This window comes from Halanaerobium sehlinense, assembly GCF_055379485.1.
Genome location: NZ_AP042442.1, coordinates 865,071 through 1,095,756 on the forward strand (window position 1 = coordinate 865,071; position 230,686 = coordinate 1,095,756).

Here is a 230,686-nt window from a genome sequence, read left to right on the forward strand (position 1 = left end):
ATATGATTTTTCATCATATGGGAGCAGTTATGATGTCTCAGCAGTTAATTATGCATGATCTGGCTGAACATCGATCGGTATATTTGCTTGCAGAAAGTATCAGAGATAGTCAGCGTCAAGAAATTTTTATGATGCGTGATTGGCTGGATAGATGGTATTAAAATTTCCTATTATCTATTATTAGAATAATTCAACGGGGGGATTAAAATGATGGGATTTGGTCCTGGAATGATGGGCGGAGGTTTTTCAATTGTATTTTGGATTATTATAATTGGAGCTGTTTATTACTTTTTTAAAGAATATAACAGACATGGTAACCACAGAAATAATGGACATAGAAATAATGATCATAGAAATAGTGATTCTCGCCATAATAGTCACAGAAATTTTGACGAACATCGAGCCAGATTCAATAGTATAAGAGAAAATGTTGATAAAAGCAGTGAAGACAGTGCAGAAAAAATTGCCAGAGAGCGTTATGCTAAAGGTGAAATAAATAAAGAAGAATTAAAAGAGATATTAGATAATTTAAATAACTAATTATAAGTTATTATTTAAAACTTTAAGGAGGAATAGTAATGAGTAACTATGGAATTCAAAAAACAGTTGAGTATTCTTATGAAGATACCGTTAATAAAGTGAAGTCTGAGTTGAAAAATGAAGGTTTTGGAGTACTTGCAGAAATTGATATGAAAAAAACATTTAAAGAAAAATTAGATAAAGAAATGGATAATTATATTATTCTTGAAGCCTGTAATCCCGCTTTCGCCTTTGAAGGTATTGAAGAAGAACCAGAGCTGGGACTACTTCTTCCCTGTAATGTTATAGTTTTTGAAGATGATAATCAGGAGATTACAGCTGCAGCAATTGATCCCGAAAAAGCTCTTGGAATGTCTGAAAATGAAAAAGTTAATGAAATAGCTCAAGAAATTAAATCAAGACTCGAAAGAGTAATAAAAAGTATATAAGTTAATAATTTTTTTAGACTTAACCTGTTTGACTTCAGCTATAATATCAGCTGTTGTTAAGCAGGTTTTTGTTTTAAATATAGTTGTTTAAATACTCTGCAAATGTTAAAATTTAATTAAGAATTATTAAATTCTACATTGTTAAATTGCGGAGGTTTTTATATATATGGAACAAATACTAAATATCACTCAAAAAGAATTGGACTATTTAAAAGCTAAAGATAAGCGAATGTCAGATTTAATAGGGAAAATTGGAAAGATAAAAAGGATTTGTATTCCTGAACCGTTTACTGCGCTTTGTCGAAATATTGTTTATCAACAGCTTTCCTCTCAAGCTGCTGATTCTATCTGGGATAAGTTTAATGAGATCCTTTCAGATCTATCTCCAGCAGCTATAATTGCAGCAAAAAGGGATAAGCTTAGAGCAGCAGGACTGTCAGAAGGAAAAGTGGATTATCTTAAAAATTTAGCAGAAGCTGTTAATAATAATCAACTTAATCTTTCAAAACTTGATCAGATGACAGATCAAGAAATCATTGAACAATTAGTTAAAATAAAAGGGATTGGCCAATGGACTGCAGAGATGTTTTTAATTTTTTCATTAGCCAAAAAAAATGTAATTAGTTTTAATGATTTAGGAATTAGAAAGGGTCTTCAGTGGTTTTACGGTTTAAAAAATGAACCAACTGAAAAAGATTTCCAAAAGTTCAGAAAGATGTTTTCACCCTATAATACAGCCGCTTCTTTATATATTTGGGAAGTAACTTCTCAGAATCTTGATCAGATTTTTAAAAGTGCTGAAGAATTATCAACTACAAACAATGTAGGTTATTATAAATCTCCAATAGGCTTAATAGAGATTCAGGCAGAACAGGAGAAGTTGATAAGTCTTGACTTTCAGGAAGTTAAGCGCTATCAGGAAGATAATACTTCTGTTATTTCAGCAGCAAAAGAACAGCTTAATGAATACTTTTTAGGTATACGAAAAAAATTTAAGCTTCCTCTTAAATTAGAAGGAACAGATTTTCAAGAAACTGTCTGGCAACAGCTTACAGAAATCTCCTATGGGGATACTTTTTCTTATAAAGAGGTAGCAGAAGCAATAGAAAATGATAAAGCGTATCGAGCTGTGGGAAATGCAAATAATAAAAATAAAATACCAATAATTATTCCCTGCCATCGAGTAACAGCGAGTAATGGTAAAATTGGGGGTTATGGTCTTGGTATTTGGCGGAAAAAATGGCTTTTGAAACATGAAAAAGAAAATCTATAATCTTTTTGAACCTGATATTATTCATTTTAACTGAATAATATCAGGTTTTCATTATATTATAATTTTGGTAAATTTTATAAAGGATAATTATAAATTTTATTGAATATACTGTTAACAGCTCATTTTAGATAATCGTATTCTTAATGAAATAATGTTCGTAAAGATCTAAACGAATAGGTTTTAATGAAATTTGATTCGTAAATAAACAAGTTATCCGACATTACTAACATCTAGGAGGAATATTAATGGAAGTTAATAATATAACAAAACAATATGTCAAAACTATGAAGAAAAAAGTAAAGAGTTTAGATTTTCGTATTAATACATTAAATCCTGATATGGAGAACAGAAATAGAAATAAATTTTCACGTGATTATGCTAGAGTTTTATATTCTTCATCATTTCGAAGATTACAAGGTAAAATGCAACTATTAGGAATTAAAAATACAGATTTTTTTAGAAATAGACTTACTCATAGTTTAGAAGTATCTCAAATAGCTAGAGCAATAGCTGAAAGATTAAATTTAGACACACCTTTAGTTGTAGAAACTTGTTCCTTAGCACATGATTTAGGTAATTCTCCATTTGGACATGCGGGAGAACATATATTAAATGACCTTGCTTTAAACGATAATATTGAAGGATTTGAAGGCAATGCTCAAACTTTAAGAATATTAACTACCCTTGAAAAAAAGCATTATAATTATAGAGGATTAAATCTAACGTTTAGAACTTTATTGGGTACAACAAAATATTTTAATAAATTCGAATTAGATTCAGATAATAATTTAAAAAATAAAAAATTTATATATAGTGATGATTATAATATGATTTTAGAAAATTTACATAAGAATAATTTAACTAAAAATGATGCTAAAACTATTGATATGCAAATTATGGATTTAGCTGATGAAATAGCTTATGCAGCACATGATCTAGAAGATTGTTTAAGCATGGATGTTTTTTCAATAAATGAACTACTTTATGAATTCAAGATTGATAAAAGATTTAAATCTTCATATGATAAAATTTTATCAATAGTAGAAGACTGTAAAGATTTTGCTAATAAAAGTCATCAACTTGATAATTCTGAAGAATATGCTTCATTATTTAGAAAAGAATTAACATCAAAGATTGTAAATACTTTAATTTGTGATGTGGGATATTGTGAAAAAGATAAAAAATTGAATTTCCTTAATCATAATAAATTAGCAAATGGATTAAAAAAGTTAGTTTTTAAATTATTAATGAGAAAACCTTATGTCCAAAAATACGAAAAAAATGGTGAAACAGTATTAAAAGGATTACATAAGGTATATTCAGATGAAAAATTCAATAAAGATATGAAATTCTTACCTCCTGAGTTTAGAAAATATGAAAATGAAAAAGAGAGAAAGCGACATATTATTGATTTTATTGCTGGCATGATGGATAATTTCGCAATTGAAGAATATAAAAAATATTTTGGATCTAATTCTTTGGATAAATTATATGATGATAAAAATAGTAACGTCGGATAACATGGGATTGGCGCCATGCCTTCTGTCATAAAGCTTGCAGGCTGACCAATAAAGGATATGAAAAAGCAAGCTTTACGCCAGTTCCTACGGAATCAGGCACGAGCGCAAAATCCCAGGGACGTTATATGCAATAACAGCCTGGATTGCAAGTAAAGCGCATCTTAAGCAGAAAGGATAAAGACTTATGAAACCCAAATTACAATCCGCTTACATAGCTGTAGAAAATACTGATAGAGCAATAAATTTTTATGAATGGTTTTTAGAAAGATCAGCAGCTAAGAAAGGTGAGAGTTTATATCTCTTTGATGTAGATGGATTCCGCCTTTTCTTGTTTGATCATAATAACGAGAATGAAGAAGTAAAGTATGGAGATAACTGCTTATTAAGTTTTGAGGTTAATGATGCTGAGAAAACAAAAGAAGAGATAGAAGACCGTAATTTAAAGATCGTTTTTTCGTTAACTAAAATCCAGGATAATTTAGTATTTGAGTTCGAAGATACTGAAGGAAACCATATAGAAGTTTTTTCTAAGGTATCAGCATCAAAATAAAGTAATAATTAAAGAAAAGTTCATCGTGACTGTCGGCTGTTACAGCATATAACATGGGATTGCCGTTAGGCTAAAGAGCAAGCCTACCCTTCGGGACATGCCTTCTGTCACAAAGCTTGCAATAATAGCAGCAAGAAATCTAGAAGGCAAGCTTTCCGCCAGGCCTAAAGGCACAGGCACGTCGGAAATCCCAGTAACGTTATATGACATACTTTTTATTAATATAGTCATCAAAATCATAAACATACTCATATAAGCATCTTTTGAGTATGTTTATATACTTATGAACATATTTATGTTATAATAAACATGGTCACTTGTTGTTTAATGAATATGTTTAAGGAAGGATGAGTATATTATGATGTCATTTAAAAATGATAGATTAAAAAAGTTAGATATACCAATGAATATTGTTAAGCTAATTGGAAAAATAAATGAATATAAGGGAAAACAGGACTTATATATAGAACAGTCCCCACAAATATTAGAAAAGCTTCAGGAAGTTGCTGTTATAAAAAGTACAAAAGCTTCAAATAGTATTGAAGGAATTGTAATTACTGATAAAAGACTAAAAGAAATAATGAAAGATGATACTAATCTTAGAGAAAGATCAGAAGGTGAAATAGCAGGTTATAGAGATGTCCTCAATACTATTCATACTTCTTATGATGCAATTCCCGTAACTTCCAATATAATTTTACAGCTACATCGTGATATGTATAAATATATCTCTGAAAAAGGTGGAAGTTGGAAAAGTCAGGATAATATTATTGGTGAAATTCTGCCTAATGGAGAAAAATTTGTTAGGTTTAAACCTGTTCCTGCATCAAATACTGCAGCAGCTATGGATTCTCTGTGTAATTTTTTAAATAATGAAATTCAGGAACAAAATATAGAACCATTAATCTTAATTGGAAGTTTTATCTTAGATTTTCTTTGTATCCATCCTTTTAATGATGGAAATGGAAGAATATCAAGGTTATTAACATTACTATTATTATATAAATATGATCATAAAGTAGGAAGATATATAAGTTTAGAAAAAATTATAGAGGATAGTAAGTCGAGTTATTATGAAACACTAAATAAATCCTCAATAGGCTGGCACGAGGGAAAACACAACTTATTTTTTTGGTTAGAATACTTTTTGGGGACACTTTTAGCAGCCTATAAAGAATTTGAAGATCGTGTAGGTATGGTTAAAGCAAAGAAAGGTAATAAAAGCTATAGAGTTGAACAGGCAGTAAAAAATATTATTGGTACTTTTTCTAAAGATGATATTAGAAATGCATGTCCTGATGTATCAGATTCAACTATTGATAGAGTCTTAAGACAGTTAAAAAAAGACAATATAGTAGAAGTTCTAGGAAAAGGAAGAAATGCTAAATGGAAACGCTTAAAATAAAAAGTACGTCATATAACATGGGATTGGCGTCATGCCTTCAGTCATAAAGCTTGCAGGCTAACCAATCACGGATATGAAAAAGCAAGCTTTACGCCAGTTCCTGCGGAACCAGGCACGAGCGCAAATCCCAGTAACGTTATATGACATACTTTTTTATTAATATAGTCATCAAAAACATAAACATACTCATTTTAGTATTATTTGAGTATGTTTATGTACTTATGAACATATTTATGTTATAATAAACATAGTCATTTGTTGTTTAATGAATATGTTTAAGAAAGGATGAGTATATTATGATGTCATTTAAAGATGATAGATTAAAAAAGTTAGATATACCAATGAATATTGTTAAATTAATTGGTAAAATAAACGAATATAAGGGAAAACAGGATTTATATATAGAACAATCTCCACAAATATTAGAAAAGCTTCAAGAAGTCGCTGTTATAAAGAGTACAAAAGCTTCAAACAGTATTGAAGGAATTGTAATTACTGATAAAAGACTAAAAGAGATAATGAAAGATGATACCAATCTTAGAGAAAGATCAGAAGGAGAAATAGCAGGTTATAGAGATGTTTTAAATACTATTCATACTTCTTATGATGCAATACCTGTAACTTCAAATATAATTTTACAGTTACATCGTGATATGTATAAATATATATCTGAAAAAGGTGGAAGTTGGAAAAGTCAGGATAATATTATTGGTGAGATCCTACCTAATGGTGAAAAATTTGTTAGATTTAAACCGGTTGCTGCATCAAATACTGCCGCTGCCATGGATTCTCTCTGTAATTTTTTAAACAATGAAATACAGGAACAAAATATAGAACCATTAATTTTAATTGGAAGCTTTATCTTAGATTTTCTTTGTATCCACCCTTTTAATGATGGAAATGGAAGAATATCAAGATTATTAACATTACTATTATTATATAAATATGATCATAAAGTAGGAAGATATATAAGTTTAGAAAAGATCATAGAAGACAGTAAATCAAGTTATTATGAAACACTAAATAAGTCTTCTATAGGCTGGCATGATGGAAAACACAATTTATTTTTCTGGTTAGAATACTTTTTGGGAACACTTTTAGCAGCCTATAAAGAATTTGAAGATCGTGTAGGTATGGTGAAGTCAAAGAAGGGTAATAAAAGCTATAGGGTTGAACAGGTAGTAAAAAATATTATTGGTACTTTTTCTAAAGATGATATTAGAAATGCCTGTCCTGATGTATCCGATTCAACTATTGATAGAGTTTTGAGACAATTAAAAAAAGATAATATAGTAGAAGTTCTAGGAAAAGGAAGAAATGCTAAATGGAAACGCTTAAAATAAAAAGTACGTCATATAACATGGGATTGGCGTCATGCCTTCTGTCATAAAGCTTGCAATTTAACCAATAACAGATACGAAAAAGCAAGCTTTACGCCAGTTCCTGCGGAACCAGGCACGAGCGCAAATCCCAGGAACGTTATACGAAATCAAACTTTATAAATAAAAAAGAATAGGAGGATACTTAATTGAAAATAAAACTAAATAATATAAACATAGATAAAAAGGACCCTTTCAAAGAAGATATTTTAGAAAGAAAAGAAAGTGTTGAGATATTGACTCAATTAATAAGCGAAACTCAAGATTCATTAGTCTTAGCAATTGATTCACTTTGGGGTACTGGCAAAACTACTTTTGTTAAAATGTGGCAAATGCATTTAGAAAACAAAGGGTTTTCAACTCTATATTTTAATGCCTGGGAAAATGACTTTAATGACGATGCTCTTATTGCTCTGATTGGTGAAATTGAAATAGCAATAGATTCTTTTGAAACAGAAAATTCAAAACTTGATAAAATTCAATATAATTTTGAAAAAATTAAAAGAGCTGCTTCAGTTTTAATTAAAAATTCAATTCCTATCGCTCTTAAATATGCTAGTGCAGGAGTATTAGATTATGATGATCTGACTGAAAAAGCAATTGGAGAAATAACAGAAAAAATCGCAAAAAACGAAATTAATAAATACGAGGAATCAAAACATATTTTAACTGAATTTAAAGAACACTTAGAGAATTTTGCTAAAGAAATTACAGATTCTGAAAAACCAATAGTATTTTTTATAGACGAATTAGATCGTTGTAGACCCACATATGCATTACAAGTTCTTGAAAAAGCAAAACACTTCTTTAATGTAGAAAATATTGTTTTTGTATTAGCTATTGATAAAAACCAAATTGGTAATTCAATTAAGGGGATCTATGGTTTAGATATGGATGTTGATGGATATTTACGGAGATTTATTGATTTAAATTATCATTTACCTGAACCTCCAAAAGGAGCTTTTGTTGAAGCTTTATTTAAGAGATTTAATTTCAATAAATATTTTGAAGAAAGAACTAATCAATCATCCAATTTTAGACATGATAAAGAACATTTTGTTTCTATTTTTTCAGAATTATTTTCTATATTTAACTTTTCATTAAGAATACAAGAACAATGTTTTACACAAATTAGCTTAGTATTTAAAACAACACCTGTAAGTTTAAAATTATACCCAATTTTATTAGCAGTCCTAATATCTATAAAAAATTATAATCTTGATCTTTATAAACGATATATTAATGGAAATATTGATTCAAATAAACTTATGACTGAGTTATTTTCATCTAAAGAAGGTCAAGAATTTTTAGATAGTCATTATGGAAATGTAATTGAGGCATATTTAATTTATTATGACAGCACTGAAGTTAAAGAACAATTAATAGAACAATATAGAGATATTAAAGAAAATCAAAACACAAATAAGGATATTTATAGGAAAGCAGAAAAAATTATGCGTATAATTAATGATCTAGATTTCGCTGTATCACATAATGTTAAAGATTATATAGTAAAGAAAATTGAGATAATGGATAGATTTCAAAATTAAAACTTTAGTTTGACTTCGTATAACATGGGATTGGCGCCATGCCTTCTGTCATAAAGCTTGCAAGCTAACCAATAACGGATATGGAAAAGCAAGCTTTACGCCAGTTCCTAACGGAATCAGGCACGAGCGCAAATCCCGGGGACGTTATACGACATTAAACTAGGTAGGTGCGTTTCAGCGTAGAAAGAACGAGATGGATTTGTAAAACCCTCTCAGGTAATTCAAGAGCATTAATAATTTTAGATCTTATGGTTAAGAACAAAATAATTCATAATCAAATCGCTTTTGAAAAATCTGATGTGTAAAGTTTTAATGAATGAAAAGTGTAAAAAGTTATTGAGCATTAAAAAATAACCTGCTGTAAATCTTTATGAAATAAGTTTCGTGAAGATTGCAAATTCAAAGTATCAATGATGATTATTGCAGAAAAGAGTAATAATTTAATTAAAGAGAAAAGATTAATCCGCCTAACAGTCACGTTCGTGACATTAGGCTAACTCAGTATCTTTAGTCGTAGAAGTATCGCGATGGATTGACAAGATGCGCTTTAAAAAATCAAAAAAGAGAAATAATAATTAAACCTGTTACTATGCAGGTATTTTTTTCTTTTACATGAAGTATATTAATAATAAATCTATTTCTGCAAGTTAAGTTAAATTAATAGATTTTTATTCTGCAATAATAGGGAATTTTAGTTTGCAACTTTCGGGAATATTAATTACAATTCTTTAAAGATGGTAAAAATATTATGAACTTAACTTCGTGAAGATCTAATAATTTTGTAGTAAAAAAATAATTAATTCAATTAAACATACTCATTAGTGCTTTAAATGAGTATGTTTAAGAGTTAGTGAGTATATTTATTAAGTGAATCAAAATAATAAAAGATAAGAAATTAAAAGAGTTGTCGTTTAACAGTCGTATAACATGTGATTGGCGTCATGCCTTCTGTCATAAAGCTTGCAGATTAACCAATAACGGATATGAAAAAGCAAGCTTTACGCCAGTTCCTGCGGAACCAGGCACGAGCGCAAATCCCAGTAACGTTATGTGACATATCATAAAACCAAATAACCTCTTTCTTTATTTTTATAAATTAAAAATATGAAAATAATTGCAATATGAAACGAATTATATTATAATAAAATGTATAAAATGAAAATAAAAGAGAGGATGATTTAAATGAAACCTTTTAAACCATTTGAATTACCAATAGAAGAACAAATTAATCCTATGGAATTTTATAATGAACTAATTAATGCAAGTACAAATGTAGGTAAATATCAGGTTATGTTAAAAAAATCTAAAGTTAATGAGTATTTTCTTATTACTCCCTTTAGTTTACAGGAAGCTGTACAGTCCAGCAAGATTGAAGGTACACAAGTAACTTTTGATGAAGTTTTAGAATTTGATATTGATAAAAATGAAAAAAACAATGATGCTCAGGAAGTTTTGAATTATTATGATGCATTAAACTATGGTGAGAGTGCTTTAGAAAAATATCCTATATCAACACGTCTCTTCAAAAAATTACATGAAATTTTAATGAGTAATGGTGTTAGAGGTCAAAATAGAGCTCCTGGAGAATATCGTTCTATTCAAAATTTCATAGGCCCGGAAGGATGTACTTTAGAAACAGCTACTTTTGTGCCACCTCAGCCACAATTAGTCGATTCCTATATGTCTAACCTAGAAAATTATATTAATAATCCCAATGACAATCTACAATCTTTAGTCAGGATAGCAATAATACATGCTCAATTTGAAACCATTCATCCATTTTTAGATGGTAATGGTAGAATTGGTCGTATATTAATCCCGCTGTATTTATATGATGTAAATCTCATAAACTCTCCCAATTTATTTATCAGTGAAGTATTAGAAAAAGATAAGCATAAATACTATAGATTGCTAAATGGAACAAGAAAAGAGGGTAATGGCTGGAATGAATGGATTAAATTTTTCCTGCAGAGCGTAAACAAACAAGTACTTAAAAATATTGATCTAATTGAAGAAATTGATAATCTTTATGAAAGAGATTTAGAAAATGCAATGAATTTAATAAATAGCACTAATGTAGTAGACTTAATTAAAGCAATGTTTCAAAAACCAATATTTAATGTAAAAACAATAAGTTCTTTAACAGGTATACCTGATACAACTTGTAGAAGATATCTTAATACTCTTGAGGAAGAGAAAGTAATATTTTCAGATAATAAAATGAGAAATAGAAAATATTATTATTATAATTTACTTGATTTATTAAGATAAAAACCATGATACGTCACATAACATGTGATTGGCGTCATGCCTTCTGTCATAAAGCTTGCAGGTTAACCAATAACGGATATGGAAAAGCAAGCTTTACGCCAGTTCCTATGGAATCAGGCACGAGCGCAAATCCCAGTAACGTTATGTGACATGTGTCTGAAATTAAAATAAATATTACTTGGTGATAATTATGAAAAAAAGAAATAAAAAACTTAAAATAAGAAACGAAATTGTTAGTTTAGCTCTATTTGGTTATAGAAATGATGTTTGTAAACATATTAATATACGTATGGGAGGATGGATTGATGGAGAGAATATTTTAGCCAAAAAATTATTGACTCATTGTGTCAAACAAGCATTAAATATATATAGATTACCAGGATATGAAGAAGGATATGACTCTACTAATATATTTAATAATTCTCAAAAGATAAAAAAGTTGTTTTCCAAATTCACTAAAGAAGAATTAGAAAAAGCATATGAAGAAATAAAGCGTATTTATAATTATACGCAAATGTCATTAAAAGGTGATGACAAAAATAAGAATAAAACTATAAAATTAAGAAGATTTTTATCTATCTTTGAAATATCTCAAGTTATAGATCAAATTCTTAAAAAGAAACCTTTTATAAAATATAGAACAAATATCATCACATCTTATTCTACTGATGAAAACTCATATGGCTATAGCTCTCCAATATATTTAGAAAGAGAAGTTAAATTTGAAGATGTTTTATTACATAATAGATATGTTCAATACTCAGGATATTCTTGTGATTATATAGATCCTGAAAAAGAAGTCTGGGTTTTAAATAGAAATATTTTTGGAGAAGTAGAATATTCACTTAATAAGTTTAAATGGGATGAAAAAAAACTTGATAATATTGTAGAACATAATTATAGAAATAATAGATATTTTAGTGAAGAAGATAATTATACTAATTATAAAATTGAAAGACCATGTGACAATAAGCTTATTAAAATATTTATTAATTTAGAACAAAAATGGAAAAACATTAAGTGAATCGGACGTCATATAACATGGGATTGGCGTCATGCCTTCTGTCATAAAGCTTGCAGACTAACCAATCACGGATATGGAAAAGCAAGCTTTACGCCAGTTCCTGACGGAATCAGGCACGAGCGCAAATCCCAGGGACGTTATCCGACATTACTAACATCTAGGAGAAATATTAATGGAAGTTAATAATATAACAAAACAATATGTCAAAACTATGAAGAAAAAAGTAAAGAGTTTAGATTTTCGTATTAATACATTAAATCCTGATATGGAGAACAGAAATAGAAATAAATTTTCACGTGATTATGCTAGAGTTTTATATTCTTCATCATTTCGAAGATTACAAGGTAAAATGCAACTATTAGGAATTAAAAATACAGATTTTTTTAGAAATAGACTTACTCATAGTTTAGAAGTATCTCAAATAGCTAGAGCAATAGCTGAAAGATTAAATTTAGACACACCTTTAGTTGTAGAAACTTGTTCCTTAGCACATGATTTAGGTGATTCTCCATTTGGACATGCGGGAGAACATATATTAAATGACCTTGCTTTAAACGATAATATTGAAGGATTTGAAGGCAATGCTCAAACTTTAAGAATATTAACTACCCTTGAAAAAAAGCATTATAATTATAGAGGATTAAATCTAACGTTTAGAACTTTATTGGGTACAACAAAATATTTTAATAAATTCGAATTAGATTCAGATAATAATTTAAAAAATAAAAAATTTATATATAGTGATGATTATAATATGATTTTAGAAAATTTACATAAGAATAATTTAACTAAAAATGATGCTAAAACTATTGATATGCAAATTATGGATTTAGCTGATGAAATAGCTTATGCAGCACATGATCTAGAAGATTGTTTAAGCATGGATGTTTTTTCAATAAATGAACTACTTTATGAATTCAAGATTGATAAAAGATTTAAATCTTCATATGATAAAATTTTATCAATAGTAGAAGACTGTAAAGATTTTGCTAATAAAAGTCATCAACTTGATAATTCTGAAGAATATGCTTCATTATTTAGAAAAGAATTAACATCAAAGATTGTAAATACTTTAATTTGTGATGTGGGATATTGTGAAAAAGATAAAAAATTGAATTTCCTTAATCATAATAAATTAGCAAATGGATTAAAAAAGTTAGTTTTTAAATTATTAATGAGAAAACCTTATGTCCAAAAATACGAAAAAAATGGTGAAACAGTATTAAAAGGATTACATAAGGTATATTCAGATGAAAAATTCAATAAAGATATGAAATTCTTACCTCCTGAGTTTAGAAAATATGAAAATGAAAAAGAGAGAAAGCGACATATTATTGATTTTATTGCTGGCATGATGGATAATTTCGCAATTGAAGAATATAAAAAATATTTTGGATCTAATTCTTTGGATAAATTATATGATGATAAAAATAGTAACGTCGGATAACATGGGATTGGCGCCATGCCTTCTGTCATAAAGCTTGCAGGCTGACCAATAAAGGATATGAAAAAGCAAGCTTTACGCCAGTTCCTACGGAATCAGGCACGAGTGCAAAATCCCAGTAACGTTATATGAAACCGTAGCAAACGCTTTAATAACTAAAAATTTAAAGCATAAAAAAAGCAGTGCCGTCGAAACTTCAGCACTGTTAATTAAATCTAATTTCAAGTTTTTTACCAAGTGCATGCGCAACCTTATCAAGAAATTCAACACTTGGATTATAATCATCATTTTCTAGTCTGGAAATAGCAGACTGTTTGGTTCCTATTCTATCTGCTAATTCTTTCTGAGTTAAATTATTTTCTATTCTATACCTAATTATTTGTTTTTTTATTTCATACATAACATTCAGTTTTTCATATTCTTCCTTAACTTCTTCAGATTCAAAAAGTTCATTTTTAAGATCTTTATGATCTATAAGTTCCATTTTTTTCACCTCACTTGATAGAATTAAGTCTGTTAAGCGCAATATCTATTTCTCTCTGTGGAGTTTTATTAGATTTCTTCTTAAAAATATGCAAAAGAACGAAGATACCATCCTGATAATTTAAAAAGAAAACCCTAAATATATTAGAACTATGCTTTATTCGTAATTCCCAGAGATCATCATATCCTTTTAACTTTTTAAGATGGGGCATACCAAGGAATAGACCAAATTCTTCTAGAAGTTCTATTTCTCTTAGAATTTTAGCTTTTTCTTTAGCTGACTGTTCTTTAATAAATTCAATTACTGGAGATTTATTATTTTTTGCATAATACTTAATTTTATACATAATCTATTCACTCCAATTTCTAAATTTATTATATCACATATATGTTATAAAAGGAAGTAAAAATTTAATATTAAGTTATATAAAACATTTATAACTGTATAAATGCAGGAATTTTTTTCTTTTACATGAAGTAAGTTAATAATTGATAAATTAATAGATAAAGCTACGGCATCATATAACATGGGATTGGCGTCATGACTTCTGTCATAAAGCTTGCAGGTTAACCAATTACGGATATGAAAAAGCAAGCTTTACGCCAGTTCCTGCGGAACCAGGCACGAGCGCAAATCCCAGGAACGTTATCTGAAATTGATTAAGGAGGATTTATTATGAATAAAAAAGAAAATAACATTTTTAAACCAAGAGATTTTATTTATATTAATAATGAAAAGTTAGATTCTTTCTTTTCCCAGTTGTTTGGAGGCCTTATTCAAAACATAGATACTTCTACTCAAAAAGGAAAAGAAGTTGGACTAGAAGGAGAAATAAATGCTGAAGCACTTGCAAAATTTGGATTAGAAGGATCTTCAAATTTAGTTCAGATGTTATTAAGTCAAGTTGGTAATTTTGATGCTTCTTTAAAAGGGGATTTAATGGGAGGAATAGGAAGAACTACTACTGAAAGTTCTAATACTCACTTCACTAAGACATTAAAACATTTTCAATATTCATTATTTGAAAATAGTTTAAAAGAACTAAACTACTTAATTGATTTAGACAAAGTTGATAATTTAGGTTCATCTGGACAATTGAGACAAAAAATGAAACCAACTGATTTTATAAAATTTAAGCCAAATAAAATAAAAGTAAGTGATTATAGAAATGTAAAAAATTTCGTAAAAATTATAAAGAAAATAATTGATCTATCAACTGAAGCTAAATCTGGTGAGATTATGGATAAAATAAGTGACGAAGATATGTTATTTTCTCAGGATATTGGAGATCAACGTTTCAAAATGCAGGCTCAAGCTCTTATAGCAAGTATGATTTCAGAAAATAGTGGAGAAGGTTTTTACAAAAAGGGTAAGATGATGGAAGTTATTATAAGAGCAATTATTGAAATATTCAGTGGTGATTTAATCCCGCTTGAAGTTTTATTAACTTCATATTTTTCTGTAGGTAAAAATGGGAATGTAACATTTGAATCTCAATTAAAAGATGATTATTTACTTGAAAAAAGAACAGATTTAAGCTTTAAATATTCTCATTTTGAAGATGCAAATTGGACTATAATTGGTCAAATAACTTCACTTAAGGGGACGAAATCACCTAATATAAAAAAATCTATTGAAAAATTAACTACAGAAATCGAAAAAATTACTGATAGTCCAGAAAACTTAGATATTAATAAATTTGTTAAAACTTTTATAAAAAAACTTGATACTTTTACTAAAGAAATTGGTTTACAACCACAAGTAGGTGAATATAATGTAGCTCTTACTCCTATTGCTATTTATAGAGAACCAGAAGTTAATTCTAATTTTAATTAATCAACATCAGATAACATGGGATTAGCGTCATGCCTTCTGTCATAAAGCTTGCAATATTATGCAGCAAGAAATATTAAAGCAAGCTTTACGCCAGTTCCTAACGGAAACAGGCACGAGCGCAAATCCCAGGAACGTTAGAACGCCAGGAAGTTTAATACTTCTAGTAGAGTGAGATGAAATAATATCACAGCGTAAAAATCAGATGGTAATGATATAAATAAAAGCCTGACAGAAGGTCAACTATTGCTACCTCACTGTCATTAGGAAAAGCATAGTCGTAATGTAGATATTAATCTATCAAGTCTCTATCAGTTAAAGCCTAACCAGCAGACTGTATCGAGTGTTGCATCGAAATAGGCAACTATCAGATGAAGTGTACACAGAGAACTTTTTAGGCCAGAAGGAGTACCGTACTCCTGAAGCATATTCAGCCCCGTTAACTGGAAGTCTGTAGAACAGATTAAAGAGCAGATGACAACATGTTTAACGTCATGGAAGTCAGTACAAATGAGTTGTAATGGTGAAACTCATGAGGGTCTGTCGGGGTCAGAGCACCTGGCATGAAAAGAAAGAAGTATTAGGAACCTGGGAGGACTCCTGCAGTTCCAGTAATTATACAGGTAGGTGAATCCAACCAAACAAGAAGGATAACCAGAAACTAGTAGGACTTCGGATTAACTCATAGTACTCTGAAGTCAAAATGAGATTAAAACAGAGGAAGGGGTTAACAGTAATATGAAATCTTTAAAGGAAACACTAACTGGACGCGCAAGGCCAGAACAATTAGTGCAAACCTCACTGAAGAATATAGCAAGAAAGGCAAAGAGAGAAAAGAAATATCGGTTTAGAGATTTATACAGACAGATAAACTATGGAGCTTTAAAGCTGGCATGGTTAGAAATCAACAAAAAAGCAGCTGCAGGAGTGGATAAGATAACAGCAGCTGAATTTGAGAAGAATCTGGAAGAAAATCTTCAGAACATACTAGAATCCTTAAAGGAAAAACGATATCATGCTAAACTGGTCAGAAGAAAGTATATAGATAAAGGAAATGGCAAGAAAAGACCACTGGGAATACCAGCTCTGAAAGATAAAATAGTCCAAAGAGCAGTTACTGATATACTGGAAGCAATATTTGAACAGGATTTTATTGAAGACAGTTATGGGTACAGACCGAATAAAAGTGCTAAAAAAGCAGTGATAAATCTTTCCGAGGAACTTAATTTTGGTCAATATAACTACATAGTTGAAGCTGATATAAAAGGCTTTTTCGATAATATAGATCATGACTGGTTAATAAAGATGTTAGAGCAGAGAATAGATGATAAACAATTAATCAGATTGATTAAAAAGTGGTTAAAAGCTGGCATCTTGGAAGAGGATAATGAGATAGTATATCCAAAAGCTGGAACACCTCAGGGTGGTATAATAAGTCCAGTTCTGGCAAATATATACTTACATTTTGTACTGGATAACTGGTTTAAAAAAGTAATAAAAGAAATAACAGAAGGTGATACTTATTTTCTAAGGTATGCAGATGACTATATAACAGCATTCAGATATCGAAAAGATGCTGAATATTTTTATAGTAAGATGCAGAAAAGACTGAATAAATTTAGACTTAAACTTTCTCTGGAAAAGAGCAATATAATTCTCTTTTCAAGATTTAAAAAGCAGGGTAGCAAAAGGTTTGAATTTTTGGGATTTGAGTTTAGTCGGGGCACATCTCTTAGAGGAAAAGATATAATAAAAAGGAGAACCTCCAGAAATAAACTTAGAAAATCAATAAAGAATTTTAAAGAATGGTGTAAAATGATGAGGAACCAAAAACTAAAAACGCTGTTTAAGAAATTGAATGCTAAACTCAGGGGTTACTATAATTATTATGGGTTAATTGGTAATTATGACAGTCTGGAAGAATTCTTTAATATATCACTCAAAATATTATATAAATGGTTAAATAGAAGAAGCCAGCGAAGAAGTATGAACTGGGACAAATTTAAAGAAATTATAGGATGGTATAATGTCTGTAAGCCGAGAATAGTTGAGAAGATAAATAGACAGTTAAGACTTAACTTTGCCTGATAACGGAAGTGAATATTACTGAAGAGCTCAGTGCGGTAATTCTGCATGCTGAGATCTGTGCGGGGGTGAGCAGGTAACTGCTAATCCTACCGTGACTGTGACATTGAGCTAAATAAAAATGCTTATCTATAATAAAAATTTATATTTTCGTTTACCATGAATGATTCTTCTGATTTCAACAATTTTTTCTTTTTCAAAAACTACATAAAAAACAAGATAACTTCCTATAACAAGTATTTGGTATCCTTTAGAATTTAAATTTTCATCGTCTGGCTTTTTCCCTTTGTAAGGAAAATTTTTTAACTGTGATATATTTTCATCAAGCCTGTCCAAAAAGTTTAATGCTGCCTCAGGAGCTTCTATTTGTATATATGAAATAATTTCATTAAGATCCCTTTTGGCAGCTGGAAGATAAATAACTTCATATTTTTGTGAACTACTCATTTAATTTCTTCCTCATTTGTTTCATCAAATCATCATGGGAAGTAGTAGGAGCATTATTTTCACTTTCTTTTTCAGCTTCTCCTAATTTTTTATAAAGTTCTAAAAGTGCCTGTTGTTTTTCAAATTGAGCAATACTCATAACAACCATATCTCCACGACCATTTTTCGTTAAAAAAACAGGTTCACCATTTTCATGACATACTTCGGATATTTCTTTAAAGTTATTTCTTAAATCAGAAACCGGTCTAATAGTTGGCATAAAATCATCACCTTTCTTGTTTTGATATCAATATTATATCATAATTATGATAATAAATACATAATATAATGATAAATAAAAAAATAATAAATTGCAGGAACTATTTTCTTTAGCTTTAAATCTATTATAATGACTTTTTAAAGATAAGAAAAATAATTGCTCAACGATCACATAACATGGGATTGGCGCCATGACTTCTGTCATAAAGCTTGCAGATTAATCAATCACGGATATGGAAAAGCAAGCTTTACGCCAGTTCCTGTGAAAACAGTCACAAGAGCAAAATCCCAGTAAAGTTTTACAAAAGCCAGGCAAAAAATTATTTAAAAGGAACATGTTCAAATCATTAAGTATTGTTTGATTTAGCTGAAAGAATTTTTTTATTATTTAGAGAGGGAGTGATTAATAATGAGTTATTATGAACAAAATGGTTATAAAATATATTATAAGGAATGTGGTGAAGGTGACCCACTGTTAATTATTCACGGAAGTACTGCTTCTTCATTAATGTTAGAAGAAGAGGTAGAGTTTTATTCTAAATATTTTAAAGTTATAGTTGTTGATATAATAGGGCATGGCAAATCAGAAAGACTAGAAGAATTCCCAGTAGATTTTTGGAATGAAAATGCTAAAGTATTAAATGGATTATGCAAGGAGTTAAATATAGATAAAGTAAATATATTAGGCACAAGTGGAGGAGCAATAATTGGCTTAAATTTTGCAATAAATTATTCTCTAATTACAAATAGAGTAGTTGCTGATAGTTTTATAGGTGAAAAACTTTCTATTAAAGAGGCTAAAGTTCTTGAGGTAGAAAGAGAAAAAGCTAAAGATAACGGTGCAGATAAATTTTGGAGTTATATGCATGGAGAAGAGTGGGAAAAAGTAATTAATGCAGATACTAATATATTAATAGAATTTGCCCAAAAATAGGGGGATAACTTTCATAACAACTTTGATAAAATAGTTTGTCCAGTACTAATTTGTGGAAGCTTAAAGGATAATTCAATTGATAAAATTGAAAACAAATTATGTAATGCTGCTGAGAAAATAAAATTTTCAACAACAGTACTTTCTCCTAAAGGGGATCATCCATTGATGTTAAACAATAAGGAGTTTTTTAGAAAAGTAGCGTTAAATTTTTTAAGAGAGGATACTTTAATTTTAGAGAATAGTAAATAAATATAAAATCGCCTGGCCTTCGTATAACATTGGTCAGACATGAGCGCAAATCTCAAGGACGTTATACGAAATAAGCTGCAATTTCCTAATATTCTTGCTTGGATATGCGTCAAAAGATAGGTAAATCCTTATAAATTCTACCTTTTTGATTTATAATAAAACTTTTAATTTTTATCACAAAACAAAATACTAATTACTTAGGAAGTGCTTATTATGAAGAATACTTTAATTCAAGTAGCAAAAGAGTTAAATAAAGAGCAAGTTAGTTGGGCAATTGGAGCTTCTTTATTGTTAAGTTTTTACAAACTTGTTGATGATCCAAATGATATTGATATTATAGTAGAGACTTCTGATATAGATAAAGCAAATAAGGCATTAAAAAAGATTGGTTATAAAAAGTCATGTGAAGAATCCGATTTTTATTCTACAAAATATTTTTTCGAATATGAAATAAATAAAATTGATATTGATGTTATGGCAGGTTTTGTAATTAACTACGATAGTAATAAACAATATCTATATGAATTTAATAAAAAATCTATTACAAAGATTTTAAATATAAATAATGTAGAAATCCCATTAACTTCTTTAGAAGATTGGTATATTTTATATAGTTTGATGAGCAATCGAGAAAACAAAGTAAATTTAATTGAAAATTATTTTAGAGAAAAGGGTATCAGTAATCTTGATATATTTAAAAAACATATGTCAAAAGATATTCCTAAAAAAGTAAAAGAAAACATTTCGAAATTATTAAGGATAAATAATTGAATTAATTATTTTAATTTGTAACATTAAAAGTTAATAAAGACTTAAAAAAATAAAAATATGAGTAAAAAAGTGTAAACCACATGGGAAGCGTATTTTTTGTTAGGCTTTCCAAGTCTTTCATGCTTGTCAGCTTACTTCACATAACATGGGATTGTCGTCATGCCTTCTGTCATAAAGCTTGCAAGTTAACCAATTACGGATACTAAAAAGCAAGCTTTACGCCAGTTCCTGACGGAACCAGGCACGAGCGTTATACGACATTGCGCTAAGTAATCACTGCTACTGGAACATCAATACTTTTAGCTGCTCTAACTAATTTTTTATCTAAAGTTAATAAAGTAGCATTTTTACGCCTACTTGTAACTAAATACATAGCATCATAAGCAGGATGACTTATCTTGCATGAAAGTGGCAAAGCTTCTTCAAAAATATCTTTTGCATCAATAAACTGATCTACCATTTCATAAAGATATTCAACTTTTTTCATAATATCTTCTTTGCTATAATCTCGGTATTCATGATATTTCCATAACGCATTACTAGCTTCATAAATAAAAAGAGAAGGAGCAATTACCCAGTCTGCGTCATTTAATATATTTATAATTTCTTCTTGTCTTTTACCACCCATCACTATTTCAACAGCTGCACTTACATCGATTGTAATTCTCATCTTTCACGATCCTCTCTAACTAATTTTACAGGATCTAATATTTCTTCATCTTTCTGTTCTTGACTGGTTTCTTCTTGTATTTTTTTTAGAAGTTGTTGACGACGTTTTTTGTTTTCTTTTTCTATATTTAAAGCTTTTTCCAATAAGACTATTGTTTCCTGGGTAATACTTCTTCTGTCAGCTTCAGCTAATTGGACAATTTCTTGATAAAGATGTTCTGGTAAATCTCTAACTTGTAAAGATGGCATAATAATAACTCCTTTCATCTAATGATTAATCTTTATTCTATTTATATTATACCACTTAACACTAAAGCATGCAATATGCATGTATAATGTTTTTGATATTTATGCAGGTGTTTTTTTCTATTAAAAGAATTATATTATTAACGTTCTTAATTTATAAAAATATAAGAGCAGAGCCCAACAGTCGTATAACATGGGATTGGTGTCATGCCTTCTGTCATAAAGCTTGCAGATAAACCAATCACGGATATTAAAACGCAAGCTTTACGCCAGTTCTTGCGGAACTAGGTACGAGCGAAAGTCCCAGTAACATTATAGTCAATAAGCAAGCGCTTTAGATTTTGATAAAAAAAGAAAAAAACTGCTACCCGGCTGCACGGATTGGAGGCAAAATGAAACATTCAGGATCGTGTCTTTGCGGAAAAATTAAATATGAGATAATAGGAAATTTTGAAAACTTCTTTTTATGCCACTGTAAATCTTGTCGTAAAGATACAGGGTCTGTTCATGCTTCAAATCTTTTTTCAACAACAGCAACATTAAAATGGTTGAAAGGAGAAGAAAAGGTAAAAACGTATAACCACAACAATTCAGGACATATAAAGAGCTTTTGTCCAAACTGTAGCTCTGCGCTACCTAATATACAAATGGATGGTAATTTACTTGTTGTTCCTGCTGGGAGTCTGGACACAGATATAGAAATAGTTCCTACGGGTCATATCTATCTAAATGAAAAAGCTAATTGGGATTACAACCTCGAAAAGATTCCACATTATGAGGATTTACCAAAAGAATAGAAATGTGTAGAAAGCCTAAATTTTCCTGAAATCGAGCATCGTTTGCTGCCGTGGCTAATTATATTACTATATACCAGCACTTACTGCTTATAACAGCGAATATGCGGTTCCGCCTGCGGCTTCACCCAAATTGCCTACGGAAACTTCGCATATTTGCGAAACGTTATCTGACATGATATATAAAATATGAATAACTTACTTTAATGAAAAAAGAAAGGGGACAAATAATGAAATATCCTGAACCAACTGTTGGTGCAATTATTTTTAATCCAGATAATAAAATACTCCTCTGTAAATCTCACAAATGGAATAATCAATATATAATTCCTGGAGGTCATATTGAATTAGGTGAAAGAATGGAAGAAGCTTTAAAAAGAGAAATATTAGAAGAGACTGGATTAGAGATATATGATATTCAATTAATTAGCATAAAAGAAAGTGTAAACAATAAGTCTTTTCATGAAAAAAAGCATTTTATATTTATTGACTACATGTGTAAAACTGACTCATATAATGTAATACTAAATGAAGAAGCTCAGGAGTATAAGTGGGTAGATTTAAAAGATATCGGCAATTATAACTTAGGTGGTTTTGTCAAATCATTATTACTAGAATTGAAAAATAAAGAAGAATCAGAATATAAAACAGAAATTTTTTATAGTTATTAGAAATTAATAGTTTTAAATTTTATAAAAAGAAAGATTAGATTACGAACAAAAGTTTTGCGGAACCAAGCACGATTGCAAATCTCAGTAAAGCTGAGCTAAATTAACAAAAGGAGATAAAGTAGAATGAAAATTGATGTTGAATATTTAGAGTTTATGTGGCCAATGAGACATTTTTTGATAACATGTGGAGATATTGAAGGTAAATCAAATATTATTGCGGTTAGTTTTTGTATGCCAGTATCAAAAGAGCCGCCACTAATCGCTTGTGCAATAGGGAAGGAATTTTATTCTTCGAAATTAATTAAAGAAACTAAAGAATTTATAGTTAATGTTCCTCCACAGGAGCTTAAAAAACAGATATATTATTGTGGTTATCACTCAGGCTATCAGGTTGATAAATTTAAAGAAACAAGTTTGACTCCACAGCAGGCACGTAAAATAAGGGTTCCTATTATTGGTGAGTGTATAGCCCACATGGAGTGTAAGGTTAAAAAAGAAATGAAAACAGGGGATAAAAATCTTTTTATAGGTGAAGTAATTGAGGCGTATGCAGACAAAGATATTGTAAAAGGTGCTAGAAAATGTGAGTATGCAGAAGGTGATTTTCCACGAAAAGTATATGCTACAAGATTTAAAAGCACATAGTTAACTTTGCTTAAAAGAAGGTTCCTGTTACGCTATTATGATGGATATTGGTAATATGAAATTTTGCTGGACAAACCAGTTTAATTAAACAAACTAGGTTTATAAAAAGCCTCATGAATTTCTTAATTTTAATGTTTGTTGTCAAAAATGTGGGGTGAAAAAAATGAATATATCATTAGAAGATATTCGTGCTAAAAAAGCAAATAAAATTACCTGGGTTGGATTTTTTATAAATCTTATTTTAACATCAATTAAATTACTTGCAGGAATAATGGGTAATAGTAATGCAATGATTGCTGATGCTATTCATTCTTTATCAGATTTTACAACTGATATAGTTATTTTAATCAGTTTTAGGATAGTTAGAAAACCGGCTGACAAAGACCATAATTATGGCCATGGTAAATTTGAAACTCTAGCAACAACAATTATTGGAATTGTATTATTTATTGTTGGGTTAGGGATCTTATATTCTAGTGGGAAAAATATTTATTCAGCTATCCTATTAACAACTTATCTAGAATCTCCAGGGATCATAGCACTTATTACAGCACTGTTATCAATGATAACACTATTATAAATATTCATACTGAACCTGAAGAAGATGATGAAAAGCTATAAATATTAAATAATTAGAAACAAAACAATATGAATAAAGTGTTTGTAAATAAGAAAAATGTTTAATAGTTTCTACATCATGAAAAATTTTATTGATTATAAAGTAATGGTCTGTTATAATTACTTATAGAAAATATGAGGAGAAATGCGTTTATGAAAGTTAGTTTATTAGTCTAAAAGCAAATTAAATATTCCATACTTTTTTAATTTTAACTTAAATCAGAGGGATTATTGCGTCTATTTTTAAGTAATCATGAAGAAGTGAATTAGTATGGATTATAGATTAATAAACTCTAGTATAATTAAAATAATAATTTATAAAGCTGTATCTTTAATATATACAGCTGATTATTCTATGCTATGGGATTATTTCCATAGTTTTTGTTATTTTAGCCGTGGGTTTATTAACTAACCTACGGTTTTTTTGCATTTAGACTAAAAAATTAGAAAGAATTTGTTTAAAATTAATTTAAAAAATAAATTATAAAGGAGAATAAAAATTACAGAATTAGAATTGTTAATTGATTTTCATAAAGAAGCAAAAAGACAGGGGCCAGGCAGTACTGCTGACACTTTAAAGGCCTTAGATTTAATAGAAATTAGTAAGAATAAAAAGCTTAAGCTTGCAGATATTGGCTGTGGTTCTGGTGCTCAAACAATAACTCTTGCAGAAAATATTGATGGCCGGATAACGGCAGTTGATTTATTTCCAGAATTTTTGAGAAAGCTTGAAGTAAAAGCAGAAGTAAAAGGACTAAAAAATAAAATTAAAACACTGGAAAAATCGATGGATAACTTAGATTTTGAGCAAGAAGAACTAGATATTATTTGGTCTGAAGGAGCAATTTACATTATGGGTTTTGAAGCAGGAATAAAAAACTGGAAAAAGTTTTTAAAACCTGGCGGTTATTTGGCAGTAAGTGAAATTACGTGGTTGACTGATAAAAGACCAGAAAAAATTGAAAAATACTGGAATAGTGAATATCCAGAAATTGATACAGCTTCAAATAAGTTTAAAGTTTTAGAGAAGAATGGATTCACACCGGCAGGATACTTTTATCTGCCCCAATCCAGCTGGCTTGAAAATTACTATAAGCCAATTGAAGCTCGTTTTAGTGACTTCTTAAAAAGGCATGATCATTCGGAAGCTGCAAAGAAAATTGTAGAAAATGAAAAAAAAGAAATTCAGATATATAAAAAATACAAAGAATATTTAAGTTATGGATTTTATATAGCCAAAAAAACAGCTGAAAATTAACTCAGCTGAAAAGGGAGGAATTCAAATTGAATTTGATAGATTTAGGTTGGAATCAGTTTTTTGTAGATAAATTAGCTCAAATGGAGGCTGAAGAAAGATTTCAGGTTGCAAGAGCTGCCGTTGAATATAAAGGAATGTATAAGTTGTATTTAGAAAAAGGAGAAGTTTTAGCTGAGATTACAGGTAAGATGCGTTATAATAATCAGTTTCCGGCAGTTGGAGACTGGGTATTAGTTGACCTTCAGGATAATGAAAACAGAGCTATTATTCATAAAATACTGCCCAGAAAAAGCAAGTTTTCACGCAAAGCAGCCGGGGCTGAGACTAAAGAACAGATAGTAGCTGCCAACATTGACACAGTCTTTATAGTAACATCTTTGAATCAGGATTTTAATTTAAGAAGGTTGGAAAGATATCTCACAATTGCCTGGGATAGTGGTTCTAAACCTGTAATCGTTTTGAGTAAAGCTGATTTAGCTGATGATGCTGGAGCAAAAAAATCTGAAGTTGAAACAGTGGCATTTGGGGTTCCAATTCATATAGTTAGTGCTTTAACTGGTAAAGGATTGGATGAGCTTAAACAATATTTAAACAGAGGAGAAACTGCTGCTTTTCTGGGATCTTCTGGAGTTGGGAAATCTACAATAATTAATCAGCTGGTGGGACAGGAAAAGATGGAAGTCAATCAAATTAGGGAAAGTGATGGTAGAGGGAAGCATACTACCACTCACCGAGAATTAATAGTTTTAGACAATGGTGGTATTGTTATTGATACTCCTGGGATGAGAGAAATTCAACTCTGGGATGAAAGTAATGGAATTGATGCAAGTTTCGAAGATATTAAAAAAATAGCAAAAAACTGTAAATTTAATGACTGTCAGCATGATTCAGAACCTGGTTGTGCTGTAAAAAAAGCTATTAAAGAGGGGAATTTAGCTGAAGCAAGACTCGAAAATTATAGAAAATTGGAAAAAGAATTGCTTTATTTAGAAAGAAAAAGAAAATTTGGCGCTGAATATGCAAATAAGTTAAAATATAAAGAATTAATGGGGTTATAGAATTTGACAAAATATAATTTAGATGATATTCTCTATAATCAAATAATAATAAAAATTAAAATTTAATAATTCATCAAGAGTGGTGGAGGGACTGGCCCTTTGAAACCCGGCAACCTACCAGTATGGTAAGGTGCTAAATCCTGCATTTCAAAGAAATGACAGATGAGAGGAATTTATAAAACCCTCTCAGGAGGGTTTATTTTTTTACCACTCTTTCAGTTTTATTAGGAGTGGCTTTTTTATTTTAAGCAAATATTTATTGGGAGGTGTATTAGAGAAAATACGGTTGACAAAATTAGAAATAATAAATTTATTAATATTAAAAAAGTAGAGGAGAATCTAAATTATGAAAAAATCATTTAAATCAATCTTAATCAGTAGTGGAGTAGTTTTAGCAGCAGTTTTGTATTTATTAATTGCAGCAAATACAGTAATAGCAGCAGATCAAGTTTTAAAAGTTGGTGCAACAGCAGGCCCTTTTGCTCAGATACTAGAGGCTGTGCAGCCGATTTTGGCAGAAGAAGATGTAGAGCTTGAAATTGTTGAGTTTACAGACTATGTAACACCTAATTTAGCATTAGCAGATGGTAGTTTAGATGCTAATACTTTTCAGCATATACCATATTTTGAAAGATTTAAATCTGACCGCAATTTAGACTTAGTATCAATTGCAAAAACAATTGTAATTCCCATTGCTATTTATTCTGATAAATATGAATCATTAAATGAAATTCCTGAGAACTCAACTATAGCTATTCCAAATGATCCAACAAATGGCGGCAGGGCCTTACTATTATTTGAAAAAGCTGGTTTAATAGAGTTAGATGATTCAGCAGGTATCAATGCCACCATTTTAGACATCGAATCTAATCCACTTGATTTAAAGTTTCACGAGGTTGAGGCAGCCCAAACAGCTAGAGTTATACCAGATGTAGCCGCTGCAGCTGTTAATTCAAATTATGCTCTTGATCTTGGAATGAATCCGAAAGAGGATTCTATCTATATTGAAGATGGTGACTCCCCTTATGTTTGTATAGTGGCAGTAAGGCCGGAAGACGAAGATAATCCTATAATTAAGAAATTTGTAGAAGCCTATCAATCTGAAAAAATACGAACTTTCATTAATGAAGAATTTGACGGAGCAGTTATCCCAGCATTTTAACAGCCTCGAAAATATTAAATATGAAGGAGTTATATTATGCCAGAATTAAATAAAAAAATAAACAATTTTAGTGATTCAGTTATTAGAAGAATGACCAGAATTTCAAATAAGTATGATGCAGTTAATTTATCTCAGGGTTTTCCAGATTTTGACCCACCAGAAGAGTTGAAAGATGCTTTAAAAGAAACTGCAGCTGGTAGTATACACCAGTATGCAGTTACCTGGGGTGCTTCTAATTTCCGCAAAGCTCTAGCTGAAAAACAGTCAAAATTTATGGGTTTTGAAATTGATCCTGAAAAGGAAATTGTTGTAACCTGCGGCAGCACTGAAGCGATGATGGCCGCAATGATGACAGTCTGTACACCTGGAGATAAAGTAGCAGTCTTTTCTCCATTTTACGAAAATTACGCTGCTGATGCAATTTTATCAGGAGCAGAACCTATTTATGTCAATCTTAACCCGCCAGAGTTCAATTTTGATCCAGAGGAATTAGAAGAGGCGCTAAAGCAGGGAGTCAAAGCTTTAATTCTCTGCAATCCTTCTAATCCAACTGGTAAGGTGTTCACCCGTTCTGAACTGGAAACCATTGCAGAACTGGTAGAAAGATATGATGTTTTTGTAATTACTGATGAAGTTTATGAACATATTATTTATCCTCCAAATAAGCATCTATATTTTGCTTCACTGCCGGGAATGTTTGAAAGAACAATTTCCTGCAGTTCTCTTTCTAAAACCTATTCGATAACAGGCTGGAGGCTTGGATATTTAATTGCACCTGCTGAAATAACTACTGCTGCCAGACAAATACATGATTTTTTAACAGTTGGAGCTGCAGCACCACTTCAGGAAGCAGCAGTTACTGCACTTAATTTTGATGAAAAATATTATAAAGATTTACAAAAATCATATCAGGAGAAAAAAGAATTTTTCTTAAATGGTTTAGATAAGATTGGGCTTAAATATACTGAGCCACAGGGAGCATATTATGTAATGGTTGATATTAGTGAATTTGGCTTTGATGATGACCTTAAATTCTGTGAATGGTTGATTAAAGAAATTGGGGTAGCTGCAGTTCCTGGATCCAGTTTTTTTAAAGATGACATTAATCATTTGATCCGTTTCCATTTTGCTAAAACCAAAAAGACACTGGCTAAAGCTTTAAAAAGATTGGAAAAACTGCCGAGTAAAGTTAAAAAATAAATTTAATTTAAGGGAGTGTGTGAATAAATGCATATTGTAATGGGATCTCCAAATAGATATCTGCAGGATAAAAATGTTTTAGCTAGAGCTGGAGAACATATTGCTCCATTAGGGAAAAAAGCTCTACTTGTTGGTGATAAGACTACACTAGAAGTGGTCAGAGAAGACTTCCAGAATAGTTTAGAAGAATACAATATTGAATTTAAAGAGGAAGTTTTTGGGGGAGAAGTAACTAAAAAAGAATCTCAGCGCATAGCTGATTTAGCGGCAACTGAAGATTTTGATTTAATCATAGGGATTGGAGGAGGTAAAGCTATTGATACTGCCAAGGCAGCGGCGGCTTATGCTGATCGAAAATTAATAACAATTCCAACTATCGCCTCCAATTGTGCTGCCTGGACTCCCCTGTCAGTTTTTTACGATGAAAAGGGGAGTTTTGAAGAATATATTATTTTCCAGAACAGTCCGGCATTAGTTTTAGTAGATACAGCAGTTATTGCTGATTCTCCTATAAACTATTTTAAAGCAGGCATAGCAGATACAATTGTTAAATTTTATGAAGCACGTGCATCTGCTGCTGATAAAGAGAAAAATGTTCCCACTAGAGCAGCTTTAAAAATTTCAGAAGAGTTAAAAGATGTTCTTTTTGAATTCGCTGTTCCAGCAGCAGAAGATATGGAAAATAGACAGGCAACTAAAGCTGTAGAAAAAGTTGTAGACTCCATAATTTCTTTGGGAGGAATGGTAGGTGGTATAGGTGGTGATAACTGCCGGATTGCTGCTGCTCATGCTGTTCATAATGGTCTAACAGTTCTGCCTGAGACTCATGATCTGCTCCATGGTGAAAAAGTTGCTTTTGGTACTTTAGTTCAGCTTGAACTTGAGCAGCGAGAAGAAGAGTTTTATGAGCTTTTACCTCTTTTAATAAAATTAGAACAGCCTGTCACACTCAAAGATCTTAGTTTAGAAAATACAGCTGATGCACAATTAAAAAAAGCAGCTGATAAAAGCTGTGCTCCAGAAGAATCTATTCACAATTTACCATTTGAAGTCAAGGCAGAGGCTGTTTTTAAAGCAATTAAAAGTGTTAATCTCAAAGCAGAGGCATATTTAAATAATAGATCTTAAATTTATCCTGGCTCTTTTTTAAATCTCCTTGTTTTATTAGAGCTAAAATGTTAAAATTTGATAGACGACGAAGTTAAAATATCAAACTTTAACATACAGGAAGGTGTAGAAATGAAAGATAATTTTATTACAGATTTAAAAAACACGGGCAAAAAAGGAATAGAGGAATTAATCTTATATTTAGAAGAAATTGATTTTTATAAAAAACCTGCAAGCATCAGACATCATTTAAATATAACCGGAGGTCTTTTAGAACATACTGAAAATGTTAAAAGGGAATATCTAAAATTAAATGAGGAAACACAGGCTGGTATTCCTAGAGAAAACATTATTATTCAGGCTTCTATCCATGATTTAGAAAAATGTTTTGCTTATACATCAGAGATGCAGCATACTATTACCGAAGGTCAGAATAACTTTTTAAGAAGTTTGGTTAGAGATAATATGGACTTATACAATACTTATGGTTTAGATAAGTTTGTAGAAAATAAGGAGTTTATAATCTCTAAAGAATATGCAAGTGATTTGATTAAGTGGTTTAAGGATGGAAGAAATATTGCCCCTCCAGATGTAAGAAGTGACTGGAATTATAATGAAAATAATCTGCCTTTAAATCATTCTCTACGGGCTGTTTTAGAGGCCACAAAATTTATTGAACTTGAGGAAAGAGATATACTGGCAGTTACTTATCATATGGGACCTTATGGCCCCTTTGATGAAAGAAAAAGATCGAAGGCTGAGGAACTCTATCCTGATGTAAGACTGCTTCATCTGGCTGATACTATAGCGACTAAGAAAGAAGACATAGAAGAGTCATTAAATAACAATAAGAATTAAGAAGTTTATGATTCGAGAAAAAGACAATAGGAGATAGGATATGTATAAATTCACAGTTAGATTTAGCAGATTATTTTTCGGCTTATTTCTTTATGCCCTTGGGATAGTTGTAACAATGAGAGCAAATATTGGTTTTGCTCCCTGGGAAGTTTTCCACAAAGGGTTAGCAAATATTTCTGGCTTGACAATTGGTAGAATATCTATAATTGTCGGCTTTATAATTTGTATTATTGCAATTATGATGGGTGAAAAGATGGGATTGGGAACTTTTTTTAATATGCTGATGATCGGTATCTTTATTGATATGATTATGGTTTTAGATTTCGTTCCCCAAATAAATTCATTTTATTTAGGAATACCAACTTTATTTTTGGGTTTGCTAATTATTGCTACTGCAACTTTTTTCTATATGTCATCTGGATTTGGCGCAGGACCACGAGATAGTTTGATGGTTGCAATTGAAAAAAAGACTGGATTTAGTTCAGGAGTTTCTAAGGCAATGATTGAGGCAGCTGTAGTATTATCAGGCTGGCTTTTAGGTGGCCCTGTTGGTTTAGGCACTGTTATTGCTGCTTTCGGAATTGGATTTTGTATAGATCTTATTTTTAATTTGTTTAGTTTTAAAGCATCTGAGGTAGAACACGAAACATTTTCTAAAACTTTTAAGAAAATTTTGGGGACAGTTAAATAACAAGTTGATTATTAATTCCTTACCTCAGATAAAATATCTGGGGTTTTAATTTTAAATAAATCCTTATTTAGCTGTTTATTAACTAATTAATAGATAGAAAAGAAGGAATGGTAGATAGTTTACTGAAATAAATGAAATAGATAATTTTTTAAAAAGGAGCAGATATATATGAAAGATAAAAAATATAAGATTGCGATTATTGGTAGTGGACCAGGAGGATATGTAGCTGCAATCAGAGCTGGACAGCTGGGAGCCGATACTGTTTTAATTGAAAAAGAAGCCCTGGGAGGTACCTGTCTCAATTGGGGCTGTATACCAACTAAGGCTTTTGTCCGTTCAGCAGAACTTTTTGCAGATATTCAAAGAGCCGAAGATTTTGGAATAAAAGTTGAAAATGTTGAAGTTGATTTTCCGGCAGTTGTCAAAAGAAAAAATAAGATAGTAAAGCGTTTGGTTAAAGGTATTGACCACCTACTTAAAAAAAGTGGTGTAAAACGTTTAAGTGGTAAAGCTTCATTTATAGATAAAAATAAACTGCAGGTGGAGACTGAAGCTGGGATAAAAGAGATTGAAGCAGAAAATATAATTATTGCAACTGGTTCTAAACCGATCCAGCTGCCAATTCCTGGAGCTAAACTGGATGGGGTTTTAGACAGCAGAGCTGCCCTAGATTTAGAGAAACTGCCTGAATCAATGGTGATTGTTGGTGGAGGAATTATAGGAATGGAGTTTGCTTTTATTTATAGCAACTTTGGAGTTGATGTGACAGTTGTTGAATATTTAGATCAGCTCGTTACAGGTGTTGATCAAGAGATTGCAAAAGAATTAAACCGCTCTGCTCGCAGAAGAAAAATATCTATTAAAACCGGAGCTGAGGTAAAAGAAATTAGAAAAACTGAAGCTGGATATAGTGTAATTTACAAGAGAAGGGATAAAGAAAAATCAGTTGAAGCTGAGAAAGTTTTAATGGCTGTTGGCCGCCGTCCCTACCATCAGGGTCTTAAGGCTGAAAATATAGGAGTTGAAATCACAGAAAAACGAGGTGCAGTAAAAGTTAATAGTAAACTGGAAACGAATGTAAAAGGTGTTTATGCTATTGGTGATGTAACTGATAAGGTGCTGCTGGCCCATGTTGCTTCTCATCAGGCAGTTATTGCAGTTGAAAATATAATGGGCAAAAATAAGGAAATGGATTATTCGGCTGTACCTGGAGCTATTTTTACCTCACCTGAAGTTGGAACTGTTGGTTTAACTGAAGAAGAGGCTAAAGAAAAGGGAATAGATTATCAGATTGGAACATTCCCCTTTGCTGCCAGTGGTAAGGTAATGGCTATGGGAGAAAGAGAAGGAAAAATAAAGATTATTTCTGACAAGGAAAACAATAAGATAATAGGAGCAGCTTTAATTGGAATTGAGGCAAGTGATTTAATTGCAGAACTAACTTTAGCTGTAAGGTTGGGCTTAACTGCTGAAGATCTGGCAGAAACTATCCATGCTCATCCAACTACAGCAGAGGTTGTCCATGAAGCAGCTTTAGATATAATTAGTAATTCGATTCATGCTTAAGAAAATATATAGAAGGGATTTAATTATGAAAAAGAATTTAAATCTATTATTTTTTAGTGCTACAGGAAATACAAAAAGTTATCTGAGGACCATTGCTTCAAAATTAAGTGAAAACTACATAGAACATGACATCACAAAGGTTAAAGATCGAAATGAAAAAATAGAGTTTTCGAAAGAAGATCTTTTAATTGTTGGATCACCAGTATATGCTGGAAGAATTCCAGAGTTTTTAGTAAGTTTTTTCAAAAAAATCAAAGGAGATAATACACCTGCGGTTTTTGTTGTAACATATGGAAATCGTGATTACGATGATGCTCTTCTAGAATTGAAAGATACTTTTGAAAAAAATGGGTTTAGAGCTATTGCTGCTGGCGCATTTGTTGGAGAACATTCTAACAGTAAAAAAATTGCCGGTGAGAGGCCAGACCAAAAAGATTTATTTTTAGCTGAAAATTTTGGGATTCAAATCAAGAAAAAAGCATTAAAAGATAATGAAGTTGGGATTGATAATGTGCTGAATATTAAAGGTAGCTACCCATATAAAGAAAGACATGATAGTCCTGATTTTGCTCCAAAAACAACAGATGACTGTATAAATTGCTCTGTTTGTGCTGAATCTTGTCCAACTAATGCAATTTCTTATAATGATTTTAGTAAAATTAGTAAAGAGAAATGTATCACCTGCTGCAGCTGTATCCAAAAATGTCCTGTTAAGGCTAAGTATATGGATCATCCTCATTTCAAAGAAATTACTAATTATTTAATTGAAAATTTTGCTGATACGAAAAGTGAAAATGAAATTTTTGTTTAGTAATTACATTTAAGACATTTGTCCGGTCCTATTTTTTCTAATTCTTAGTATTTCAAATTAATCTATTATTTGTCATTATCAGAATCAAAATATTCAGGATGATATTTTTCTATTAGCTTCCTATACTGTTTGATAACAGAAGCTCCTCGACCTGTCATATGTTTGATCTGGGTTATGCTTATACCACGTCTGATAAGGAATTTAACGCGTTCATAATCCTTGATATATCTATCAACAGCATTTAATGAGTGATCTGTTTTTCTGGCTATATCAGGTGGCTGAACCTTTTGCTCATACAGCTCTATTATTGCTTTTTTATGAGTAGTTCCACGACCCATATCCAGTATATAACCTTTAAGAGGTAACACATCATCATGAGTATCATGATATTCGCCAATACGCTTTGAAATAGTTACTGTAGAACGGTTCATTATCGCTGCCAGTTCTTCGACAGTTAGCATAGTTCCCTGCTTTTTAGCAGCCTTAGTTAACCTGGCAATACGAATAATATCATGTTCTGTTTTAGATACATTCTGTCTTTTTAGTTCTATATCTTCCTCTGTAACATAGGGAAGTTCAATAACTTCCTGTTTGTATTCTTCACGCTTTTGACCCAGTTTTGGCTTGTTATTCTGCTCAGAAGTAGCAACCCAGCTTAGACTGCCAAACTGATTAGTCTTTTTGCGAGGATGATATTTATACTCTAATTCAACTATATCATTAGCTATTAACTCCAATATTTTATGGCTGCCAAGTAGTTTGTATTCACTTTCTAAAAGCTCAATAATAGCCTGTCTGAATGTCTTTTTATCGAGATTAGCAAAAGGGTCCTGTCTCATTTGATGACCCCCTTTTTTGCCTCAGTTTTTACTGAAGCTTTTTCTTCGGCTATGTTAACTATGTCAGCAATACGCTCTTTATACTCAGAGCTATTATATTTAAAATACAGTTCGGTATATTCTTTAACTAATCTTTCTGAGATACCGACTATATGAGCCGTTTCTTTGATTGAAAGTTTATTCTTTATTGCAAGCAATACACGACCAAAATCATTGATATATCGCTTAATTGCTCCAGGAGAATGCCTGGTTTTTCTCTGTATTTCAGAGTAGGTATTATATTCAAGATATAGTTTGATTATCTTAGTTTTATTAGATACTCCAGGTCCTATATCCTGATATGTGCCTCGGGTTTGAACATTAAAACCCTGAACTTTAAGTTTTTTGATATCACGCCTGATAGTTCTGGGAGATACCTCAAGTATATCAGCCAGATCTTCCTGGGTTAGAAGACCCCCCTGGTCGAGTGATTCTTCTGTCATTCTCAGTATTTTAACTCTCCTGAGAGCAGATTTATTCTCTATTCTAAAGAGTGTTTTATCCTCTTTGGTTATTGATTTAGTCAGGGTTACCTGAACCTTTGGTAAATCTTCTAGAACTGGACCGTGTTGTGCCTTTTTAGAGATTACAGTCTTAACTATTTTATCTTTATTTTCATGATATGATGGATCATAATGTTTAAGTTGGTAGACTTCATTAGCAGCTTCTACAATTGCTTTTGCTTCACGAGGTGAATATTCAAATAGTTCTTTAAGAATATATTCAAATTGACTATCTAAAGTTTTAACTTTTACACGATCAAGTTCAGTTTTAGGCATTGATTGTCCCCCTCTTAACTATATATTATATCAAATTCTTTTGTTAGTCGAACTTAATTAGGGGAGGACAAATGTCCTTATTTACTATTATTAAAAAATATTGTGTTTTATTATTAATCTTGAGGTTAGTTATAGAAGAAAATGCTATTTAAAAGAGATTAGGGTTTAGATTCTATCAAACTAATTAAAAGAGGTGTTAATAATGAAAACAATTGCAATTGATAATTATGGAGATAAAAATGAATTGAAGGAAAAAGAATTAGAAAAACCAGAACCAGCAGCAGATGAAGTTTTAATTGAAATTCATGCAGCAGCTGTTAATCCGATTGATTGGAAGTTGAGATATGGATATCTGAAAGAAAAGTTTCCTTTTGAATTCCCTATTGTTTTAGGATGGGATGCAGCTGGAATAGTAGAGAAAATAGGAGAAGATATAGATTCTTTCCAAAAAGGTGATCGAGTTTTTGTGAGACCAGAACTTACAAATCGTGGTACTTATGCTGAATATACAACAGCAAAAGAAAAGCTTCTTGCTAAAATACCAGATAATATTAGTTTTAAAGAAGCTGCTGCAGTTCCTCTTGCAGGATTAACTGCATATCAGTGTCTTGTAGATGTTGGTAATCTAGATTCAGGAAACAAGGTATTAGTTCACGCTGGTGCTGGTGGAGTTGGCAGCTTTGCCATTCAAATTGCGAAAAGTTTAGGTGCATATGTTGCAACAACAGCAAGCACCAAAAATGTAGACTTTTTAAAATCTCTGGGAGCTGATGAGGTAATTGATTATAAAAAAGATGATTTTTCTCAGATACTGGAGAATTACGATTTAGTTGTTGATACACTTGGAGGAGAAATCCAGGATAAAAGTTTTAATATCCTTAAAAAGGGTGGTAAGCTGGTTTCAATTGTTGAAGAACCAGATCAAAAAAAGGCTGATGAAATTGATGTTAATGCTGATTTCCACTGGTTAATACCAGATGGTAAAGAACTTACAGAACTAGCTGAAATGATGAAAAATAATAAATTAAAACCTGTTGTAGGAACAGTATTTCCATTTACAGAAGAGGGTTTAAAAGATGCACATGAATTAAGTGAGACCCATCATGCAAGAGGCAAAATTATTATTGAAGTTCGGTCATAAAATCATCATTGACTTTTGTAGAGTTGGTTAAAAGTAGAATATAAGATTTAATTAGGTATAAAATTGGATAAATTTAAAGATTTCAATTAACGATAATTTAACCTCAGAGAAGCTTCATTGTTTAGTAGATAATGGAGGCTTTCTGGGGTTTTGTTTATATTCAATAATTATAAAATTGAAAAATGTCAGAAATATGATTTCTAAAAAAGTTTAATTTAATGAAATTGAAGGTATACTTTTGTTTTAGATGAACTATATTAAATATAGAATAATTATATATCAATAGGAAAATAAATTAATTTATTGTGGGAGGTAATTATGATGGCTGAATTAATGTCAGGGAAAAAGGGTATAATTATGGGGGTAGCAAATAAAAAATCAATTGCCTGGGAGACTGCAGAGAGATTAAAGGCAGAAGGGGCAGAGCTTGCTTTTACCTATCAGAATGAAAAAATTGGAGAAAAAGTTATTCCTTTATTTAAAGAAATTGGAGCCAAAAGTTATCATACACTGGATATCACAGATGATCAGGAGTTTGAGGAAGTTTTTAAAAAGATTGGAAAAGAATTTGGAGGCCAAATAGATTTTATAGTCCATGCAATTGCAGGGGGGCCTAATAAAGAAGATTTAAAAGGGAAATATATGGATACAGCCCGCAGCAGTTTTCTACGCAGTATGGAAATTAGTGTTTACTCTTATGTTAAAGCCCTCCAGCTGGCTTATCCTTTTATGAAAGAAAAGGGAGGCTCAGCAGTTACGCTGACCTATTATGGAGGAGAAAAGGTGATTCCAAATTATAATGTTATGGGAGTTGCTAAAGCTGCCCTCGAATCTTCAGTTAAATATCTGGCTGCAGACCTGGGGCCTGATAATATTAGAGTTAATGCCCTTTCACCAGGACCAATTTTAACCAGAGCAGCCAGCGGTATTTCTGATTTTAGAGCTTTAATGAAAAATTTTAAAGACAGAGCTCCTATGGGAAGATTAGTGGAACAGAAAGAGGTCGCAGCAAGTGCTCTTTATCTGTTGAGTGACTTATCAAGCATGGTAACCGGAGAGATTCTTCATGTGGATGGGGGATATCATACACAGGGATAATATATAAATACATTAAATTTAGATCGCAAAAAAATAGAGATGAATTAATGTATATATAACTTTCGCATTAAAAGTTGTTAAAGCTCATGGTGGACAATTGAATAAAATTTGCATTTCAATTGTAGATAATTCACCCTCAGAGAAACTTCATTTTATTCACTTAATAATGAATCTTTTCTGGGGGTTTTGTTAATTAATTAGTACAGTCAATATTTGTTAAAAAGTTTTTCATAAATAAATAAATAATTGCAAATAATTCTGAAGTGTGATCTTTGGATTTAAAACTTGATGTTAAATGTTATTATTTACTTGAATGAGCAGTGTTTATATTTTATTGTATTTATAAACTATAAATATTTTCAAAAAACTAAAAGTGAATAAAATTATTAAAAATAAACCAGGAGGTTAAAATGGAATTTATTTCGATTGTTGACATTATAGGAACTATAGCTTTTGCAATGTCTGGTGCTCTGCGTGCTATAGAAAAGGAGATGGATTATTATGGGATTGCTGTTTTTGGAATAACTACAGCAGTTGCCGGAGGAACTATTAGAGATATTTTAATAAATAAAGATTTACCCGTTTCACTTGCTAACCCAATTTATCTTATAATCAGTATTTTATCAGCCCTGATAGTTATTTTATTTTATAAAAAGATTATTCGTTTTAATCAAATCTTAAACATTTTTGATGCTGTTGGTTTGGGAGCGTTTACCGCAATTGGCTCAGAGGTAGCGGTTAATAACGGTTATACACAACCATTTATTGTTATAGTTTTAGCAGTAATGACTGGGACAGGTGGGGGTACATTGCGGGATTTATTTGCAAATGAAATACCCTATGTGTTTCACAAAGAAGTTTATGCGGTAGCTGCTATAATTGGATCAGTTTTCTTTATTATAACTTATCGAACTATTGGTAATAATGCGGCTTTGTATACTGCTTTTGCAGTAACATTTTTAATCAGGTTATTTTGTATGAAAAAAGATATTCATTTAAAGAAAGTTTCAAAAGAGGCTTAATTATAATAGAAAGGATGTTTTTATGTCAGATATACTGGAAAAAGCTAAAGCAATTGAAAATTATATTATTAATTTTAGAAGAGATTTACATGAAAATCCTGAACTCAGCGGTGAAGAATATAAAACTCAGGCTAAAATAATTAATGAATTAGATAAAATGGGAATAAAGTACAGGAAAGTTGGTAATACATCATTAGTAGCTACTCTAAAGGGAGAAAAAAGTGGAAAAACTATAGCTTTAAGAGGGGATATAGATGCTCTGCCAATAAATGAGGAGGCAGATGTGGATTTTAAATCTCAAAAAGCTGGAATAATGCATGCCTGTGGACATGATGCTCATACGGCTATGCTGCTAGGTGCTGCAAAAATTTTGTCTGGAATGCAAAATGAAATAGCTGGTGAAATTAAATTTTTCTTTCAGGAAGGTGAAGAAACATTTTTAGGTGCTAAAAAAATAATAGAAGCAGGTGAAATGGAGGGAGTTGATGCCTGTTTTGCTATGCATGGAATGCCAGAATTAGAGACTGGGTATGTTAATATTGAACCAGGATATAGAATGGCAGGTAGTGACACTATTTATGTTAAGTTTGAAGGAGTGTCAGGACATGGATCAGTGCCACATCGAGCTAAAGACACCATTCATCCTGCCAGTACTTTTGTTACAGATCTGCAGGGAATAGTAACTAAAAATATTGATGCTCAAAAGCCATTAGTTCTTTCAGTTGGTAAATTTGTTGGAGGAACAAAGGCAAATATAGTTGCTAAATATACAGAACTTGATATTACTATGAGATATTTTGATTCTGAGGTCAGGAAAAAAGCTCATCAGGCAATAAAAAGGCACGCGAAAGCAATTGCAGATGCTTATGAACTTAAGGTGGATATAAAAATAGAGGATGGCACTCCCAGCCTTTATAATGATGAAAGCTTAACAGTTTTAGCAGCTCAATCTGCAAAAAAAGTTTTTGGAAAGAGTAAAAATAAAACTATACCTAAATATATGGGATCAGAAGATATGGCTTATTATTTTCAGCATGCTAAAGGAGTATATGCATTTATTGGGTATAGAAATGAGAAAAAAGAAGCTGTATATTTTCCCCATCATGAAAAGTTTAAGCTTGATGAAGATTATATGAAATATGGTACAGCATTACATGTACAGTTTGCTCTTGATTTTTTAAAGAACAGTGCAAGTTGATTTTCTAAAAGAGAGGAATGATACAATGAAAGAATTTCATAACCAAGAAAATAAATATGTCAAACAAATTGTACTGAAAGTTAGAGACTTAAATAAATCACTGAATTTTTATCAAGAAATATTGGGCTTTGAAGTTTTAGAAAAGGCAGCAAACAAAGTTTTATTAACAGCTGATGGATCAACCCCAATTATTACTTTAACTTCTTCCGATAAAATAATTAAAAAACTACCAAAAAGAACCGGCTTATATCACTTTGCAATTTTGCTGCCGGAGAGATTCCAGCTGGGATTATTTCTGAAAAATTTGAGAGAAAATAATTACGATATAACAGGTGGAGCAGATCATGGTGTAAGTGAAGCAATATATATTAAAGATCCAGATGATAATGGAATTGAAGTTTATTCTGATTTGGACAACAGTGAATGGAATCGAAAAAATGGTCAGATAGAAATGATAACTGATCCTTTAGATTATGAAGACATATTGGATGAAACAGGTGATAGAGTATGGGATGGTATTCCTAAAAAAACAAAAATAGGTCATATTCATCTTCATGTTGATAATTTAGAAAAAGCAGAAGAATTTTATGTGCAGGGATTGGGCTTTGATGTTATTCAGAAGATGGGTAAATCAGCTCTATTCTTATCAACAGGAGGATATCATCATCATATAGGCTTAAATACCTGGAATGGGGTTGGAGCAGATTCACAGCCAGAAAATGCAGCAGGAATGGGATATTTTGTAATTAAATTTCCTGATCAAAGAACCATAAGTGAGACTTTAGATAATCTAAAAAAGATGGGATATAAGGTTATTGAAAAGGAAAATGATATATTTATAGAAGATCCTGCAGGTAACTCTATTAAATTAGTTAATTAATTACTATGGCTGAACTTGGAAAGACAACTATTAAAGTTATTAATAATCCTGAAATAAAACAAAGAAAGGATTTGATCTAATGAATAAGTCAAAGATCGAAATCTATACTAAAACCTGGTGCCCTTACTGTAGAAGAGCGAAAGCGATGCTGAAAAGTCTGGGGCTTGATTATAAGGATTATGATATTACAGATAATGAAAATCTGCAGAAGGAGATGGAAAAGCGGAGCGGCAAAAAAACTATTCCTCAGATTTTTATTAATGGCGAGAAAATTGGAGGTTATGATAATCTAATTGAGCTTGTCAGCTCTGGCGGTCTTGATGATCTGATAGAATTTGAGAGACCAAACTGCAGCGAAAAAGACTGGGATCTTACAGTAATTGGAGCTGGACCGGCTGGAATGACTGCCTCAGTTTATGCAGCCCGAAAAGGCTTAAAAGTTCTGATGGTAGCCAGAGATATTGGGGGCCAGGTGCTGGAAACTGACACCATCGATAATTATCTACCTGAATATGGAACTTCAGGACCGGAACTAATGCAGAATTTTTTAAAACATCTTAGGAACTATAATATAGACACACTTTTTGGAGAAGAAATTACAGATATTAATCCAAAGTCAGAAGGACATATTCTGCTTACAAAAAGTGATAAAAAAATTAATACGAGAGCTGCTTTAATAGCCGCTGGAACTAAAAAGAGACAGCTTGGAATACCAGGAGAACATCAGTTAAAAGATAAGGGTGTAAGTTATTGTGCCACCTGTGATGGCTATATCTATGAAAATCAGCCAGTTGCTGTAGTTGGTGGAGGTAATTCTGGACTAGAAGCAGCGCTTGATATGGCAAAGATAGCAACTGAAGTTTATTTAATTATTAGAGGAGAACAGCTTTCAGGTGATAAAAGTCTGCAGGATAAGGTAAATAACTCGGATAAAATAGAAGTCTGCAAATCATATCAGACAACTGAGATTAAGGGTGAGCAGAAAGTTGAATCGATAAGGATTAAAAATCTTAATACCGGTAAAGAACGCGAACTTAATGTAAAGGCAATATTTATTGAAATTGGTTTAATCCCCAATACAGGTTTTATCTGTGAAGATCTTAAAATTAATCAGGGTAATGAGATTATTATTGATCAAAATAATCAGACAAGTATTGAAGGGATCTTTGCTGCTGGAGATGTAACAGATATTAAAGATAAACAGATTATAATTTCTGCAGCTGAAGGTGCTAAGGCTGCCCTAAGGGCCAATGAATATTTAAGTTAATATGGAGGATTTCAAAATGAAATGGAAAGATATTAGAGATGAATATCCTGATAGTTGGATCCTACTAGAAGCGATTGAAGCTCATTCAGACCATGGAAAACGAGTTGTTGATAAAATAGCTGTTCTTGATAAATTTAATAATAGCGATGAAGCGATGAAAGCTTATAGAGAACTTCACAAGAAGAACCCTGAAAGAGAACTCTATGTTGCTCATACTAAGAATGAAGGTCTCGAAATAGAAGAAAGAAAGTGGTTAGGTGTTAGGGTATGACTTGGAGCTGTTATTGATCTGGACAAAGGAACTATTGGTAAAGAAATTTAATAGAATTAGATGCCAGGCATAATGTCTGGTTATTTTTTTGCCTATGTAGTTTATTATCGAACTATAAATTTAGGTGGACAGGATGAAAAAGGTGTATGAGAAAATTGATAAACATAGAATTGCTAGAACTTTTAGGATAGATCAAATTCAATGACTGCTTTGATTTAATTAAGTTAGTTACTGTGGTATAATAAGCATAACTTAAAGCCAAAGTTGAGGTGAGTTAAGTGAAAGAGTTTAATACAACCGGTGTCTGTATTCCCGAAAAACATTATATGGCTGATGTAAGCAAAAAAATTAAAGAGATTAAAAAAATGGTTGAGTCAGGTAAATATTTTACAATTAATAAACCTCGTCAATCTGGTAAAACAACTATACTTTATCTTTTAGAGAAAAAATTATTACAAGATAATTTTATTCCAATTTTAATTAGTTTTGAAGGAATTGGAGATGAAGTATTTAATAGCGAAAAAGCATTTATTAAAGTATTTATAAATTTAATGAAAAAAGATTTAAGTTTTAAGAATGAGCATAATAAACTAAATTTTGATCAGAGGAAAATAGATAATCTGGATAATTTTGCAGATTTAAATAATTATCTTTTTGAGTTTGTTGATAAAGCAGAAAGGAAAATTGTTTTAATGATAGATGAAGTTGATAAGAGCAGTAATAATCAGCTTTTTTTAAGTTTTCTGGGGGTATTAAGAGATAAATTTATTAAAGCTCAGGCTGACAGAGATAAAACATTTTATAGTGTAATTTTATCAGGGGTACATGATGTAAAAAACCTTAAACTAAAATTAATAGATGATGAAGAACATAAGTACAATAGCCCCTGGAATATTGCCAGTGAGTTTAAGGTTGATTTTGAGCTGGAAGTCGATCAAATTGCTTCGATGTTAAAAGAGTACCAGGAAGACAGGACTATTGACCTGGATTTAGATTATTTTGCTGAGAAAATGCATTATTATACTTCAGGTCACCCTTTTTTAGTTAGTAAACTTGCAGAAATCATTGCAGAAGAAATACTAGCAGATAATGAGTCCAGCTGGAATCAAGAATATCTTGAGCAGGCAGTAAAAATTATTTTAGCAAAAGACCTTCCTAATTTTGATACATTAATTAAAAATATCGAAAATGATAATGATTTAGAAGATATTTGTATAGATTTAATTGTAGATGGTAGAAAAATCACTTATAATTTGGATAATCCAACAATTGAAAAGGGAGAGCTATACGGTATTTTCAAAAATGATGACGGTAGCTTAAAAATCCATAACAGAATCTATGAGCAGCGAATATACAACTATTTGATATCCAAAATAGAAAACTCAATGGAAAGTGATGCTTTTGATTTCAGAGACAGTTTTATAGATAATGGCCAGCTGAATCTAAAAGCAGTACTGGAGCATTTTCAGGTTTTCATTAAAGAACAATATAGTGATCGAGATAGAGATTTTTTAGAAAGAAATGGGCGCTTGATTTTTCTTGCTTTTTTAAAGCCAATCATCAATGGTAAAGGATTTGATTTCAAAGAAGTACAGATTTCTCAAGAAAAAAGACTTGATGTAGTAATAACTTATGTTGAACAGAAATATATAGTGGAATTAAAAATCTGGCGGGGAGAAGAGTATCACCAGCGAGGACTGGAGCAGCTTGTTGATTATTTGGAAAGCCAGAATATGGATCAGGGTTATCTTTTGAGTTTTAATTTTAATCAGAATAAGGAATATAAGAATCAAGAACTGGAAGTAAAGAATAAAAAAATCTTTGCTTACTGGGTATAAATAAAATGGTGCCCCCGGTAGGAGTCGAACCTACGCTCAAGGCTTCGGAGAGTTTTGTCGAAGTTCCTTATATTAGCATCTTTTCTTATAATCCCTGTCATAACAGCAATCTAGTGTTGGAAATATCCCATATAGTTGTAAATAACTGTATATTTTACTGCGGTATTTAACGGTGGCTGAGGCTCACTGCGGTGAAATCACGGTGGAAAATAGAATAAAATTAGCATCTCAATTGGAGATTATTTACCCTCAGAGAAACTTCATTTTGTTCAGTTATTGATGGAGTTTTCTGGGGGTTTTTGTTACTTCGGAAGAAATTATTTTTATCACTTATTTGACAAAATATTTATAATGTGTTTTAATATAGGAAAGAAAATAATTCTGTTGTCTAATCTCATCTGAGAGCGGGGGACCCAATTTTTGGGGCGAATCTATTTTTAGAAGAAGACCTTTACTTCTAGCCCGACAGCTAACTCCGTAGACTTTAAATAAGGGACAGACGTGATGCCACCATTATATTCTATATTATGGTGAAATTTATCTATGGCACTACAGTCTATCTGTAGTGTTTTTTTGATTTTATAGAGTTTTGATTTATTTAATAAATACATAGATTTGTTTTGAGAGGAGTAGGGAGAATGAAGATCAGCAAGAAAAATTTAACCCCGGCACAGTACTTAGTCTTTGGTTATTTTATTATTATCATGCTGGGTTCAATACTTTTAATGATGCCAATAGCGACAACAGATGGGCAGGGCTTAAATGCAGTAGATGCAGTATTTACAGCCACATCTGCCACCTGTGTGACAGGTTTAATTGTTGTTAATACTAAAGAAGCCTTTACTCATTTTGGTTCAACAGTTATTATGCTTTTGATCCAAATTGGTGGATTAGGTATCATGTCAATGTCTACCTTATTTGCCTTTATAATTGGGAAAAAGATTAGTTTAAAAGAAAGATTAATTATTCAGGAAGATTTAAATCAGTATCAGATTTCAGGTATGGTGAGACTGGTTCAGTATCTGCTTGGTTTTACCTTTGCAATTGAGGGAACTGCTGCAGTTATCTTATTTTTCCGTCTGGTTGAGGATTATCCTGCAGGGAGGGCAATTTATCTGGCTATTTTCCATGCAGTATCTGCTTTTAATAATGCTGGTTTTGATCTTTTTGGAAACAGCCTGGAGAACTTTACCGGTGATATAACAATTAACTTTGTTATTATGGCCTTAATTATTCTCGGTGGTATAGGTTTTGGAGTTATGGTCGAAGCTTATAATAGAGTCAGGTTTAAAAAATCAACTCTGCAGACAAAAATAGTACTTATAATTACTTTAGCCTTACTTATCTTTGGCTTTATTATCTTTTTTGTTTTAGAATATGATAATACTCTTGCTGGTTTACCACTTCTTGATAAAACACTGGGAGCAATGTTTTTATCTGTAACACCAAGAACAGCAGGTTTTAATACAGTTGCAACCGGAGCTCTAAAACAGTCTTCACTCTTTATTATCATTATCTTAATGTTTATTGGTGCTTCACCCGGCTCGACCGGTGGAGGTATCAAAACAACTACTTTTGGAGTGATGCTTGTTACCTTAAAAAACATGATAACAGGTAAAGAAGATATGGAAGTATATAACCGCCGCTTTGAAAAAAAGATCGTCTATGAGGCTTTTACTATTACAATGCTGGCTGCTGGGCTGGTTGTACTGGTAACTACGCTTTTATTAGTGATCGAAGACTTTCAATTTATTGATGTTTTATTTGAGACAGTTTCTGCCTTTGGTACAGTGGGACTTTCAACAGGAATTACCGGGCAGCTATCTGATATCAGCAGGGTTTTAATCACTATCACGATGTTTGCTGGCAGAGTTGGTCCACTGACACTGGCGCTTGCCTTTGGTGAAAGGGTAAGGAAAGGAAAATATCATTATCCGACAGAAAAAGTAATGGTTGGTTAATTTAGATAGGGGGAAAATAAATGAAGCAGTTTGTTGTTGTAGGTTTAGGAAGATTTGGAGCCAGTGTTGCTACTACTCTGGCTGAAAATGGACATGATGTATTAGCGATTGATCGTGATCCAGAAAAGGTGCAGGCAATCAGTGCTGATGTAACTCATGCTGTAGAGGCTGATGCTACTGATGAAGAGGCCTTAAAAACATTAGGTGTTAGAAACTTTGATGTAGCGGTTGTAAGTATTGGAGATAATGTTTCAGCAAATATATTGTGTACTTTAATCTTAAAAGAGCTTAACTTGCCTTATGTAATAGTTAAAGCACCTGATAAATTACATGGCAAAGTTTTAACAAAAGTTGGTGCAGATAGAATAGTTTATCCTGAGCGTGATATGGGAGCAAGAATTGCTCAGAATCTTATCTCTTCCAATGTTTTAGATTATATAGAGTTTGCTCCAGAATATGGAGTAATAGAGATTCTTGCCAGTGATAATATGGTCGGTAGAACTTTAAAGGAACTTGAATTGAGAGCCAGCTTTGATGTTAATGTAATGGCAATTAAAAGAGGGGAAGAACTATACATTTCGCCGGGAGCAGATGATAAAATTGAAGCTGGAGATAAATTAGTTTTAATGGGGAAAAATGAAAATCTGGATAAAATGAGAGATTTCGGCAATTAAATCTGTTTTTTTAAGGGAGTGTAAATTATGAATATAAAGACTTTAAAAGGGAAAATACTCCTTGGTTTTGCAGTCATGATCTTAATTTTGGCAGGGGTTGTTGGCTGGAGTATATATAACTTTGAAACACTTTCAAATGCAATTAATGATATTTTAGTTGAAAATTACCGCAGTATAAAAGCAAGTGACAGTATGGTTGAATCAATAGAACGCCAGGACAGTGCCTTATTGCTGCTTTTAAGATCTACTGAAGAACAGGGACAGGAAATCTTCAGACGCAATGAAAAAGAATTCTATACCTGGCTGGCTAGAGCAGAAGATAATATCACCATTGAAGGTGAGGGTGCAATTTTAGAAAAAATCAATGAAAAATATTTTGAATTTGTATCTAATTTTGATCAATTCTATAATGCAGAAGAAGATCAGCGCTGGCAGATATATAATCAGCAGTTGCTTCCAAGTTTTAATGAGATAAAAAATGATATTCGAGAACTAAGAGAAATAAACAGACAGGCGATGGTTGATGCGCAGGGCAGTGCCAACAGTAGAGCCAATCAGGCAATCATCTATACAATCGGACTGGCTTTACTAGTTACTGCATTTTCATTAATTTTTGCCTTTTATCTCACCAAACAGATATTGAGGCCAATTAAAGAATTAGAAAAAGGGATTAAAGAAGTGGCTGCCAGAAATTTTCAGCGTAAAGTTGAAGTGGCCTCTGAGGATGAAATCGGTGTGCTGGCAGATGAATTTAATGAGATGATTTCCAAACTAAAAGAATTTGAAAAATTAAATGTTAAAAAGCTGCTGATGGAGAAAGAAAAGTCAGAAGCTGTAGTAAATAATTTGAGCAGTCCCTTAATAGTGACAGATAAGGATCATAAGATTGTTTTAATCAACGAAACAGCTAAAGAACTATTTTCACTGAGGGAGGATGTACTTGGCACGCACTTTTTAGAGGTTATTAAGGCAGAAGAGATTTTTGAATACATTAAAAATCCTGAAGCTAAAGAAGAGAAAACCTTTCTACTAAAAAAGAACGATAAAAAAAGACATTACAGGATTTCAACCAAACAGGTAATTGATGAAGATGAAGAATATCAATTTACAGTTACTCTATTAGAGGATATTACCCGCTTAAAAGAAATTGATAATATGAAATCTGAGTTTGTTTCAACTGTATCACATGAGTTTAGGACCCCGCTGACTTCAATGAATATGGGGCTCAGCATGGTAATTAACGAGGATACAGGAGAATTAAATGAGGAACAGAAGGAACTGCTGGAAGCAGCCTATGAGGATGTTGAACGATTAACTGAGTTAGTAAATGATCTGCTTGATCTCTCTAAGATTGAATCAGGTAAAATTGAAATGGAATTTGATAAGGTAGATGTCAATGATATTATTGAAAAAACTCTTAACCCCTTCCATAAACAGGCGGAGGAAAAAGAAATTGAGCTCAAATTCAAACAGTCAGAAGATAATGTTTTTGCTTATGCCGATCCTTCAAAAATAAGCTGGGTGATTTCTAACCTGGTTGGAAATGCACTTCGCTATGCTGATGAAGGAAAAATAGAAGTAGATGCAGAAATAAAGGGTAGAAGGGTTCTAGTATCAGTAGCAGATAATGGACCAGGTATTCCAAAAGAATATCAGTCTAAAATATTCGAGAAATTTGTCAGAGCCGGCAGTGATAAAGAGGAAAAGAGTGGAACCGGTCTCGGCCTTGCTATTGCAAAAGAAATTATTACAGCCCACAATGGTCGGATCTGGGTTGAAAGTGAAGAAGGAGAGGGCTCTACTTTTTCATTCTACATCCCAAGATATGGCTATCAGGAGGAAAATAATGAGTAAAATTTTAGTAGTAGATGATGAAAAAAATATTAGATTAGTTGTTGGTAAAAGTCTGGAAAAGGCAGGTTATGCTGTGGATTATGCTGTAGATGGAGTAGAAGCGGTTGATAAAGCTAATAATATTAGTCCAGATCTTATTTTACTTGATTTAAGGCTGCCGAAGATGAATGGTTTTTTAGTACTTGAAGCTTTAAAAAGTGATGCAGCTACAGAGGAAATACCGGTTATTATATTGTCTGCTTTATCTGAAGAAGATGACGTGCAAAAGGCAATTTCTTCAGGTGCTGAAGACTTTTTAGTCAAACCAATCAGTCAGAGTGATTTACTGGCTGCTGTAGAAGAAAGTATTATGGAAGAAGGAACAGGACAGGAAGAAATAGAGGGGGAAGATAATAATGAAAAATAAAGTACTGGTTGTTGATGATGAAAAGAATATTCGTTTGACTTTAAAGAAAGCTCTTTCGAATGCAGACTACGAAGTTGAAACAGCTGTTAATGGAGAAGATGGGCTGGCAAAATTAAAAGAAGAAGAAATCCCGGTTGTACTGCTTGATATGAAAATGCCGGGAATGGATGGCATCCAGTTTTTAAAAGAAGTAACAAATAAAGAAATTGAGACAAAGGTAATAATGATTACAGGTTATGGGAGTGTAGAAACAGCGGTTGAAACTCTAAAATTAGGTGCTGTTGACTATCTGCGTAAACCATTTAAACCAGAAGAAATTATTAATATTGTTCAGGATGTTTTTGAACGCTATAAGGTTGAAAATAGTGAAAAAGAAGTAGAAAGTTTTGAAGAATATATTATGCTTGCTAAAAACGCAATTAATAAACGAGACTTCTCAAAGGCAAAAGAAATGCTGCAGCAGGCCACTTCTCTTGACTCTGAAAAGCCTGAGCCATTTAATCTGCTGGGAATAATTTATGAGATGCAGCATAAGCAGGGAGAAGCAATGAAGATGTACAGAGCTGCTCTGGCACTTGATCCTGGCTATAAACCGGCAAATGAAAACATTGAAAGGGCAGGAGAAAGTATGGGCTCCATTGACTTAGATGATGTTAACTTTGGAGATGACGAGGAGGAAGAATAGATGTTTATTGTTATTGTAGGCTGTGGCCGCACCGGTTCTCTGCTTGCTGGAAAACTTTCTCGTTCTGGTAACGAAGTTGTTGTTATAGAACAAAATCCAGATTCATTTGCTCTGCTGCCGGTTGACTTTTCAGGTTTTGAGATAGAGGGGGATGCAGCTGAAAGTGATGTTTTGATTGAAGGTAAAATAGAATCTGCTGACCTTTTAATAGTTAGTACCGGCAATGATCAGATTAACTATCTTGTATCACAGATGGCCAGGGTTAATTTTGATGTACCCAGAATTATGGTCAGGACTATAGACCCATCAGTGGAGAAGATGTATGAAAAAGAAGAACGTTTTGAGATATTTTCTCAGATATCTCTTTTGGCTGAAAACATGATAAATAAAATTGAGCGAGAAGGGATGAGGTAATTATGGAGATTATACTGGTTGGAGGAGGTAAGCTAATTTACCATCTTGCCAAAAAGCTAATTTCTAAAGGACATTTTGTAACAATTATCAATAAAGATCGTAAACTTGCTGATGATCTGGCAAGAGAAATAAAGGCTACAGTTGTCTTTGGTGATGCAGCAGATAAAAAAGTTCTGGAAGATGCTGGTGCCTATAAGGCTGATAACCTTGTATCTTTGACACAAAAGGACCACAGTAATCTCTTTATCTGCAAAATGGCAATGGACTACTTTGGAGTTGAGAGAACTACAGCTCTAGTAAATAATCCAGAAAATGAAGAACTGTTCAATATTTTGGGGATTACGGGGATCTTTAATGTTACAGATTTGATTAGTTCAATTATTGAGCAGAGTGTGATTTCAGAAGATGTAAGTAATTTAACCATGATTGAAGAGGGGAAACTAAGTATCTTCCAGGTTGAGGTAGCACCTGACTCTGCAGCTGCTGGCAAGGAAATTAAAGAAATTGACCTTCCTATTTCTATTGTTTTAGGTGGTATAGTTAGAAATGGAGATATTTCAATTCCTAGAGGTGGGTCTAAGATTCAGGCGGGAGATAAAATTGTCATAATTTCACTGCCCGAAGAACAGGCAGAAGCTATTAAAGTCTTTGGTGGTGAAGAATAAGATGAAATATAAAAATCTGCTTATTTCTCGTTACTTTCTGATTTCAAAATATACCGGGATTATTATTATCTTTGCCGGGGCTGCTATTCTATCACCACTTTTATTTTTACTAGCTTTTCCTGAAGAAAGCAGCCTGGCACCTCATTTTCTGCTGGCAGGAGGACTTTCTATTCTGGCAGGATTAGTATTATTTATTTATGGGAGCAGACATCAGGAAGAAGATGTGGAGTTATCCTTAAATGAAGGGAGTATAATTGTTATCTTCTCCTGGATCGGAGCAATTATATTTTCGGCAATACCTTTTATAACTATTTTAGATATGAGCTGGAGCCATTCTATTTTTGAAGTGGTAAGTGGCTGGACCACAACTGGTTTATCGCTTGTGGATGTGACTACTGCTCCTAAATTAATTCTGATCTGGCGTTCGATTATGCAGTTTTTCGGTGGAGCTGGCCTGGCAGTTATTGCTTTATCTTCACTGCTGCCGGTTCATGGAATGGGCTTATATATGGCTGAGGCAAGAAGTGATAAATTATTACCTCATGTAAAACGCTCTACCATGTTGATCATGAAAATCTATACTTTCTATACTGCAGCAGGGATTATTCTCTATTATTTTGCAGGGATGCCTCTCTTTGATTCTATAAATCACTCGATGGCTGCAATTTCTACTGGAGGTTTTTCTACTCAGCCTGACAGCATCGGCCATTACAACAGTTTATCTATTGAAGTGGTGACGATTGTCTTAATGCTGCTTGGTACAATAAACTTTGCAACCCATTACACACTGCTTAAAGGTAAGGTTAAAACATTCTTTAAAAATGCTGAGATACGTTTAATGATCACTCTATTTATATTTTTAACTCCTATATTAATGTTTTTTTCATTAAACTCTTTATACCCTATGCTGAGCGAGAATTTTAGAATTACCTTTTTCCAGATCATTACAGCTTTATCAACAACCGGTTTTTCGACTATTTCTTTTGCCAGCTGGCCGATATTTGCTAACTTTATCATTATTTTAATTATGCTTGTTGGTGGTGGAACAGGTTCAACTGCTGGTGGTATTAAGCAGTATAGAATCTATTTGATCTTTAAATCAATCTATTGGGAAATTAAAGAACAGTTTTTACCTCGTAGAAGTGTCAGCAGCAATTATCTCTGGCGGGGAGAGAATAAGTTTTATGTAAAAGATCAGCATGTAAAAGATGTAGCTAACTATATATTACTATACTTGTTTACTTTTTTTGCAGGAGTAGCAGTCCATACAGCCTATGGATATTCTCTTTTAGATAGTATGTTTGAATTTGGATCAGCTCTTGGTACAGTTGGAATTTCAATTGGCTTACTTTCATCCAAAGCTCCTCTGGGTATAATCTGGACCCAGACGATCGGAATGTTTTTAGGTAGGCTGGAATTCTTTATAATTCTTTATGCCGGGATAAAACTATTTAAAGATGGAGTTTATATTTCTAGGCATTAATGTAGTCTTATATAGGAATTTAGGGATTACAATATTTAGATTAAGTACGATTAAACGTAAGCAGTTGATAATAGAAAATCAAGTAAAATTAGCATCTTAATTACCCCAGAGAGATTTCATTTGTTCAGTAACAATGGAGCTTTTCTGGGGCTTTTATTTTGTATAATATTTTCTTCAGGGGGACTTAATAATTAGATATTATTTCGAGTTTTATGTAATATAATAAATTTAGGCTCAAGTAGTAAGTTGAAATATCAGGGAGGTGTTGAAAATGAAAGCTAAGAAAAAAGTAGCTAAGAAAAAACCTGAGAAAAAAGAAATTGAAAAAAAAGAAGAAAAGAAATAATTTCTTTAATCAGTCAAAGTTAAATTATTTATATTTTCCCCTGTAGACTATTGGTGACAGGGTGTTTTTTTGTTGAACTATTTGATTGGTGCAGTTGATAAGTGTAAAAAACCTCCGCACATATCTATAAGTGCGGATGACTCTAACGGGTTGAACAGTTTATATGTTTAGTTAAACTATCAATTATTATAATGTGAGGTGTAATCGAAATGAGTACACCTTGTTTAACATCGTAAAATTTAATATAGGTTTAGTCTGAACAACTATTAAGAGAATCACCTTATAGATTATTTTTTTGACTATAACCTAAAATTTTTAACTAATATGATATTTTTTATATCGATTTTGCTTAAAATGTTGCTTTTTACTACTAATAGTTGTATAATTTAATCAGTGGAGGTGATCAAATGAAGGAGAGAATGCTGCGTCTGCAGCAGGTACAACTGAATAACTTTAAGAATGTTAGGCAGGGTCAAATTGATTTTAATAGTTATAAAAGCGAAGACTTTTTTTCTGAAGCATCAGATGTGCTGGGAATATACGGTCAGAACGGTTCTGGTAAAACTGCTTTCATTGAAGCTTTGTGGATACTTAAACTGGTCCTGCTTGGAGAATCTCTGCCTGGAGATATTAAAGATTATATATACCAGGGTGAGAAAGAAGCTGCTATTAATGCTGTTTTTTCTATGTCTTTGGGAGAGAATAAATATCAACTCTTTTATGAAATGGTAATTGAAAGAAGAGAAAATGCTGTTCCAGTAATTATCAAAGAGGATCTATCATATAAAAAGCTTGAAGAAGATGACTGGACATATAAGAGAGGGATAATAACTCACAACCTTGATGAGAAGGAGCAGTTGTTAAGTCCCCAGAAGAATTACAATTTGCTCACTAAAAACAATAAAGATGCTAAAGTGGACCTTAAAGTAGCTAAGGAGCTTGCGAAGAAGGAACAAACATCTTTTATTTTTTCTAGTGAGATGGATCATATTTATAAAGGTAATAAAGCCTTTAACGAATTTGCTGATATTATAATGGAGATTAAACAGTATGCTCGAATGAACCTGTTTGTGATCAGAAATTCTCGTTCAGGTATGATCAATGCCAATCTAATTATACCTTTCTGTTTCCAGCTTAGTGATTCAGAGATGATAGAAGGTGGAGATCTGGCAATAGCTCTTTCTGAGCCGACAACAGTTCCTGAGCGGGTCCTCTCTACTGTCAAAAATGTTATTGAGAACTTAAACATCGTCTTAAAAGAGATAATTCCAGAGCTTACAATTAAAATTAAAGAGTATGGAGAAGAGTTAGATGAGAATGGTGATCCAGTTATTAAAATAGAGCTGCTGGCAGAAAGAGGAGATATTAAGATTCCTCTGAGATATGAGTCAGATGGAATTAAAAAGATTATATCTATCTTGAGTGCAATGATTGCGATGTATAATAAGCCCGGTATTTGTCTGGCAGTGGACGAACTTGATGCCGGTATATTTGAATATCTTTTAGGTGAAATCCTGGAGATCATTCAGGATAGAGCTAAGGGACAGCTGGTCTTTACTTCTCATAACTTAAGACCGCTGGAGAAACTTAATAAAGAGTCATTGATTTTTACAACTACTAATCCTAAAAATCGGTATATAAGATTTACCAATGTAAAGGAAACAAATAATCTAAGAAGCTTTTATTATCGTGGAATTAAGTTAGGTGGACAGGATGAAGAGGTTTATGAGAGAACAAATGAATTTAAAATAGCCAGGGCATTTAGAGCAGCGGGTAGAGTTGATGCTGATGACTAGAAAATTAATTTTATTCTTAGTAGAAGGGGAAACAGATAAAACGTCTTTTGGTCTTGTTTTTTCTGAGATATTTGAGGATGAACAGATTGAATTTCAAATTGTTCATGGAGATATAACTACCAGGAATAGAGTTAATTCTGGTAATGTAATCAGGAAGATAAATGAAGAAATAAAGTCATTTATGGATAGAGAACATTACAAGAAAAGTGATATCATAGAGATAATTCATTTAATGGATACTGACGGTGCATATATTAGTGAAGAATTGATAGAAAAGCATGATAGGGGTAAGAATTATTATTATAGTGATAAGTTATGCACCAGTCACCCTGAAAATACAAAGAAAAGAAATGATAAAAAAAGTCGGATTATGGATAGATTAAGTAGCCATTCAAAAATAAATGGGATTCCATATAACGCTTACTACTTATCCTGTAATTTAGAACATGTGCTTCACAATGATGCAAATATTGATGATAATCTAAAAGTAGAAAAAGCTGAAGAGTTTAGTGAGAGATATTATGAAAAGAAATTTGAGTTTTTGGATTTTATTAGAACTAATAGTTTTGCTGTTGAAGGTTCATATAAAGAAAGCTGGGAGTTTATTAAGCAGGGAAGTAACTCCTTAAATAGATATAGTAATTTACACCTTGTTTTTGAAGATTTTTAGCATTTTGAAAGGATTATTTTCCCTATTAGCAATCTCAAAAATTGCACACAATTTCTAGAGGGACCACGTCTTAATTATGAAATTCAGATCGACGTTCGACGCCCCACCCCCTAGAGCATAACTGAATACTTAAAGACACTGAGCTGTCTGGATAGTCTCTTAACTGAGGCTGTCCCGGCAGCTCTTTTTTTATGCCTAAATTTAAGGAGGTGAGTGTAGATAAGGGAGTGGGGTTAGTCCAAATAATGAAAAGGAGGTGAATCAGATGGCTTCTAAGACACTTGTTATCCTACTGCTTGGTGCTTTAGCCTGGCAGAGTTTGTTCAGTGGAGATATTCTGCTGGCTTTGTTCTTTATTCTCTTTGATCTTTATCTAATTTCTGAATAAACGCTGTTTAAGTTGAAAGTCAAAATAAAACTAAAATACGGAGGTAATAATTATGTTTAAAAATGAAAACAATGTGGAGACTGTTCTAAGACTGAGAGAAATGATGGTTAGAGCAATGATGGCGGAGAACGATGTTATGCAGGAGCTGGTTCTGAATAAACTGGAAGAGCTGGGTCTTAAGAGAAAAGATGAATTCAAATATGCTGAGAAGATTATTGATTCTAAGAGAGGTGACAATGCCTTTAAAAAGCTTGCTCAGACAGCTGAGAATGGCGTTAAAAAGGCAGCTGGACTGGCTTCTGCTGGTACCAGGAATGTTGCTAAAGTTACCGGTGCGGCAGCTTCAAAGGTCGATAGAGCAGCCCTTAAAGCTATTGAGAAGTCGGTTATCGCCGCCAATTCTACCCGGCTTAAATCGGAGAGTGTTTTCTCAGGATTAAAGGATGCATTTATGGAAGGCTGGAATAATGCTCAGAATTAAAATCAGGGGACTGTCAGTGAGAGCTGATGGTCTTTTTTTTTTGGAGGTGAAAAATATGCAGGTTAATGGTGTGCCGAGTGATGAGTGGAGGATAAAAAGAGCTTTAGGACCATATGCTGATCCAATGGATGAAGATGAGCTAGAGAGAGCAGCAAGACTGGTGAGGAAAAAGAAGAAAAAAGCTGCAGCTTTAATCAGTGATGACCAGGAATTCAAGATGCCCTTTTAAATGAATACTAAAAACATAAAGGAGATGAGAGTAATGGTAAATATTCAGAAGTTTAGTCTAAGAATTGTAAAGGAGTCAGGTGGAAGGTATGACATTGATAAGTATGTAAGGAACCCATTTCAGGCAAGGGATCTCTTTGTAGAAGTAGTTGAACTGGACAGGAGAGCAGAAGAAGTCTTTGCTATCGCTACCCTTGACGTTAAGAACAAGGTAACGGGGGTATTTGAGGTTTCTACAGGTACATTGACCTCAAGCTTAGTTACTCCCAGAGAGGTCTTTAAACGGGCAATACTGCAGAATGCAGCGGGTATAGTTTTAGCTCACAATCATCCTTCTGGTGTGGCTGATGCAAGTAGTGATGATATCTCAATTACTAAAAAGCTGCAGAAGGCTGGCAAGATAATGGGAATTAATGTAGTGGACCATATAATAATCGGCAGCAGAGATAACTTTATCAGTATGCAGGAAGAGAATCTGATGAAAGACTGAATCAATAAAAGTTAATAATAGTTAATTAACCTGGCCGGCGCCGGGCTTTTTTTATGTTAAAAAACACTGAAAGGAGGTGATTAAGATGTATGTAAAGCACTGTCCTGTGTGTAAAAAGAAGTCCTACAGTTCCTGTAAAAAGGGTGAATGGAATTGTCCGCACTGTGACCATGATCTAAGTGATGAAGAAGCTCAAAGTCCAGAAGAAGACTAAATTATAATTGGAGGCCTGGGTTAAACCTGGGTCTCCTTAAATTAAGGGGAGGAATAAAAAATGAGTGCAAAGCGTAAAGTTGTTGATATTAACAGAAAGAAAAAAGAACTGATTACTTTTACTGAAGAGGAGTTAGAAACCCTGAGACGAACTGTTGCCGGAGATGCAAGCAGTGATGAGTTTAAGATGTTTATTTATCTGGCTAAAAACTATGGACTTGATCCTTTCAATAAAGAGATATTCTTCTGGAAGAAAGATGGTAAGCCAACAATAATGACTTCCAGGGATGGTTATCTAAAGATAGCTGATAGGCATCCCCAGTATGATGGACTGGTTTCAGATGTAGTTAGAGAAAATGATAAGTTTAGGCGAAAAGAAACTGGTATTAATCATCAATATGGGACCAACCGCGGACAGATCGTCGGTAGTTACGCTTTAGTTTATAGAAAGGACAGAAGTTATCCCGTTTATGTCTTTGCTCCCTTTGAAGAATACAGATCAGATTCTAAGATCTGGGAGCAGTATCCTTCAGCTATGATCCTTAAAGTGGCTGAATCAATGGCTTTAAAGAGAGCTTTTAGTGTTTCTGGGCTTGTTTCCAGGGAAGAAATGGCTGTACAGCAACAGAGTGATTATAATTTTGATGATATTCCATTTAGCCAGGTACAGGGCAAGAAGAATAAAGGTAAGGCTCAGAAAGATGAAACTTTGAAGAACGATCAAGTAACCTCTCTAACTGAAAGAGAACTTGCTATTAAAGAGATAGTTGGTGATAATTCTAAGCTAAAAGAAGATCTCTATAATTACCTCAGACATGTAAAAAGAGAAAAAGGTATAGACAGCAGCAAAAAGATATCGATCAACAGCTTGAGTAAAGATCAGTTTGAGCAGTTGAAGTCCATTTTAAATACATTCAGCAGGTTAAGTGCTCAGGAAAGGAAGGAGATTTCATGAATAAACTAACCGCAGCTTCTGTATTGATGGCAGTAATGTTTTTGACAGCTGCAATTCTAGCCCAGACAGGACCAGATGATATTATTGATAGTTACAGCTGGAATGAGGTTTATGTGGTAAAGCGAGGTGATACCCTCTGGGAGATAGCAGAAGAAATTAACTCTGACCTTGACCCGCGGCTGATGATAGCAGCCATTAAAAAGGTCAATGAAATTGAGACAATGATCAGAGTTAATCAGAAGATTGTGATTCCAGAAAAGTAGACTAACAAAGGGTGAAGCTTTCAGAAATCTTTTCTGGTTTAAAAGTATGATTTAATAATATCATTGGAGGGACTAATCTTCAAAAACAATCCTGCAGTCTTCATTGTGAATAAAGTTAAATCTGATGGAGACTGCTTATATTTCAACCCAGTCTATATGGCTTTAAATGCTTGTTTTGAGGGCGTTTATCTGTTAACATACAAATAGTCAGATAAGGTAAAAATAAGTGTATATGGCTCTCTGAGATCCTTTAGAGGGGGACTATTCCAGTGTGCAGATGTATGTGGAGAATAAAGTGAATATAGTTGGTTATATCGCTCTTTTTCTACAAATTACGACAATAATAGCTCATGTTAAAATAAAGGATAATTGTAATCTTCATTGAATATATTTTTATAAGGAACAAATTTTTAGGAGGGGTTTTTATAATTAGTTGATTTGAATAGTCAGTTTTAATTGTTTTAGAAATCAAGTTTATTAATTTTTCATGAAAGTATGATAGATTGATCATAATTTGACTTTTATCGATGATAATGAAATATGAGATAAAAATTGTTTTATAAGTACTTAGTAATATTCATAGCAGACATAATTTTAACATTAAAATTTATAATATTAGGAGAGATTTAAAAATGGAAGTTGATCTAGATTCAATAATTAATAAAGTTGATAAAAATAACCCAGTATTTGATACTGATTATGGACGCATATATAATATGGACTCACATGAATTAATGATGGATTATATTGAACCAGAGAGCATAGATTTAATTGTTACTAGTCCCCCTTTTGGTTTGTTGAGATCTAAAGAATATGGTAATGAGTATGGAAATGAATATATAGAATGGTTTAAAAAGTTTGCCAAGGCTTTTAAGAGAATTTTAAAAGATTCAGGTAGTCTAGTAATTGATTTAGGAGGAGCTTGGACAAAAGGCCAGCCTACTCGTAGTTTATATCAATTCAAGTTGTTGATAATGCTTTGCGAAGAATTTGGTTTTCATTTAGCACAAGAATTTTATTGGTGGAATCCTTCAAAACTACCTACACCTGCTGAGTGGGTTACAATAAGACGAATAAGGGTTAAAGATGCAATAAATACTATTTGGTGGTTATCTAAGACCCCTTATCCAAAGTCAACAAATAAGAGGGTTTTAATTCCTTATTCTGATAGTCATAAGGACTTGTTAGAAAATGGATATACTCCCAAATTAAGACCAAGTGGACATGATATTTCAGATAAATTTCAGAATAAAAATGCTGGAGCTATTCCGCCGAATTTAATTTCATTACCAAACACTGAAAGCAATAGCGGTTATCTTTCATACTGTAAAGATAATGATATTAAACCTCATCCTGCTCGCTTCCCCCTTGAATTACCTGCAATGTTCATAAGAATGTTAACAGATAAAGGAGACGTTGTTCTAGATCCATTTGCCGGAAGTTGTGTTACAGGTGAAGCTTCGCAAATATTGGAAAGAAAATGGATTTGTAGTGAATTAGTTAATGATTATATTCATGGAGCTAAAGGTAGATTTGATGAAGATTACAAACGTGAATTAAAGGAAAGAGATAAAAAGAAACATCGTCTTTCTTATAATGCTCCTGCTCCTTGTCTTAATTTAATGAGTGAAGAAAATTCTCCTTTACCCAAAGATGGTGGTAGGACACGTCAAAACAAAAAAAATAAATAAGGAGGTATATAAGGTGAGTAAAGGCTTTAGAGCAAATGAACTTAATCAACTATTCTTAGATGTTTTAAGTGAATCAGTAGTTAATCATAGTGATGTTTCTAATAAACCGTTAGAAATTGACTTTAATAAAGGGTTTTATCCAAAAAAAGTTAGAGTTTATTTATATACCATAACTCACCCTCCTGGTGGTAGAGATGGTAATGATGTTGAACATAAAATTCAAATTATTCTTCCCAATCAATCCAGGGGCACTAGGGCAAATTTTGATTATAGTGATAATAGATTTGTCGTTCTTGGTGGTTATGAACCAGATCATAAAGTTTTTGTTTTATGGGACACGATATGTTATAAAGACATTGCTTATTCTCGTAATGTTCAAGTTAAGGGGTCTACAATTATTGAAGCTTTTTCTCGAGGTTACTCATATCAAAGACGTAGTTTATGGGGAGCTAAGGAGATAGCTTTAGCAGGGAAAAAGGATAACCTTTCAGAATTACTTAAGATGCGCTTGAAATTATCAGGTATTAGTCCTGAATCTGATAAAAAACTAAAAAAAATAATAGGAATTTAATTGGGGGTGTTTAAATGTCTTTGCTTTCAGACATAAGTTTTAAACCAACTTATTATAGAGGACAACATGATATTGCGAATGAATTTTACTTACCTTGTGTATCAAGTTCTATCAAGTATGATAGGGCAGTTGGCTTCTATAGTAGCGCTGTTTATTTAATTGCATGGGGAAGTTTAAAAGAATTTGTGGCTAATGGTGGGAAAATGAGATTTATAACATCTCCTAGATTAACTAATAAAGATAAGAATGCAGTTATAGAAGGTTATAAAGCAAGGAATGAGCAAGATCTTTTTCAACAATTGGATAATGAGTTCAAAAAATTGCTAAATAATGAACAATTATATAAACCAGCAAAAGCACTAGCTTATCTTATTGCTAATGAAATACTTGAATTTAAAATTGCAATCCCTGATAAAGCAAGTGTGAGAACTAAAAGAATGTTTCATGATAAAGAAGGATTGTTTAAAGACTATGATCATAATAGAGTTTTATTTAGGGGATCAATGAATGAAACTTTTTATGGGCTTTCTCAAGATGGCAATATTGATTCTGTGGATGTTTTTGTTTCATGGGATGAAAGAGAGAAACATAGAGTGGATGAAGGTGAAGATCATTTTAACAGATTATGGAATAACATACAGCCAGGTGTAGATGTTATTCATATGCCCAACAAATTTCTTGAGAAGATTAAAACTGTTTCTCGAGAAAATGCTGAAGAATTTTCAGATATAGTTGATGATATAAACTATGATATAGACAAAATAAATGAAGTAACACCTTCAGGATATACATTAAGGAGTCATCAATCTAAAGCACTTGATAACTGGAAAAAGAATAATAGATGTGGGATATTCAAACATGCTACAGGAAGTGGAAAAACATTTACAGCTTTATGTGCTATAAGGGAAGCTATTGAAGAAAATAATGAAGTCCCTTTAATATTGGTGCCAGGTAGTTTACTTTTAGAACAATGGAGATTAGAAATAAATAAGTTTCTAGGTGATATTGACCCAGTTATTTGTTTGTGTGGTGATGGTAATAATGGATGGAAAAGAGATAACTTATTAAGATTATTTTCTGAAAATAGAAATGACAACAAACCAAGGATAATTTTGTCGACTATAAGAACTGCTATAACAGATAGATTTATGAATTCTTTAAAATGGGGAGAACATATATTTTGTGTAGTAGATGAGGTACATAGAATTGGAAGCAATGAAAATTCAAAATTTATGGATCAAGCTATTTGTGGACCTAGATTAGGTTTATCTGCAACCCCTGAGAGGTATGGTGATGAAAAGGGAACTAAGGCTATACTCGATTTTTTTAAAGAGATAATTAAACCAGTTTACACTATTAAAGATGCAATTGACGATAAAATATTAACTCCTTATTTTTATTATCCACATATAGTTGAATTGAATGAGGATGAACAAGAAGAGTGGGATGATTATACTAAGTCTATAAGAAAATATTTTGCTCAAATTTATGGTGGTAGTAGTAAAGAGGATAGTCTACGAGAATTAGTTAAAATGAAACTGATAGAAAGATCTAGAATTTCTAAAAATGCTAACAATAAGATTAATATGGCATCCCAAGTGCTTGATAATCATTATAAGGATGGAGATGTATGGTTAGTTTATTGTGATAATACTGATCAAATGAATGAGTTAAGAAGAAATATCGAGGAATTAAACCTATTAAATGGTGTTCCTATTGTAGATTATTATTATAAAATGGAGGGTGATAAGAAAAAAACAATTGAGTTTTTTAAAAAGAACAGCGGAGTTATATTATCAATTAAATGTTTAGATGAAGGCTTTAATATACCTTCAGCTACACATGCTTTAATATTAGCTTCTTCAAAGAATCCACGAGAATTTATTCAAAGAAGAGGTAGAGTATTAAGAAGAAATAAAAATAAAGGAAAAGCAGAAATACATGATGTTTTAGTAGTTCCAAATTATTCAATGGTTGATCCTAATAATATTGATTCTATTTTAAAAGGTGAAGTTGCTAGGACATATGAGTTTTCAAGTTGGTCTGAAAATAGTAATGTTACCCGAGTTCAATTAAAAGATATTGCAATAAAATTAGGTCTTTCTATGGAAGATTTAATAAGTTATGTTGAGGAGGGATTTGAAGATGACTGATAAATTATCGGATTCTAATATTGATAATAATACCATGAAAGAAGAAATGTTAAAAATATGTTTAAACCAAGATGGTAATTTGTCTAAGAAGTTATTAATATCTATTCTTGATGTTGAAGAAAAATTTTATGGTAATGAAAAACAAAGATTAAATGTTCTATGGGATATTATAGAAAAAAATACTGAATCAGATTAGGAGGAGTAGTTATATGTCTTCAGGATTAACAATTAATAAGTTAGAATTAGAAAATTATATTCCTTATTTAGGGAAAAAGGAAATTGATTTTCCAGAAAAAGGAGTTACTTTAGTTTATAGTTCAAATGGTGGAGGTAAAACTTCTTTACTAAGTGCAATTTCATATGCTCTTTATGGTATTATACCTGAAAAACATAGAGATGTTCCTGCTAGCTTATTAGATATGCTTAACAAAGAAGCCTTATCAAATGGTATCTATGAATTTAAGGTGAAATTAGAATTGTCAGTGGATAATGATAATTATATTTTTGTAAGACATGTTTATAGTAAATCTGAATCTAAGAAACCTACCAGTGACAATGATTTTGAAACCGAATTCTTTGTTCTTAAAAATAATGTGACATTAGGACCAGGAGAAATTGAATCAGCTATAAATAAAATCTTACCTGAACAAGTGGCAAGGTTTTTTATATTCAATGGAGAGGTTTTACAAGAATACAAAGAACTTTTAGATAATCAAAATTATGCGGGAAGATTAATATCTGAATCTATAGAAAGAATATTAGGGGTTCCATTATTGGTTAATGCAAGAGATGATATGAGAAAATTAAGTGATGAGGCAGACAGTCAAGTTCAGCAAGCATTACGTGAGGACAAAACACAAGCTCAGTATGCAAATGCTTTACAAGAACTAATGGAAGCTAAAAAAGCTCAAGAAGATTATCTAGATAAGTTAAAAGATAAATTAGATAAAAAAATAAGGGAAAGAAATGACTTAAATGATGAACTTAGTAAAAATGAGTATATGAAAAAACTACTAGAAAAAGAAGATAAGTTAAAATTTCAAATAGACAATATGAGTAATGATATTGATGAGTTGGGATCTCAACTAAAAGAAATGATGTCGCAATCATGGGAAGAATTGTTAAATGAAAAGGTTGATAAGAAATTACCGGATATTTCAAAGAAATTAAGAGAAAAAGAAGAAAAATTTAATGAAGAAAAAATTTCGACTTTAATTAGTGAAAGTCTAAAAAAAGGAGAATGTGTTGTCTGTGATCAAAAATTGTCGGAAGAGAGAGTTAGCTATATGGAAGATAGTGTTAATTCAATTAAGGAGAACTCGAAAGATCTTATAAGTGAGATTTCTAAATTAAGAAAAATTGAGTCAAATTTAAGGAACTTCCGTTCTTCTAAAATAATTAATAATATTATTAAGGTCGATCAAAGAAGAAAAGGTAAAATGCTTGATATTCAAACCAAAAAAGAGGAATTAAAGTCTATAAAGAATCAAATAGAAGAAGAAGGAGGAGATCGTAAAACTACAAACGAATTAATAAGAAAATTATCTGAAGTAAGAAAAAATATAGATAATTATAATGAAGGATTAGATGAAACTTCTGAAAAGATAGACGAATTAAATGAAAGTATTAATGAAATAATAAAAAATTCAACTGGAAAAGAGAATACAAGTGATAATGTAAATGTTGAGAAAGAAAAAAGGAAATTATGTCTAAAGCTTAAAGAAGTTTTTTCTAATTCAGTTGATTCATATAAGAAAATCCTAAAGAAAAGAGTGCAAAAGGATGCGACAGATATATTTTTGGATATTATAGAGGAACCTAGTTTTACTAGTTTAAATATAAATGATAATTATGGTTTAGAAGTTATGCTGAAAAATGGAGAATCTGTCTCTCTTACTTCCGAAGGGCAATACCATCTAGTCTCCTTGGCTTTGATTGGAGCCTTACATTGTAATGCCCCATTAGAAGGTCCAATAATAATGGACTCTCCTGTAATGAGGTTAGATCCTGAACATAAAAGTAACATGTTAGAATTGATTCCAAATTTATCAGAACAAGTTATTTTATTTGTTACAACTTCAGAGACTCCAAAAGAGTATGCTAGAAAACATCTTCATTCTAATTTAGTAAAGGAATATGAAATAGTTAGAGAACCTGGTGATATTATGAGATCTTCGAATATTAAAGAAATTAGTTAAATAAGGGGGTAATTTAATTGATGGATAATAATGTTGATCAAACTAATAATGAGAGTGACCTTACTACCATTGTTTTAACATCTGATGGCAGAACAATTATTGAAAAATTGCATAAAGAAAAAGAATGGTTTGAAACAATGAGTGATGCTGCACATTTTTCATTGGCTCTTGCAATGAATAGAAAGGAGAATTTGGAATGTGGAGAACTTGAACAAGGAAAAACCACTTGGGCTGTAGATAGGTTTGATAAAGAAGGAAAACTACAAACAATTGTTATTGCATTATATCCTGAATGTTCCTCAACACCTATTCGTCAGATTAATTATTTGATAGATATTGGAACTCAGTTGATTAATGATTTTTTAGATAATGATCCTTCAGCTACTTTAACTGATTTGCTAGAATGGGCTAAAAAATAGAATTATAAATTTTCATCAATTCACCACAATAGTTAATAAGGTGAGTTGGCATTTGTGGTCTTTATCGCTGTTATAGCAACCTTAGCGGCGGTGAAGGCCCAATATTTTGCTTATGAACTCACTTCAATAGATGTCTATACTGTGTTAAATGAGCCTTTATGTATCTTAAACAAATTAGAGAGGGGATTAAACTATGAAAAAAGTTGAGCCGATCAGAGACAAGGAATTGATTGAGGAGATTAAACGCTTATTGCTGATGGATAATTACAGAAATTATCTGCTTTTTGTGCTCGGAATTAATACTGGCCTTAGAATTGGAGACATGCTGCAACTAAAAGTTTCTGATGTAAGGAATAAGACACACATCCAGATCAAAGAACAAAAGACTCAAAAGTCAAAGAAGTTCTTTATTAATGGTGCATTGCGAGATGCTTTAGATCAATACATTAAAAACATGGCTGATCATGAGTACCTCTTTCAGAGTAGGAATGGGGCCAACAAACCGATCACTAGAAGTCAGGCATATAGAGTGCTAAGTTCTGTAGGTAAAGAAGTTGGTCTGGAATCCATTGGCTGCCATTCCACTCGCAAAACCTTCGGTTACCACCATTATCAGCAGTACAAAGATGTAGCAATGCTGCAGAAGCTTTTTAACCATTCTGCTCCGAGCATTACTCTAGATTATATAGGGGTAAATCAAGATTTGATGGATGATTCAATGCGAGAATTTGAACTGTAAGTTAGAAAATAGATAGTGCTCTAAGTTCCTATGTAAAAAGGGCTGAGAAGGCTCGAGAATAGCTGTTTGAAGACCTGTATTTATGCTGGAGATTCTTATGTAGAACGGTTAAGAACAGCTTTAAATAGCCTTTGTGCGCTCCCTGTAGTATATTGGTTGTTAAGTCTTTTTTTCTACGGCAGATATGTGCTATAATAGAGTTAGTAATACGCATCTGAGTATAATAAGTCCAGTAGGAGGATAATGACATGCCTAGAAAAATGGAGATAGAATATCCTGACACTTTGCCTGATTTACTTCAAGAAAGTCCTGAAGAATTTGAACGAGAAGCTAAATTGGCAATGGCGGTCAAACTATTTGAACTTAAACGAATATCTTCGGGTATGGCTGCAGAAATGGTTGGGATGGATCGAGCCGCATTTCTGTTAGAGTTGCACAGATATGGTGTAGAAATGATAAACATGGACCCAGAAGAATTAGCTTCTGATGTTGAGAATGCCTAAAACTCATTAATTCCTTCATTACTGGCAAATCTCTTGAAGGAGGTGATCATAGTGGGGAAGAAGGAAAAGAAATCTGATTGTCATTTCATCTTAAAAAAGAAGAAAAAAGGTGGTGATAAGAAGCAGGTTAGTATTCAATTAACTCAAGAACGAATTGATAAAGTTAATGAACTAAGTGAGAGATCTGGCCACAATAAGTCATACATTCATGGAGAAGCACTTGATTACTATTTTGATAATGTTGAAGTAATAGACTAATTTTTTAAGATACATCATCTCATTTTTATAAATTCGAGCAGTATGTCGATTACGATATTATCTATTTTGATAAAGAAGATAAGATGAATCAGCATTATGACAAGAGTTATCAATTGTTTTAGAGACATAATATAAAATCAGGAGCTGATAAGCATGACAAAGCAATTTGAAGTTGGCGCAAGTTACCAGGCAAAGAATTATAGAGACAGTGGCTATAACTTTCCAAAAGGAGAGTATCACCTTAAAATTATCCAGGAAGGATTTCCTGAAAAGCCAGTTAATGATGAAGAAGAACTAGTCATTGCTGAAGAACAGTGGCTGGAAGGTTTAGAGGGTACTGATCAATACAAGACTGATCTGGAAGGTAATTGGTACTATTTTGAGTTTCCTTTAAATGATGAAGGAGTAGAATACATGTGGATACCTGAATCAGTGGTATTTGATGTATTTGAATAAACGTTAAGTATAGCAAGAAATGGACCTTTTCTTTCTCTGGCCGGCTGAACCACTATTATATAAGTTTTAGACATAGATCTCCTGTGGTTATAGCCCGGCAGTTAAAATCCTGCGGCGCGCATCCAGGTGTTATCTAATAGGGAGTAAGAGTAAAATATTTAGTTGTCAATGTTCAAGCAGGAGAGACACTATGCTGCAATAGTAGCTGGCATATATCCCTGATCTTTGTAGAAAAGTTCATGCTTTGCCTGATAGTATATATCTTTGGTTATGATGTCACTATTAAGTTTCTCTGCTATTTCTAGAATCTTATCCAGTAACTGGCCTGCTCTTTGTTCTATCATTGAGTAGAGATTAGAATCTTCCATAACTCTTCTTTTTATGTTGGAGCTTTTTGAATACTCTCCCTTACCTTCGATTAACCCACTTTCCCAGTCTACCCCAACAGAATTACTAAACACATATTGGTCCACCTGTCGTTGTAATTCAGGAGTAATTACCTCCAGTGGCTGTTTTAGTAAGTCATTACTTCTCAAAAGTATTTTTCTATTTTTAGTTCTAGAATCTTTTCTAGTTTCACTAATTTCTTCGCAGAGATAATTTGACAACTTAGTCGCTTTTGCCTTTAAATTATCTTTTTTACTGATGTGTAGGCCAGGTCTACTAATCGAATTAAGAGAGCTAATATGAGCTATTCCGTGACCCCACTTATCCTGAAGTTTAGATTGCTCCAGGTACTTTAGATTAGACAGCATGTGAAAGTGTGGTCTACCATTTTCCTGGAATTCTAACACTGCTATGTATTTGAAGTCACCTTCATAGGCTTCTGATAAATTCTTCAGATTCTCAATGAATTTACTGAAAGCAGAGTAGGCATTTTCAATATTATACGGAGACTTACCAGACAGAAGAGAGTTGATTCTTGAAGCAAGTTCTCTTTTAATAGCTTGATTACGAGCACTGACACTTTTGAATGTTTTTTCATCCTTTACAAAAGATTCTTCTATTTTGGAAATCATAGATGAAGCCTGCTTGATTAAGATGTTTATAATTTTTTTACGTAGAGTCTTTTCTTCCTCACTGTTATTTAAGTATCTTCTATCTTTCTCCTTTTTATATTTCAGGTTGGTCTTACCTTTAAGAAGCTGCAATTCACTTTCACTCAACTGATCAGCAAGGTAGAGTTCATTTTTATCTTTATCGCTTCTTTTTGAAGAAAATAGGCTGTAGAAGTCTACATCTCCCATAGTTACAGTTGTAAAAGTATTCATGTCTTCAATATTAGCAATGGTCAATTTCCAGGTCTTCTTTTTCAGTTGATTGATATTAGAAGCTATTCTTTCTTCTGGAGATGGAGTATAGGTGCTTTTACTTCTTGATGATGTGTTATCATTTATCCTGGGCTTCCATTTATTTTCCTTTTCTCCGCCCCTGTATATTTCATCTTTATAACTTATTTCATCGAGAATATTACCGTATAGATCTAGCTTTCTCGAGTACCATACTCCTTTAATATCCCTTTCGATAGAGTTTAATGTTGCTACATTTCTGCCTTCCGCCTTATCCTCATTCTTTTTCATGGTAGTTCTGAGATTTTGAGCTGTCACTGTCATTATTATTACCTCCGTTATTGTTGTCCTGTTTCTTTCTGCTCTGGAATATATCTTCTTTAAGCAAACTAAGTATTTGAATGTTACTGAGTTTAGATTTCTTTAACTTTAAGATTTCGTCTACTTTCACTGTTTTAGAAGCCTCCTTAATCCGATCACAGGATTTCGTAAGTACTTAAGTAGTTATTTAAAAGAACTTAACAGTAGGTCTTTTTTTATGGCTGCAGGCAGAGAACCTTGCTTGGGATCCTCCACCTGCTTCCCCCCATTTTAAAAAGTGCTTCTATATATATAATACCGATTAAAAGGCCGTTTTTGACAGTGGAATTCAAATTTTAATAATAAAATTACTCAAGCTCACTAAAAGAGCATATGTTCATTTAGAATGAAAGTTAAAATATTAGTAAATAAAAAAAGACCCAGGCCCGTTAAGACCTGGATCTGTTGGAGGATTTTCAGATTATTACTTCACTATTTTGAGTGTGATAATTTCGGGGGAGAGGAGACTTTTCTTTCTCCCCCTACTATTATAATTAAACGAACACCTGCTCTGACAAGTCTAAATCTTCTTCAGAACCAAAAAACCATGCAAGGAATTCTGGTCTTGAGACTGTCCATTTACCACCAATTTTTCTTGCAGGGATTTCTCCCGATTCCAGCATCATATAAATTTTAGAATCAGATAGGGGCAAAAGCTCTTTTAAATCGCTTACACCTAAAGAAAAAGGTATCTGCTCAAAGTCAAAGTTGATCTGTTCTTTTACTGCATTCTCAAAATAGTTGAGTAAATCTGTTTTTGTAGTCTTCATTTTAAAATCCTCCTGTAAAGTAGTTTGTTGATACATTGTTGTTTGAACAACGTTAATAGATGTTCATTAACTATATAATAGCATAATCAAAAGTATAAGTAAAGAGCAAATTACAAGAAATATAAAAATATTGTCTTGACAACAATACACAAATGGTTTATAATGAATGTGAGGTGAGAGAGATGTATGAATATGACAAGGATAAATTAATCAGTTTAATCACAAAAGCGAAGGGGGAAGATAAAACAGTATCAAAATTTGCAGAAGAAATGGGTGTAAGCAGACCATACCTTAATAACCTTTTAAATAAGAAGCAAAAGAATCCACCAAGTCCAGATATACTGCAGAAAGTAGCTGGGAATAATAACCAAGTCCGTTATGAGCAATTAATGGTAGCCGCAGGTTATCTGGATGAGAAGTATCTTTTAGTTATGGATAAGGATGACGAGGGGCAATATGAGGAAAAAAAAGACACTCAAGGAGCAAAAGGGTTACTTTCAACTTATCTTGAGCAGGTAGAAAAGAAGAACCCTAGAGAAATGGTTACAAGTTACAATTATAATAATGAAGCTTTTTGGGATGAGAAGCAAGAATGTGTTAAAGAAGACTATTTCACTTTTCCAGAAGGCTATGTTACAGATTCCTCTTATGCTTTAAAGATGACAAACAATAAATTTAAGGATTGGGGAATTATAAGAGATGATTACATTCTAATTAGACCCATAAATGATGAGCCTGAGAATGGCTCTACAATATTAGTGATTATCAGAAAAGGTGGTGATTGCAACAGAACAATTAAAAGATACTACATTATTAATAAAGATAAAGTGAGATTAGAACCAGATGTTGAGAACTATGGCGAAATTGATAAGACAGAAATTGAAGTTAAAGGATTAGTAGTTTTTGTAGGAAGACAATATATTAAATAATAGGAGGAATTAATATGCCAAGTTTTAAAAAGTTAAAGTCAGGAAACTGGCAAGCACAAGTTTATATTGGGAAGGACTCAGAGACAGGAAAGGCAATGAGAGAGTATAAGACATTTACCCGTAAGAGAGATGCAAAAAAATGGGCTAGAAAAATGGAATTGCAGGCTGATCAGGGAGTTGTAGTACAGACGGACATGACAGTAAAGGATTTGTTACTGAAGTGGTTTGAGGAGTACGCGGTTGTTCAGACAGAAAAGACTACTCATGATAGATATGAGATCATACTTAAAACTCATCTGATTCCCGCTCTGGGACATATCAAGTTAAAAGAACTCAGTCCAGCTCACATTCGAGTATATTTGCAGAAGAAGCGGAAGGATGGAAGAAAAGACGGTAAAGAAGGCGGGTTATCAGAAGCAACTCTATTAAAGCATTATAAGAAGTTGAAGCAGGCTTTGAGCTTTGCAGTTAGAAATAGATACATTGCAGCTAACCCGGCTGATTCTGTTGAAGCACCGAAAATTGATCGGAGAAGGAATAATACAATTGTTGCTTTAACAAAAGAAGAAATAAGTAAACTTTTAGAGGTTGCTAAAGAGGATGATCCGCTATTACATGACTTTATCTATCTTGCAGTCCATACAGGGATGAGAAAAAGTGAGCTTTTAGGCCTGGAATGGGATAATGTTGACTTTGAGAATAAGAAGATTCGGGTGAGACAGGCTCTGGTAGGTGAAAAGGGTAATGGCTCTGTTCTAAGAGAAAGTACTAAAACGGCTAATAGTAACAGGAATATCGATATTACTGACGAAATAGTAGAAGTGCTGAAGAAAAGAAAAGAGAAACAAAAGGAGTTCAAAGAATTCCTGGGAGATAATTATCACGATGAGTATAATCTGGTGTTCTGTAAAGAAGATGGTGAAAAATATTATCCAGACAGATATAATGTTAGATATGCTGAATTAAGAGATAAAGCTGGATTAGATAAAGAAAAAACACTCCATACACTTCGCCATACACATGCTTCGATTCTGCTGCAGCTAAATGAACATCCTAAGATTGTTCAGGAGAGATTGGGTCATGCTTCAATTACTCAAACAATGGATACGTACTCGCATTTAATTCCAACTTTACAGGCTGAAGCAGCTGAAAAAGCTTCTAAATTTCTGGATGCTTGATCGAGTTGGATAGAAAGTAATGCGGTGAAATCACGGTGGGAAGCTTAATAATAATAGTTCCCACAAAAAGAAAACTGCTATAATCGCTGTTATAGCAGGAATGATAAATGGTGCCCCCGGTAGGAGTCGAACCTACGCTCAAGGCTTCGGAGGCCTTTGCTCTATCCACTGAGCTACGGGGGCATTACCTAAATTATTTTAACAGACAGACCGGCTAATGTCAATAAGCTTCAGATTTTATCAGCAAAAGAAATTATTTAACAGTTTTAAACTCCTTTCAATGCTATAATTTTAAACATAATAAATAAAGGGGAATAAAATATGACTGGTATTTGTGATTATAATGAGTAATCATCATGAACACGATCATTCTGCAGTGGGAAATATTAAATTTGCTTTTTTCTTAAATTTATCATTTTCAATTATCGAAATTATCGGTGGTTTGTTAACTAACAGTATGGCCATCTTATCTGATGCCCTGCACGATCTTGGGGATTCCATTTCTCTGGCTGTTTCCTGGTATCTTGAAAACTACTCTCAAAAGGGAGCTGATAAAGATTTTAGCTATGGATATGCCCGTTTTTCTCTGCTGGGAGCTTTAATAAACAGCATTGTTTTAATTTTAGGTTCATTTTTTATTCTATCAGAAGTAATACCGAGAATATTTAACCCTCAGGCTGTGCATCCAGAAGGGATGTTATTGCTGTCTATTATCGGGATTACTGTTAATGGAATTTCAGTTTTAAAATTAAGAGGTGGCAGTTCTTTAAATAAGGAAGTTGTAAGCTGGCATCTAATGGAAGATCTGCTGGGATGGACTGCGGTTTTAATTGTTAGTATAGTTCTAATCTTTAAAAGCATACCGGTTTTAGACCCACTTTTATCTTTATTAATCAATATTTACATTTTATATAATGTCATTTCAAAGTTAAAAAGAGTTTTAACAATCTTTCTGCAGGGAGTTCCTGGAGGAATTGATATCTCAGCTCTGCAGCAGAAAATTGTTGAACAGAGTCAGGCACTTTCCGTTCACCATACGCATGTCTGGACACTTGAGGGAGAAAAGAACTTTTTAAGCACCCACTTAATTGTTAATGACCAGATAAATAGAGAAGAAATAATAGCTTTAAAATCTAAGGTAAAAAGTCTGCTTGCAGAAGAAGGAATTGATCATGTAACAGTGGAAATTGAGTATGAAAATGAAGAGTGTAAGTCCGAAGACTGCCGGGCCTAAGCTGTAAATTTGCTTGACACAAATCTTTTAATATGGTAAAGTTATTTAAAATAGAATAATGACTTATCAAGAGTGGTGGAGGGATCTGGCCCTGAGAAACCCAGCAACCAGCAGTAATACTGCCCGGTGCTAAATCCAGCAGGTTAATACCTGGAAGATAAGTAGTTGTATCCCACTTCTACTTAGGAAGTGGTTTTTTGTTTTTGAAATAGGTTTTTGAAATCGAAGCAGAAAATAGAAAGCAGTATTTTTTCAAAAGAGTAGTTGAGGAGTTTAAGGAGGATATAAATGAAGATCAAAAAGATTTTTGAGCAGAAAGAATTGGTGTTTTCACTTGAAGTTTTTCCACCAAAAGCAGAAACCCCAATAGAAAACATTTATCAAACTTTAGAGGAGTTGAAAGATATTAATCCTGATTATATTAGTGTAACTTATGGAGCAGGGGGTGGGGTTAGAAAAAATAGAACCTGTGAATTATCTTCAATTATTAAAGAAAAATATAAAGTAGAGGCTTTAGCTCATCTAACCTGTATAAATTCTGATAAAGAAACTTTAAATCAAATTTTAGCAGAACTGGAAGAGAAAAGAATTGATAATATTCTGGCTCTTCGCGGTGATAAACCTGCAGATGGGCAATTACTGGGAGAATATAATTATGCCTATCAGCTTGTGGATCATATAAAAAAGCATAATGACTTTGGTGTTGCAGCTGCCTGTTATCCTGAAGGTCACTTAGAAACTGAAAGTCTTGATCAGGATATTGAATATTTAAAACAGAAAGTTGACTGTGGGGTAGATTATCTAATAACTCAGATGTTTTTTGATAACTCACTTTTTTATAAATTTCGTGAAAAAGCAAGAAAAAAGGGAATAGATGTTCCAATTGAGACTGGAATAATGCCGGTAATAAATAAAAAACAGATTGGAAGGATTATAGAATTATCAGGTGCTTATTTCCCGGATAAATTCAAAAAAATATTTGAAAAATATGAAGATAATCCAGAAGCTTTAAGAGATGCAGGTATTGCTTATGCAGTAGAACAGATTGTTGATTTAATTTCCAGTGAGGTAGATGGAATTCATCTTTATACAATGAATAATCCCTATGTAGCAAGAAGAATCAAAGAGGCCGTAGGTTCTTTAATCACTCATATTAACTGTAAAAAGGCTGATTAAAATGAAATTTAAAATTGATAGAACAGAAGTTTTAAGATATTTACAGACTTCAAAAGATCTAAAAGATGAAAATATTAATCGTTTGATTAAGGAGTCAACTGCTGAAATAAAAGAATTGATTAATTTTAGATATTTATATAAAAAGTATCCGATTAAAACTGTGGCTGATGGAATTGAAATTTTAAATACGACTCTAATTTTAAAAGGAGATAGTATTAAAAAACATCTGAGTAATTCAGAAGAAGTTTATCTGCTGGCAGCTACTCTGGGGGCTCAGGTTGATAAGAAAATCTCTTTTTATGAGAAAATATCAGTAACTAAGTCTATGGTTTTTGATGCCTGTGCTACAACAGCTATAGAAGAAGGCTGTGATCAAGTAGAAGCTGAGATTAAAGAAAAAGCTTTGAAAGAAGGCAATAAAGATATAACTTTTCGTTACAGTCCAGGCTATGGTGATTTAGATATAGATATCCAAAAAGAGTTCCTAAATATTCTCGATGCACCAAAGAAAATTGGTTTAACTGCTTCTAAATATAATATGTTAATACCTACTAAATCAGTTACAGCTATAATTGGAGTAATTGCAGAAAAAACTGAAAAAAATAAGGAAGAGTCAAAAGTCAATAATAATGAGTCTAAAAATATTGAAGCAAGGGATATAGAATTTGAGCAGCGACAATGCAGACAGTGTTTATTAGACGATGATTGTGAGTTAAGAAGAAAGGGGATTTACTGTGGAGCTAAGAAATAAACTTGGAAAGAGAATAATATTATTTGATGGAGCAATGGGTACAGTCCTGCAGCAGCGAGGTCTGAAAGCAGGAGATATACCGGAAAAACTTAATCTTGAAAAAGCTGAAGAGATCATAGATATACATAAAAGCTATCTAGAAGCAGGGGCAGAGATTCTAACAACAAATACTTTTGGCGCAAATGCCTTAAAGCTGGAAGAAAGTAATTACTCCGTAGAAGAAGTTATTTCTGCAGCAGTAGAAAATGCCCGAAGAGCAGTTGTGAGATCTGGTATTGAGGCAGCAGTAGCTCTTGATATGGGGCCATTGGGAGAATTATTAGAACCAATGGGAAGTTTAACTTTTGATGAAGCCTATAACCTTTATCAGCAGCAGGTTTTAGAAGGTGTTAAAAGTGGGGCAGATTTAATTCATATAGAAACTATTGCTGATCTTTATGAGGCCAGAGCAGCAGTTTTGGCAGCTAAGGAAAATTCCAATCTTCCAGTTTTCTGTACTTTGACCTTTGAAGAAGATGGCAGAACTTTTACTGGAGGCAGCATTCGCTCTATGATAGCAGTTCTGGAAGGCCTTGGAGTTGATGGAATTGGGCTAAACTGTTCTCTGGGGCCAGAAAAGCTGGAACCGCTGGTAGAAGAGCTTCTTCTTTATTCTGAAACTCCAGTAATTTTACAGGCTAACGCTGGGCTTCCAGTAGTAGAAAATGGAGAAACAGTTTTTAAGATTTCACCTGAGGAATACTTTAAACCATTATTCAGGCTTTATGAAAAAGGACTTGCAGTTATTGGAGGCTGCTGTGGTACAAATGAAGAGTTTATCTCTTTAATTGCTGATAATTTAAAAAATAAGAAGGTGAAAAAAAGAAATCCTATAAAAGAAACTATTGTCTGCTCTCCTTCTCAACATAGAGATTTGGCAGGGGTTAATGTAGTTGGAGAAAGAATTAATCCAACCGGTAAAGAATTATTTAAAAGGGCTTTAAGAAATGGTGATCTGGATTTTATTTTGAAAGTTGCAGTAGAAGAAGTAGATGCAGGAGCAGATATTCTAGATGTTAATCTTGGACTCCCTGATATTGATGAAAAAGAGATGATGGTTAGATTAATCAAAGAACTACAGGGGATTTTAGATATTCCATTACAAATTGATTCCAGTGACCCTGAGGTTATAGAAGAAGCACTCAGATATTATAATGGGACGGCTATTGTGAATTCAGTTAACGGAGAAACTGAAATTTTAGAGAAAACTTTACCAGCAGTAAAAAAATATGGTGCAGCTGTAATTGGATTGACAATGGATGAAAATGGAATTCCAGAGACTGAAGAGGGGCGTTTTGAAATTGCCGAGAAAATTGTAAATAAAGCAGCTGAATATGGAATTAGCAGAGATAAAATTATAATAGATTGTTTAACTTTAACTGCCTCTGCTCAGCAAAAAGGTGTTCGAGAAACTCTAAAGGCCCTAAAAATGGTCAAGGAAGAACTAGGAGTTAAAACAACTCTTGGAGTTTCCAATGTATCTTTTGGTCTGCCAAATCGTCCAGTTTTAAACCGGACTTTTTTATCGGTGGCACTCTACCAGGGATTAAATCTACCAATTATTGATCCTAATGATGAAGAAATGATGGCAAATATTAAGGCAGCAGCAGTTTTGAACAATATTGACCAGGGAGCTAAAGAATATATAGACTATATGGCTGAGGAAAAAAATACTGGAAATGAAAAGGGAACAGACAAAAACCAGAGTGGAAAAGATATAGATTTAAAGACTGTGATAATTAAAGGTCTGAAAGCGGAAGCTGGTCGTTTGACAGATCAAATTCTCCAGAAAAAAGAAGCATTGGAAGTAGTAAATGAATATTTAATTCCGGCTCTGGATGCTGTTGGTGACCGTTATGAAAAAGGTGAGATATTTTTACCACAGCTCGTTCAGTCAGCTGAAACTGTTAAAGAAGCATTTAATGTTTTAAAAGCAGAGATGGCCCGGACAGGTGGCAGGGATATTTCCAAAGGGGAAATTGTGATGGCAACTGTAAAAGGTGATGTCCATGATATTGGTAAAAACATAGTGAAAACTGTGCTTGAAAACTATGGTTATCAGATAATAGATTTAGGAAGAAATGTTAATATAAAGGAAGTTGTTAAAGCCGTTAAAGAGAATGAAATAAAACTTCTTGGTTTAAGTGCTTTGATGACAACTACTGTTAAAAATATGGAAAAAACAATTAAAGCAGTTCGGGAAGAAGTAGCTGATTGTAAAATCATGGTAGGTGGAGCAGTTTTAACCGCAGATTATGCAGATATGATTGATGCAGATTTTTATGCCAGAGATGCTAAAGAAGCTGTAGAAATTGCCAAAAAAATTATTACTGAATAATTAGTTGATCAACTTAGACCACAAATAATAGATCTTTAACAAATAGCAGGCTGCAGGTTTTATAATTTATAACTCCAGCCTGCCTGAAATTAATCAATTCTTTCAATATTCTTTTGTTCTGCAGCAAGGTCAGCATAGTGGAGAGCATGCTGTTTTAGTTCAATTACCTTTTCCTTTGTAATACTGCGGATAACTTTTGCTGGCACTCCTAAAACAAGACTTCCAGCTGGAATCTCAGCATTTTCAGGAACTACAGCACCAGCTCCTACAATTGAACCTTCACCAATATGTGCACCACTTAATATAGTAGCATTCATTCCAATTAAAGATTTATTACCGATTTTACAGGCATGGATAACTGCATTATGACCAATAGTAACATAATCTCCAATTTCAACACCTAAATTTTGTTCAACATGGACAGTTGAATTTTCTTGAACATTAGAATATTTTCCAATCTTTATCTTTTTAATATCACCTCTAACTACAGTATTATACCAGATACTGCTGTGTTCAGCTATTTCGACATCTCCAATTATTTGACTACCTGGAGCAATAAAAGAGTTTTCTGCAATCTTAGGACTTTTTTTGTTAAATTTATAAAGCATTTTAAAACCTCCATATTTTAGGTTATCACTATATGAATTCTATCTAAAGTTTAAAACTCCTTTTTTAATAGCCATTTAACTTGCAAGCACTGATAAAATAATTTATAATTAAAGGTGTATGAAATCAGAGGTGGAAAATATGTCAAAAAAAAGAGTGGCTATTTTTGGAGGGACTTTTGATCCCCCTCATCAGGGACATTTTATTTTAGCTGAACAGATAAAAAATTATTTTGGATTATCTAAGATTATATTTATGCCTGCCGGCAGGCCGCCACATAAAAAAGATAGGACTATTTCACCAAATGAAGATAGATTAGCAATGCTGAAGTACGCTGTAGATGATAATCAATATTTTTCTATATCAGATTGGGAAATGAAAAATGAAGGTTATTCTTATACTGCAAAAACTTTAGCAGAGTTTGTACCACAAATTGATGCTGATCAGGTCTTTTTTATTATAGGTGCAGATTCATTAGCAGAAATTTTTGACTGGAAAGATCCGGAATATTTATTAAGCAAAGCTAATTTTATTGTATTTAGTCGACCTGGTTATAATTTAGAAAAGCTTATAAATGATCAAAAATATGAAGATTATTTAGAGAATATATTTACATATCAGAGTTTAAATATAGAAATTTCTTCTTCGTTTATCAGAGATGAAATTCGAAAAGGTAATTCTATTCGCTACTTAACATTAGATAAGATCAAAAAGTATATTGAAAAAAATAATCTTTATAGGTGATTAGATGTCATTAGTTAATAAAAATTTATTAACAAAACCTGATTTAAAGAAAATAGAAAACATTTTAGGAAAAGAAAGATATCAACATACGAGATTTGTTTTAGAATCAGCGGTTAAACTAGCTAAAAATTTAAATCTTAACCAGCAGAAAGTAAAAACTGCTGCTTTACTGCATGATATTGCCAAATCTAAAACTGATGAAGAATTAAAAATAATTTTAAAGGATTCTCAGTGGTCTGTTGATGATTTAGAAGCTTCTATAACTCCAATACTGCATGCTCCTGCTGGAGCTGTAATTGCCAAAAATGAATTTGGAGTTGAAGATCAGGAAATATTAGAAGCAATACGTTTTCATACCTTGGGCCACCCCGAAATGGGACAAATAGCTCAGGTTATTTATGCTGCCGATTTCATTTCAGAAGATAGGCAGTTTCCTGCTTTAGAGATTATTAGGAAAGAAATTGAAAGAGATTTTGAATTAGGATTATATTTAATAACCAATAATATCATTAAATATCAGCTTGAACAGGATAATTTTATCCATCCTTATTCAAATGATTTACGAAATAAACTATTAAAGAGAAGTGATTAATAAATGTTAGAAAAATTAACTGACTGGAAATATATTGCTTTAATTATATTTTTAGTCATCATTGGTGTTACAATGGCTTTTTTGTGGAATGATGATTTAACTAAAATTTCTTCCGAAGGACCTTTTGCAGAAAATAAAGTCAATATACTTGCAGTAGGATATGATTCAGATATTAATGGTGCCTCAAGAGCAGATACAATTATTTTAATCAGTCTAGATGTAGATAGTAAAGAAGCAGGACTAATTTTTCTGCCAAGAGACACCTATATAAATTCGAGCAAAAGAAAGTTTACAAAATTAAACTCTTCTCATGTCTATGGTGGGATCGAATTAACCCAAAAAACAATAGAAGAAATGCTCAATGTTGATATAGATTATTTTCTAGAAACTGACTTTAAAGGTTTTGAAAAAATAATTGATCGTTTAGGTGGTGTAAATGTTAATGTTTCTCGCCATTTGAATTATGTTGATAAAGCTGGTGGTTTGTACATTAATATTCCTGCAGGTCAGCAGAACCTAAATGGAAAAGAAGCACTTCAATATGTTAGATACCGTGATGAAAGAGGAGATATTGGTAGAATTGAGCGTCAGCAAAAATTTGTAGATGCTGTTTTTGCTAAAGTTCTTTCACCTGCAATTTTAACAAAAATACCAGGTATTATAAAAGAAGTTAACGATACTATAAATACCAATATTCCAATTCAAGATATTACTCCTTTTATTAATATGGCCAAAGAGATTGATTTGAATCAAATAGAAACAAAAATGCTGCCTGGTAGGCCAGAATATATTAATGGAATTAGTTATTGGGTTCCAGACTTAAAAGAAACCAAAATAATGGTAGACAATTTAGTCCGGAATAAATCATATATTACAAATAAAGATTATCAGCTAACCGTACTAAATGGTGTAGGAGATTCGGGAGCGGCTTCAAATACAGCTGAATTATTAGAAAAATATGGTTTTCAAATTGATGAAATTGGCAATGCAGATAATTATAATTATGAACATTCAATTATTGAATACTACAGTGAAGAGGATCAAAAAACAGCTTCTCAGATTGCTGAATTACTTGGCGGAGAGGCAGAGTTTGTTGAGAATAATGAAACTAAAATAAATAAAAATATTAAGGTTATAGTTGGTGCAGGCTATAAAAAGTCTGTATAAGGGGGAATATATTAATGTCAGATTTAAGTATTAAAGATATTGCATTACTGGCTGCTGATGCAGCTGATGACAAAAAAGCAGAGGATATAGAAATTTTAAATGTTCAGGGCTTAACAGTTATTGCAGATTATTTTGTACTCTGCAGTGGTAATTCTGATCAGCAGGTTAAGGCTATAGCAAGGGCTGTTGATGAAAAATTATCTGAAAAAGGAATTGAGCCTAAAAGAATGGCTGGGATGAATGATGCCAAATGGGTTTTAATTGATTATGCTGATGTAATTGTTCATGTTTTTCAGAAAAGAGAACGTGAATATTATGACCTGGAAAGATTATGGTCAGATGCTGAAAAAATTCTGCGAACAGATGAAAAAGATGAGTAGTATAAGCAGTACAGCAGAATTTAGAGATAAATAATATATAAATTTTAATTAAATGAGGAGAGTGAAGATCTTTGCAAGATTATTATCCGTTTCAAGAAGTAGAGAAAAAATGGCTTAAAAATTGGGAAGACTCAAATTTACATAAGACTGGTGATGATCCAGATAAAGAAAATTATTATGTATTAGAAATGTTCCCTTATCCTTCAGGAAATTTACATATGGGGCATGTAAGAGTTTATTCGATTGGTGATGTCATCGCTCGTTATAAGAGAATGCAGGGCTATAATGTTCTTCATCCAATGGGTTGGGATGCTTTTGGTCTGCCTGCAGAAAATGCAGCAATCAAACATGGTAATATCCATCCTAAAGAATGGACCTGGGATAATATTGCTCATATGAAAGAACAGATGAAAGCAATGGGTTTAAGTTATGATTGGGATCGTGAAGTAACTACCGCTGCAGAAGATTATTATAAATGGACCCAGTGGTTCTTTACCCAGATGTTTAATGATGATTTGGCCTACAGAAAAGAATCTACTGTTAACTGGTGTCCAAGCTGTGAGACAGTACTAGCCAATGAGCAGGTAGTAAACGAAGCATGTGAACGCTGTGGTACAGAAGTTGATAAAAGAGATTTAGAACAGTGGTTTTTAAAAATCACTGATTATGCGGAAAGATTGCTTGATGACCATGATCTTTTAGATGGCTGGCCGGAAAAAGTCAAGACTATGCAGAAAAATTGGATTGGCCGCAGTGAAGGTACAAGAGTTACTTTCGAGCTGCCAAAACTTGATAAAGAGTTAGAAGTCTTTACAACCAGGCCGGATACACTTTTTGGTGCAACTTATATGGTATTAGCTCCAGAACATCCTTATGTAAAAGAATTAACAGCTGGCACAGACAAAGAGTCAGAAGTTGAAGAATTTGTGAAAAAAGTGAAAAGACAAAAAGAGCAGGAAAGAACTTCAGCTGAAACAGAAAAATTAGGTATATTTACAGGTGCTTATGCAGAAAATCCTGTTAATGGCGAAGAAATTCCTGTTTATATAGCAAATTATGTATTGATGGGTTATGGAACCGGAGCGATTATGGCTGTTCCTGCTCATGATCAGCGTGACTTCGATTTTGCCCGCAAATATGATATTGAAATTAAAGCTGTAATTCAGCCAGATGAAGAGAGTAAAGAGCTGGTTGGATCAAAAATGGAAGCAGCTTATGCTGGAGATGGACATTTAATTAACTCCGGAAAATATAATGGATTAAGTGTAGATGAGGCTTTTGATAAAATGGCCGAAGATTTTTCAGAGGCTGGCTTTGTAAACATTGAAACAAACTATAGACTGCGTGACTGGTTAATTTCTCGTCAGCGCTACTGGGGAGCACCTATTCCAATTATTTACTGTGATCAATGTGGACCAGTTGCAGTTCCTGAGGAAGACTTACCGGTTGAACTTCCGCATGATGTCGAGTTTTCCCCAACTGGAGAGTCACCACTGAAAAAGGTAGATAGTTTTGTTAATACTACCTGTCCTGAGTGTGGTGGACCTGCTGAACGCGAAACAGATACTATGGATACCTTTGTTGATTCTTCCTGGTATTTTATGCGCTATGCAGACCCTAAAAATGATGAGCTGCCTTTTACAAAGGAGAATGTTGATCAGTGGTTCCCGGTTGATCAGTATATTGGTGGAATTGAGCATGCGATTCTTCACTTATTATATGCTCGCTTTTTTACTAAAGTTGTGCATGATATGGATCTTACTGATTATGTAGAACCGTTTACAAATTGGCTGGCCCAGGGAATGGTGCTCAAAGATGGAGCTAAAATGTCAAAATCTAAGGGGAATGTTGTTGATCCTAAGGATATCCTGGCTGAATATGGTGCAGATACAGCCCGCTTATTTATTCTTTTTGCTTCACCACCTGAAAAAGATTTAGAGTGGAGTGATAAAGGGGTTGAAGGTGCAGATAGATTCTTAAATCGTGTCTGGCGTTTTGTAACTGAAAATCTTGAGCTGATCAAAACTGCTGATTCTGAACTAGATCCAGAAAAATTTGCTGATGCTGAAAAATCACTTTATAGAACAATGCATGCAGCTATCAAAAAGGTAACAGAAGATGTTGGAGAAAGACTTAACTTTAACACAGCAATTAGTGCAATTATGGAATTAACAAATGAGGTTTATTCTTACCTTAATGACCGCAGTTCCGAAGCGACAAACGCTCCTTTAATTAAAGCGGTTGCCGAAAATATTGTGTTATTGCTAGCTCCATTTGCTCCTTTTATCACTGAAGAACTCTGGGAATATTTAGGTCACCAAGAAAATGTACATGCAGCTGAATGGCCTGAATATTTAGAAGAAGCACTTAAAAAAGATGAAGTTACAATTGTAATTCAGGTTAATGGAAAGGTAAGAGATAAAATTAATGTTGCAGCTGATGCCTCAGAAAAAGAAGTTAAAGAACAGGTTATGGCAGAAGAAAAGATTAAATCTTATCTTGAAGATGGAAACTTAGTTAAGACTATTTATATTCCTAAAAAATTAGTTAACCTGGTAATTCAATAAAAATAGATATGGAATTTAACAGCTAAAAATATAATTATTGATTACAGCTCCTGGCATTTTAAGACTAATTTGTCAGGAGCTTTTTGCTTATTAAGAATGGTTCCTTATAAACCTGAGAAAATTACTAATATTTAATGAAAATTGTTGACTTTGAAAATCGTTTTCAGTATAATAATTATATAAGGATAACATATCAAAATTCATTACTGCAGCAGGAGGTAAAATCAATGACTTTAGTAGATATGAAACATGGAAATAAATTTATTATAGATAAAATTGAGGATAAAAATACTCGTTTACAGGCTTTAAGATTTGGAATAAGCGAAGGATCAGAGATTGAATGTGCAGGTTCAATGCCAGGAGGACCAGTGATTTTGAAGAAAAATTTGCAGGAAATTGCTATTGGCCGTAGAACTGCAGAAAAAATAAGTGTTAAGAAAAAAGGAATGATATAATTGAACGACTGCAGTCAATTTGATTTAGATAAAGAACTGCAGGCTGATAAAAAAATTGTACTGGCTGGTAATCCAAATGTAGGTAAATCTATATTTTTCAATTATCTTACAGGTATTTATGTCAGTGTTTCTAATTATCCCGGGACTACCCTTGATATCAGCAGCGGCAAAATGGGTGATGCAGCTGTCTTTGATACACCAGGTGTTTATGGAGTTGGATCCATAAATGATGAGGAGAGAGTAGCCAGGGATTTTATTATGTCTGCAGATATTATAATAAATGTTGTCGATGCAAGCCACTTAGAACGTGATTTATTTTTAACACAGCAGCTAATTGATCTTAATAAGAAGATGATTGTTGCTCTGAACATGATGGATGAAGTTAAAAAAAATAATATTACTATTGATTTAGATGCACTAGAAAAAGAACTTGGAGTTCCGGTAATTCCTACAACTGCTGCTAAAAATAGAGGGCTTGATCAGGTTAAAAGTTCTATTGATAAAGCACTTTATGGTAATAATATTTTTGAGTCGAACCCTGAATTAAAGACTGAATTTGAAAAAATTAAATTAAAAAGCAAAAATGAAGCTGAAGCATTAATGCTTTTAGAAGAAGATGAAAATATTCGCTGTCGATATTCTAAACTTAAAGATATTCCTGATTTGCGGGAAGAAATCTATACAGCCCGCAGACAAAGAGTAGATGCAATCACAGCTAAAGTATTGACTTATGATCAAAACTCCAGTCAATTTGCCAGGAAAATTGGTTCTTACATGTTAAAACCTGTTACAGCTATTCCAATGTTACTGGTGCTATTATATTTTATTTATCAATTTATTGGAGTTTTTGTTGCTCAAACAGTAGTTGAATTTACAGAGGGGTTTTTATTTGCTGGCCTATATGAGCCATTTATGAGAAATTTAATTGCTAATTCTATCGGTTTAGAAAATTTCCTTGGGCAGCTTTTAGCAGGTGAGTATGGTATTTTAACTATGGCAGTAACTTATATTTTCGGACTACTTTTGCCTTTAGTTGCTGGTTTTTATCTTCTGCTTTCTATTCTGGAAGATTCAGGGTATTTACCAAGAATCGCTGTCTTAATGGATAGGCTGCTGCAAAAAATTGGTCTTAATGGTAGGGCTATTATTCCTATGCTTTTAGGTTTTGGCTGTGTAACTATGGCTACCATCACAACCAGGTTGTTGGGAACAAAAAGAGAAAGGATTATTGCTATTTTTCTTCTGGGTTTAGCAATTCCTTGTTCTGCTCAATTAGGTGTAATTGCAGGTTTAATCGCACAACTTGATGTTTTTTATATAATGGTTTATGTTCTGACTATTTTTGCTGTTTATGTTCTTGCAGGTACTTTTCTGAATAAAGTTTTACCAGGAGAATCAAGTGATTTGCTGATTGATTTACCTCCAATAAGGCTGCCTGATCTCAAAAACGTATTTAATAAAACTTACCAACAAACTGTAGCTTTTGTTAAAGAGGCAGGTCCAATATTTGTACTTGGTGCAGCATTAATTACTGTAATGCAAAAAACTGGCTTACTTGCTATAATTACCAAATCTGCAGAACCAATAACTGTTAACTGGCTAGGTCTGCCAGCGGAGACGGCAACAGCTTTTGTTATGGGGATTATAAGACGTGACTTTGGGGCAGCAGGACTTACTGCTATTGCTTTAAGTCCAGCCGAGGTAACAATTTCTTTAATTACCCTTACCTTATTTGTACCCTGTATTGCAGCAATGATGATTATGGTTAAGGAAAGGAATTTTAAAGAAGCTGTTTATATCTGGTTTGGAAGTTGGATAACAGCATTTGTTACTGGTGGAGTTGTAAACTTCTTGATATTTTAAATTAAAATTAATTTAAATTATAGTTATGGTTTAAGAAAGAAGGTGTTTAGGGTGGATAATTGTGATCTGAATGTTGAAAAAAAGGAAGAAAAGAAAATTGTCTGTCCTACCTGTGGTTATCAAATGAAAGAATTTAAATCAATAAAATGTCCCCGCTGTAATAGCTATTTATTCACAAAGTGTTCTAAATGTAATAAATGCTCTTTATTTTAGTTTAAGTATTTGTTAGAATAAAAAGTAATTGAATTTTATTAAATTTTTTGAAGGAAAGAGTGATTAGATAATGAAAGAAAAGGCCAGAGTAATCAAAAAAGAAAATGGTCAAAGTTTGGTACAAATAATTAGGACTTCCGCCTGCAGTCACTGTGATGAAAAATGTATGCTGGCTGAAGATTCTCATGAGATGGAAGAGATGGAAGTTCTGGTTAATGATCCAATTGGAGCTGAAGTTGGAAGTATGGTTGAATTAGAAATGGGAACAAAGCCAGTCTTATTTTCAGCTTTTGTTGTCTATTTGCTTCCTTTAGCTGCTATTATTGCTGGCTATTTTGCAGGCAGCAGCTGGTTATCAGCTTTTATAGAAAATGGGGAGATAGCTGGGATTATTGGTTCAGTTGTTTCATTCTTTTTATCATTTTTTCTTCTGAGATTTTTCGACAGAAAAGCAGGTGCAAAAAGTTATTTTCATCCTCAGATTACTAGGGTAGTAACTCATAATGGTTTTTATTATGACAGTTAATTTTTAATAGATAATGAAGGTGATCAGGTGGCAGCAGATAATAAAGCAATTATAAATGAAGATAGTTCTACTAAAAATGTAATATTTAAGCTTGCCTGGCCTGTAATTGCCGAACAATCATTGGCAACAATTACTCACATTGTTGATATGATGATGGTTGGGCGTTTAGGTGCTTCTGCTGTGGCTGCAATTGGTTTAACAATGCAGCCTGTATTTTTTTCGACTGCTTTGGCTTCTGCCCTGGGTGTAGGTACAACAGCTTTAGTTTCAAGATTTACCGGTTCTGATCAAAATAAAAAAGCTGCTTCTGTTTTACAGCAATCAGTATTGATGTCTATTATATTCTCAGTTGTTTTTGCCTCGATTTTTTATTTTTTTGCTCCTGATTTATTAAATTTTATGGGAGGAGAAGCTCAAGTAGTTAAGCTGGGAACTGGATATTTAAGAGTTATGACTCCCGGTTTTGTTTTTATGGTATTAGCTTTTATAGTAACAGCTGCTTTAAGAGGAGCTGGAGAAACTAAAACACCAATGAAGGTTAATATTTTAGTTAATATTTTAAACATCGCAGGCAATTATTTGCTGATATTTGGTAATTTTGGTTTTCCTAGGTTGGGAGTTAATGGAGCTGCCTTAGCTACTACCTTATCCCGATCAATTGGAGGAATAATTTTATTAGCCTTAACTTTTTCTGATTATAGTGTTTTAAAGATGAAATTTAAAGGGTTTTTTAAATTTGATCTTGAGCTCACAAAAAGAGTTTTAAGAGTAGGAATTCCAACTGCTCTAGAAGAATCTGTAAGAAGACTGGCTCAGCTTTTATTTGTGAGAGTAATTGCTTCTTTAGGAACTACAGCTTTTGCTGCTCATCAAATTTCTCTAAATGCAGAGTCGATCTCTTATATGCCTGGTTTTGGAATAGCAGTTGCAGCTACTACAATTGTAGGTCAAAATTTAGGAGCTAAAAACCCTAAAGGAGCGGAAAAAGGAACTTTTGAAGCCTGGAAAATCGGATCTTTAATAATGGGGTTTATGGCACTTATATTTTTAATAATTCCGGAACAGCTGATAAGCCTTTATACATCTGATTCAGAAATTGTTGCACGAGCTTCTTTAAATTTAAGAATTATTGCCCTGGCTCAAATACCAATGGGAACCCAATTTATTTTTGCCGGAGCACTGCGTGGTGCTGGCGATACTAAAGCGGTGTTTTATTCAACAGCTCTTTCGACCTGGATTTTTAGATTATTTTTAGGCTATATTTTAGTACATACTTTAGGATTTGGTTTAGTTGGAGCCTGGTCTGCAATGGTAATTGATTGGACAGTTCGCGGTACTTATGTTTTTTACAGATTTAAAAAGGGAAAATGGAAATTAATAGACGTTTAGGTTTTGTCAGAATATTTTTACTTTTTTAAAAAACTTGCAATATCTTCAAAGCGGCTATATAATAGTAAAAAATAACTTTTTAATTTAATAAATAATAACCGTTGATTGAGAGAGTAGAAATAAATTATCTTCCAGCAAGTCGGAGTAGCTGCGAGTCCGACAGGTAAAATATTTCGAAACGCACTCAGGAGGTTCTCTGCTGAATTTAGTAGGTAGAGACGTTAAACGCGTTAAGTTGTAGAGTGGTTAGTCTTATTGACTGACAACTAGAGTGGTAACACGGGTAATTCCTCGTCTCTTATTGGATAAGAGTGCGGGGGTTTTTTAGTTTATGAGTAATTTTAGCAGTCAGGAGAGTTTGGATTAATATTTTTCAGGCCGATGAGTATTCAAGGAGGAGATAATTATGGCTTATAATTTAAAGGGGAGAAATTTTCTTACTTTAAAAGATTTTTCAAAAGAAGAAATTGATTATTTGTTAACTCTTGCAGGAGATTTAAAATCTAAGAAAAGAGCAGGAATTAAAGGTAATAATTTAGAAGGGAAAAATATTGCTTTGATTTTTGAAAAACCGTCCACCAGAACAAGATGTGCTTTTGTAGTTGCAGCTAGAGATGAAGGAGGAATGCCTGAATATCTAGGTAAAAATGATATTCAGCTCGGGAAAAAAGAGTCAGTTGCAGATACAGCTAGAGTTTTAGGTAGGTTTTTCGATGGAATAGAATTTAGAGGTTATGAGCATCAGACCGTTGAAATTTTAGGGAAATACGCTGGAGTGCCTGTCTGGAATGGCCTTACTGATCTATATCATCCAACTCAAATTTTAGCCGATTTTTTAACTTTAAAAGAAAACTTTGGCAACTTGGAAGGACTTAATTTAGTTTATACTGGTGATGGCCGAAATAATATGGCTAATTCCTTAATGGTTGGTTCAGCTATTATGGGAGTTAACTATACAATTGTAGCACCTAAAGAATTATGGCCAGAACAGAAATTACTTAAGACATGTAGAGATCTAGCAGAAGATTCTGGAGCTGAAATTAATGTTACTGCTGAAATTAAGTCTGGGGTTAAAGGTGCTGATGCAATTTATACAGATGTCTGGGTTTCGATGGGAGAAGAAAAAGAATTTGAGAAGAGAATTGAATTATTAAAACCTTATCAGGTAAATATGGAAATGATTGAATATGCAGAAAATCCTGATCTAATATTTTTACACTGTTTACCAGCTTATCATAATATAGAAACTGAAAATGGAAAGAAAATATTTGAGGAATATAATTTAAAAGAGATGGAAGTTACAGAAGAAGTTTTTGAGAGCAGGTATTCAAAAGTTTTTGACCAGGCTGAAAATAGAATGCATACAATTAAAGCTGTTATGACAGCTACAGTATAGGGGTGGTTAAATGATGACAGCAGTAAGTAAAAATTTTAAATATGATTGTAGGCAGGCTAAATTTTCAGATGCAGCTGAAATACATAATTTAATGCAGCTGGCTTTTGCAGATTATGCAAAAAGAAAAAATGAAAATGAGAATAAAAAAGAAGTTATTAATTCAGCTCTAAGAGAGCAGTTATCAGAAGTTAAAAAAGATTTAGATGAAAATATTGTTTTAGTTTTAACTGATGGAGATAAAATTGTCGCGTCATTAAGGTTGGAAGAAATTAGTGATAAAAGGTATTTATTAAAAAGATTTGCGGTTTCCCCTTCTTATCAGAATCAGGGTTTGGGAACCATGCTTTTTCAAGAAGCTGTAGAAGAGTTAAGAAAAATAAATGCGCTTTATCTTCAGCTTTATTCTTCTTTAGAAAATGAAAAATTAATTTGTTTTTACCAGGGATTGGGCTTTAACTGCCTTGAAACTGATAATAAAAAGGGTTATGAGCGTGGCCTTTGGATAAAAACAATTAAATAAACTTGTCGAAATTCCCTCGACAATCTTCATTTTAAATAAAAGCCAATTATTTAAGAATGGAGAAGCTAAAACCCCACTCAAATTTGAGTGGGGTTTAATCATTTATAAAAGTTGTAAAATTTTAGATTTCAAATGAAAATGCGTGTCGTTTTAGCTTTAACTAATTTTTTTAAAATATAGAGTTCGTTATAACGAAGCCTAGATAAATCCCTACTATTCCCATTACACCAGCCAAGCTTGGTGGAGCAGGTATGGGTAGATTTAAGAAAGAAAATAAACCTCCAACAATTAAACCTGTAACTGCTGCTAATATTGGTTGATTCATAATTGATTCTCCTTTAACTGATTAATAATATTTTGTTAGACGTCAGACGACCAACATTACTATTTTATTATATTTATTTGATTTTGTCAAAAATAAATCTTCAAAACTTCAAAATTATTAAAAAAACGTTTTCCATATATAATTGAAAGCTTTTTAAATATATGTTAGAATTATTTTATAGTTTAATTGTAAGGTATTGGAAGGAGCTCATTATGGCTAATAAAGAAGTTACAATCAAGGATGTTGCTAAACTCGCAGAATGCTCACCAACAACTGTATCTAGAGTAATTAATAATAGTGATCACCCTGTTAGTAAAGATACTGCTGAGAAAGTTGAGGCAGCAATCAAAAAATTAAATTTTTCTCCAAATAGAATTGCTCAGGGGCTAAAAAGTGATAGATCTAATATAATTGGTGTAATTGTTCACGATATTTGTGATTCGTATTTTGCCCAGATGGTAAAGGGAATTGAAGAATTCATATCAGGGCATGAATATATAGTCAATATTTATAATACAAGCCGCACAGTAGAAAAAGAACTGCATGCTTTTAATCTACTTAAAGCAAATAGAGCTGATGCAATTATTTTAGCTGGGGGAGCTTTAATGGATAAAAAATATGAGCAAAAAATGCATTCAATGATTAACCAGCTCCAGAACCAAAACACATTAGTACTGGGAATAACACCTCATCCCTTTGATATTAAAAATATTATTTTAGGAAATGATCGTGCAATAGAAGTTATAACAGATAAAGTAATCGAATATGGGCACCGTAAAATTGCTTATATTGATGGCCCGGAAAAACTTTATACCAGTTTTTTAAGAAAAAAAGGATTCAAAAAGTCTTTAGAGAAAAATGGTATTACTTTAGATGATAATTTGATTTTTAAAGGAGATTTTAGTTTTAATGGGGGGAGAGAAGCTGCTTTAAAAATTATAGAAAAAATTGATTCAATAACTGCAATTGTTGCAGCTAATGATTCAACTGCACTGGGGGCAATGTGGGAGCTTAATAATCAAAATATAAAAGTTCCTGATCAGATTTCTGTTGTTGGAATTGATAATTTGCCAGAAGCCCAATATTCTTACCCATCTTTAACTACTATTGAAATTCCAATTTATCAACTTGGAACAAATATTGGAGAATTTTTATTGAATAGATTAAATGAAAATTGTGATTATCAATTTAAAGATATAGAAACCAAATTAATTATGAGAGATTCACTAAAAAGATTAAATTAATTAATTTTTCTTTAACAAAGATAGTTCCTGAAATAACAAGCTTGATCAATTGTTTGAATTTTATTTAAAGAATTTTAAAATAAAAAATTGGGTAAATTGTTTGACAACTAACAAGATATTGTTTATAATTGAACTAACATAAATTTTTTGCGCAAAAGGAAACTGTTTTCCTAAATTATAAAAACTACTAAAAGTAGATTTTTTTATGTTTATGGAAATTGTTTTCTGTAAATTGAAATTGCTATATTTTATTGAGTGGGGGTATGATTATGAAAGAAAAGGATAAATTTAAATTTAAATCCTTGGAAGAATTAGAAAATAAGATAGACAAACTAGGTTTGAATATTCCGATTAGTCAAAATTTAGAAATTTTAAAAGAAGAAATAAAGCTTGGAGATAGGGTAATTCCTAACAGATTAGCTGTTCATCCAATGGAAGGAACAGATGCCAACCAGGATGGTAGCCCTGGCAAATTAACTATTAGAAGGTACAAAAGATTTGCTGCAGGTGGAGCTGGACTGATCTGGCTGGAAGCAGTAGCTGCTAGCGAAGAGGGAAGAGCAAATAATAAACAGCTATTAATTAAAAAAGAAAATCTTGATTCTTTTAAAAAACTAGCTGTTTTAATGAGGGATGAAGCAAAAAACATATATGGTGATGACTTTAATCCATATTTAGCAGTCCAACTAAACCATTCGGGGAGATATGGAAATAATAATCACATTTTATTCCACCACGAATTGAGTGATAAATCTGCTGGGATTTCTCCTGATCAAGAAGTTATGACTGATGAAGAATTAGAGCAGGTAGAAGATAATTTTTTAAGAGCTTCTAAATTGGTTAAAGAGGCGGGATTTGATGCAGTAGATATTAAAGCCTGTCACAGATATTTATTTTCAGAGGCTTTGGCAGCTCATACCAGAGATGGAAAATATGGTGGCAGCTATGAAAACAGAACCAGACTTTTGAAGAACACCATAAAAAAAGTAAAAGATAATGTTGATATTGATATAGTTGTTAGATTAAATGTTTATGATGATCTTGCTTATCCATATGGCTGGGGAACTGATGAAAATGGAAATATGGATTTAAGTGAGCCAGAGCGTTTAATTAAAGAGCTAGAAGCATTGGGTGTTAAAATTATTAATATAACTGCAAGCACCCCATATCTAAAACCATATATAAATCGTCCCTATGATAATTCGAGTGGTTTAGGTATGGAGCCTGATGAAGAGCCAATTGTTGGAGTTGAGAGACTAATTAATTTAACAAAATTTGTTTCAGAAAAAGTCAATAAATGTCTTGTGATTGGTACTGGATTTAGCTGGTTAAGAGAATATGCCCCATATAGTGCAGCAGCTGTTATAGAAAGATCTTGGGCAGATATGATTGGCTTTGGTAGGTTGGCTTTAGCTTACCCTGATTTTGCAAGAGAAATTATTGAAAATAATAGTCTGGATAAAAGCAAAGTTTGTGTAAGCTGCAGTAAATGTGCTTATTTAAAAGCTCATAATAAGGCAAGCGGATGTGTTGTTAGAGATGCTGAGATTTATGTACCTTATTTAAAAGAAATAACAGTTAAATAATTTTTTCAAAGGAGGAATTTGAAAATGATTGAAGAAAAAGTAGCAGTAGTTACTGGTGCTGCTCGAGGCATAGGGCATGGAATTGCAAAAAAATTAGCAGACGATGGTTATGCAGTAGCTATTTTTGATATTCTTAATTTTGATGATGTTAAAGAAAACATAGACCAGATAAAAGAAAAGAACATACCAGTTTTATATTTCCAGGGTGATTTAACAAATACTGAAGATAGAAACACTTTTGTTGATGAAGTTATGGATAAATATGGACGTATAGATTTTTTAGTTAATAACGCCGGAGTAGCACCAAAGGTAAGAAAAGATATTCTTGAAACAACCGAAGAAAGTTATGATTTTGTAATGGATATCAATTTAAAAGGAACATTTTTCTTCACTCAAAAGATTGCAAATATTATGGTAGCGGAAAAAGAAGATAATAAGATTGAAATTGAGCCAAAAATTGTGAATATTGCTTCTTCATCTTCTTATACTTCATCTCCAGGGAGAGGAGAGTACTGTATCTCAAAAGCCGGCATCAGTATGATTACTAAGTTATTTGCAGATAGGTTGGCAGAATATGAGATAAATGTTTATGAGGTAAGACCGGGAATAATTTATACAGATATGACAAGTGTAGTTAAAGATAAATACGATAAATTAATAGGAGAGGGTATTACTCCGATCAAGCGCTGGGGTTATCCCGAAGACATTGCAAAGGCAGTATCAGTTTTTTGTTCAGGAATGCTTGATTTTTCAACAGCTGAAGTCATTAATGTTGATGGCGGCTTTCATTTAAGGAGGTTATAAATTGCAGTCATTTAATACTAAGATTAAAGACTTAAACGTAGAAGTTTATAATCTCAATACAGCAGTTGTTGGTTCAGGAGCTGCTGGCTTTAATGCTGCTGACCGCTTATATAATTATGGGCAAAAAGATATTGCAATTATAACTGAAGGTATCAATCAAGGAACATCAAGAAACACCGGTTCTGATAAACAAACTTACTATAAACTTACCCTTGCTGGGGAAGAGGATGATTCAGTTCTAGAAATGGCCAAAACTTTTTATGCTGGAGGAAGTATGGATGGAGATATTGCTTTAACAGAAGCAGCTCTTTCGGCTCAAAGTTTTTATCATTTAGTGGATATTGGAGTTCCTTTTCCGCATAATAGATTTGGAGAATATGTCGGTTATAAAACTGATCATGACCCAAGACAGAGAGCTACTTCTGCTGGACCTTTAACATCTAAATTAATGACCGAGAATTTAGAGAAAACTGTTAAAGCTAAAAATATTAAAATTTTTGATGGTTATCAGGTAATCTCAGTTTTGACAGATGAAAATAAGGGAAAAGTAATTGGGCTCTTAGCTTTAAATTTAAATAATTTGGAAGATGAAAATCAAAGATATACACTTTTTAACTGCAAAAATGTTATTTATGCAACAGGAGGCCCAGCAGGAATGTATGCAACTTCTGTTTACCCGGGGAGCCAAACAGGAGCAACAGGTATTGCTCTGGAAGCAGGAGCAAAGGGTAAAAACCTAACTGAATCACAGTATGGTATTGCTTCGATCAAGTTTAGATGGAATTTATCCGGAACTTATCAGCAGGTACTGCCGAGATATGTTTCTACAGATCAGTCAGGAAATGATGAAAAAGAGTTTTTAGAAGAATATTTTAATGATCCAGGTAAAATGCTGGACGCTATTTTTCTAAAAGGTTATCAGTGGCCTTTTGACCCTAAAAAAGTTCATGATTATGCTTCTTCAATAATTGATATTTTAGTGTATAACGAGACAGTGATCAAAGGACGAAGAGTCTGGCTTGATTTTATGGGAAATCCAAGCTGGGGTTCTGATGAAGAAGGTAATTTAGACTTCTCAATTTTAGGTAAAGAAACATATGAGTATCTAGACAATTCAAATTCTCTTTTTGGTACGCCAATTGAGAGGCTCGCTAAAATGAACCAGCCAGCAATTGATCTATATCAAGATAATGGAATTGATATCACTAAAGAGTATTTAGAAATTGCAGTTTGTGCTCAGCACAACAATGGTGGTTTACATGCTGATCTCTGGTGGGAAAGTAATCTTAAGAACTTTTTCCCTGTTGGAGAAGTTAACGGCAGCCATGGTGTATATAGACCTGGCGGGAGTGCCTTAAACTCAGGTCAGGTTGGGAGTACAAGAGCAGCACAGTATATAACTGCTAACTATCAGGGAGATCCATTAGAGCTGGACGATTTTTTAGAGTCAGCAAAAGCTGAGATAGAAAAGAAAATAACTATGGGAGAAAAACTTGTTCAAAATACAGATAAATCTTCAACTATTTTAGATATTAGATCTAAGATTGGTCAGAGAATGAGCGAAATTGGAGCACATATTCGTTCTTTAGAGTCTGCAGAAAAGGGGATTAAAGCAAGCAAAATTGATTTAGATAACTTGTTAGAACAAAGCAAGTTGTCATCAATCAAAGAGCTTCCATTAGCATTTCAAAATTATGATATGTTAATAACTCAATATGTTTATCTATCTGCAATAAAGGATTATATCAAAAAGGGAGGAATAAGTAGAGGGTCCTATCTAATTTATGATAGTGATGGTAAGCTTCCAATAGATGATTTAGATGAAAAGTTTAGATTTAAAGCAGGAAATGATCATTTGAATGATAAAATTCAGAGAGTTTTTTATGATGGCGATAACTGTGAATTCAATTGGGAGCAGGTTAAAGAAATTCCTCAAGATGATAACTGGTTTGAAAATGTTTGGAATAAGTATATGAAAGGAAAGATTATCAAATAAGGGGGTGATAATTAAATAGGCAGGGGTTTAGTTTCGTAATTTTTTAAACAAAAAAATTGGAGGAGATCAAATGAGAAGAAATTTAAGCAAATCATTTTTAGTAGCAGCGCTTATGGTAGTTTTAGTACTTAGTGTATCTGGAGTTTCTTTTGCAGAATATCCTGAAAGAGATGTAAGAGTTATTATTCCCTGGTCTGTTGGCGGAATGACAGATGTACTTACAAGACCTATAACTAACTGGTTAGAAGATTATTATGGTGAAGCTTTTGTTGTAGAAAATAAGCCAGGTGGTGGTGGAGTAGTTGGTTCAATGTTAATTGAAAATGCCAAAAATGATGGCTATACAATAGGAACTACTTCTATGTCTACTGTTTCGGCTAAGTATGTTTCACCAATGTATCCAGAAATGGAAAACGTAGAATTAATTGCTCAGGTTATCACAATTCCTGCAACTGTTACAGTTAATGCTGATAGTCCATGGCAGACAATTGAAGAATATGTTGAATATGCTAAGAATAATCCTGGAGAAATTAAAAATTCTAACTCCGGTACAGGAGCTAGTGCACATATTTATGCAGCAGTATTTGAACAGGAAGCAGGCATTGAATTAAATCATGTTCCTTACCCTGGTTATGCAGAAGCTATTACAGCCTTAGTTGGTGGTCATGTTGATTCAACAAATATCCCTTTACCAGATGTTGCACCACAGGTTGAAGCAGGTAACTTAAGAATGCTGGCTATCGCTGCTGATGAAAGACATCCTGATTTTCCAAATGTACCTACTTTAAAAGAAAAGGGTATTGATCTTTCAATTGGTAACTATAGTGGTTTTGTAGCACCAAAGGGAACTCCTAAAGAAAGAATTGCTGTTTTAGAAGAAGGAATTAAAAAAGCAATGGAAGATCCAGAAATTGAAAACTTCTTAATTGAAGCTGGATTCCAACCTATTTATAAAAATGCGGAAGAGTTTCAGGGAACTGTAGACGCAGCAGAAGCACGCTTAGACTATCTAGTAAATGATCTTGGTGTAGAATTTATTGATGATTAAAATTAGTTTTAAAAAATACTTGATCTAAAATAAGGGTTTTTCTATTAATAAATTGGATAATGTATAATTGGAATAAGATAATAGAAAAACCCTTCTTTATGTTTTGATTATATTAATTATTGATATGAGAAGGTGTGATATAAATGCTTAAAATATTAGTTGCAATTGAAGGGTCAGAAAGCTGTTCAAAAGTTGCTCAAAAAGCTCAGGAACTTGCTCTTCTCTGTAAAGGTGATGTAACTTTTTTAACAGTAGTTAGCCCTGATTTTAAACTGGTAACTTCAAAAGAAAAATTGGATGAAGAAAATAAGAAGTTAGAAATGAAAAAGGCTGAAACCGAAAAAGCTCTAGAAACCTGCAGTATGGTTTATGGTCAGTGTGAATTAGTATTAGGAGAACAGGGATTAAAAACTAAAAGAGTTGTTAAAGAAGGAAATTATCCAGCTGAAGATATTGTGGAATATGCTGATGAAAACGATTTTGATTTATTAGTCATTGCTGATAAAGGCAGCAGAAAATTAAAGGATAAATTATTAGGCAGTACTTCAGAAAAAATTGTTCGTCAGGCTAAGACTTCAGTATTGGTTGTTAAATAGATTCTCATGGTATAATTTTAGATATAAAAGGGGTGGTAAAATAATGAAAAAATATGATAAAATACTCGGTACTCTGCTTTTGATTTTTGCGGGAGCATTATATTTTTATTCTGGAACCTTTCCTGTGAGGGAGGGAAGACCAAGGGTATTAAATGCAGGTTTTTATCCCCAACTTTTGGCAGTGATATTAGCTGTGCTTGCAGTTGCTTTAATAATTACTGCATTTGTTAAGGATTATAAGAATAAAGGTGATATAGAAATTTGGAAAAACACTTCCTCACTTAAATTGTTTTTGGGTACATTAGTAATGCTAATTATTTATCCATATTTGTTAACTTACTTAGGCTTTGCAACAGCTACATTTATTTTTATATCAATTATGATATACAGTCTTTTTTCAAAAGAGGAAAGAAGCATTAAGAAACTTGGATTTATTTCTTTAATTATTACAATTGTGATTTATTTAGTTTTCAATGAATTTATTAATATCCCATTTCCAACAGGTGGATTACTAATTTAAATATGTGAGGTGAAGTTAAGTGGAATTATTTTCGATGGATATTTATTTAGAGGGACTTAAATTCTTTTCAAATCCCATGATGTTCTTATTTTCAGGATTTGGGGTTTTGGTAGGAATAATTTTTGGTTCATTACCGGGGTTAACTGCAACAATGACAATAGCTGTTTTCATTTCCTTTACTTTTGGAATTGATGCAACTCTCTCTTTTGCTTTTTTGTTGGGTTTATATACAGGAGCGGTTTATGGGGGTTCAGTTGCTGCAATATTAATTAATATACCTGGTACACCAAATGCAATAGCCACAGGTTTAGATGGTTATCCCCTCTGTCAAAAGGGTAAAGCTGGTAAAGCAATTGGAATAGCTACAGTATCTTCTGCAATTGGGGGTATTTTGAGTGTTTTTGTTTTAGCAATAGCAGCACCGATGGTGGCAAGTGTGGCACTGGAATTTAGTGCTCAAGAATATGTAGGTATTACTTTGATTGGTTTGAGTATAATTGCCATAATTTCTACCGGGTCAATGTTAAAAGGATTGATTGGGGGTTTACTTGGCTTAGTTATTGGTGTTATAGGTATGGATCCTATTACAAACTTTCCTAGATTTTTATTTGGACAGCCAGAATTAATAGAAGGAGTTAGTTCAATACCTGTCATGATTGGTCTTTATGGGATTTCTGAAATGTTAATGCAGATTTCTGAAGAAGAACACGGATTGGTAATTGATCAGGCTGTTAAAGATATTATTCCTTCTTTTTCTGATATTAAACGACTGATTCCTACAATAACTAGATCATCAATAATAGGTGTGATTATTGGTGCAATTCCAGCAGCTGGTGGTTCAATTGCAGCTTTAGTAGCTTATGGGCAGGAAAAGAGATTTTCTAAACATCCAGAATTACTAGGAACAGGTATTGTTGATGGTATTGCAGCTCCGGAAGCTGCCAATAATGCCAGTACCGGTGGAGCTTTAATGCCTATGTTAACTCTGGGTATACCGGGAGATCCGATGACTGCAGTTTTAATGGGTGGATTAATTATGCAGGGTCTAAGACCAGGTCCGCTTCTTTTTAAACAGCAGATGCCTTTTGTTTCTTCAATATTTTTGAGTTTATTACTTTCAGTAATTTTTATGCTCATATTTGGACTGTTTGGTGCTAAATATTTTGCCAGGTTAATTACAGTTAAAAAACAATATTTAATACCTTCAATTATGATTTTCTGTTTAGTTGGTTCTTATGCAATTAATAACTCAACTTTTGATATTTGGATATTATTAATTAGTGGATTAATTGGATTTTTCTTAAGAAAAGTTGGCTTTTCTCCAGCACCTATAGTTTTAGGATTGATTTTAGGCCCTATTTTTGAAGATAATTTAAGAAGATCATTAATTTTAGCTGATGGACAGTGGTCAACATTTGTAACTCGTCCAATTAGTTTATTCTTTCTTGTCTTAACTTTAATCTTATTATTTGGACCCTTTATCTGGAATTTAATTAAAGGAGATAAATCAACTGATATAATTTAAAAATTTAACCGCTATTAACTACAATAAAAAATTGATTTAAATCTAATTACATAAATGATAACTAATTAAGCGAATTTCATAAAAATAAGCCTTGATATAACAAAGATTTTAATGATATAAAAAGGGCTTCACCCCATCTTGTCGAATTTAATAGTAGCACCCAAAAAACACGAAAGAAGGTGAAGCCCTATTAATAATATTCGACAAGAGTGTCTCTTTCCCTTTGAAGAATTACTAAATATATCGGAAACAGACAAATTAATTTGTATTTTAGATCCTATTGATCTTAAACCTTTAGTTGAAAAGATAAAACCTAAGTCCAATAAAGGACCATCTGGATATAATCCAGAAGCTATTTTAAGAGCTTTTCTGGTCCAACAAATCGAAAAAATTCCTAGCAGAGCAGACTTAGTAAGCAAAATTGATAGAAGTCCTTATCTCAGATATGTCTGCGGTTTTTCTACCACTGGACGGGTGCCCAGTGAAGCAACTTTTAGCCGCTATTACAGCAAATTATCTGAGACTGATGGACTGGAATCACTAATGAATGACCTCTTAGATCAAAGCATAGAACTTAATTTATTGGACACTGAAACAATGGCTATTGATGCTTCAAAACTAGAAGCATATGAGCGAGCTAAACCAAGGTCAAAGATAGATAAAGAAAATTCTTTTACCCCTGATTGGGGTACTAAATTCGACTCCCATAAAAATCAGACAACCTGGTATGGCTGGAAGATACATGCTGCAGTTGAAACCAAATCAGAACTACCAATAGCTTTAACTTTAACTCCAGCCAATCACTCAGATAAAACTCAAGCAATACCTTTAGTTAAAAAAGTTAATAGCTTTTTAGCTGAAAGAAATTTAACTAAACCCAAATACTGGACTATGGATTCAGGGTATGACTACACTGATATCTATGAGCATATTTTATTTGAACAGGAATCTCAGGCTATTACTCCAATTAACAAGCGTAACGCTAAGCAACCACCAGCTGGTTTCTATGATTTTAAAGGAACACCAGTCTGTAGTGGAGGTCATAAAATGTATTACTGGGGTCACTACAAAGGAGTCAACAAATTCAGATGTCCACATGTATGTGGTAAAGTTGACTGTATACACGGAACTAAATGGTGTTCTGATAAAAATTATGGTCGAGTAACTAAAACAAGACCAAAGGATAATCCAAGATACATATCAACTCCACATAGGGATTCTAGAACCTGGAGAAAGATCTACAACAAAAGAACCAGTGTTGAAAGAACTTTTTCCAGATTAAAAGAGCATCTAAATTTAGAAAACTTAACTGTAATGGGAGCCAAGAAAGTTAAAACTCATTTGCTATTAAGTTCTATCAGTTTGATAGCTGCAAGAATCGCAGCAGAGAAAATCAAGCTGCAAAATCAGATTTTAGCTGCTTAAAAAGTATTTTAAAGCATGATTTTAAGTTACCCAAGCTAAGTGCGTCTAAATTTTAGCAGTAAATCTATGGTAAATCATTAAAATCTTCAAATTTAAGTTAAAAGGCTTATTTTCATGATTCGCAGACAATATTTTTTTGAATTAAACTAAATTAAGCGTATTATGAAATTCGCTTAATTAGATAACAGCACATTTATTATTTTAATCAAAAATGTGCTGTTTTTTTATATCAATTATTTCTTAAGACTTTAAAAATAAAGCTAAATGACTATTTTTTTCATAAGATAACAAGTAATTTAATTGTATCATCAGCATATTTCTTATATAATTTTATAAGAAGGGTAAAAAAGAAATTTTACAAAGATTTTATTTATATTTTAAAGGAGGCAAATAATGTCTGATAATAATTTACCGGGTCTAAATCGAAATTATTTAGAATCTGAACTTTTAGGTACAGAACTGGCTGATTTTCCAGCTGAAATTCTTGACTATCCAGAAAAAGTTGTGCAGATCGGTGAAGGTAATTTTTTAAGAGCCTTTGTTGACTGGATGTTTCATACAATGAACAAAAAAGGAATTTTTAAAGGGAGGACTGTAGTTGTTCAGCCAATTAGAGAAGGAAGAATTTCTAATCTAAATCAACAGGACGGCTTATATACTCTTTATTTAAGAGGTATTGAAAATGGTGAAGAGGTAAACAAAAAAGAAATTATGACTTCTATTTCTAGAGGTATTGAATCATATGCTCAGTGGGAAGAATTTTTAAAGCTGGCAGAAAATCCAGCAATAGAGTTTGTAGTTTCCAATACTACCGAAGCAGGTATTACCTACAATGAAGCTGACAAATTAAGTGATACCCCACCCGAATCATATCCGGGTAAATTAACGGCTTATCTTTACCGCCGCTATCAGACTTTTAAGGGAGCAGCAGATAAAGGAATGGTTATCATTCCAGTAGAGTTAATTGACCGCAATGGTGATAACTTAAGAAAAATAGTACTGCAGTTAGCAGAAGATTGGGGTCTGGAAGCAGGATTTGCAGAATGGATTAAAGAATCAAATTATTTCTTAAATACCCTTGTGGATCGAATTGTAACTGGCTATCCCTTTAATGAGATAGATCAGCTGGAAGCAGAACTTGGCTACCATGATCAGAACCTTGATACAGGCGAGATTTTTCACCTCTGGGTTATTGAGGGAGATGAAAGCTTAAAAGAGAAACTTCCATTCCACAAAGCAGGGCTTAATGTTAAATGGGTAGATGATTTAACTCCTTATCGAACAACAAAAGTTAGGATTTTAAATGGTGCTCACACCTCAACAGTACCAGTTTCCTATTTAGCAGGTATTGATTTAGTCAGAGATGCTGTTAATGATGAGCTGGTGGGAGAGTTTATTAAGCAGGCAGTATTTGAAGATATAATTCCAACCTTAGATGCAGATCAAGAAGAGCTAGAAGACTTTGCTTCTAAGATTTTTGAAAGATTTAAAAATCCATATATCGATCACAAATGGCTTGATATTTCTTTAAACTCAACTTCTAAATTTAAAACCAGAGTGCTGCCTTCACTGGTTCAGCATATTGAGGAATATAATAAAGTACCTGAGCGTCTAAGTTTTGCTCTAGCAGCATTAATCCATTTTTACCATGGCACAGAACTTGAAGACGGAAAACTTGCAGCTTACCGTGATGGAGAAAAATATTTAATTCGTGATGATAAAAAAGCTCTTAAATATTTTGCAGAGCTCTGGAGCCGTTATGAAGCAGAAGAGGTTAAGATGGCAGATTTAGCAGAGACTGTTTTAGCTAAGCAGGATTTCTGGGATAGAGACTTAAACCAGCTGCCCGGGTTAAGTGATTCTTTAATTTCTAACTTGAAAATGATTGAAAAAGAAGGAATGAAGCAGAGTTTAGAGAATTTAATTAAATAGATTAGAATTTTATCAAAGGCTTAAATATTAAAAATTTGTACAGCATAGAATAAACATTTTTTCTCAATCTTAAGGAGGTAATAATATGTCCTGGAAAGATTTTGCAGAAGAATTAGTTGGAACTTCTAAAGAGGCTGTTAAGAAGGTTGCTGAATACGCTGAAGACTATAGGATATATCCTAGATCAATCATTAAACAAGATAAATCATTTTATTTTTTAGCAAAGATTGATCAGAAAAAGAAATTGGTTATTCTGAATAAAAGCAAGAATTTCGAGCTTTTTCAGGGGGAAACTGAAAAATTAGCTGGCTTTAAAGCCAAAATTGCACCTTTAAGTCATTATAATGCTGAAATATTGAGAGAAGTTTTTCCATTTACGGCTCCAACAACTCTTGGAACTGAAACAGCAAGTATTGGTCTTGGAGATCGCTTAGGAATTGCTACTCCAGGGCATATAGAAGCTGTTAAAGAAAGCGCTGCCATGCCTGTATTTGCACAACAGTCAGTTAGAGAATTAGATCTAACAGGAAGGACATTTAAATCTGTATTAGATGATGTTAGCTGGGCAGTTTTTCAAGAAGGTTATCAAGCTGGTTTTGCAGCAGATGCTGATCATTTAAAAGAAAAACCTGACATTAAGGAAGCCTTAGATCTGGGATATACAATGCTTACTCTAGATTGTACTGAGTATATTAACGATAATCTGGATCAGATGTCAGAAGCTGAGGTTGAAAGTGCTTATTCAGAAGTTCCGGATTATCTTCGTGAGGGTTTAGAAAATCAGTATTTAAATAAGACTTTTGTTTTGAGTTCTGGTTATCAACTTGAATATAATCAGGATAATTTCAAAGAAATAGTTTTAATTTATTATAAAATGCTTGACTTTGCAAAAGAGATTCAACACTTAATAAAAACTTCGGCTCGTGATGTTGATTTCGAAATTTCGATTGATGAAACTTCTACCCCAACAACACCAGAAGCACACTTTTTCGTAGCAAACGAATTGAAAAGAAATAACATCGAAGTTAATTCACTGGCACCTCGTTTTGTGGGAGAGTTTCAAAAAGGTATTGATTATATTGGTGATTTAGAACAGTTTGAAAAAGAATTTAAAGTACACGCTGATATTGCAGATCGTTTTGGTTATAAATTAAGTATCCACTCTGGAAGTGACAAGTTTAGTGTTTTCCCAATTATCGGTCGACACACTCAGGGGCGAGTCCATGTTAAAACTGCAGGGACTAACTGGCTGGAAGCTATCAGAGTAGTTGCTGAAAATAATCCATCTTTATACAGGGATATCCATGCTTATGCTTTAGAAAAATTTGAAGCTGCCAAAGAATTTTATCATGTGACTACTGATTTAGATAAAGTCCCTGAACTTGCCAGAATGAGCGATCAGGAGCTGGGAGAATTATTGGAAATCAATGAAGTTAGACAGCTGCTGCATATAACCTATGGCTTCATACTCCAGGATAAAAAAGACGATAGATATATTTTTAGGGATAAGTTATATAAATTCTGGGATGAACATGATAAGGAATACCGTAGAGCCTTAGAAAAACATATCGGTAGACATTTAAACAAACTTGGTTTTTATAAAAATTAAGAAAAATTAGGAGGAATATAATGGCTTTTTTAGATGAAAATTATTTACTTGAAGGTGAAACTGCAAAAAAATTATATAAAGAAATTGAGCATTTACCAATTTTAGATGCCCATAATCATGGAGATGTAGCTGAAATTTTAGCTGATGAAGGCTGGAATGATATTTGGGAAGTAGAAGCAGCTACAGACCACTATGTTTGGGAAATGATGCGTAAAAGAGGAGTACCAGAAGAAAAAATTACAGGTGATGCTTCTAATAAAGAAAAATGGCTGGCTTTAGCAGAAATTTTTCCAGAAATAGCGGGTAATCCAACTTATGAGTGGATTCATCTCGATCTAAAGCGTCGTTTTGGTATTGAAGCTCCAATTTCTAAACACACTGCTGAAATGATTTGGCAGAAGACTAAAAATATGTTGGCTGAAGAAAAAATGAAACCTCAGAATTTATTAAAAGAAATGAATGTAGAGATTATGTGTACAACTGATGAACCATATTCCCGCTTAGAAAATCATAAAAAAGCAAAAACAGAGGTTGATGGAGTAACGATTCTTCCAACCTGGCGTCCTGATAAAATTATGAATATTGAGCACGGAAATTGGTATGAATATGTAAATAAACTTGGTGAAGCGTATGATGAAAATGTTAGCGATTTAGAAGGTCTTTTAAAAGCCCTTAAGAAATCTCACGATTATTTTGACGAAATGGGTTGTGTAGCTAGTGATCATGGAGTATTAGAGCCAATTTCTTACGAAGTTGAAAAAGAAGCTGCAGCTGAAATTTATGCAAATGCAATTGCAGGTAAAGAATTAACTAATCAAGAAATTAGAGACTTTAAAGCATTTACCTTAATTGAATTTGGGAAGTTAAATAGAGAGAGCGGCTGGATAACACAGCTGCATATTGGTGCAGTTAGAAATTATAGAGATAGCCTTTACCAAAACTTAGGTCCTGATACTGGTGGAGATATTTCTAATAGTGATATTGAGCTAGTTGAAAATCTTAAGTATTTTGTCAATAAATTTGATTCTGAGCTGGATATTGTACTATATACTATGGAATCGACTCATTGGTTTACAGCATCTACAATTTCAAGAGCTTTCCCAAATGTTTCCTTAGGAGCAGCCTGGTGGTTAACTGATAATCCTTATGGAATGGAAAAACAGCTGCAGCAGGTTACAAATGTTGATTTATTTTATAACTTAGCTGGTATGGTAACTGATTCTCGTAAGCTGATGTCCTATTCTTCCCGCTCTGAAATGTTTAGAAGAACTTTAGCTAATGTTGTTGGCCGTCAAGTAGATCGCGGCAGAATGCCTTATAGTGTAGCTGCAGATTTAGTAGCACATGTAAGTTATTATGGACCAAAAGAGTTATTCTTTAAAAATGCAAAGTAAATGAAATAATAATCAAATATAAATTTAAATAGCCTGGGAATTTTATATTCCAGGCTATTTTAGAATAAATAAGGAGGTTCTTATGGGAGCCAAAGTATTATTAATTAATAGAAATGACAATATAGTGATTGCAGTTGAAGAACTAAATGCCGGAGACTTCATTGAAGTTGAAGGAGAAAAAATAAAAGTATTAAGTGATATCCCTGTCGGGCATAAGGTGGCTTTAAAGGATTTTGCTGCAGGAGATGAAGTTATTCGTTATGGTTTTCCAATTGGAAAGATAACAGAAGAAGTTAAAAAAGGTGAGTGGATTCACACCCATAACTTAAAGACTGCTCTTTCGGGAAAACTGGATTATGAATATCAGCCTGATTTGCCTGAGAAAGCATCAGCTGCAGAAATGCCTACTTTTATGGGCTACAGACGGGAGAATGGAAAAGTTGGAATTCGTAATGATATCTGGATAATTAACACAGTTGGCTGTATTAATAAGGTTGTAGAAAAAACAGCTTTAAAAGCAGAGATGAAACATCAAGCACTGATTGAAAATCAGGTTATTGACAGTATTCATGCTTTCCCTCATCCTTACGGCTGTTCCCAGCTTGGTGATGATTTAGAAATGACGCAAAAAGCACTTGCTGGATTGGTTAACCATCCCAATGCAGCAGCAGTAATGGTTGTGGGCCTTGGCTGTGAGAATAATTTAATTGAAGATTTTAAAGAATATATTGGAGATTACAATTCAGATAGAGTTAAGTTTATTAACCTCCAGGATGTAGAAGATGATCAAAAGGCAGCAGATAACATTTTAGATAATCTGGTTGCTTATGCTGAAAAATTTAAGCAGGAAGAAATCCCAGTTTCAGAGCTTAAAATTGGTTTAAAATGCGGTGGTTCTGATGGATTTTCCGGGGTAACTGCCAACCCTTTACTGGGTAGAATTTCTGATAAACTCGGAAGTTATGGGGGTACCAGTATTTTAACTGAGGTTCCTGAGATGTTTGGAGCGGAGAAAATTTTAATGAACAGAGCTAAGGATGAAGAGACTTTTGAAAAAGTAGTAGAGCTGATCAATGGTTTTAAAGATTATTTTCTTTCTCATGATCAGGAGATTTATGAAAATCCATCTCCAGGAAATAAAGAAGGAGGAATTACTACTCTGGAGGAAAAATCATTGGGCTGTACTCAAAAAGGTGGTACAGGGATTGTCAATGATGTCTTTTTCTATGGAGACGAAGTTACGGGTAATGGATTAAATCTTTTAGAAAGCCCGGGCAATGATTTAGTAGCAACAACAGCGCTTTCATTATCTGGTGCACATATGGTTTTATTCACAACTGGAAGAGGGACTCCCTTTGGCGGACCGGTACCAACAGTTAAAGTTTCTACGAATACTCGATTGTATGACAAAAAGAGGAACTGGATTGATTTTAATGCTGGAGAATTACTTGAAGGGCGAGATATGGATTCTCTGGCAGAAGAGTTTTTTGAATATCTTCTGGATCTTGCTTCTAAAAAAACTAAAACAAAAAATGAAATTAATGATTATCGAGAGATTGCTATTTTTAAAGATGGAGTAACCTTATAATATGTAAATTTTTGGAGGGGTAAAAATGATTTCTAAACTGGAAAATGATAAAATTCTAATTACGGTAGATAGTCTAGGAGCTGAACTAAAGAAATTAGTTTTAAAAAAGAATAATAAAAATTATCTCTGGCATGGAGATCCAGAGTATTGGGGAAGATCTGCGCCAGTTTTATTCCCGATTGTTGGGCGACTAAAAAATAATAATTATTTTTATAATGATCAAAAATATACGATGACTCAACATGGTTTTGCGAGAGATAAAGATTTTGAATTAACAGATCAATCGGAAAACCATCTAACCTACAGTTTGACTGAAGACAAAAGAAGTTTAGAAAAATATCCTTTCAAATTTAGATTAGAAATTAAATATACGATTAAAGAAACTTCACTTGCAGTTAGCTATAATGTGATAAATAGGGACCAAAAGAAAATGTATTTTTCTATCGGAGCTCATCCTGCTTTTTACTGGCCCTTGAACGAGAATGAAAACAAAGAAGACTATTTTTTAGAATTTGAAAAACCCGAAAATACAAGCCGCTATTTGCTGGACTCAGGGCTTTTAAACGGCAATAAAGAAAAAATAATTAAAGAGTCTAAAATTTTAAAACTTAAGGCAGATAGTTTTAAAGATGATGCTTTAGTTTTCAAAAACTTGAATTCAGAAAAGATTACACTAAAGAATAAGAACTCTGATGCAAAAGTTGAAATGGAATTTAAGAAATTTCCTTATCTAGGAATCTGGTCTCAATCAGCTGCTGCTCCGTTTATTTGTATTGAGCCCTGGCATGGAATTGCTGATTCAATTGACAGCAGTGGTAAACTTGAAGAAAAGGAAGGTATTATGGCTTTAGAAGCTGGAAATAATTTTGAGTCAACCTATATAATTAAAATTCATTAAAAGCTAAGCCTTAATTTTAACATTGCTTTTCTTTTGTGATGCATATCATATAAACTCCTTTCTGAAGATGCTATAATTACTTGAGAAGAATAATCAAGTATATTAATTAAAAAGGAGATTTGATAATGAGTGCATTTTTAGGTCCAATCCACATGTGGTTATATAATCAGATTCAAATAGTTGAAAAAAGAGAGATGGAAATTGTAGAAAAATTCAGCAAGAAATATTCGAAATCAGATGTTGAAAACATTATTTTCCCCTATCGTCAAAAATATGGTGAATTAAAAGAAGATAAGCCATTATCAGAATTGATTGCAGGCAGCGATATTCATCCCTGGTTAGAATCTGCAGTAAAAAGTGCTCAAAGTCGTGAAGCAGCTGTTGTAGCAGCTTTAATGGAAGAGTATAACGATCAGGAACTATTTTTTGATATCTATTCTACACAGGCAGAGAACTTAGCAGAAAAGGCTAAAATACGTGATAATGTGGAAGAATTTAATTTAGAAGATGCTTTTGAGATAATTAATGAACATTTTGTAGAAAGAATGCCCTGTGACCGCTTATCAGGAGCTGTAAAAGAAGAAACAAAAATTATTTGGAAGCATAAAAGTCAGCTGCATCAGGAGTTTTGGCAGCAGACAGATGTTAATTTAGAATTAATGCATCAATTATATGCAAAATGGCTTTCAGTTTTTGTAAAAAATCTAAATAACTCTATTGCACATAAACGAGAAATCGAAGCTGAATATTACAATGATGTTTTCTTTATTGAAGACTAATTTTTAATTTAAATTATGAAAAAGGCTCAGTTTATTTTATAAGCTGGGCTTATTTGTTTTTGGAATAGTTTTTTTGACATTTAAAATAAACACTGATATTATTTACTTAGTCGAAAAAGAAAAAGGAGAAGTGATATTATCAATAAAAAATTAGCAGTTTTAAAAGACCTTCTCTCAATGTTTATAACACAGCACAGGAATCATTTATCATATATAATTGGTTTTATTTCTGCTTTAAGTTTTGCTTTAGTTTACAATAGCTTTGGTCTTGAGTTAGCATTAGCTGCTTTATTAACAGGGTTTCTAGTTTTTGAAATCTTTAATCATTTTTTTGGTGGAAGTCCGGATATCATTGTTATGGGTGTTGACAGCGAAGAAGATATTATGAAGACTTTAAAGAAAACTATGTCTAAAGCTATTAAAGAAAAAAACAAAAATAGTTCCAAAAATAAAAACGAATAACGAAGCATATTATTTTAACAGCCTTTTAGGCTGTTTTTCTTTTTTATAATTTGACATAATATTTAGAATTTATTAAAATTAGTTTAGACTTAAGGGGGAGTGATAAAATTGTTAAAAGCAAGAAAAATTGTTATTAGTGTGATTTTGGCTTTGTTGTTAGTTCTTAGTTTTTCTTTTTCAATGATGGCGGCTGAAACTTTGAGTATTCTTGCTACTTCTGATGTCCATCAATATCTACTGCCTTATGATTATATGGAAGACAATCCAGATGAAACAATAGGTTTTTCTAAGATTTATTCTTTAATTGAAAAAGAAAGAGAAAATAATCCTAATACATTACTGCTTGATAATGGCGATCTCATTCAGGGTAGTTTAATTGGTCTTTATGAATATCAAATTGATCCAATTGCTGAAGGAGAAACTCAGACAATAATCAAAGCTTATAATCATGCAGGTTATGACGCAGCCACAATTGGAAATCATGAGCTGCAGGATTACAGCATGGATTATTTAGAAAAGGCAATGGCTGGAGCAGAATTTCAATTTGTATCAGCAAATATTAAACTTGCTGATAATGAGGAAAAATATTATACAGATCCTTACACGATAGTTACTAAAAATATAAATGGCAAAGATATTAGAATTGGTGTAGTTGGTTTTGTTCCCCCTCAATCTATGCTCTGGGGTAAAGATCATTTAGAAGGGAATGTAATAATTGAAGATATTGTTGATTCTGCTAGAAAAGTAATACCTGAACTAGCTCAAAAAACTGATTTAGTGGTAGTTTTATCACATTCAGGAATTTCTGATGCAGATGTTGATTCTTATGATGCTCGAGAAAATGCATCTTATTATATTGCACAAATGGATGAAGTAGATGCTTTAATTACCGGTCATCATCACGGGACTTTTCCAGATGACTATAAAGATTTAGAAGGAGTTAATGCAGAAGAGGGAACAATATTTGGTGTACCAACTGTAATGCCAGGTTCCTGGGGATCTGCTCTTGGGGTCATTGATTTAGAGGTTGAAGAAAATAAAGGCAGCTGGAGAGTTGTAGACCATCAGGTAAGACACGAAATTGTTGATGAGAATGTAGAATCTCATCCTGAAATCGAAGAAATAGCTGATGATGTTCATCAAAATGTTATTGAATATGTAAGAACACCAATTGGTGATACTGAAAGAGATATCACTTCTTATTTATCAAGAGTTATGGATTCTCCTGTGACTCAAATAATTAATGATGCTCAGTTATGGTGGGCCAAAGATGAGTTCAGTTCTGGTGAATATTCTGATTTACCAATCCTATCTGCTGCAGCTCCATTTAGAGCTGGTAGAGAGGATGCAGATTATTTCACTGAGGTTATGACAGGTGGAGTAACTATTGGTGATGTAACAGATATTTATATTTATGATAATCAAATTAGAGTAATGCACTTAAACGGTAAACAGATAATTGATTGGCTGGAAAGAAGTGCAGAAAATTTCAATAGAATTGATCCTAATTCAGAGGAAACTCAAGAACTATTAGATCCTGAATTTGCAGCTTATAATTTTGATGTAATTGATGGAATAGAATATGAAATTGATGTAACTAAAGCAGAAGGAGAAAGAGTTGTAAATGCCACTTACGAGGGTAAACCGTTAACTGAAGAAATGGAATTTTTGGTAGTGACCAATGATTATCGCGCTGGTGGAGGAGGAGATTTCCCACCTGCAGTAGCAGAAGATCCAGTTTATGCCCCAAGTGGTTTGGTAAATAGGGAAATTATTATGAACTACATTGAAGAAATGGGAACAATTAATCCAGCTCCAGATTATAATTGGAGTATTAAATCTTTTGATGCTGCTGGAGATATAACTTTCCGTTCCCATCCTGAAGCTATGAGTTATATAGAAAAATATGAGATCCCTAATATTTCTTTTGTAGAAACAGATGAAAATGGAATGGGAGTTTATAAGCTTAATGTTACAAATCTAAACAAATAAATATTTACTGAGTACTAAAGATTTTCAAAGAAAGCTCTTTCTATTTAGGGTTAAGAAAGAGCTTTCTTTTTTTATATAATTTCATCTATAAACTTTTTCTGTTATAATAACTTTATAAATACATATTAATAGGAGAAAAATATGAAGCTGCTTAAAAATTTTTCAATAAAAAATAAAATAATGATAGGAATTGGATTGACTTTTGTCCTGGCTATGTTTTTCTTGATGGGAATAGTAATTTATCAGTTTAATGACTTATCAGCTGAAAATCAAAGGTTAATTGAAAAGGAATTATTAGAAAGAAATTATGACAAGTATCAGACTTTAGTTGAAAATAGAGCTGAAATATTATCAAAAAATTATCACCTGCATTTGCAGGAAAGAGCTGCAGATGATGAAGATCTAACTGAATCAGAAATAAGGAATATAATATCGGAACTTAACCAAAATCAGTCTGTTGACGATATGTATTATTTTATTTATGATTTAAAAGGTGAAACTATTTCCTTACCTCCTACACCAGAATTAGAAGGTACAAACAGAAAAAATTTAGAGGTTGAAGGAAGACAATTATTAAAAGAAATGATTACAGTAATAGAAGAGGATGGGTCTGGAAGAATCAGCTATCCCTACACAAATCCTCTAACAAATCAGGTAGAGACTAAATATGCATATGTGCAAAAAATAGAAGGCACAGAAATGTTTGTAGGTGCTGGTGGTTATCAAAGCAGTTATTATAATATTGTTGATCAGCTGTTAACTGAAATATATGAAATTAGAAATAGAACTATATATCTTTTATTAATTGCTTTTATTATTATTATAGCAGTTATATTTTTAATAATTTATGACATTTCAAAATATATAAATTCAAATTTTAAAAGTCTGCTTTCTTCATTCAAAAGAGTAGAAAAAGGTCAGCTAAATTATCAGCTTGATATTAGTAATCAGGATGAATTTGGGAGATTAGCTGCTGGATTTAATCAGATGATAGGCAGAATAAAAGAATTAACATATAATGATCCTTTAACAGGTCTTCCAAATTTAAATTTTCTAGAAAGTCAGTTAGCTGAGACTTTAAGAAAAAAAGAAAATAAAGCAGAAAATATTTATTTATTTACTTTAATTACTGAAAATTTAACTTTGATTAACAGCAATTATGGCTATCAAAAAGGAAATGAAGTTTTACAGGAACTTTTTCAAAGGCTAAATAAAAATTTACCTGAAGATACAACAGTAGCTCGAAAAAATGATGAATTTATTTTTTATTTTAAATCGTCGAAAACTGAAAAAGAAATTAAAGAATATGCAGGTAATATTTTAAGTAACTTATTAAAACCATATGAAATTGAAAACAACTTAGTTTATTTAAATTTAGAACTTGGAATTGCGGTTAATGAAAAACATTGTAATTGCTCAGAATTAATTAGGAAATCAAGACTTGCACTTCATTTTGTGGATCAGAAAAACAAGATAAAGTTTTTTGACAAGTCAATGCTGGGCCAGCTATCAGGAAAGTTAAATCTGGAAAGCAAATTGAGAAAAGTCATTTCGAACAGGGATTTTAAACTGCATTATCATCCACAATTAGAATGTAAAACTAATAAAGTGGTTGGAGTAGAAGCTTTAATTCGCTGCAGTAAATTTAAAGAATTAAATATTTCGCCAGAAGAGTTTATTTCAGTTGCAGAAGAAACAGGTATGATTTTAGAATTGAGTCAGTGGATTTTAGATACTGCTCTAAGACAATTAAAAGTTTGGAAAAATAAAGGTTATCGAGATTTATTTGTTTCGGTTAACATAGCCCCTGAACAGTTTCAACAGGATAACTTTGTTTCAAAAATAAAAGATTTATTAAATAAACACCAACTTGAAGCAAAGTACTTAGAACTAGAAATTACGGAACGAACTGTAATCAAAGATGTTGATTATACTGTTAGAGTTTTAAATGAATTGAAAAAATTAGGGGTACTAATTTCTATAGATGATTTTGGAACCGGGTATTCTTCTCTAGAATACTTAAATAGATTTGAAATTGACAAATTAAAAATTGACAAATCTTTTGTTCACAGCGAAAGCAATTTAAATATTGTTAAGACAATTATTGTTATGGGTAGAAATCTAGGTTTGGAAGTTGTAGCTGAAGGTGTAGAAAATAGAAAAGAATTAGATTTTTTAATAGAAAATAATTGTAATTACTATCAAGGTTATTATTTTTCTAAACCCAAAAACGCATTAGAAACAGAAAAATATTTTAAAAATAAGAATTCAAATTAGTTACTGAAAAGGAGTTAGTTATGCAGCTGCAAATTAAAGAGTTTTTTGAACTGAGCAATTTAGAGTTATATAAAATAATTGAAGCAAGAATTAATGTTTTTGTTGTGGAACAAAATTGTCCTTACAGAGATTGTGATAATAAAGATCAGAATTCTTTTCATCTATATTATGAAGAAGAGGATGAAATTATTTCTTATTTAAGAATAATACCTGCTGGAATATCATATCCAGAAATATCTGTTGGCAGAGTTTTGGTTAAAAAAGAACATAGAAAAAATGGAATTGCCACCAAAATGATGGAAGAGGCCATCTCATTTATTGCGAATAATTTTGACTCAAAAACAATAAGAATATCAGCTCAGGAATATGTTCTTGATCTTTATCAAAACATTGGTTTTAAGGTTGTATCTGATAGATATTTAGAGGATAACATTCCCCATTATGAGATGATTTATAAATTGTAATTTGAGATTTTTTTTGATAGAATTAAGATGAAACATGATACTGTTTGGGGGTGTTTATTTAATTTGATAAATTTAACAGATACGGTTGTGCTGGCAAAAAAATGGGCTATAAATGTGGGGCATATGCAGAGACAAAAATTAAAAAAAGAAAGTTTTAAAGTTAATACTAAAAGTACATTAAGTGATCTAGTCACAGAAGTTGATTTGATAAGTGAAGATATGATAAGAGCTAAAATTAGACAGAATTATCCTGAACATAATATAATGGGAGAAGAAAATGAGTTTGAGGATAAAAAAAGTGACTACACCTGGATTATTGATCCGTTAGATGGAAGTAATAATTATGCGAGTGCTTATCCAATTTACTGCATATCTATCGCTCTAAAATATAAAGATAAAATTGTCATGGGAGTTATTTATGTTCCAGAATTTGATGAAATATATTCTGCAATTAGAGGTAGAGGTGCTTATAAATCTGGAACTAAAATTAACATATCATACAAAACCGCTTTAAGTCAGTCTCTAGTTGCGACTGGGTTTCCTTATGATAAGAAAGATTCAAAAATTGATAATTTGGCCCCATTTAATAAAATACTGAAAGAAATCAGAGGTATTAGGCGTTCTGGAAGTGCTGCTTTTGATTTAGTATCCGTTGCAGCAGCTAGAATTGATGCAGTTTGGGAGTTTAAATTAAAAGAATGGGATTATGCTGCAGGTAAATTATTAGTTGAAGAAGCTGGAGGAGAGTTTTACAAGACTGAAATTGAAGGAGCACCACTGATAATAGCTGGTAGTACAGAATTGGTAGCTGAATTGAAAAGGATTATTGAAGAAATATATTTATAAAAATATAAGTAGGTGAGTAGTAGAATGAAAATAGTTAGATACAAAAAAAATAATGTAATAAGAAATGGGATTCTAAAAGACGATCAGATATATAATATTCAGGGCAATATCTTTTCTGAATTTCATCCTGCAGAGAAGGCATTTTTTTTAAAAGATGTTGACCTTTTAGCACCTATAACTCCGCCAAATATTATTGCAATTGGTTTAAATTATAGACAGCATGCAGTTGAAACTGGAGCTGAAATTCCCGAGAGACCTGTAGTTTTTTTAAAGGCTACAAATAGCTTAACTAATCCTAATTCTGATATAATTTTACCCCAAATTGCTGCAGATGAAGTTGATTTCGAAGCTGAGTTAGCAGTTGTCATTTCTAAAAAAGCTAAAAACATTGAAACTGTAGAAGTTGATGATTATATATTAGGTTACAGCTGTGCTAATGACGTGAGTGCACGTGATTGTCAAATAAAAATAGATAAGCAGTGGGCTCGAGGTAAGTCCTTCGATACTTTTTGTCCTTTAGGACCCTGGATTGAAACTGATTTAGATCCTGGTGATTTAAAAATAAAATCTATTTTAAATGGCAAGGTTATGCAGGAGTCTAAAACTTCAGATATGATTTTTAATGTTGAACAAATTATTAGTTATTTATCACATAACATGACTCTTTTACCGGGGACAGTTATTTTAACAGGAACCCCAGAGGGGGTTGGTTTTGCAAGAGAAGATCAGATATTTTTAAAAGAAGGAGATCAGATAATTATTGAAATTGAGGGTATAGGAAGTTTAAAAAATAAGGTTCGAAAAGAGGAGGCTTAACCTTTCTATATTAAATATTTTTCAAAGCTCTTTAGGGAGGTAAATTATGCAGTTTTTTAATCAAAAAACATTTATTTTGTTAATCCCTGTTCTCTTAGCAGTCCTTTATTATACTATTCATAAATTGATTAACTATTATAAAAGAAAAAGGGCTGAAGAACTATTTTCAAACTATCATAAAGATAGAATTATTTATTTCAGCAAAGAAGTTAACTTTTTTGGACAAAAATCAGCTGGTAGAACCCAGGTTAGAGGTAATGGATCTTTACTTTTAACACCAGATGAACTCCATTTTACCAGGTGGGTTCCTAAAAAAAGTCTAATTATACCATTAAATAATATTGAAAATATTGAACGAGTTAATTCTTTCCTGGGGAAAAGAAAAAAAAGAGAGTTACTAAAAGTTGATTTTAATAACTCAGAAGGCAAAAAAGATTCTGCTGCCTGGCTTTTAGATAATATGCAGGTCTGGGAGCAGGTAATTAGAGATAATTTAAAAGAATAAAAGACAGCTTTTACCGCTTTTTTAATTTTAGTGGAAAATTCCACTTAGGATTAATTAAAAGCGGTTTTTTATACATTCTTAAAATTAGATGATATAATAAGAATATAGAATTTACCAATTAATAAGTCATCAATGAGGAGAGTTTATTATGATTTTTGAAAAAATAGAATTTAAATTTGGTTTGCCAGTTAAAATATCAAGTAATTCTCTCACTAAAAACATGAAATTTAGTAGAACCTTTAAACTGATTTGGCTTTTAAATGGTAAAATTTCTTTCAAAAGTAGAGATTTTAAGAAAAATAGTGTAGATATATTTAATTTAAAGTCAGGAGAAATGCAGATAATAAACAGTTATACACCTTATAAACTTTTAGAGGTAAGTCCGGAAAGCCAATATCTTGTTTTGGATTTCAAAAGTGATTTTATCAATAAAAATGAACATTATGATGAAAGTAAAATTTTTTATTTAAATAATAATAATCAAGAGGCTTTAAATAAAATAAAATATTTAACTGCAGTATTAATATTAGATTATTTTCAAGAAGATAAGCTCCTTTTGAAAAAAACAGAAGAAAATTTAGATAAATTAATAGAAAAATTAAATAATAATTATTGTATTCATACCCAGCGTAATGATGACTTTTATAAAAAAGAGAAAGAAAATATAGTAAATAAAGTTATTAAAGAGCTTGAAAATGAATACACAAAGAAATTGACTTTAAAAAAAATTGCAGCAGATTTTCACTATAACAGTTCTTATTTATCTGAAAAGTTTAAGAGTTTAACTGGAGTTAATTTTAAAAGTTATTTAGATCAAATAAAATTAGAAAAGATCCTAAAAGAGCTATTGTATACAGATAAGAACATAAACCAAATAGCTCTGGAAGCTGGATTTAGAAATATTAAAAGTTTTTATAGGGTCTTTAATGAGCATTTTGATCAGAGTCCTATTGAGCTAAAAAATAATTTTACCGAGTTAAAAAAAGAAGAAATTAGTCAACAATTTGGGGAAAAAGATTATTTAGTTGATTATTTTAATGAATTCATTATGCTTTATAAAGCTGATAATCAAAAGCAGGAGCAGCTGGTAAAAAAAGAAGTTAAAATTGACGAAAATAAAAACCTCAAAGCTTTAAATCATGTCTGGCAGAAGTTAATTAATGCAGGGACTGCTCAAAGTATTTTAGATTCAAATTTAAGAAAGCAGATCAAAGAACTTCAGCAGGAAATAAAATTCGAATATCTTCGTTTTGAAGGGATATTTAACGATGATTTAGAAGTCTGCAAAGGTGACAGTTTAGAAAATATCCACTATAACTGGAAATTGGTAGATAATATCTTTGATTTTATTTTAGAAAATAATTTTAAGCCCTTTGTCACTTTAAGCTTTATGCCTGAATTATTGGCAAGCAAAGACAAGACTATTTTCTATTATCAGGCCAATTTTTCTCCGCCAAAAGATATTAATGCCTGGCTTGATTTGATTGATGCTTTTTTAGTTCATTTAATTAATAGATATGGGATTGAAGAAGTGCAAAAATGGTACTTTCAGATTTGGACTGAATTTCCTCATCAGGGATTTCACTGGGCAGGAAGCGAAGAAGAATATTTCGAATTTTATGCTGAAACAGCTAAAAAAATTAAAGGTATTTCCGAATTATTAAAAGTTGGTCCAGCATCAGAAAGTTTTTTTGAATCAAATTTTATTTCAGATAAATTCTTAAAATATGCAGCAAACGAAAATTTACCAGTGGATTTTTATAATATAAACTTATATCACAACTCTATTCCAGAAATAAATGAAGAAGTGGATTTAACAAAATTTTATAAAGAAAGTACTTTAGAAGATATTAAATTCAAATTCAAAGAGAAAGATTATTCTGTAAAAATTGCTAAAAAGATAAGAAAGCTTTTAAATCAAGCATATTCAGAAGCAGAATTAATAGCTACCCGCTGGAATGTCAGCTGGAATTCTAAAGAATTTGTTCATGATACAGCTTTTATGGCAAATTTTATTCTGGATAATGCTCTTAAACTGCAGGATACTTTAGATGGTCTAGGTTATTTAAATATTTCTGATTTAATATCAGAATGGCCGATCAATGAACTTCCGTTTTTTGGAGGCAGAGGTTTAATGAATACTGAAGGAATAAAAAAATCAGGATATTATGCCTATATTATTCTTTCAGAACTTGGTGACAAAATCATCGCCCAGGGAGATAATTATATTATTAGTTCCAGAGGTGATGATATTCAAATCTTGCTTTATAATTATGCTTATTTTAATAAAAGTTATCAGAATGCTGATCACAGTAAAATTGATGAATATAATAGATATCAGGTATTTAAAAACAAAAAAGACATTTTATTTGAGCTAAAACTAAAAAATTTAACTGGAAGGTATAAACTTAGTCATTATTTTTTAAATAGAGATTCAGGATCAGCTTTTGATCAGTGGTTAAAAATGGGTTCTCCCTCTGATTTAAATAAACATGAAGTAAAATATTTAAAAAATAAATCATTTCCAGATTTAAAAATTGAATTCTTAAACTTAGCAAACGAATATAGTATCAAGTCAAAAATTGAGAGGCATGGAGCTGAATTTTTCATATTACGAAAACAATTTCAAGTTTAAAAATATTTAGCAGCACCCCCTAAAGAAAAGAAAGTATATTTTATCTTTTCTTTAGGGGGGTTTTTATTTTTAATTGTGAAAAAATTTTTTTGCTGTAATTTTTATAGTTTTGTCCAAAGAAATCGAGTCGATAAAATTTTCAAATTATTTTATACTATTATTAGTGATAATTATAAGAGTTAGTTTTTCTAACATAAGTCCAATAAGATATTAAAGTTAAATTATTTGTCATTTAATTCCCGGGAGATTTTTTACATCTACAAAAAATAGGAGGACTTATTAATGTTAAATAAACCTGATCAAAAAGAAATTAAGAAAAAAAGAAAAAAGTTAAAAGAAAAGGGAAAGTATCATAATGCTGAAAAATGGCAGATAGCATTTTTTGCCTTAAATAATACTGCAACTAATACTGCTTTTGTATTAATTATGTATTATGCTTTCTTTACTCAGAACGTACTTGGTCTTTCTGCAGCAATTGTTGGTGGAATAGCAACTGCAATGAGAATTTTTGATGGTTTTACAGATCCAGTAATTGGATTTATATTAGATAAAACTGACACTAAATTTGGTAAATATCGTCCCTTTATGTTTATTGGAAATATTATCCTTGTTGTTATGATTATAGCACTATTTAATGTTCCACCGGAATGGTCCAGTCAGACTAAATATATAGTTACAGCTTTATTATATGGTTTAGCAATTATCGGCTATACTTTTCAAACTTCTTGTACTAAAGGTGCTCAGGCAGCACTAACTAATGATCCTGCCCAGCGACCATTATTCACCTTTTTTGATGCTATTTATAATACACTTCTTTTTGCTGGAGCTACCTGGTTTATCATGACTTACATGGCACCAAAGTATGCGCAAAATGTTAATGATCCGGCTTTATGGTCTACGGTTTCAATTATTTTTATGTCAGCTTCTTTTGTAATGACAATTTTAGCTATTATTGGTATCTGGTCTAAAGATAGAACAGAATTTTTTGGACTTGCAGAAAATGCAGTGGAAATTAAATTTAAAGATGCTTTAGAGGTGTTAAAAAACAATAAGCCTTTACAAATGTTGATTGTTGCTGCTTCTACTGATAAATTAGCATTAACTGCTAGGCGAGCTGGATTTGTCTACTTTTTCTCCAATATTTTATATAATACTGCCCTCCAGGGTACATTCTCGGTTTGGGTAATGGCTCCTGCTATTTTAATAACTTATCTAGGAGTGAAATATGCCGAAAAAGTTGGTTTAAAAAATGCATTTGTTAAATTAACCTGGATGGGAACAATTTTAATTTTAATTTTACTTGTAATTACTCCTATGCTGGCAGAAGGTGAACTGACAACTGGAGTTTTAATTCTATTAGTAGTTCTGGGAGCTCAATATTCAGTAAGTCAGTTGGCTGGAAATATTGTAATTCCAATGATTGCAGATTGTACTGATTATGAATCCTGCCGCTCAGGGAGATTTATGTCAGGTTTTATCGGTACTATTTTTTCCTTTGTTGACAAAATGATATCTTCACTGGGAACAGTTATTATTGGTTTTAGTATTGCGCTAGCTGGCTATGGTGGTCAAAAAATTCCACCTAATTCTCCGGTTAGTCAGAGTTTAGAAATTGCAATTATGTTTATTATCTTTGGTTTACCATTAATTGGACATGTAGCTTCTTTAATTGCAATGAAGTTTTACCCGCTTGATGCAGAAAAAATGGCTGAAATTCAAGAAGAAATTGATGCTAAGAAATCAGGCGCTTCTCCTGCTTAATAATAGAAATTTAAATTAAAACAGCAGCTGAAAGTAGAAAGAGCTTCTTAAATAATTTTTATCTGAGGAGCTCTACTTATTATATGAGATTTAAAATTTTAACAAAAATGGAGTGGTAAAGATGGAGGAACAGTTTTTATACCCTGCAGAATCAGCAACAAGACAGGTTGTTGATTTGTCAGGAATCTGGAAATTTAAAGTTGATTTTAAGAATGAAGGAAGAAATAAAGGCTGGCAAAATGGATTAAGTGACTTTATTGAAGCACCAGTACCTTCAAGTTATAATGATTTATTTACAGACAAAGATATTAGAGAACATGTTGGTGATGTTTGGTATCAAAAAGATTTTTATCTAGCGGAAGAGTGGCAGCAAAAAAATGTGAATCTCCGTTTCGGTAGTGCAACTCATCGAGCAGAAGTTTGGCTGAATGGTGAAAAAATAGCTGAGCATGAAGGCGGTTATATGCCTTTTGGGGCAGTTATCAATCAAGCTGCAAAATTTGGTGAAAAAAATACTCTGGTTGTAGTTGTAAATAATGAATTAGACTTAACTACAATTCCTACAGGTCAGGTTAAAGAGTATGATGATGGTAAGAGAAGATTATTTCCCTATTTTGATTTCTTTAATTATGCCGGGATTCACTCTGCAGTCAAGCTGCAAATTTTGCCTAAAGATTTTATAACTGATATTACCACAGTTACAGATTATAAAGGAAGTACAGGTTATGTTAAATATGAAGTAGAAAGCACTTCTCATTCTGAAATTAAAGTTGAGCTTAAAGATTCTGAATCTAATGTTGTGGCTGAAGCAAGAGGAGATAGCGGGAAACTAGAAATCAAAAATGTTGAGCTCTGGCAGCCAGGAGAAGGATATTTATATAATCTGGAAGTCACCCTCTTAAGTTCCGGTGAGGTTGTGGATACTTATCCATTACCAGTTGGGATTAGAACAGTTGAGGTTAAAGGAAACCGCTTTTTGATTAATAATGAACCTTTCTATTTTAAAGGATTTGGCAAGCATCAGGATAGTGAAATTAACGGTCGAGGTTTTGACCTAGCAGTTATGATTAGAGATGCTGAACTTTTAGATTGGATTAATGCTAATTCAGTACGTACATCTCATTATCCTTATGATGAAGAGTTTTATCGAATGTGTGACCGCAGAGGAGTTGTTGTAATTGATGAGACTCCAGCAGTAGGCCTATTTGACATGAACATGAACTTCCTGGCAGCAGGTACTGGAAAAGAATCTGATTTCTTTGATAAAGAAATTGTGCATCAAGAAACTATTAAAAATCATAAAAGAGAAATTAAACGATTAATGAAAAGAGATAAAAATCATGCTTCAGTTGTAATGTGGTGTCTGGCAAATGAGCCAGATAGTGCACAGGATAGAGCTGAAGAATATTTTGAAGAAATTTTCTCCTATGCCAGAGGACTTGATCCACAGGACAGGCCCCTTACTTTTACTAATATAATGACTGCTCCTTACGGGAAATGTAAGGCTGCTCAATTTGCAGATGTTATTTCTCTGAATCGTTATTACGGTTGGTATATAATTGGTGGTTCAGAACTTGAATATGCACAAAAAGATTTTGAGGAAGAGCTTGCCGGTTGGGAAAAAGAAGGAAAACCAATTGTAATGACTGAATATGGTGCAGATACTAAAGCTGGAATTCATAAACTTCCTTCAGTCCAGTGGTCAGAAGAATATCAAAATGAATATTTAGAATTACAGCATAAGGTTTTTGATAACTGTGATTCAATTGTAGGAGAGCAGATGTGGAACTTTGCTGACTTCCAAACAGTAGAAGGTATTTTAAGAGTTGACGGAAACAAAAAAGGTGCTTTCACCAGAGATAGACAGCCTAAAATGGCAGCACATCTTTTAAAAAAGAGATGGAAAGAGCTCCCTAATAATTATAAGGGTTAAAATAATAAAATATTTTGTACCTGATGTTAATAAACTGATCAGCATCAGGTACAGTTAAATTAAAGAAGGTGAGAAAATGAATGAAATAGCTAACTTTGACAAGACAAAAGAATTTTTGATTTGTATTGATTCAGATGGCTCAGCTATTGACACAATGACTGAAAAACATCAAAAAGCATTTGGCCCGGAGGCTGTAAAAGTTTGGGGATTAGAATCAATTAAAGATATATTTTTAAAAAAATGGGATCAAGTTAATCTTTATTCAAATACAAGAGGAATTAATCGATTTAAGGGTTTGGTTAAAACCTTTAATGATTTAAAAGCTGAAGGATATGATTTACCTGAGATCATCCAAATTCAGCAGTGGGTAGAAACAAGTGGCGAATTATCTAATCCCGCTTTAAAAAGAGAAATAGAGAAAAGTGAAAATAAAGAAGAATTTAAATTAGCCCTGCAGTGGAGCCAGCAGGTTAATCAAAGAATTTCAGAACTAGAAAAAGATATTAAAAAAGTTTTTAAAGGTGTTAAGGAATCACTGATCAAAATAAGTCCTAAAGCAGATATTGCAGTTGTTTCATCAGCCAACCAGGAAGCTCTTTTAGATGAGTGGAAAAGTTATAATTTACAAGAACATGTAAAAATAATTTTGGGCCAGGAAGCAGGCTCAAAAGCTGATAATATCAAAGATTTAAAGAAAAAGGGATATAAAACTAAAAATATTTTAATGATTGGTGATGCTCCGGGAGATTTAAGAGCAGCTGCAGCAAATGATATTTCATTTTATCCAATTATACCGACAGAGGAAGAAAAATCATGGAGTGTTTTTCTTGAGCAAGCTGCAGATAAGTTTTTTGCTGGTAATTATCAGGGAGAATATGAAAATAAGTTAGTTAAAAAATTTGAATTTATTTTAAAATGAAATTAAACTCAAAACATAATTAAAATTGGAGGTAATCATGGTAGATTTAAAAGCAAAGCCTTTTTATTTAGATGATGAAGATGTAAAATGGGTAAAAGATACAATTTCTGAGATGACTATTGAAGAAAAAATTGGGCAGTTATTTATAACTAGAATTCATGGTGATCTTGATGACCCTAATAATCAAGAAATTATAAAAAAATATCATGTGGGTGGAATTAGATATGCCAGCAAAAGTTCAAAAGAAGTTTATAATTTTATTAAGGATATGCAGTCAGCAAGTAAAATTCCATTATTAGCAGCAGCTAACTGTGATAATGGCGGAGATGGTGCCTGCACAGATGGTACTTTTATAGCTAGCGGAGCAATGTGTGAAGCAGGTGGATCAGAAGAAGTGGCTTATAATGCAGGTTTGGTAAGTGGTCGAGAAGAAGCTGCTTTAGGAGTTAATTGGAACTTTGACCCCTGTGTTGATATTTTATATAACTGGAGAAATACTATTGTTAATACAAGAGCTTACGGAAATACTCCAGAAAAGGTGATTAAATATACATCTGCTTATTTAGAGGGTTTAAAAGATAATGAAGTAGGTGAAGTTGCTACCTGTGTTAAACATTTTCCTGGTGATGGAGTTGAAGAAAGAGACCAGCACTTAGTTTTAGGAATTAATGATTTTGAGCCAAAAAAATGGGACAATACCTTTGGTAAAGTCTATAAACACCATATTGATAACGGTCTAATGAGTATTATGGCAGGTCATATAGCAATGCCCGAATATCAAAAACAGCTTAATCCAGAATTAACAGAGCAGGAAATAATGCCTGCAACTCTGGCCCCTGAACTATTAAATGATTTACTAAGAGATAAACTAGGTTTTAATGGTTTAATTGTTACAGATGCTTCCCATATGTTAGGGATGACTGCTGCAATGCCGAGAAAAGATTATGTTCCTGGTGCTATTGCTGCCGGCTGTGACATGTTCCTATTTTTCAATGACAAAGAAGAAGATTTTCAATTTATGCTTGATGGTTATAAGAATGGTGTAATTACAGAACAGAGATTAAATGACGCTTTAGAGAGGATTTTAGGGCTTAAAGCAGCAGTTAATCTTCATAAAAAGGCTGATAAAAATGAATTAATACCAGCTGAAGATAAATTGGATATTATTGGTCAGGATGAACACCACCAAATGGCGGCAGAAGCTGCTGATAAAGGTATAACTCTGGTAAAAGACAGCTTGAATCAGCTGCCGATAACTCCAGAAACACACCCTAGAATTAAGCTGTACTATCTCTACGGTGAACTTGGAGGTATTTATAACAGTGACACTTCTTCTAGAGATAGAGTTATTGAAGAGCTTGAAAAAGCGGGCTTTGAAGTTGATTTAAACGAAGGTGAATCAAGAGAAAAAGGCAAGATTATGGAATACAGAGATAAATATGATGCAGCTTTTGTATTTGCTGATGTCAGAGGTTATGCTCAGCAGAATAATTATCGAATTAAGTGGAAGTCACCAATGGATAATGAAGTTCCCTGGTATGCTGCTGAAATACCAACTGTATTTGTTTCTTTAAATTATACAAATCATTATTTAGATGTACCAATGATTAAAACATTTATTAATGCCCATGGTAATACAACTGAAGTTATTAGACAAACTATAGAAAAAATTATGGGTAAATCAGAGTTTAAAGGTTCTTATAATGAAAATGTTTGGTGTGACACCTGGGAAGCCAGAAGATAATTTGCTTTGATATCCTGACATTGGGTTTTTAGAGAAAATATGCAGGTGTCAGGTGTCCAAAAATTATTGCTCCTTATTAAATTAATATAAATTGGTAAAAGACCTTACAATCTTGACAGTTGTAGGGTCTTTTACTTTTTAATTTAAAAAAGTTGGTTATAATTATTGATAGAAATTAAAGATAATTATAATATTTTTAATTTAAGTTTAATTAAACTTGATAGGAGTGATTATATGGCAGGCAAGAGGTTTCATTCATCGAAAAAGAAAAAATTATTTGCAGAAAAAAGACTTAAAAGTCTGAAACCAGCTCAACTTCTGACTGAATTAGGCTTAGAAGAGGGAGATATATTTATAGATATTGGTGCAGGTAATGGATTCTTTTCACTTCCCGGTGCAGAAATAGTTGGAGAATCAGGAAAAGTATATTCAGTAGATGTTCAAATTGATATGTTATTAGATCTAAAACATCGAGCTCAACAGGCTGGGCTTTCAGATAGAATTGAGATTTGTAAAAGTGAGGATAATGATGCTAATTTACATCAAAAAGCAGATTTTATGCTTTTTGCCTATCTCATTCATGAGGTTGAAGAGAAAGATAAATTTTTAAATAATTATTTTAAATTTTTAAAAAAGGGTTCCAGGATTGTGTTTATCGAATGGGATCCCAGCCAAAGAGAAGAAGGACCACCACTCCATCACAGAATTGAAAAAGATGAATTAAAGACAATGCTGGAAAAAAAGGGTATCAAAAATATTAAAATAAAGGAAATAGATTATAACTCTTATTTAGTCAGCGGCAGAAAAGTATAATTAAAAAATATATAGTGATTTGGATGATTTTAAAACAGTCTTTCTATAAATAGAGAGGCTGTTTTTTTGTTGATTTTATAGTGATTTTATGAAATGATTTAAGATAAGGAATTATTTTTTAAAATAGATATAGAATAAGGTGAAAATATGATAAAAAACAAACAGAAATTAATGATTCTTGCCTTCACAATTATGATGATGAACGGAGTGGTAAATAATTTAAGAGCTCAGGTAGGGCCCTATATCATAGAAGACTATGCACTTAGTTACAGCAGGCTTGGCATTTTGCTGTCTTTTATTTCAATTGGCTCAATGCTTCTTTATTTTTTAAGTGGGAAATTGATTGAAAAATTTGGTTTAATAAAATTACTTTTTTATGGCCTTATCTACAATACAGTTTCTTTAATTGCTATTTATTTTTCACCAAGTTATTATTTTTTAACATTATCATTTTTTATGCTTGGATCAGGCTTAACACTTTTAAATATTGTTTCTGTAAACCTAATTTCTATATCATACAGTGAAAATCGAGGCAAGATGATTAATCTTCTGCATTTATTTTATGGACTTGGTGGAATAATTGCACCTTATTTTGTAACCTTAGTTTTAAAAATGGGATTTAGCTGGTCACACTCTTTTTTATTTTCAATTATTTTACTTGTAATTATTTTTATTGAATTTAGAACAGCTGCGGTTCCAGAAATTGAAGCAAGTAAAAATAACACTATGAGGAGCACAAAAGAGCTGCTTAAAGATGTTAAAGTGATTTTATTTTCTTTAATTGTATTTTTACAAATTGGAGTCGAATTTTCAATTATAACCTGGTTAGCACCTTTTCTAAAAGATGTTGAAGGCAGAACAGACTTAGAAATCAGTTTCTACATAGCTCTATTTTTTATAACCTTTACGATTGGCAGGCTTTTAGCGAGCTTTATGGTTGAAAAAGTTGGTTATTTCAACTTTATTATCTTTACTGCAGGTGCGGCTTCTCTTTCTATTGCAGCAGCTTTAATTGGAGGAAGAAATTTCACAATTTTAATTCCACTTTCAGGAATTTTTCTGGCAGCTCAGGTTCCAACTGCTCAGGCAGCTATTTTAGATAGTTTTGACAGTAGTGGGATAAAAGTTGTTGGCTTTGCTCAAACTGCAGGAATGATCGGTTCTACAGTTCTAGCCAGCTGGATAATAGGTTTTATAAATGACTTTATCAGTATAAAAGCTGGATTTTATATTCTAGTTATTGCTCTGGCAGCAGATTTATTAATAACATTGTATTTAAAATATATCACTAAAAAAGAAAATCAATAGGAAAAAAATAAAATTTCTTTCTTTACTAAAAACCTAAGAAGTGTTATAATTAACTTAGTTAATTTATTTAATTAACAAAGAAATGAGTGAGCACTATGGAAAAAGGCAGTTTTAAAAATATGAAAAAAAGAAATCAAAAAAACATATTAGCTCTAATAAAAAATGAAGTCGATATTTCTCGAGCCCAAATTGCAGAAAAGCTTAAATTATCGAGGGCTACAGTAACTAATATTGTTAGAGAATTAATTGGTTATGGGCTTGTACAGGAGTCAGATTTAGGAGAATCAAGAGGTGGCAGACGTCCTATGCTGCTTAATTTGAAAGCGGATGGAGCTTATTCTATCGGGATAGAATGGGGGATAGATTCTATCAAAGCTGTCTTATTAAATTTTAAGGCGGAAATTATAAGAGACGACGAAATTAAAATTGATAATAATAATTTTGAAGAATATAAAGAAATAACTTTTGATTTAATCGAAGAATATACAAATATGCTTGAAAAAAGCAGTAAAATTATTGGCATAGGTCTTGGGATCCATGGTTTAGTAGATCCTGAGAGTGGGCATTCAGTTTTCACTCCTCATTTTAACTGGGATGAAATAGATATAAAAAGAGTTATAGCAGAAAAGTATAAATTTAAAATTTTTATTGATAATGATGTTCGGATGATGGCTGCAGGAGAGATTTGGCAGGGTAGAGATGATTTTATTTTTATTAATACTGGTTCAGGAATCGGTGCAGCTCTGGTTTTTAAATCAAAGCTTCACTATGGTAATAATTATGCAGCCGGAGAATTGGGTCATCTTAAAATCGCAGATGAAGGACCAAAATGTTATTGTGGAAAAGATGGATGTTTAGAATCTTTTGCTTCCAAAGAAAGCATTATTTCTCGTTATCAAAATTTAAAAAATAAAGATGAGGAAATTACTTTTTTAGACATTATGGAAGCCTATCAAGCAGGAGATCATGAAGCACAATTAGTTATTAATGATGCTTTAAAATATTTTGCAAGAGCAATTTCAAGTGTTTTAAATATTGTGAATCCAGAAGCAGTCATTATTGGAGGTTTATTTGCTGAATATGAGGAGCCGCTGTTAGAAAGCTTGTATCAAAAAATTAAGAGGGATTCTTTAAGTCAGTTAGTTAACAATTTAGAGATTACAACCGCATATTATAAGAACTTAGCAGGATCGGTAGGAGCAGCGGAAAAAGTCTTAAACAATTTTTTTGAAATGAAAAATTAGAATATTTGAAAAACAACGGTATTTACAATCAGCAAAAATTGAGGAGGCAGTTTATGAACATTTTAGTTACTGGAGGAGCAGGTTATATTGGCAGTCATGTAGTAAAAGTACTTCTTAGTAAGGGTCATCAGGTAGTAACATTAGATAATTTGCAGAAGGGGTTTAAAGAAGCCGTAACCGGAGGTGAGTTTATAGAAGCTGATTTAGCAGACCAGAAATTATTAAATCAAATTATGCAGGAAAATAAGATTGAAGCAGTAATCCATCTGGCAGCTGACAGCCTTGTAGGGGAGTCGATGGAAAAACCGGGTAAATATTACAGGAACAATTTTGCCAACGGAATTAATCTGTTAGAAGCTATGGTGGAAAATGGAGTAAAAAATATTGTTTTTTCATCTACAGCTGCTGTTTATGGTGAACCAGATGAAATTCCAATTAAAGAAAACAATAAAACTGAACCAACAAGCACATATGGAGAAAGCAAATTGTTTTTTGAAAAGGCTCTAAAAAGATATGATGACATATATGGAATCAAATATGCATCTCTGCGTTATTTTAATGCTGCTGGTGCTGACCCTGAGGGGGAAATAGGTGAAGCTCATGATCCGGAAACACATTTAATTCCAATTGTTCTGCAGACAGCTTTAGGTCTCAGAGATAAGATATATATATTTGGTGATGACTATCCAACCAGAGACGGCAGCTGTATTAGAGATTACATTCATGTAAGTGATCTGGCAGCAGCTCACCTTTTAGCAGTAGAGGCATTAGACGCCGGTAAGAAAAGTGCAGTCTATAATTTAGGTAATGGGGAAGGATATTCGGTTAAAGAGGTTATAAAAACAGTAAAAGAGGTTACTGGAGAAGATTTTAAGGTTGAGGTTTCTGAGAGAAGAGCTGGAGACCCAGCAGTTTTAATTGCCAGTTCAGAAAAAATTCAAAAAGAATTAAACTGGCAGCCTGAATTTCCAGAATTAGAAAAAATAATATCTACAGCCTGGCAGTGGCATCAGTCAGACGGATACACTGGATAGAATTTACTGCTGTCTAAAAAATTGATGGTCAGCGACTTCTAATCAGTAGTTTTTAAGCCTAATTAGTTAGTTAAATATTTAAATTTTAGAATGGGGTGTAATTAATGAACAAACAGGAATTATGGGATAAATTTGGCAGTACTTTTAGAGATTTTGGTTTAGAAAAGGGAGCTTATGCCGCTCCAGGGCGGGTAAATCTAATTGGTGAGCATACAGATTATAATGATGGTTTTGTGATGCCAATGGCGATAGAAAAAGAAATTACAATGCTGGGCCAGCTGCGGCCTGATAAAAAAATAAAATTTTATTCTTTGGATTATGATCAGCTTGTAGAATATGAGCTGGATAATTTAGAATATGATAAGGAAAACATCTGGGCTAACTACTTAATGGGGGTTGTCGATGAGATTCAGAAATTGGGCAAGAATCTGCAGGGTTTTAATTTGATGTTTACGGGCAATGTTCCTCAGGGGTCCGGGCTCAGTTCTTCAGCAGCTTTAGAAGTAGTAACTGCAATGACTATCTGTGATTTACATAAAATTAAAATGGATGGAGTTGAGATGGCACTTCTGGCCCAGAGAGCAGAAAATAATTTTGTTGGAGTTCAGTGTGGAATTATGGACCAGTATATTTCTCGCCTGGGGAAAAAGGATCATGCTTTATTAATTGACTGCCGCTCAAACGATTATCAGTTGGTACCCTTTAAGGATGCCGATTATCAGATTGTAATCTGCAATTCTAAAGTGGAAAGAGGTCTGGTTGATTCGGAATATAATCAGCGCAGAAATGAGTGCAATCAGGCTGTTGATTTCTTTGCAAAAAAAGAAAATGCAAAGATAACAGCTTTAAGAGATATAGATTTAGAGACAGTAGAAAAATATAAAGAAGAACTCCCGGAAAATGTTTATAAAAGAGCCCATCACGTTGTAAGTGAAAATGCCAGAGTTTTAACAAGTCAAAAAGCCTTAGAAGCTGGAGATTTGAAAAAATTTGGTGACTTGATGTATGCCTCTCATAAAAGTTTGAGTGAAGACTATGAAGTAAGCTGTAAGGAGTTAGATATCCTGGTAAATATAGCAGCTGAAGAAGGGATTGAAGGTGCCAGAATGACTGGTGCTGGTTTTGGCGGCTGTACAGTTAACCTGGTCAAAAAGAGTAAAGTAGATCAATTTGTTGAAATAATTAAAAAACAATATAAGCAAAAAACAGGCATAGATTCTGAAGTTTATATCAGCAACCCAGCACCAGGAGCCAGAAAAATTTAAATAAATGAAATTAGTTGATTGATTTTGAGGTGATATTATGTCAGAACCCGTTTTTGAAATTATAAATTTAAGTACCCCTAGAGAGAAAAATTCTAAATTGAATAATTTAAATTTCGAATTAAAAAAAGGAGAAGTTCATGCAGTTATTGGACTTGAGGGTTCTGGCAAAAAACATTTAAGCAGAGCCTTAGCAGGACTAATAGAAATTAAAGGTAGTCTTTACTTAAAAAATCAGTTAATAGAAAATAAGATCAGTGTTTTGAGAGATAATGGAATTGATTTTCTATTTAAAAGTTCATCATTAATTGATCAGCTTAGTATTGCGGATAATATCTGTTTGAATAATTACCCTAAATTTAAATTAATTCCTTTTATAAATAAAATTAAAGCAAAGAAAGAAGCAGAAAGAATTTTAGAAACGATGGACTTAGATTTAGATTTAAAAAATCATGTTTCAAGTCTTTCTAAAGATGAAAAAAAACAGCTTTCTATTGCAAAAATTCTTTATAATTCTCCTGAAATTGTGATAATGCATGAGCCGACAGATAGTCTGAGTGTCGAATCTATTAAAAAGTTTTATAATCATATTTATGAATATAAATCAAATGGAGGCTCAATAATTTATATTACAAAACAGTGGAAAGATGCTTTGAAAATAGCGGACAGAATATCGGTATTATATATGGGAACAATTATCGATACTCTATCTAAAGCTGAAGCTAATTTAAATCAAAATAAAATTCTCAACTTAATGCTTGGTAATTATGATAAAAGCTCAAACTCATTATTAGAGGATGAAACACAAAAAATATTAAATACTGTTTTTAAAGCAACAGAATTTTTGACTTCAAATTATGAACTTAAAGATGTATTGAAGCTGCTGGCTGAATACAGCAGTGATTTTACCAATGCTGATAACTGTATTATTAAATTAATTGACGAAAATACAAAAACTTTTATTGATACTTTCAAGTATGAGAAAGAAAGTGGTTTAGAAAGTGAGATAAAGAAAGAAAAATTATTTGCAATTACTAAAGCTGAGAAAATATTTTTTTCAACAATTGATGATTCCAATTTTAATAAGATTTTTGTTAAGAAAAGTAAAGATATAAAATCAGTAATTATTATTCCTGTGCTGATTAGATCTCAGGTAAGTGGAGTAATTCAGCTGTCATTCAGCTATAAAAAGTCATATAATTATTCAGAAAAAGAAAGTATTTATCTTAATACTTTAGCCAAACAGGCAGCAATTGCAATTGAAGATACAAGATTAATGGGCAGATCAACCCTTCTGCAGGAGAGTCATCACAGAATTAAAAATAATTTGCAGTATATAATTAGTTTAATCAGCTTACAAAAAGATTTTATTAATAGAAACCCTAAAAATACCGATGAAATTTTATCTAATATTATCTGTAGAATTAAGAGTATAGCAGCTGTGCATGATTTATTATCAAAAGACAGTTTAGGCAGAAGTATTATAAATCTGCATGATATATTTGATGTAATTATTAAATTCTTAAACAGCAGCCAAATAGAATTTAAAGTAAAAATTGATGATATCTTTATTTCATATGCAAAGGCTTCTGCAATTGCTTTAGTTTTTAATGAAATATTAAGCAACTGTATTGAACATGCATTTGATAACAAAAAAGATGGGATTATAGAAATTTCATCTTATAAAAAGGATGATGAAATAAAATTAATTGTTAAAGATAATGGTAAGGGAATAGATGTTGATTTTAAGATTGAGGAGCAGGAAAGCTTAGGACTTTCAATTGTATATTCAATTATAAAACAGCAGTTTAAAGGAGATATAACTTTAAAAAGAAATCAAAAGAGTCCTGGAACTATTGTAGAAATTACTATACCTGAATAAGAGGGGTGAATTAATTTTAATGAAAAAATCATTAAATATTATATTAGCAGAAGATGAATCAATTATTTTGATGGGAATTAAATCCAACATAGAAAGTTTGGGCCATCAAGTTATAGCTCAGGCTTATGATGGAGTAGAAGCAGTTAAATTAGCTTTAGAAAAAGAAGTTGATTTGATAATTATAGACATTAATATGCCCAAAATGGACGGTATAGAAGCAGTTGAAAGAATAAATCAGCAAAAATTTGTGCCTGCAGTAATAGTCACTGGCTATAATGATGAAAAATTAATCAATAGAGCTTCAAAAGCTGGTGCCTTTGCTTATTTAATTAAACCAGTTGATGTTAATGATATTAAACCAGCAATTAATATTGCCTGGGCCAGATTTGAAGAATTCAAGCAGGTTCTATCAGAATTAGACAACAGCCAGAAAGCATTAGAAGCCCGTAAAATCATCGAAAAAGCAAAAGGTATAGTTATGGATCGAAAAGGTATTAAAGAAAGTAAAGCAATGAAATTTTTACAAAAAAAGAGCAATGACGCTAATAAAAAAATGATAGTTATCGCAAAAGAAATAATTGAAGCTGACCAAAAGTTCCAGTAAACTTGAAGTTTTAGACTAATATTTTAGAATAAACATCCTAATATTATGAAAATAACGAAATATTTGATTTTTACAAAAATTAATGTTATACTTAAAAAAACATATATATTATTCTGCTGATGATCGGTAGAATATGATGTGGTCATGAAGGCCCCCTTTAAACAGTTATCCTGTTTAGAGGGGGTTTTATGTCTTTTTAAGGCAAATAATTCATTAAGGAGGTGAATTTAGAACTGTAATTCCATTTTCAATTACCACAAAATTTAAGGAGGAGAGAAATTTGAAAAAAACAATTATTTTGATGTTAGCTCTGATTATGGTTTTAGGTATGGTTGCTGTTACTACCGCTCAGGATGTGAAAATTGGATTTTTAGTAAAACAGCCAGAAGAAGCCTGGTTCCAGGATGAATGGAAATTTGCTGAAGAAGCTGCTGATGATTATGGTTTTGAATTAGTCAAAATTGGCGGTACAGATGGTGAGAAAGTTTTATCTGCTATTGACAATTTAGCTTCTCAGGGTGCTCAGGGATTTATTATTTGTACTCCTGATGTTAAATTAGGACCAGCAATCAAGGCCAAAGCAGATATGAATGGTTTAAAAGTTATGTCTGTTGATGACAGATTTGTTGGTTCAGATGGTGAGCCAATGGAAGAAGTACCACATATGGGAATTTCAGCTTATGACATAGGACAGCTTGTTGGCGAAACTTTAGTAGAACAAATGGATCAAAGAGCCTGGGACTATGAAGAAGTTGGTTATTTAGTCATGACTTTTGATCAGCTGCCAACTATTTCCGAAAGAACACAGGGTGCAACAGATGTTTTATTAGAAAATGGATTTCCTGAAGATCAGGTTTTTGAAAGCCCAATGCAAACTTTAGATACTGAAGGATCTTTTAATGCTGCTAACTTTGCTTTAACAAAACATCCAGAATTCGATAAATGGATAGTTGCTGGTGGTAATGACTCTTCTGTAATTGGAGCAATTAGAGCACTTGAAGGCCAGGGCTTTGGTGCAGACAATGTTATTGGTATAGGAATTAACGGTTCTAATTTTGTAATTAATGAATTTGAAAAAGAAGAAGACACAGGATTTTATGCTTCTGTTAAACTTAGTGCAAGAAGACATGGTTATGAAACTGCAGAGTTAATGTATAACTGGATTAAAAATGGAGAAGAGCCTCCAAAAGTTACCTGGACAACAGGTCAAATTATGACTAGAGAAAATTATAAAGAATTGGAATAATTTGATTTACAATAGAGGGGATTTTTCCCCTCTATTACTCTAGATTATTTAGAGAGGAGATAAATCTATGAGTTATTATTTAGAATTTAAAAATATTACTAAGACTTTTCCCGGGGTAAAAGCACTTGACCAAATTTCTTTTGGAGTAAAAAGTGGAAGTATTCATGGGCTGGTTGGAGAAAATGGAGCTGGTAAGTCGACACTTTTACATACACTAAGTGGGGCTTTATTTCCTAACCAGGGAGAAATACTAATTAATAATCAAAGTATGAATTTTTCTAATACAAAAGACGCCCTGGATGCCGGAATAGCAGTTATTTATCAGGAATTAAATTTAGTGCCAGATATGACAGTAGCTGAAAATTTAATGATTGGTAATTATCCAAATAAAAAAGGCTTTGTTGATCACAAAGAATTAAGAGAAAAAGCTGAAACCCAGATTAAAATGCTGATGGAGGACTTTGATCCAAAGACAAAAGTAAAAGAACTTTCGATTGCTCAAAAACAGATGATAGAAATTGGTAAGGCTTTAATGCAGGATGCAAAAATTATTGCTTTTGATGAACCCACAAGTTCTCTATCTGATAGAGAAATAAAACATCTATTTGAAATAATTGAAAAACTTAAAGATGAAGGGAAAGCAATAATTTATGTATCACATAGAATGGAAGAAATATTTGAGATTTGTGATACCTGTACTGTTTTTAGAGATGGAAAACATATTGAGACCTTCAGAGAAATGGAAGAAGTCACCCACGATTTAATTGTCAAAAAAATGGTTGGTAGAGAATTAAATGATATTTATGGTTATGAGCAAAGAGAAAAGGGTAAAGAAATCTTTAGAATAGAAAATATCAGGGGTAAAGGCGTAAAAAGAAATATTAATTTAACTGTTCAGGAAGGAGAAGTAGTTGGAATTTTTGGCCTGGTTGGAGCAGGTAGAACTGAATTATTTAAACTGATCTATGGGGTTGAAAATATAGAAGCTGGAAAAGTAGAAGTACGCGGTAAGGAAGTTTCATTAAACAGTCCTAAAGAATCTATTAGAAATAAAATTTGTTTACTGCCAGAAGATAGAAAAGATGAGGGAATAATTGGAATCAGATCAGTTAGTGAAAATATAAATATCAGCAGCCGCAGGCATCATTTAAAATATAATTTCTTTTTAGATAAAAAAGCTGAGAAAGAAACAGCAGATAAGTTTATCAGTGACCTGGATATTAAAACTCCTTCTAGAGAACAATTAACAGCAAATTTATCTGGTGGTAATCAGCAGAAAGTAATTTTATCTAGATGGTTAAGTGAAGATATTGATGTATTTTTGATGGACGAGCCTACCCGTGGTATTGATGTTGGAGCAAAATATGAAATTTATAAGATAATGTATAATTTAGCTTCAGAAGGTAAGGGAATTTTATTTATTTCCAGTGATTTACCTGAAGTAATGGGAGTTTCGGATAGATTAGTTGTTATGAGGTCAGGAGAGATTATTGGAATATTAGATCGAGAAGAATTTACAGAAGAAAAGATATTATCAATGGCATTACCAGTTTCTTAATTATGGATAGGAGGATATTATATCATGACAGATACTACAAAAAGTAAAATTAAATACTTATATAATAATTACAGTATTATTTTGATATTTTTAATTATGTTTGTTTTACTCTCAATTTTTGTTCCATATTTTTTCACCTGGCGTAATATGGTTGGACTTGCACTTTCAGTTGTAACAATTGGTTTAATTGCTAACACAATGATGTTTGCCCTTGCAAGTGGAGATTTTGATTTATCTGTTAGTTCTACAGTGGCTTTTTCTGGTATTACTGCAGCAGTGATAATCAATAATACCGGAAGTGTAGGTCTTGGAATCTTAGTAGGTGTTTTGGCGGGTGGTTTAGTTGGTCTGATCAATGGCTTTTCAATTGCTAAATTAGGTTTAAACGCTCTAATTACTACTCTGGCAACCCAGATGATTTTTAGAGGAATGGCATTTATATTTTCAAATGGTAGAGCGGTTGGTATTTCTCAGGCTGGATTTTTTACGCTTGGAAATAGTATGATTTTTGGCATCCCAACTCCAATTGTAATTATGGTAATCTTTTTTGCCTTATTTGGTATCTTATTAAACAACACAGTTTTTGGAAAAAATACTTTAGCAATTGGTGGAAATACTAAAGCTGCTGAACTTGCAGGAATAAATGTTGACCTAACAAAAATTATTATTTTTACTGCTCAGGGCTTTATGGCCGGTTTTGCTGGAGTTATTTTGGCTTCCAGAATGACAAGTGGTCAGCCAAATGCAGCTCAGGGGCTGGAACTCGATGTAATATCTGCCTGTGTACTTGGTGGTGTTTCTTTAAATGGTGGTATAGCAACAATAAGTGGTGTAATTGTTGGTGTTTTGATTATGGGAATGATTTCAAATGCTTTAAATCTGCTTAATGTAGCAACCTTTTATCAGTATGTTGTTCGTGGTTCAGTTTTATTAATTGCAATTTACCTGGATATTCTTAAACAGCGCAGTAATTAGTCTATTTAAAGGAGCTTTCAGATGGGATTTAAAGAGTTCAAATTCAAAAATACAGCTGCAGTCAAAATCGAAAATGAATATCTTTCAATTATTATTCTTCCAAAAATAGGCTCAAAAATAGCTTCAATTTTCAGTAAGCAAAAAGACTTTGAATTTCTATTTCAAAACAAAGGAGATAGCTACAAAAAAGCTGAGTTTGGTGCTGATTTTGCAGCATATGATTGTTCTGGTTTTGATGACTGTTTTCCAAGTATTGATCAATCAAAATTATTGATCAATAACGAGCTTTATACTTATCCTGATCATGGAGAAATCTGGACAGCAGAGTTTGACTATCAAATTGAAGCAAGAAAAATAAGCTTAGATTATCAGAGTCCATATTTTAAATATGATTATCATAAAACAATTGAGCTTCAAAAAAATAAGCTGAGTTTAAATTATAAGATAAAGAATAATTTAAAAACTGCACTACCTGCTGTTTGGACTCTGCACTGTCTGTTAAATTATGATAAAAACGTAAAATTAAATTTTCCACCTGACTTAAAAAAAGTTATAAATGTGCAGGAGAGTGATTACCTCGGTCAAAAGGGAGCTGAACATAGTTTTCCAATTACAGAAGATAGTTTTGGTGAAAAATATAGACTAAATCGAGTAAATAATAGAGAAAAAAGGCTAACAGAAAAATATTATAGCTCTGGGGAAATTAATGTGGGGAGAGTCTCTGCCTGTTATCCCGATCAAGCGGCAGAGTTTATAATTAAATATGATTCGAAAAAATTACCCTATCTTGGTTTCTGGCTGACTGAAGGAGGATTTAAAGGAGATTATAATTTTGCCTTTGAGCCAGCAGATGGCTTCTATGATTCTGTTAATCTGGCCCTAAAAAATAAAAAAGTAAATATAATTGAAGCAGATGCAGAATATAGTTTTTCTATAGACTTAATAATTAAGTAAATTATGTAAAAGATAGAAAGGATGATAAACTTGTCTGAAAAATCTAGTGTGAAGGTGTGGGAGGATATAGTAGAAATTGAAACATATCCTGTGGGAGAAGCTGATAAAAACCCAATGTTTTTAGATAAAAGGGTTTATCAGGGAAGCTCAGGTAAAGTTTATCCTCTTCCGGTTACTGAAAAAATTTATGATGATAAAATTATGAAAAAATATAAAATGGTTTATTTAGAAAATGAATATTTAAGAATAGAAATTCTGCCGGAATTAGGTGGAAGAATCCAGAGAGCTTATGATAAAACAAATGGTTATGACTTTGTATATTATAATCCGGTGATCAAACCAGCTCTGGTTGGGCTTACAGGACCCTGGATTGCAGGAGGGATAGAGTTTAACTGGCCCCAGCACCACCGTCCTTCAACTTACAGCCCAGCTGAATATTCATTTGAAAGCAGGGAAGATGGTAGTGCGGTTGTCTGGGTCAGTGAAATTGACAGGATGTATGGTACTAAGGGAATGGCTGGTTTTAAGCTTTATCCTGATAAGGCTTATTTAGAAATAATCGGCCAGCTTTATAATAAGACTGAACTACCTCAGACATTTCTCTGGTGGGCTAATCCAGCTGTTGCTGTAAATGAAGATTATAAATCAATTTTCCCACCTGATGTTAATGCGGTTTTTGACCATGGAAAAAGAGATGTTTCAAAATTCCCAATAGCAACAGGGGAATATTATAAGGTGGATTATTCTGCTGGAGTAGATATCTCGAGATATAAAAATATTCCCGTGCCTACTTCATATATGGCCTATCATTCTGATTATAATTTTGTCGGAGGCTATGATTTTTCAAAAGAAGCTGGAATACTGCATGTAGCAAACCACCATATATCTCCAGGTAAAAAACAGTGGACCTGGGGAACTGGAAACTTTGGCCAGCGCTGGTACCAGAATTTAAGTGATTACGGCAGTGGTGAATATATTGAATTGATGACAGGAGTTTATACAGATAACCAGCCTGATTTCACCTGGATTCAGCCCCACGAAGAAAAAACATTTAAACAATATTTTATGCCATATAAGGGATTGGGTCAGGTAAAAAATGCAAGCAAAGATTTTTTAATCAATTTAGAATTTAAAAATGAAAAAGCAGTTATCTCACTATATGCAACTTCTAAATATAAAGATTTAAAAGTAATTTTAACAGCAGCTGATAAAATAATATTAGACAAAACGATTAATATAACCCCTTTAGAAATTTATAATCAGGAGGTCAAGGTAGATAAAGAAATAAATGAAGCAGATTATAAACTAAAAGTATGTGATAGTTCGGGTAATGTTGTGATCTCATATTCACCTGCTGCAGATAGTTTATTAAAGACACCTGATCCAGCAGAAGCTGCCAAAAAACCGGAAGCAGTACAGACAAATGAAGAACTATATTTAACCGCTCTTCATTTAGAGCAGTACAGACATGCTACCTATGATCCGGATCCATATTATTTAGAAGGATTAAAAAGAGATCCCGGTGATATTAGAATAAATAATGCTTATGGAAGATTATTAATGAGAAGAGGACAGTTTGCAGAAAGTGAAAAACACTTTAGAAAAGCAGTTGAAAGGTTAACCGAAAAAAATCCAAATCCCTATGATAGTGAAGCATACTATAATTTGGGTTTATCTTTAAAATATCAAGAAAAATATGATCAGGCTTTTGCAGCTTTTCATAAAGCAATCTGGTCTGGTGAATTTCACGACCGAGGCTATTTTGAGCTGGCAGCCTTAGCTAATAAAAAAGATGAAATCGAGAATGCACTGGAATATATAGAAAAATCTATAATCAAGAATTATCACAGCCCTAAATCGAGAAATTTAAAAACAGCTATTTTAAGAAAACTAAAGAGATTCAAAGAAGCTGAAAAGTTGGCAGAAGAAACTCTAAAAATTGATAAGCTGGATTTTGGGGCCAGAAGTGAGCTTTATTTTATCAAAAATGATGCTGCTGAAAATAAGGACACAGCAAAATTAAAACAAGAAATGATAAATGTTTTGAGAAGTGACCAGCATAACTTTTTAGAATTAGCTGTGGACTATGGCACTGTCTTTTTATATCAAGAGGCAGTAGATATTTTAGAAATCTACTTGGCAGAAATTCAGGATGATGAGTCTGAGGTATATCCAATGATCTATTATTATTTAGCTGATTATTGTTTAAAAATAGGAAATAAAATAAAAGCTGAAGCATACCTTAAAAAAGCAGCTGCGGCAGATTCTGATTACTGTTTTCCAAATAAATTAACTTCAATAAATGTACTGCAGTCAGCTGTCAACAAAAACCCAAAAGACGCAAAAGCACCTTACTATCTTGCAAATCTATTTTATGATAAAAAACAGTATCAGCAAGCAGTTAAACTCTGGGAAGAGTCAATTAAAATTGATGGTTCATTTCCAACAGCACATCGGAATCTTGCTTTAGCATATTACAACAAATTATCAAATAAAGATAAAAGTAAAAAACATCTCGAAAAAGCATATAAGCTTAATCCAAAAGACAGCAGGGTTTTATTTGAATTGGATCAGCTCTATAAGAAATTAGGTTTTTCAAATCAAAAAAGAAAAGAATTTTTAGATGATAAATTTGAAGTAGTTAAAGAAAGAGACGATTTATATACAGAGTATCTTACTTTAGAAAATAATCTTGGTAACCATAAAAAAGCCCTAGAGTTACTAGCAAAACGTAATTTTCACCCCTGGGAAGGTGGTGAGGGTAAAGTTACTTCTCAATATAAGTTTGCTAATCTAGAACTAGCTAAAGAAAAAATAAAATCTGGAGAATACCAAAAAGCACTTGATTTAATTAATGATGCCAGAACTTATCCCCAAAATTTGGGTGAAGGAAAACTTCCAATAGCCAAAGAAAATGAGCTTGATTATTATTCAGCTGTTATTTACAGAAAACTTGGCCAGGATGACCAGTCAAAAAGATACTTCGAAAAAGCAGCATCAGGTTCTGAAGATATGTCAGATACCCTTTATTATAATGACCAGCCGGCTCATATGATATTTTATCAGGGTCTTGCCTTAAGAGAGTTGGGGCGAGAAAAAGATGCTAAGTCCAAATTTAACGCCCTATATGATTATGGAGAAAAACATTTCTTTGATCAAGTAGAAATTGATTACTTTGCAGTTTCTCTTCCTGATTTTCTGGTGTTTGATGCCGATCTTGAAGAAAAAAATAAAATTCACTGCAAATATTTAATGGGTTTATCATTAATAGCAGAGGGTAAAAAGAAAGAATCTGAGAAAATGTTTAATTATGTTAAAGAAAAAGCTCCTTATCACCAGGGAATAAAAAGAGAATACTTAATTGTTTAAGTAAATTCAAATAAAATTAGAATTGATTATATTTTGATCCCCCTTATGCTGAGGCAGGTAAATGCTAGAAACCTGTTTCATCAAATAAGGGGATTTTTATTGTTAATTCTGAAATATATTTTCATAATTTTAAAAATTACTTGAAATATATTTTCATAAATGTTAGAATCATATTAAGAAATGAAAGAATATTTTGAATGGAGGTTATCTTATGGAAAATAATTTAAATAGTTTAGTTACAGAATCAGTTAATGAAAACTCAAAAAATATTGACAGGGTAAGTACTGAAGAAATGATAGAAATTATTAACAATGAAGATAAAAAAGTGGCTTTTGCAGTGGAAAAAGAAAAAGAAAAGATTGCAGCAGCTGTTGACCTTATTACAGATGCGCTAAAAAATGGCGGCAGATTAATTTATATGGGAGCAGGTACAAGCGGCAGACTTGGAATTTTAGATGCTTCTGAATGTCCTCCAACTTATGGTGTAAGCAGTGAACTGGTACAGGGTCTGATTGCAGGTGGAGAAGAAGCAATTAGAAATTCCATCGAAAATGCTGAAGATAGTAAGGAAGAAGCTGTAAAACATCTGCAGGATATTGAATTCAGTCAAAGTGATTTTTTAGTAGGTATTGCTGCCAGTGGAACTACTCCCTATGTAATAGGAGGCTTAGAATATGCAAAAGATTTAGGAGCTAAAACTGCTGCTTTAAGCTGCAATCCTGATTCAAAAATTGCAGAAGTTGCAGAGGTTTCTATTGCTCCAGTTGTTGGACCAGAAGTTGTGACTGGATCGACCAGAATGAAGGCAGGTACTGCTCAAAAAATGGTCTTAAATATGCTCAGTACAGCAGTAATGATTAAATTAGGAAAAGTCTATAAAAATTATATGGTAGACCTTCAGGTAAAAAACAATAAATTAGCTGAAAGGGCTAAAAATATGATTATGGAAGTAAGTGAGGTGAGTTATGAAAAAGCAGAAAATTATTTAGAAAAAACCGATTATAATGTTAAACTTGCAATCATGATGCTTAATAGTGGTCTAAAAAAAGACAAAGCCAGCAGAGAGTTAGAAAAGTATGAAGGACGTTTAGCTGAGGCTATTCAAAACAACAAGTAATTATCTATTTATTAATAAAAATCTATTACTAAAAATAAAATTTAGGAGGAGTACAATGAATAATCAAGATCTGGTTAAAAATATTGTACAGAACTTAGGTGGAGAAGAAAATATAAAAGCTGCTTCAAACTGTATGACAAGATTAAGAGTTGATCTAAAGGATGATTCTCAGGTTGATATCAAAAAACTAAAAGCTGTTGAAGGAGTTATGGGGGTTGTTGAAGATGAAACTCTGCAGATAGTTGTTGGCCCTGGTAAGGCTAAAAAATGTCTTGATATTCTAAATAATAACTACAATATTTCATCAAATTTAGAAGTTGGTGGAGACTGGAAGAAAAATAAAGAAGCTGTTAAAGGTGGACAAAAACAAAGCAGCTTTAAAAAAGGATTAAAAACAATAGGTAAAATATTTATTCCTCTGATTCCAGCTATTATTGCTGCCGGTATCTTTAATGGTTTTGCCGGATTAATAACTAATTTACAAAATACAGGTAGTTTAGCATCCAGTGATTTTTGGAATACCACTCAATTAATATTATCACTTCTTGGAGGTTCATTCCTGGGCTATCTAGCAATCTTTACTGGTATTAATGCTGCTAAACAGTTTGGTGCGACTGAAGGCTTAGGTGGAATGTTAGGTGCCCTAACAATTATGGGTCAGATCACTGAAATCTCGAAAATAGTTGGAATGTATGATCCAGATGTCGCCTTAAATTCAATCTTAATTACCGGTAAAGGTGGAATTATCGGAGTTATTGTTGGAGTTTATTTACTATCAATCATTGAAAAAAGAGTTAGAAAAACAGTACCTGATGTTTTAGATCTAATTGTAACCCCTGTAGTGACAATGCTGATTATGGCGCTGGCAATGATCTTTGTAATCATGCCTCTGTCAGGTGTTATTTCTGATTGGTTAGTTGGAGCTCTAACTCTACTTGTAGCTTCTGAAAACCCAGTTGTTAGTGTAATATCTGGTTATGTGCTGGCAGCTGTCTTTTTACCAATGGTTTTACTGGGACTGCATCACGGTTTGATTCCCCTGTATGCTATTCAATTGGAAAATATGGGAGGAGTTTCTCTATTTCCAGTTTTAGCTATGGCAGGTGCAGGACAGGTTGGAGCTGCAATAGCAATTTATCTTAAAGCTAAGAAGACAAATAACATGAAGTTGAAACAAATTATTTCCGGTGCCTTACCTGCTGGTATTCTGGGAATTGGAGAACCTTTGATTTATGGAGTCACACTGCCGCTTGGTAAACCATTTATAACAGCCGGCTTAGGTGCAGGTTTTGGTGGTGCTTTTGTTATGCTGCAGAATGTAATGGCAGGTGCCTGGGGACCTTCTGGAATTACTGCTATTCCACTAATGCAGCCCGGTTCAATGCTCAGTTATTTTATGGGACTTGTTATAGCTTATATTGGTGGATTTGTGGTTACCCACTTTTTTATTAATGATGAAGAAGTTGCTCAATTAGAATAGTGTTTTTTTGAAGGCTCCTCTAATAAATCAGGGGAGCCTTTACAATCTTAATTATAAAAAGGAGCTAATATTATGTTAGGTATTTCAGTCTATGCAGGTTTAGATATAAGTTTAGAAGATAATATAAGATATTTAGAAAAAGCAGCTGGATTAGGAATAAAAAATGTATTTTTATCTCTTCATATCCCAGAAGTTAAAGATAACTTTTATCAAGAAACAAAAGAATTGATTTCAAAAATAAACAGACTGGGTTTTAATTTAACAGCAGATATTTCGAAAAAATATTTTGATAAACTAGATTTAGATGAGTTAAAAATTGATCAATTAAGGCTGGACTTTGGTTTCTCTAATCAAGATATCGCAAACTTGAGCCAGAATAATAAATATAAACTAAATCTTAATGCAAGTACTTTAACTGAAGCAGATATAAAATCACTAGCTGCTGCTGGTGCTGATTTAAAAAATATTGAAGTATCTCATAACTATTATCCCAGAGAAGAAACAGGTCTGGCAGAAGAATTATTAATCAAAAAAAATAGCATTTTAAAAAAATATAATTTAAAAATATCTGCCTTTGTGCCAGCTGAATATAGAAAAAGACCACCTATCAAAGCAGGGCTTCCAACTTTAGAAAAGCACAGATATTTATCTCCCTTAGTTGCTGCTCAGGATTTATTTAAACTTGGAGTTGACAAAGTATATATTGGGGATAGTATGGCATCAATCAGAGAACTGGAAGATTTTGCTGCTGCAAATAACAAGCTAACAATTATTCCAATAAACATTGTAAAGGAACTGCTTCCGGAAGAAAAGAGATTATTAAAATTAACTCATCAAAATCGTCAGGACCCTGGAGAATACATTATTCGTTCTCAAACAGCCCGAAAAAATAAAGAAAATAGAATCGCAGCTGAAAATAGTAGTAAAAGATTTAAATATGCAGTAACGATTGATAACTGTAAATATCATCGGTATGAAGGTGACCTTCATATTTTAAAAAGAGAATATCCTGCAGATAAAAGAATAAATGTTGTGGCTGATGCAGGAAAAGCAGCAGTGCTTATTGAAAAAATTAAAGAAGGAGAAAAGTTTAAATTTAAAATAAAAGGTGATAGATAATGAAGGTTATTTTGAAAATAAAAGAAATGTTTAATGATTTTACCACAACAGAAGAAAAGATAGCTAATTATATCTTAGATCATAAAATGGAAATCGGTAATTTATCTGTTAAAGAATTAGCCCAGGCTGCTGACAGCAGTCCTGCCTCAGTAGTTAGATTCTGCAAAAAAATAAATTACGAAGGCTATCAGGATTTTAAAATATCCTTAATTAAAGATCTTCAGGATTATGAAAAAAGTGATAAAACCAAAATTTATGATGATATAGCGGTTGATGATGAAATCGAAGTAATAATGGAAAAATTAGCGCATGATAATATAAATGTTATAGAAAATACTATAAAATTACTGTCAGTTTCTGAATTAAAAAAAGCAGTGGCTGCAGTTGAAAAAGCAGCTAATATTTATATTTTTGGTATTGGTGCTTCTGGATTGGTAGCAAAAGATTTAGAATACAAACTGATGAGAATTAAAAAAACAGTTATTTATTATTCAGATACCCACGCTCAATTATCGTCAGCTGCTAATATGGAAAATACAGATTTAGCAATAGCGATTTCTTACAGCGGCCAGAGTCTGGAGGTTTATGAGGCTTTGAAAACTGCTAAAAAGAGGGGGGCAGCAACAATAGCAATTAGCAAATATGGAGAAAATCCACTGAATAAAATTGCTGACATAAAACTGCAGGTGGCCGGCAGTGAAAAAAACTTGCGACTTGGTGCAATAACTTCCAGGATTGCTCAGTTAACGGCAGTTGATATTTTGTTTGTAGCTTTTGCCAAAAATGATTTCAGCAAGATCAGCAACTATTTGAAAAACACTCGAGAAAGTGTAGAACAATTTAAAATTGAGTCGTAGAGGATCTGATCAACTATGAAAAAACATCTTTTTTTAATTTGCCTATTTATTTTATTAATTGTTGTCAGTACTGGAGCGGCTGCGAAAGCTGAAGCTGAAAATTTTAGCCTAATCAGCTTACTAAATTCTGGCCTGGACTATTTAATAGAATATAAGCTGGAAAATATGTCTTTAGAAGAAAGAGTGGGCCAGCTTTTTTTGGTAGGTTTCCATTCTCCAAATGTTGATTCCCAGATTAAAGATTTGATAGAAAATTATCATGTTGGAGGAGTCATCTATTTTACTAGAAATATAAAAAACTTAGAGCAGACTAAAAATTTATCTGATAATTTACAGGAACTGGCCCTAAATAGAGGAGCCCAAATACCACTTTTTATTTCAGTAGATCAGGAGGGTGGCGAAATAAGAAGAATTAAAGATTTGAGTTATTTTCCGGCAAATAAAGTTCTGGGAGCAGCAGTTGGTCCAAAAAAAATGAGAAAAATTGCTGCAGTCACTGCCAGAGAATTAAAGGGTGTTGGAATAAATTTTAATTTAGCGCCAGTACTGGATGTAAATAATAATCCAAATAACCCGGTGATTGGAGAGCGTTCTTTTGGAGCAGATCCAGAACTTGTTGCCCAAATGGGTACAGCCTATATTAAAGGACTGCAGTCTGAAGGCGTTATAGCAGCTGCCAAACACTTTCCAGGACATGGTGATACAGCAGTTGATTCTCATACCGAGCTTCCTGTAATCAAGCACAATCGTGATCGACTTGATGCAGTAGAATTATACCCTTTTCAAAAGGCAATAGAAGCTGGAGTAGAAGCAATAATGGCTGCTCATATATATTTTCCAGCGGTTGAACCTGAAATTGGAATTCCAGCCTCTCTTTCCAAAGCAGTTCTGACTGATTTATTAAGAGGAGACTTAAAATTTCAGGGCTTAATTGTTACGGATGATCTGGAAATGGGAGCAATTACTAGAAATTTTGGTACAGCTGCAGCAGCAGTTAGATCAATTAAAGCCGGGAGTGATCTAGTTTTAATTTCCCATACCCATGGGCTGCAAAAAGAAGCTGTCAAAGCAGTAACTGCAGCAGTCAAAAATGGAGAAATTAGTAAAGAACGAATTAGAAAATCTGTTAGAAAGATAATTAAACTTAAAATAAAAAATAATTTAGCTTTAAATAATTAAAATAACTGCGAAACTTCACTTAACGGTGAAGTTTTTTCTCTTTAAGAAGGACAAAAATTATATTTAGAGAATTATATATTTAGAGATTTATAGATAGTATAATTTTAAGCTAATCAAGAAAGGAGTATTTGATGCCAGCAGATAATTCAGATTTTCAAAGTTTAATGACAAATATTGATCGAAAATATACTCCTATCAGAGAAGTAATTAAAGATTCATGGAAGAGGAGCAGTAATTATGGTTTGAAAACTGATGATTTTGAAAATAAAATTTTATTAAATAGAAAAGAGCTTGAAAAGAGACTAAAGATAAACAGAAAGATAAAAGAAAAGTTTGATCTAATATTTTCAGAATTTAGAGAAAATATTGGCGAAATTTCTGCGGTTTTTTTTATGACAGATAGAGAAGGTTATGTGCTTTCAGCTAAAAATCATTTAAATGATTTTGTGAATTTAAAAAAAGGTGAAAACTTTAGCGAATTTTATTTAGGAACAAATGCAGCTGGTTTGACACTTTATTCTAACCAGCCAGCTACTGTTAAAGCTGAAGAACATTATCTTAAATATCTAACCGCATATAATTCAACTGCCTACCCTATTTTAGATCAATATAATAACTTAATAGGTACTATTGCCGCTTTTTATACTGCTGAGTTGGATAATAACTTATTAGAAATGATAGTTAAGTTATTTGCCTTTACCTTAACAGATAAAATACCTGCTGATAAAATCTTAAAAAGTAAAAATGAAAAATCAGCTCCTAAGACAGGTTCTAAAGCAAGATATTCTTTTGCCGATATTATGACAAAATCTAAAAATATGCAAAAAGCAATTGAAGTGGCCCAAATTGCAGCCAGAAATGATTCGACTGTAATGTTGGTTGGAGAAAGCGGCACAGGTAAAGAAATGTTTGCCCAGGCTATTCACAACTATAATCATCGTAAAAATAGCCCATTTGTAGCAGTAAATGTGGGAGCTGTTCCCAAAGACCTGGTGGAAAGTGAGTTTTTTGGATATGAAGAAGGAGCATTTACTGGAGCAAGAAGAGGAGGAAGGCCTGGGAAGTTTGAATTGGCAAATGGAGGCACGATTTTTTTAGATGAGATTGAAGAAATGACTCTTGCAGCACAGCAAAATCTGCTGCGGGTAATTCAGGAAAGAGAAGTGACAAGAATTGGAGGTACACATGCTCTACCAATTGATGTCAGAATTATTACTGCTACAAAATCAAAGCTGATTGATAAGGTTAAAAGGGGAGAATTTAGAGAAGACTTATATTATCGCCTCAATGTGATTAGAATTCCCATCCCTAATTTAAAAGAAAGGGAAGATGACATAATGCTTTTAGTAAATAATTTCATAAAAATTCACTGTCAAAAATTTGGAATTCCGATCAAAAAAGTTGCCGAAGCAAGCAGAAAATATTTTTTAGAATATAATTGGCCGGGTAATGTAAGAGAGTTAGAAAATATGGTTGAAGGGATTATAACCTTTGCTCTAGATGATGAGGTGATTAAACCCAAACATTTACCTCGAGAACTAATAAATTTAAAAAATAAAAAAGAAAAAAATATAAAATTAATGAGTCTGGAAGCTGCAGAAAAAAATGCAGTTATCAACGCTTTAGAAAAAAGCAACAACAATATTTCTCAGGCAGCAGAAATATTAAATGTCAGTCGTGCTACTTTATATAACAAGTTAAATAAATATAATATTGAGAGGGAGTGAAAAATTTGGATGCGGTTGCAGTTATCGACATCAAAGAATCAATTGTAGTTAGAGCAGTTGCTGGAAAAAGAAATGAATATCAAAAAGTTGAAAGCAGAATTTTAGCAGAAGGAGAAAACAGCCCCTTAGCTGCAGCAGCTGCTTTTTATGAAAAATTAAATATTAGAAAAATTTATATAGCAGATTTAGATGCAATTTTAGGAAAAAGTAATAATATAGAAGATATTAAAGAAATAAAAAAGCAGTATCCTGATCTGGAAATAATTCTTGATGCTGGTTTTGATCAAAATAATTCTCCTGTTCCTTATTTAAATGATTTTTTGGATTATGCGGTTATAGCAACTGAAACAATCAAAGATTTATCTTTCTTAAAAAAAATTAAAGCTTATCAAAATAAAATTATCATTAGCCTGGATTTAAAAGCTGGTAACTTGATTCATAATATTCCAGAGTGGCAGTCTGAAGAGCTAAAAAATATCATAAGTAAAATTAAAAATCTGGGTTTTCAAAATTTTATTATACTTGATCTGGCTAATGTTGGTACAGCTTCTGGTATTTCAAAATATATTAGAGAGCTCAAAATCGAATTTCCAGAATTAAATTTGATTACCGGGGGAGGGGTTAAAGATTATAGGGATATTAAAGAATTAAAGCGGTTAGGATTTTCTGGAGTTTTAATTGCTTCAGCTTTTCATAATGGCTCACTGGGTAAAAAAGAGGTAGAGCTAATCGAAAATAATGATATTTTATATCAAATTGCCTGGTGTATTACAGGAGCTGGTCATCTGCTGCAGGAAAGTGTTAATCAGATTGAAGAACTTCTTGCAGCAAATAGTAAACTAAAGATTGATATCTATTTAAGTAAGGCTGGTTTTGAAGTATTAAAAATCTATAAATTTTATCAGTGTTTAGAAAGTTTGGGCTGTAAAATATACAAAGACAGTTCTGCCAGTTCTCCAGTTGTCGGTAAAATTTACAAAGGCTATTATGACTTATTAGTTTCAGCTCCAACGACTTCCAATACTACTGCAAAATTTGTATTAGGGATTTCTGATACTCTGGTTAGTAACCTGCTGGCCCATGCCGGGAAAACAAAATTGCCGGTTATAATTTTACCAACAGATATTGACCAGAATCTTATTTCAGCTGCTCCGGATAAAGAAGTTGATGTTTTTCCTAGAGAAATTGACTTAAAAAATACAGATAAATTATCACAAATGGATGCTACAGTAGTTATTTCTGAGCCAAAAGAGGTGAAATCATGTCTAAAAAAATATTTTTAACTGGTAAGCTGGCCTATTCCTCTTTGCAGAAAACATTATCCAGATTAAATTTAGATTTTGAGTATCAAATTTTAAAAATGCCGATTACAGTTGCTGCTTTAATGGACAGCAGTTTTATCATCAGAAATTTAAAAAAAGATGAAATTCATAGTTCTACAGAAAATTTAGAAATAATTGTACCTGGCCGTTCGCAAGCAGAAATAGAAGTAGTTAGTAAAGAAATAGAAAATGAACTGATCACATTTAAAAAGGGTCCGGATGAAATAATAGATCTGCCGGAGTTTTTTGGCAAAAAAGCAGCAAAGATTGATTTTGAAAACAAAAAAAGAGGACATAAAATTATTGCAGAGATCAATGAGGCTGCACTAATGGATTTAGATGAAATAATAAAGATGGCTGATTATTATTACCTTAATGGAGCTGACATTATTGATTTAGGCTGTGTGAATGGAAGAGATTTTCCGCATTTAGAAGAGGTTATCTATTCACTAAAAGAAAAAGATTATCAGCTCAGTATAGATACCTTCGATCAGGATGAAATTATTAGAGCCTCTAAAACAGGGATTGACTATTTATTGAGTATTAATAGTCATAATCTTGAAGTTTTAAATTATGAAGTTAACTATTTACCTGTAATTATTCCAGATCCTGAGGCAGGGAATCTAAAATCATTATATAAAAATATAAAAAAAGTTAAGAAAAAGGGGATAAAAAATTATATAGTAGATCCAATTTTAGATCCAATTAATTTTGGTTTTAGTGAATCAATTTTTAGATACCTGAGTTTAGCTAAAGATAAAAAGCTGAAGCAGGAAATGATGATGGGGGTAGGCAATTTAATTGAATTAAGTGATTGTGACAGCACAGGACTAAACTTTATAGCAGCAGCGCTGGCAGTTGAATTAGATATTAAGTATCTTTTAACTACTGAAGCTTCCTATAAAACTCGTGGTGCTGTCAAAGAATTAGATTTAGCACTTAAAATTATTTCTTATGCCAAACAGGAAAATAGTCTGCCAAATAACTTATCTGATTTACTGCTTAATCTTAAGGACAGAAAAGACAGAAATTATAGCAGAGAAGAAATTAAGGATATTAAAGAATCGATTACAGATAGTAATTATCGAATTTTAAATGATGGAAAGGCTATAAATATTTTTAACGCAGAAGAAGAATATAGGGGAAAAGATATTAGTGAACTGTTTTTTAAACTAAAAAATGCTGATGAGCCATCACATGCTTTTTATTTAGGGAAAGAATTACAAAAAGCTTATACAGCTTTAAATTTAAATAAAAATTATAGGCAGGAAGATGAACTTGATTGGGGATATTTAAACTCTAATTTTAAGGAGAAAAAAAATGATAATTGAAACGGTGGTCAGCACAGTTAATCAGGATAATAAACCCCATTTTGCAGCAGTAGGAGTAGAGTTTACAGATCAAAAAGCAGTATTTAGTCTTTATAAAAAAAGTCATACTCTTTCTAATTTAAAAAGTAGGGGTTTAGGTACTATTAATGTGGTTGATAAAGCAGAATATTTATTAAAAGCGGCTCTCGGAACAGCAGAAATTAAATTTTCTAAAATTAGGGGAAAAGAATTATATTATTTAACTGACTGCTGCATTTACTATAAATTTAAACTGGAAAATATTTTAGAAGATAAAGAAAAACATCTAATTGAGGTAGAAATCACTGCAGTTGAAGAAAACAGAAAATATATTGGTTTTAACAGAGCTAATAATTTATTGGTAGAAGCAGCTGTAATAGCTTCGAGAATAGGAATAACAAAAACCAGAAATGATTTAGTACAGTTTATTAATCAGAATCGAAGGGTAATTAAAAAAACAGGAGACAAAAATACTCAAGAACTTTTAGAACTTCTTGAAAAAAATATTTAAAATAATATAGGAGTGGTAGTCTTGATTCAAATTAAAACTCCAGCTAGAATTCATTTTGGCCAGTTAGATTTAAATGGAGACTTAGGTAGAATTTATGGTGGTTCTGGTGCAGCAATTACAGAACCTTATACATTGATCAAATTAGAAAAAAATAGCAAAATAGTGGTTGAGGGTTTAAAAAATGAAAAAAAGAGACCTATTATTGAAAAATTTTTAGCTAATCTATATAAAAGAAAGTTATTGACTGAAAATCAGGGTGTTAAAATAACAATAGAAGTCCTGCTTCCTGCCCATAATGGACTGGGGTCAGGAACTCAATTTGGTCTGGCAGCCGCCGAGGGAATAAATAGACTTTATGGCTTAAAGTTAGAACCTAAAGAACTTGCCCAAATAGTTGACCGCAAACACAGCCGTTCAGCCATAGGTTTTGGTGCCTTTTATCAGGGGGGATTTATTGTTGATGCAGGTAGACCAACTTCTGAAAAAAATAATGACCAGTATTTACCTCCTATAGTTTATCAGAACAAATTACCGCCTGGATGGAGATTTTTAATAATAATTCCGGATTTTAAAAAAGGAAAAATGTCGGGAAAAAAGGAAATTAAAACATTTAATAAAATAGAAAAAATGACAGTGCAGAAGTGTGCCGAAAATACTCATCATCTGCTTTTAGGAATGTTACCAGCGGTTGAAGAAAAAAATATAGATAAGTTCAGCAGCCATTTAAATATTATTGAAGATAATGTGTCTGAATATTTCTCTGTTGCCCAGGGAGGTAAGTACAGCTCTAAATATGCTCAGGAAATCATTGATTTTATGGTAAAAGAGGGAGTTTTGGCCCGTGGTCAGAGTTCCTGGGGACCTGCCTTATATGGTCTAGTAGAGAATGAAGAAAAAGCAGGCAAAATAAAAATTAAGTTAGAGCAAAAATATTCAAAAAGTATAAAAGAAATTTATATCACAAAAGCAGCAAACAAGGGAGCTGAAATAATAACTATTGTATAAAATATAAACACTGTATTAAAATTATACATTAATTTATTAAATTTATTTAATTATTAAAATATTCACAATAAACAAAACTTAATATCCGCGTCAGAATAGGCCTGGTTTTTATTAGTAAAAAAAAAGATGATTGGTATAATTTATGCATTATATTATAGATGGAGATAAAACATAGCGTTACTGTTTCCGGCATAAATATACAGCTTTGTTGTTTGAAGCTGTTTTACAACATTTATTTAATTGAATTTTTCTTCAAATCTTGAGATTAGTATTATGTTAATATCTCCATTTTTTGCTGTAACTTTTAAAAATAATTAAAAAAGGGGGGAGAAATTCTTAAAGTAGTTTATTTTGGGCAATTTAGAATTGAATTTTAAAGAAAATTTGGAAAATTAATTATTTTAAATCTAAAAGGGGGATGTTTTATGGCAGCTAATAAAAAAATTGCAAAAAAGATGATTGATGAGGCAGTAGCGGCTCAAATGGCTGATGTTAGTGTATTTAAAGAAAAAAGAGGTAAAAAATTCAAAATTAGTGATGCTAAGCCTTATGTAGATGCAGTTAAAAACATGAAAGCTATTGAAGGTCAGTCAAAAGAAGTAATTGACCTCCATGTTGAGTCAGTGAAAGCTCATTATGAAATACTTAAAGATCTAACAGATACAATTGCACCAAAAGACGATCCTTTTGTAGAACATTATCAAACACCTCCAATTCTAGAAATTCTTTACGAAGATGATCCAGAATTCCGCAAAGCAACAGAGAAGTTTATGAAGCAGTTGAAAAAAGATGAGGCGTTAATTGCTAGAGAATCAATGCGTAGATATGGCGGAATGTATGGACCAACCTGTGTAGTAGACTTTGCTTTCAGCCCTGGTTCAGTTAGTAATGTGGTTAATGAAGTACTTAAAAACACTGATATTGATAAAGACTATAAGAAAACTATACTTGCAGCTAAATCCTGGGGTATGAATACCTCTTATGGTATTGGTGGAGCCTTTACTGAAGCTGTTGAAGCAGGTAAAACTGCAGCAGAAGCAGCAGAAGCAGAAGTTAAAACTATGCAGATGCTTTATGATAAACCTGTTGATGCTCAGGTTAAATTAATGGAAGATGCAGGTATGGATTCATTTGACTGCAGAGAGTATATGAAGCGTTATAAAAAATGGATGAAACCATTTGTTCTGGCAGCAAAAGAAGCTGGGGTACATCCAGGAAATATAGTTGTAGTTCCTGCTTACTGTGTTGGTGATGTTGGACACCATATCGCTCAGTCCACATTCAATATGCTTAAAGATGATGTTAACATGGAAATAGTAGAAGTAGTTTCCCATGTTATGAAAAATACCTTAGAAAGAGGACTAGAAAAAGGTTATGACAGCCTCTATGATGTTTTAAGTGTTGCAACAGGATCAACAGCTGCAGCAGTTAGTTCAATGCTGTGGGATGAAGGATTTACAGCTCCAATGATTATAGACCTCTTAACCAAGAGATTCCATAACTATGTTAATTTAAATCCTGCTAGAGGTCAGGCAGCAGAGCTTCATAATGTAGACTTCATGGATATGATTCACCGTGGTGACAAGATAATTGATGATGAGCCAATTGGTGCTGGTTGTAAAGTTAAGGGTATAGATGTTGACTTTAGTCCAATTGAAGAAAGTTATGTACTTCAAAATACACAGGACTATGCTTATCCAGCTTGTTCAATTTCTGTTAAGTTCTCATCCTTAATGCGTCTTGCTGACTTCCCATGTCTCTTGACAAGTGAGCCAGTTACTGCTACTTTAATGACTAACATTATTGCTCTAGACCCTGGTTCAGTAGTTGCACCAGCACGCTACTGTAAAGACTGTGCAGTTTGTATGTATGTTAAGAAGCATAAGCACTGTAACTGGAAGGATACTGTTTAATATAATATTACACTAGTCTAATTAAATAAATGTTTGTTGAAGACAGTGGATAATCCACTGTCTTCACAAATTATATAGGGGTGGAAAAATGAAAAAATTATTAATTCAGTTAGATACTGATAAAAGAGCCAGCACTTTTGATCAGGTAGTGGCCTATGATGCGGGTGCAGATAAATTAATAATTCATTCGGGAATTACTAAAGAAGAAGTGGAAGATATTATCTATGGCGCTATATTTACCCGCTCACCTAAAAAAATGAAAAATACTGCAGTTTTTGTTGGTGGCTCAGATGTTGAAAAAGGTGAAGAAATTATGGAAGCAGTAGAAGATGTATTTTTTGCTAATTTTAGAGTTTCTGCAATGCTGGACTCAAATGGCTCAAATACAACTGCTGCAGCTTCAGTTTTAAAAGTAAAAGAAGAAATAGAGTTAGACGGCTGTGAAGTATTAATTTTAGCAGGTACTGGACCAGTTGGTGTTAGGGCAGCCGCTCTTTTTGCAATGGAGGGTGCTTCAGTAACTATTACTTCCCGCAGTCAGGAAAAAGCTGATAAAAAAGCTGAAATGATAAGAAAAGAATATGCACTTGAAAAAATTAAGGGAGTTGAAGCAAGAACTGAAGCAGACTTTATTAAAGCTATGAAAAATAAAGAAGTGATTTTATCTGCAGGGCCTCCTGGAATTAATTTTATTAGTCGTCAAATGTGGGAGAATGAAGATTCAATAAAAGTTATGGCAGATATCAATGCAGTTAGCCCGGCTGGAATTGAAGGCATAGAACCACCTGCTGATGGTGACACAATTAACGATGTTAAAGTATTTGGTGCCCTAGGTATTGGTAGTTTAAAAATGAAAATCCATAAAAAAGCTGTTGCGGAATTATTCAAAACAAATGATTTAATTTTAAATGCTGTGGAAGTATATAAATTAAATGAAAAACTATAAAAATCAAAATCTTATTTTAAGCGCCTTCTCAACTAGAGCCGCAGCAGATAGCTTTTCTGCTTCAAAAGATTTAAAAATATATTCCTTTGATTATTTTGGAGATCTTGATTTAAAAGAAATTGTTGATTATTCTTTTTCGCTCAAAGAAAAAAAGCATAATTTTAAAACAGCATTCTTATTTGGGGCTATAAAAAAATTTTTGAATCAGAATCAAAATCAGGAATATAATTTTATTTATGCTTCAGATTGGGATAACCATCCAGAACTGCTTTACAAGTTAGAAAAAATAAAAAATCTAAAAATCAGGGGTAATTCGGCTGCTGTAATTTCTAAATTAAATAAAAAGAAAACTTTAAAAAACGTATTTAAGCTGGCTGAAGAAGCAGGATTTAATACCCCTGAGTTATTTTTGAATAAAAACGATTTTAAATGTTTTTTAGATGAAACAAATAAAGATTTGGTAATAAAACCATATCAGAGTGGTGGAGGCACAGATTTAAGGATTGTTAGAGCTGGTACATCTGCTAAAAAAATTTATGAATATATTTTTAAAACAAATAAAGATTTTTTTGCAGAAGAATTTATTCCTGGAGAAAATAGATCCTGTCAATTTGCTGCAGATGGTAAAGAAGCAAAGATACTTTCTTTTACGAGAGAATTAAAAGCAGCTTCAGTAAATCCAAAGCTTAAAAATAGTTTTAAATATGCTGGAAATATTTTAATCAGAGAAGATGCTGAATCAAGAAAAATTATAAGCACTTTTATAAATGAATTGGTAAAAAAATATTCACTAAAGGGGATTAATGGAATTGATTATATTAAAAACGAGCGGGGTGTATTTTTTATAGAGTTAAATCCTCGTTTTACAGCTGCTGTAGAATTGATAAAGGATATTTACCAGGAAGAACTTCTCAATATTTATTTAAAAAATGAGATAGCAGCTGATTATTTACAAAAATATTTAAATACAAATATAGGCCTTTCAGCTAAAATGATTTATTATGCTGATCATAATTTTAAATTAGATCAAAATTTGCCTGAGATTTTTAAAAAAATCAAACAAGAAATTCCTTCTGAAATAATTGCTGAATCTGAAATTGAAATTAAAGATTTACCACAAAAAGGAGAGGCATTTGAAAAAGAAGATCCTGTTTTTAGTCTAATTATTCAATCTAAAAATAAAAAAAACTATTTAAAAATAAAAAACTTAATATTTTCTGAGTTTAAAAAAATATTGTGATTAATGTGGACAGAGATTGTTCTAAGGAAGGAGGATGGTCAATTTTGTCTGATAACACTTTTATTTTAATAACAGGTCGAACAATAAAGCAGGGAATGGCTTCAGTTTCCGGCAAAAAAAGTGATAATTACAAAAAAGAAACTTCTTATGTTGAAGTAAGCGAAAATGTTCTCGAGAGAATGAATATTGAAGAGGGAGAAACTGTTATTTTAGAAAGCAATGCCGGCAGTATCGAAGTAAGTTGTAAAGCAGCTGATTTAGAAGAGGACATAGTATTTATGCCCTATGGTCGTACAGCTAACAGTTTGATTGGAACTGATACTGGTGGCACTGGTATGCCTAACTCCAAGAGCAATGTGGTAAAACTTATTCGAAAGGAGGCGCAGAATAATTGACAGAATTAAAAACATTTAAAAATATAACCTGTACTTTTTGTGGTGCACTCTGTGATAATATTGAAGTTAAAGTAAAAGATAATAAAATTGAAGAGCTTAAAAATGCCTGTGCAATTTCTCGAAAAAAATATGAGCATGCTCTAAAAGATAGAACAATTCCCATGATTAATGGAAAAGAGAGTACTTATCAGGAAACTATAGAGAAAGCAGCAGAAATTTTAAAAAATAGCAAAAACCCATTAATTTATGGTTTGAGCAGCACCACGGCTGAAGCTCAAAAAAATGCAGTTAAATTGGCCGAATTAGCTGGAGCAAATATTGATAGTACATCTTCGGTCTGTCATGGCCCAGGAACAATGGCCAAACAGCTGGTTGGTATGGTAACAGCAACTTTAGGAGAAATAAAGAACAGGTCTGATCTGATGGTTTTTTGGGGGGCAAATCCGGTTGAAGCTCATCCAAATCATTCTAAGAGATATACTATGCTTTCAGAAGGGCTTTTTAAGAAAAATCGTTCTGAGCGAGAAGTGATTGTTTTTGATGTTCGGAAAACACCAACAGCAAAAATGGCAGATCAATTTATTAGAGTAGAACCCGGTAAGGATTTTGAATTATTAATGGCTTTAAGACTGCTGATTCAGGGTAAACAACCTGAAACTAAAAATGGAAAAATAGCTGGTCTAGAATTGGAAGAAATTGAAGCAGCTGCAGCAAAACTTAAAAATGCTCGTTATGGCAGTATTTTTTACGGTATGGGTTTAACTATGACAGGTGCTAAATATATGAACACCTGGGCAGCAATGAGCTTAATTAGAGATTTAAATAATGATCACCAGCGGCGGTTTGTAATGATGCCGATGCGAGGACACGGGAATGTAGCAGGAAGTGAAATAACTATGGCCTGGCAGACTGGATATCCTTTTGCTGTTAATTTTAGTAAGGCCTATCCCCGCTATAACCCTGGAGAATACACAGCGGTTGATTTATTGGCTAATAAAGAGGTAGATTCTGCTTTTATTATTGCTTCAGATCCAGCAGGTAATTTGCCTAAGAAAGCTGCTGCTCATTTAAAAGATATACCAACAATTATTCTTGACCCACACTGGAATTTTACCAGTGATTTTGCAGATGTTGTAATACCCTCTGCTTTGAAAGGAATTACTGCTTCGGGAACAGTTTATCGAATGGATCATGTTCCTCTGCACTTAAGAGCTTTTCTGGAAGACGAATGGCCGGATGATGCAGCTGCAGTAGCGCAAATTGGGGAGCTGATAGAAAATGCTTAGACTTAAAAATGCAGTAATCTATGATCCCACAAATAATAAAGATGGGGTTAAAGAAGATATCTGGATTGAAAATAAAAAAATCACTTCTGAACCAAAGCCCGAGCTTGTAAAAAAATTAAAGACTGCTGGTGACTTAGAAGAAATCGATTTAAATGGTAAAATTGTAATGGCTGGGGGAGTGGATATTCATTCTCATATTGCTGGACCTAAGGTAAACTCTGGTCGTGTTCTAAGGCCTGAGGATCACAGACGTGACAATGTTGCCCGCAGAGGTAAACTCCGATCTGGTGTTGGCTCTACAGTTCCATCCAGTTATGTAACAGGTTATCGCTACAGCTTAATGGGTTACACAACAGTAATGGAAGCTGCCGGTCCCCCAATGAAGGCCAAACATATTCATGAAGAATTTAGCGATCTTCCTTATATAGACAAGGGTTTTCTGGTTTTAAGCGGCAACAACTATTTTGTCCTGAAATTTATAAGCGAAAATAATCAGCAGGCTTTAAAAGACTATCTTGCCTGGCTGATAAATGCTACCGGAGCTTTTGGTTTAAAGGTTGTTAATCCGGGAGGAGTAGAAGCCTGGAAAGAAGGAAAGAGAATGAGAGGAATTGATGAAAAGGGAACCTATTTTGATCTGAGCCCAAAAGAGATAATGCTGGCTTTAGCAAAAGCAGCAGATGACCTTAAGCTGCCACACCCAATTCATCTTCATACTAATGATCTTGGTTCAGCTGGAAATTACAAAACAACCTTAAATACGATGAGGCTTCTCGAAGATTACAGACTGCATATAACTCATATTCAATTCAGCAGTTATGGCAAGGATGAAGATTCAAAAATAAAGTTTGCAATGGCTACAGATGAAATTGCAGCAGAAATAAATAAGCAGTCAAAATTAACAGTAGATATCGGCCAGCTTGTATTTGGCGAAGCTACTACTATGACTGCAGACGGTATTCTAGAATATAATCTGCATAAATTATCAGGAAATAAATGGGTTAATACAGATGTTGAAATGGAAACAGGATCAGGAATTGTGCCGATGAACTATAAAAAGAAGAATTTAGTTAACGATATTCAGTGGGCAACTGGAATGGAGCTTTTCTTAAAAATTGAAGATCCCTGGAAGGTGTTTTTGACAACAGACCATCCAAATGCTGGTCCTTTTACTGCTTACCCCTGGATCATAAAACTGCTGATGAATAAAGGTTATCGCAGCGATTACATTTCAGATTTGAATGCTAAATTTGACGAATATACAGACCTATCATCGCTTGATAGAGAATACAGTTTGAGTGAGATAGCAGTTATTAGTAGGTCAGGTCCTGCCAGAGCTCTTGGACTAAAGAATAAAGGCCATCTGGGAGTCGGAGCAGATGCAGATATAACCGTCTATAATAATATTAAAGATAATGATATTGCGGAAGTTTTTGCTCATCCTGCCTATGTTTTCAAATCAGGAAAAATGATTGTTAAAGATGGGGAATTATTGGATAATCTAGAAATTGGTAAAACCTTAGTTACAAAACCAGAATATGATCAAAATATTATTGAGTTAATTAGAGAAGATTTCCAGAAATACTACAGTATTTCTATAGATAATTATGCAGTTACAGATCATTATTATGATAAAATCGAGGTGATCCCATGCGGTACCAGGGAATAGAGATAGAAGATACATTTGCTGAAGCTTTTACCATGTATGGAACCAGAGTTATAGTAACAGCTGCCAATGAAAAATGGGCTGATACTGCAGCCAGAGAGGCAGCTGGATTTGCCACTTCAATCATTGAATGTGGAATAGAAGCCGGAATCGAAAAGAAACTAAGTCCTACTGAAACTTTAGACGGCAGGCCCGGAGTTAGTTTGCTATTTTTTACAATGAAAGAAAAGTCACTTTTAAAAGAAATGCGAAAAAGAATTGGCCAAACAATAATGACTGCGGCAACTACAGCCTGTTTCAATGGCCTTGAATCAGAAAAAATGATCAAAGTTGGTGGAAATATTCGTTACTTTGGAGATGGCTTTCAGATCTCAAAACTTTACGGTGAACGTAGATTTTGGAGAATTCCAATAATGGGGGGAGAATTCTTAATCGAAGAAAGTTTTGGGGTTCAAAAGGGGATAGGTGGAGGAAATATAATTATAGCAGCCGAAGATTCTCAAACTGCCTTAAATGCTGCTGAAAATGCAGTCGAAGCAATGCGAAAAGTAGAAGGGGTTGTGATGCCTTTCCCAGGGGGAATTGTCAGCAGCGGCAGTAAAATACAGTCAAAATATTCGTTTTTGAATGCTGCAACAAACACTAAATACTGTCCAACAATTAAAGCACAAACCGAGTCGAATTTGAGCCAGAATGTTGGCTCAGTTCTAGAAATAGTAATAGATGGTTTAAGTGTGGAAGCAACTGCAGAGGCTATGAGAGTTGGAATTAAAGCAGCTGCTGTAGATGGAGTTGTTAAAATAACTGCCGGTAATTACGGTGGAGATCTTGGAACAGAAAACTTTTATCTCAAGGAAATTTTACGAGGTGATCTGGATGACTAAATTAAGTTTAAAATTAAAAAAAGAAAATCCAGCTTTGATCGAAAAAGAAAATAAACTGATTGGTAAAATTCCTGTAGAGGTAGAAAATATACGAGCAGATTTGATTAAAGAAATGACATTATCTGAGATAAAAAAGCTGGAAATAAGAGCCGGTAAGGAAATTTATCAGCTGCAGGACTTTTTTGAAATTAAAGGAGAACCAGCAGAAGTAATCGAAATTGAGGGTGATTTATCTAATTTTAAGTATTTAGGGGCTGCCATGAATTCAGGGAAAATTATTGTAAATGGAGATATAGGAATGCATCTTGGTTCAGAGATGAGCGGTGGTAAAATAGAAATTAACGGTAATGCAGGAGACTGGCTGGGAGCAGAAATGACAGGAGGTATGATAACTGTAAGTGGTAATGCAGGAAATTATATTGGTGCTGCTTTCAGAGGTGATAAACTGGGTATGAATAGAGGTTTAATCTATATTGGCGGTAATGCAGGCAACTTTGTAGCCAATAAAATGAGGCGAGGCGAAATAGTTATCAAAGGTGATTGTGGAGACATGCTCGGTGCTCAAATGATAGCTGGTTCTGTTTATATTTTTGGCAGTTGTGGAAAAAGAGCAGGAGCAGGTATGAAAAGAGGAACAATTATTACTTTTAATGATTTAGAACTGCTGCCTACTTTTAGCTATAATATAAGCTATTCCCCTAATTTTTTAAATATTGCTTTTAGGCACCTGCAGCATGATTATCAAATTGAAATTCCAAATCAGTTTTTTGATTCAGAATATAAGAGATATACCGGTGACAATACTGAGTTAGGGAAAGGGGAAATTCTAATATGGAAAAAAGATTAGACCTCAACAAAAATGCAGTTATGCTGGTTAAAGAAATGATCAATGAGAAGGTATTACTAAACATAGATGCAGTTCATTATAATGATGGAATAACTGTAATTGATGGTGGGGTTTCTGTCAGAGGTGGCTACAGAGCAGGGGCTTTTTTTTCAGAAATCTGTCTGGGAGGATTGGGAGGAGTAGATTTTATTGATTATAAAATAAATGATTATCTGATTCCTGCAGTTAAGGTAGAAACTGATCACCCGTTAGAAGCCTGTATGCTTTCTCAATATGCAGGTTGGAAGGTTGACAAAGGTGATTTTTTTGCCATGGCTTCTGGTCCAGGTAGAATTTTAGCTGCTAAAGAAAAAATATTTAATGAATATAACGGCTATCATGAAAGCAGAAATTCTCCAGCAGTAATTGTCTTAGAAAGTTCTGAACTTCCAGATGAGCAAACTGCTAAATATATTGCAGAAGAAATGTGTACTCCCTGCAGCAATAGCTATATTTTAACAGCACCCACTGAATCACTGGTTGGCTCTATTCAAATTAGTGCCAGGATTGTTGAAACAGGAATGCATAAAATGCATGAATTAGATTTTGATTTAGAAAAAATAGAGTCTGCTTGGGGAATTTGTCCGGTCTCACCAACTGCTGACAGCACCTTGAAAGCTATTGGCAGGACAAATGATGCAGTCTTATATGGTGGAACTGCATATTATCAGGTTTACTGTGAAGATAGTGAAATAGAAGAAATTTTAACAGATATTCCTGCATCTGCCTCTGAAGACTATGGAGAAAGTTTTTTGAAGCTGTATAAAAGATATAATAATTTCTATGATATTGATCCAATGCTTTTTAGTCCTGCACGTGTTATAATAAATAATAGAAAAAGTGGAAAAACTTATAAGGCAGGTAAAATTAATTATAAGATACTTAAAAAATCATTTTTTGAATAATAATTTATCTGCAGAATGCTTATAAAAATAGAAAAAGCATAGGAGGGAGTTTATTGCAGGCGGTAATTCTTGCATCAGATGAGGGATGGCATATTGAAGAATTGAAAAGATCATTGAGGAGAAAAAATATTAAAGCAGAAAGAGTTCCAATTACAGAACTTGGCGCAGCAGTTGCCTCTGATTTTCAGCTGAAGTCTAGAAACAAAATATTAGATGATTGTGACTATATTTTTGTTAGAGTAATACCCGGTGGCAGTCTGGAACAGATAATTTTAAGAATGGATATTCTAAATAGAATGGCTGCTCTTGGTAAAAAAATAATCAACAAGCCTTCTGTTATTGAGAAAACAGTAGATAAATATTATACTCAATTTATTTTGGCTGATCATGGCCTCCCAACTCCAGAAACATTTGTAACTGAAGATTTTAGGCAGGCCCTGGAATACTGTGAGAAATGGGAGGATGTGATTTTAAAACCAATCTTTGGTTCACTTGGTAAGGGAATAGTACGTTTAAAAGATGAAGATACAGCTTATCGAGTTTTAAGGGCCTGGGATGAAAATAATTTTGTTTTCTATCTGCAGAAATATATTGAGCACGGGCAAAGTGATATCAGGGTTTTCGTTTGTAAGGGCGAGATTATTGCAGCTTCTGAAAGATGTGGGGCCAGCTGGAAAACCAATGTAGCTCGGGGAGCTGTCAGTAAAAAAATTGTGCTGCCTCAAAATATAAAAGATATGGCCTTAAAAACCGCAGAAATTCTTAACTTAGATTATACAGGAATTGATATAGTTTTGGAGAATGGTAGTTATAAGAATGCATATATTATTGAAGTTAATAGCATTCCCGGCTGGTATGGTTTACAGCAGGTAACAGAATTTAATATAGCAGATAAAATTATTGATTTAATGATTTAGACTTAATTTTGGGGGGAGAATATGCCTTTAAGCGATATAGAAATAGCACAGGCAGTTCAGATTTCGTCTTTATTGGAAGCCAGTGCCGCCAAACCTGGCAATGTTTATCCAAATAAAAGTTTTAAGGATTTAAATTATCAGCATTTTTTATATAGTTCAGCTGCTGTTTTTCCAGCATTTCTAAATCTGGAGCAGAAAACAGTTGGGGAAATAATATTAAAAGGGGTCAAAGAAACCCATTCTTTTATTAGAACAAATACTAACCTGGGTATTTTGCTTTTAACCTCCCCGCTGGCAGCAGCTTATGTTAGTTTAAGAAAGAAGAAATTAATAAGTGGGAAAAGCCAAAAAAAACTACTGGAGCTTCTGCAGCAGGAAGTGAATATTATTTTAAAGAATCTCAGTAAAAAAGATGCAGAACTTACCTACAAGGCAATTAATTATTCTAAGGCAGGAAATTTGGATCAGGTTCAAGAAGGAGATATTAAGGATCCAGTAGAACTGACCCTCTATCAAGCAATGGAATTAGCTCAAAATAGAGATCAAATTGCAGCAGAGTATGTTAATGATTTTGAGCTGACCTTTAATTTTGCCTATCCAGTATTCAAAAAGAATCAGAAAAAATTTACCAGAATTGAAGATGCAGTAATTCAGAGTTATCTAGAAATTTTAGCTGAATATCCAGACACTTTAATTGCGAGAAAATGGGGTAATAATTTTGCGGCTGGAATCTCCCAAAAAACTAAAGATTTATTGGAAAAGCTAAAGAATATTGATAATAGTCAGCAGCGAGAAAAAGAAATAAGAAAATTTGATGATTATTTGCGTTCAAAAGATAAAAAAATAAATCCCGGCACAACAGCAGATTTTATAGCAGCAGTTATATTTTTAACAATTTTAATTTCTGGTAAGAAAATTATAAATACTTGGGCGAACTGGGGGGAAATTAAAAATGGATCAATTTAAGCGAGATGTTCAAAAAGAAAAACCTAGATTGGTTGTTGGGCTAAATAGAGTTGGAGTTAAAAATATACAAAAAATTATCAGAATAAAAAATAATAATAAAGAAAATTTATTTTATTCAACAATTGATATTTTTGTAGATTTACTCCCTCAGCAAAAAGGAGCACATATGTCAAGATTTGACGAAACCATTACTCAGATTATAGACGAGACAATTCAGAAAAAGGTAATGGTTATTGAAGATTTTGCCACTTATATGGCTGAAATGGCCAGAAAAAGGCAGCATGCTCATCGGGCAGAGGTGAGGATTAAAGCTAAATATCCTGTTGAAGAGAAAGCACCTGCGTCAGGCAAAAAAACACAGAAAATTAATACTATTATGGGGAGAGCAGTTAGCACGAAAAAGGGAAGCAGACATTTGGTAGGGGTTGAAACAAATGGAATGACAGTCTGTCCCTGTGCTCAACAGATGATAAAAGAATACGCAGAAGAAAAATTAGAAAAAGAAGGTTTTACAAAAGAACAGCTGGAAAAGGTATTCAAATATATTCCAATGCCTTCACATAACCAGCGGGGAACCGGTATTCTGATGATCGGCAGTGATAAGAAAATTAAGGCTGAAAAATTAGTAGAAATTGTAGAAAATTCAATGAGCAGTCGAGTTTTAGATCTTTTAAAAAGGGTAGATGAGTTAGAGATTGTTAAAAATGCACATCTAAATCCCAGATTTGTAGAGGATGTTGTTCGAGAAATGGTGGCCCTGACTCTGAAAGAATTTGATTTTTTAAATGATGATGACTATTTCTTAGCTAAGCAAACAAACTATGAAGGAATTCACAGCTATGAGGTCTATGCTGAACGCAGTGGAACAATTGGTGAAATAAAAAAAGAAATAGAAAAAGCTGAAAATAATTATATAAATGAGGATTATGTTGTCAACTGCAACAATACAAGTTCTGAAGAGTGGTTGGACTCAGATGGAGGCTGTTAAATTGAAACTATTAATCAGTATCAAAAATGTGGAAGAAGCTTTAATTGTAAAAGATAGTCAATTTGATATTTTAGATATTAAAAATCCTGCAGAAGGATCTCTGGGAGCAAACTTTCCTGGAGTTATTAAGGAGATCAAAGAAAAATCTCCAAATAGAGTAATTAGTGCAGCTGGGGGTGATCTGCCTGGACTACCAGGTTTGAGTTCACAGATTACCTTTGGCCTTGCTAATTTAAAGCCTAATTATATAAAATTGGGCTTTTATAATTTTAATGATTTTAAAACAGCTGCAGAAATAATTAATGAGGCAAAAAATGCAATTAAGCTCAGTGGTGCTCCAACTAAGCTGATTGCAGCAGCTTATGGCGATTATAAAGAAATTAATAGTTTCAACCCTTTTTTATTAAACGAACTAGCTTTTAAAACTGAAATTGATGGAATTATGATTGATACAATTAATAAAGAAGGGCGAAACTTATTTGATTTTTTAAAACCAGCTGAACTTAAAGATTTTTGTCAGCAGGCAGAAAGAGCAGATGTTTTTAGCGCACTTGCTGGATCTTTGAAATTTAAAGACATAACAGTTTTAAAAGAAATAAAACCTGATATAGTTGGCTTTAGAGGTGCAGTTTGTGAAAATAATGACCGCAGTTCTATAATTAATCCTGGACTAATTAATCAACTTTATCAGAAGCTGCAAAATTAGTTAGAAAAAAGTAATTATAAAAATTACTAAAAATAGATCTGAGGGTATTAATATGGAAAACTATAATATTATAGGCTGGGATATTGGTGGTGCCAATATTAAGGCAACAAAAATAACTTATAATCAAAGAAAACAAAAGTTGGAATCTATTAAATCAGTCAGCCAATTTTTTCCTATGTGGGATGAAAATCAAAACCCTGAGCCTGTTGTGAAGGAAATATATCAAAAATTTGCAGGTGCAGATTACTTTGCTGTCACTATGACTGCAGAATTAGCAGATAGATTTTCTACAAAAATTGAAGGAATCAATTATATTTTAGATCTGTTTAATAATAATTTTCCCAATAAAAAAATCTTTTTCTGTGATAATCAGGCTCGAATTTTGGAGGCTTCAGAATTAAATAATAAATCTGATAAACTGCTGGAACTTGCTGCTGCTAATTGGGCAGTTTCTGCTGCTTTTACCGCAGAATTTAAAGCTGGTTTTGTTTTGTTTGATTTAGGAAGCAGTACCATTGACTTAATTCCGGTCAGAAATCATAAAATTAAGGCTCGTGGTCGGACTGATGTAGAGAGATTAAGAGAGGGAGAGCTTATTTATTTAGGGCTTTTAAGAAGCAACCTAAGTAATTTAATAAAAAGTGTTCCTTATCAAGGGCAGATGGTAGATGTTATTAATGAGTATTTTGCTTCAACTGCAGATCTTCACCTGCTTTTAGATATCATCTCTCCAGCTGACTATTCTGTTAGTCCTGCTGATAATGGTATTAAAGATAAAAAAGGAGCGGCCGCCAGAATTGCTAGAATGATCAGCCTTGATCTTAATTCTATTTCTGCTGCTCAGCTGCAGCTGATTGTCGATTATATTTACAACCAAGAAATTTCATTGATTTATTCTAAATTGCTGCAGCTTTATTCAAGAGTTTCTCCTGATTATAAAATACCATTGATGATGAATAGGGAAGCCAGCCTTTTTGAAAATGATTTAAAAAAGATAAGTGATTTTAAATTTATAAAATTAAATAACTTAATACCGATAATTGAGGATAATATTTTAACTACTACCGCAGCTGCATTTCTTTTACTGAAAAAATTAGAAAATCTTGACTTAACCAAAATAAAGGAGCTATTTGATGACTGATTTAACAGTGTTAAAAATTGGGGGAAGCTTTATTAATCAGCAGAAACAAGAAGAACTTACAGAGATTATTAGGGCAGTGAAAAAAGCTAAAAATCATAAATTTATAATTGTAACTGGTGGGGGGAAGGCTGCTGATTTGGTCAGGAATTATGACAGCAATTTCCACCTAAAAGCAGACAGCTCGCATTTTGCAGCAGTTGCTGCAATGGAACTTAATTCATTTATGATTTCTGATTACTTTGCTGATTTTTCCTTTTTTTCAACAAATTTTGATTTCAAAAAAAGAATTAATATTTTTTTGCCGCTTGCTTATTATAAGAAATTTGACCCTCTTCCTCATTCCTGGGATGTCAGTTCGGATAGTATTGCTCTTGAGCTGGGACAGAGATTAAAAGCTGACAATTTATTTTTAATTAAACAGAAAATAATAGCTGACAATATAAAGATAAAAGCTAAGACTGCAGTTGAGGTAGGTATTTTAGATAACTATTTTTCGATGCTTTATCAGCAGAATCAGCAGGAGTTGAAAAGCTTAATTATCAAGCCAGAAGCTATCAGAGATTTTAATTTTTTAATTAAAAGCAGTCGTACTGAGCTTATAAAGAAAAATTTTGAGTTAGGAAAAAATAATTTTAATTTACTGTTTTGATTATCAATTTAATTGGCTAATATTGAAATTGAGGTGTAAATATGTCTGACTATAGTAAAATTGATGCCCTATTAATCGGACTTGCTCTTGGAGATGCTCATGGGATGCCTTTTGAAATGCTGAATCGAGCAGATGTTAAAAAACATAAAAAGAATTCTGCCTATGACTTAAATAATAACTTTTTTGTAGAGATTCCAGAATTTCATTTTTTAAAACGTGATTTAAAAAAAGCTGAAGTTACAGATGATACGATTTTGGCTGCTCATCTGGGCAGGTATTTAGTAGAAAATAATGGCGAAATAGATAAGGATGATTATTTTAGCAGTTTGGGCCAATTTATTGATGATCAGAAATTAATAACAAAGGGAGTCATTGGTCCCAGCACAGGTAGAGCAGTGACTAAAATAAGGCGCAATGAAAAATTTACAACTTCAGAAAGAGCAGGGTTTTCAAATGGTTTAGCTCTTAAGTCAGCGGTTTTAGCATATTTCTTACCTTTAGAAGAACAGAAATTTAATTTAGAAAAAATTGAAGAATTAGCATATTACTCGCATTTTACTGATGCTGCTATCTCAGCTGCTGCTGGTGTCTATGCAGCCCTTGCTGAAGCATTAGTAGGCGGAAATTTGGACGATATTTTTGCTTCAGCCCTAGATTATATGGAGCAGGGAGAAAAATATGGACTCAAGACTTTTCAGCCTTCAAGTTATCAGAGAACAAAGTTTTTGCACGAATATATTTCTGATTTAAATAAAACTGAAGCTTTGGATTTTATTGCTGAGGTGATGGGAACAGGTATCAATAGTTATGAATCTGTACCTGCAGCTTTTGCAGTTTTTAAACTATTTCCGGAGAGTGCTGCCGAAGCTTTTGCTGCCGCAGTTGACCTGGGTGGGGATACTGATTCTACAGCAGCACTTACAGGTGCTTTAATTGGAGCCTACAATGGTATAGAAATATTCAATAAGGACTGGATTGAAGAGCTTAATCAGGTAAATTCTCTTTCATTAAAAAAATTAGGCAGATCGCTTTTTGAGTTAAGAAAAAATAAATAGAGAGGTGTTGAAACCATGGAAAAAAAGAAAATTATTAGAACAAATCGAGGGGATTTAGATTACAGCAATAAAACATTGATTATGGGAATTTTAAATTTAACTCCTGATTCTTTTTCAGATGGCGGAAAATATAATGATTTAGATTCTGCACTTAAAAGAGCAGAAGAAATGGAAGCCGCAGGTGCTGATATAATTGATATTGGTGCGGAATCGAGCCGCCCTTATTCAGAAAGAGTATCAGCTGAAGAAGAAAAAGAGAGATTAATTCCAGTTTTAAAAGAAATTTTAAAAATTACTACTGTTCCAATTTCGATTGACAGTTATAAAAGCTCAGTTATGAGAGCAGCACTAGAAGCAGGGGCTTCTATAGTAAATGATATCAGTGGTCTTCGCTTTGATGAAGAAATGGCTGCAGCAGCAGCTGAATTTGATGCTCCTGTAATTATTATGCATATTCAGGGGAGACCAGAAAATATGCAGGATAATCCAAGTTATCAGAATTTAATTTTTGAAATTAAAGAGTATTTATGGGATGGAATACAAATTGCAAAAGAAGCAGGGGTTAAAGATGAAAATATTATTATTGACCCAGGAATTGGTTTTGGAAAAAAACAGGTTCACAATTTGCAGATTTTAAACAGATTGGAAAGTTTTAAAGAACTGGATTATCCTATTTTAATTGGAACTTCTCGCAAATCATTAATTGAATTTGTAAATAAAAATGAGGTTAATGAAAGGCTATTTGGGACAGCAGCTACTGTTTCAACTTCAATTCTTAAAGGTGCTAATATTGTGAGAGTCCATGATGTAGCTGAAATCAAAAAAGTTGCTGTAATGACAGATGCTGTAAAATGGGAGGGCAAACATAGTGGATAGAGATATAATTAAATTAAACGAAATGATTTTTTATGCTTACCATGGAGTATTAGAATCAGAAAAAGAATTAGGACAGCGATTTATCATTAACTTTAAAGCTGAACTTGACTGCAGTCAGGCTGCTGTTAATGATGATTTAAAGCAGACTGTAAGTTATTCTGATATATACTACAAAATTAAAGAGATATTTATAGCTGAAAAATATGATCTTTTAGAAAGTGCAGCTTATAATTTAATTAAGGGATTATTTATGGAATTCCCAAAATTAGAGTTAATCGAAATAGAAATTCAAAAGCCTTCAGTACCAATTGCAGGAGCCTTAGCTAATGCAGCAGTAAAAATGAGTAGAAAAAGAACTGAGGTAATATAAATGGAAACTGTATATTTAGGTCTGGGTTCAAATATTGACCCCAAAGTTGAATATTTAAAAAAGGCAGTTCTAAAATTATCTGATTTGCCTGAAATAAAGATCCAAAAAACCTCTTCTTTATATTTAACAAAAGCTTATGGATATGAAGATCAGGCTGATTTTATTAATGCAGTTATCTGCTTGAAAACAAAATTAAAACCAGAAAAGCTTCTAGAACAAATACTGCAGATAGAAAGTGAACTGGGAAGATTTAGAACTAAAAAATGGGGTCCACGAACCATCGATATTGATATTTTGTTTTATGATAATTTGAAATATCAGAGTCAAGATTTAATAATTCCTCATCCTGAAATAAGAAAAAGAGCCTTTGTCCTGATTCCATTAATTGAAGCTGCAGAAGAAGAACTATTTATTGATGATCTCAGTCTTAATAAATGGCTTGAGAAATTAGATTATAGTTCTGATGAAGTAAAGTTTTATGATAAATTTCCGGAGCTTAATCTAAATAAAAAGTAAATTCTTCTGAAGAAAGCAGGTTTGAATCCTTAAATTCTTTATTTTCAGCTAAATTAGTTAAATTGAGGATTGTTTTTATCGGCTCAGATATTTCTGCCAGGCCAATAAAGGAAGAACTGAGACGTGGATTGATTTCCAGCAGATAAAATCCTTTTTGACTGCAGATAAAATCTATGCCAAAATACCCATTCAAATCTGGATATTTCTTTTTGACTAAATTAACAAGCTCTTTTAACTTATATTGGTTAGGGAAGCTGTAATTAATTATGGAGCCAAAATAAGAAAAATCGTCAGACCTGATCAGCTGTTTATTAATACTTAATATTTTTAAAGTTGATGAATTAGCAGCAATAGATAAGCTGCCCGGAATTCCCGGTATTATTTTTTGGATAATTTGATCTTTATAATTACTAAGCTCTAACTTTAAAAAATCTTTTTTTGATCTAATAATTTCAAGTTCTGATCCAGCACTATACCTGGCTTTGATAACTGCTGGAAAAAAATCATCTCTTAAACTAAGTTTACTATTTTGTATTTGATATGTTTCAGGCATTTTAACAGCAGCGTCTTTAAAATTTTTGTAGAGCAGCCATTTGTCGGCTGCTTTTTTAATGCAGGCTGAACTGCTGCCTAAATTTATAATGTTTTTCGCTTCCATAATTTTAGTTATCCGATAAAGTAAATTATCTGTTTCAGGAGCAATAACTAAAAAACAATCGCTATGACTTAAATCTAAACTAGACAGCTTTTCAAAATAAGAACTATCAGAATAAAGACTATCAGTGTTCTCATCTGAAACAATAAATTCCAGATTATGCTGTTGATGTTCAATTAAATCTGTATTTTCTCGAGCGACAAAAATAGATAGCTGTAGATCTTTAATCCCAGCAAATGATTTAATTAAAGAATTCAGCATATAGCTTCCTTCTTTGTAAAAAGATTCTTTAAAAAAACTATTTCTTTTTCTACTCAAAAAATATTCCAAAAGAAAAATTCTCATAATGTTAGTTCACCACTTTTTTATTATTCAAAAAAATATTATAATATTAGTAGGATATAGCTTTATTAGTTTTAATAGACTAAATTAATCTTATCACAGTTCTTAATTATTAAAAACAGATAATATAAGATTCCCTTAAATCTATTAGCAAAATTTTTTGCTGTAAAATTGACTATAAAAGAAGGTTTTAAAGAAGTATTATTTAATATATAATATATAAAGCCTTATAATTTAGGTGGTTAAAGGAGAGTAATTTATGAAGTTAGATCTTAATTTAAATATTGAACAAAAGCAGGAGTTGGTAATGACAACTCAGCTGCAGATGTCTATTGAAATTCTTCAATATAGTGCTTTAGAACTAAAAGACTATATCGAAGATGAAATGAAAGAAAATCCTTTGCTTGAGATGATGGAATCACAGAGGGACATGAATTATAGGGAATCAAGTTTTAATTCTGTTCAAAAAAAGGATATAGAATACGAAAACTTTGTTGCTTACCAGCCTGATTTTTGCGAACATTTAGAAAATCAGCTTTTTGAAGTTCTCAATGATGAAGAGATTGAACTTGGAAAATTTATTGTAGGTAGTTTAAATGAATCTGGTGAGCTAACTACAGATTTCGAAATGATTGCTGAAATTTTTTCTGACGAAGGTTTTGATAAAGAAGCAGTAGAAGAAGTTTATCAAAGGATTCAAAAACTCGATATTAACTATGACAGCAGTTTTGCATCCTGTAAAGCAGAATATATTGATCCTGATTTAATTATAAAAAAAGAAGATGGGGAATTTTATATTGAAGAAAAAAATACTGCCTATCCTACTGTTACCATCAGTTCTTATTATTATAATTTATTAAAAAACCAGGATGACGCTATGATCAGCGATTATTTAAAGGAAAAATATCAGGCTGCTGTTTGGCTGATTAAAAGTATTGAACAGAGGAAACATACAATTAGAAAAATCACTCAAGCAATTTTGAAAAAGCAGATGGATTTTTTTGAAAATGGTTTAAAAAATCTAAAGGTTTTGACAATGGAAGAAGTTGCAGAAGAAATTGAAATGCACGAATCAACTGTCAGTAGAGCTACAACAGCAAAGTATCTTCAGACTCCTCATGGAGTTTTTAGTCTTAAATTCTTCTTCAACAGCGGTATTGATGGGGTTTCTTCAGTCAGTATTAAAGCAATGCTGAGTGAAGAGATTGAATCTGAAGACAGAGCACATCCACTTAGTGACAACAAATTAGCAGAAATATTTGCTCAGAAATATGGTTTAGATATTTCTAGAAGAACTGTTGCAAAATATAGAAAATCTCTGGGGATTAAAAGTTCAAGGCAGCGGAAAAAGAAATAAATAGTTTTTTACTGAATCATATGATTTTTAGCTTTAATTAAAAAAATATTTTCTTGACAGGATTACTAATCTATGTTAGAGTTATAAAAAACAATAAAACTTATCAAGAGAGGTGGAGGGACTGGCCCTTTGAAGCCCAGCAACCAGCAGTTGATTCTGCCCGGTGCTAATTCCAGCAGGAAGATTTCTGAGAGATAAGGAGCAAAACAGATTACCCACTCCTATATTTACTTAGGAAGTGGGATTTTTTTATTTATTCCCATTTTATTCTTTTTGAGTATTAGAGAAGGAAAAAAAGACTTTAGTATTAATTAAATTAAAATTTGAGCAGCGAAAATTAGAGGAGGAAATTAAATGAAATTTAAATTTGAGACTTTAGCACTACATGCAGGTTATGAGGCAGAGAAGAACAGAAAAGCAGCAGCAGTTCCAATTTATCAAACTACTTCTTATTTATTTGACAGTACAGAACATGCGGCAGATTTATTTGCTTTAAAAGCAGAAGGTGATATTTACACTAGAATTCAAAATCCAAGTAATACAGTTTTAGAAAAGAGAGTAGCAGAACTTGAGGGTGGAGTTGGAGCCTTAGCTGTTTCTTCAGGCCAGGCAGCAGAGGTAATTGCACTATTAACTATCTGTAATAATGGAGATCACATTGTAAGCGGCAGCTCTATTTATGGAGGAACCCATAATTTATTTAAACATCGTTTCAAAAAGTTGGGAATAGATGTTAGTTTTGTCGATTCTGAAAACCCAGAGACTTTTAAAAATGCAATAAATGAGAGAACAAAAGCTCTTTATATTGAGACAATTGGTAATCCATCTCTAGCTGTGCCTGATTTTAAAAGACTGGCAGAAATAGCCCATCAGGCAGGAATCCCTTTAATTGTTGATAACACTTTTGCTTCCCCCTATATTTGTAAGCCCTTTGAATTTGGAGCAGATATAGTTATCCATTCGACAACAAAATATATTTCAGGACATGGTAATTCGATTGGGGGAATTATTGTTGACAGCGGCAATTTTGACTGGGATACTGGCAGATTTCCTGAGTTAATTGAACCAGACCCAAGCTATCATGGAGTCAAATTTCAGGAAGAGTTTGGCAGCGCTGCTTTTATTACAAAGGCCAGAGTTCAGCTTTTAAGAGATTTAGGAAGTTCTCCCAGTCCATTTAACTCGTTTTTAACCATTACGGGTTTAGAAACACTCGCATTAAGGATGAAACAGCATTCCCAAAATGCCCAGGCTGTTGCTGAATTTTTGGAGGCTGATCCGCGGGTGAAATGGGTAAATTATCCGGGCTTAAAAAGTCATAAATCACATCAAAATGCAAAAAAATATCTTAATAATGGTTATGGAGGTATGATTGCTTTTGGTGTTGAAGGAGGCAAAAAGGTAGCTGAGAAATTCATTAATCAGCTGGAACTAATTTTACATCTGGCTAATGTTGGAGATACTAAATCTTTAGCTATTCATCCAGCAAGTACAACTCATCAGCAGCTGAGTGAAGAAGACTTAATTAAGACAGGAATTTCACCTGAATTGATCAGGCTTTCAATTGGAATTGAAAATGTTGATGATATTATAAAAGACTTAGATCAGGCATTAAGTGCTGCCCAGGCATAGAATGGAGTGATAGAAATGCCAATTAAAATTCAAAATGATTTACCAGCAGTTGAAACACTGGAAAATGAAAATATATTTGTAATGAAAGAATCTAGAGCAACTCACCAGGATATAAGATCTTTAAAAATCCTAATTTTAAATTTAATGCCTACTAAAATTAAGACTGAAACACAAATTTTGCGTTTGATTTCGAATACCCCTTTACAGGTAGATGTTGATCTGATGCATCCGGCAACTCATAATTCGAAAAATACAGCAGAGGAGCATCTGATCAAGTTTTATAATACTTTTGACGAGATTAAAACTAATAAATATGATGGTATGATAATTACCGGAGCTCCCGTTGAGACTTTAGAATTTGAAGAAGTCGACTACTGGGAGGAGCTGCAGGAGATTATGGATTGGAGTCTGCACAATGTTTACTCTACCTTCCATATTTGCTGGGGGAGTCAGGCAGCCTTATATCATCACTATGGTATAAAAAAATATCCACTATCTGAAAAAATGTTCGGTATTTTTGACCATTATAAAAACAAAAAACATGTAAAATTAATGAGGGGGTTTGATGATGTTTTTTATGTCCCTCATTCCAGGCATACTGAAATAAGGAAAGAAGATATAGAAAAGGTTGAAGAAGTAAATATTTTATCAGAGTCAAAAGAAGCGGGTATATATTTATTAGAGAGTAGAAATGGCAGACAAATATTTGCAACCGGCCATTCAGAATATGATCGCGAAAGTTTGGCAGACGAATATTTTAGAGATTTGGCAAAAGGGATGGATATTAAAGTTCCTAAAAATTATTTTAGAGATGATGATCCAAATCAAGAAATATTAATGCGCTGGCACAGCCATGCTAATCTACTGTTTTTCAACTGGCTTAACTATTATGTTTATCAGGAGACTCCCTATGATTTAAACAAATTAAAATAGATTACAGATCTTTATCTTGACAAATATTTTAATTCTCTTCCTAAATAATGTATAATAACAATGAAGATTATGAATTTTCAAATAAAAAATTAAAATCTTTGGCAGCATTATTAAGGGGGAAGATATTATGAAATTTCGAAAATTAGGCAAAACAGGTTTTAAAGTTTCTGAGGTTTCTTTTGGGGGCTGGGCAATTGGTGGTTCCTGGGGAGATGTTGATGACGAGCAGTCAATGGCAGCTTTGAGAGAAGCGGTAAATCAGGGAATTAACTTTTTTGATACTGCTGATGTTTATGGTGATGGCCGTAGTGAACGATTAATGGCTAAATTAAGAAAAGAAACTGATCAAAAAATATATATCGCCACTAAAGCAGGAAGAAGACTTGATCCTCATATAGCTGAAGGCTATAATAAAGAAAATCTAAATAAATTTGTGGACCGCAGCCTTCAGAATCTAGATGTAGATACCATTGATTTACTGCAGCTGCACTGTCCTCCAACAGAAGTATATCACCAGGAAGAAGTATTTGAAGCTTTAGAGGAAATGGTTAAAGTAGGAAAAATTAAAAACTATGGTGTCAGTGTAGAGAAAGTAGAAGAAGCTATGAAGGCTCTGGAATATGACAATTTAGCTTCTGTACAGATTATATATAATATGTTCAGGCACAAACCAGGTGATAAATTTTTAGCAGCTGCCAAAGAGAAAAATGTTGGTGTTATCTGTAGAGTACCACTTGCAAGTGGGTTATTAACAGGTAAGTTCTCCCAGGATTCAACTTTTGCCGAAGATGATCACCGTAACTTTAACCGTCATGGTGAAGCTTTTGATAAAGGAGAAACTTTTTCTGGAGTAGATTTCGAACTGGGATTAAAAGCAGTGGAAGAACTGGAAAAAATAAAACCTGAAGGTTTAACAATGGCTCAATTTGCTCTGAAGTGGATTTTGATGAATGATGCAGTAAGCTGTGTAATTCCAGGAGGTAAAAAACCATGGCAGGTAAGAGATAATGCAGCAGCTTCTGCAGCTGATAATCTTTCTGATGAGGTAATGGGAAGAGTAGATGAAATTTATGATGAATACATCAGAGAAAGTGTCCATCATCTCTGGTAAAATATAGTAATTAATAAGTCGAAAGCTGTAAAAAGTACCTAAACTACAATTTCTGAAAAAGTCTTGACAAGAGATTTAAAAGATGTATAATGTTAATAGCATAATAATTATAAGTAAATCACTAATAATAAGTATGATAATAATAAGTTTATAAGAAAGGGTGATTTAATAATGTTGAATTCATTATTCAGATTTATTAAAAATGCTGGTGCTGAAGGTAGAAGAATTGAGAGCAATCTTCAATCTGTTAAAGAAAAGCAGATTAGAAATAATTCTTTTACAAACCTCGGCTAGTATTAAAAATGTTGGATTTTAAAAGACAATAACTGATTTATAAAAATAAGCCAATCATAATTATAACTAAAATAACTTTATAAGAAAGGATGATTGTATATGTTTAACAGCATGTTCAGATTCATGAAAGAGGCTAAACTTGAATCTTCAGAGAATCAAGAAAAGCTAAATGCATTTAAAAACTTAGGTAACTACTAATATAAATTTTGATAATTAAGCCATCCTTTGGGGTGGCTTTTTTTACTTTTTATTAATTTTTGTCATTTACCTCTCCATATATTATAATAATAGGTAGAAATGAAAATAAATAGGAGGTATATTGATGAGTACACATATTGGAGCTAAAAAAGGAGAAATTGCTGAAACAATTTTACTGCCGGGTGATCCGTTAAGAGCTAAATTCATCGCTGAAAATTATTTAGATGATGTAAAACAATATAATGATGTTAGAGGAATGTACGGGTTTACCGGAACTTATAAAGGGAAAAGAGTTTCAACTCAAGGTACAGGTATGGGAATGCCCTCTTTATCAATTTATGTTAATGAATTAATTAGAGATTATGGAGTTAAAAATTTAATTAGAGTTGGTTCCTGTGGTTCTTTTAATGAAGAAGCTAAAGTTAGAGATGTAATTTTGGTTAAAGCGGCCTGCAGTAATTCTAATCTTAATAAGATGCGTTTTAATGGTAAAGATTTTGCACCAGCTTCCAGTTTTAAACTACTTTCTAAAGCTTATCAGGTAGCTCAGGAGCAGGGAACTGAGGTTAAAGTAGGTACAATTTTAAGTTCAGATGCTTTTTACAATGATGATAAAGAGGCCTGGAAAAAGTGGAGAGAATATGGAGTTTTAGGAGTGGAAATGGAATCTGCTGAATTATTAACCTTAGCAGCCAAATATGGTGTTGATGCTTTAAGTATTTTAACAGTTAGTGATTCTTTAGTAACAGGTAAAGAAACAACTTCAGAAGAAAGAGAAAAAACATTTACAGATATGATGGAAATTGCTCTAGAATTAGCAGAGTAGTTTTTATTTAAATATTTTAATTATTAGCTGTCAGTTCTTTCTTAGGACTGGCAGTTTTTTTAATTTTAATGATATTTTAAGCAATAAATGTTATAATATTATCAGAATCAATTTTAACTAAAATGAACTATATTATAAATTGTAAAAAGCTTAGCTGAATACTATAGTTTCTGATGTAATAATTATTAAAAGTATCAAAAATCGAAAATATAGAGAATGGAGGTTAACAATGAGAAAAGAAGAGCAGGTTTCATTTTATTCTCATTTTGTGGGTTTTATTCTGGCTTTAATTGGTTTAGTTTTATTAATATTTCGGGCTTTAGAAAGTCCTGATAAAATAATTGTAGCTGCAGTGTATGGTGCTTCAGTAGCATTTTTGTTTTTGTCCAGTTCATTATATCATGCTTTTAAAAAAGAAGATGACGAAACTTCAATCTGGCGTAAACTAGACCATTTTGCAATTTTTGTAATGATTGCTGGCTCCTATACTCCTGTGGCTTATCTGTATTTGGAAGGCTGGCTGAAGTGGACAATTATTGCAGTTCAGTGGGGATTAGTATTAGGAGGATTTTTCCTAAAGTTTATGTATTTTAAAACCCCGAGAATTTTATATACCATAATTTATCTTTTAATGGGTTGGGTTGGTATTTTTGCTTTTCACCAATTGTTTATGACCATGCCAACTTCGAACCTGATTTTGATGTTTGCAGGAGGCTTGTCTTTTACTGCAGGAGCAGTATTTTATATTATAAAAAAGCCAAAAATCACACCAAATTTTGGTTTTCATGAAATTTTTCATTTCTTTATCCTGGCAGGAGGAATACTCCATTATATTATGGTATTTATTGCTTTAGGATAAAAAATTACTAGGAGGATATTGATGGAATTACAAAATGAATTGATTGAAATTATCTCTTTAAGTGGAGATGTCAAGAGAAAATTTTTAAAAGCTGTTAAACATGCAAAAAATGATGAAGCTGAGAAGGCAGAAGAAATTTATCAAGAAGCAGATGATCAATTGATAACTGCTCATCTTAAGCAGACAGATTTAATAAAAAAAGAAGCTAATGGAGAAAAAGTAGAAAGCAGTTTAATGTTGACACATGCGCAGGATCATTTGATGACAGCTATTTTGCTTAGAGACATGGCAAAAGAATTTATGGACTTATATGATAGACTTGAAAATTAATAAATTTTTATAAAGGCAGTTCTTTTGGAGCTGTCTTTTAAATTTACATAAAGAGGAGCTGATAATTTGGGTTATTTATGGACGACAATTAAAGTTAAAGATCTAGAAGAATCAATTGAATTCTACCGAGATATTGTTGGTTTGGAGATTCAGAGACGTTTTGAGGCTGGCCCGGAGACAGAAATCGCTTTTTTAGCAGCTGCAGATGGCCAAACAGCTGTTGAACTGATTGATGACCGAAACCAGGCTGAAATAGATCTTGGATCAGATATATCTCTGGGATTTGAAGTGGATTCTGTGGAGGCAACAATTAAATTCATGCAGGAAAAGAACATAACAATTCAAAATGGGCCGATTTCTCCAAATCCCAATATTGAATTTTTCTTTGTCTTAGATCCAAATGGACTCAGAATTCAATTTGTAGAAAATAAATAGTTTTTAAAATTTCTGCTGGCATCTGCCAGCAGTTTTTATTTATTATGATTAATTTGCTAAAGCTTATGAAACTGATCAAATTAAGCTAAAAATTTATTTAATTTATTTTAATTATTGCTAGTAGAGATAAATTTTGTTATAATCAGTTCTAAATTAGAATTTAGCAGTCTAGGAGGAGAAATTATGGAACTAAATGTAACACAAGCTTTTAGTATCGTTTTATTAATTTTGGCAGTTGGTGAGTTGGTATCAATGAAAACTAAAGCAATGATACCCTCGGTCTTTGTTTCAGCAGTATTATTTATAATTGGTTTTTGGACTATTTTACCAGGGGATGTTGTAGCTCAAAGTTCTTTTGCTAAACCTGTTGTTTATCTATCTATGTATCTATTACTAACTCATATGGGAACATTAATGAGCTTAAAAGAGCTTTTAGCACAGTGGAAAACAGTTGTTATTGCTCTTGGGGGGATAATAGGTATCATTATTTTGACTCTAACAATTGGTAATCTTCTATTTGGTTGGGAAAATGTAGTTGCGGCAACTCCACCTCTAACTGGAGGAGTAGTAGCTTCGATTTTAATGTCAACTGCAGCAGCAGAAAGAGGATTAACTTCAATAGCAGTTCTTGCTACAGCAATGTATGTAATTCAGGGCTTTTTCGGTTATCCAATAACTTCTTTTTTACTTAAAAAAGAAGCTAATCGCCTTGCTGATAAAGTAAGGAATGGAGATATCAAGATAAATAAATCTGAAGAAAATGAAGTTAAAAAAGAAGAGAGCAGATTTAGAATAATACCTCCACTTCCCGAAAAATATCAGACAACATATGTAATTTTATTCAAGCTGGGAATTGTGGCGGCTTTATCTGTAGCAGCAGCACCTATTTTACATTTAAATCAATTTGTAGTCTGTATGCTGTTTGGAGTTATTGGCAGGGAGATTGGATTTTTAGAGGAGAAAGCACTTGTTAAATCAGGATCTTTCGGTTTTTTAATTACAGTTTTAATGGCCTTCATTTTTGCTGGACTTTCTGATGCAACACCAGAAATGTTAACAGAAATTGCAGTTCCTTTATTTGGAATAATCATTCTTGGTCTCTTCGGTATGGCAGTTGTTTCTGCATTAATCGGAAAAGCTTTTGGTTATACCAAAGAAATGTCAATTTCTATAGCTATGACAGCTCTTTATGGTTTTCCACCCAATTATATATTAACTATTGAGTCAGCTAGAGCCAGCACTAAAAATGATGAAGAATATCAATATGCTGTAGATGAGATGCTGCCTAAGATGTTAGTTGGTGGATTTACTACAGTAACTATTGCTTCAGTTATTATAGCAGGTTTCTTTGTCAAGCTGCTTTAATTTAATTACTTTAATTTTAAAATTAATTCTAAGATAGTTGATGTTAAATACATATATTTATATATAAGAGAGGAGATAGTAGATAAAATGTTAACAAAAGTAGAGAGAATAAAAAATGATATAGAGAATTTAAGTCAATTTAATGCAACACCAGGTCAGGGATTAACACGTTTTTCTTTGACTGAAGAAGATCGAGGAGCCAGGAATTACTTGAAATCTGAACTGCAGAAGCTGAATGTAGAAATTTATGAAGATGCTGCAGGTAGCCTGGTTGCTAGAAGAGAAGGTACAGATAAAGATGCACCTGTTGTAATGATTGGTTCACACTTTGATTCTGTTAAAAATGGTGGAAACTTTGATGGACCTGCTGGAGTAATTATGGCTCTGGAAATTTTAAGAGTTATGGACGAAAATGATGTCAAAACCAAAAACCCGATCGAATTTGTAGCGATGATTGAAGAAGAAGGGGGGCGCTTTGGTGGAGGCGTTTTTGGCAGTCGAGCCATGACAGGTCAGGTAGATTATCAGGAACTTTTAGATTTTAAAGATGAAGCTGGAATTTCAATGGCCGAGGCCTTTGAAGAATTTGGTTTTGATCCGAAAAAAATTGAAGAAGCCAGGAGAGAGCCAGAAGAACTTAAGGCTTTTATTGAACTCCATATTGAACAGGGACCTGTTTTAGAAAATGAAGAAAAGGATGTTGGGATAGTTGATTTTATTGTAGGGATTAATCAGATTAGAGTTAAAGTAAAAGGTCGGGCAGACCATGCAGGTACAACCCCAATGGATATGCGAAAAGATGCACTGTCTTCAGCAGCTGAGGTAATTTCGGAAATTAAAAACTTTGCCTTAGAAGCTGGCTCAGGTACAGTTGCAACTGTCGGAAGCCTTGACCTTAAGCCGGGAGCAGCTAATATTGTTCCAGCAGAAGTAGAATTTTCGGTTGATATAAGATCTAAAGAATTAGACTGTATTAAAGAAGTAAGAAAGAAAATAGACCAGGCTTTAGCACACATTCAGTCAGAATATGCTGTAGATTATTCAGTTAAAGAGATGTTAATGGTTGAGCCGGTTGAATTGTCAGCAGAAATATTTAATACATTTAAAGAAGAATCTAAAAAGTTAGATTTAAATGCTAAAGAAATGATAAGCGGTGCTGGCCATGATGCAATGATTATGGCTGCCATAACAGATGTTGGTTTGATTTTTGTTCCAAGTAAAGATGGCCGAAGCCATACCCCAGAAGAATGGACAGATTACGAAGATTTACAAAAAGGGATTGAACTAGTTTATCATACGGTCTTAAAAGTTGGTGAAGCTGAGTGAGCAATGTAAAAGAATTAGCAGAGAAATATTTTGATTATAATGTATCTATGAGAAGAGAATTTCATCAGCATCCAGAACCGAGTATGAAGGAAGAAAGAACCTGCAGTCGAGTTATTGAAGAACTTAAAAAACTGGGTTTAAAACCAAAAAAAGCTGCAGGGACCGGTGTTGTCTGTGAAATTAAAGGAACTAAGAAAGTTGGAAATCTTAAAACAGCTGCCTTAAGAGCGGATATGGATGCTTTAGAACTTGAAGAAAAAAATGAGGTAGAATATAAATCAAAAAATGAAGGTTTAATGCATGGGTGTGGGCATGATGGTCATACAGCAAGTCTTTTGACAGCAGCCAAAATATTATATGATCTAAAAGCTGAATTTGCTGGCACAGTAAAATTGATTTTTCAGCCCGGTGAAGAGATAGCAGTTGGAGCTAAAACAATGGTTAAAGAAGGAGTAATGGAAGATGTGGATGCGATATTTGGGATTCATATCTGGAATGATTTAGAAAGCGGAAAAATTTCTGTGGAAGCTGGCCCCCGGATGGCAGCTGTAAATCAATTTATTATTAATGTTCATGGAAAAGGTGGCCACGGTTCAATGCCACACCAGGGGGTTGACCCTATAATGGCAGGAGCTGCTGTTGTTATGAATTTACAGACTATTGTCAGTAGAGAGTTTGATCCAATGGAACCTGCTGTTTTAAGTGTAGATATTTTTAATTCTGGCGCAAAAGGTAATGTTTTACCGGATAGCTCCTATTTAGAGGGAACAACTAGATGTTTCAGCAGAGAGATTAATCAAAACTTTGAAGATATCATAAGACGGGTTGCTCAAGAAACTGCTGCCAGTTATCGGGCTGGAGCGGAATTAGAGTATAATAAAATGACTCTTCCCTTGATTAATGATCAGGAAATTTCAAAAATTGCTCAAAAAGCTGCAGCAGAAGTTGCAGGCAGTGATTCAATGGTTAACTTAGATAAAACAACCGGTGGAGAAGATTTTTCTTTCTTTGCTGCAGAAGTTCCGGCATCTTTCGCCTTTGTTGGTTCTAGAAATGAAGCTAAGGGTGCAGATGCTCCCCATCATCATCCGGAGTTTAATATAGATGAAAATGCATTAAGAACAGCTTCCGGGTTATACGCCCAGTTTGCTCTGGAGTTTTTAAATAAAGGGGAGGTTGAGTAATAATGAATTTTAAAGATGTACTGGTAAAACAGGAAGAATACGTCAGAAATTTACGAAGAGAGTTTCATATGTACCCTGAAACAAGCTGGAATGAGAAAAGAACATCTAAAAGAATAAAAGACGAGCTAGAAAAAATTGGAATCAGCTATCAAGAATATGCAGACACAGGAGTAGCTGCTGTTATTGAAGGTTCAAGTACTGGTAAAACAGTTGCACTGCGTGCTGATATGGATGCTCTGGAAGTAGAAGAAAAAACAGATTTAGAATTCAAATCAAAAAATAAAGGTATTATGCATGCCTGTGGTCATGATGGTCATACAGCAATGCTTTTAGGTACTGCAAGAGCTCTCTATCAAATTAAAGACCAGTTAGCAGGTAGAGTTAAATTAATATTTCAACCTGCTGAAGAAATGGTACAGGGAGCAGCTAAAATGGTGGAAGAAGGAGTTTTAGAAGACGTTGATGCAATTATGGGAATTCATCTCTGGGCTGATCTACCAACTGGTAAAATAAATGTTGAAGCTGGTCCCCGCATGGCTTCAGGAGATTATGTGATAGTTGAGTTTACAGGTAAGGGAGGACATGGTTCAATGCCTCATCAGGCTGTTGATCCAATAGTTATGGCATCTTCATTTATCTTAGATTCACAGGCTATTATAAGCCGAGAGATTGATTCTTTAGACCCTGTTGTTCTAACATTTGGCAAAATAAAATCAGGGAGCAGATTTAATGTCATTCCTGATAAAGCAGAAATTGTAGGAACTTTAAGGTGTTTTAGTGAAAAGACAAGAGTTCAAGCCTCTAAAGCAATTAAACGCTATGCAGAAAAAACTGCTAAAGCATATAGAGGAGAAGCAAAAGTTACTATTAAAAAGGGTACTCCTCCTACAATAAATGATCAAAAAACTGCAGAAATAGCCCAATCTGCTGCAAAAAAGACAGCAGCTGCAGAAGATATAATAGTTATGGATAAAGTAACAGGTAGTGAAGATATGGCATATTATTTAAGAGAAGTTCCTGGAGTAATTGCTTTTGTTGGTGCTGGATTTGAAAATGAAGATAAGAACTATCCTCATCACAATTCAAAATTTAAGATCAATGAAGATAGTTTAAAAATTGGTACAGCCCTTTATTTTAACTTTGTTATCGAATTTTTAGAACACAATTAAAATTGTAATAATATATGATCATTATAAGCCCTACTTACTTGATGCTGATTTTCAGCAATCAATGAAGTAGGGCTTTTTTTAACAATTCATATAAAAATTTAATTTTCCCTTGACAAAAAAATAACGTTATGTAATAATATTAATTGATAACAATTATCAATACTAATAATAAAAAAATTACAATAGGAGGAAAAAATTATGTCATTAGTAGGAAAAGAAGTATCACCATTTAAAGCAGAGGCTTATCAAGACGGAAAGTTCTTAGAGGTTACACACGAGGATTTTAAGGATCAGTGGAGTGTTGTAGTATTTTATCCAGCAGATTTTACCTTTGTCTGCCCAACTGAATTAGAAGACCTTCAGAGTGAATATGATAACTTAAAAGAATTGGGAGTAGAAGTTTATTCAGTCTCTACAGATACTCATTTTACTCACAAAGCCTGGCATGATAATTCTGAAACAATAGGAAAAATCGAGTTTATAATGGTTGGAGATCCTTCACATACACTTTCTAAAAACTTTAATGTATTAATTGAAGAAGAAGGTGTAGCTGATCGTGGTACATTTATTATTGATCCAGATGGGGTTGTTCAGGGAGTAGAAATTAATGCTGGTAACTTAGGTAGAGATTCCAGTGCAATTGTTAAAAAAATTAAAGCTGCTCAGTATGTAAGGAATCATCCTGATGAAGTTTGCCCTGCCAAGTGGAAAGAAGGAAGCAAAACACTTAAGCCAGGACTTGATCTAGTAGGTAAAATTTAAGGAGCAGATTAAATGATATTAGAGGCAGATATAAAAAAAGAGCTGGAAGAATATCTAAAATTAATGGAATCTGAGATAGAGATCAAAGCAAGTATTGGCAGTGATAAAGTTTCTCAAGACATGCTAGCTTTTCTGGGAGAAATTGCTGAGCTAACAACAAAAATTAAAGTAAAGCAAGAAGCTTTAGCAAGAACCCCAAGTTTTAGTATTAATAGTTCAGGTGAAGCTCAAGGTATCACTTTTGCTGGAATCCCTTTAGGTCATGAACTAAATTCATTTTTGCTTGCTGTTTTACAGGTAAGCGGTAGGGCTCCTAAGTGTGAACAGAGCTTGATTGATTCAATTAAAAATATTGATCAGGAATACAATTTTGAAACATATGTCAGTCTTAATTGTAATAATTGTCCTGATGTAGTTCAGGCTTTAAATCTAATGAGCATCATTAATCCTAAGATAAGTCACACTATGATTGACGGAGGAGTTTTTAAAGCTGAGGTAGATAACAAAAATATTTTGGCAGTGCCTGCAATCTATTTGAATGGAGACTTTTTCAAGAGTGGTCGACTTTCACTGGAGAAGATACTGAAAGAGTTAGGGATTGATAAAGATAACAGTAAACTAAATAATAAGGATCCCTTTGATGTTTTAATTGTTGGTGGAGGACCTGCTGCAGTAAGTGCAGGCATCTATGCAGCTCGTAAAGGCATTAAAACAGGGATTGTTGCCGATCGTTTAGGTGGTCAGGTTTTAGATACTTCTGATATTGAAAATTTTATCAGCCAAACAAATATTGAAGGCTCAAAATTAGTTCAAAAGTATAAAGAACATATTGAAGATTATAATATTGATTTAATCTTATCACAAAGAGCTAAAAAAATTACAAAAAATGATTTAATTGAAGTCGATCTAGAAAGTGGTGCCAGTTTAAAAAGTAAAAGTGTTATTATTGCTTCTGGTGCTGGCTGGAAGAAGCTTAACATAGCTGGTGAAAAAGAATTCAAGAATAACGGAGTAGCTTACTGCCCCCACTGTGATGGACCAATGTATGAGGGAAAAAAAGTTGCAGTTATAGGTGGAGGTAATTCTGGTATTGAAGCAGCTATTGATCTGGCAGGAATTGCAGATGAGGTAACTGTCTTAGAGTTTCTGCCTGAATTAAAAGCAGACCAGGTGCTTCAGGATAGAATCTCAAAGTTAGATAATGTTGATATTATAACAAACGCTCAGACTAAAGAAATTAAAGGTAGTGATTCTGTAGAAGCTCTTAGTTATCTGGAACGAGATATTGAACATGAAAAAACACTTTACTTAGATGGTGTTTTTGTTCAGATTGGTTTAACTCCTAACACTGACTGGCTTGAAGAAACATTAGAGTTAAATAAGTATGGAGAGATTATTGTAGATAATGATAATTCTACAAGTTTAGAAGGAGTTTTTGCTGCAGGAGACTGCACTGACAATCCATATAAGCAGATAGTTATTTCTATGGGATCAGGAGCCAATGCTGCCTTAGGTGCATTTGACTATCTGATTAGAAATTAATGATTGATTAAAAAATGAAATCTTTTTAGAATATAGAAACCGTTTATCATGTAAAAGTGGTAAGCGGTTTTTAATTTTTTTAAAGGATTGTTCGTATTAATCACGAATATATCAATTACAGCATATTCCTATATTTGCTAAATTTTAGGACAATAATTAACAAAATATTTTGAAAAGAGGTGGCTGAATGGCCGATAGAAATCGAATATTTAGGATTATAAAAACGATTATGCTTTTAAATGAACCATATAAACACTGGGAAGCCAAAGATTTTGCAGAGTATTTTGAGGTTTCAGAAAGAACCTTTCATCGGGATAAAAAGGTAATGGAAGAACTGGGAGTTCCAATTTATTATGATAATCATCTCAAAGAATATAAAATACTGGATAACTTTCGTTTTAAAGCACCAAATCTAGACCAGCGAGAAACAGAGGCAGTTTTACTCGCAGCCAAAGAATATCAAAACCGCAGTTTTCCGATGAAAAAAGAGCTGGAATCAGGTCTGGCAAAAGTTTATAATTCTCTGCCAGAATTTTTAAAAAGCAGTATGGGCAGCTATATCAAAAATTATGAAATAATTTCTGACCCATTCGTGGAGCTGGAAAAACATCAGCAAAAATTTGATAAATTAAAAGAAGCAATTAATAAAGAAAAGAAAATCAAAGTAAATTATTATTCAATGAGCAGCAACCAGACAACTAAAAGAAAACTTGACCCTTATAATTTATTTTTCAATAATGGAGCTCCCTATCTTTATGCCTTCTGTCATTTACGGGAAGAGAAAAGAATATTCAGGATAGACAGAATTAAGGAAATCAAAGTTACAGCAGAAACTTATGAGCTGCCTGATGACTTTTCACTGGCAGAAGAACTTGATAATGCCTGGGGCGTTGAGCAGGGCAAAGAAGAGATGGAAGTAGAAGTTAAATTTAGCGGCCGAGCAGCTCGTTTTGTGCCAGAATATCACTGGAGTGACAAGCAGGAGATTAAAGATATCAGTGAAAATAAAATTATCTTTAAGGTAAAAACCAGCAGCCGGGAAGAGATTAAAAAGTGGATCCTGGGTTATGGGGCTGAAGCTGAAGTGCTGCAGCCGGAGGATCTGAGGGCTGAAATGCAGCAGGAACTAGAAAAAATGCTGGAAAATTATTAAAACTCAAATATACATACCCTTGTTTAAAATTAAAATTCATGATAAGATAAAAGAAAAATCAGAGGTGAAATATTTAAACAATGCGTATCAATACTTTAACCATTCAGTAATTTAAAAAATGATTTAACAAACTGGTTAGAGTATTATAGCTATATATTTCCATAATTTAACATATAATCATTTAAGAATTATAATCTCTTCTTATGTTCTAATACCTGACCGGTTTGGGTATTTAGATAAGGAGGGATTTTTTTGTTATTATTAGAAACTAAAAATTTAGAAAAGTGGTTCGGAGCCCGCAAGTTATTTTCAGAAATTAATTTCAGCATTTATTCAGAAGATAGAATTGCCTTGATTGGCCGTAATGGTACCGGCAAAACAACGATGATAAATATTATTTTAGGAAAGGATAATGACTTCAGTGGTGAAGTTAATTTAAAAACAAATATTGGTTACCTACCGCAGTATTACAATTATCAAGAAGACCAAACAGTAGAAGAATTTCTGACAGAAAAAACATATAATTATGGTGAATTTTTAAAGTTGATGAAGAAGTTTGGCTTTGAAGTAAATTTTCTGGATCGAAAAATTGCAAATTGCAGTGGTGGTGAGCAGACAAAACTTCAGTTAATTAGAATGCTGGCGGCTCAAAAAGTTGATCTCTTAATTCTTGATGAACCAACAAATCATCTTGATCTTGAAACTAGAGACTGGCTGGCTTCATTTCTCAATGATTTTGAAGGTGCTGTAATCATAATATCTCATGACCGGCATTTTCTTGATCAGACTGTTAAAGAAGTTTGGGAACTCAATCAGCAGGAATTAAAAACTTACAGCGGTAATTATAGCGAGTACAAAAAACAAAAAGAATTTGAACTGCAGCGCCAGTACAAAGAATATGAAGAATATCAGGCCGAAAAAAAGCGGCTTAAACAAAGGAAAAGAAAACAGCAGCAGTTTGTGCGGAAAACTGATGGCAAAGGCAAAAGAACTGATTCGTTCTGGCGTGTTACAAAAGGTTCAGACCGCCGCAAAGGACGGTTTGCCAAAAGAGTCAAAAGCCTTGAATCTCAGATAGAAAAACTTGAGCAGAAGGAAAAGCCATTCGAACACCGTCAGATCAATCCTAATTTTGAGCGTAAAGAAATTGCTTCTCAAATAATTGTTGAAGCAAAAGATCTAACTAAGTCGTTTTTTAACTTAAATTTATTCGAAAATATTAACTTCAAGATTAAAAAAGACAGTAAAATTGCTCTGATGGGTCCAAATGGAAGCGGTAAATCAGTGATTCTAAAAATTATTTTAGGAGAAATAGAATTTAATTCAGGCAAATTGCTGAAAAGTTCACAGCTTGAAATAGGTTATTTTTCGCAGAAAATTGATAATCTAAATCCAAAAAATACAATTTTAGGAGAATTAAAGCTCAAAAATCCAGACAAAGACCAGGAAATTATCAGGACTTTCCTTGGTTCAATGCTTTTTGAAGGAGACGATGTTTTCAAACAAATCAAAGATCTCAGCATTGGCGAAAGAGTTAGGGTAGCTTTTGCTGTACTTTTACTTGGGAAATTTAATTTGCTGCTTTTAGATGAACCGTTAAACCACCTTGATATAGAATCGCGAGAAATAATAGAAAAAGCACTTAAGAATTATAACGGAGCTTTTGTAGTTGTCAGTCATAATAGGTATTTTATAGAAAAAATTGCTCAGGAGATCTGGAAGTTTAAAGGGGGAAATTTAGAAATTTTTCCTGGCAGCTACAAGCAGTATCGAAAATTCAAAAAAGATGAATATAAAAGCGGTGAGGATCTGGAACAGGAAATTATTCAGCTGAAAAAAGCAGAGTTATATGCAAGATTAGAAGCAGCATCTGCAGCGGAGAAAGAAGAGGTTATTAAAGAACTTGAAGTATTAAATGATAAAGCAAAGTCTACTTCTTAAGCCTGAATAGAATCTTTTTTTATTAGAAACTGTAATGTGTTTAAATATTGATATTTTTTAAAGACATGTAATTAGTTTAATTTTTTCTTTGTTGAAATTGGATTATAATAAAATCAGAATTAATTATGATTTGAGGAGGTTTTATTAATGCCAAACAAAAGAAAAGATCTAATAAAAGCAGTCTTTGTTGCTGATGCACTATCATTTGGTTCTCACTGGGTTTACAGCACAGATAAATTAGAAAAAGAATACAATGGATTGATTAATGAATACAGAGCTCCAATGGCTAAGTTCCACAAAGGGAAAGAAGCAGGAGACCTTTCTCACTATGGTGAGCAGGGTTATGCACTTCTGCAGTCAATCTCTAATCATCATAGCTTTGACTTGAAGCAGTTTAGAGATGATTGGATTGAGTATCTTGAAAATAACGAAATGTATATGGACCATGCGATGAAAGATTCACTGGCAAAATTTAAGGATTCTGATACTCTTATTGGAGCAGAAAACCATGAATTGGGAGGAATTGCCCGCAGTCTACCTCTGTTTTTAGAAGAAGATATTACAGAACATGATTTTATGGATCTGATTCATTTAACTCATAATGCAGAAGTTGTTGATCAGACAGCAGAATTTGTATTCAATGTGGTTCAGGAAATTCTGGCAGGTAAAGATTATAAAGAAGCGATTAAAGCTAATAAAGATTTAAATCAGTTTACTGCAGATAGTTTTGAAAAGATAGGAACCAAAGATAATATTGTTGCTAATGCAGATGATCGTGGTCAGGGTTGCTCAACTGAACAGGGTTTTCCAATTGTGCTTGATGTTTTGTGGAATGCTGATAATCTCCTTGAAGCTTTAACGCTTAATATTATGGCAGGTGGAGATACTTCCGCCAGAGCGATGGTCATTGCTGCAGTAATGGCAGCAACTGAAGGACTAGACTCTATTCCAAAAAAACTATTAACTGGTTTCAATAAATCAGAATCTGTTAAAGAATTATTAGCAAAATATTAAACTTGTGATTTGAAATTTAAATAAGGAGCTGATAAATTTTGTCTAAAATTGCTTTAATCCACACTACACCGGTAACAGTAGATTCTTTAAATAAATTAATTAAAGAACAGGATTCGGAAATAGAAATTATAAATATAGTAGATGATTCAATTTTACCGGAGTTAATTAATAATGAGGCAGATATTTCTCTGGTAGAAGCTAGGGTAAAATACTATATTCAAACTGCCGCTGATCAGGGAGCAGATTTAATTATGAGCGCCTGTTCATCGATTGGAGAAATATTTGATAGCGAAAACGATAATTATGAGATTCCAGTAATGAGAATTGATTCTGCGATGGCTGAAAAAGCAGTAGCTAAGGCTGAGAAGATTGGAGTGGCAGCAACTTTAGCAACTACCCTTAATCCTAGTATTAAGCTTATTCAAAAAAAAGCTGCAGCTGAAAATAAAGAAGTAGAAATCAAAACGGTATTAGCTGATTCTGCCTATCAAGAATTAATGGCAGGAAATGAAGAGAAGCATGATAGACTTCTTGCTAAAAAACTAAAAGAGTTGGCAGCAGATGTTGATATTGTTGTTCTGGCTCAGGCTTCAATGGCCAGAGCAGTAAACGTTCTGCCGGCAGAAATCCAGGATAAATTTTTAACCAGTCCTCAACTCGGAACTGCAGCGGCAGCAGCTAATCTTAAAAATGAATAATTTTAAAATGTTAATCCCCTTCTTATAATCCAGATTAAAAAAGTCTGAGATTGAAGGGGATTTTAGTTTAGATTATTTTTTAATATTTAGGATCAAGTGCATCTCTTAAGCCATCACCTAAGATATTATAGCTTAAGACAGTAATAAAAATGAATAAACCAGGTAATAAAAGCCAGGGGAAATCAGATATCTTTGTTATATTCTGAGCAGCACTTAACATATTACCCCAGCTGGCAGAAGGTTCCTGGATGCCGAGTCCAATGAAACTTAAGCCGCTTTCCATTATAATATAACCCGGAATTGCAACTGTTGCTCGAATGATTACATAGGTTGCAGTAGATGGTAGAATATGTTTTAAAATAATCCTTTTATCATCTGCACCTAGTGCCTCAGCTGCTGCAATATAATCTTCACTTTTAACAGATAAAACCATACCTCTAATGACCCTTGCCATACCTGCCCAACCCTGAAAAGCTAAAATCGAAACAATTAGAAAAAACCTAAAAGCAGAAGAGAGGTCAAGGGGTAGCACAGCAGCCAGTGCCAAAAGCAGATAAAAACTTGGGATCGACATAATCACTTCTACAGCTCTCATAATAACTGAATCAATAAAACCACCATAATAACCAGAAATGCCGCCCATAATTAAACCAATTGCAGTTGTAATAAAAATGGCAATAAAACCAATGAATAAGGAAACTCTGCCGCCATATAAAATTCTAGTAAATAAATCACGACCGTAATTATCACTGCCTAAAAGAAAAATAGGTATCTCAGATTCAACTCCAAATAGATGAACATTACTTTCAAAAACACCTAAAAACTTATAGCTATCACCGTGGTGGAAGAATTTAATTGGATATTTTTTATTTTTAATAACTTCATATTCAGCCCAGCCTTCTCTAACTTCAGTTTTGTAAATATATGGAGAAGTTAAGCCATCTTGATCAGTAAAATGAACTTTAGTTGGTGGATGAAAAAATTTATCTTTAAAGTTTTTGGTTGAACTGTATGGTGCAAAGAAAGGAGCAAAAATTGCTAAAAAATATAGGATCAATATAATTCCGCCAGCAGTCAGGGCAAACTTATTTTTTAATAGTCTGCCGATTTTTTTCTGCCAGAGTGATTTTTGAGTATTTGTTTTTAGTTCATTATCTGAATGTAATTTATACTGCATATTAACACTCCAAAATCTTTAGATTTATTTAGATCAAATATAAAAGTAGAATGAATTTTAATTAGCTGAAATTAGTGATACTTTATTCTGGGGTCATTTAAAGCAAGTAATATATCAGCAGCTAGATTTCCGATAATTAGCATTAAACTTCCCATCATCATTCCCGCCATTGCTAAATATATATCTTTAGATCTCACAGCAGTCAGCATCATTCTTCCTAAACCAGGCCAGCCGGTTACAATTTCCGTCAAAGCTGCTCCACTAAAAAGAGAGCTGAGCTGAAAACCAAAGATTGTGATCATTGGGTTAATTGCATTGCGAAAAGCATGCTTGTAGATTACTTTTTTCTCTTTTAGCCCTTTGGCTCGTGCAGTTCTAATATAATCTTTATTAATAACATCAAGCATCTGTCCCCGCATCTGTCTCATTAAAGATGCAGTCCCTGCAGTTCCTAATACTACAGCTGGAACCAGTAGGTGCTTTAAAATATCAATTATTTTTTCCATTGGACTTAAATAATCATACATGATACTGGTCATTCCATTAATCGGTAAGGGAATATCAAATCTGACAATAGAAAAAAGGAGCAGCAGAGCAAAGAAAAAGTTAGGGATCGATAAGCCAATAAAAGAAAAAATACTGAATAGATTATCTAAAAAGCTGTAGCGGTGAACAGAAGAGTAAATACCAATTGGAATAGCGATTCCCCAGCTGATCACCATAGCAGCAGTTGATAAAATTAAAGTGTTAAATAAGCGGCTCCCTATAATTTGGGCAACTGGAATTCTATAGGTAAAAGATTCACCCAGATTCCCCTGTAAAATTTCTTTAAGCCAGGAAAAATACTGGATAAAAATATTTTGGTCTAAGCCAAAATCTGACTCCATTTTTCTAATTAACTCTTCTGAAATATCCGGATTAAGCCTCAGATCGTCTAAATAACTACCGGGAGAGAGCTGCATAATGAAAAAAGAGAGAAGAGAGATTGCAAATAAGAGCGGAATAACTACCAAAATGCGTCTAATTATATAATCTCTCATTTTCTAATTCTCCAGGTATAGTTCATGAATATTCCAGAGCACTCCGCCATAAGCAGTAACTTCAGTATTTTTAAGGCTGTCCCTTACAGCATATAAAGAATTTGGAGTAACTGTATAAATTACAGGCAGTTTTTCAGCAACAATTTCTTGAAATTCATCATAATATTCTTTTCTTTTTCCTTGATCTACAGATGCCGCCCCTTTAACAAATAATTCGTCAATCCGTTTTTCCCATTCAGTAGCTGGTTCTGCCTGAACTGGATTCCACATATGGAGGTGACCATTAGACATCCAGACATTTGTTCCCTGATGTGGTTCAACTCCACCTGTTAGACCGATCAATATACTGTCATAATTCCATTCACTGCTGAGCTGATTGACCATCTTATTAAATTCAATTGGAGTCGAATTAACCTTCATTCCCAATTCTCTCAATTCAGATGCAATAATATTAACTAAAGATTCCCGCACATTATTTCCAGCATTAGTAACCATAGTAAATTCAACTTTATTATTTTTAGAATCTAATAATTCACCATTCTGATTCCATTTAAAGCCGCCAGCCCTTAATTCTTCTCTTGCTTTTTCGAGGTTATAAGGGTATTTTTTTACGTCTTCATTTAGGTAGACTTTATTGGCAATACTAACCGGGCTCCACTGTTTTGTTCCCTGACCGGCCAACGCCTGGTTAATCATTGTCTCTCTATCAAAGGCATATGCAACTGCCCTTCTGAAATTAAGATTTGTAAACCATTCATATTTATAAGGTTCATTTTCCAAATTAGGATTGCGTGGGTTCATATTAAAAACTAAAAAGTTGGTGCTAAAAGTTGGCCCGGCATCTATAACAGAAAAATTACTTCCTTCAGACTCTGCTTTTATTCTTCTGTAATCAATTCCTCTTACAGCTAAATAATGTGTCTGACCGTTTTCAAACAGCAGTGACTCAGTTTCCTGACTTTCAGCAATAACTCGAATCCACCGATTAATATAGGGCAGTGATCTGCCGTTTGGATCCTGCCGCCAGTAGTAATCATTTTTTTCCATAACTATTCTTTCTCCATTTCGATAATCTACTAATTTATAAGGGCCTGTTCCAACTATTTCTTCCGGATTAGTATTTATCCCCCAGGTATTATTAAATTCTCCACTCTCCCAGGCGGAATATAGTTTGTGTTTTGGAATAATTGGTGCTGTCATATTATTTAAAAATGGAGCAAAACTTTCAGGTAGAGTAAATTCAACTGTGTATTTATCAATTTTTTTGTATTCTGGAAATTCACCCTTAACTTTAAGCACATCACGACTGCTGGTAGGAATATTCTCATCTTTAATTACATCAAAGGTGAAAATTACGTCATCTGCTGTAAACTCTTCGCCATCATTCCACTGAACTCCCTCTCTTAAATAAAAAGTATATTTTCTACCATCATCAGATATATCCCAGCTTTTTGCCAGTTCTGGTTCATATTCAGTTGTGACTCCATTTCTAGTAACCATACCTTCAAAAATATAGCCATCAGTAATAGTAGAAGAAGAAGTTTCTTTAGCAATAATTGTATTAAAAGTTTTTGGATCTCCCAGTAAGGTGGTAATTAAGGTGCCTCCATGTTTACCCTGTTCTTTTTCTGAAATCCAGGGATCCTTTAATGCTGCCGCCGCACTGATATTAAAAACAAAAAGTGTCAATATTAATATAGCAATGATTTTTTTAGTCATTTTAATCTACTCCCTTCTCTTAAAGTACTTATTAGAATAATATTCTTGTTAAAAGAGTCAAATCCTGCAAAATGTTTATCTTTAATTTAGAATATAGTTAGAATATAGATTGAGAAAAAATTATTTATTAAAAAAATTTTGAAATAAACTAATTATTATGTTAAAGTAATCTTTAAATAATTTAGTAGAGAGAAGGGGAGTAGATTATGAAAACATTAGAAAAGTCAGTTAAGTTTATTGGGGATTATTTTATTGTCTGGACAATTATTGCGGCCTTGATTGGGTTTTTTCAACCAGCTGTTTTTGGTTGGGTACTGCCGCAGGTGACTGTATTACTTGGTATTATAATGTTCGGGATGGGGATGACTTTAGAGGTTAAAGATTTTAAAAATATTTTAAAAAATCCAAAAGAAATTTTTATAGGTTCACTAGCTCAATTTACATTGATGCCTTTAATAGCTTTTGGTTTAGCAGTTATTTTTCAATTACCACCGGAGTTAGCAGTAGGAGTAATTTTAGTAGGAACCTGTCCTGGTGGAACAGCATCCAATGTAATGACCTATTTGGCAAAAGGTGATGTTGCACTTTCAGTTTCAATTACTACTTTGTCTACATTTCTTGCACCAATTGTAACACCTCTTTTAACAGTTTGGCTGGCAGGAAAATGGATTCCAATTTCAGCTGGTGCGATGTTTATTTCTATAGTTAAGATTGTTTTAATCCCAATAATTTTGGGACTTATAATTAACAGTTTATTTGGCTCTAAATTAGAGGCAGTAACTAAATCACTACCAGCTGTGTCAGTAATTGCAATAGTTTTAATTGTTGGTGGAGTTGTAGGAGCTAATTCTGAAAGAATTGCTACAACAGGTGCAGTGATCTTTTTAATTGTAATCTTACATAATGTACTGGGGATTATAAGCGGCTACTTTTTGGGTGATAAATTAAGTCTTGCTGAAGCAAAAAAGCGTGCATTAAGTATAGAAGTCGGAATGCAGAATTCAGGTTTAGCAGTTTCTCTAGCTGTGGCTCATTTTAGTCCTGCTGCAGCTATACCAGCAGCTATCTTTAGTGTCTGGCATAATATATCTGGTCCATTAGTTGCTACTTACTGGTCCAGAAAAACTGATGCTCTGGTAAATAAAGAACAGGCAAGTGAAGCAAAAGTTTCATAAATTTAAATCTTTGATTTGTAAAAGTATAGAATAAGAAAGAGTCTGGTATAAAATTTGTTCCAGGCTCTTTTTTCTTTTCAAACAAGGAAAAAATTGATAAACATAGAATATATATAATAGAAAGAATTATAGAATACAGATTTACTGCAAAAATATGTTATAATAAAATAAAGAAAAATAAGGAGGCGGTAACTTGAAAGCGTTTAAAGCATATGACATTCGAGGCGTATATAATAAAGATTTTAACAAAGAAGACGTTTATAAAATAGGATATTTCTTACCAGAACTGCTGGCAGCTGATGAAGTTTTAGTTGGTTATGATGATCGAGAATCGACTCCAGAGGTATTCGAAGCTCTGGCAGCTGGTATTACAGATAGGGGAGCAGATGTTTATAAGATAGGTTATGCCACTACTCCAATGGTTTATTACGGAACTGCTAAGCATGATTATAAAGCATCAGTTATGATAACTGCTTCTCATAATCCACCGGAATATAATGGTTTGAAAATTTCTCGCGAAAATGCACTGCCTGTAGGTTATGATTCAGGTTTAAAAGAGTTAGAAGAAATGATAGAAACTAAAGAGGTTAAGTCGGTTGGAAAAAATAAAAAGGGTAATATTTTAGAACATGATTTAAAAGAAGAATATATAGAATTCCAAAAATCATATCTACCAGATTTATCAAAACTAGATCTTTCAATTGATGTTTCTAATGGGATGGTGGCAATTTTAACAGATGCAATTTTTGGTGATCAACCTCATTATTTATATAATGAACTTGATGGTACTTTCCCAAACCATGAAGCTAATCCATTAGAAGCTGAAAATAGAGAAGACCTGAAAGAATTACTATTAGAAAAAGGTTCTGATATGGGCTTGATATTTGATGGTGATGGAGATCGAGTGATGTTTTTAGATGAAAAAGGTAATTTTATTTCTCCTGATTTAATTATCGCATTACTGGCAGAATATTATATCAATCAAGGGAAAGGAAAAAATGTATTATATGATATTCGTACATCCTGGTCTGTCAAAGAGCATATTGAGGAGCTTGGTGGCAAATCACATATGTGGAAGGTAGGTCATGCTTACGCAAAACTTAAGCTGAGAGAAATAGATGGTGTTTGCGGAGGAGAACTTGCCGGACACTATTATTATAAAGATTTCTTTTACTGTGATTCAGGCATGCTGACTGCTTTAGTTGTACTCAATGTTGCAGCCAGATTGAAAGAAGAAGGTAAAACTATTTCTGAATATATTGCAGAATTAGATAAATATGCAACTTCTGGTGAGGTAAACTTTAAAATTGAAAACAAAGCAGAAGTTATGGAGAAATTAAAAGACTATTTCTTTGAGCAAAAAGAACCAGCTGCTTTTTATGATTTTGATGGTTATCGTTTAGAGTATAATGACTGGTGGTTTAATGTTAGACCATCTAATACTGAGCCATATCTTAGATTAGTTGTTGAAGCAAGAACTGAAGCTTTATTAGAAGAAAAGTTGGCTGAAATAAAAGAAGTTATGGATGTAGATTAAATAAAGTTTAAAATAAAAAAACAAATGAAGTTTCATTATGAAAGGGGCGGGTCCTATGAATATTCCTGTTAAAAGATGGTATGAGGCTGTACAGACTCGTTATTCACAACAAAAGTATATGACTAAGGAAATTAAGGCATTTACTCTAAAATCGTTAGAAAAAAAGTTTGAAGAATTAAATGCAATTTATCCTGAAGTAAGAGTTAAATTGGTCAAAAAGTCTGTTAAAGATATTTTACCTGCTTTAAAAGGAAAATATGGTAATTTTACAGACACTCCAGCTTTTATTGCCTTTATTTTAAATGATAACGGCGAACATTCATGGAGTAAATTAGGTTATATTGGTGAAGCAGCTATTTTGGAGGCTACAGCACATGGGCTTGGAAGCTGTTGGATTGGCGGCAGATATATTCCAGAAAGATCAAAGGTTAGAATGAATTTAGAACGAGGAGAACGTTTAGTTGCTGTTAGTCCTATTGGTTATTCATCAGAAAATTATAATTTGACTCGACATTTTATTTCTAAACTTTTCCCTCATCGAGATCGTAAAGATGTAAGAGAGTTATGTCCTGATGGTTATGATTCAGACTGGCCTGGTTGGGTGAAAAATGCTATGAAATTGGCAAGTTATGCTCCTTCCAGACTTAATAGACAGCCCTGGCGTTTTTACTATGGTGAAGGGAAACTAGTTGTAGACTGTAAAAGTGAACCAACAGCTTACAGAAGGCTGGAATGTGGAATTGCACTTCTTCACTTAGAAATTGGAGCCTTAGACGGTGGAGTAAAAGGAAGAGTTGAATTTGGTGGCCTGGGACTTGCTTCATTTGTAAAAGAAAATTTGTAAAAGAAAATTAAATATAATAATTTTTAAAAAATATTAAAGTCGCGGGTTTAATTCCGCGGCTTTTTTCTGTTCAATTTTAATAAAAAGGATTTAGCAGCTATCTCTAGAATATTAATAATAAGTTGATTTTTTGCTTTATCTATTATTAAAATGGAGGTAGAATAATGAAGTACAGAAAACTAGCAAAGCTTGACTTAAAAGTTTCGGCACTTGGTTTTGGTGCCATGCGTTTACCAGTTATAGATGATGATTCAGCTAAAATTGATCAGAAAGAAGCAATTAAAATGATTCGTTATGGTATTGATAACGGCATTAATTATGTTGATACAGCCTGGCCCTATCATCAGGGAGAAAGTGAAAGAGTTGTAGGTAAAGCATTGAAAGACGGTTATCGTGAGAAAGTATATTTAGCAACCAAACTACCTGTTTGGAAATGTGAAACAGAGGCTGATTTGGATAAGTATCTAAATGAACAGCTAAAAAAATTGCAGGTGGATAAAATTGATTTTTATCTATTACATGCTTTAAATAAAGAGCGCTGGCAGACTGTTAAAGAACTTAATATTATCCAGTGGGCAGAAAAGAAGAAAAAGGAAGGAAAGATTTCTTATTTAGGTTTTTCTTTCCATGACAATCATGAGGTATTTAATAAGATTCTGGATGCTTATGACTGGGATTTCTGCCAGATTCAGTATAATTATTTAGATACAGAATATCAGGCAGGAAGATCAGGTTTGCAAAAAGCTTATGATAAAGGAATTGGAGTAATTATTATGGAGCCAATTCGTGGTGGTTGGCTGGCCCAAAAACCTCCACAAAAGGCCAAAAAATTATTTGATTCAGAAAACCCTGATAGAACTCCTGTTGAATGGGCCTTACACTGGATTTGGAGCCAAAAAGAACCAGGTGTAGTTTTGAGTGGAATGAGTAACATGCAGCAGTTAAAAGAAAACTTAAAGACGGCTTCCAAATCAGAAGTTGGACTTTTAAGTGAATCAGAATTTGAGATGATGGAAAAAGCTGCAGAAGAAATGAGAGGCCCAATAACCTGTACCCGCTGTGAATACTGTCTTCCCTGTCCTGAAGGTGTAAACATTCCAAGAAATTTTTATTTTTATAATCAGGCAAAACTGCTTTCTGAGAAAGAGAAAATGGCAGAAAAATATTTTGAAATGGATCAAAAAGCAAGAGCCAGCAGCTGTGTGGAATGCGGACAGTGTGAGCCTCAGTGTCCTCAGAATCTTGAAATTATTGAGCTGTTAAAAGAAGTCGATCAATATTTTCAAGAAAGTGCCTAAAATTTTTAAATAATTAAGATGATTAAGAAAGTTAAAGTAAAGGTAAGAGAGGAAGAAGGCAGTTTTAACTTTAATACAGTTTGATTTAAGTCACTTAAGGAGGAGAATCCTGTGAGAAAAATATTGTTTTTAATTTTTATTTTATTCATTTTTATATTTTCTCCGTCGGTATTATTACACGCGCAAAATGAAGGTGACATAGTTGAAGAAGTTGAGATTGATGAGTATCAAGGTGAAAAGCTGGGTTCAATTGATGATTTTAGAGAAAACTCTATTAAAGGAATTCAGGAAATAGATATTAATGAATACAGACTTTTAGTTGATGGCCTGGTGTCTGAAGAGCAGGAATACAGTTATTCGGAGCTTCAGCAAAAAACTCATATAAAAAAATTAGTTACATTAAATTGTGTAACTGGCTGGTCAGTTAAAGCCCTCTGGGAAGGGGTACCATTAGTTGAGTTGTTAGATGAATTAGATATTAGTAAAGAAGCTAATACTCTTATCTTTTATTCTCCTGATGGCTACAGTACTTCATTACCTATTAGCTTTATTCAAGAAAACAATATTATTCTTGCTGATAAGGTAAATGGGGTAAAGCTGCCGCCCAGACAGGGCTTCCCTTTTCAATTAATTGCTGAACAAAAATATGGCTACAAATGGATAAGATGGATTGAAAGGATAGAAGTGTCCAGTGATTCTAATTATGAGGGATACTGGGAATCAAGAGGATACAGCAATTCTGCTGAAATTGAATAAAAAATAAATTTATAATTCCGAGATTATTTAAAAACCTCGGAATTTTTTTGTTAAGCAATTTATGATATAATAAAATTGCCTGATAGGAGATGATTAGATGCTTAATAAAAAAGTTAAATTAATTTACAATCCAGCAGCAGGTGATCAATCTTTTAATTCTTCTTTAGACATGTTTTTAAAATATTTTCAGGCTGCTGGTTTTAAAGTAGATATTTTTCGAAGTATGGAGCCAGGTGATTTTGGGAAAGGTTTAAAAAATATTGATGAAGATTTTGAAGCAGTTATTGTTGCAGGTGGAGATGGTTCAGCCAGTGAGATATTAAATTTGCTGCAGAAAAAGAAAATAGATCTTCCTTTAGGAATCATTCCAGCAGGCACAGCCAATGATTTTGCTTCTTTTTTAGGGATGACTCAGGATATAGAAAAAAGTATAAAAAGAATTTTAGATTGGAAAATTCGTGAAATTGATGTAGGTAAGGTAAATGACCGTTATTTTTTAAATGTTTGTGTTGGAGGAATTATATCTCAGATAGCCCATGGTACAGAAACAGATATGAAAAATCGACTTGGTAAGGCAGCCTATTATCTGCAGGGATTAAAAGAACTGCCAAATATTAAGTCAATGAATTTAAAAATAGAAAGTTCAGAGGAAATAATTGAAGGTGATTTTTTAGGATTTTTTGTTTTTAATAGTAAGGATGCTGGCGGCTTTAAGAACATTGCTAAATTAGCTTCAATTGATGATGGTCTTTTCGATTTATTGGCAGTTAAAACAGGTAATATTTTAAAATTAAGTTCGGCTGCAGCAGATTTATTTAATGGTAAAGATATTAAGAATGACAAATTGATCTATCTTCAGGATAATTATTTAAAAATAACTATGCTCAATGCTGATAAGGAAGAGCACTGTGATATTGACGGAGAGAAAGGGCCTGCTTTTCCTTTAGAAATTAAATTAATTCCTTCAGCTCAAAAAGTTTTTACAGCTTAATTATTTGCTAAGGCAGGAAATTTATTTATTATCGCTAATTATATTATATACTTAGAAACCAAATTTACCCTGCTGCCAGGTAAGAGCCTCTCTCATTGTTTGGAGAGGTTTTTGCCATTTGAGTTGGATTGCAGTTATATCATAAATATCTTAATTAAAAGGAGTAAAATATGTTGAAATTTAAAAAAGCAATATTTATTTTAATATTAATACTGCTGTTTCCCACAGTAGTCCAGGCAGAAAAAGAAATAGAATTTTGGACAATTAGTTTAAGACCTCAGCATGACGAATATTTCTTAGAAAAAATTGAAGAATTTGAAAGCAAAAATCCGGACTTTAAGATAATCTGGGAAGATACAAACTTTTCTTCAATTAACCAGAAACTTCGTTATCGAATTGCAGCAGGAAATGTACCAGAGGTAGTAAATTTATCACCACAATTAATGGCTTCACTGCTGCAGGAAGATTTATTATATCCAATTTCTGACCTTAAACAGGATTACAGTCAAAATTATTATCCATTACTCTGGGACAACGGACTTTATCAGGGTAAATATTATGCATTTCCCTGGTATGTTAGCTCTAAATTAATGGTCTATAATCAAGAAATATTTAAAATTGCAGGTTTAGATCCCCAAAAAGAAATTAATAGCCAGGAGCATCTATTTGAAGCTGCTAAAAAAATAACAAAAGAGACCGGGGTTTATGCTTTAATGCCTCAGATAAAAATCCACCATGAGTTTATAGAGGCAGGTATAGATTTATTTGAAGATCAAAATAAAAGAGAAAAAGCTGCATTTAATACAGATGCTGCTGCAGAGATAATAAAAAAATATCAAGAACTTGCTGCCTTAGGTGTGATTCCAAAAGATAGTCTAAGTTCTGGCTTTAATATTGCTTTAGAACGTTATAAAAAAAATGATCTGGCTATCTTATTTGCTGCCCCACAATTTTTAGATGATATTGAACAAAGTTCAGAATATTTGAGAGAACAAACAGCTCTGGCAGCTATACCAACTGCTGAAGACGGTGTTGTTAATTCTCCTTTAATGAACTTAGTAATTCCAAAGGGAGCAGATTATAAAAAAGAAGCTGCAGAATTTGCTTATTTGATAACATCTGCAGAATCACAGCAGCAATTTAGTCAGAGAACTTCAGTTTTATCATCTGCTTTACCTAAAGAGGAAAAATTAAGAGCGGAAGCTGATAATAATGGTTTAAGTTCTGTACAATCTCTAAGTTTAAGAAACCAGGCTCAAAAAATATTAAAAATGCAGTTAGCCAAAAGTAAAGATCTAACTTTAATTCATCCTCAAGCAGATCAGCTAATAAAAATATTAGATCAAGAATTTGCCAGAGCATTTGCAAATAAAATTTCTGCTGAAGAGGCTTTAAATAATATGGAAAAGGCATGGAATCAAATTTTGAATGAGGAGAATAATAATGAATAAAAAAATAAATATAATTATTATAGCTGCTATTTTTATAGTTTTAGTATACTCTCTTACTTCAGCTGCCTATTTTGAACCTGATCAATATCGAAAATCATTATTAGAAATTAGAGATGCTGAAAGAGCTTTAAGTAATTTAAATCAGAGATTAAAAGAAGCAGAATCCGATTTTAGAATTATAAACAGTCAAGAAATTGAATCAAATTTAGATGAACTAAATGCTTTATATAAAGAAATAATAGCAGCTTATCAGCTTAAAAAAGACCGTACTGTACGAGAATTAGAATATACTATAACTAAAAAAGCAAGTGAAATCCAAATGAAAATAGTAGAATCAAAACCAGTTCAGCTTCGAGGATTTTGGTTGGATAATGGTACCTTTGCTGCCTTAAAAGACCGAAGCGGAGTTCAAAGATTGTTAGACACTGCTAAAAAGGCTAATTTCAATGTTATTTTTCCAGAGACATTTTATAAAGGAACAGCAGTTATTCCTGATAATGAATTATTTAAGCAGGACCCACAGTTTGAAAATTGGGAGGAAGATCCACTTAAGGTTTTAATTGAAGAAGCAGAAAAAAGAAATATAGAAGTCCATCCCTGGGTTTGGGTTTTTAACGAAAATACCAGCGGTAGACCGGGAAGAATCTTAAGTGAACATCCGGAGTGGGCCAATAGGGATAAAGAAGGAAATATTGTCACCTACCACAACTCAAGTTGGCTTTCACCAGCTCGAGAAGATGTAAAAGAATTTTTGCAGAAAAGATATTCATATCTAGTGGAAAATTATGATATTCAGGGAATAAATTTAGATTATATCCGTTTTCCAGAAGAATATAGAGGTAGTTTCGGTTATGATAAAAGTACTGCTGGTAGATTTAAAGAAAAATATGGAATTGATCCTTTTACAATAAATAGTTCAAGTTCTGAATTTGCTCTCTGGAATAAATATCGAGAAGGTTTAATCACAGAAATGGTAGAAGAAACTTCTAAAAGACTCAAAGAAATCGACCCTGAGTTAATAATCTCAGCTGATGTAATTCCAGGTCGAGATGAAGCTCGTTATCGGGCTCTGCAGAACTGGTCACTCTGGCTGGAGCAAGGATACCTGGACTTTGTCATTCCAATGACTTATACAGAAAATTTATTTTCTGAATTAAGCCGCTGGATTAAAGAAGACCGTCAGGTTATAAATTCTCCTCTTTATCCTGGTATATCAGTTTTCAAATTAACGCCTGATCAATTATTAGAACAGGTAGAAGAAGTTAATAGTATAAATCCAAATGGAGCATCTTTATTTGCTGCTGCCCATTTAACAATAAATGATTATCACAGTTTGGCTCAAGGGATTTATTCAGAAAAAGCATTATTGCCTTATAGGAATAAAACATCTGCTTTAAAAGCGATTCAACAATTAATTTTAAAAAGGCTGAATTTAATAAAGAAAAAAAGTGAAATTAATAATTCTGCAGTTATTCAAATTCGAGGCTATTTAAATAGCTTAGTCCAGATAAATTCTGATCCAGAACCAGATTTTGAAAAATTTATTTCAGCTTCAGAAATATACCTTTCAGAAAATGTCAAAAGAGTTTTAAAAGCAGATTTTGATTATTTATATGATCTAAAAAGACTGTATTAATTTTTATAATTTCTGAATTGGGGTGATAAAAATGAAAAGTTCTTTTACAATTGGACATTTATTTGGAATACCTGTAAAAATTCATGTGAGTTTAATAGTTATTTTACCTTTTTTTGCCTGGGCATTTGGCAGTAACATTATATATTTAACCGAAAACACTGATATTGCCAGGCGTGAGCTTATTTTAAACCCATATTTACTGGGATTTATAATGGCAGTGATGCTTTTTGTCAGCATTTTAATTCATGAACTGGCACATTCACTTGTAGCAAGAACTAAAGATGTTAAGACAACCGACATTACTCTAATGCTATTTGGCGGACTGGCAAACATTGAAGAAATATCTAAAGATCCCAAAAATGAAATGAAAATTGCTGCCAGCGGTCCTTTAACCAGTCTTTTTCTTGGATTTGTTTTTGTCTTTGTCGGCCGTTTCGCTCCAGAATTTATGCTGGAAGATCTCAGACTGATAATATTATATACCGGGCAGCTTAATATATTCTTAGCTATTTTTAACTTGATACCAGCATTTCCTTCTGATGGTGGGCGTATGTTAAGAGCCGTAATTGCTCAAAAAACCTCTTTTCGAAGAGCAACAGAAATTGCATCACGGGTTGGAAAAATATTTGCCTGGATATTTGGTATTCTTGGATTTATGAGCGGCAACTTTCTTTTAGTTTTTATTGCCTTTTTTATTTATATTGGTGCATCTCAGGAACATCAATTCAGCAATATTAAGCTTGCTTTATCTAACCTTAAAGTTAAAGATTTAATGACTAGAGATGTAAAGACAGTTCCGGTTAATATGAGTGTTCATCGATTAATTGAAAAAATGTTTGCAGATAAACACTCTGGATTTCCTGTTCTAAGGGATGATAAAGTTGTTGGGATTGTTACTATGGAAGATGCTAAGAAGCTCCCCCAGGATGAATATAGAAATACACCAGTTCAGAGCATTATGAATAAAAATTTACACTGTGTAAAAGAAGATGACGAATTATTTGAAGCATTTAAACTACTCTTTCAAAAAGATATCGGCAGGCTTTTAGTTATGGAAGACGAGCATCTTAAAGGAATAATCACCCGCTCAGATGTAATGACAGGATTAAGAGTCAGACAGTTAGAAAATATAAAGGTTGAAGATGATGAAAATATATAAAATAGAAAAGAGGAGTTAAAATGTTTTATTTAAAATCATATCTTATAGCAATTGTGGTCTTTTTTTCTATAGACATTGTCTGGTTGGGTGCTGTTGCCAAAAATTTGTACAGAGAACAGCTGGGTTTTTTGCTTAAAGATAATTTCAATATGACTGCAGCAGCAATATTTTATATCTTTTATATAGCCGGACTGATCTTTTTTGTAATAAACAGAGCAGTAGAATTATCAAGCTGGCAGTATGCATTAATTGCAGGTGCTTTTTTTGGCTTTATTACCTATGCTACTTATGATATGACAAATCTAGCAACTATTAAAAATTGGCCTGTGATGATTACAATAATTGATATTATCTGGGGTAGTGTTTTATGTGGAGCAACTTCTCTGGTAACTTATCTTTTAATAAACTATTTTAAAATTTAATTAAAATAATGGTCATAAATGTTTTGAAATCAAATAAAATTAAAATTTATTTGGGAAATTCATAATTCCTTCATAATTTGCTCCTATAATGAAGTCAGAAGTTAAGAAAAGCAAACAAAAAATACTTTAGGAGTGAATTAGATATGAAAAAATTATTAACAACTTTATTAGTGATGGTCTTTTTAGGAACAGTATTTACAGGCGCAGTTTTTGCTCAGGGACCGGGATCAATGATGAGTAGTTCAAATTATCAACCAAGATATGATGGCGATCAGCGAGAATATGGAGTAGGTTATAACAGAATTGAATTAAGTGAAGAACAGATTAATGAAATTGCTGATTTAAGAGAAGAATTTTATAATGAAACTGAAGAGCTAAGAGATCAAATGAGAGATTTAAACCGTGAAATAAGAGATCTAGAATTCCGCGGTGCAAGCTATGCAGAAATTGGAGAAGTTGAAGATGAAATTGAAGCTGTTTTAGTTCAAATGGATGAGAAAAGAATAGCTCATCAGGAAAAAATAGAGTCTGTCTTAACCGAGGAACAATTAGCAGCAATTGAGGAAAATCGCTTAAATTATGAAGATCGTTTCCAGGGCCGTTATAACAATGAATTTGGCCCAGGGCATCATATGGGTTATGGTAGAAGAAGTTTTTCTAATCGCGGTTTTGGACATCACGGTTTTGATGGTCACGGTTATGGAATGATGGGAAGAGGCTTTAATGGTCGAGGAATAGATGATAGTTTTAGATCAGGTAGAGGATTTGGTTATGGTGCAGGTTTCTGTCACTAATAATCTGTTATTAAATAAAAAGTTAATCATCATAAAAAAGGCCGGTATATACCGGCCTTTTAGTAATTTATAGTAGATTATATTTTAATTAAAAAGGTCACTCAAATCAATTTCAATCTCTAATTTGACATCTATATTATCATCGTTATCATCATCTTTATCATGGTGGTAGTCATCGTCATGGTCATCATCCCAGTCATCATGATCGTCATCCCAATCATCATCTTCCATATAACGATACTTTTCCTTTAATTCTTCATAAACATTATATTTACTGGCTCTTCTTCCCCGACCTTCTTTTCTAATAGTTCTGCCTGTATTTAAGTTCTTATAATAATAACTGTATTTGTTATTAGCATGGTGGACATCCAGCATTTCTACCATATTCCGATCCCTATAATAATATTCATATTTTTGGTTTTTAATCTCTATTTTTTCTTCAACACCAGTTCTTCTATTATTATATTTGTAATCATAATTATTTCCTCTGACTTTTATAATTTCAGTACCACCTCTAAATTCATATTTTTTATCATATTTTTTTGTATCTAAAGGTGGAAAATGTCTTTCTCTTTTGGGGTGTCTAAATCTGACTAATTCATCATCAAAAATAATTTGAGGCATACCATAATATCTGTGGAAGTCACTTATTCTTTCTCGATTGCGGACAAGATGATCTAAATCATCTCGGTCCAGTTTTTTGTCTGAATTACTGTAATAATATAAAATCAAACTGATATCTTTACTATCGAGACCTAATCTAGCCATATATTCTAAATCATCACTATTTACATCTTTAAAAACTCTGACAAGTAAATTTTTATCAAAATCATCCAGTTCTACAGCAGCAGCTGTAAGTGAAGTCAATAATAAAATACTAATTAAAATAAAGGAAATAAATTTTACTTTCATTGTTTAACCCTCCTTATATTTAAAATCAAATTTTTTCTCTATAATTTATTATATCGTTCATTAGTTTCAATTACAATTTTAAAGAGTTAATCCTGCTAAAAAATATTAAAGTATTTTTGATTAGATTTGATAAAATAGTTAATATATATTAAAATATAAATAGTTTTGCATTAGAGAGTTGTTTTTTCTTTTTTACTTAAATCTAATATTAAATTAAGCGAATTTCATAAAAATAAGCCTTGATATAACAAAGATTTTAATGATATAAAAAGGGCTTCACCCCATCTTGTCGAATTTAATAGTAGCACCCAAAAAACACGAAAGAAGGTGAAGCCCTATTAATAATATTCGACAAGAGTGTCTCTTTCCCTTTGAAGAATTACTAAATATATCGGAAACAGACAAATTAATTTGTATTTTAGATCCTATTGATCTTAAACCTTTAGTTGAAAAGATAAAACCTAAGTCCAATAAAGGACCATCTGGATATAATCCAGAAGCTATTTTAAGAGCTTTTCTGGTCCAACAAATCGAAAAAATTCCTAGCAGAGCAGACTTAGTAAGCAAAATTGATAGAAGTCCTTATCTCAGATATGTCTGCGGTTTTTCTACCACTGGACGGGTGCCCAGTGAAGCAACTTTTAGCCGCTATTACAGCAAATTATCTGAGACTGATGGACTGGAATCACTAATGAATGACCTCTTAGATCAAAGCATAGAACTTAATTTATTGGACACTGAAACAATGGCTATTGATGCTTCAAAACTAGAAGCATATGAGCGAGCTAAACCAAGGTCAAAGATAGATAAAGAAAATTCTTTTACCCCTGATTGGGGTACTAAATTCGACTCCCATAAAAATCAGACAACCTGGTATGGCTGGAAGATACATGCTGCAGTTGAAACCAAATCAGAACTACCAATAGCTTTAACTTTAACTCCAGCCAATCACTCAGATAAAACTCAAGCAATACCTTTAGTTAAAAAAGTTAATAGCTTTTTAGCTGAAAGAAATTTAACTAAACCCAAATACTGGACTATGGATTCAGGGTATGACTACACTGATATCTATGAGCATATTTTATTTGAACAGGAATCTCAGGCTATTACTCCAATTAACAAGCGTAACGCTAAGCAACCACCAGCTGGTTTCTATGATTTTAAAGGAACACCAGTCTGTAGTGGAGGTCATAAAATGTATTACTGGGGTCACTACAAAGGAGTCAACAAATTCAGATGTCCACATGTATGTGGTAAAGTTGACTGTATACACGGAACTAAATGGTGTTCTGATAAAAATTATGGTCGAGTAACTAAAACAAGACCAAAGGATAATCCAAGATACATATCAACTCCACATAGGGATTCTAGAACCTGGAGAAAGATCTACAACAAAAGAACCAGTGTTGAAAGAACTTTTTCCAGATTAAAAGAGCATCTAAATTTAGAAAACTTAACTGTAATGGGAGCCAAGAAAGTTAAAACTCATTTGCTATTAAGTTCTATCAGTTTGATAGCTGCAAGAATCGCAGCAGAGAAAATCAAGCTGCAAAATCAGATTTTAGCTGCTTAAAAAGTATTTTAAAGCATGATTTTAAGTTACCCAAGCTAAGTGCGTCTAAATTTTAGCAGTAAATCTATGGTAAATCATTAAAATCTTCAAATTTAAGTTAAAAGGCTTATTTTCATGATTCGCAGACAATATTTTTTTGAATTAAACTAAATTAAGCGTATTATGAAATTCGCTTAATTAAATAATATAAAATAAAAGCAGGAATAGTTATTATTATAAAGAATAAAATTATATAAGCTTAATTTTTTTTGATAATAGATAAAGGAGTGAAAAAATGATCTGGAAAGATGAATACAAAATTGGAGTAGAGCTTGTTGACAGCCAGCATGAAGAGCTTTTTAATCGCTTGGGAGACTTCATAGTTACTGTAAGAAGTGATCAAGAAAAAGAAGAAAAAAGGAAAGAAATAGAAGAAACTTTAAATTTTATGGGAGAATATGTAGTTACACATTTTAATGCCGAAGAAGCACTGCAGCAAAAACATAATTATCCAGACTATGAAAATCATCATAAAATACATGAAGATTTTAAAGCAGAAATTGCTGAATTCAAAGAACAGTATAAAGAAAATGATTATGATGAGGATTTTGTCTTAGAATTTAGTGGAAGATTATTAACCTGGTTGATTAATCATGTAGCATCAACTGATCAGGATATTGGCGAACATATTAACTCAGTTAAATAGAAGGAGGAAATTAATTAATGGATGTTAAATACTTAAATCCAATAATTGCAGCAACTGATTCAGTTTTTGAGACAATGTTATCTCTTAAGCCTGAAAAAGGAAAGATGTCTTTTCAGGAAGAGCTAATAACTGATAAGGAAGCAAACGTTATTATTGGAATGACTGGAGATATAAAAGGATCAATTGTCTATAGTTTTTCTGAAGAAATGGCACTAAAAGTAGTGGAAGCAATGTCTGGTATGGAAATGGATACACTAGACAAATTTGTGACTTCTGCTATGGGAGAGTTGGGTAATATAATTAGTGGTAAAGCTACAGTTGGTTTATCAGAACAGGATCTCGAATGTGATATTGTTCCACCTCAAATTGTAACAGGAAAAGAAATCAATATTACCTCTGAAGCTGATTCAGTACTTATGGTTAATTTTAACACAGATCTTGGCGATTTTGATGTTAGCTTTGCAATAAAATAAATTTCGATAAATTAAAAGAAAAGCTCCTTTTGGAGCTTTTTGTTTTATCAAGCAGGATTATAATTCTATCTCTAGAATAATAAATAATAACAGAATTAAAATAAATAAGATCTATTTTTTAATAATTTATTGAGATGGAGGCAGCAATTATGGAAGATACTTATCAATATAACAAATATAAATTTTTAGAGAAACTTTATACACCAATTGGAGTTTTAATGGCAGGTCTTTTATTGCAATTTTTTTACCCAGGAATAGGATTTTATCAGAAACTCTTAATTTATCTAATCTACATTTCAGCTTTGCTTTTATTTACTTTTGATACACTGCCGGTTATTATTAGCAGCTATAAGGTTTGGGATAAAGAAATAATTTTAACAAATAGAACAATAGTAGTTAAAGGTAATGATCATTTAAAAACAAAAGTTGTAAATAGAAAAGATATAGATAGAATTATTTTCAGATACTTAAGAGGGGAAGATGTTGAAATACCTCATTTTAGAAAACTTGAAGATATCGATGATAAACTCTATGAATTACCTGGAAGAAAATTTGTTATAAAATATGATGAAGGAAATTCAGATGACATAAAAACTGTAAACCCTGATAATGAACTAATTATTTATTTAGAACTACTCCCATCAGAATTTGTTGAAGACTTTATAAAGTGGTATCAGGCCGATATCGCTTTAGAATAAGTTAATATGAATTTTAACTTTATTAATATTTAAACTGCTTTTTAAAAATAAAAATTAGGGGAAGCGATTCAATTTGAATAATGAACTGTATAAAGAGCGAAAAAATAAACAGCAAAAAATAGCTTTAATAGTTTCTGTTTTAGTTTTTATTTTATTTGTTTTTTTAATGAAATCAGATAATGTCTTAGCTTATAGTCTTCTCTTAGGTTTAACTATAGGTTTTGCTATGCAGAAATCAAAAATATGCTTTACAGCAGCATTTAGAGATCCAATGTTTTTTGGGATGACTAAATTAAGTAGAGCTTTAGTTTTATCATTAATGATAACAACTATTGGTTTTGGAATAATCCAATTTTTAAGGTTTGAATCAGGTCTTCCAATAGGTGGAAAAATTTTAATTCCTGGTTTTTATATTCCAATTGGAGCTTTTATTTTTGGTCTTGGAGCTTCAGTAAGTGGTGGCTGTGCTTCTGGAACACTTTTTCGCTTAGGTGAAGGCTACCAGATGCAGCATTTTGTTTTTATAGGCTTTCTTCTGGGCTCACTTAGAGGAGGGCTTGATCAAAACTTCTGGGGAAATATGACTTTTGCAGATCAATCATTTCATCTAGCAGAATTTTTTAGCTGGAGCAGTGCAGTGTTATTACAGCTTTTTATTTTAGCTGTTATTTATTTGTTATTAATTATTAAAGAAGATAATTCATTAGAGGGATTTTTAAATAAATTTAATGCTAATTTTAAAAAAGAAAAATTAAAGATTTTATTTACAAAAATAAAAAATATTGTTTTACATCCGCTTAAATATCTAAGCTTCAATATTTGGCCTTACTGGATTGGTGCAGTAATTATTGCAGCTGCGAATATAATTTATTTTTATTCAACCGGTCAATATTGGAGAATTAGCACTGGTTTTATGAATTTAATTTTTTGGTTTTTATCAATTTTAGGTATTAGCTTTCAAAATATAGATTTTGAAATAATTGCTCCATTTTCTGATTTTATTTTTTGGTCTAATTTAGGTATAATATTGGGAGCTTTAATAAGTATTCTCTTAACAGGACACTTTAAATTTAAAAAAATGAGAAATAAAAAACAATTTATTTTAGCAGTTGTAGGTGGTTTTCTAATGGGATATGGTTCGAGAGTTGCTTCAGGCTGTAATATTGGTGGTTTTTATAGTGCGGTTTCATCTTTAGCATTAAATGGGTGGCTCTATTTACCATTTGTTATCTTAGGTATTTACCTGGGAACTAAGCTTTTAAGGAAATTAACTTTTAGCTGATAAAATATTTCGAATTTTAGTGTTTTTACTGCAAAATTTATATTTATTGTTAAAATTTTAGATTAAGAGATCATTTATAATTAAGGTTAAGATTTTAAATCTTCTAGTTCATAAAAGAAAGAAAGAATCTCAGCAATAACTGTATAAAGTTCTTCCGGAATTTCATCACCTACATTTAATTCTGCCAAGACTTGAACAATATCCTTATCTTCTTTGATAGGGATATTTTCTTTTTTAGCCTTTTTTAATATTTTTTCTGCAAGACTACCTTTACCACTGGCAATCACTTTTGGAGCAGTGTCTTTATTATGATCATATTTTAGAGCAACTGTTTTTTTTAGTTTTTGTTTCTCAGAACTTTTTTTATCCTCTGATGTCATAATACTATCCTCATTTCATTTTTATATTTTTATATCAATATGTCTATATTTGCCTTCTGAATCTCTGTTATTTAATTCTGGAAGCATAATTTTGTTAAAAAATTGACTCCCTTCTTCTTCAAAATTATCAAAATTATCAATACGAACTTTATTAATTTCAAAACCTTCATTATATAAAACTGACTGAAGTTTAGAAATATTATCTTTAATTAGTTTAGCTGTTTCATAACTTTCGGTGTAAAAGCTGGTATTAATATTTTTATTATTAATATTAATGTCACTTTTAATAGGCCCAATATTTTCGAATTCCAAAATAAAGGTTATATTATAGCCATCTTTATTTTTCTCTGAGCTGCCTTTTTTTGCAGTTTCTTTTTCTATTTTTAACATCAGAGAAGAGAGTTTATTTTCTTTTAATTTTACTGGAATTTCCAGTGCCAGCATTAAAGGGTTGATCTGTTCCTGCTGCTGTAAGTTAATTATTTTTTGACCTAAAAAATTATCTGCTATTTTATCTTCATTTTCTCCACCACTTTTATTAAAAAGTGAAACTATTTGGTCAGAAATTTTAGTGAAGTCATTTAATTTTGCTGCAATTTTAGCTGGTTCAGTATTTAAATCTAAAGTAGATTCATTTTGGTTAATAATTGAAGTTTTACTTTCAATCAGATTTTCAAATAAAAGGCTTTTATTATCAATATTATTTAGTGTTTCTTCAATATTTGAGTTTTGAAAAGTCATTTTCATTTCGGTAATTAAACTCTCATTTAAGGGAAGCTGATTATTTTCTAAAAAAGCAAATGACTTTAACAAAGCTATTTTATCTAAAGTAGATTCAATATTATTTTCAGCCATAAAATTATTTATAATTTTTATGGTATCAACATTAAAATTTTTAGCCAGAGTATCTAAATTATTTAAGATTATAGTTTTAGTTTCCTGGTCTAAATTATTAAAACTATTCAATAAATCAGGACTTAATTGATTATTGTTATTTTCAATAAAAGCTCTGCTATTTTGAAGTGCTTCAGTATTTTGAAAATTAGTATTTTGAGTTGAAGCCGCAGCTTCTTTATCTAAAGATACTTGAGATTTTTCGGTAAGTTCATTTAAATTCAAAATAGATTCTTTAATTTGGTTTAAATTTAGATTTTCCAAAAGATTAGCAAGCTGTTCTTTATTAAGAGAACTATTTGAACTAATATATTGTTCAAGATTAGAAGCTAAAGTACCATTATTATTAAAAATAGAGCGCAGTGCATCTATAAATTTTTCGGAGTAGGGGAGACCATTACTTTTTAAAAATGCAAATGCCTTGATAACAGCCATTTTATCTTCAGCATTTGATGCGGGTTTATTAGCAAGATATTCTAAAAGTTGATTTACAGTTTTTTCATTTAAAGGCATCTCTAGTTTAGCCCAACTGTCTAAAAGCATTTTTTGAGTATCATCTTCTAAAGAGGCAAGTAGACGAAATATTTCTGGAAGATGCTCAATAGCTTTATCATTAACTTTACTGTCATCTGTATTTACATTGTCAGTGTTTAAAGTCTGCCTCAAAATACCAATATCAAGTTTTCTGATTGGTGCTAATCCATTCAAATCCATAGTTTCAACTCCCTCAAATATTATCTATGTATTCATTGAATTCTATAAAATTGATTAAAATCCTTTAATTTGTTTAGATTAATATTTTTGAATAAAAAAATTAAAATTATTTTAATTGATGTTATTGACATTTGTTTATAATTATTATATTGTATTATTTAGATATTACAATATTAAATAGGAGGAATTTAAATGGAAAATATTGAGTCACTATATTACATTCAAACAAATCGAACGTTTACCTTACTTAGAAAATATGCCTGGATTTTCACCCTGACAGTTGCTGTTGGTGGTTTATGGTTTCCTAAATTAGGTCTAACTGTTTTACCAGTGATGGCTGGTTTATCATTAACATCTTTTTTTAAGGGGAGATACTGGTGTGGTAATATCTGTCCCCACGGTAGTTTATTTGATGCAGTGATGCTTAACTTCAGTAAAAATAGAGAAATACCCAAATTTTTTAAATCAAATTTTTTAAGAATTGCTTTTTTAGCATTTTTCTCATTTCAAGTTGGTAGAAAATTGATCAGAGTCATCGGTATTTATGGTCAGGCTCCATTTTTAGATAAGCTAGGGTTTATTTTTGTAGCGAGTTATTTAATGGTTACAGTTTTAGGAGGTATTACCTCAATTTTTTATTCACCCAGAACCTGGTGCCAGTTTTGTCCGATGGGAACAATTCAGCAGGCCAGTTATAAAGCCGGAAAAGCTTTAGGAGTAAATCAAAAAACTGATGAAAAGGTAACAATTGAATCCACAGATTTATGCCATGAATGTGGAATGTGTGCCAGGGTCTGCCCCATGCAGCTGGAGCCATATTTAGAATGGAATGAAAATGGTCAATTAGACAATGAAAAATGTATTCGCTGTAATACCTGTGTGGAAAACTGTCCTGCAGGAATTCTAGAAATTAAAAATGATGCAGCTTCTGATTTTAGTATCTGGGATGAAGGCGAATTAGATTATTATAAAAAAGATGAAATTTCAGCGGTAATTGAGAACATCGACGTACTTTCAGCAAATATAAAAGAATTTTCATTTAGACTGCAGAATCCAGACCGGATAGATGTAGAAGCTGGTCAGTTTATTCTGGTCAAAGTATCTGAAAAGCATCAGATGTATAGAGCTTACTCAATTGCAGGAATAGAAGATCAGGGAAGTTTAATTAAAATAACCGTGATGAAAGTGGCTGATGGATATGGAAGCAGCCTTATTTTCTCAGAATTTAGAGAAGGTCAGGAGATTGAACTTAAAGGTCCAATGGGTCATGAGCTGGTTATAGATACTGAAGTAGAAAATGTAATGCTAGTAGGTGGAGGTATTGGAATAACCCCATTTATCCCAATAGTAGAGTCTGTTGTTAAGAATGAGAATAAAATTAAAAATGCTAAACTCGTTTATGGAGTAAATGAAGAAGATCAGTTTTTATATAGAGACTTTTTTGAAAAAATGGAAGCTGAATCTGATAAGTTCGAATTTATTCCAGTAGTAGCCTTTGATGATAATTGGGAAGGTGAAAAAGGATTTGTAACAGATGTTATGGATAAATATGATCTAGATGATTATAAAATTTACATGTGTGGTCCAGGACCAATGGAAGCTGCAGCTCGTAAATTATTAGATGAAAAGAATTTTGATCAAAATAATCTCTATGCAGAATCAACATAGAAACTGAGCTAAAAATAACTTTCTAATTCAGATTAAGCTGCTTTAAGACAAATATTAGTTGATTAAAACACCCCTATTAATTACAAATAGGGGTGTTTTTTCAATTTTTAATTAAATTTTAAAAAAACTGTGTTATAATAGATTTAGAAAAATAATTTATTGAAGGAGGTAGAATAAATGTCAGAACACTGTGGAAACTGCGGCTGTGGTTCTAATGATTGCGGCAGCAGTGATTTAAGCGAAGCTCAAATAGAAGAAATGATTGCCGAAAAAGAAAATCACAGTCGAAAATACACTGTTGAATATAGAATTAGTTTAGAAGATATGAACTGCCAGGCAGAAGAGTTAATTGATCGAGTTAAGGCTTATACCGGGATAGTTGATGAGGTAGAGTTTACAGAAGAAGAATTGATTATTTCTTATGATGACCGTTTGGTTACTCCTGCGGAAATTTCAGATTTAGTTCAGTAAATTAATTCAATAAAAGATATTAACCAAAAAAGAAAGAGGGGGTAAAAATGCAGAGCCACGAAATAGACTACGAGATTATTGGTGATGATATGCAGGTAGTAGAGGTAGAACTAGATCCCGAAGAAACTGTAGTTGCTGAGGCAGGTGCAATGAACTGGATGGATAATGGAATCGCATTTGAAACTAAAATGGGAGACGGGAGTGAACTGAATCAATCTCTTTTAGGGAAAGTATTTGGAGCCGGCAAGCGGGTAATTACCGGTGAATCAATATTTATGACTCATTTTACTAATACCAGTTATTCTAAAAAGAAAATTGCTTTTGCAGCTCCATATCCCGGTAAAATAGTTGACCTTGAACTTGCTGACTTACCTCAAAATCAATTCACCTGTCAAAAAGACGCTTTTTTATGTGCTGCTTTAGGAACAAAGATAGATATCACTTTTAATAAAAGATTTGGTAGTGGTTTATTTGGTGGTGAAGGTTTTATACTCCAAAAATTAAGCGGAGATGGTAGAGCTTTTGTCCATGCTGGAGGAACTGTAGTCAAAAAAGAATTAAATAATGAGCAGCTAAAAGTTGATACAGGCTGTTTAGTTGGATTTACTGCAGGAATAGATTATGATATCGAAAGAGCAGGAAATTTAAAGTCAATGTTCTTTGGTGGAGAAGGTCTGTTTTTAGCAACGCTAAAGGGTAAGGGTACTGTTTACCTGCAGAGTCTACCATTTTCAAGATTAGCTGACAGAATTATTAAAAACGCTCCTAGGATTTCTGGTAAACAAAAAGGAGAAGGATCTGTTTTAGGCCAGATAGGAAATATACTTGATGGAGATAATTTTTAATAGAATTGTAATCTCCTTAACTTGCAATACCTCCCTGGATATTAGATAATATATATTAATACCTATAAAATATAAAATTATTTAAAAATAGATAAGGGAGGTAATATTATGTTAACTTTAAAACAAATAAAAGCAAATCCTGATTTTCAGCATATGATCAAGGAAGCAAACCATTATCTTTCAGAAAAAGGATATACAGAGCATGGATTTAGACACGTTAACTATGTATCTGAAACTACAGAAAGAATCTTAAGAAATTTGGGATTTGATAAAAAAACAGTAGAACTTGGTGCAATTGCTGGTTATTTGCATGATGTCGGTAATATGTTTAATAGAAAACACCATGGTATATCAGGAGCTAATATTGTTTATACAGAGCTGCGGCGAATGGATGTGCCTTTAGCAGATATAACTAAAATTACAACAGCAATTGCAAATCATGATGTTGATATTGGTAAAGCTGTAAGTCCGATTACAGCCGCTTTAATTTTGGCTGATAAAAGTGATGCTCACAGAACTAGAGTTAACAAAAAAGATTCTACATTTATTCATGACCGGGTTAATCTAGCGATCATGGATTCAACAATTGCTGTTGATGCAGAAGACGAAACCATAACTTTGAGTATTGATTATGATTCTTCAATCAGTCAGGTAATGGATTATTTCGAAATTTATTTATCTAGAATGGAGATGTGCAAAGAGGCATCTAAATATTTAGGCTGTCGTTTCAGACTGCTGATTAATGATTTAGAGCTTTTAGGACATGTTAATTATCAAGAAGATTAAGTTATATAATTTAAGATTATTCTAAATTGAGGAAGGTAATTATGTTTTATAAATTTTTATTGATCTTTATTTTGGTTCCATTAATTGAGTTATATTTTTTACTGGAAATCAGCCAATTTATTGGTGTTTTTACAACTGTAATGGTTATTGTTTTTACCGGAGCTGCTGGAGTTAGTATTGCTAAAAGACAGGGCTATCAGGTGGTAAATAACATCAGAAGCACGCTTAATGCTGGTAAAATGCCAACAGATGATTTAATAAGTGCTTTATTAATTTTAATTGGTGGGGTTACACTTCTAACTCCGGGTTTTTTAACAGATATAACAGGTTTTCTTTTGATTTTACCTGGTTCAAGAGATTTAATTGGATCAGTTGTAAAAAAATACTTCCTCAAGTATGTTAAAGCAAATAAAGTGGAAGTACATTATGGAAGTCAGTTTAATCAGCATCGAAACAATAGTCAAAGAACTAATAGTGATGAAGATTATAAAGAAGATTTTATTGATGTAGAAGCTGAAAAAGTAGAAGAAGAATAAAAATCAATAGCTACCAAAAAAGGAGCCAGTTTAAACTGGCTCCTTAATAATTTTATTTAATTTATGCATTTTGATAGAGCAGACGATGTCTTAAATTGAATACATGAGCAAAAGCATAATTTTCTTCAAGCTGCATTTCATATACCAATTTATTTGTCATTAAAACACAAATTCTAAAAGCTGATTCAATATCATTTTTAAAACTGTATTTTTGCTTCAAAAATTCTTCATGTTCTTTTTCAATAAAAGTTTCTAAATCATTTCTGTAAACAAATTTCTCTTCCAGTTCCTTTTTGAAAAAATCTGGATGAAGATTTTGAGCGACCTGATTCAATTTCCATTCATGAAAGATATGAACTGTCTTTTCCCATAAAGTTCCCGGGTCAAGATCTGGATCATTATGTGCCCTACAAAAATAATCTGCAATATAGTGGAATAACTCTCCTAATTTAACTGCAAATCTATATGGATTCTGATCAGGATTCATTTTCTTTAAGTCAGCAAATTGTTCATAAAAATTTTCCATTGTTTCGTCTTTAAAATGACTTATATCTCCTTCAATGAAATCAGGTTTCATGCTTCCCCAGGCCAGTGCCATTTTTGAAAGCCAGATATCATTTTTAGCAAAATGATCGTGAATTTTATAAGCCAACATTTTGTGTGTTCTAGTATCCAGTTTAAATACCTCCCGGTAATTTGTCTCATTTCTAAACATTACGATATTACAAGTTTATCACAATGAAAACCAATTAGCAAATGGATTTTTTTACCATTAAACTTCATATAAATAATTAATCTATTTTTAATTATATTAAAAATAAAGCTGAGAATAAGTAAAGTATTTACTAAAAATAAGTTTCTCAATATTTGACATTTAGGAAAACTATGTTATAATATTAACAAATAATGTTATTTATTTCACATTAATTAAATCCATGAGGAGGCAAAATTATGAAGAAAAAAGTATCTCGTCTTATCAGTATTTTATTAGTTCTATCTGTGGCAGTAACTTTAAGTTTTACAGCAGCTGCCAAAACAGAGGTTTTAAAAGGAAGTGCTAACGGTTTTGGCGGTAAAGTTACTGTTGAAGTTAAGGTAGAAGATGATAAAATAGTTTCTGTTGAAGCTTTTGGTGACAAAGAAACTAAAGGGATTGGAACTCCTGCTTTAGAAGAAATACCTCAAAAGATAGTAGAGGCCAATTCAACAGATGTTGATTTAATTTCGGGTGCAACATATACGAGTGAAGCAGTTGTATATGCAGTAAATAATGCCTTAAATCCAGAAGAATATCCGGCTCCAGATTTTAAAGAAGAGGAAGTAGATAAAGAAAATATGGAAGCTTCAGAATTATACCAGGGATTCGGCTTAATAAATAATGGCCGGATAGGACCCGGTAAGGATAATACTGGAACTCAAGTTTATAGTTTTAATGAAGTATATGCTAATGTATTATTCGATGAAGCAGGAAGAATTGTTTTTATGCATGTCGATGAGTTAGAGGTAGCCACACCTAATTATGATGGTAAAGCAATGCCTCATTTGAGCGGTTTTCCAGGCCAGGGAGGCTATAATTTTGACGAAGACCATGATCAGGAAATAGAAGGTAAAACACCTGATACAAACGAATACTTTCTTTCAGAAATTGATGACTGGAAGACTAAACGTGAACGCGGTGAAAATTATGTAATGAGTGCCTTAGGAACCTGGGCTGATCAGATGGACACCTACGAAGAATTGTTTGTAGGGATGACTGTCGAAGAGGTTGAGGAATGGTTTAATAACTATACTGATGAAAGAGGTAGACCGCTCAAGCCAGACAGTGAAAACTATGAAAAATTAAATGCAGATGAACAGGAAATGCTGGCTGATGTAACTTCAGGAGCAACAATGAGTTTAAGCGATGCTCATGGTTATTTCATCGAAGCTATTAAAAAAGCTTATGAGAATCGTTTTGCAGTAGAAAAAGCGGAAGAAGCTGCTTCCTTTGGCTTTGGGTTGGATCATAATGGCCGTATAGGACCTGGTAAAGATAATACAGGAACTCAGGTCTACAGCTTTAATAATGTATTTGTTAATACTTTATTCAATGCGGACGGAGAGATTGTATCAATTTTTATCGATGAGTTAGAGGTAGCCACACCTAATTATGATGGTAAAGCAATGCCTCATTTGAGCGGTTTTCCAGGCCAGGGAGGCTATAATTTTGACGAAGACCATGATCAGGAAATAGAAGGTAAAACACCTGATACAAACGAATACTTTCTTTCAGAAATTGACGACTGGAAGACTAAACGTGAACGCGGTGAAAATTATGTAATGAGTGCCTTAGGAACCTGGGCTGATCAGATGGACACCTACGAAGAATTGTTTGTAGGGATGACTGTCGAAGAGGTTGAAGCATGGTTTAATAACTATACCGATCAAAATGGTAGACCGATCAAACCAGGCAGTGAAAACTATGAAAAATTAAATGCAGATGAGCAGGAAATGCTGGCTGATGTAACTTCAGGAGCAACAATGAGTTTAAGCGATGCTCATGGTTATTTCATCGAAGCTATTAAAGAGTCATATGAAAATAGAGTTGAGTTAAATTTAGATATCAAATAAGATAATTGTTAAACTCAAAAATACTTTAAGCGGTCAGTTAATACTGGCCGTTTTTTAATGCTTTGATAGTTGAATATACAATTAACTTTTGATAAGATTTAATTTGGAAGTAGGTATAAAATAAAAGTAATTTATATTTTAAAATATAATTTAGAGGGAGAGATATTTTAATGAAGGCAAAAAAATTAACAGGTGAAAAAGCAGCAGAATATATTGAAGATGGGATGATAGTAGGTTTAGGAACAGGTTCAACAGCTTATTATGCGATTAAAAAAGTAGGAGAGTTAGTTCGTAATGGTCTTAAAATAAAAGCTGTACCAACTTCGAAAGAAACTGCTGAATTAGCTGCAGAAGAAGGAATAGAGCTGGTAGAGCTGGCAGATGTAGAAGGCTTGGATTTAACTATTGATGGTGCTGATGAAGTTGATCCAGATTTTAATCTAATTAAAGGTGGGGGAGGAGCTCTGCTTAGAGAAAAAATAGTTGCCTCTGCTACTGATAAACTGATTATTGTAGTTGATGAGTCAAAACTGGTTGAAAACCTGGGTGCATTTCCTTTACCTGTAGAGGTCACTCCTTTTAGCTGGCAGTATACTCAGCGGATGGTTGAGAAATTTAGCTGCAGCAGTGAAATAAGAAAAAAAGACGGAGAAATTTTTGTAACAGACAATGGAAATTATATTTTAGACTGTGACTTTGGCAAAATTGAAGATCCTTTAAAAATTTCTGTAGAATTAAATAAACTTCCCGGGGTAGTAGAAAACGGAATTTTTGCTGAAATGGCTGAAATAGTGATAGTTGGTTATAATGATGGCCATATTGAAGTTTTAGATAAAGAATAACTTATAATTATTTTAATTAGAAAGTATAAGCAGCAGAAAAGGGAGCCGGCATTTAAGCTGAGGCTCCCTTAAGAAATTGAAAAGTTATTAAATAGCATCTGAAATTTTAGCTAAGTCTTTTTCTTCAATCATTTTTTCCATTAAAATACTGGTGATAATAACCAGAGGTATAGAAATTAGCCAGCGAATTGCAGTAAAAGAAACCCCGACATAACTTGCTTCAAAAAGAGTCATTGGAATTCTGCAGATGGCTGCGGTACCAATATAACTGAAAATGATTCTGGGACTTGCTCCCTTTTTATATAAGGCAGCAGCTATCGGGAAGGCTACATATAAACCACCAACAGTTGTACTTGCCAAAACAATAACCCAAAAATAGGCTAAAAAACCGGAATCCTCTCCTAGATGTTTTTCTATCAGTTCCTTATCTACCCAAATATCAAAGAGACCGATCAAGATAAAAACCGCTGGAACAAATTTTACCATTGTTAAAAAGAAAGAATAAAAATTATTAAAAACTCCCTGAGCAATATTTAAATCCAGGGCAAAACCGACAGTCAATAAAATACTGAAGATAATAAACAGCCAATAATCTTTTAAATATTTTTTCATTAAACAAACAGCTCCCCATAAAAAAGTCCAATTGCAATCGATACTATAACTGCCATGATTAAAGAAATAATATTTCTGATGACTGTTATTTTAATTCCAAAAAAATCTTTTTCAACCGGATAAGTTATTATTCCAACCATCATTAAGGTAGTTGTAAAAGCTGCTATCACAGTATAACTCACGCCTTTTTCTAATAAAATACCGGCTAAGGGAAAAGCAACAAAACCAGGCATAAAAGCAATTGAACCTAATCCTCCAGCAAGTGCCACCCCGATTGCTCCACTACCATCACCTAAAAATCTTAAAATAAGTTCATCAGAAACAAAATATAATGACAGAGCTACTAAAATTATCATATTTAAAAATACAGGTGAGTTTTTTCTTATCTTTTTCAGACCAAGTTTTAGTCCTTTAATTGTTTTTTCTTTGTCGATCATAAATAATACTGCTGTTAAAGCAGCTGTAAAAAAATAAATCATAGATTCTTGTTTTCAATTTAAATTAAAAACAATTTCCCCCTTTTCATGATTTTATAAGTAATTTTATTTAAGTATAACTGCAGCAAGCTATACTTTCTATGCGTTAGCTCACAGAATATCCAAAAAAAATAAATATAAGCCGCTCTTAAAAAGCGGCTTTGATTGAAAGTCTATTATACGATAAATTGAAATTAAACAAGATTGCTCTTGAGCCAGTTTACAATGTCATTTGATTCATATAATGGCTCACCATCAATAAATAAACAGGGTACCTGCCTTTTACCTCCAGTTTCTATTAATTCAGCTTCTGCTTCTTCATCCTGATTAATATTTTTTAATTCAATTTCTTCTAAGTTATGTTTATCAATGAATCTTGTAACCTTTCTACAGTAAGGACAGGTTGGATAGTAATACAAAACTAAATCAGGCATTTTATCATCCTTTCAAATTATATGTAATATCTTTCCTTAGTTTAATAATTCTATCTTAAGCTGCTGATTCCTTGTTCAAAACCAAATTTATATTAAATTTATAAAAAATTCTTGAAATATAGTCGAAATTCCTCAAATTTTGTTCTTATAGTCTTTAATTAGAGGCTAATTTCTGTTATAATGTTAAGTGGATAACATTTTTAATAATTTAATTATAAATGCCAAAAAGGTGGAGACGAAATTGAGAAGAAGAGAACGGTTAACTGGTTTTTTAATCATTTTTATACTGCTTACTTTTTCAGCTTACAGTAATTCGATGAATGTAGGTGGAAGAACATTTCAGTCAAATTATCAGTCTGGTTCAGTAAAAAAACAAAATATTAATAATGATCAGAAGGCAAGAAATTCAAATACAGCTAAAGATAGAGACTTTAATAAAATCAACAATACTACTGGGCAGAAAGAAAAAAGTACTATGGAAAGTCAGGTTGAGATAAAAGACGGTAATTCTAATTCTTTGAACGTTGATAATGATCTTAGTTTAGACCGCAATTTGGAAATTGAAAATCCTCGAGAAAACCAGAATAATGACCGGCAAAAAGAAAATCCTGAAAAAACATTTGAGCAGGTTGAAAAAAGACCACTGATCCAGCAGGTCAAAGTACATACTGTCAGAAGTGGAGAAACACTTTGGGATATTGCACATCAGCATGGGTTGAATATTGATTCACTGATTGGTGCTAATAATATTAGTAATATGAACAGCATTAAACCGGGACAGGAATTTAAAATCTTACCGATAAAAGGTATTGTTTATCGGGTTTCACCTGGAGAAAGTGTTGCCAGTATAGCAGGTAAATTTAATATAAAATCAGAAACGATTATGAAAGATAATAATATCAAGAATCCATCAAATTTAAAGATCGATCAAAATTTGATTTTGCGAGGAGCTAAGCCCGAGTTTAGCTATCAGGACAGATTAGACCAAAAGTTTATGTATCCTATCAACACTCGTATTACCTCATATTATGGACCTCGCTGGGGTAGAGTTCATGAAGGTATTGACTTTGCAGCTCCAATGGGCAGTCCAATTAGAGCGGTAAGCTCAGGTAGAGTTGTTTACAGCGGCTGGGCAAGTGGTTATGGTTATGTAGTTATTATTGAACATCAAAAAGGTTTAAGAACACTTTATGCTCATAATTCTAAACTATTGGTTAGAAGTGGAGAGTCAGTTGGCAGAGGAGAAGTAATATCTCGTTCTGGTAATACAGGTAATTCAACTGGACCGCATCTTCATTTTGAAGTCCAGGTCAACGGGCGCCCAGAAAATCCTTTAAACTATATCAATAAATAATATAATTAAATATAAATATATTTGACAAAGTCCTCACTATTAGTTTAGTGGGGATTTTTTAAATTAAATTAACTTTTATAATCTTGACACACCTCAATATATATTCTATAATTAAACCATGAAACGTTTGAATAATTGTTCATATATAATAAATAAAAACTGAGGTGGAAAAAATGCAGGATACAGTTGAAAGCAAGATAGAGAAAAATGAAAAAGAATTTGAACTTGAAGGTTTAAACTGTTCTAACTGTGCAGTTAAAATCGAGGATCAGATTAAAAAACTTGATGGAATGGAAAAGGTTGAATTAAATTTTGCAACCTCTACTTTAAAGGTAGCGGCTGAAGAATCAAGATTAGAAAAAATCCAGGAAGAATTACAAAAAATTTCAGATAGAATTGAACCAGGAGTGAGGGTTAGGGATAAATCTGAACCTAAAACTGAAACTCTAAGTGATACAGATTCACTTAAGTCTTATCTCTGGGGAAAGAAAAATATTTTCATTGGCACTCTATTTTTTATCGCTGCTCTTAGCTTTTCTCATTTAAATAGTTTTGAAAATACAGTCTTCAGCAGTCTGGCTTTACCTGCCTACATAACAGCATATTTTTTAATTGGTTATCCAGTTCTTAAATCTGCTGTCTTTAATATTGGAGATGGACAGATTTTTGATGAAAACTTTTTAATGGTCATTGCTACTATTGGTGCTTTTGGAATACAGGAATATCCAGAAGCTGTAGCAGTTATGCTTTTTTATATGGTGGGAGAGTTATTTCAGGAAAGGGCTGTTAATAATTCCCGTCGTTCAATTAAAGATTTGATGGATATTAAGGCTGAATCTGCAAACTTAATTAAAGATGAAAAAATTATTGAAGTAAAACCTGAAGAGCTAAATGTTGGTGATTTAATTGCTGTTAAAGCAGGTGAAAAAATTCCTGTTGATGGAGAAGTAGTTAGTGGAGAAACAGCCCTCGAAACTTCAGCTCTGACAGGGGAATCACTACCTAAAGATGTAGGAGAAGGTGATCAGGTTTTAAGTGGGATGATAAATTTAAATAAATTAATAACAGTTCGAGTTACTAAAAAATATAATGATTCCACTGTTAAAAAAATATTAGAACTGGTTGAAAATGCTAGCTCCAAAAAAGCTCCAACTGAGCAGTTTATCAGTAAGTTTGCTCGTTATTATACACCATTTGTAGTTTTAACAGCAGTTTTAGTTGCTGTACTGCCTCCCTTATTTACTGGGGCCGCTTTTAGTCAGTGGTTTTATCGCTCTCTAATTTTCTTAGTAGTTTCCTGTCCCTGTGCTCTTGTTGTTTCTATTCCTCTTGGTTTTTTTGGAGGAATTGGCCTTGCCTCAAAAAATGGGATTTTAGTTAAAGGTGGGAATTATCTAGAGGCTCTAAATGAACTGGATACCATAGTATTCGACAAAACTGGAACAATAACAGAAGGTGATTTTAAAGTAACTGAGGTCAATATTGAATCTGATCACAGTCGTCAGGAAATTCTAGAGATGGCTGCAGAGGTAGAGCAGTTTTCAAATCATCCAATAGCACAGTCTATTGTTGCTGCTGCTGATAGCTATCAGAAACATTCTACCGAAAGTGATTACGAGGAGATTTCTGGAGCAGGAATTAAAGCTGTACTTGATAATAATCAAATTTTAGCAGGAAATGAAAGACTTATGCAGAAAAATAATATTAACTTCCAAAAAGTTAAAAGTACGGGAACTGCAGTTTATTTAGCAAAAAATGGTGAGTTTTTAGCTTCAATTGTTATTTCTGACCAACTAAAAAATGATGCAGAATCTGCATTTGCAGCACTTAAAGAATTTGGTATAAATAATCTAGCGATGTTAACAGGTGATAACAAGGAAACTGCGGCCGAAGTTGCTGCCAAACTTGGTTTGGATAATTTTTATGCAGAATTATTACCGGATCAGAAAGTTGCTAAGGTAGAAGAACTTTTAAATAGTTCAAAAAAATTGGCTTTTGTTGGTGATGGGATTAATGATGCACCTGTGCTGGCCCGATCTGATCTGGGTATTGCAATGGGAGGGCTTGGTTCAGATGCAGCAATTGAGGCAGCAGATGTTGTTTTAATGACCGATGAGCCGTCTAAAATAGTTACTGCCTTAAACATTGCCGCCAGGACAAAGCGTTTAGTCTGGCAAAATATAATAATGGCCCTCTCTATTAAAGCTGCAGTTATGATTTTAAGTATTTTTGGTTTGGCTTCAATGTGGGCAGCAGTTTTTGCAGATGTAGGAGTTGCTTTAATGGCTGTGTTTAATGTAATGAGAATTTTAAGAACTAAAGATATTTAATTGGAGTGAGGATTATGACAGCAGAACTGAAAGAAAAAACAATGTGTGATATATGTGAAGTTTTTAATCCAGATAATCAGGTTGTCCAGCTGATGAAAGAAAAAAAATTAAATGATGAAGTAGTTTATGATCTGGCAGAATTGTTTAAAACTATGGGAGATCCAACCAGAATCAAAATTCTTTATGCCCTTAAGGAAAGAGAACTTTGTGTTTGTGACCTTTCAGAACTGCTTGATATGAGCTCTTCTGCTATTTCTCACCAGCTGCGTGTTTTAAGAAATAATAAGCTTGTTAAATATCGTAAAGAAGGACGTTCAGTCTATTATTCTCTTGATGATGACCATGTGATGTGTCTTTTTGGTCAGGGGCTTGAGCATGTGCTTGAAGATAAGTAAAGATATTGTAAAGGAAGATTAGATGTCTAAAATTAATGCAGTACTTCTTGCAGGAGGTAAGAGCAGCCGCTTTGGTGATTCTGATAAAGCCATAATTCCATTTGCAGGAACGACTTTAATTGAATATATTTATGCTCATTTAAATAATAATTTTAATAGAGTGATTATTATTGGGTCTAAGGATAAATATTCTTTTATCAAAGGTGCAGAAATTAGAGATGATATTTACCAAAATAAAGGTCCCTTAGCCGGAATTTATACCGGCTTATATTACTCTGAGACTAATTATAATTTTATCTGCGGCTGTGATATGCCTTTTTTGAGCTCAAGTTATTTTAATTATTTGAAATCAGTACTTGCCGCTGAAAAAAATGTTGAAATTATCGTACCTCAGTTTAACGGTTTTTTAGAACCATTAGCTGCAGTTTATAATTATTCTTTACTTAAAAGAATTCAGGATGAAATAATAAATGACAACTTAAGGATCAAATCTTTTTATAAAAGGGCTAAAAAGAAAATTTTAAGTGAAACCAACTTAGAAAAAAAATTTGATTTAAAAAGATTATTTTTTAATTTAAATTATCCAGATGATTTAGAAAAGGCTTTAAAATATTTAGAGGGGGTAGATAGAATTGAAAAATAACAGACCCAATTCCATTTTAAATAAAAAAATAATAATTTCAATTTCTGTTTTTATATTAATTTTATTTTTGTCAGTTTCAGCAGCAGCCCAAATCGAACTTGAAGAGACAGAATATCATAGTTTTAAACTTGAAAACAATATGCAGTTTATGGTTTTTCCGGACCATTCAATCCCTTTAATTAGGTATTCAATCTACTATAATGTGGGATCAATTGATGAAATGGAAGGTGAAACTGGGATTTCTCATTTCTTAGAACATCTAATGTTTACAGGAACCAAAAATTTACCAGAAGGTGAAATTGATGATCTAATTTCTTCAGTTGGCGGCCATTTAAATGCAGCTACAACCTATGATTATACTTATTATTATCATGAAGTTCCTACTGCAGCCCTTGAACTGGCTGCTGCTTTAGAAGCGGATAGAATGCGAAATTTAAATTTTAACAATCAGGAAGTAGATAGAGAGCGAGAAGTTATTAAGCAGGAAAGAAG

The 230,686-nt window shown here is 32.6% G+C and carries 220 protein-coding genes, 1 tRNA gene, 2 pseudogenes, 4 riboswitches and 1 other annotated feature (2 of these 228 only partly in view); of the genes and pseudogenes, 198 read left to right on the top strand and 25 right to left on the bottom strand.

Going from position 1 to position 230,686, the window contains the following annotated elements; all coding sequences use genetic code 11:
• The 12 genes from ACZ446_RS04200 to ACZ446_RS04255 all read left to right on the top strand — a co-directional run.
• Positions 1-161: the 3' portion of a DUF305 domain-containing protein gene (locus tag ACZ446_RS04200; protein WP_464393885.1), read on the top strand. Its footprint begins 397 nt before the window's first position; the window shows 161 of its 558 coding nt (coding positions 398-558); its start codon lies beyond the left edge, outside the window; the stop codon is at positions 159-161.
• A gap of 46 nt (positions 162-207) precedes the next feature.
• Positions 208-540 carry an SHOCT domain-containing protein gene (locus ACZ446_RS04205; RefSeq protein ID WP_464393886.1) on the top strand — a complete coding sequence of 111 codons (333 nt, stop codon included), beginning with the start codon at positions 208-210 and terminating at the stop codon, positions 538-540.
• A 38-nt stretch (positions 541-578) separates the two neighbouring features.
• Positions 579-968 carry a DUF302 domain-containing protein gene (locus tag ACZ446_RS04210; RefSeq protein ID WP_464393887.1) on the top strand — a complete coding sequence of 130 codons (390 nt, stop codon included), beginning with the start codon at positions 579-581 and terminating at the stop codon, positions 966-968.
• A 166-nt stretch (positions 969-1,134) separates the two neighbouring features.
• Positions 1,135-2,241, top strand: a complete 1,107-nt coding sequence (locus tag ACZ446_RS04215; RefSeq protein ID WP_464393888.1) for a methylated-DNA--[protein]-cysteine S-methyltransferase — start codon at positions 1,135-1,137, stop codon at positions 2,239-2,241.
• 245 nt (positions 2,242-2,486) lie between these two features.
• On the top strand, positions 2,487-3,761 hold the full coding sequence (locus ACZ446_RS04220) for a deoxyguanosinetriphosphate triphosphohydrolase family protein (protein ID WP_464393889.1): 1,275 nt from the start codon (positions 2,487-2,489) through the stop codon (positions 3,759-3,761).
• Positions 3,762-3,945: 184 nt separating this feature from the next.
• Positions 3,946-4,311, top strand: a complete 366-nt coding sequence (locus ACZ446_RS04225; RefSeq protein WP_464393890.1) for a VOC family protein — start codon at positions 3,946-3,948, stop codon at positions 4,309-4,311.
• 358 nt (positions 4,312-4,669) lie between these two features.
• Positions 4,670-5,716: a Fic family protein gene (locus tag ACZ446_RS04230; RefSeq protein ID WP_464393891.1), complete on the top strand. Its 1,047-nt coding sequence runs from the start codon at positions 4,670-4,672 to the stop codon at positions 5,714-5,716.
• Positions 5,717-6,012: 296 nt separating this feature from the next.
• Positions 6,013-7,059 carry a Fic family protein gene (locus tag ACZ446_RS04235; protein WP_464393892.1) on the top strand — a complete coding sequence of 349 codons (1,047 nt, stop codon included), beginning with the start codon at positions 6,013-6,015 and terminating at the stop codon, positions 7,057-7,059.
• Positions 7,060-7,244: 185 nt separating this feature from the next.
• The gene (locus ACZ446_RS04240; RefSeq protein WP_464393893.1) at positions 7,245-8,645 is read left to right on the top strand and encodes a KAP family P-loop NTPase fold protein; all 1,401 of its coding nucleotides are present in this window, start codon (positions 7,245-7,247) and stop codon (positions 8,643-8,645) included.
• A 1,182-nt stretch (positions 8,646-9,827) separates the two neighbouring features.
• On the top strand, positions 9,828-10,916 hold the full coding sequence (locus tag ACZ446_RS04245; RefSeq protein ID WP_464393894.1) for a Fic family protein: 1,089 nt from the start codon (positions 9,828-9,830) through the stop codon (positions 10,914-10,916).
• A 190-nt stretch (positions 10,917-11,106) separates the two neighbouring features.
• Positions 11,107-11,940 (top strand): hypothetical protein, encoded by an 834-nt coding sequence (locus ACZ446_RS04250; RefSeq protein WP_464393895.1) that lies wholly within the window; start codon positions 11,107-11,109, stop codon positions 11,938-11,940.
• Positions 11,941-12,112: 172 nt separating this feature from the next.
• Positions 12,113-13,387, top strand: a complete 1,275-nt coding sequence (locus ACZ446_RS04255; RefSeq protein ID WP_464393896.1) for a deoxyguanosinetriphosphate triphosphohydrolase family protein — start codon at positions 12,113-12,115, stop codon at positions 13,385-13,387.
• Positions 13,388-13,589: 202 nt separating this feature from the next.
• On the opposite strand, the gene ACZ446_RS04260 is transcribed toward ACZ446_RS04255, so the two are convergent.
• A complete protein-coding gene (locus tag ACZ446_RS04260) occupies positions 13,590-13,868 on the bottom strand; it encodes a helix-turn-helix transcriptional regulator (RefSeq protein ID WP_464393897.1) in 279 nt (92 codons plus the stop codon).
• A gap of 10 nt (positions 13,869-13,878) precedes the next feature.
• Positions 13,879-14,214, bottom strand: coding sequence for a type II toxin-antitoxin system RelE/ParE family toxin (locus ACZ446_RS04265; RefSeq protein ID WP_114490473.1), 336 nt, complete (start codon positions 14,212-14,214; stop codon positions 13,879-13,881).
• 329 nt (positions 14,215-14,543) lie between these two features.
• Here ACZ446_RS04265 and ACZ446_RS04270 point away from each other — a divergent pair, with 329 nt between their 5' ends.
• Complete coding sequence (locus tag ACZ446_RS04270; protein ID WP_464393898.1) at positions 14,544-15,704, top strand: DUF6414 family protein; 1,161 nt, start codon at positions 14,544-14,546, stop codon at positions 15,702-15,704.
• Positions 15,705-16,439: 735 nt separating this feature from the next.
• A complete protein-coding gene (gene ltrA, locus ACZ446_RS04275; RefSeq protein ID WP_464393899.1) occupies positions 16,440-17,789 on the top strand; it encodes a group II intron reverse transcriptase/maturase in 1,350 nt (449 codons plus the stop codon).
• A gap of 126 nt (positions 17,790-17,915) precedes the next feature.
• Here ltrA and ACZ446_RS04280 read toward each other — a convergent pair whose 3' ends face one another.
• Both ACZ446_RS04280 and ACZ446_RS04285 read right to left on the bottom strand, forming a co-directional pair.
• Positions 17,916-18,233: a type II toxin-antitoxin system RelE/ParE family toxin gene (locus tag ACZ446_RS04280; RefSeq protein WP_464393900.1), complete on the bottom strand. Its 318-nt coding sequence runs from the start codon at positions 18,231-18,233 to the stop codon at positions 17,916-17,918.
• On the bottom strand, positions 18,226-18,492 hold the full coding sequence (locus ACZ446_RS04285; protein WP_114457981.1) for a type II toxin-antitoxin system Phd/YefM family antitoxin: 267 nt from the start codon (positions 18,490-18,492) through the stop codon (positions 18,226-18,228). Before ACZ446_RS04285 ends, ACZ446_RS04280 begins: the two co-directional genes overlap by 8 nt.
• Before the next feature lie 408 nt (positions 18,493-18,900).
• On the opposite strand from ACZ446_RS04285, the gene ACZ446_RS04290 reads away from it, so the two are divergent.
• Positions 18,901-19,425, top strand: coding sequence for an alpha/beta fold hydrolase (locus ACZ446_RS04290; RefSeq protein WP_464393901.1), 525 nt, complete (start codon positions 18,901-18,903; stop codon positions 19,423-19,425).
• 462 nt (positions 19,426-19,887) lie between these two features.
• Positions 19,888-20,445: a nucleotidyltransferase domain-containing protein gene (locus ACZ446_RS04295; protein WP_464393902.1), complete on the top strand. Its 558-nt coding sequence runs from the start codon at positions 19,888-19,890 to the stop codon at positions 20,443-20,445.
• Between the two features lie 265 nt (positions 20,446-20,710).
• Here ACZ446_RS04295 and ACZ446_RS04300 read toward each other — a convergent pair whose 3' ends face one another.
• Positions 20,711-21,115, bottom strand: a complete 405-nt coding sequence (locus ACZ446_RS04300) for a type II toxin-antitoxin system VapC family toxin (protein WP_464393903.1) — start codon at positions 21,113-21,115, stop codon at positions 20,711-20,713.
• Positions 21,112-21,363, bottom strand: a complete 252-nt coding sequence (locus ACZ446_RS04305) for a hypothetical protein (RefSeq protein ID WP_114457974.1) — start codon at positions 21,361-21,363, stop codon at positions 21,112-21,114. The genes ACZ446_RS04300 and ACZ446_RS04305 overlap by 4 nt, the downstream gene beginning before the upstream one ends.
• A gap of 389 nt (positions 21,364-21,752) precedes the next feature.
• On the opposite strand from ACZ446_RS04305, the gene ACZ446_RS04310 reads away from it, so the two are divergent.
• From ACZ446_RS04310 to ACZ446_RS04370, 13 genes are all read left to right on the top strand, one after another.
• Entirely contained in the window at positions 21,753-22,157 is a 405-nt protein-coding gene (locus ACZ446_RS04310) for a GFA family protein (protein WP_464394372.1), read from the top strand.
• A gap of 227 nt (positions 22,158-22,384) precedes the next feature.
• On the top strand, positions 22,385-22,825 hold the full coding sequence (locus ACZ446_RS04315) for an NUDIX domain-containing protein (RefSeq protein ID WP_464393904.1): 441 nt from the start codon (positions 22,385-22,387) through the stop codon (positions 22,823-22,825).
• 123 nt (positions 22,826-22,948) lie between these two features.
• Positions 22,949-23,470, top strand: coding sequence for a flavin reductase family protein (locus ACZ446_RS04320; RefSeq protein ID WP_464393905.1), 522 nt, complete (start codon positions 22,949-22,951; stop codon positions 23,468-23,470).
• Between the two features lie 163 nt (positions 23,471-23,633).
• A complete protein-coding gene (locus ACZ446_RS04325; RefSeq protein WP_464393906.1) occupies positions 23,634-24,050 on the top strand; it encodes a cation diffusion facilitator family transporter in 417 nt (138 codons plus the stop codon).
• A gap of 537 nt (positions 24,051-24,587) precedes the next feature.
• Complete coding sequence (locus ACZ446_RS04330) at positions 24,588-25,346, top strand: class I SAM-dependent methyltransferase (protein ID WP_464394373.1); 759 nt, start codon at positions 24,588-24,590, stop codon at positions 25,344-25,346.
• Positions 25,347-25,372: 26 nt separating this feature from the next.
• On the top strand, positions 25,373-26,404 hold the full coding sequence (gene rsgA, locus ACZ446_RS04335; protein WP_464393907.1) for a ribosome small subunit-dependent GTPase A: 1,032 nt from the start codon (positions 25,373-25,375) through the stop codon (positions 26,402-26,404).
• 67 nt (positions 26,405-26,471) lie between these two features.
• A riboswitch (SAM riboswitch) is annotated at positions 26,472-26,573 on the top strand.
• Positions 26,574-26,750: 177 nt separating this feature from the next.
• Entirely contained in the window at positions 26,751-27,566 is an 816-nt protein-coding gene (locus ACZ446_RS04340; protein WP_464393908.1) for a MetQ/NlpA family ABC transporter substrate-binding protein, read from the top strand.
• Between the two features lie 36 nt (positions 27,567-27,602).
• Positions 27,603-28,766 (top strand): pyridoxal phosphate-dependent aminotransferase, encoded by a 1,164-nt coding sequence (locus ACZ446_RS04345; RefSeq protein WP_464393909.1) that lies wholly within the window; start codon positions 27,603-27,605, stop codon positions 28,764-28,766.
• A 27-nt stretch (positions 28,767-28,793) separates the two neighbouring features.
• Positions 28,794-29,894, top strand: a complete 1,101-nt coding sequence (locus ACZ446_RS04350) for an iron-containing alcohol dehydrogenase family protein (RefSeq protein WP_464393910.1) — start codon at positions 28,794-28,796, stop codon at positions 29,892-29,894.
• Positions 29,895-30,005: 111 nt separating this feature from the next.
• Positions 30,006-30,731 (top strand): HD family phosphohydrolase, encoded by a 726-nt coding sequence (locus ACZ446_RS04355; RefSeq protein WP_464393911.1) that lies wholly within the window; start codon positions 30,006-30,008, stop codon positions 30,729-30,731.
• A 40-nt stretch (positions 30,732-30,771) separates the two neighbouring features.
• Complete coding sequence (locus tag ACZ446_RS04360) at positions 30,772-31,422, top strand: YczE/YyaS/YitT family protein (RefSeq protein ID WP_464393912.1); 651 nt, start codon at positions 30,772-30,774, stop codon at positions 31,420-31,422.
• Positions 31,423-31,590: 168 nt separating this feature from the next.
• Positions 31,591-32,988: a dihydrolipoyl dehydrogenase gene (lpdA, locus tag ACZ446_RS04365; protein WP_464393913.1), complete on the top strand. Its 1,398-nt coding sequence runs from the start codon at positions 31,591-31,593 to the stop codon at positions 32,986-32,988.
• 25 nt (positions 32,989-33,013) lie between these two features.
• Positions 33,014-33,799, top strand: a complete 786-nt coding sequence (locus tag ACZ446_RS04370; RefSeq protein WP_464393914.1) for an EFR1 family ferrodoxin — start codon at positions 33,014-33,016, stop codon at positions 33,797-33,799.
• Positions 33,800-33,864: 65 nt separating this feature from the next.
• Here ACZ446_RS04370 and ACZ446_RS04375 read toward each other — a convergent pair whose 3' ends face one another.
• Positions 33,865-34,638 (bottom strand): DUF1670 domain-containing protein, encoded by a 774-nt coding sequence (locus ACZ446_RS04375; protein ID WP_089720900.1) that lies wholly within the window; start codon positions 34,636-34,638, stop codon positions 33,865-33,867.
• Positions 34,635-35,456, bottom strand: a complete 822-nt coding sequence (locus tag ACZ446_RS04380; RefSeq protein ID WP_464393646.1) for a DUF1670 domain-containing protein — start codon at positions 35,454-35,456, stop codon at positions 34,635-34,637. Before ACZ446_RS04380 ends, ACZ446_RS04375 begins: the two co-directional genes overlap by 4 nt.
• Positions 35,457-35,658: 202 nt before the next feature.
• Here ACZ446_RS04380 and ACZ446_RS04385 point away from each other — a divergent pair, with 202 nt between their 5' ends.
• The 35 genes from ACZ446_RS04385 to ACZ446_RS04555 all read left to right on the top strand — a co-directional run bounded on the left by ACZ446_RS04385 (position 35,659) and on the right by ACZ446_RS04555 (position 67,131).
• A complete protein-coding gene (locus tag ACZ446_RS04385; RefSeq protein WP_464393915.1) occupies positions 35,659-36,597 on the top strand; it encodes an NADP-dependent oxidoreductase in 939 nt (312 codons plus the stop codon).
• A 321-nt stretch (positions 36,598-36,918) separates the two neighbouring features.
• Positions 36,919-37,695, top strand: coding sequence for an enoyl-ACP reductase FabI (locus ACZ446_RS04390; protein WP_464393916.1), 777 nt, complete (start codon positions 36,919-36,921; stop codon positions 37,693-37,695).
• A gap of 410 nt (positions 37,696-38,105) precedes the next feature.
• Entirely contained in the window at positions 38,106-38,717 is a 612-nt protein-coding gene (locus ACZ446_RS04395; RefSeq protein ID WP_464393917.1) for a trimeric intracellular cation channel family protein, read from the top strand.
• A gap of 22 nt (positions 38,718-38,739) precedes the next feature.
• Entirely contained in the window at positions 38,740-39,915 is a 1,176-nt protein-coding gene (locus ACZ446_RS04400) for an amidohydrolase (protein ID WP_464393918.1), read from the top strand.
• Positions 39,916-39,940: 25 nt separating this feature from the next.
• Entirely contained in the window at positions 39,941-40,795 is an 855-nt protein-coding gene (locus tag ACZ446_RS04405; RefSeq protein ID WP_464393919.1) for a VOC family protein, read from the top strand.
• Positions 40,796-40,874: 79 nt separating this feature from the next.
• Complete coding sequence (grxC, locus tag ACZ446_RS04410; protein WP_464393920.1) at positions 40,875-42,062, top strand: glutaredoxin 3; 1,188 nt, start codon at positions 40,875-40,877, stop codon at positions 42,060-42,062.
• 16 nt (positions 42,063-42,078) lie between these two features.
• The gene (locus ACZ446_RS04415; RefSeq protein WP_464393921.1) at positions 42,079-42,333 is read left to right on the top strand and encodes a hypothetical protein; all 255 of its coding nucleotides are present in this window, start codon (positions 42,079-42,081) and stop codon (positions 42,331-42,333) included.
• A 278-nt stretch (positions 42,334-42,611) separates the two neighbouring features.
• Entirely contained in the window at positions 42,612-44,171 is a 1,560-nt protein-coding gene (locus ACZ446_RS04420; protein ID WP_464393922.1) for an AAA-like domain-containing protein, read from the top strand.
• Between the two features lie 375 nt (positions 44,172-44,546).
• Positions 44,547-44,670, top strand: a riboswitch (cyclic di-AMP (ydaO/yuaA leader).
• 139 nt (positions 44,671-44,809) lie between these two features.
• On the top strand, positions 44,810-46,132 hold the full coding sequence (locus tag ACZ446_RS04425) for a TrkH family potassium uptake protein (RefSeq protein WP_464393923.1): 1,323 nt from the start codon (positions 44,810-44,812) through the stop codon (positions 46,130-46,132).
• 20 nt (positions 46,133-46,152) lie between these two features.
• Positions 46,153-46,806, top strand: coding sequence for a potassium channel family protein (locus ACZ446_RS04430; RefSeq protein WP_108142510.1), 654 nt, complete (start codon positions 46,153-46,155; stop codon positions 46,804-46,806).
• A 27-nt stretch (positions 46,807-46,833) separates the two neighbouring features.
• Complete coding sequence (locus ACZ446_RS04435; RefSeq protein WP_464393924.1) at positions 46,834-48,660, top strand: HAMP domain-containing sensor histidine kinase; 1,827 nt, start codon at positions 46,834-46,836, stop codon at positions 48,658-48,660.
• Positions 48,653-49,066 (top strand): response regulator transcription factor, encoded by a 414-nt coding sequence (locus ACZ446_RS04440; RefSeq protein ID WP_108142514.1) that lies wholly within the window; start codon positions 48,653-48,655, stop codon positions 49,064-49,066. Before ACZ446_RS04435 ends, ACZ446_RS04440 begins: the two co-directional genes overlap by 8 nt.
• Entirely contained in the window at positions 49,056-49,751 is a 696-nt protein-coding gene (locus tag ACZ446_RS04445) for a response regulator (RefSeq protein WP_076544500.1), read from the top strand. Before ACZ446_RS04440 ends, ACZ446_RS04445 begins: the two co-directional genes overlap by 11 nt.
• Positions 49,752-50,165: a potassium channel family protein gene (locus tag ACZ446_RS04450; protein ID WP_076544501.1), complete on the top strand. Its 414-nt coding sequence runs from the start codon at positions 49,752-49,754 to the stop codon at positions 50,163-50,165.
• A gap of 2 nt (positions 50,166-50,167) precedes the next feature.
• The gene (locus tag ACZ446_RS04455; RefSeq protein ID WP_076544502.1) at positions 50,168-50,830 is read left to right on the top strand and encodes a potassium channel family protein; all 663 of its coding nucleotides are present in this window, start codon (positions 50,168-50,170) and stop codon (positions 50,828-50,830) included.
• A gap of 1 nt (position 50,831) precedes the next feature.
• Entirely contained in the window at positions 50,832-52,313 is a 1,482-nt protein-coding gene (locus ACZ446_RS04460; protein WP_114474256.1) for a TrkH family potassium uptake protein, read from the top strand.
• Positions 52,314-53,066: 753 nt separating this feature from the next.
• Positions 53,067-54,455 carry an AAA family ATPase gene (locus ACZ446_RS04465; protein WP_464393925.1) on the top strand — a complete coding sequence of 463 codons (1,389 nt, stop codon included), beginning with the start codon at positions 53,067-53,069 and terminating at the stop codon, positions 54,453-54,455.
• Positions 54,448-55,125, top strand: a complete 678-nt coding sequence (locus tag ACZ446_RS04470) for a hypothetical protein (RefSeq protein ID WP_464393926.1) — start codon at positions 54,448-54,450, stop codon at positions 55,123-55,125. The genes ACZ446_RS04465 and ACZ446_RS04470 overlap by 8 nt, the downstream gene beginning before the upstream one ends.
• A 265-nt stretch (positions 55,126-55,390) precedes the next feature.
• Complete coding sequence (locus ACZ446_RS04475; protein WP_258394132.1) at positions 55,391-55,513, top strand: hypothetical protein; 123 nt, start codon at positions 55,391-55,393, stop codon at positions 55,511-55,513.
• 52 nt (positions 55,514-55,565) lie between these two features.
• Positions 55,566-55,994 carry a hypothetical protein gene (locus tag ACZ446_RS04480; RefSeq protein ID WP_464393927.1) on the top strand — a complete coding sequence of 143 codons (429 nt, stop codon included), beginning with the start codon at positions 55,566-55,568 and terminating at the stop codon, positions 55,992-55,994.
• 55 nt (positions 55,995-56,049) lie between these two features.
• Positions 56,050-56,223 (top strand): hypothetical protein, encoded by a 174-nt coding sequence (locus tag ACZ446_RS04485; RefSeq protein ID WP_464393928.1) that lies wholly within the window; start codon positions 56,050-56,052, stop codon positions 56,221-56,223.
• 33 nt (positions 56,224-56,256) lie between these two features.
• Entirely contained in the window at positions 56,257-56,712 is a 456-nt protein-coding gene (locus tag ACZ446_RS04490; protein ID WP_089722898.1) for a JAB domain-containing protein, read from the top strand.
• 85 nt (positions 56,713-56,797) lie between these two features.
• Positions 56,798-56,926: a hypothetical protein gene (locus ACZ446_RS04495; protein ID WP_464393929.1), complete on the top strand. Its 129-nt coding sequence runs from the start codon at positions 56,798-56,800 to the stop codon at positions 56,924-56,926.
• Positions 56,927-56,986: 60 nt separating this feature from the next.
• Complete coding sequence (bet, locus tag ACZ446_RS04500) at positions 56,987-57,880, top strand: phage recombination protein Bet (protein ID WP_464393930.1); 894 nt, start codon at positions 56,987-56,989, stop codon at positions 57,878-57,880.
• Positions 57,877-58,143, top strand: coding sequence for a LysM peptidoglycan-binding domain-containing protein (locus ACZ446_RS04505; protein ID WP_464393931.1), 267 nt, complete (start codon positions 57,877-57,879; stop codon positions 58,141-58,143). Before bet ends, ACZ446_RS04505 begins: the two co-directional genes overlap by 4 nt.
• Positions 58,144-58,775: 632 nt before the next feature.
• Entirely contained in the window at positions 58,776-59,834 is a 1,059-nt protein-coding gene (locus tag ACZ446_RS04510; protein ID WP_464393932.1) for a DNA-methyltransferase, read from the top strand.
• Between the two features lie 13 nt (positions 59,835-59,847).
• Entirely contained in the window at positions 59,848-60,405 is a 558-nt protein-coding gene (locus ACZ446_RS04515) for a hypothetical protein (RefSeq protein WP_464393933.1), read from the top strand.
• Between the two features lie 14 nt (positions 60,406-60,419).
• Complete coding sequence (locus ACZ446_RS04520) at positions 60,420-62,558, top strand: DEAD/DEAH box helicase family protein (RefSeq protein ID WP_464393934.1); 2,139 nt, start codon at positions 60,420-60,422, stop codon at positions 62,556-62,558.
• Positions 62,551-62,754: a hypothetical protein gene (locus ACZ446_RS04525; RefSeq protein WP_464393935.1), complete on the top strand. Its 204-nt coding sequence runs from the start codon at positions 62,551-62,553 to the stop codon at positions 62,752-62,754. Before ACZ446_RS04520 ends, ACZ446_RS04525 begins: the two co-directional genes overlap by 8 nt.
• A gap of 13 nt (positions 62,755-62,767) precedes the next feature.
• A complete protein-coding gene (locus ACZ446_RS04530) occupies positions 62,768-64,756 on the top strand; it encodes an AAA family ATPase (RefSeq protein WP_464393936.1) in 1,989 nt (662 codons plus the stop codon).
• Between the two features lie 20 nt (positions 64,757-64,776).
• Positions 64,777-65,175, top strand: coding sequence for a hypothetical protein (locus ACZ446_RS04535; RefSeq protein ID WP_464393937.1), 399 nt, complete (start codon positions 64,777-64,779; stop codon positions 65,173-65,175).
• A gap of 193 nt (positions 65,176-65,368) precedes the next feature.
• A complete protein-coding gene (locus ACZ446_RS04540; protein ID WP_114457552.1) occupies positions 65,369-65,914 on the top strand; it encodes a site-specific integrase in 546 nt (181 codons plus the stop codon).
• Positions 65,915-66,162: 248 nt separating this feature from the next.
• Positions 66,163-66,417 (top strand): UPF0175 family protein, encoded by a 255-nt coding sequence (locus ACZ446_RS04545; protein WP_076544530.1) that lies wholly within the window; start codon positions 66,163-66,165, stop codon positions 66,415-66,417.
• A 51-nt stretch (positions 66,418-66,468) separates the two neighbouring features.
• Positions 66,469-66,675, top strand: coding sequence for a ribbon-helix-helix domain-containing protein (locus tag ACZ446_RS04550; protein ID WP_076544531.1), 207 nt, complete (start codon positions 66,469-66,471; stop codon positions 66,673-66,675).
• 153 nt (positions 66,676-66,828) lie between these two features.
• On the top strand, positions 66,829-67,131 hold the full coding sequence (locus ACZ446_RS04555; protein ID WP_114457553.1) for a hypothetical protein: 303 nt from the start codon (positions 66,829-66,831) through the stop codon (positions 67,129-67,131).
• 188 nt (positions 67,132-67,319) lie between these two features.
• Here the strand turns inward: ACZ446_RS04555 and ACZ446_RS04560 are convergent, their stop codons facing one another.
• The 3 genes from ACZ446_RS04560 to ACZ446_RS04570 form a co-directional block, all read right to left on the bottom strand.
• Entirely contained in the window at positions 67,320-68,744 is a 1,425-nt protein-coding gene (locus tag ACZ446_RS04560; protein WP_114457554.1) for a rolling circle replication-associated protein, read from the bottom strand.
• Complete coding sequence (locus tag ACZ446_RS04565) at positions 68,698-68,871, bottom strand: hypothetical protein (protein WP_158531707.1); 174 nt, start codon at positions 68,869-68,871, stop codon at positions 68,698-68,700. Before ACZ446_RS04565 ends, ACZ446_RS04560 begins: the two co-directional genes overlap by 47 nt.
• A gap of 403 nt (positions 68,872-69,274) precedes the next feature.
• Positions 69,275-69,550, bottom strand: a complete 276-nt coding sequence (locus tag ACZ446_RS04570; RefSeq protein WP_464393938.1) for a helix-turn-helix domain-containing protein — start codon at positions 69,548-69,550, stop codon at positions 69,275-69,277.
• 182 nt (positions 69,551-69,732) lie between these two features.
• Here ACZ446_RS04570 and ACZ446_RS04575 point away from each other — a divergent pair, with 182 nt between their 5' ends.
• Together ACZ446_RS04575 and ACZ446_RS04580 are read left to right on the top strand one after the other, a co-directional pair.
• Complete coding sequence (locus tag ACZ446_RS04575; RefSeq protein WP_464393939.1) at positions 69,733-70,479, top strand: helix-turn-helix domain-containing protein; 747 nt, start codon at positions 69,733-69,735, stop codon at positions 70,477-70,479.
• Positions 70,480-70,493: 14 nt separating this feature from the next.
• Entirely contained in the window at positions 70,494-71,657 is a 1,164-nt protein-coding gene (locus tag ACZ446_RS04580; protein ID WP_464393940.1) for a tyrosine-type recombinase/integrase, read from the top strand.
• A 108-nt stretch (positions 71,658-71,765) separates the two neighbouring features.
• On the opposite strand, the gene ACZ446_RS04585 is transcribed toward ACZ446_RS04580, so the two are convergent.
• Positions 71,766-71,840 (bottom strand) — tRNA-Arg (locus ACZ446_RS04585).
• Between the two features lie 160 nt (positions 71,841-72,000).
• On the opposite strand from ACZ446_RS04585, the gene ACZ446_RS04590 reads away from it, so the two are divergent.
• The 4 genes from ACZ446_RS04590 (at position 72,001) to ACZ446_RS04605 (ending at position 77,195) form a co-directional block, all read left to right on the top strand.
• Positions 72,001-72,891 (top strand): cation diffusion facilitator family transporter, encoded by an 891-nt coding sequence (locus ACZ446_RS04590; RefSeq protein WP_464393941.1) that lies wholly within the window; start codon positions 72,001-72,003, stop codon positions 72,889-72,891.
• 60 nt (positions 72,892-72,951) lie between these two features.
• Positions 72,952-73,055, top strand: a riboswitch (SAM riboswitch).
• A gap of 124 nt (positions 73,056-73,179) precedes the next feature.
• Positions 73,180-74,067: a methylenetetrahydrofolate reductase [NAD(P)H] gene (gene metF, locus ACZ446_RS04595; protein WP_464393942.1), complete on the top strand. Its 888-nt coding sequence runs from the start codon at positions 73,180-73,182 to the stop codon at positions 74,065-74,067.
• Between the two features lies 1 nt (position 74,068).
• Positions 74,069-74,818 (top strand): Vitamin B12 dependent methionine synthase activation subunit, encoded by a 750-nt coding sequence (locus ACZ446_RS04600; RefSeq protein ID WP_464393943.1) that lies wholly within the window; start codon positions 74,069-74,071, stop codon positions 74,816-74,818.
• On the top strand, positions 74,802-77,195 hold the full coding sequence (locus ACZ446_RS04605; RefSeq protein ID WP_464393944.1) for a homocysteine S-methyltransferase family protein: 2,394 nt from the start codon (positions 74,802-74,804) through the stop codon (positions 77,193-77,195). Before ACZ446_RS04600 ends, ACZ446_RS04605 begins: the two co-directional genes overlap by 17 nt.
• 89 nt (positions 77,196-77,284) lie before the next feature.
• Here ACZ446_RS04605 and ACZ446_RS04610 read toward each other — a convergent pair whose 3' ends face one another.
• Entirely contained in the window at positions 77,285-77,803 is a 519-nt protein-coding gene (locus ACZ446_RS04610; RefSeq protein WP_464393945.1) for a gamma carbonic anhydrase family protein, read from the bottom strand.
• 139 nt (positions 77,804-77,942) lie between these two features.
• Here ACZ446_RS04610 and nadD point away from each other — a divergent pair, with 139 nt between their 5' ends.
• The 11 genes from nadD (at position 77,943) to ACZ446_RS04665 (ending at position 89,613) form a co-directional block, all read left to right on the top strand.
• Positions 77,943-78,545 (top strand): nicotinate-nucleotide adenylyltransferase, encoded by a 603-nt coding sequence (nadD, locus tag ACZ446_RS04615; RefSeq protein ID WP_464393946.1) that lies wholly within the window; start codon positions 77,943-77,945, stop codon positions 78,543-78,545.
• Between the two features lie 4 nt (positions 78,546-78,549).
• Entirely contained in the window at positions 78,550-79,137 is a 588-nt protein-coding gene (yqeK, locus tag ACZ446_RS04620; RefSeq protein ID WP_464393947.1) for a bis(5'-nucleosyl)-tetraphosphatase (symmetrical) YqeK, read from the top strand.
• Positions 79,138-79,140: 3 nt separating this feature from the next.
• Positions 79,141-80,304 (top strand): LCP family protein, encoded by a 1,164-nt coding sequence (locus tag ACZ446_RS04625; RefSeq protein WP_464393948.1) that lies wholly within the window; start codon positions 79,141-79,143, stop codon positions 80,302-80,304.
• A 14-nt stretch (positions 80,305-80,318) separates the two neighbouring features.
• Positions 80,319-80,684 (top strand): ribosome silencing factor, encoded by a 366-nt coding sequence (rsfS, locus tag ACZ446_RS04630; RefSeq protein ID WP_464393949.1) that lies wholly within the window; start codon positions 80,319-80,321, stop codon positions 80,682-80,684.
• A 71-nt stretch (positions 80,685-80,755) separates the two neighbouring features.
• Entirely contained in the window at positions 80,756-83,251 is a 2,496-nt protein-coding gene (leuS, locus tag ACZ446_RS04635) for a leucine--tRNA ligase (RefSeq protein ID WP_464393950.1), read from the top strand.
• A gap of 227 nt (positions 83,252-83,478) precedes the next feature.
• On the top strand, positions 83,479-83,706 hold the full coding sequence (locus ACZ446_RS04640) for a FeoA family protein (protein WP_005487574.1): 228 nt from the start codon (positions 83,479-83,481) through the stop codon (positions 83,704-83,706).
• Complete coding sequence (feoB, locus tag ACZ446_RS04645) at positions 83,707-85,569, top strand: ferrous iron transport protein B (RefSeq protein WP_464393951.1); 1,863 nt, start codon at positions 83,707-83,709, stop codon at positions 85,567-85,569.
• Between the two features lie 283 nt (positions 85,570-85,852).
• On the top strand, positions 85,853-86,308 hold the full coding sequence (locus tag ACZ446_RS04650) for a SoxR reducing system RseC family protein (RefSeq protein WP_464393952.1): 456 nt from the start codon (positions 85,853-85,855) through the stop codon (positions 86,306-86,308).
• 27 nt (positions 86,309-86,335) lie between these two features.
• On the top strand, positions 86,336-87,697 hold the full coding sequence (locus tag ACZ446_RS04655; protein WP_464393953.1) for an MATE family efflux transporter: 1,362 nt from the start codon (positions 86,336-86,338) through the stop codon (positions 87,695-87,697).
• A 92-nt stretch (positions 87,698-87,789) separates the two neighbouring features.
• Positions 87,790-87,999: a binding site (T-box leader), on the top strand.
• A gap of 104 nt (positions 88,000-88,103) precedes the next feature.
• Positions 88,104-89,093 (top strand): ornithine carbamoyltransferase, encoded by a 990-nt coding sequence (gene argF, locus ACZ446_RS04660; protein ID WP_464393954.1) that lies wholly within the window; start codon positions 88,104-88,106, stop codon positions 89,091-89,093.
• Between the two features lie 10 nt (positions 89,094-89,103).
• On the top strand, positions 89,104-89,613 hold the full coding sequence (locus ACZ446_RS04665) for a GNAT family N-acetyltransferase (RefSeq protein WP_464393955.1): 510 nt from the start codon (positions 89,104-89,106) through the stop codon (positions 89,611-89,613).
• A gap of 169 nt (positions 89,614-89,782) precedes the next feature.
• Here the strand turns inward: ACZ446_RS04665 and ACZ446_RS04670 are convergent, their stop codons facing one another.
• The gene (locus tag ACZ446_RS04670) at positions 89,783-89,938 is read right to left on the bottom strand and encodes a XapX domain-containing protein (RefSeq protein ID WP_464393956.1); all 156 of its coding nucleotides are present in this window, start codon (positions 89,936-89,938) and stop codon (positions 89,783-89,785) included.
• Between the two features lie 212 nt (positions 89,939-90,150).
• Between ACZ446_RS04670 and ACZ446_RS04675 the strand changes: the two genes are divergently transcribed.
• The 69 genes and pseudogenes from ACZ446_RS04675 to folK all read left to right on the top strand — a co-directional run bounded on the left by ACZ446_RS04675 (position 90,151) and on the right by folK (position 171,456).
• Complete coding sequence (locus ACZ446_RS04675) at positions 90,151-91,182, top strand: LacI family DNA-binding transcriptional regulator (protein ID WP_464393957.1); 1,032 nt, start codon at positions 90,151-90,153, stop codon at positions 91,180-91,182.
• 269 nt (positions 91,183-91,451) lie between these two features.
• The gene (locus ACZ446_RS04680) at positions 91,452-92,768 is read left to right on the top strand and encodes an NADH:flavin oxidoreductase (protein ID WP_464393958.1); all 1,317 of its coding nucleotides are present in this window, start codon (positions 91,452-91,454) and stop codon (positions 92,766-92,768) included.
• A gap of 24 nt (positions 92,769-92,792) precedes the next feature.
• Positions 92,793-93,572, top strand: coding sequence for a 3-ketoacyl-ACP reductase (locus ACZ446_RS04685; RefSeq protein WP_464393959.1), 780 nt, complete (start codon positions 92,793-92,795; stop codon positions 93,570-93,572).
• A 1-nt stretch (position 93,573) separates the two neighbouring features.
• Entirely contained in the window at positions 93,574-95,568 is a 1,995-nt protein-coding gene (locus ACZ446_RS04690; RefSeq protein WP_464393960.1) for an FAD-binding protein, read from the top strand.
• Positions 95,569-95,638: 70 nt separating this feature from the next.
• Positions 95,639-96,616: a tripartite tricarboxylate transporter substrate binding protein gene (locus ACZ446_RS04695; protein ID WP_464393961.1), complete on the top strand. Its 978-nt coding sequence runs from the start codon at positions 95,639-95,641 to the stop codon at positions 96,614-96,616.
• Positions 96,617-96,759: 143 nt separating this feature from the next.
• Positions 96,760-97,212, top strand: coding sequence for a universal stress protein (locus ACZ446_RS04700; protein WP_464393962.1), 453 nt, complete (start codon positions 96,760-96,762; stop codon positions 97,210-97,212).
• Positions 97,213-97,255: 43 nt separating this feature from the next.
• Entirely contained in the window at positions 97,256-97,732 is a 477-nt protein-coding gene (locus ACZ446_RS04705) for a tripartite tricarboxylate transporter TctB family protein (protein ID WP_464393963.1), read from the top strand.
• Between the two features lie 34 nt (positions 97,733-97,766).
• Positions 97,767-99,257, top strand: a complete 1,491-nt coding sequence (locus ACZ446_RS04710) for a tripartite tricarboxylate transporter permease (RefSeq protein WP_464393964.1) — start codon at positions 97,767-97,769, stop codon at positions 99,255-99,257.
• A 306-nt stretch (positions 99,258-99,563) separates the two neighbouring features.
• A pseudogene (locus tag ACZ446_RS04715) lies at positions 99,564-99,707 on the top strand (transposase); the annotation flags it as partial.
• A gap of 24 nt (positions 99,708-99,731) precedes the next feature.
• Positions 99,732-100,682 (top strand): transposase, encoded by a 951-nt coding sequence (locus ACZ446_RS04720; RefSeq protein WP_464393965.1) that lies wholly within the window; start codon positions 99,732-99,734, stop codon positions 100,680-100,682.
• A gap of 393 nt (positions 100,683-101,075) precedes the next feature.
• Positions 101,076-102,614 (top strand): tagaturonate reductase, encoded by a 1,539-nt coding sequence (locus tag ACZ446_RS04725; protein WP_464393966.1) that lies wholly within the window; start codon positions 101,076-101,078, stop codon positions 102,612-102,614.
• Positions 102,615-102,699: 85 nt separating this feature from the next.
• Entirely contained in the window at positions 102,700-104,223 is a 1,524-nt protein-coding gene (locus ACZ446_RS04730; protein ID WP_464393967.1) for a tagaturonate epimerase family protein, read from the top strand.
• Positions 104,224-104,243: 20 nt separating this feature from the next.
• The gene (gene uxaC, locus ACZ446_RS04735) at positions 104,244-105,617 is read left to right on the top strand and encodes a glucuronate isomerase (protein WP_464393968.1); all 1,374 of its coding nucleotides are present in this window, start codon (positions 104,244-104,246) and stop codon (positions 105,615-105,617) included.
• Between the two features lie 82 nt (positions 105,618-105,699).
• The gene (locus tag ACZ446_RS04740) at positions 105,700-107,205 is read left to right on the top strand and encodes a UxaA family hydrolase (RefSeq protein WP_464393969.1); all 1,506 of its coding nucleotides are present in this window, start codon (positions 105,700-105,702) and stop codon (positions 107,203-107,205) included.
• Positions 107,206-107,230: 25 nt separating this feature from the next.
• On the top strand, positions 107,231-108,103 hold the full coding sequence (locus ACZ446_RS04745; protein ID WP_464393970.1) for an aldose 1-epimerase family protein: 873 nt from the start codon (positions 107,231-107,233) through the stop codon (positions 108,101-108,103).
• Between the two features lie 125 nt (positions 108,104-108,228).
• Positions 108,229-108,882: a hypothetical protein gene (locus ACZ446_RS04750; protein ID WP_464393971.1), complete on the top strand. Its 654-nt coding sequence runs from the start codon at positions 108,229-108,231 to the stop codon at positions 108,880-108,882.
• Positions 108,883-109,059: 177 nt separating this feature from the next.
• Positions 109,060-109,344, top strand: a complete 285-nt coding sequence (locus ACZ446_RS04755) for a hypothetical protein (protein ID WP_464393972.1) — start codon at positions 109,060-109,062, stop codon at positions 109,342-109,344.
• A 108-nt stretch (positions 109,345-109,452) separates the two neighbouring features.
• Entirely contained in the window at positions 109,453-111,336 is a 1,884-nt protein-coding gene (locus ACZ446_RS04760) for a bifunctional 2',3'-cyclic-nucleotide 2'-phosphodiesterase/3'-nucleotidase (protein WP_464393973.1), read from the top strand.
• A gap of 141 nt (positions 111,337-111,477) precedes the next feature.
• The gene (locus ACZ446_RS04765) at positions 111,478-113,613 is read left to right on the top strand and encodes an EAL domain-containing protein (protein WP_464393974.1); all 2,136 of its coding nucleotides are present in this window, start codon (positions 111,478-111,480) and stop codon (positions 113,611-113,613) included.
• Positions 113,614-113,633: 20 nt separating this feature from the next.
• Positions 113,634-114,077 (top strand): GNAT family N-acetyltransferase, encoded by a 444-nt coding sequence (locus ACZ446_RS04770; protein WP_464393975.1) that lies wholly within the window; start codon positions 113,634-113,636, stop codon positions 114,075-114,077.
• Positions 114,078-114,140: 63 nt separating this feature from the next.
• A complete protein-coding gene (locus ACZ446_RS04775; RefSeq protein ID WP_464393976.1) occupies positions 114,141-114,923 on the top strand; it encodes an inositol monophosphatase family protein in 783 nt (260 codons plus the stop codon).
• Between the two features lie 24 nt (positions 114,924-114,947).
• The gene (locus ACZ446_RS04780) at positions 114,948-115,739 is read left to right on the top strand and encodes a fumarylacetoacetate hydrolase family protein (protein ID WP_464393977.1); all 792 of its coding nucleotides are present in this window, start codon (positions 114,948-114,950) and stop codon (positions 115,737-115,739) included.
• A gap of 46 nt (positions 115,740-115,785) precedes the next feature.
• Positions 115,786-116,244 (top strand): hypothetical protein, encoded by a 459-nt coding sequence (locus ACZ446_RS04785; protein ID WP_464393978.1) that lies wholly within the window; start codon positions 115,786-115,788, stop codon positions 116,242-116,244.
• A 148-nt stretch (positions 116,245-116,392) separates the two neighbouring features.
• On the top strand, positions 116,393-118,879 hold the full coding sequence (locus ACZ446_RS04790) for a GH39 family glycosyl hydrolase (protein ID WP_464393979.1): 2,487 nt from the start codon (positions 116,393-116,395) through the stop codon (positions 118,877-118,879).
• A 282-nt stretch (positions 118,880-119,161) separates the two neighbouring features.
• Positions 119,162-120,640 (top strand): MFS transporter, encoded by a 1,479-nt coding sequence (locus ACZ446_RS04795; protein WP_464393980.1) that lies wholly within the window; start codon positions 119,162-119,164, stop codon positions 120,638-120,640.
• Positions 120,641-120,761: 121 nt separating this feature from the next.
• Complete coding sequence (uidA, locus tag ACZ446_RS04800; protein WP_464393981.1) at positions 120,762-122,573, top strand: beta-glucuronidase; 1,812 nt, start codon at positions 120,762-120,764, stop codon at positions 122,571-122,573.
• A gap of 76 nt (positions 122,574-122,649) precedes the next feature.
• Positions 122,650-123,492, top strand: a complete 843-nt coding sequence (locus tag ACZ446_RS04805) for an HAD family hydrolase (protein ID WP_464393982.1) — start codon at positions 122,650-122,652, stop codon at positions 123,490-123,492.
• A 37-nt stretch (positions 123,493-123,529) separates the two neighbouring features.
• Entirely contained in the window at positions 123,530-125,236 is a 1,707-nt protein-coding gene (locus ACZ446_RS04810; RefSeq protein WP_464393983.1) for a glycoside hydrolase family 3 protein, read from the top strand.
• Positions 125,237-125,470: 234 nt separating this feature from the next.
• Entirely contained in the window at positions 125,471-126,049 is a 579-nt protein-coding gene (locus ACZ446_RS04815) for a class I SAM-dependent methyltransferase (protein ID WP_464393984.1), read from the top strand.
• Positions 126,050-126,196: 147 nt separating this feature from the next.
• Entirely contained in the window at positions 126,197-127,357 is a 1,161-nt protein-coding gene (locus ACZ446_RS04820; RefSeq protein ID WP_464393985.1) for an MFS transporter, read from the top strand.
• 95 nt (positions 127,358-127,452) lie between these two features.
• Complete coding sequence (locus ACZ446_RS04825; protein ID WP_464393986.1) at positions 127,453-128,601, top strand: ROK family transcriptional regulator; 1,149 nt, start codon at positions 127,453-127,455, stop codon at positions 128,599-128,601.
• Positions 128,602-128,654: 53 nt separating this feature from the next.
• Positions 128,655-129,635 carry a UDP-glucose 4-epimerase GalE gene (gene galE, locus ACZ446_RS04830; protein WP_464393987.1) on the top strand — a complete coding sequence of 327 codons (981 nt, stop codon included), beginning with the start codon at positions 128,655-128,657 and terminating at the stop codon, positions 129,633-129,635.
• A gap of 104 nt (positions 129,636-129,739) precedes the next feature.
• On the top strand, positions 129,740-130,900 hold the full coding sequence (locus ACZ446_RS04835; RefSeq protein ID WP_464393988.1) for a galactokinase: 1,161 nt from the start codon (positions 129,740-129,742) through the stop codon (positions 130,898-130,900).
• 37 nt (positions 130,901-130,937) lie between these two features.
• Complete coding sequence (locus tag ACZ446_RS04840; protein ID WP_464393989.1) at positions 130,938-132,779, top strand: ATP-binding cassette domain-containing protein; 1,842 nt, start codon at positions 130,938-130,940, stop codon at positions 132,777-132,779.
• Positions 132,780-132,798: 19 nt separating this feature from the next.
• Positions 132,799-133,383 (top strand): ANTAR domain-containing response regulator, encoded by a 585-nt coding sequence (locus ACZ446_RS04845; protein ID WP_464393990.1) that lies wholly within the window; start codon positions 132,799-132,801, stop codon positions 133,381-133,383.
• A 301-nt stretch (positions 133,384-133,684) separates the two neighbouring features.
• Positions 133,685-134,629, top strand: a complete 945-nt coding sequence (locus ACZ446_RS04850; RefSeq protein WP_464394374.1) for an arabinose ABC transporter substrate-binding protein — start codon at positions 133,685-133,687, stop codon at positions 134,627-134,629.
• Between the two features lie 67 nt (positions 134,630-134,696).
• Positions 134,697-136,187, top strand: coding sequence for an L-arabinose ABC transporter ATP-binding protein AraG (gene araG / locus ACZ446_RS04855; RefSeq protein ID WP_464393991.1), 1,491 nt, complete (start codon positions 134,697-134,699; stop codon positions 136,185-136,187).
• A 24-nt stretch (positions 136,188-136,211) separates the two neighbouring features.
• The gene (araH, locus tag ACZ446_RS04860) at positions 136,212-137,162 is read left to right on the top strand and encodes an L-arabinose ABC transporter permease AraH (protein ID WP_464393992.1); all 951 of its coding nucleotides are present in this window, start codon (positions 136,212-136,214) and stop codon (positions 137,160-137,162) included.
• A 21-nt stretch (positions 137,163-137,183) separates the two neighbouring features.
• Positions 137,184-138,116: an aldose epimerase family protein gene (locus ACZ446_RS04865; RefSeq protein WP_464393993.1), complete on the top strand. Its 933-nt coding sequence runs from the start codon at positions 137,184-137,186 to the stop codon at positions 138,114-138,116.
• A 21-nt stretch (positions 138,117-138,137) separates the two neighbouring features.
• Positions 138,138-141,485: a DUF5107 domain-containing protein gene (locus ACZ446_RS04870; RefSeq protein ID WP_464393994.1), complete on the top strand. Its 3,348-nt coding sequence runs from the start codon at positions 138,138-138,140 to the stop codon at positions 141,483-141,485.
• Positions 141,486-141,696: 211 nt separating this feature from the next.
• The gene (gene murQ / locus ACZ446_RS04875) at positions 141,697-142,602 is read left to right on the top strand and encodes an N-acetylmuramic acid 6-phosphate etherase (RefSeq protein WP_464393995.1); all 906 of its coding nucleotides are present in this window, start codon (positions 141,697-141,699) and stop codon (positions 142,600-142,602) included.
• 55 nt (positions 142,603-142,657) lie between these two features.
• Positions 142,658-144,082 (top strand): PTS transporter subunit EIIC, encoded by a 1,425-nt coding sequence (locus tag ACZ446_RS04880; protein WP_464393996.1) that lies wholly within the window; start codon positions 142,658-142,660, stop codon positions 144,080-144,082.
• 72 nt (positions 144,083-144,154) lie between these two features.
• Positions 144,155-145,201 (top strand): MupG family TIM beta-alpha barrel fold protein, encoded by a 1,047-nt coding sequence (locus tag ACZ446_RS04885; protein ID WP_464393997.1) that lies wholly within the window; start codon positions 144,155-144,157, stop codon positions 145,199-145,201.
• A gap of 11 nt (positions 145,202-145,212) precedes the next feature.
• Complete coding sequence (locus tag ACZ446_RS04890) at positions 145,213-146,058, top strand: MurR/RpiR family transcriptional regulator (RefSeq protein WP_464393998.1); 846 nt, start codon at positions 145,213-145,215, stop codon at positions 146,056-146,058.
• A gap of 15 nt (positions 146,059-146,073) precedes the next feature.
• A complete protein-coding gene (nagZ, locus tag ACZ446_RS04895; RefSeq protein ID WP_464393999.1) occupies positions 146,074-147,237 on the top strand; it encodes a beta-N-acetylhexosaminidase in 1,164 nt (387 codons plus the stop codon).
• 131 nt (positions 147,238-147,368) lie between these two features.
• Complete coding sequence (locus tag ACZ446_RS04900; protein WP_464394000.1) at positions 147,369-148,964, top strand: sigma 54-interacting transcriptional regulator; 1,596 nt, start codon at positions 147,369-147,371, stop codon at positions 148,962-148,964.
• 5 nt (positions 148,965-148,969) lie between these two features.
• Positions 148,970-150,247 carry a HisA/HisF-related TIM barrel protein gene (locus ACZ446_RS04905; RefSeq protein WP_464394001.1) on the top strand — a complete coding sequence of 426 codons (1,278 nt, stop codon included), beginning with the start codon at positions 148,970-148,972 and terminating at the stop codon, positions 150,245-150,247.
• Positions 150,226-151,617 (top strand): DUF6513 domain-containing protein, encoded by a 1,392-nt coding sequence (locus ACZ446_RS04910; RefSeq protein WP_464394002.1) that lies wholly within the window; start codon positions 150,226-150,228, stop codon positions 151,615-151,617. The genes ACZ446_RS04905 and ACZ446_RS04910 overlap by 22 nt, the downstream gene beginning before the upstream one ends.
• Complete coding sequence (locus ACZ446_RS04915) at positions 151,607-152,146, top strand: DUF447 domain-containing protein (protein WP_464394003.1); 540 nt, start codon at positions 151,607-151,609, stop codon at positions 152,144-152,146. The genes ACZ446_RS04910 and ACZ446_RS04915 overlap by 11 nt, the downstream gene beginning before the upstream one ends.
• Before the next feature lie 12 nt (positions 152,147-152,158).
• Complete coding sequence (locus tag ACZ446_RS04920) at positions 152,159-153,151, top strand: beta-ribofuranosylaminobenzene 5'-phosphate synthase family protein (protein WP_464394004.1); 993 nt, start codon at positions 152,159-152,161, stop codon at positions 153,149-153,151.
• A gap of 425 nt (positions 153,152-153,576) precedes the next feature.
• Entirely contained in the window at positions 153,577-155,064 is a 1,488-nt protein-coding gene (locus tag ACZ446_RS04925) for a DUF2193 family protein (RefSeq protein WP_464394005.1), read from the top strand.
• A gap of 88 nt (positions 155,065-155,152) precedes the next feature.
• Positions 155,153-156,010, top strand: coding sequence for an NAD(P)-dependent methylenetetrahydromethanopterin dehydrogenase (locus ACZ446_RS04930; protein ID WP_464394006.1), 858 nt, complete (start codon positions 155,153-155,155; stop codon positions 156,008-156,010).
• Entirely contained in the window at positions 155,997-157,250 is a 1,254-nt protein-coding gene (locus ACZ446_RS04935) for an ATP-grasp domain-containing protein (protein ID WP_464394007.1), read from the top strand. Before ACZ446_RS04930 ends, ACZ446_RS04935 begins: the two co-directional genes overlap by 14 nt.
• A gap of 44 nt (positions 157,251-157,294) precedes the next feature.
• Complete coding sequence (locus tag ACZ446_RS04940) at positions 157,295-157,645, top strand: molybdopterin dinucleotide binding domain-containing protein (protein ID WP_464394008.1); 351 nt, start codon at positions 157,295-157,297, stop codon at positions 157,643-157,645.
• Complete coding sequence (locus ACZ446_RS04945; RefSeq protein ID WP_464394009.1) at positions 157,642-158,931, top strand: formylmethanofuran dehydrogenase subunit B; 1,290 nt, start codon at positions 157,642-157,644, stop codon at positions 158,929-158,931. The genes ACZ446_RS04940 and ACZ446_RS04945 overlap by 4 nt, the downstream gene beginning before the upstream one ends.
• Positions 158,924-160,600, top strand: coding sequence for a formylmethanofuran dehydrogenase subunit A (locus ACZ446_RS04950; RefSeq protein WP_464394010.1), 1,677 nt, complete (start codon positions 158,924-158,926; stop codon positions 160,598-160,600). The genes ACZ446_RS04945 and ACZ446_RS04950 overlap by 8 nt, the downstream gene beginning before the upstream one ends.
• Positions 160,582-161,481 (top strand): formylmethanofuran--tetrahydromethanopterin N-formyltransferase, encoded by a 900-nt coding sequence (fhcD, locus tag ACZ446_RS04955; RefSeq protein ID WP_464394011.1) that lies wholly within the window; start codon positions 160,582-160,584, stop codon positions 161,479-161,481. The genes ACZ446_RS04950 and fhcD overlap by 19 nt, the downstream gene beginning before the upstream one ends.
• Positions 161,474-162,328, top strand: a complete 855-nt coding sequence (locus ACZ446_RS04960) for a formylmethanofuran dehydrogenase subunit C (RefSeq protein WP_464394012.1) — start codon at positions 161,474-161,476, stop codon at positions 162,326-162,328. The genes fhcD and ACZ446_RS04960 overlap by 8 nt, the downstream gene beginning before the upstream one ends.
• Positions 162,313-163,272 carry a methenyltetrahydromethanopterin cyclohydrolase gene (mch, locus tag ACZ446_RS04965; protein WP_464394013.1) on the top strand — a complete coding sequence of 320 codons (960 nt, stop codon included), beginning with the start codon at positions 162,313-162,315 and terminating at the stop codon, positions 163,270-163,272. The genes ACZ446_RS04960 and mch overlap by 16 nt, the downstream gene beginning before the upstream one ends.
• Positions 163,273-163,325: 53 nt before the next feature.
• Positions 163,326-164,189 carry an ATP-grasp domain-containing protein gene (locus tag ACZ446_RS04970; protein ID WP_464394014.1) on the top strand — a complete coding sequence of 288 codons (864 nt, stop codon included), beginning with the start codon at positions 163,326-163,328 and terminating at the stop codon, positions 164,187-164,189.
• A gap of 21 nt (positions 164,190-164,210) precedes the next feature.
• Positions 164,211-165,155, top strand: a complete 945-nt coding sequence (locus ACZ446_RS04975) for a triphosphoribosyl-dephospho-CoA synthase (protein WP_464394015.1) — start codon at positions 164,211-164,213, stop codon at positions 165,153-165,155.
• Positions 165,142-166,143, top strand: coding sequence for a GTP cyclohydrolase MptA (gene mptA / locus ACZ446_RS04980; RefSeq protein ID WP_464394016.1), 1,002 nt, complete (start codon positions 165,142-165,144; stop codon positions 166,141-166,143). Before ACZ446_RS04975 ends, mptA begins: the two co-directional genes overlap by 14 nt.
• 1 nt (position 166,144) lies before the next feature.
• On the top strand, positions 166,145-166,849 hold the full coding sequence (locus ACZ446_RS04985; RefSeq protein ID WP_464394017.1) for a (5-formylfuran-3-yl)methyl phosphate synthase: 705 nt from the start codon (positions 166,145-166,147) through the stop codon (positions 166,847-166,849).
• Between the two features lie 52 nt (positions 166,850-166,901).
• Positions 166,902-167,990 (top strand): hydantoinase/oxoprolinase family protein, encoded by a 1,089-nt coding sequence (locus ACZ446_RS04990; RefSeq protein WP_464394018.1) that lies wholly within the window; start codon positions 166,902-166,904, stop codon positions 167,988-167,990.
• Positions 167,983-168,639 carry an amino acid kinase family protein gene (locus ACZ446_RS04995; protein ID WP_464394019.1) on the top strand — a complete coding sequence of 219 codons (657 nt, stop codon included), beginning with the start codon at positions 167,983-167,985 and terminating at the stop codon, positions 168,637-168,639. The genes ACZ446_RS04990 and ACZ446_RS04995 overlap by 8 nt, the downstream gene beginning before the upstream one ends.
• Positions 168,640-168,680: 41 nt before the next feature.
• A complete protein-coding gene (locus ACZ446_RS05000) occupies positions 168,681-169,694 on the top strand; it encodes an ADP-ribosylglycohydrolase family protein (protein WP_464394020.1) in 1,014 nt (337 codons plus the stop codon).
• 15 nt (positions 169,695-169,709) lie between these two features.
• Entirely contained in the window at positions 169,710-170,570 is an 861-nt protein-coding gene (gene folP / locus ACZ446_RS05005) for a dihydropteroate synthase (protein WP_464394021.1), read from the top strand.
• Complete coding sequence (gene folB, locus ACZ446_RS05010) at positions 170,563-170,940, top strand: dihydroneopterin aldolase (RefSeq protein WP_464394022.1); 378 nt, start codon at positions 170,563-170,565, stop codon at positions 170,938-170,940. The genes folP and folB overlap by 8 nt, the downstream gene beginning before the upstream one ends.
• Entirely contained in the window at positions 170,941-171,456 is a 516-nt protein-coding gene (folK, locus tag ACZ446_RS05015) for a 2-amino-4-hydroxy-6-hydroxymethyldihydropteridine diphosphokinase (protein WP_464394023.1), read from the top strand. It begins immediately after the preceding gene.
• Here folK and ACZ446_RS05020 read toward each other — a convergent pair.
• A complete protein-coding gene (locus ACZ446_RS05020) occupies positions 171,437-172,441 on the bottom strand; it encodes an ATP-grasp domain-containing protein (protein ID WP_464394024.1) in 1,005 nt (334 codons plus the stop codon). The two genes, folK and ACZ446_RS05020, sit on opposite strands and share 20 nt — an antisense overlap.
• Positions 172,442-172,712: 271 nt before the next feature.
• Between ACZ446_RS05020 and ACZ446_RS05025 the strand changes: the two genes are divergently transcribed.
• The 19 genes from ACZ446_RS05025 (at position 172,713) to ACZ446_RS05115 (ending at position 192,582) form a co-directional block, all read left to right on the top strand.
• Positions 172,713-173,810: an RNA polymerase factor sigma-54 gene (locus tag ACZ446_RS05025; protein WP_464394025.1), complete on the top strand. Its 1,098-nt coding sequence runs from the start codon at positions 172,713-172,715 to the stop codon at positions 173,808-173,810.
• Between the two features lie 97 nt (positions 173,811-173,907).
• A riboswitch (SAM riboswitch) is annotated at positions 173,908-174,011 on the top strand.
• 153 nt (positions 174,012-174,164) lie between these two features.
• Positions 174,165-175,442 carry an O-acetylhomoserine aminocarboxypropyltransferase/cysteine synthase family protein gene (locus tag ACZ446_RS05030; RefSeq protein WP_464394026.1) on the top strand — a complete coding sequence of 426 codons (1,278 nt, stop codon included), beginning with the start codon at positions 174,165-174,167 and terminating at the stop codon, positions 175,440-175,442.
• Between the two features lie 15 nt (positions 175,443-175,457).
• Positions 175,458-176,375, top strand: coding sequence for a homoserine O-acetyltransferase MetA (gene metA / locus ACZ446_RS05035; RefSeq protein WP_464394027.1), 918 nt, complete (start codon positions 175,458-175,460; stop codon positions 176,373-176,375).
• A gap of 127 nt (positions 176,376-176,502) precedes the next feature.
• On the top strand, positions 176,503-177,486 hold the full coding sequence (locus ACZ446_RS05040; RefSeq protein WP_464394028.1) for an aldo/keto reductase: 984 nt from the start codon (positions 176,503-176,505) through the stop codon (positions 177,484-177,486).
• A gap of 171 nt (positions 177,487-177,657) precedes the next feature.
• Positions 177,658-177,780 carry a hypothetical protein gene (locus tag ACZ446_RS05045; protein ID WP_464394029.1) on the top strand — a complete coding sequence of 41 codons (123 nt, stop codon included), beginning with the start codon at positions 177,658-177,660 and terminating at the stop codon, positions 177,778-177,780.
• A 322-nt stretch (positions 177,781-178,102) separates the two neighbouring features.
• The gene (gene deoD, locus ACZ446_RS05050) at positions 178,103-178,804 is read left to right on the top strand and encodes a purine-nucleoside phosphorylase (RefSeq protein ID WP_464394030.1); all 702 of its coding nucleotides are present in this window, start codon (positions 178,103-178,105) and stop codon (positions 178,802-178,804) included.
• A gap of 229 nt (positions 178,805-179,033) precedes the next feature.
• Positions 179,034-179,663: a PAQR family membrane homeostasis protein TrhA gene (trhA, locus tag ACZ446_RS05055; RefSeq protein WP_464394031.1), complete on the top strand. Its 630-nt coding sequence runs from the start codon at positions 179,034-179,036 to the stop codon at positions 179,661-179,663.
• Between the two features lie 21 nt (positions 179,664-179,684).
• Positions 179,685-179,993 carry a PTS lactose/cellobiose transporter subunit IIA gene (locus ACZ446_RS05060; protein ID WP_464394032.1) on the top strand — a complete coding sequence of 103 codons (309 nt, stop codon included), beginning with the start codon at positions 179,685-179,687 and terminating at the stop codon, positions 179,991-179,993.
• A gap of 66 nt (positions 179,994-180,059) precedes the next feature.
• Complete coding sequence (locus ACZ446_RS05065; RefSeq protein WP_464394033.1) at positions 180,060-180,428, top strand: VOC family protein; 369 nt, start codon at positions 180,060-180,062, stop codon at positions 180,426-180,428.
• A gap of 183 nt (positions 180,429-180,611) precedes the next feature.
• Positions 180,612-181,793 (top strand): hypothetical protein, encoded by a 1,182-nt coding sequence (locus ACZ446_RS05070; RefSeq protein WP_464394034.1) that lies wholly within the window; start codon positions 180,612-180,614, stop codon positions 181,791-181,793.
• Between the two features lie 87 nt (positions 181,794-181,880).
• The gene (locus ACZ446_RS05075) at positions 181,881-183,119 is read left to right on the top strand and encodes a M20 family metallo-hydrolase (protein ID WP_464394035.1); all 1,239 of its coding nucleotides are present in this window, start codon (positions 181,881-181,883) and stop codon (positions 183,117-183,119) included.
• A complete protein-coding gene (locus ACZ446_RS05080; protein WP_464394036.1) occupies positions 183,116-184,303 on the top strand; it encodes a M20 family metallopeptidase in 1,188 nt (395 codons plus the stop codon). The genes ACZ446_RS05075 and ACZ446_RS05080 overlap by 4 nt, the downstream gene beginning before the upstream one ends.
• A 2-nt stretch (positions 184,304-184,305) precedes the next feature.
• Entirely contained in the window at positions 184,306-185,472 is a 1,167-nt protein-coding gene (locus tag ACZ446_RS05085; protein ID WP_464394037.1) for a M20 family metallopeptidase, read from the top strand.
• Positions 185,473-185,670: 198 nt separating this feature from the next.
• A complete protein-coding gene (gene ahpC / locus ACZ446_RS05090; RefSeq protein WP_464394038.1) occupies positions 185,671-186,234 on the top strand; it encodes an alkyl hydroperoxide reductase subunit C in 564 nt (187 codons plus the stop codon).
• A gap of 12 nt (positions 186,235-186,246) precedes the next feature.
• The gene (gene ahpF / locus ACZ446_RS05095; protein WP_464394039.1) at positions 186,247-187,776 is read left to right on the top strand and encodes an alkyl hydroperoxide reductase subunit F; all 1,530 of its coding nucleotides are present in this window, start codon (positions 186,247-186,249) and stop codon (positions 187,774-187,776) included.
• A gap of 187 nt (positions 187,777-187,963) precedes the next feature.
• The gene (locus ACZ446_RS05100; RefSeq protein ID WP_464394040.1) at positions 187,964-188,929 is read left to right on the top strand and encodes a helix-turn-helix transcriptional regulator; all 966 of its coding nucleotides are present in this window, start codon (positions 187,964-187,966) and stop codon (positions 188,927-188,929) included.
• Positions 188,930-189,181: 252 nt separating this feature from the next.
• Entirely contained in the window at positions 189,182-190,870 is a 1,689-nt protein-coding gene (gene abc-f / locus ACZ446_RS05105) for a ribosomal protection-like ABC-F family protein (protein ID WP_464394041.1), read from the top strand.
• Between the two features lie 147 nt (positions 190,871-191,017).
• A complete protein-coding gene (locus tag ACZ446_RS05110; RefSeq protein ID WP_464394042.1) occupies positions 191,018-191,884 on the top strand; it encodes an ADP-ribosylglycohydrolase family protein in 867 nt (288 codons plus the stop codon).
• 38 nt (positions 191,885-191,922) lie between these two features.
• On the top strand, positions 191,923-192,582 hold the full coding sequence (locus ACZ446_RS05115) for an aspartate/glutamate racemase family protein (RefSeq protein WP_464394043.1): 660 nt from the start codon (positions 191,923-191,925) through the stop codon (positions 192,580-192,582).
• Positions 192,583-192,661: 79 nt separating this feature from the next.
• Here ACZ446_RS05115 and ACZ446_RS05120 read toward each other — a convergent pair whose 3' ends face one another.
• The 3 genes from ACZ446_RS05120 to ACZ446_RS05130 form a co-directional block, all read right to left on the bottom strand.
• On the bottom strand, positions 192,662-193,759 hold the full coding sequence (locus tag ACZ446_RS05120; protein WP_464394044.1) for an ABC transporter permease: 1,098 nt from the start codon (positions 193,757-193,759) through the stop codon (positions 192,662-192,664).
• A 71-nt stretch (positions 193,760-193,830) separates the two neighbouring features.
• Positions 193,831-194,799, bottom strand: coding sequence for an ABC transporter permease (locus ACZ446_RS05125; RefSeq protein ID WP_464394045.1), 969 nt, complete (start codon positions 194,797-194,799; stop codon positions 193,831-193,833).
• Between the two features lie 3 nt (positions 194,800-194,802).
• Positions 194,803-196,518: an ABC transporter substrate-binding protein gene (locus ACZ446_RS05130; RefSeq protein WP_464394046.1), complete on the bottom strand. Its 1,716-nt coding sequence runs from the start codon at positions 196,516-196,518 to the stop codon at positions 194,803-194,805.
• A gap of 206 nt (positions 196,519-196,724) precedes the next feature.
• Here ACZ446_RS05130 and ACZ446_RS05135 point away from each other — a divergent pair, with 206 nt between their 5' ends.
• The 11 genes from ACZ446_RS05135 (at position 196,725) to ACZ446_RS05185 (ending at position 208,581) form a co-directional block, all read left to right on the top strand.
• Positions 196,725-197,693, top strand: coding sequence for a bile acid:sodium symporter family protein (locus ACZ446_RS05135; RefSeq protein WP_464394047.1), 969 nt, complete (start codon positions 196,725-196,727; stop codon positions 197,691-197,693).
• A gap of 193 nt (positions 197,694-197,886) precedes the next feature.
• Positions 197,887-199,230, top strand: coding sequence for a phosphomannomutase/phosphoglucomutase (locus tag ACZ446_RS05140; protein WP_464394048.1), 1,344 nt, complete (start codon positions 197,887-197,889; stop codon positions 199,228-199,230).
• A 55-nt stretch (positions 199,231-199,285) separates the two neighbouring features.
• A complete protein-coding gene (locus ACZ446_RS05145) occupies positions 199,286-200,074 on the top strand; it encodes a nitroreductase family protein (protein ID WP_464394049.1) in 789 nt (262 codons plus the stop codon).
• 164 nt (positions 200,075-200,238) lie between these two features.
• A complete protein-coding gene (locus ACZ446_RS05150; RefSeq protein WP_464394050.1) occupies positions 200,239-201,372 on the top strand; it encodes an aldo/keto reductase in 1,134 nt (377 codons plus the stop codon).
• A gap of 111 nt (positions 201,373-201,483) precedes the next feature.
• Positions 201,484-202,128 carry a molybdopterin-dependent oxidoreductase gene (locus ACZ446_RS05155; protein ID WP_464394051.1) on the top strand — a complete coding sequence of 215 codons (645 nt, stop codon included), beginning with the start codon at positions 201,484-201,486 and terminating at the stop codon, positions 202,126-202,128.
• A gap of 97 nt (positions 202,129-202,225) precedes the next feature.
• Positions 202,226-203,119 carry a diacylglycerol/lipid kinase family protein gene (locus tag ACZ446_RS05160; RefSeq protein WP_464394052.1) on the top strand — a complete coding sequence of 298 codons (894 nt, stop codon included), beginning with the start codon at positions 202,226-202,228 and terminating at the stop codon, positions 203,117-203,119.
• A 170-nt stretch (positions 203,120-203,289) separates the two neighbouring features.
• On the top strand, positions 203,290-204,570 hold the full coding sequence (locus tag ACZ446_RS05165) for an ABC transporter substrate-binding protein (RefSeq protein WP_464394053.1): 1,281 nt from the start codon (positions 203,290-203,292) through the stop codon (positions 204,568-204,570).
• The gene (locus tag ACZ446_RS05170) at positions 204,563-206,206 is read left to right on the top strand and encodes a glycoside hydrolase family 10-like protein (RefSeq protein ID WP_464394054.1); all 1,644 of its coding nucleotides are present in this window, start codon (positions 204,563-204,565) and stop codon (positions 206,204-206,206) included. Before ACZ446_RS05165 ends, ACZ446_RS05170 begins: the two co-directional genes overlap by 8 nt.
• A gap of 31 nt (positions 206,207-206,237) precedes the next feature.
• Positions 206,238-207,365, top strand: coding sequence for a CBS domain-containing protein (locus ACZ446_RS05175; RefSeq protein ID WP_464394055.1), 1,128 nt, complete (start codon positions 206,238-206,240; stop codon positions 207,363-207,365).
• A 20-nt stretch (positions 207,366-207,385) separates the two neighbouring features.
• Positions 207,386-207,787 (top strand): DUF2177 family protein, encoded by a 402-nt coding sequence (locus tag ACZ446_RS05180; RefSeq protein WP_464394056.1) that lies wholly within the window; start codon positions 207,386-207,388, stop codon positions 207,785-207,787.
• Between the two features lie 143 nt (positions 207,788-207,930).
• Positions 207,931-208,581, top strand: coding sequence for a Spy/CpxP family protein refolding chaperone (locus ACZ446_RS05185; protein WP_464394057.1), 651 nt, complete (start codon positions 207,931-207,933; stop codon positions 208,579-208,581).
• An 84-nt stretch (positions 208,582-208,665) separates the two neighbouring features.
• Here the strand turns inward: ACZ446_RS05185 and ACZ446_RS05190 are convergent, their stop codons facing one another.
• Positions 208,666-209,493 (bottom strand): hypothetical protein, encoded by an 828-nt coding sequence (locus ACZ446_RS05190; protein WP_464394058.1) that lies wholly within the window; start codon positions 209,491-209,493, stop codon positions 208,666-208,668.
• A gap of 454 nt (positions 209,494-209,947) precedes the next feature.
• Between ACZ446_RS05190 and ACZ446_RS05195 the strand changes: the two are divergent.
• From ACZ446_RS05195 to ACZ446_RS05220, 6 genes and pseudogenes are all read left to right on the top strand, one after another.
• Positions 209,948-210,091, top strand: a pseudogene (locus ACZ446_RS05195) (transposase); the annotation flags it as partial.
• Positions 210,092-210,115: 24 nt separating this feature from the next.
• The gene (locus ACZ446_RS05200) at positions 210,116-211,066 is read left to right on the top strand and encodes a transposase (protein WP_464393965.1); all 951 of its coding nucleotides are present in this window, start codon (positions 210,116-210,118) and stop codon (positions 211,064-211,066) included.
• Between the two features lie 274 nt (positions 211,067-211,340).
• Entirely contained in the window at positions 211,341-211,751 is a 411-nt protein-coding gene (locus ACZ446_RS05205; protein WP_464394059.1) for a bacteriohemerythrin, read from the top strand.
• Between the two features lie 17 nt (positions 211,752-211,768).
• Entirely contained in the window at positions 211,769-212,224 is a 456-nt protein-coding gene (locus ACZ446_RS05210; protein ID WP_464394060.1) for a chemotaxis protein CheX, read from the top strand.
• 149 nt (positions 212,225-212,373) lie between these two features.
• Positions 212,374-212,922 (top strand): hypothetical protein, encoded by a 549-nt coding sequence (locus tag ACZ446_RS05215; protein WP_464394061.1) that lies wholly within the window; start codon positions 212,374-212,376, stop codon positions 212,920-212,922.
• Positions 212,923-212,995: 73 nt separating this feature from the next.
• Positions 212,996-214,204 carry a YeeE/YedE family protein gene (locus tag ACZ446_RS05220; protein ID WP_464394062.1) on the top strand — a complete coding sequence of 403 codons (1,209 nt, stop codon included), beginning with the start codon at positions 212,996-212,998 and terminating at the stop codon, positions 214,202-214,204.
• Positions 214,205-214,290: 86 nt separating this feature from the next.
• Here the strand turns inward: ACZ446_RS05220 and ACZ446_RS05225 are convergent, their stop codons facing one another.
• Together ACZ446_RS05225 and ACZ446_RS05230 are read right to left on the bottom strand one after the other, a co-directional pair.
• Entirely contained in the window at positions 214,291-214,584 is a 294-nt protein-coding gene (locus tag ACZ446_RS05225; protein ID WP_464394063.1) for an EscU/YscU/HrcU family type III secretion system export apparatus switch protein, read from the bottom strand.
• Positions 214,585-214,605: 21 nt separating this feature from the next.
• Positions 214,606-216,192 (bottom strand): flagellar hook-length control protein FliK, encoded by a 1,587-nt coding sequence (locus ACZ446_RS05230; RefSeq protein WP_464394064.1) that lies wholly within the window; start codon positions 216,190-216,192, stop codon positions 214,606-214,608.
• 192 nt (positions 216,193-216,384) lie between these two features.
• Here ACZ446_RS05230 and ACZ446_RS05235 point away from each other — a divergent pair, with 192 nt between their 5' ends.
• The 5 genes from ACZ446_RS05235 (at position 216,385) to ACZ446_RS05255 (ending at position 220,498) form a co-directional block, all read left to right on the top strand.
• On the top strand, positions 216,385-217,860 hold the full coding sequence (locus ACZ446_RS05235) for a 4Fe-4S binding protein (RefSeq protein WP_464394065.1): 1,476 nt from the start codon (positions 216,385-216,387) through the stop codon (positions 217,858-217,860).
• 177 nt (positions 217,861-218,037) lie between these two features.
• On the top strand, positions 218,038-218,331 hold the full coding sequence (locus ACZ446_RS05240) for a hypothetical protein (RefSeq protein WP_464394066.1): 294 nt from the start codon (positions 218,038-218,040) through the stop codon (positions 218,329-218,331).
• Positions 218,332-218,378: 47 nt separating this feature from the next.
• Entirely contained in the window at positions 218,379-219,176 is a 798-nt protein-coding gene (locus ACZ446_RS05245; RefSeq protein ID WP_464394067.1) for a TIGR00266 family protein, read from the top strand.
• A 108-nt stretch (positions 219,177-219,284) separates the two neighbouring features.
• Complete coding sequence (locus tag ACZ446_RS05250) at positions 219,285-219,962, top strand: HDIG domain-containing metalloprotein (RefSeq protein WP_464394068.1); 678 nt, start codon at positions 219,285-219,287, stop codon at positions 219,960-219,962.
• A gap of 41 nt (positions 219,963-220,003) precedes the next feature.
• On the top strand, positions 220,004-220,498 hold the full coding sequence (locus tag ACZ446_RS05255; RefSeq protein WP_464394069.1) for an FxsA family protein: 495 nt from the start codon (positions 220,004-220,006) through the stop codon (positions 220,496-220,498).
• Positions 220,499-220,559: 61 nt separating this feature from the next.
• On the opposite strand, the gene ACZ446_RS05260 is transcribed toward ACZ446_RS05255, so the two are convergent.
• Positions 220,560-221,153, bottom strand: coding sequence for a zinc dependent phospholipase C family protein (locus tag ACZ446_RS05260; protein WP_464394070.1), 594 nt, complete (start codon positions 221,151-221,153; stop codon positions 220,560-220,562).
• Positions 221,154-221,449: 296 nt separating this feature from the next.
• Between ACZ446_RS05260 and ACZ446_RS05265 the strand changes: the two genes are divergently transcribed.
• Both ACZ446_RS05265 and rpiA read left to right on the top strand, forming a co-directional pair.
• Entirely contained in the window at positions 221,450-223,108 is a 1,659-nt protein-coding gene (locus tag ACZ446_RS05265) for an FMN-binding protein (RefSeq protein ID WP_464394071.1), read from the top strand.
• A gap of 170 nt (positions 223,109-223,278) precedes the next feature.
• The gene (rpiA, locus tag ACZ446_RS05270) at positions 223,279-223,950 is read left to right on the top strand and encodes a ribose-5-phosphate isomerase RpiA (RefSeq protein ID WP_464394072.1); all 672 of its coding nucleotides are present in this window, start codon (positions 223,279-223,281) and stop codon (positions 223,948-223,950) included.
• A gap of 87 nt (positions 223,951-224,037) precedes the next feature.
• Here rpiA and ACZ446_RS05275 read toward each other — a convergent pair whose 3' ends face one another.
• From ACZ446_RS05275 to ACZ446_RS05285, 3 genes are all read right to left on the bottom strand, one after another.
• Positions 224,038-224,562, bottom strand: coding sequence for a permease (locus tag ACZ446_RS05275; RefSeq protein WP_464394073.1), 525 nt, complete (start codon positions 224,560-224,562; stop codon positions 224,038-224,040).
• On the bottom strand, positions 224,562-225,041 hold the full coding sequence (locus ACZ446_RS05280; protein WP_464394074.1) for a hypothetical protein: 480 nt from the start codon (positions 225,039-225,041) through the stop codon (positions 224,562-224,564). The genes ACZ446_RS05275 and ACZ446_RS05280 overlap by 1 nt, the downstream gene beginning before the upstream one ends.
• Before the next feature lie 191 nt (positions 225,042-225,232).
• Entirely contained in the window at positions 225,233-225,472 is a 240-nt protein-coding gene (locus ACZ446_RS05285) for a glutaredoxin family protein (RefSeq protein ID WP_464394075.1), read from the bottom strand.
• A gap of 241 nt (positions 225,473-225,713) precedes the next feature.
• On the opposite strand from ACZ446_RS05285, the gene ACZ446_RS05290 reads away from it, so the two are divergent.
• From ACZ446_RS05290 to ACZ446_RS05310, 5 genes are all read left to right on the top strand, one after another.
• Entirely contained in the window at positions 225,714-226,826 is a 1,113-nt protein-coding gene (locus tag ACZ446_RS05290) for a peptidoglycan DD-metalloendopeptidase family protein (protein ID WP_464394076.1), read from the top strand.
• Between the two features lie 173 nt (positions 226,827-226,999).
• Positions 227,000-229,156: a heavy metal translocating P-type ATPase gene (locus ACZ446_RS05295; protein WP_464394077.1), complete on the top strand. Its 2,157-nt coding sequence runs from the start codon at positions 227,000-227,002 to the stop codon at positions 229,154-229,156.
• Positions 229,157-229,170: 14 nt separating this feature from the next.
• The gene (locus ACZ446_RS05300) at positions 229,171-229,551 is read left to right on the top strand and encodes an ArsR/SmtB family transcription factor (RefSeq protein WP_464394078.1); all 381 of its coding nucleotides are present in this window, start codon (positions 229,171-229,173) and stop codon (positions 229,549-229,551) included.
• 22 nt (positions 229,552-229,573) lie between these two features.
• Complete coding sequence (gene mobA, locus ACZ446_RS05305) at positions 229,574-230,194, top strand: molybdenum cofactor guanylyltransferase (protein WP_464394079.1); 621 nt, start codon at positions 229,574-229,576, stop codon at positions 230,192-230,194.
• Positions 230,184-230,686, top strand: the 5' end (the start) of a protein-coding gene (locus ACZ446_RS05310; RefSeq protein WP_464394080.1) for a M16 family metallopeptidase. Its footprint extends 871 nt past the window's final position; the window shows 503 of its 1,374 coding nt (coding positions 1-503); its start codon is at positions 230,184-230,186; its stop codon lies off the right edge, out of view. The genes mobA and ACZ446_RS05310 overlap by 11 nt, the downstream gene beginning before the upstream one ends.

Excerpts from the sequence above, each read along its gene's own strand:
- ACZ446_RS04205 (WP_464393886.1), top strand. The coding sequence starts at position 208 with ATGATGGGATTTGGTCCTGGAATGATGGGCGGAGGTTTTTCAATTGTA.
- ACZ446_RS04210 (WP_464393887.1), top strand. The coding sequence starts at position 579 with ATGAGTAACTATGGAATTCAAAAAACAGTTGAGTATTCTTATGAAGAT.
- ACZ446_RS04215 (WP_464393888.1), top strand. The coding sequence starts at position 1,135 with ATGGAACAAATACTAAATATCACTCAAAAAGAATTGGACTATTTAAAA.
- ACZ446_RS04220 (WP_464393889.1), top strand. The coding sequence starts at position 2,487 with ATGGAAGTTAATAATATAACAAAACAATATGTCAAAACTATGAAGAAA.
- ACZ446_RS04225 (WP_464393890.1), top strand. The coding sequence starts at position 3,946 with ATGAAACCCAAATTACAATCCGCTTACATAGCTGTAGAAAATACTGAT.
- ACZ446_RS04230 (WP_464393891.1), top strand. The coding sequence starts at position 4,670 with ATGATGTCATTTAAAAATGATAGATTAAAAAAGTTAGATATACCAATG.
- ACZ446_RS04235 (WP_464393892.1), top strand. The coding sequence starts at position 6,013 with ATGATGTCATTTAAAGATGATAGATTAAAAAAGTTAGATATACCAATG.
- ACZ446_RS04245 (WP_464393894.1), top strand. The coding sequence starts at position 9,828 with ATGAAACCTTTTAAACCATTTGAATTACCAATAGAAGAACAAATTAAT.
- ACZ446_RS04250 (WP_464393895.1), top strand. The coding sequence starts at position 11,107 with ATGAAAAAAAGAAATAAAAAACTTAAAATAAGAAACGAAATTGTTAGT.
- ACZ446_RS04255 (WP_464393896.1), top strand. The coding sequence starts at position 12,113 with ATGGAAGTTAATAATATAACAAAACAATATGTCAAAACTATGAAGAAA.
- ACZ446_RS04260 (WP_464393897.1), bottom strand. The coding sequence starts at position 13,868 with ATGGAACTTATAGATCATAAAGATCTTAAAAATGAACTTTTTGAATCT.
- ACZ446_RS04265 (WP_114490473.1), bottom strand. The coding sequence starts at position 14,214 with ATGTATAAAATTAAGTATTATGCAAAAAATAATAAATCTCCAGTAATT.
- ACZ446_RS04270 (WP_464393898.1), top strand. The coding sequence starts at position 14,544 with ATGAATAAAAAAGAAAATAACATTTTTAAACCAAGAGATTTTATTTAT.
- ltrA (WP_464393899.1), top strand. The coding sequence starts at position 16,440 with ATGAAATCTTTAAAGGAAACACTAACTGGACGCGCAAGGCCAGAACAA.
- ACZ446_RS04280 (WP_464393900.1), bottom strand. The coding sequence starts at position 18,233 with ATGAGTAGTTCACAAAAATATGAAGTTATTTATCTTCCAGCTGCCAAA.
- ACZ446_RS04285 (WP_114457981.1), bottom strand. The coding sequence starts at position 18,492 with ATGCCAACTATTAGACCGGTTTCTGATTTAAGAAATAACTTTAAAGAA.
- ACZ446_RS04290 (WP_464393901.1), top strand. The coding sequence starts at position 18,901 with ATGAGTTATTATGAACAAAATGGTTATAAAATATATTATAAGGAATGT.
- ACZ446_RS04295 (WP_464393902.1), top strand. The coding sequence starts at position 19,888 with ATGAAGAATACTTTAATTCAAGTAGCAAAAGAGTTAAATAAAGAGCAA.
- ACZ446_RS04300 (WP_464393903.1), bottom strand. The coding sequence starts at position 21,115 with ATGAGAATTACAATCGATGTAAGTGCAGCTGTTGAAATAGTGATGGGT.
- ACZ446_RS04305 (WP_114457974.1), bottom strand. The coding sequence starts at position 21,363 with ATGCCATCTTTACAAGTTAGAGATTTACCAGAACATCTTTATCAAGAA.
- ACZ446_RS04310 (WP_464394372.1), top strand. The coding sequence starts at position 21,753 with ATGAAACATTCAGGATCGTGTCTTTGCGGAAAAATTAAATATGAGATA.
- ACZ446_RS04315 (WP_464393904.1), top strand. The coding sequence starts at position 22,385 with ATGAAATATCCTGAACCAACTGTTGGTGCAATTATTTTTAATCCAGAT.
- ACZ446_RS04320 (WP_464393905.1), top strand. The coding sequence starts at position 22,949 with ATGAAAATTGATGTTGAATATTTAGAGTTTATGTGGCCAATGAGACAT.
- ACZ446_RS04325 (WP_464393906.1), top strand. The coding sequence starts at position 23,634 with ATGAATATATCATTAGAAGATATTCGTGCTAAAAAAGCAAATAAAATT.
- ACZ446_RS04340 (WP_464393908.1), top strand. The coding sequence starts at position 26,751 with ATGAAAAAATCATTTAAATCAATCTTAATCAGTAGTGGAGTAGTTTTA.
- ACZ446_RS04345 (WP_464393909.1), top strand. The coding sequence starts at position 27,603 with ATGCCAGAATTAAATAAAAAAATAAACAATTTTAGTGATTCAGTTATT.
- ACZ446_RS04350 (WP_464393910.1), top strand. The coding sequence starts at position 28,794 with ATGCATATTGTAATGGGATCTCCAAATAGATATCTGCAGGATAAAAAT.
- ACZ446_RS04355 (WP_464393911.1), top strand. The coding sequence starts at position 30,006 with ATGAAAGATAATTTTATTACAGATTTAAAAAACACGGGCAAAAAAGGA.
- ACZ446_RS04360 (WP_464393912.1), top strand. The coding sequence starts at position 30,772 with ATGTATAAATTCACAGTTAGATTTAGCAGATTATTTTTCGGCTTATTT.
- lpdA (WP_464393913.1), top strand. The coding sequence starts at position 31,591 with ATGAAAGATAAAAAATATAAGATTGCGATTATTGGTAGTGGACCAGGA.
- ACZ446_RS04370 (WP_464393914.1), top strand. The coding sequence starts at position 33,014 with ATGAAAAAGAATTTAAATCTATTATTTTTTAGTGCTACAGGAAATACA.
- ACZ446_RS04375 (WP_089720900.1), bottom strand. The coding sequence starts at position 34,638 with ATGAGACAGGACCCTTTTGCTAATCTCGATAAAAAGACATTCAGACAG.
- ACZ446_RS04380 (WP_464393646.1), bottom strand. The coding sequence starts at position 35,456 with ATGCCTAAAACTGAACTTGATCGTGTAAAAGTTAAAACTTTAGATAGT.
- ACZ446_RS04385 (WP_464393915.1), top strand. The coding sequence starts at position 35,659 with ATGAAAACAATTGCAATTGATAATTATGGAGATAAAAATGAATTGAAG.
- ACZ446_RS04390 (WP_464393916.1), top strand. The coding sequence starts at position 36,919 with ATGGCTGAATTAATGTCAGGGAAAAAGGGTATAATTATGGGGGTAGCA.
- ACZ446_RS04395 (WP_464393917.1), top strand. The coding sequence starts at position 38,106 with ATGGAATTTATTTCGATTGTTGACATTATAGGAACTATAGCTTTTGCA.
- ACZ446_RS04400 (WP_464393918.1), top strand. The coding sequence starts at position 38,740 with ATGTCAGATATACTGGAAAAAGCTAAAGCAATTGAAAATTATATTATT.
- ACZ446_RS04405 (WP_464393919.1), top strand. The coding sequence starts at position 39,941 with ATGAAAGAATTTCATAACCAAGAAAATAAATATGTCAAACAAATTGTA.
- grxC (WP_464393920.1), top strand. The coding sequence starts at position 40,875 with ATGAATAAGTCAAAGATCGAAATCTATACTAAAACCTGGTGCCCTTAC.
- ACZ446_RS04415 (WP_464393921.1), top strand. The coding sequence starts at position 42,079 with ATGAAATGGAAAGATATTAGAGATGAATATCCTGATAGTTGGATCCTA.
- ACZ446_RS04425 (WP_464393923.1), top strand. The coding sequence starts at position 44,810 with ATGAAGATCAGCAAGAAAAATTTAACCCCGGCACAGTACTTAGTCTTT.
- ACZ446_RS04430 (WP_108142510.1), top strand. The coding sequence starts at position 46,153 with ATGAAGCAGTTTGTTGTTGTAGGTTTAGGAAGATTTGGAGCCAGTGTT.
- ACZ446_RS04435 (WP_464393924.1), top strand. The coding sequence starts at position 46,834 with ATGAATATAAAGACTTTAAAAGGGAAAATACTCCTTGGTTTTGCAGTC.
- ACZ446_RS04440 (WP_108142514.1), top strand. The coding sequence starts at position 48,653 with ATGAGTAAAATTTTAGTAGTAGATGATGAAAAAAATATTAGATTAGTT.
- ACZ446_RS04445 (WP_076544500.1), top strand. The coding sequence starts at position 49,056 with ATGAAAAATAAAGTACTGGTTGTTGATGATGAAAAGAATATTCGTTTG.
- ACZ446_RS04450 (WP_076544501.1), top strand. The coding sequence starts at position 49,752 with ATGTTTATTGTTATTGTAGGCTGTGGCCGCACCGGTTCTCTGCTTGCT.
- ACZ446_RS04455 (WP_076544502.1), top strand. The coding sequence starts at position 50,168 with ATGGAGATTATACTGGTTGGAGGAGGTAAGCTAATTTACCATCTTGCC.
- ACZ446_RS04460 (WP_114474256.1), top strand. The coding sequence starts at position 50,832 with ATGAAATATAAAAATCTGCTTATTTCTCGTTACTTTCTGATTTCAAAA.
- ACZ446_RS04465 (WP_464393925.1), top strand. The coding sequence starts at position 53,067 with ATGAAGGAGAGAATGCTGCGTCTGCAGCAGGTACAACTGAATAACTTT.
- ACZ446_RS04470 (WP_464393926.1), top strand. The coding sequence starts at position 54,448 with ATGACTAGAAAATTAATTTTATTCTTAGTAGAAGGGGAAACAGATAAA.
- ACZ446_RS04475 (WP_258394132.1), top strand. The coding sequence starts at position 55,391 with ATGGCTTCTAAGACACTTGTTATCCTACTGCTTGGTGCTTTAGCCTGG.
- ACZ446_RS04480 (WP_464393927.1), top strand. The coding sequence starts at position 55,566 with ATGTTTAAAAATGAAAACAATGTGGAGACTGTTCTAAGACTGAGAGAA.
- ACZ446_RS04485 (WP_464393928.1), top strand. The coding sequence starts at position 56,050 with ATGCAGGTTAATGGTGTGCCGAGTGATGAGTGGAGGATAAAAAGAGCT.
- ACZ446_RS04490 (WP_089722898.1), top strand. The coding sequence starts at position 56,257 with ATGGTAAATATTCAGAAGTTTAGTCTAAGAATTGTAAAGGAGTCAGGT.
- ACZ446_RS04495 (WP_464393929.1), top strand. The coding sequence starts at position 56,798 with ATGTATGTAAAGCACTGTCCTGTGTGTAAAAAGAAGTCCTACAGTTCC.
- bet (WP_464393930.1), top strand. The coding sequence starts at position 56,987 with ATGAGTGCAAAGCGTAAAGTTGTTGATATTAACAGAAAGAAAAAAGAA.
- ACZ446_RS04505 (WP_464393931.1), top strand. The coding sequence starts at position 57,877 with ATGAATAAACTAACCGCAGCTTCTGTATTGATGGCAGTAATGTTTTTG.
- ACZ446_RS04510 (WP_464393932.1), top strand. The coding sequence starts at position 58,776 with ATGGAAGTTGATCTAGATTCAATAATTAATAAAGTTGATAAAAATAAC.
- ACZ446_RS04520 (WP_464393934.1), top strand. The coding sequence starts at position 60,420 with ATGTCTTTGCTTTCAGACATAAGTTTTAAACCAACTTATTATAGAGGA.
- ACZ446_RS04525 (WP_464393935.1), top strand. The coding sequence starts at position 62,551 with ATGACTGATAAATTATCGGATTCTAATATTGATAATAATACCATGAAA.
- ACZ446_RS04530 (WP_464393936.1), top strand. The coding sequence starts at position 62,768 with ATGTCTTCAGGATTAACAATTAATAAGTTAGAATTAGAAAATTATATT.
- ACZ446_RS04535 (WP_464393937.1), top strand. The coding sequence starts at position 64,777 with ATGGATAATAATGTTGATCAAACTAATAATGAGAGTGACCTTACTACC.
- ACZ446_RS04540 (WP_114457552.1), top strand. The coding sequence starts at position 65,369 with ATGAAAAAAGTTGAGCCGATCAGAGACAAGGAATTGATTGAGGAGATT.
- ACZ446_RS04545 (WP_076544530.1), top strand. The coding sequence starts at position 66,163 with ATGCCTAGAAAAATGGAGATAGAATATCCTGACACTTTGCCTGATTTA.
- ACZ446_RS04555 (WP_114457553.1), top strand. The coding sequence starts at position 66,829 with ATGACAAAGCAATTTGAAGTTGGCGCAAGTTACCAGGCAAAGAATTAT.
- ACZ446_RS04560 (WP_114457554.1), bottom strand. The coding sequence starts at position 68,744 with ATGACAGTGACAGCTCAAAATCTCAGAACTACCATGAAAAAGAATGAG.
- ACZ446_RS04570 (WP_464393938.1), bottom strand. The coding sequence starts at position 69,550 with ATGAAGACTACAAAAACAGATTTACTCAACTATTTTGAGAATGCAGTA.
- ACZ446_RS04575 (WP_464393939.1), top strand. The coding sequence starts at position 69,733 with ATGTATGAATATGACAAGGATAAATTAATCAGTTTAATCACAAAAGCG.
- ACZ446_RS04580 (WP_464393940.1), top strand. The coding sequence starts at position 70,494 with ATGCCAAGTTTTAAAAAGTTAAAGTCAGGAAACTGGCAAGCACAAGTT.
- ACZ446_RS04590 (WP_464393941.1), top strand. The coding sequence starts at position 72,001 with ATGAGTAATCATCATGAACACGATCATTCTGCAGTGGGAAATATTAAA.
- metF (WP_464393942.1), top strand. The coding sequence starts at position 73,180 with ATGAAGATCAAAAAGATTTTTGAGCAGAAAGAATTGGTGTTTTCACTT.
- ACZ446_RS04600 (WP_464393943.1), top strand. The coding sequence starts at position 74,069 with ATGAAATTTAAAATTGATAGAACAGAAGTTTTAAGATATTTACAGACT.
- ACZ446_RS04610 (WP_464393945.1), bottom strand. The coding sequence starts at position 77,803 with ATGCTTTATAAATTTAACAAAAAAAGTCCTAAGATTGCAGAAAACTCT.
- nadD (WP_464393946.1), top strand. The coding sequence starts at position 77,943 with ATGTCAAAAAAAAGAGTGGCTATTTTTGGAGGGACTTTTGATCCCCCT.
- yqeK (WP_464393947.1), top strand. The coding sequence starts at position 78,550 with ATGTCATTAGTTAATAAAAATTTATTAACAAAACCTGATTTAAAGAAA.
- ACZ446_RS04625 (WP_464393948.1), top strand. The coding sequence starts at position 79,141 with ATGTTAGAAAAATTAACTGACTGGAAATATATTGCTTTAATTATATTT.
- rsfS (WP_464393949.1), top strand. The coding sequence starts at position 80,319 with ATGTCAGATTTAAGTATTAAAGATATTGCATTACTGGCTGCTGATGCA.
- ACZ446_RS04640 (WP_005487574.1), top strand. The coding sequence starts at position 83,479 with ATGACTTTAGTAGATATGAAACATGGAAATAAATTTATTATAGATAAA.
- ACZ446_RS04650 (WP_464393952.1), top strand. The coding sequence starts at position 85,853 with ATGAAAGAAAAGGCCAGAGTAATCAAAAAAGAAAATGGTCAAAGTTTG.
- argF (WP_464393954.1), top strand. The coding sequence starts at position 88,104 with ATGGCTTATAATTTAAAGGGGAGAAATTTTCTTACTTTAAAAGATTTT.
- ACZ446_RS04665 (WP_464393955.1), top strand. The coding sequence starts at position 89,104 with ATGATGACAGCAGTAAGTAAAAATTTTAAATATGATTGTAGGCAGGCT.
- ACZ446_RS04670 (WP_464393956.1), bottom strand. The coding sequence starts at position 89,938 with ATGAATCAACCAATATTAGCAGCAGTTACAGGTTTAATTGTTGGAGGT.
- ACZ446_RS04675 (WP_464393957.1), top strand. The coding sequence starts at position 90,151 with ATGGCTAATAAAGAAGTTACAATCAAGGATGTTGCTAAACTCGCAGAA.
- ACZ446_RS04680 (WP_464393958.1), top strand. The coding sequence starts at position 91,452 with ATGAAAGAAAAGGATAAATTTAAATTTAAATCCTTGGAAGAATTAGAA.
- ACZ446_RS04685 (WP_464393959.1), top strand. The coding sequence starts at position 92,793 with ATGATTGAAGAAAAAGTAGCAGTAGTTACTGGTGCTGCTCGAGGCATA.
- ACZ446_RS04695 (WP_464393961.1), top strand. The coding sequence starts at position 95,639 with ATGAGAAGAAATTTAAGCAAATCATTTTTAGTAGCAGCGCTTATGGTA.
- ACZ446_RS04700 (WP_464393962.1), top strand. The coding sequence starts at position 96,760 with ATGCTTAAAATATTAGTTGCAATTGAAGGGTCAGAAAGCTGTTCAAAA.
- ACZ446_RS04705 (WP_464393963.1), top strand. The coding sequence starts at position 97,256 with ATGAAAAAATATGATAAAATACTCGGTACTCTGCTTTTGATTTTTGCG.
- ACZ446_RS04710 (WP_464393964.1), top strand. The coding sequence starts at position 97,767 with ATGGATATTTATTTAGAGGGACTTAAATTCTTTTCAAATCCCATGATG.
- ACZ446_RS04725 (WP_464393966.1), top strand. The coding sequence starts at position 101,076 with ATGTCTGATAATAATTTACCGGGTCTAAATCGAAATTATTTAGAATCT.
- ACZ446_RS04730 (WP_464393967.1), top strand. The coding sequence starts at position 102,700 with ATGTCCTGGAAAGATTTTGCAGAAGAATTAGTTGGAACTTCTAAAGAG.
- uxaC (WP_464393968.1), top strand. The coding sequence starts at position 104,244 with ATGGCTTTTTTAGATGAAAATTATTTACTTGAAGGTGAAACTGCAAAA.
- ACZ446_RS04740 (WP_464393969.1), top strand. The coding sequence starts at position 105,700 with ATGGGAGCCAAAGTATTATTAATTAATAGAAATGACAATATAGTGATT.
- ACZ446_RS04745 (WP_464393970.1), top strand. The coding sequence starts at position 107,231 with ATGATTTCTAAACTGGAAAATGATAAAATTCTAATTACGGTAGATAGT.
- ACZ446_RS04750 (WP_464393971.1), top strand. The coding sequence starts at position 108,229 with ATGAGTGCATTTTTAGGTCCAATCCACATGTGGTTATATAATCAGATT.
- ACZ446_RS04755 (WP_464393972.1), top strand. The coding sequence starts at position 109,060 with ATGTTTATAACACAGCACAGGAATCATTTATCATATATAATTGGTTTT.
- ACZ446_RS04765 (WP_464393974.1), top strand. The coding sequence starts at position 111,478 with ATGAAGCTGCTTAAAAATTTTTCAATAAAAAATAAAATAATGATAGGA.
- ACZ446_RS04770 (WP_464393975.1), top strand. The coding sequence starts at position 113,634 with ATGCAGCTGCAAATTAAAGAGTTTTTTGAACTGAGCAATTTAGAGTTA.
- ACZ446_RS04780 (WP_464393977.1), top strand. The coding sequence starts at position 114,948 with ATGAAAATAGTTAGATACAAAAAAAATAATGTAATAAGAAATGGGATT.
- ACZ446_RS04785 (WP_464393978.1), top strand. The coding sequence starts at position 115,786 with ATGCAGTTTTTTAATCAAAAAACATTTATTTTGTTAATCCCTGTTCTC.
- ACZ446_RS04790 (WP_464393979.1), top strand. The coding sequence starts at position 116,393 with ATGATTTTTGAAAAAATAGAATTTAAATTTGGTTTGCCAGTTAAAATA.
- ACZ446_RS04795 (WP_464393980.1), top strand. The coding sequence starts at position 119,162 with ATGTTAAATAAACCTGATCAAAAAGAAATTAAGAAAAAAAGAAAAAAG.
- uidA (WP_464393981.1), top strand. The coding sequence starts at position 120,762 with ATGGAGGAACAGTTTTTATACCCTGCAGAATCAGCAACAAGACAGGTT.
- ACZ446_RS04805 (WP_464393982.1), top strand. The coding sequence starts at position 122,650 with ATGAATGAAATAGCTAACTTTGACAAGACAAAAGAATTTTTGATTTGT.
- ACZ446_RS04810 (WP_464393983.1), top strand. The coding sequence starts at position 123,530 with ATGGTAGATTTAAAAGCAAAGCCTTTTTATTTAGATGATGAAGATGTA.
- ACZ446_RS04815 (WP_464393984.1), top strand. The coding sequence starts at position 125,471 with ATGGCAGGCAAGAGGTTTCATTCATCGAAAAAGAAAAAATTATTTGCA.
- ACZ446_RS04820 (WP_464393985.1), top strand. The coding sequence starts at position 126,197 with ATGATAAAAAACAAACAGAAATTAATGATTCTTGCCTTCACAATTATG.
- ACZ446_RS04825 (WP_464393986.1), top strand. The coding sequence starts at position 127,453 with ATGGAAAAAGGCAGTTTTAAAAATATGAAAAAAAGAAATCAAAAAAAC.
- galE (WP_464393987.1), top strand. The coding sequence starts at position 128,655 with ATGAACATTTTAGTTACTGGAGGAGCAGGTTATATTGGCAGTCATGTA.
- ACZ446_RS04835 (WP_464393988.1), top strand. The coding sequence starts at position 129,740 with ATGAACAAACAGGAATTATGGGATAAATTTGGCAGTACTTTTAGAGAT.
- ACZ446_RS04840 (WP_464393989.1), top strand. The coding sequence starts at position 130,938 with ATGTCAGAACCCGTTTTTGAAATTATAAATTTAAGTACCCCTAGAGAG.
- ACZ446_RS04845 (WP_464393990.1), top strand. The coding sequence starts at position 132,799 with ATGAAAAAATCATTAAATATTATATTAGCAGAAGATGAATCAATTATT.
- ACZ446_RS04850 (WP_464394374.1), top strand. The coding sequence starts at position 133,685 with ATGTTAGCTCTGATTATGGTTTTAGGTATGGTTGCTGTTACTACCGCT.
- araG (WP_464393991.1), top strand. The coding sequence starts at position 134,697 with ATGAGTTATTATTTAGAATTTAAAAATATTACTAAGACTTTTCCCGGG.
- araH (WP_464393992.1), top strand. The coding sequence starts at position 136,212 with ATGACAGATACTACAAAAAGTAAAATTAAATACTTATATAATAATTAC.
- ACZ446_RS04865 (WP_464393993.1), top strand. The coding sequence starts at position 137,184 with ATGGGATTTAAAGAGTTCAAATTCAAAAATACAGCTGCAGTCAAAATC.
- ACZ446_RS04870 (WP_464393994.1), top strand. The coding sequence starts at position 138,138 with ATGATAAACTTGTCTGAAAAATCTAGTGTGAAGGTGTGGGAGGATATA.
- murQ (WP_464393995.1), top strand. The coding sequence starts at position 141,697 with ATGGAAAATAATTTAAATAGTTTAGTTACAGAATCAGTTAATGAAAAC.
- ACZ446_RS04880 (WP_464393996.1), top strand. The coding sequence starts at position 142,658 with ATGAATAATCAAGATCTGGTTAAAAATATTGTACAGAACTTAGGTGGA.
- ACZ446_RS04885 (WP_464393997.1), top strand. The coding sequence starts at position 144,155 with ATGTTAGGTATTTCAGTCTATGCAGGTTTAGATATAAGTTTAGAAGAT.
- nagZ (WP_464393999.1), top strand. The coding sequence starts at position 146,074 with ATGAAAAAACATCTTTTTTTAATTTGCCTATTTATTTTATTAATTGTT.
- ACZ446_RS04900 (WP_464394000.1), top strand. The coding sequence starts at position 147,369 with ATGCCAGCAGATAATTCAGATTTTCAAAGTTTAATGACAAATATTGAT.
- ACZ446_RS04910 (WP_464394002.1), top strand. The coding sequence starts at position 150,226 with ATGTCTAAAAAAATATTTTTAACTGGTAAGCTGGCCTATTCCTCTTTG.
- ACZ446_RS04915 (WP_464394003.1), top strand. The coding sequence starts at position 151,607 with ATGATAATTGAAACGGTGGTCAGCACAGTTAATCAGGATAATAAACCC.
- ACZ446_RS04925 (WP_464394005.1), top strand. The coding sequence starts at position 153,577 with ATGGCAGCTAATAAAAAAATTGCAAAAAAGATGATTGATGAGGCAGTA.
- ACZ446_RS04930 (WP_464394006.1), top strand. The coding sequence starts at position 155,153 with ATGAAAAAATTATTAATTCAGTTAGATACTGATAAAAGAGCCAGCACT.
- ACZ446_RS04935 (WP_464394007.1), top strand. The coding sequence starts at position 155,997 with ATGAAAAACTATAAAAATCAAAATCTTATTTTAAGCGCCTTCTCAACT.
- ACZ446_RS04950 (WP_464394010.1), top strand. The coding sequence starts at position 158,924 with ATGCTTAGACTTAAAAATGCAGTAATCTATGATCCCACAAATAATAAA.
- fhcD (WP_464394011.1), top strand. The coding sequence starts at position 160,582 with ATGCGGTACCAGGGAATAGAGATAGAAGATACATTTGCTGAAGCTTTT.
- ACZ446_RS04960 (WP_464394012.1), top strand. The coding sequence starts at position 161,474 with ATGACTAAATTAAGTTTAAAATTAAAAAAAGAAAATCCAGCTTTGATC.
- mch (WP_464394013.1), top strand. The coding sequence starts at position 162,313 with ATGGAAAAAAGATTAGACCTCAACAAAAATGCAGTTATGCTGGTTAAA.
- ACZ446_RS04975 (WP_464394015.1), top strand. The coding sequence starts at position 164,211 with ATGCCTTTAAGCGATATAGAAATAGCACAGGCAGTTCAGATTTCGTCT.
- mptA (WP_464394016.1), top strand. The coding sequence starts at position 165,142 with ATGGATCAATTTAAGCGAGATGTTCAAAAAGAAAAACCTAGATTGGTT.
- ACZ446_RS04990 (WP_464394018.1), top strand. The coding sequence starts at position 166,902 with ATGGAAAACTATAATATTATAGGCTGGGATATTGGTGGTGCCAATATT.
- ACZ446_RS04995 (WP_464394019.1), top strand. The coding sequence starts at position 167,983 with ATGACTGATTTAACAGTGTTAAAAATTGGGGGAAGCTTTATTAATCAG.
- ACZ446_RS05000 (WP_464394020.1), top strand. The coding sequence starts at position 168,681 with ATGTCTGACTATAGTAAAATTGATGCCCTATTAATCGGACTTGCTCTT.
- folP (WP_464394021.1), top strand. The coding sequence starts at position 169,710 with ATGGAAAAAAAGAAAATTATTAGAACAAATCGAGGGGATTTAGATTAC.
- folK (WP_464394023.1), top strand. The coding sequence starts at position 170,941 with ATGGAAACTGTATATTTAGGTCTGGGTTCAAATATTGACCCCAAAGTT.
- ACZ446_RS05025 (WP_464394025.1), top strand. The coding sequence starts at position 172,713 with ATGAAGTTAGATCTTAATTTAAATATTGAACAAAAGCAGGAGTTGGTA.
- ACZ446_RS05030 (WP_464394026.1), top strand. The coding sequence starts at position 174,165 with ATGAAATTTAAATTTGAGACTTTAGCACTACATGCAGGTTATGAGGCA.
- metA (WP_464394027.1), top strand. The coding sequence starts at position 175,458 with ATGCCAATTAAAATTCAAAATGATTTACCAGCAGTTGAAACACTGGAA.
- ACZ446_RS05040 (WP_464394028.1), top strand. The coding sequence starts at position 176,503 with ATGAAATTTCGAAAATTAGGCAAAACAGGTTTTAAAGTTTCTGAGGTT.
- ACZ446_RS05045 (WP_464394029.1), top strand. The coding sequence starts at position 177,658 with ATGTTGAATTCATTATTCAGATTTATTAAAAATGCTGGTGCTGAAGGT.
- deoD (WP_464394030.1), top strand. The coding sequence starts at position 178,103 with ATGAGTACACATATTGGAGCTAAAAAAGGAGAAATTGCTGAAACAATT.
- trhA (WP_464394031.1), top strand. The coding sequence starts at position 179,034 with ATGAGAAAAGAAGAGCAGGTTTCATTTTATTCTCATTTTGTGGGTTTT.
- ACZ446_RS05060 (WP_464394032.1), top strand. The coding sequence starts at position 179,685 with ATGGAATTACAAAATGAATTGATTGAAATTATCTCTTTAAGTGGAGAT.
- ACZ446_RS05070 (WP_464394034.1), top strand. The coding sequence starts at position 180,612 with ATGGAACTAAATGTAACACAAGCTTTTAGTATCGTTTTATTAATTTTG.
- ACZ446_RS05075 (WP_464394035.1), top strand. The coding sequence starts at position 181,881 with ATGTTAACAAAAGTAGAGAGAATAAAAAATGATATAGAGAATTTAAGT.
- ACZ446_RS05085 (WP_464394037.1), top strand. The coding sequence starts at position 184,306 with ATGAATTTTAAAGATGTACTGGTAAAACAGGAAGAATACGTCAGAAAT.
- ahpC (WP_464394038.1), top strand. The coding sequence starts at position 185,671 with ATGTCATTAGTAGGAAAAGAAGTATCACCATTTAAAGCAGAGGCTTAT.
- ahpF (WP_464394039.1), top strand. The coding sequence starts at position 186,247 with ATGATATTAGAGGCAGATATAAAAAAAGAGCTGGAAGAATATCTAAAA.
- ACZ446_RS05100 (WP_464394040.1), top strand. The coding sequence starts at position 187,964 with ATGGCCGATAGAAATCGAATATTTAGGATTATAAAAACGATTATGCTT.
- ACZ446_RS05110 (WP_464394042.1), top strand. The coding sequence starts at position 191,018 with ATGCCAAACAAAAGAAAAGATCTAATAAAAGCAGTCTTTGTTGCTGAT.
- ACZ446_RS05120 (WP_464394044.1), bottom strand. The coding sequence starts at position 193,759 with ATGCAGTATAAATTACATTCAGATAATGAACTAAAAACAAATACTCAA.
- ACZ446_RS05125 (WP_464394045.1), bottom strand. The coding sequence starts at position 194,799 with ATGAGAGATTATATAATTAGACGCATTTTGGTAGTTATTCCGCTCTTA.
- ACZ446_RS05130 (WP_464394046.1), bottom strand. The coding sequence starts at position 196,518 with ATGACTAAAAAAATCATTGCTATATTAATATTGACACTTTTTGTTTTT.
- ACZ446_RS05135 (WP_464394047.1), top strand. The coding sequence starts at position 196,725 with ATGAAAACATTAGAAAAGTCAGTTAAGTTTATTGGGGATTATTTTATT.
- ACZ446_RS05145 (WP_464394049.1), top strand. The coding sequence starts at position 199,286 with ATGAATATTCCTGTTAAAAGATGGTATGAGGCTGTACAGACTCGTTAT.
- ACZ446_RS05150 (WP_464394050.1), top strand. The coding sequence starts at position 200,239 with ATGAAGTACAGAAAACTAGCAAAGCTTGACTTAAAAGTTTCGGCACTT.
- ACZ446_RS05160 (WP_464394052.1), top strand. The coding sequence starts at position 202,226 with ATGCTTAATAAAAAAGTTAAATTAATTTACAATCCAGCAGCAGGTGAT.
- ACZ446_RS05165 (WP_464394053.1), top strand. The coding sequence starts at position 203,290 with ATGTTGAAATTTAAAAAAGCAATATTTATTTTAATATTAATACTGCTG.
- ACZ446_RS05170 (WP_464394054.1), top strand. The coding sequence starts at position 204,563 with ATGAATAAAAAAATAAATATAATTATTATAGCTGCTATTTTTATAGTT.
- ACZ446_RS05175 (WP_464394055.1), top strand. The coding sequence starts at position 206,238 with ATGAAAAGTTCTTTTACAATTGGACATTTATTTGGAATACCTGTAAAA.
- ACZ446_RS05180 (WP_464394056.1), top strand. The coding sequence starts at position 207,386 with ATGTTTTATTTAAAATCATATCTTATAGCAATTGTGGTCTTTTTTTCT.
- ACZ446_RS05185 (WP_464394057.1), top strand. The coding sequence starts at position 207,931 with ATGAAAAAATTATTAACAACTTTATTAGTGATGGTCTTTTTAGGAACA.
- ACZ446_RS05190 (WP_464394058.1), bottom strand. The coding sequence starts at position 209,493 with ATGAAAGTAAAATTTATTTCCTTTATTTTAATTAGTATTTTATTATTG.
- ACZ446_RS05205 (WP_464394059.1), top strand. The coding sequence starts at position 211,341 with ATGATCTGGAAAGATGAATACAAAATTGGAGTAGAGCTTGTTGACAGC.
- ACZ446_RS05210 (WP_464394060.1), top strand. The coding sequence starts at position 211,769 with ATGGATGTTAAATACTTAAATCCAATAATTGCAGCAACTGATTCAGTT.
- ACZ446_RS05215 (WP_464394061.1), top strand. The coding sequence starts at position 212,374 with ATGGAAGATACTTATCAATATAACAAATATAAATTTTTAGAGAAACTT.
- ACZ446_RS05225 (WP_464394063.1), bottom strand. The coding sequence starts at position 214,584 with ATGACATCAGAGGATAAAAAAAGTTCTGAGAAACAAAAACTAAAAAAA.
- ACZ446_RS05230 (WP_464394064.1), bottom strand. The coding sequence starts at position 216,192 with ATGGATTTGAATGGATTAGCACCAATCAGAAAACTTGATATTGGTATT.
- ACZ446_RS05235 (WP_464394065.1), top strand. The coding sequence starts at position 216,385 with ATGGAAAATATTGAGTCACTATATTACATTCAAACAAATCGAACGTTT.
- ACZ446_RS05240 (WP_464394066.1), top strand. The coding sequence starts at position 218,038 with ATGTCAGAACACTGTGGAAACTGCGGCTGTGGTTCTAATGATTGCGGC.
- ACZ446_RS05245 (WP_464394067.1), top strand. The coding sequence starts at position 218,379 with ATGCAGAGCCACGAAATAGACTACGAGATTATTGGTGATGATATGCAG.
- ACZ446_RS05250 (WP_464394068.1), top strand. The coding sequence starts at position 219,285 with ATGTTAACTTTAAAACAAATAAAAGCAAATCCTGATTTTCAGCATATG.
- ACZ446_RS05255 (WP_464394069.1), top strand. The coding sequence starts at position 220,004 with ATGTTTTATAAATTTTTATTGATCTTTATTTTGGTTCCATTAATTGAG.
- ACZ446_RS05260 (WP_464394070.1), bottom strand. The coding sequence starts at position 221,153 with ATGTTGGCTTATAAAATTCACGATCATTTTGCTAAAAATGATATCTGG.
- ACZ446_RS05265 (WP_464394071.1), top strand. The coding sequence starts at position 221,450 with ATGAAGAAAAAAGTATCTCGTCTTATCAGTATTTTATTAGTTCTATCT.
- rpiA (WP_464394072.1), top strand. The coding sequence starts at position 223,279 with ATGAAGGCAAAAAAATTAACAGGTGAAAAAGCAGCAGAATATATTGAA.
- ACZ446_RS05275 (WP_464394073.1), bottom strand. The coding sequence starts at position 224,562 with ATGAAAAAATATTTAAAAGATTATTGGCTGTTTATTATCTTCAGTATT.
- ACZ446_RS05280 (WP_464394074.1), bottom strand. The coding sequence starts at position 225,041 with ATGATTTATTTTTTTACAGCTGCTTTAACAGCAGTATTATTTATGATC.
- ACZ446_RS05285 (WP_464394075.1), bottom strand. The coding sequence starts at position 225,472 with ATGCCTGATTTAGTTTTGTATTACTATCCAACCTGTCCTTACTGTAGA.
- ACZ446_RS05295 (WP_464394077.1), top strand. The coding sequence starts at position 227,000 with ATGCAGGATACAGTTGAAAGCAAGATAGAGAAAAATGAAAAAGAATTT.
- ACZ446_RS05300 (WP_464394078.1), top strand. The coding sequence starts at position 229,171 with ATGACAGCAGAACTGAAAGAAAAAACAATGTGTGATATATGTGAAGTT.
- mobA (WP_464394079.1), top strand. The coding sequence starts at position 229,574 with ATGTCTAAAATTAATGCAGTACTTCTTGCAGGAGGTAAGAGCAGCCGC.